Raw genomic sequence first — 186,208 nt, forward strand, 5'->3', positions numbered from 1 at the left:
CTGTGCCCCTTATTTTTGTCACAGTTCTGATCATGGGCACCCAGCTGGCCCCGGACCATGGATGGTGCATGCCATGCAGCAATTGATTGTAGGTATTTATCAGCAGAGTGGGGCCAATGATAAAGACGTTTTATTAGGCTGTGAGGCAGCGGCAGCTGAACCCTTTATGGAAAACCTTCCACTCAATGATTTGCGCTTTAATCAAGTTTTGAGCTATGGTAGATGGGTGCCGGCTTATGCATTTATTTACCATGAATACGTCAATAACTTTCAGGGGAATCAAGTAGAAACAAGCGAGTTTTTTGACACAGAGCAGGGGGCTAATCACTTGCTTCTGCGCACCGCTTATTCTTTTTCAATCGGCGATTTAATGACTATCGTTTTAAATGAAGAGGGCGAAATCCATTGGGCCTGGTGTAGTAAGTTCTCTGTCCCTGCACCCGATCAAAAAAGTATTATACAACTGATAAAAAATCTTAGCGCTTGGCGCAAAGGCGTCGCAAAGGATTTTTTGATTTACGGTCGCATGGAAAAACCCTATGAGATCTTAAAACCACGCCAAGCTCAAGTTTATCGTAGCGATGGAACACTTATGAATTTTGATAAAGTACTTAGTAGTCGTTTTGTTAATTTAGAGGGCAGAGACGTTCAACTTTTTGTCAATTGGCAAGATAATACTGAGCAAGTGGAGCTGAGCTTGGACACAGATCTAAAGACTATAATTATTTATAGCTCTGCCACAGGTGAAATGAGGCAAGTAAGTCCCCAGGCTTTAAATTTATCAGTTCCTCCTTTAGATAGCTTAATGATTGAGTATGTAAGATATTAAACTCACTTACACCCACAATTACAATGACAAATCAATATATCATATTGACATCACCTTAATTTTGGCGTATAATAATGATATATTGATTTAATAGGTATTGTACATGAAACAAAAATTTACATTAATTGAGTTAATGGTCGTTATTGCCATCATTGGGATATTGGTCTCACTACTCTTACCTAGCTTAAACAATGCTCGGGAGAAATCCAAGTCAGCTGTTTGTAAAAGTAACCTCAAACAAATTGGCCAATTTGCCTCCATGGCCTCAGATGACAATGATCAATGGACGGTAGCTCTTGACTGGAGTCATTCCAATCCAGGTTTTACCGGTACTTTGGTGAATTATAGTGGTACTGATAGATATATTACACAAGCAACTAAATCCGGTTTATATCACTGTCCTAGCTTGGGTAGCTTAGCTGGCACATCTCAAGCGGCTTACCTATACACATCTTATGGCGTTAATGGACTTACTGTTCCCCACGCGACTAGGGAAACTCGTGGCAATCGTAAATTAAATGAAATCGTTGATTCGGCCAACAAAGTCTATTTTGCCGATATTACTACAAATTCAATCTTCAAAGAATTTTTATATAATCCTGGTATAAGTAAGCCTCTCTTTCGCTGGCATGGCTCTAGCAGCAGTTTAGGCAAATCAAATGTTAATTGGTTCGATGGTAGTGTACGCATCGAACCCGGTGATTTCGATGCCGGGCCTGATGCTTGGAATAAGTATTTCAAAGACTTGAATTAAATGGATGTCTTTGATTCGTGAGTGATATGGAATTTGGCTATAAAATATCTATATACTGCATTTTAAAATAAGAAAATTATCTATGTATTTAATTGCCTTTAGTGCCTCTCACTCATTAAAGATGCTTATGCATATTAAAGTTCATAATTATATAATTTGATGATTTAATTATAGATAAATCATTATATTAATTTAATTTTATATCAATAAATCAAAAGTTGTTTAATTTAGATAGAGAGTTTTAATGAAACAAAAATTTACATTAGTTGAGCTATTAGTCGTTGTTGCCATCATTGGGATATTGGTCTCACTACTCTTACCTAGCTTAAACAATGCTCGGGAGAAATCCAAGTCAGCTGTTTGTAAAAGTAACCTCAAACAAATTGGCCAATTTGCCTCCATGGCCTCAGATGATAATGATCAATGGACGGTAGCTCTAGACTGGAGTCATTCCAATCCAGGTTTTACCGGTACTTTGGTGAATTATAGTGGTACTGATAGATATATTACACAAGCAACTAAATCCGGTTTATATCACTGTCCTAGCCTAGGCAGCTTAGCCGGCACATCTCAAGCGGCTTACCTATACACATCTTATGGCGTTAATGGACTTACTGTTCCCCACGCGACTAGGGAAACTCGTGGCAATCGTAAATTAAATGAAATCGTTGATTCGGCCAACAAAGTCTATTTTGCCGATATTACTACAAACTCAATCTACCAACAATTTTTATATAATCCTGGTATAAGTAAGCCTCTCTTTCGCTGGCATGGCTCTAGCAGCAGTTTAGGCAAATCAAATGTTAATTGGTTCGATGGGAGTGTACGCATCGAACCCGGTGATTTCGATGCCGGGCCTGATGCTTGGAATAAGTATTTCGGAGAACTCGATTAAGTAATTTTGATTCCAAATGAGTCTCTTGCTACATATCATAAATTCCTTCTTAGTATTTTTTATATTCATTGCTTCTCGCGGAAACACTTATAGATTTTGATGATTTAGTTTAAGACTTTTAGTCATCAAGGTGTTTTTTATATTTAATTGACTCCCTTTGACCTAAGTTGGTAGGAGGCTGAGTTTTTGCATAAAATAATATGGGCGTATTTATGAATACAAAATTTATCTTCATCATTCTTTTTCTCTCTAAGTCTCTGTTATGGGGTGCGGATGATCTTGTTTTTGCTAAAGGCTCTCAATGGGAAGTCTTATCTGTCGGCCACAAATATGCCGAGGGCATGGCCTGGGATTCAGAAGGGAACTTTTATTTTACTGATGTCCCACGTAGTCAGCTTTTTAAGATTGATCGAGAAAGTAATCAAAAAACTCTCGTAGTGGCTGATACCGGGGTCGCTAATGGCATCGCTTTCGGGCCCGATGGCCGGCTTTACGGCTGTGCTCGTGATGCTATAGCATCTTGGAACACATCAACTTGGGAAGCAAAAGTTCACGGAGTAGGGGCTCACTCAAATGACTTGGCTATTCTCGATGATGGAACATTATTTTATACGGATCCAAAAACCCATAGCATCTGGCGACTGGATGGAAAATCTAAAAAACGCAGCTTGGCCCTCTCTCTTAAATTTAGGCCCAACGGATTGACTTTAAGTCCCGATAAAAAGACCCTGTTAGTTGCCGCATTTTTTGCAGATACTATTTATGCTTTTCCGATTAATGACTTTGGAAAAGTTGAAGATGAAGCTGAGGTGGCCTACGTCTTAGCTACACCTTCTAATGGCAGGGGCCTCTTAGATGGCATGCAGGTTTTACCCAATGGTAAACTCGTTGCCGGAACAGCGCTGGGGATACAAATTGTTGAACCCCACAGCAAGGATAAAAGAGGCTCTATTATACTGATTCCTTCTCCGGTACAGGACTCCCGTTGCAATTATGTGCGCATCAGTCCCGATGGGAAATGGCTTTACGGCTGCTTTGTCAAAGAAGTGCGTCGCCGTCGAATTGAACTCAAATTAACCTCAAAAGAATGAGTCCTGTGTCTTATTCGATCGGGCATCCTCGAAGCGTCAAAGATCTATTTACAGCAAAACAAAGAGAATAAATTTTATGAAAAAAATAGTTGTTATAGCACTCTGTCTATTTAGTCAGTTTTTATTTGCCGAATCATCAAAAGCTAAAGAGGCCTGGTCTTATTTAGACAATGGAAAAATCCGCATTGGCATAGATAAGTCAAGGGGTGGGTGTATCGGCTTTTTGGGAGAAAGTAAAACGGGAAGAAATCTCTTAAATCATTTTGATGAAGGACGCTTCATTCAGCAATCCTATTATGGAAAGAGCGATGGTTCAGATTGGAATGGAAAACCATGGGTCTACAATCCGGTTCAGGGAGGGAGTTGGGACCGTAAGCCGTCTCGTCTTCTCGAATTTAAGAAAGATGACAGCAAGCAAAGTATGTATTCCAAAGTAGAGCCCCGTCGTTGGTCCAGTGCCAAGCCATGCCCGGAAGCCTTGATGGAGCAAAATATTAGCCTTCATGGTAATTTGGCAAAAATCAATTTCATCATGAATTACACGGGGCCGGATCAAGGTAAAGCAAGACATCAGGAAATGCCGGCGGTATTTGTGGATGCTCTGTTAAAAAATTTCTATTACACAAAAGAAGGGAAACTGATCACGGAGGAGCCACGGGTTTTAAAGAAAAAGGATGGTGGTTTGAAATTAGGTAAAAGTAGTTCTGAGTGGGTGGCCTATGTAGACGATAATAAGTGGGGTGTGGGGGTCTATACGCCCGGCTCGACGCTCTTTACTTGCTACAAAGCTTTAGGCAACGGAACTACAGGACCAAAGGGCTCGGCTTGTTCCTACGTTTCCCCCCTTAGAACGTATAGTTTAACACCGGGCCTAAAAGTCGATTATACTTTTTATTTAACTGTTGGAACTCTGGACGAAATCAAAGAGCGCTTTGAAGCCTTAAAAAAATCCAAGTGATTGAGAGCAAGTGCTAGCCTTACATAAGCTCAAGGTAGCGTCAACAAGTGGCCTTAGGTGGCGCTTCGCTTAGGTGGAAAGAAACAGGAAAAATAGAGTCGCCTGTGTGGTAATACCTAGGAGCGCCGATTGCTTAATCCGCAATAATGAGCCTAGAGTCTTATTCGGTCGGGTTTCCAGCCCTTGAAATTGTGTGTGGACTTTATCCGTGGGACTTTGCCCCACACTGGCATAGTTCGGGCTTCCAGCCCTAGGACTGACCGAACAAGTTCTTATATTCTCAGGAAACTCTAAGCGACGCCCATAGGTATGGAGAAATAAATTTTCCAAAAAATTTCATTTTACTGTAAGATTATGGCTTAGCGCGATAATACTGATCTAAGAATGAATAGGTGAGAGCTCGAACTCTTACTTGAATAATTTGATTTATTTAGTTTAAATAAGAAGGAAAATATTATGGATCGTCGCCAGTTTTTAAAATCAAAAATCGCAGGTACTGCAATCTTAGCTTCTTCGGGCTTAGTTTTTAAAGCGGATGCACAGAACCTGCCAACGCAGAGTGAAGAAAGTCCGGATATGTTGGATGTGGATGTTTTAGTTGTGGGCGGTGGTTCGGCTGGTCACGTGGCCGCTATTCAGGCTGGACGCATGGGTGCAAAAACAGTTCTTCTTGAACGTAACTCACAGCTGGGCGGTACAACCACGACTGGCGGCGTTTGCTTCCCCGGCCTCTTTCACGCTTGGGGTAAACAGCTTATCTCTGGTATTGGTTGGGAGCTGGTAAAAAAATCACGTGAAGTCGATTGTAAGCCCCTTCAGGATTTCTCTGTAGCTAATAAAGGTCACGTTTATTATCATGTTGATATCAATGGTCAGCTTTATTCTCTCTTAGCCGAAGAAGCCTGCCTCGATGCAGGTGTTTCACTGGCTTATTATCAGTTCCCAGAGAAAGTGACAGAGACGGCAAATGGTTGGCTTGTTGATGTCGTTGGTCAGGGCGTGCGTTACCAATTGCGCTGTAAGCAAATAATTGACTGTTCTGGTGGTGCAACTGTAGCGGGGATGTTGGGTATGGAGCGCATGCGTGGCGAAGAACGTCAACCTGGGACACACTCTGTCATCTACAAGGGTTTTGATATGGCTGTGGTTAATAAAAACAAAAAGAAAATTCAGTCCATGTATAATCAGGCGCTTAAAGAAGGCCGTCTTCAGAAGGGGGATACCTGGGGCGGAAATGCTTTCCAACCCATTCAAAGTAGAAGTGGTAATTGTAATCACATTTTTGGCGCGGATTCTTCTACTGCAGCAACGCAAACCCAAACAAATCTTGCGGGGAGGAAGTCGATTTTGCGCATGCTTAAATTTCTTAAAACAATTCCCGGTGGTGAAAAAGCGAGCATTGATCGCATGATGACCGAAACTGCCAGTCGCGAAACTTACCGCATCAAAGGTGAGCGAGTGCTAACGGTAAATGATTACACCAGCGGGCGAACTTTTAAAGACTCACTCTGTTATTCCTTTTATCCTATCGATTTACACGATAAAAATGGTGTAAAACCCCGAAAATTAAAACCGGGAACCTTCCCCACTATTCCGAGAAGTTGCCTCATCCCAAAAGGGTCGAAAAACTTCATGGTGGCAGGTCGTAGCCTTTCAAGTGACCGTTTAGCCAATTCCGCAGCACGTGTCCAAGCCACTTGTATGGCCATGGGGCAGGCCACTGCGGTGACCGCTGTACTTGCTGCTAGGCAGAGCAAGACTCCGGGTGATGTAGATTTGGCTGAAATCCGCGCCGAACTCATTAAGCATAATGCAATTGTCATTGGTGGACTAAAAAGTGCCAAAGCCGAGCCCAAAGAAGCTAAAGTCGAGTCGCAAGAAGCTAAAACGCAGGTCTTAAGTGGGGATAGACTTTTAGTGGATGCTGTGACTGCTCATGCAATAGGTTCTTGGCAAAAAAGCAGTAATTCTAAACCTGCCATTGGTTCTAACTACCTTCACGATAACAATCAAGCAAAGGGTGAAAATTCTTTAACTTTCGACATCAAAGTCGAAAATCCCGGCAGGTATGCAATTAAGTTTTTCTACAGTGCTCATGAGACTCGTGCAAATAATGTGCCTGTGTCGATAAGTATTGGCGGGCAAGTGACAGAACTTAAAGTCAATCAACAAAAGAGTGATGATGGCGGATTTGTACTTGGTCAATTTGATATCCAAGACCAGGTAAAAATTGTTATTTCCAATGCAAATACAAGTGGCTTTGTGATTGTCGATGGCTTGGAACTTAAGACAACTAAGACAACTAAGGCAAAGCTTAAGATATAAGCTTAGGGCTAAATTTTGAAAAAGAAAAAACAACTCGTTAATCTCCTGGTGGCCAGCACTTTTCTCGTGCTGGTGGTCTCGGGCTTGATGGCGTATTTCAGACCCTTTTCAATAAAAACCACTGGCTTGCATTCCTTGATGGGATTTTTCTTTATCCTACTTATATACCTACATGTGAAGCATAATTTCACGGGTTTGAAAAAAAGCTTTCAGGGAAAAAATCTAGTGCTGACTTTTAGCATCACAGGCTTGCTGACAGCCCTGTTTATTTGGCAGCCCAAACCCGTTCAAGCGGTCTTGGGTTTAAGTAATAATTTGGGTGCGGCTCAGGATCGTTTTGTGATGAATGATAAGGGCATGATTTATAATTACACGCCAACGCCCAAATATAAGCTTAAAATAGAAGTGAGAGCGGGTAAAAACTACCAAATTGAAAAACCACCGCAAATGGCGATTTGGTTGCAAAATCAATCCTTTTACCACATCAAAACTTTGCACAGTACGCAAAATACTGAAGAATTGCCATACTGGTCCTGGAAAGTTAAAGAATATAATAAAGCGAAAAAAGAAGCCGAAGAAAACGACGGGGAAGTTTTAGCTGTAAGTGGGGCGACTCCCAATAGTTCATTTGATCCACGGGATTATATTTTGCCCGAAAGAAATGAAGAGCCCTTTTATTTGATGATCGAAGTGAATCAACCCGGCGATGGTAATGAATCTTACCAGGATCAGCCCAGCATGATATATAGAATTGAGATAGATAATAAATACCCCACGGCCTTTCAGGTATTTGAGCTCATGGGCTACTCAAAATACGATGATCAGGACGAGTCCTGGCAAGCCTATTATCCCGATGGCTCCGTAACGACGGCACTCAAGCTTATTGATAGTGCCTTACTCACTGTAGAGAGAGATTAATGAGAAAATTTTTATTTCTTTTATTTTGTTTAATAAGTTTGCCTTTATTGGCATTGGACAAAAAGCCCAGCGTTCTAATTATCAATGTGGATGACTGGAATGACTGGAACGAAGTCCTGCAGGGACATCAGCAAGCTATTACGCCCCATATTAAACGCTTAGCTGAACGCGGTATCACCTTCAGTAATGCGATCTGTGTCTCACCTTCCTGCGTACCTTCCCGTCCGGCTTTCTTTACCGGCATAGCTCCTTGGCGCTCCGGAAATATTTCCAATGATAATGGTCGTCGGCCCTGGCGTTTTTACGCAGGGCAAGAAGCCGTTACCATTCCTAAGCTCTTTTCGCAAAATGGCTGGGAAAGCATTGGTATAGCCAAGAACTTCCACAAAGGGGACAAGCCGGAGTTTGATACCTATATTCCGCCACCCAAAAAGGTGAATAAAGTTAAGGGCGTTGGAATTAGACTCAACTCTTCTGCTGTTTGGGATATTGCCGATGTGCCGGTCACTGAAATGTCTGATTACAAAGCTGCCAGTCTTGGCATAGAAAAGATTCGGTCAGTTAAATCCTCTTTATTTCTTTCGGTGGGTATTTATCGCCCCCACGTTCCATGGATTGTGCCACAAAAGTATTTTGATATGTATCCGCTGGAAAGCCTGCAGCTGCCTGAAGCCCGCAGTGATGACCTGGATGACTTGCCGGAGCGTTTTAAGTTAGTCGCCGGCTTTGAGGCAAAGTTCGGTAAAGGCTACCATGAAAATCTAGTAAAAAAGGGCTACGATAAGCAGTTTGTTAGGGCTTACTTAGCGAGTGTGACTTTTGCCGATGAGCAAGTCGGACGCCTTTTAGATGCCTGGTACGCCAGCCCCCATGCAGAAAATGGTTATGTTATTCTGTGGAGTGATCACGGTTACATGCTGGGAGAGAAAAGTGCTTGGTCAAAGATCAAACCCTGGTACAATTCATCGCGCAGTAATTTTATGATTGCCGGGCCGGGCTTAGAGAAGGGCGCAATGTGCAATAAAGCCGTTTCGCTTTTGGACCTCTACCCCACGCTCATAGATTTACTTGGATTGCCAAAACCACCGCAAAAACTCGATGGCAATAGTTTGTTAGCTTTGCTCAAAGATCCACAAATGGATTGGGATAAACCTGTACAAATGACCTGCCAAATGGATGGGGTGTTTTTTGAATCAATTCTTTCCAATGATTATCGCATGACGCGTTTAGCAACAGGTGAAACCGAGTTGTATAAACTAACGAGTGATCCCCATGAATTTCGTAACCTAGCTGGAAACCCTGAGTATGCAGCGATTATTAAAAAGATGGAAAAACATCTTTCCTTTTCTTATCCGGCCATACCCGAGGACGGTTGGATTAAAGCCGAACTGATTCCCGCCCAGACTTCGGCGGATTATAAGTTGCGGGGCAACTGCCATTACTTGAGGAGTACAGACGGAGCCGGGAAAATGCTTTACGCCGACCTCAATGCAGGGAAGGGCAGCTATATCGATTTTATTCTAGAAGTCCAAAGCCCGGGAACTTACCGCTTGGAAGCCGCGATGTCAGCTAAGGGAAAATTTTTAATCCAAGTCGATGATGTGAAAAACGATGCCGCTCAATCGGATAATGGCTACCCAATGAAAAATATCGCTCAATTACCCGCGTCGACAGAAATGACTAAGTTAAATTTAGGCGTGGCTAAATTTGATGCACCCGGTCTTAAAATCATTCGTTTTGTTTCGCAAGTTCCCAAGCAACAGATGAAGTTCCATCGCCTGCGTTTACTAAAAGATGACGATGCGCAGGAAGTTGCCGATTAACAATCGGTGTAAAAGTAGGGCTAACTAAATTATTTGTCGTTTGGCTGACGTCACACGCTACTCTCTATCGCTACTTTGTACCTTAGCCTCTTTAGCGTGCGTATTTGCGGAGTCCGCAAAGGTGTTTTTATCGAAGTGAATTTAACCACGGATTACACAGATTAACACAGATTTGTATTTTGAGCGTATGGTGATTTTTGCTACTATTTATTCTTTTTTATGATTAAAGAAGTAGGTGATTTTAGTGGTTAAAATATCTTTTTGTTTTTTTGATTCTAAAAACCGGACCCAGCAAAGAGCACGAAAAAGCACGAAAACTCTCTAATGATTCTAAATTATATCTGTGTAAATCTGCGCCATCTGTGGATGATTATAGATCTATAAAACTTCTTTGCGAAGACCGCAATAGGGTACCGATTAAAAATCGGCTCTCCCGGCTATTTAAGTTATTCAATTAAAAAGCATATAAGATAAACTTATTTCCGTTTAAGTTATAAAAAATGTTAAATCATTGTCGTTAAATGTTAGTTTACGATGACTGTGGTGTAGAGATATAAAAACGTTATGAGGTTAAAATGAATATGTCTTTAAAGTGGGTTTTATTGTCCATACTTTGTTTCACAGTTAGCGCAGTAGATACTAAACCCAATATAGTACTCATCATGGCTGATGATATGGGCTATGAATGTCTGAGTTCGAATGACAGTAAGGATTATCGGACACCAGTTCTAGATAAGTTAGCAGATGAAGGGATGCGCTTTGAGCAGTGCTTTGCCAATCCCATCCCATCTGCACTCCATCTCGGGTAAAGATCATGACTGGCCTCTACAACAAGCGCAATTTCACAAAATTTGGGGTTTTAGATAGGTCTCAGATTACTTTTGCACATCAACTCAAAAAAGCTGATTATACCACGGCTATCGCCGGCAAATGGCAACTGGGTAAAGAAAAAGATGCACCACAGCATTTTGGTTTTGATCAAGCCTGTTTATGGCAGCATTTTCGTCCGAAAGCTAAAGCAGGAACGACTTTTGATAGTCGCTTTCCCAATCCTCAGTTAGAGATCAATGGCGAGGCTGTAGATTACAATAATGGTGAATATGGCCCGGATGTCTGTGCGGATTTTCTCTGTGATTTTATGGAAAGCAACAAGGATAAGCCCTTTTTTGTGTATTACCCAATGATCCTTACTCATTGTCCCTTTGATGCGACGCCGGATTCCTTGGCTTGGGATCCAAAGTCTCCAGGATCTAAAACTTACAAAGGTCCGGGGGATAATGCCCAAAAGAAAATTCATTTTCGCGACATGGTTCAGTACGCCGATAAAATTGTAGGAAAAATGATTACAAAGTTAGAGGCTCTGGGTATTCGCGAAAACACTCTTGTGATTTTTACCGGAGATAACGGCACGGATTCTCCCATTGTAACAGCTTGGAATGACCGAGAGGTGGTGGGTAAAAAGGGCAAGGTTCTCGACGAAGGCACAAGAGTTCCTTTTATTGTCAACTGGCCGGGGAAAGTACTCGCTAAAGTAGATAAAACAGAGCTCGTTGAATTCTCCGATATCATGCCCACGCTATGTGAACTTAGTGGTGCAGCACTTCCCGATAATTACCCGGGTGATGGATTAAGTTTGTGGCCGACTCTTTCCGGTAAGGGCACTCGAAATAAAAAACAAATTTACATCTGGTATTTCAAGGGTGGTGAATGGGCACGCAACGTTAATCACGGCGTTTTGAAAAAGGATGATAAAATCACTTATCAAAAATTCCCTGCTCATTTTGTGGAGGAAAAAGTTAACTTTGACTCGGTTAGTGAAAAAGATCAGGCGATCTTTACTAACTTAAAACAAGTGATCGATGAAATGGCCTCCCAGGAAAGCCTCTTTAAACCCAAAGCTAAAAAACAAAAGAATAATAAAGTAAAAAAGAAAAAGAGTTAAATTCTCTGAGCTCAATTAAGCTTATTTTAGAATTTTTGTGACGATTTTGTCATATTAAAAAAGCTTGTGACAATTGTAGAGAAAACTGATTTTAGTATTATCTACAGGAGCAAGTATGAACGAAGAAAATATTGAGCCCGATTCTGATAACAAGTTACTTTTTATTTTACGGCTATCGGCTTTTTTGTGCCTCTTTGGCTGGGCATGGCAGCACCTCTTATGGAAAGCACCCTATAGTGCCTTGATTGGACAGGAAGGTGCTTTTCTTCATTTAGCGGATAATCAGATTGCACTTTTAACCCGACTTATCGGAGTAGCATTTCTTGTCATGTCGGGCCTGTGCTGGACGGTCAAAAAAGAAAATTCCGGACAGATTATGACTTTAGCCGTAGCTGGACTTCTGCTCATATTTATGTTTTTCTGTCGCTTTGTGCAAGTTAATTACGCTTTGCCAAATTTTATTGAGCACGGCGGTCAAATGCTTTCTCCCTTACTATTAATTTTGGCTCTTAAATTTGGTGTGAGGAATCGTGCCGTTTTAGCCTCTGTGATATTGGCTTTTTGCATGACTTTTATTGGCCATGGTATTTATGCTTCAGGACTTTATACCACGCCGCTGCACTTTTATGCCTTAGTGGAAGGTTCGCTTGCTTTGACGGGGCAGCCTGCTGATATTATGATAAAAACAGCTGGTTACCTGGATTTCATTATTTGCGCGGCGCTATTTTGTAAGCCCTTGCGTGGCTACTGCATGGCTTACGCGGTTTTTTGGGGCGCAGCTACAGCTTTGGCCAGGCCCGTCGCCGGCATGTCTTTATCCTTAGCTTTTCTTGGGGCGGATCAATTTCTTCAGCAGGCCATTTGGCGAGCACCGCATGCTTTGATCCCTTTGTTTCTCTTCTATTACTTTGCTAAATCAACTGAATCTAAATCAGAAGAAGTGTTTGTTGAACAGGGGTTGAAAGTTCAAAAAGATTTTTAATTATGTGATAGATTTTGAAGGTTTTATACAATAATTATGGTGTAGCTTTCTTAAGATATGTAAACGAAAAAAACTGTATCTTGTAATATTTACTCACTTGGAGACAATTATACTGTGATTAAAAAATTTGAAAAAAAAGGAACCGCAATGAAGTGGCTTGTTTACCTGTCTCTATTCTTAGGCTTTACGTATATTTTAAATAGTGCTCCACTGGAACTCAAAGATGGGGATCGTGTTGCCTTTGTCGGAGGTACATTTATTGAGCGCGAAGCGGAATATTCTTTAATTGAAACTTATTTAACTTTAGCTCATGCCGAAAAGGATATAAAATTCCGCAATCTCGGCTGGTCAGCAGATACCGTTAGAGGTGAATCACGCGGCTATGAAAAAATCGGAGCAGGTTATGCTCCATTATTAAAAAAGGTTTCCGATACTAAACCGACAAAAATTATTCTTGCTTATGGTGCCAATGAAGCCTGGTCGGGTAAAACAGGCTTAGACAAATTTGTTCAGGATTACAAAACGCTGATCAATGATTTAAAAGTCAGAAATAATGCCGAAATCATTTTGATGAGCACACCGCGTCAGGAAAATCTGGGCGGAGCGTATCCAAACCCTGCAGATTATAATCACTTGCTTAAAATCTATTTTTCTGCAGTCGAAAAATTGGCTGCTGACCAGGGGCTTACTTACATCGACCTCTTTAGTGAAATCCAAGATATCAAAGGTTTGACCACAAATTCAATCCACCTCAACGAAGATGGCTACAGACGCATTGCAGAAGTTCTCAGTGGCTTGAAGAAAAATGATCACAGTAAAATAACTAAAAAAGGACTAGCTGAGGGGACTTATGACGTTCAAGTAAAAGGAAAAATGCTTTTTAGAACGCAGGCATCTGAATTGGGAAAAGGGCTTGAGCTCAAACATTTAAAACTCCACGAAAAGCTTCTTCAGAAAGAAATTAGAGACAAAAATGAACAGTTTTTCCACGCTTGGCGCCCGCAAAACAACTCCTATATCTTTGGCTTCAGAAAGCATGAGCAGGGACAGAACAGTAAAGAAGTTATTGAGTTTGCCGAAAAAGTAGTCGGCTATGAAAAGAGAATTACTGAATTAAAGAAACTGACAAAAGTCAGTCCTCAATTTGTCCTCGCTTCTGAAATCAAGAGAAAAGCTAGTTCGGATAATGAAAAACTTATTTTACCTCCTGAAGAGGAAATCAAGACTTTTAATTTACCAAATGATCTCGAGGTATCGTTGTTTGCTACTGAGCCGATGATCATCAACCCAACGAATATGAACTGGGATAGCAAAGGGCGTCTTTGGGTAGCCTGCACACCAGATTACCCTCAAATTAAGCCGGGGCATCTCGCCAGTGACCAAATTGTTGTTCTTGAGGATACAGATAATGATGGAAAAGCTGATAAGCATCACGTCTTTGTTGATAATGTTTTGATCCCCACCGGTGTTCTACCGGGCAATGGCGGTGTCTATGTTTCCAACTCAACTGAATTGATTCACTACAAAGATACAGACGGCGACATGAGAGCCGATGAGAAAAAAATTATCATGTCAGGTTTTGGTACGGAAGACACTCACCATATTATCCACACGCCTTATTGGGGGCAGGATGGTATGCTCTACTTTAGTCAATCAATTTACATTAACAGCCATATCGAAACTCCCTGGGGAGTCGAGCGTCTTTGGGCCGGCGGCATTTGGCAGTATAACCCCCATACAGAACGCCTTCAGGTTTATTCCCGCGGTTTAGTTAACGCCTGGGGATTTAGTATGGATAAATACGGTCAGACTTTTGCTACAGATGGTGCTGGTGCTCACGGTATCAATTATCAGTTCCCGGGTGTAGCTCAACTCACGGCACGCGGAACAAGTCATTTGTACCCGGGGCTCAACCCCGGTCAGCCCAAGCACTGTGGACTAGAGACGATTTCGGGTGATCATTTCCCGGAAAAATATCGTGGTCTCATGGTCACTAATGACTTTCGCGGTCATCGCACAAATACTTTTAAACTCACTGAAAATGGCAGTGCCTTTGTTTCCAATCAGCAACTTGACATAATATCTACCGGCTCAGGAAAACTTGATCGCAGTGGCAAAGGCGGAGGCTTCCGTCCTGTGGATGTAAAAATGGGACCTGATGGAGCACTCTATATTGCCGATTGGTCAAATATCATTATTCAGCACGGTGAAGTGGATTTTCGCGATAAGCGCAGAGATCAATCTCATGGTCGTGTTTGGAAAATTAAAGCAAAGGGAAAAGACTTAAAAAGAACTGTTGATTTCACTTCCTTATCAACAGCAAAATTGCTTGAAAACCTCAAGTCTGATGATCGCTATGTCGCTGACATGACCAAGCGTGTCCTTATTGAAAGAGGGGCAGACTCAGTAGAGCCTGAGCTCCTTAAGTTTCTCACTAAAGAGCAGAGCGACTATACAAAACTTCAGGCTCTATGGTTGCGCAGAGGATTCAACTTGCCGGATAGTCAGTTACTGCTCGATGTTTTAAGTTCAGAAGATTACCACATTCGTGCAGCCGCTCTGCGCGTAGCCGCCCAGCAGTACAGCAAGGATCCAGGTATTTTGAAAATATTTAAAGTATTTATTCGTGATAAAGCAGCTATTGTTCGCCTTGAAGCTGTTAACGGAGTGAGAGCTTTAAACAGTAAAGAAGCAGTAGAAGTAGCACTCCAAGCCCTAGATAGTGAAGTTGATAAGACAATTGATTATGCGCTGAAGCTTACCGTAAGAAAACTAGCTCAGCAATGGATTGGTAAAACGCTTTTTAACGGCAATATCAAGCACCTAATTTACGCAGTAAGTGCAAGTGAAAACCCCAGAGCTTTAGACGCTCTCTATCAAGCCTATAAATCCGGAAAAATTCCGGCGGATCAGCAAAGTAAAGTGTTGAGCCTCATTGGTGAATTGGGCAATAGAAAGCAGCTCACGGAACTCTTTAAACTCTGTTTATCTCCCAAGTTGTCGGATGATGATAAAAGACTTGTCCTAACTTCATTGCTGCACACTAATCGCACGAGGGGTTTAAAACCCAATGTGGACTTTAAACTCATAGAGAACTTCTTGGATAACAATAAGCTTAAGCATATAAGTATAATGCTGATCGGTGAATGGAAAGTAAACGCATTGGCAAATAAGCTTGCTAAGCACGCGCTCGAGGGAAATAACCAAGCTTTTGTGGCCCTTGGCAATCTGCAATGTCAGGATTCTATAATAACATTGCTTTTGATTATTGAACAAAAAGCAGGTCAAAAAGAGGCTGTTAAAGCTGTAGCAGCCTTGGCTTCTCTGGATATGACTATTGCGGTTGAGCGTGCGGTCGAAATCTTTAAATCTCACAATACTAAGCTTGACTATGGTTCCATATTTACGGCCATTTTAAAAGATAAAGAAGGCCCTGAAGCACTTAGGTTGGCACTCCAAGGCAAAACTATTGATTCATCTATTGCTTTGCTGGGCGTTCAGCGAGCCAATACAATGGGACGTGATTTAAGTGCATTAATCACGAGCTTAAATAAAGCCGGCGACCTAAAGCCGATGAAGCAGTCTTTGACTGAAGATGAAATGACGGCTCTGATCAAAGCAGTTCGTGAAAAAGGCAACCCTCACATGGGGGAGAATATCTATCGCAAGCAATCGATTGCCTGTATCAATTGTCACGCCATTGGCGGAGCAGGTCCAAAAATTGGTCCGGATTTACTAAGTATCGGCGCTTCGGCCCCCATTGATTACCTAATCGAATCTATCTTGCAGCCCAGCAAAAAGATTAAAGAAGGTTATCACATGACTATGGTGAGTACGAAAGATGGTAAAATGATTGCCGGTTCTGAGGTGTCTGCCAATGATAATGAGGTCGTTATTCGCGATGCCTTAGGTAAGAAAATTCATATACCGACTAGGAATATTAAAACTAAGCAGATGAACCCCATGTCGATGATGCCTCCGGGCTTAGCAGCCTCTTTAAGTGAGGAAGAATTTATCCACATGATTGCTTTTCTCTCGCAATTGGGTAAAGAGGGTGACTTTAAATTATCGAATAAAAGATATATACGTACCTTCAAAGTGGTGGATCAAAAATTAATTAAACTCAACTGGGATCAGGTCGGCTCCTTTAATTATCAAACAGCACTGACAAAAGTGGATGCCACAATTCAGGTAAAAGATAAGAAGCTCTTTCCCAAAGCCAAACCGGTTCTAAAATTTGATATCGATGTTCTCAAAGAAGGTCAATTGACCCTGAAATTCTCCGATATTAAAGGGGTGACAACTTATAAAGTGAGCCGTGAAAAATTCCAGGTTGATGCCAAAACAAATACCGCCACGGTAAAGGTGAATAAAGGTAAAATGAGTATCATTCTAGTTCTTGATAAGTCTTATAGCTCTCAAGATCTACAGGTACAGATTTTTGAGCCAAAAACGAGTGCCTTGATAAAGCTGTAATAAGAGAAAAAGTTAGATCTAATCAACGTTGCCACCTTCGGTAAGATGAGCGAAAAGTAGATCATAGAAAAATCTCTTTACTCCGATAATATCTAAAAGCTTATTTTTGTGTAAGAAGCACAAAAATAAGCTTTAGTCTTTTAGGCTTGTCATATTCCCGTAAGTTCGTGACAATTGTATTGAAAGGAAGCTTTATTTATTAGGCTAAAGCTTCTACAATAAGAAAAATTGAATTTGTATATGAGTGAAGACGAAAGCATTTGGGAAACACTTTTTGACCGCGCCGATGAGGATGGGCGTGAAAAAAGTCTTTTAAACAGAATTTCTACGGTTGAAAACCGTTACGAGACTCTGGAAGTCGCAGGTGCAGGTGCTATGAAACGGGTCTTTAGGACCAATGATAGAGTTTCTGATCGTCTTATTGCCAGAGCAGTTCTTAAAGATCCGGAAAATGACCAAGCGGTTGAAAGTTTTTTGCGGGAAGCGCGAATTATTGCCACTCTTCAGCATCCGAATATTGTTCCTCTTTATGATATGGGAGTCGATGACTCAGGGCAACCTTTTTTTACCATGCGCTTACTCGATGGACTTACACTGACTAACATTCTAAATGAATTGAATAAGGGTAATGCGGAGTTTATCGAAAAATATACTTTATCCAAAAGAATAGATGTCTTTCTAAAAATCTGCGATGCCATGGCTTATGCCCATTCGGAGGGTGTTGCTCATCTAGACCTAAAACCTGATAATATTGCTGTCAGTCAATACGGTAAAACCCTTGTGTGTGACTGGGGCATAGCGGCTATTATTGGTAGTGAAGATAAGTTCGAAACCTCCCTTCTGGAAAGCTTCGATTATTACTCAAAGCGCTATTATACACTGAGCGGCGAAATTAAAGGTACGCCAGGGTATATGTCGCCAGAGCAGGCAAAAGGTGCTGAAGAAGTGAAAGATGAACGTAGTGATATCTTTGCCTTAGGTTGTATCTTTTATGAACTTCTCTGCTTTGAAAAAGCCTTGGCTGGTGATGGTTTAGCTTCTATTATTGCGATGACGATCAGTGGGGCAGTGGATCCCCCAGTTAAAAGACGCCCTGATTTATTCGTGCCCGAAAGTCTAAGTGCTATTTGCATGAAAGCCATGCGCAAAGACCCCGATCGACGCTATCAGAAAGTAGAAGAAATTATTGCTGATATCGATGCCTACCGGCAGGGCTTTTTAACGGAAGCCGAAGACTTTTCATTTAAAAAACAATTTTACTTGCTTTACAAAAGGAATCGACAGATTTGTCATGTGGCCCTAGGCTTTATTATCATTATCATCTTGGGGTCTTTTTACTTTGTTGATAGTCTTAAAAAAGAAAAAGAAGCAACCGACCAAGCTCTCGAACACTCGGAAAATCTTCGAGCTCAGAATCAAAAAATCTCGGTTGAGGCAAGCGAGAATTATGCCCTCAAGGCGAGAACGGCTTATTACCGCTTTCAAATGCTTCCTGCAACTGACCTTTGCGAAGCCGCTTTAGCACTTGATAGTAATAATGAATTAGCCATATCATACCTCGCGAAAATTTTACTGATTCAACAGAAGTATAAAGAATCCTATGAAAAAAGTCTTAGCTACATGTCTTTGCAACAGCCAAAAAGACGAGAGTTTAAAGAAAAAGATTTACGTGAATATACTCAAAAAATGCTCAGTTATCATGAAAGTGAGCATCAGGACATAAAACGTATTTATCCCAATGTTCAGGAATTCTTGAAGATTGAAGATCGTTTTGTTCTCATTGCCCAGCTTTATGCCTGGGCAATTATGGAAAAACAAAGTTTTGTGGATGATAAACTAAAAGAGATTGAGGCAGATATCAGCTGGCTCTTAAGCCATGAAAACGGCAAAGAAGTTAAGTGTAAGTTGAGCAGTGAAGTAGGGGGCTTTTTACTTGACCTCTCAGGCAATGGCGATTTAGCGGATATTCGCAGTATTGGTCAGCTTCCCATAGTGAAACTGGATTTGAGAGGTACACGCGTCAAACACATGAGCTTTGTTAAACCGGATGCCATCAATTTATTTGGACTGGATTCTTTTAGAAAGACCAAGATCTTATGGGTGGATAAGGAACAGGAAATTGCGCCGGATACATTTAGAAATGCAACGGTTCATTATCATTAACCGATTTCTCGCTGTAGCCTCTGTATTTCTTTAAACATCTTCTCTTCAACTCGTTTCTTGTTGACAGATATGGTGTTTTTTGGTATCGATAAACGCTCCGCAATAATATCAAAGGATTCACCCTTCATCAAAGCTTCAAAACAGAGGCGTGAGTTTTCACTCAAACCATCTTTAATATTTTGCCAGGCTTTTTTTGAGATAAAAACTTTCCATTCACGATCACTTATGGCCTCGATATCGGGGGGGAGTGAAGTCGGCAGTTCGAGTTTTTTATCTAATTCGGAACGTCGACTATGCTTGCGGATGTGATTGTTGACGGTGAATTTTGCGATGCGACTCAACCAATAACGAAAGCGACCCTTGTCGGGATCGTAGTTAAAATCAGGTAATTTTTGCCAACAGATGACCAGCGTACTTTGAACGTGGTCTTCTATTTCCACAGGTCGAACACCTAGATTTTTGATAATCACATAGATGTAGGGGCGATAGATTTCAATGAACTCATTCCAGGAATCTTCGTCCTGGGTACTTTTTATCTTTTGTAAGAGAGTCTGTCGCGTATAGTTTTCCATTAAATAGAATATCGGAGCAATAGAATTTCTTCTAGTTCTTTATTGTCAAATTTTGGTGATATTTCTTAAGCTCGAAGTAAATGATATGAGATATAGCTAAGTTCTGTGTATAAGGATGGAGGCAAGGAGCGCCGATTTGCAATCGGCAATTAAATTGCGGAATTAATATTTTGTGTATTTCAGGTAATGCTCCAACGCCTGACCCAAAAACTGCAGGCCGAAGGCCGATCTGCAGTGAGCGTAGCGAACGATCTGCAAGCGAAGCGATCTGATTACTTTATTCAATCGCACGCTAAAGCGTGGACTACATACATGCGTCTTTTATCCTGGGAGCGCGGCATTCCAATGCCGCATTGAATCACAAAAAAAGCCCGGCAGTTTAATGCCGGGCTTAAGAGTTGAGTGTGTTAGCTTTATTTAGCTAAGATAGACTCAGCGTAAACTAACTCGCCGCTTAAGGCGTCGTAGAACTGGAACATCACCTGAGGAATAGGGAAGGCTACACGACGTGTACCACCTAATTCTTTTGGGTTATTGAACACATTATTTACTTTGATAACGCAGAAGTGAGGGAATTTGCGGGCATCGCGAGGGATGTCGTTCATGGCTGTAGTAGACCAGCGAATTTCGCATTCACGAGGACCGTATTTAAAAGGGCCATTCATTGGACGATTACCTTCGTCACTAGGGCGGTGATTGACCGAGTTGTGAGGCCCGGAAGCGAATTCCCAAACGGAGTCAGTGATTTTGACTGAGTAAGAGTTGTGTAGGTCACCGGAAAGGATGAAGACTTTTTTGCCGAGCTTATCCCAGAAGTCGATAAGTTTTTCACGTTCATCAAAGAACACCGTCCAGGCATCATCTTTTGTGGGAGCCGCAAAACTTACCGCACCGCCGCCACCGACGTGGGGAACCATGAAGTTTACAGAAGAAACCACGAAGTAGAACTCAGCATCTTTTTTAGCCATGAGGTTCATCATCCACTCACGTTGCTTTTTGCCGATCATCGAGATGCCTTTCTTATAAGGATTCTTGATGTCGTGGGCATCGCGCTGGGATTTGGTGTCGAGTAAAATAAAGCGGCAGTTAGCAACTTTGAAGGTACCGAAATTATCGCGACCAATTGAGTAATGACTCTCACGAGTTTCTGCGAGTGGGGGATTGATTTCCAATGTGTGTTTGTCGATGACTTTTACGATCTCATAAACTTTTGCATTGGGATCGCCGCCTTCTTTGTCTCCGTTGACACTATCAATCAGACCTGCGTCTTCTGTGCTCCAGTGAATGTGAAGGTTGGTGGTTTCCTTAAAATTAATTTTAGTGAAGTCAGCCGATTTATCCACGAGGAACTTAGAACCCTTTTTGGCCTGAGTTCTACCAAAGTGAATGCCCTGCGTTGTTTCAGTAGGATTGGCCCAGCCGAGGTAGTCGTACCAGCCTTGAGTTCCCGTGTCTCTGAATACAGCGCGACGGTCTTGGAAACCTACTGTCGACGTACCAATGATGTCGTTGAGTAATTCGTGGTCATCGAAAGTAAAGAAACTTGGGAGGTTGCGGTGCCAGTCCATGAGGTTGGGAGCGCGATGCATATAGGTTTTGTAATTTTCCCATACACCTGTGAGGTGCGGTGCATCTTCAAGGATTTTTGGGACTTCTTCAGTACCAACCTGTTGTTTCCACTGCTCCACAGTGAAATCGCGGTCTTCTTCGTAGATCCAGTCACCATTTTGTATAGCAAAATCAAGATTATTGCGGAAATTATTATTTAAAGTATCATATGCCGGAACGCCGTAGCCAAGGCCATTATTGGGGTTTTGGTTATTACCGCAGGCAAACTCAAATGAAAAGTTAAAAAGTCCCTCAGGATTGAGATCAGACTTCAAGAGTTTTGTGTCGTTAAGTGTTTTGAATGATCCCTCTGGACTAATTTGCTTACCGTCAGAAAAAATGGCGTAGAAATACTCTGTGCCCGGAGTCAAATCCGTCAGCTCCACAGTTCCGGTATTGTCGTGACTTAGTTCAGTAGAAGTCGTTTTTGAACGAATATTCAAAGCACCTTTTTCAGTGCCATATCTCACGTAAAAACTATCAGGAGCTTCCGTTCTGCCCCAGACTTTGATACTATCGGAATCAACAGCGCCGAGAACCGGACCGTGTGACAGTGGTGCCTGGTTTTCTTTAAGTTGTTGATTAGCACAAGAGACCACGAAGGCCATGGATAAACAGCTAAATAATTTTCTCATTTTTTCCCTTTATTAATTTGTGTATTACACCATTATTGTGATGAGTTTTGCCTAAATGACACAAAATTAAAAAAAATGTTTTTTTAGTTGAGAAAAATTTTACCTAGCTTAAGAAATCTCTTCAAAAGAATTTAAAATTCAACCTTTTTTAATTAAACTTATTTATTTTAGTCATGTTTATGGATTTTACGACAATTAATGAGTATATTGGCAAATAATGAACAAAGGAGTTCTCATGATATTATCGATCATTCCAACTGGCTTCATTCTCATTTCGCTCTCGCTTTTATTAAGCTGTAAAGCAGGGGAGAAATCCACAGAACAGACTCCAGTACTTAAAGAGAAAAAAGTAGCGGAAGCCGACAAGCTTGAAGATAAAGCTCAACTTCTTCCGGCAGATCACCCCTTTGCTCAGTGTGCTACTTGTCATGGCGTGAATGGTGAAGGTAATCAGGAGCTATTTAGTCCCCGGATTTCAGGTCAGAATTCCGCGTACATTAATCAGCAAATTGAATCCTATAAGATGGGGTGGCGAGGGAAGGATCCCAAAAATCCTCATGGCCTAATTATGGCGGAAGTCGCAAAAAAGCTAAGTAAAGAAGATTTGGAAAAGATCAATAAGTATCTCAAGACAGTGAAAGCAGAAGAAAAATCCCCGCGTTTGTATGCTAATACAATTCGCGGCGAACGCCTCTACAGAACAAATGGCTGCTCTTATTGCCATGGAGATAATGCCGAAGGTGACCCGGTCAATAAGGTGCCAAGGTTGAATCATCAGCATGGTTGGTACATGCTCAAGCAATTGAAGAATTTCAAAAGTGGCGTGCGCGGGGCTCATGCCGATGACGCCATGGGGCATACCATGGCCTTCTACGCAAAAACTATTCATGATGAGCAGTCAATGCACGACATCATTTCATGGATTACTTCCATCTCCAAGAAAAAATAGGGCGAGAGCATATTATACAGATTTGACTAAAATCCATGTGGCTAGTCCACGCTTCAGTCTGCGATAGAATAAAGTAATCAGATCGCTTCGCTTACAGATCGTTCGCTACGCTCACTGCAGATCGGCCTTCGGCCTGCAGTTTTTTGGTCAGGCTTTCGGGGATTACCTGAAGTACACAAAATATTAATTCCGCAATTTAATGCCGATGATAAATTTGATCTCCTAAAAACTGCTGAGTTCGCAAAAATTTGAATGTCTGTTTTACATTTGACCGACTTTCGTCAGATATATAAATTCTATGACAATAGTAGATAGAGACTTAGCTAGCCTATATTAAATGAGTAGCGAATCTTATAATAATCCATCCGCCAAAAGGAGCTGACCTTTGAAGATTATACATTTTCTAATGACCCTTTTAACCGCCTGTTTAGTGGGCTGTTTTATTGGGGCAGATTATGAGGATAAAGAGATAGCCGTCTACAAGATAAAAGGGCCTAAAGTCTTAGCCTGGATGGATGAAGACTCTAAGAAAGAAGATTTAGGAAACCAAAACCTATCAAGAAAATATGACGATATACTTCGTCGAATTTTAGCGAGGGAATTGAATGCTAATGGTCAAGTAGTGTTTCTTCATCAATTCATCCCAGACCTTCATGAGCAAGCTCGAAAAATTAAAAATTTTTTTCCGGGTATTCGCATAGCGATTGTCCATAAGTCCTTCAATGAATGGCCAAGAAGCTGGCTCACAGTAATCAATAGTAAGCTAGTGACGGAACATCTTGATGAAAGTTGCTGCCCCGATAAATATAAAGAAATGAGGGAAGAGGACTTTGAAATCATCTTAGATGACTTTTTTCTCCGGTGAATATGATTTGCTTCTTTGTTCCGGGAACTACTATAATGAAAATCATCTTTATAAACGCAATGCTTCAAGTATAAATGTTCCTAGTATAGAAAAAATTAATATGCGCGTGAAAATGCTGGAATGGCAAAAACGTAATGGAGTTTGGCGAGCTGAGGCTAGTTATAGTTATAAACCATATACTTTAGAAGCTGCAGATGCCTACGCTATTCAAGTAATAGAGGGACTCTACGGAGAAAAATAAATTATTTTCTTAATACGCGAGAAGCCCTTCGATAGACTTAGGTTTTTTGCTTGCCGGTAACTTAGCTGACTAGCTTTGTCTTTTATTTTTTTGATAAAAATTCAGTTTTTTGTCAGATTTTCTATAATAATGACAATATTGTTAATAAGCTCACGTGATAAGTAAGTTGTCTTTAACTTACTAAATTTAGGAAACTTAATCAAGATTGGATCTAAGAGGATTTATGAATCATTATACCAGACAGACGCTACTGCAAAAAATTAAGGATACACATAGCGAAGATTCATGGAATGAGTTTGTAGAGATTTATCGTCCTTATATCTATCACGTCATAAAAACTTTTGGTGTTAAAACTGATGAAATAGAAGATTTTGTGCAAAATACCTTGATCATTTGCTGGAAAAAACTTCCGGGATTTAACTACGAGCCTGACAAGGGACGCTTCCGTTATTGGTTGAGTCGTATAGCTCAATATTCAGTCAACAATCATATTCGCAAATTTAATCGTCGCGCCGAATTGGATGAGGAAATTATAATTCCTACTTCGCTTTCACCGGAAATTGAAGAAATCTCCGATAAGGAATGGAAGGTCTTTATCTCTAAAATGGCTTGGGATAATATTAAAGATAATTTGAGTGAAATAGCTCGCCTGAGTTTTTCGGCTCTTATGGATGGAGAGTCAATGGATAGTATATCTGAAAGGCTCGCCATCCCCAAAAATACGATCTCGGTTAACAAAAAGAGAATTTCGCCCAAAATGTTTAAAGAGATCCAAAGACTTCAACGCGAGTTAGGTTAAAATTAAAACTAAGCTTTATAGTGTCTTAATGAAATAAGCTGGCTCAATAATTATGGATGACGAGAAACATAGCTGGGAAAACCTCTATGAATTGGCTGATGAAGATGGTCGTGAAAACAGCCTTCTCAATGCACTATGGAGCGTAGAGGAACGCTACCAAGATTCTGATCTTGCCGGGACCGGGGCGATGAAGAAAATTATTCGAGCCGAGGATAAAGTCTCCGGTCGAGTAATTGCCAAGGCCGTGCTTAAGAACTCTCAGGATGAACAAACAGTTGAAAGTTTTCTTCGCGAAGCGCGAATCACTGCCATGTTACAGCACCCAAATATTGTTCCACTCTATGATATTGGCCTAGATGATCAGGGGCAGCCTTATTTCACCATGAAATTGATAAAAGGGCTTAGTTTAAGGGATATTCTTGATAAGCTCATCAAGAACGACCCCAAAACTCTCAAAGACTATCCACTTCCCAAGCGAATAGATATTTTCCTCAAGGTTTGCGATGCAATTGCTTATGCACACTCCCGCGGGATAGCTCATTTAGATCTCAAGCCTGAAAATATCACAGTGAGTACCTTTAGTGACGTTGTGGTTTGTGACTGGGGCTTAGCGGCGATCATTGGTCATAATGAGGATATGGATATATCCCTGACTGAAAGCCTAGATTACTACAGCAAGCGTTATTATACTCTTAGTGGGGAGATCAAAGGAACCCCGGGGTACATGGCGCCCGAGCAGGCTAGAGGAGGGTATGAGGTAAAAGATGAACGCAGCGATATTTTCGCCCTCGGCTCTATACTTTATGAATTACTGAGCCTTGAAAACGCTATCGACGGTGAGGGCGTTAAGGAAATAATTAGCGAAACTCTTACGGGTCATTTTATAAAGCCAAGTAAAAAAAGACCGGACCTCGTCATACCGGAAAGTTTGGAAGCCATTTGCATGAAGGCCTTGCGCTTGTCTCCGCAAGAGCGTTATCAATCGGTAGAAAAAATCATCAGTGAAATAGAGACCTATAGAAATGGTTACCTGACCGAGGCGGAAGAAGCTTCCTTTGGCAAACAATTAGCACTAATATATAAACGCAATAGAGCTATTTGTCTTCTGACGATGATGCTGACTTCGGTGATTTTTATTGGTTCTCTCATATTTATCGAGAGCCTGCGGAATGAAAAAAACCTCACTTCTGAAGCACTGCGACAATCAGAAAAATTATCTAAAGAAGCCAGTTTAAGTTATCTCTTTAAAGGCCGCAATGCATATTATCGCTTTATGCCATCTCAGGCCACAGAGGCCTATGAGGCCGCGCTAGTACTCGATAAAGGTGATGTTAAGCAATATTATTATTTAGCCAAGGCACTTTGTGTTCAACAAAAGTATTCTGAATCTCATAAGGTTGTGCTGAAGGGGCATGATTTAATAAGACATAAACGCAAAGATGCCGAGATGATAATTTTTTACTCTGAGCTAGAAGACTTGCAATCAGTCAAGGTCTTGAGCGTTCAGGAACTTTACCCCATCGTGCAAAATTTTTTTCCTGCTGATAGGTACTTGATCTTTAAATCCCAAATCTTTACCTGGGCCATTCTCAATACAGAAAGAACTGTAGGCAATGAAATTCAGGAGATCGAAGCGGATATAAACTGGCTGCTCAGTAAGCAAAATAAAACGCCAATTAAAGGTAAACTTGAGGGTCAATACAAAGGTTTTAAGTTTGATTTATCAGGTCATCCGCAATTGCAAGATATCCGCTACATTTCTCAATTTACCTTTACAGAATTAAATATCCGCGGCTGTGACGTGAAAGAAATGGCTTTAGTTAAAGCTTTCCCTAAACACCCCGATATGGATGCTTTTCAACGAGTGGAGACTTTACTGCTGGATGAAGAGCAGGCAATACACAAATACGCCTTTGTTAATACCAAACTGCTTCGTAAATAAGTTTAATGCACCTGCGGCAACAAGTTGCTTAAGGTATCGCTTCGCTCAAGGTGGCGCACTTCGTGCTTAAGGTATCGCTTCGCTCAAGGTGGCGCACTTCGTGCTTAAGGTATCGCTTCGCTCAAGGTGGCGCACTTCGTGCTTAAGGTATCGCTTCGCTTAGGTATCGCTTCGCTCAAGGTGGCGCACTTCGTGCTTAAGGTATCGCTTCGCTCAAGGTGGCGCACTTCGTGCTTAAGGTATCGCTTCGCTCAAGGTGGCGCTTCGCTTAGGTATCGCTTCGCTCAAGGTGGCGCACTTCGTGCTTAAGGTATCGCTTCGCTCAAGGTTTTTGAATCATGTAAAAACTAATGGGCTTGTGATAATAGCTGGGAGCGCCGATTTTTAATCGGCTCAAAACGCAGGACTAGGGGCAATACCTGGGAGCGCCCCATTTCAATGCGGTATTAACTAGTGCCTGACCGAAATGAACCTAAGTCTTTTAAGTATAATAATTTATAAGGAAAATAAGTTGTGAGTTTTTCTAGAAAACAGTATTAAAGTACCCTATAAAACTTTTGTTTAAATGTATAGTACTTCATCATAAACTACTATTTATCCAATAGGATACAGATAAAATAAAAGAATCCAAGGTGTCATATAGCATGCGTAATTTTACAAGTACACAAGCAGAATTAGGAGAAAACCCACTTCTCGGAGTCACGCCAATTGAACAAGTGAGACTCGACACATACTGCCGTGATGAAATAACCAAAACTCTTCGTGGTTTACAAGAAATTTATCGAAACAAAGTTTTACTCAAAGAAATCCAAGATGTTTTGTCTGAATTAGTTCCTAAAGGAACATCCTGGAATGATGGACGTAAAGGAATGGATCTCTGGGTTATTTTTGTTTTAGGCACTTTGCGTTTGAGCTGTAATTGGGATTATGACAAGCTCAAAAGTTGCTATGATTATCATCACAAAATTCGGGAGATCTGTGGAGTTGATCTTTTTTGTGATGTCGACATAGTTACAGGACGCCAAACAATACACGATAACGTTAGCCTTTTTACAAAAGAAATTGCCAATAAAATTAGTAAGCTCGTAGTTGCTTTCAGCCATGAATTACTTTTCCCAGAAGAACGAGAATTACATAGTCGTTGCGATTCTTTTGTTTTTGAAACGAATGTTCATTTCCCCACTGATTTGAATCTATTAAAAGATTCTGTACGCAAAGTATTGAGCATCGGAGGCAAATTGGCTTCATCTTTGAAAATCACTGGCTGGCGTGAAGTAAAAAGCCAGCAAAAGAAATTCCATAGCCTTTATAATAAACTGAGCAAGATGCGTCACTCTAACTCGAAGAAAGAAGAGCGAAAGGAAAAACGTCGCTTAGAAATAGAGGAGATAATTAAGGATTACCTTAGTGTGGCTCGAGCTCATTTACTCAAAGCAAGAACTCTCCAGAATTCTTTAGATGAAGAGTGTCCCAAGCTTCAGTTAAACATGGATTACACGGACTTATTCATTAAGCAAATAAGTCGTAGAGTTCTTAATGGAGAGACTATTTCACCCGATGAAAAGGTGTATTCGATTTTTGAACCTCACACAGAATGGATATGCAAAGGAAAAGCTGGGATTCGTCAGGAACTTGGCGTGAAGGTATGTGTAGTTGAAGATCAGTTTGGCTTTATTCTCGACCATAGGATCATGAAGGGCGAGCAGGATAAAGACGTGGCGGTTGAAATGGTTCGTAAAAGTAAGGAGCTGTACCCTGGGCTGACATCGATGAGTTTTGATAAGGGTTTTTATTCAAAGGTAGATAAGGATGGTCAAAATAATCACTCCCGCATTGAAGCATTAGAGGTAAGAGCTCACCTCCCTGTAAAAGGTCGCCGAAATAAAGCTGCTCAAGAGCGTGAACGTAAGGAGGCCTTTGTCGTCGCTCGCAAACAACACCCCGCAGTTGAATCAGCTATTAACGCTCTTGAAAGTCATGGTTTTGACCGATGCCCTGATAAGGGTACTCCTAATTTCGAACGTTATGCCGCTATGGCGATAAGTGCCAGTAATATCCATCATCTTGGTGCTATCATCATGGCCAGAGAAATCAAAGTCCTACGTAGAAAAAGAAAAAGCGCTTAAAGCTCTTCATAATAATAAAAACGCCATTCACGGCGTACTTTCTCCTGCCTTGACTTAGTGAATAAATAGAAAAAAAGCCTTTGTTCTGACGCCTAGGCCTTAAAAAAATGATAATACTATGACTGCACGACACGTATAACCATATTTTGAATTTTTATATTAACTTAAAATCATCAACAAACTCATAAACACTGGGTTTTCGGTCACGCACTAACTACATAAAAAAATATTAATCCACAGATCATGATACTCTCAAAAAAACATCTGTGTTAATCCGTGTTGATCCGTGGTTAAATTCACCTCGATAAAACAGCTTTGCGAAGTCCGCAATAGGGTGCCGATTAACAATCGGCGCTCGTGCGCCTGAGAGCGCACACAATCAGTGAGGTGAAAGTCCTCATCAACAAAGGCTGATTATGTTGTAGTCGAACCTAACTGCGTTGTCGTGAGGCGGGGTGGAGAGCAAGGCAAGGCGAAGCAGCAGTCCGTAGGATGACGAACTCGATTCGGCTTTATAGTACTAGCGAGCCTGCGATCGCGTGGCGAAGCTTGGAACGGAATGAAAATAATAATAAGGAGTAATTCTGAAGATCCTTTATGCTGAATATCAGCGAGTAGAAAAGCAGTAGAGGAAGTCTATAGAGTGGTTGGAGACGGAATGCGGTGAAGGTTGTGTGACGTTAATTAGGGAGATCTGCATGTGCAGTGCAATAAGGCATGCAGGAGTCAGAGCTCTCATAGTAGCGAAGAAGGCGGTGAAAGCTGTTAGAGCGAAGGAGAGTAGGAAGATGAAACTGAGAAGAAAAGAATGAAGGAGTGAAACAATTGTCAGAGATGACTAAACATACATGGGAGCACTTAGGGCGCACCGAAGAAATTCGTGCGTGGGCCTCGACTTCAGTCTGGACAGATCAGATGCTGGGAACTCTTGAAACAAGAGTTGAAGGTAAGAAATGGTATAGCTTAATAGATAAAGTAGCGCGAGAAGTAAACCTTATAGAAGCTTGGGAATCTGTTCGTGCAAACGGCGGGAGTCACGGGGTGGATATGGTGAGCTTGGATCGTTACGAATCAGAGCTAGAGCACAATACAAAGCAATTGATGAAGCAACTGCAGGCAGGGACTTACCTACCACAATGCGTTCGCAGGGTAGAGATCCCAAAAGCAGATGGTAAAACGCGTGCTTTGGGAATACCGACCGTGCGCGATAGAGTTGTTCAGACTGCGCTCAAGAATGTTATTGAACCGATATATGATGTGGATTTTTCTACACAAAGTTTTGGTTTTCGTCCGCAACGTGGATGTAAAGATGCGCTTCGGCGTGTTCATCATCTACTTACGCAGGGACAGCTCTACGTCATTGATGCGGATATTCAAAGTTACTTTGATATGATACCGCACGACAAACTCATGGAACGAGTCAAAGAGAAAATAAGCGATGGCAAGACCCTAGATCTTATAGAAGCTTTCCTCAAAGCAGGAATATTTGATGGGATCAAGGAGTGGGATCCCGAGAAAGGGACTCCGCAAGGAGGCGTAATTAGCCCACTACTTGCCAATATTTACCTCAATGAATTCGACCACAGGATGACAGCGGCTGGCTTTGAAATCGTAAGGTATGCGGATGACTTTCTGGTGGTGTGTAATAATGCGAAATCGGCTAAGAGGGGCTTGCGCAAAATCAAGCGTTGGATGAAGGCTCATGGTCTGAACCTCCATCCCGATAAAACCCGAATTGCCGACATGAATCAGCAGGATGAGTACTTTGAATTTCTAGGTTATCACTTTGAGCGCTCGAAAAGAACGGGCAGGATAAATAGGTGGCCAAGAAAACAGAGTATGGCTAAAATGAAAGACACTGTGCGAAAGCATACGAGGCGTTGTAACTGGCAATCGGTAGAAGAAATCATTAAAGGTCTCAGGCCTAGTCTCAAAGGTTGGTATGAGTACTTCAAACACTCAAATCGTTGGGCTATGCTCGAAGTTGATGCTTTCTTTCGTCGAAGGTTACGAAGTATTATCGCTAAGTACAATCGTAAGAAAGGTTCACATCGCTTTATAGATAACAGGAAATATACCAAGAAATACTTTGCAGAGCTAGGGTTCTTTTCACTGGAAGAGGCTTGGCTATTGGAATCTCAGTCTCTTCGGAGTAAGCATTGACCGGAGAGCCGTATGCGGGAGATCCGCACGTACGGTTCGGAAGGAGGGGAGGCTCCGCAAGGAGCTTTCCCTACCCTTATCTATAGTAGTCCAAGTAATTAAATAGATAAAAATAATGAGGGGGTCTGGGGGAGAAATTTTAGAATTAAAAAAGGAACATATAAATTTAATCATTCTCGATACGAATCGGCGCTCCTGTCTTTTAAAGACTTTCTGGGCATTTCGACCGGGAATGTTTACCAGCGGGACGAATACTCAGAAAGCTTCAGGCACGAATGCTATAGGAATTTCGCATGCTGTTTTTTAAATCTATATATTCCCTAGGAGTAAAAATGTATAATACAAGAACTAAAAATCCATCTGAATATCAAGTTATTATTGCGATCGACTGGGCTGATCAAAAACATGACCTACGAATTCTTAAGGATTGTGAAGAAGAATGTAAAGTTATCAGTAGCGATTTACTTACTCTCAAAAACTTCTTTGATACACTCATACTTGAAACTGTTAATGGTTCCATTGCCATTGTCATCGAGAGCTGTCAATCTGCACTGATGAATTTATTAATATCATTCACAGAGTTTGATATCTATGTGGTTCATCCTACGACTGCTTCAAAGTTTGCTAAAACATTTCATTTGAGTGGTGCTAAAAGTGACCGAGCAGATACTAAATCATTACTTGAACTGTATTTAAAACATCCTGATAAAGTTCAAAAAGTAGACTCATCTTTTTCAAAGGGGAAACTGAAGCGACTTAATATAAAAAGGCGTGATTTAGTAGATGATAGAACTCGTTTAACTAATCAATTAACTGCGTTATTGAAGATTTATTACCCAAACGCCCTCAAAGTCGTGGGCAATCATTTATATGCAGATATGTTTCTAGACTTTTTAGATAAATATCCAAGCCCGCAGGATGTCATTAATGCTCATCAAATCGGCATTACCAAATTCTTTAACAAACGCAGTACCAATCATAGTAAAACAAAAGAGAGAGTTCAAATATTACGCTCCTCCGTAATTGTTGTTAATGATGAAGATGAGTTGGATTACTACATATTTGAGATACAACAATTCTGCCACAGAATCAGGAGTTTAAATAAGGTCATTAAAGCTTATGACGAAAAAATTGAGCAAGCATATCGCAGTAATGAAGACTATGAAATGTTTCAATCTTTCCCAGGAGCAGGCCCTAGTATCGGCCCACGTCTTATGGCTTTCTTTGGGGACGATCGAGATAAATTTAAGTCTGTAAATGAGGTTCTTAAAATCAGTGAAATAGCTCCTGTGACAATTCAGAGTGGAAAAATGAATATTGTCCGAAGACGTTTTTTATGTGATAGGTTCACTCAACTTAGTTTTGTGGAGTTCGCAAATAATTCCATAAGATCGTCAATATGGGCACATGAATTTTATTATCATAAGAAAGCTCTTAACATACCTCATTTCACTATACTTAGAGCTTTGGCATACAAATGGATTCGTATCATGTATCGCTGCTGGAAAACGAGAACTCCATATAATGAAAAGACCTATCTGGAAGTATTGGAGAAAAGACAACCTGCATGGTTTCAGAAATTCGTTAATTAATCTCGTATTCTAGTTGTAAGTGCACTCAGAAAAGCCCAGGTATAGCCTGAAAATGAAATTATCCTTACGTAGTCAACGCTTTAGCGTGCGGATTTGCGAAGTCCGTATGGGAATGCCTTGTTCAAAAGGAAATTATTCTTTTGCCTTTTGTATATCTTTCGCTTTTTTATTTGGAAAATTCTTTTGATTGATGTAAATACTAGCCTCGTTGAGGTCTAGACTTCCAGATTTATCTTTGTCAGCAGATAAGAACATGAGTTTTGAGGCTTCTTGGAAATAAGGAATAGCTTTTTTATATTCTTTTCTTCTATCTAATAGCAAAGCCGCATTAATGTTAGCTTGAGCTAAGCCAAAGTCTGCAGCTTTCATATAATATTTTAATGCATCGTCTTCACTTTTTTCGACACCATGACCTCTCATATAGAGCTGGGCCAAATTGAACATACATTGACGATGATTTTTATCAGCGCCTCGCTGCCACCATTGAGCAGCCAGAGTCGTATTTTTATCAAGACCTAAACGACCATGAAAATAGTTATTACCTAATTCAAGAATAGCTGACTTATAACCAGCTTGAGCGAGTGCCTCGAGTTTTTTTAAACGCTTCTTTTGGATTTTTTCGCGTTCTTCTTTTTTTAAGTCTTCATCAAGTGTAGAGGCCACCGTCTGGGCGCCAGCAATTGGATTCAAATCCAATTTTTTTGGTATTTGGGAATAAATTGTTGGATTACGCTCAAGCACTTGTGCGACTTCCGCATAAGAAATCTGACCATTTCCATCTAGATCAACAAGGGCAAAAAGTTCAGTCGGAGTCATCTTCAATATTTCGGGAGTAGGCTCGACTATTTTGCTTGTACTGTTACTTGTTTTAGATACAGATACTTTATTGGACGTGATTACCATTGCATTAATCGAGGTGAAGCTTAGTGAAAGCATTGTAGTTATTACTAATTTTTTAAATCTATTCATTCGATTCGCCTTATTTTGCTATTAGATTCTTTGAATACATAGGTATAGAATTGCTATATCTGGATAGTTTTTAATTCTCTTTTGATTTTTTCTATGTTCACCCGAGGTTTACACTTTGTAAGCCCGTTGCGAATTTATTGGCCCGATGCCTTTTGTATCTTGGCCTTTCTTATATTTTTCGCTTTTTTACTTGGAAAGATTTCTTGATCGATGTATATACCAGCCTCTTTGAGGTCAACACTTCCGGATTGATCTTTGTCAGCTCTTTTAAAGAAAGTATTCAGGTGTGCATTCTTACCTAAAAACAGGGCGAATTCTGCTTTGCTAAGCAGGCCGTTGCCATCCTTGTCTGCAGGTTTGAACATTTCTTCCGGCGTTTTTCTTGATAAGTTCCACCATTCCATCCTGGTTAAAACTGCTGCAAACTCTTTCTGGTTCAAAGTACCTGATTTATCTCTATCGCTCTTGTTAAATTTTTTGGGGCCATGTTTTGGGCTTTGCTCTAGCACCTGTGCGATCTCCGCATAAGATACCTGACCATTGCCATCTAGGTCAGTTACTTTAAAAAGCTCAGCCGGAGTCATCTTTAACATTTCGTGGGTCGGCTCGACTATTTTACTGGTAGCGGGCAAAGTAAGGCTAGCTGATTGAATAACTTCGTCCTTGACTGAAACCGTTATACCATAATTAGCTTTTATCACTTTTTCGGTGTTTTCAAAACTAAGGAATTTGATTTTACTATTCTCATCTATCGTCAACTTTCGAAGATAATTATCCCGTGAGAGCACCTCAATTTTGTTGCCATCAACTTTTTGTACGACACCAATAATCAAAGAACTCTTCGGGCCTTTAACCGATTTAGCATAGAGCTGAAATGAGTTCAAGCAGAGTAAACTTACTATCATTATTTTGATAAAGCGTTTTTTGAATGTGGTCATCTTTAAGTTCTAGGCCTATTTAGATTGAAATTGTTTTGATTGCACGATGCCGTGGATGAAATCGACCAATTGATAATCCTGTCTTTTTGCTGATGCCATGATTTGTGAAGTCAATTCATCATCAGTAAAAGCATAAGGTCGGCGCAGGCCATACTCGATGAGTGCCTCGATGAAACCCTGAGAAAAATCCTCTTTTCTCTCGCTGATCCTATCTCTCAATTCAAAGAAATCGGCAAAGGCCGGTCCTTTATATAAAGCTCCGGAAGCATCAACTTTCTTGGGTTTAAAGCCCTTGTTTTTTTTCCGAGTTGCTTTATCCATCGTTGCGGTAGTGTATGAACCGCGCCATTTACCTGAGGCATCAAAGTTCTCCATGCCAAAGCCAATAGGATCGATTTTACGATGGCAACTGGCGCATTGCGGTTCTTCTTGGTGAGCGACTAAACGCTGGCGTTTTGTTAATACTTTATCATCCAGGCGTGAAATTTGAGGTACATTGGCAGGAGCTGGAGGTGGCGGGTCATTGAGTATGTGGCGCAAAACCCAGGCGCCGCGCTCAACCGGATTGCTCTCTCTACCGTCACTGCCCATGACGTGAATAGCCGCCATGCCTAAAAGGCCGCCTCGTGGAGAGTTATTTGCTAGCGAAACTTTGCGGTAGTGATCCCCCTTCACACCTTCCAGTCCATAATAAGACGCCATCATAGCGTTGACGACAACATAATCACTTTTTAATAAGTTATGGACTTGGCCCTGCTCTGAGGAGCGCAATAGATAAAGAAATGATTGATACACTTCTTCACGCGAAGCCTCCCTGGTGTTTTCGTCAAATTCGCGGAAGGTCTGCCCATTAAACTGAAATAAATCCAGACGTTCCATGTCCAACCATTGATGCACGAGACCTGCGGCAAAATGATGTGCTTTGGGGTCTTTGATCATGCGTTCAACTTCCTGGCGTAAAACTTTTGGGTTTCGTAATTCTCGCTTATTGGCAAGGCTAATAAGTCTATCATCTGGAGGTGAGCTCCAAAGAAAATAAGACAAGCGCACGGCCAACTCGCGATCACTTAAGCCTCGCGGATTGCCTTCCCGACCAGGTTCATTCAGATAAATAAAACCAGGTGAAGCCAAAATTATACTCAAGGGCTTTCGTATAGCGACATCGAAGTCTTTGTCAATTTTGAGCTGTCGCTTAAAAATTTCTAGAAGTGCATCGACAAACTGTGCGCTGGGTTGGTTTTCACGCAGAGCTTTAATAGCAAAATCTTTAATAATATTTCGAGCCCGCTTAAATTGATCTCCAGTACTTTTTTCATGATGAAGGTCAAGAATTTGATCCAAGGGTGATTTAGCCTGATTTTGCACGATGGGTCCTTCAATCTCTATCCAATCGATCCAAATGGAGGGTTCATGGCCATAACCATTTCTATTCTGCTCTTTGTTCAAAATCTTCCTTAAGTGCCCCCAAGCTGTGGGCTGACGTTCACGAATGACAAAATCACGTCTTGTATCCATCCCCACTCTTATTTGAGTTTCAGTAACATTCGGCTGCCCTGGTCTTCCCGTGATGTGCAGAGACTTTATAGGAAAGCCATCTAATTGACTCTTTATATTTTTCCCTTCCTCAGGATGTCCCAGCTCGATAAAATGACGATAAGACGGTGACTCTGCCGTGACCCCTCCAGCCACACGTAAGGTATAAGTTCCAGGAGGCATCTCTTTTTTGGGGTTTAAATGAATGAGCACATTACCGGTGGTGAGCATCAAATAAGCGCCTTTGTCGTTATGAGGAAGTCTAGCGTAATGTTGACCGTATTTTCCCCCTCCATAATGTTGGGGCTTTTTAGCATCCTTCTTAGCTTTCTGGCTATTCTCACGAGCCTTTTTGATTAATATTTCAGGCTCTACACGATAAACAAAGGGCTTAACATTTCGTGCAGCTCTCTTGAGATAGAACTCATCCAGGGCTTTGCGACCGCTTTTTAAATACTCTTCCAATTTGCTACTGGACAGAAATAATGAGGCTCCGACGGTGTCGAAATCATTGGAGCCACCATCCGCTGGAAGGAATTTTTCATCCAGCTTCACGCCTAATAAAGCATCAAGACTATTCTGGTACTCTCTTTTATTCAGGCGGCTCATGGTGATTTTTCCGCCACTATCCGAAAGAACTTTTCTGGCATCTACCATGGTATTGGAAAGGCTTTCAAGAAAATCAGCCTTTTCCTGACTCTTGGGCTGCTTTTTATCTTCAGGGGGCATTTCCCCGGAATTTATTGCATTGAGCACGCTCTGCCAGAGCTCGGCCTGTTCGATAGTTGTTATATGAAAATCCAGGTCTTCGAGATTAACTTCGCCCTCTTCTTTTTCCGCATCGTGACAATTAAGACAATAATTGGCTAAAAAGTCGAAGTTCTTTTCGGGGAGAACTGCCTTTTCGGAGCTTGTCCCAAGAGAACTCTTGATGCTTTCTTTATCAAGAGACCCCACTTCGCGAAGCGAAGACTCATCTAAGTGGGAAGGTTTACCTTGGGGAGTTTCATGGGAAGTACCCAAATTCGCCACGGTATTATTCTCATTTCTAACAGTATGTTCACCTAAAAAATACCAGCCAAGACCGGCAGCAGCAAGCATTAGAATAAGGAAGATATAGACGGGGGATTTCCCGGAATGACTCTTCTTTTGTTGTCTTTTCGTGGAGGATCTTGTTGAGCGGCTCATACATATTTCCCGTTCTGTAGTGAACTTAAAAGCTTTTTCATGCCTGAAGCTCCTTAATAATGCCCGTACTATCACCATGGTTTTTTAGATTAAGGCCAACGCCCTGCAGCATGGTTAGCCAGACATTATTCAGTGGCGTATCCTTAGGTAAAACCAGGTTATGCCCTAATTTTATATTGGCGGCACCCCCGGAAATAAGTGTAGGACAATTGTCCATGTAGTGAATGGAACGAATATTTGATCCAAAAGCCAAAGCAACATTATCAAATAAGCGCGAGCCATCCGCTTCTTTAGTCGCTTTTAATTGATCGATGAAGCCAGCTAGCAATTCACTGTGAGCCTTATCTCTTTTCTTTGAACCCTCCATTGTTTCGCCGGGTTTATAATGACTCATGTTGTGAGGGTTCGCACCTATCTGCAGGCTTTGCATTAAACTGTGAACCGGTAGACGGTAAGTAATCACCCGGGTACTGTCGGTTTGCAGTGCAGCAACCATGAGCTTGTACATGAGTTCAATTTCCTGAATACCTTTCACACTGTCTGCAGGGGCCGCAAAAGGTGCTTTTGCTTTGGGTACGTCCAGCCAGGCTTCTTCTTTACTTAAACTTGTTTCTATATCGCGTATGGACTGGTAATATTCGTTTAATTTATCCACATCTGTCTTGGTCAAACCCTTTTGAATGCGCTTGGCTTCAATGTGAATGGAATCCAATACACTGCGTCTATCTGCGATCATGCTTTGGCGTTGAGCTAATGGCATATTATCAGCAGAAAAGAGTTTGTGATAAGTCATAAGAGCCGAATTAAAGGCAGGTATGGGCTTGCCTCGTTGATCCCAGGCTAAAGAAGTCCCCGGGCCATGACCACCGCTTTTTGTATCGCGGCTATCCAGTTGAATAGATGTAAAACGAGTGTGTTTACCCACGGCATTTGCCATGACTTGATCGGCGGAAATTGTATTGGAAAAAGATTGTCCCGGGGTGCCGTATTGATTGGCTCCAGTGAGCCAAAATGTACTACCCCAATGAGGTTGGCGACTAAATTTGTGTTTACAGCCTTGTACGATGGTAAAGTCTTTTTTGTGTCGTTTTAAAGGGCTCAGGCCTTCGCTAAGTTTGTAAGCTGCTCCGGAGTCTTTGATATCTGGGAACCAGGTTTCCGCAGTCACACCATAACCCATGCCCATGAAAGCCAGTCTTTTGGGTGGTAATGTCTTTTTGTTGGAGCCGGCAGCAAAAGCCTTAAATCCCGCTGATTCCAGCAAAGGCAAGGCCACAAAAGCCCCTGAGCCTCGTAAAAAGTTTCGTCTGTTCATATTCATGTTTGTTCCAGTTTAATCTTCTATAAAATAATAAAGCTTCGGCCTCTTTTCTAGACACCTAGAAACTAAGGGCCGTTCCATTTTCTGTAAAAATGTAATCGATTCCCAATTGCTTCATTGAACCTAACCAATGGGAAGAGACATGACCGTCGGCAAACCAAAGATTTGCCCTTTCACTATGTCGAGCATGAATTCTCAATGCTGAAGTTCGTCCTCTGTTTTTATACCAGTATTCGAAGTTATTCCATTGTTTTAATACGCCATTGTCAGACTTAGCCGAATCTGAGTACCAAAACAATTCTGACGGTGATTCAACTTCATTAAGTTTGAAACCATTATAGGGACTTGTTATCTCACCTGCCCGTACCACCTTGCCGGGTCTTGGCGCTCCATACGTTACAACCTTCTCGTCTGACCAGCCCCCATCATAAGGCATTGAAGGGCAAGTCATTGCCGCTTCTGTCCACTGAACATATCCTCCGTCTTTTAGAGCATTAGTCCACCAAATCCCACTGGTGTTAGGAAGACTGCCAGCTGCACCACTTATTGGAATTCTTCCATCATTATCATCGGCAAAGATATATGCAGACACACCAAGCTGGCCAATGGTGGATTTACAAACCGCAGATTTACTCTTTTTCCTGGCACTCTTAAGTGAAGGTACCAACAAGGACGCCAAAATACCTATTATCGCAACCACAACTAAAATTTCAATTAAACTAAATTTCTTCATCATCTGTCAATCTCCAGTAATTAGTTCATTATATACTTTGATTGTCGTGAAAATTCAGTAAATGACAGATTTTTGATTTTGATTCATTTTTTTTTATTAAAATGATCCAGTAGCTAATTATTAATCATTTAAACTCACATTTCATGCCGGTTAAAAGTTGCTATGAAAGTGTAGATGTAAAAACACATGCCTTTGGCGAGAGGGGGAGCCCCCTGGTGACAGGTGATCAGGTATGGTGTTCAAGCTTTACCTTGTCGGTTTGCGCAGTTCGCGATTTGAATGGCGATTAAGTATTTTATAAAAAATATAAGTCTCACGGCTTTTTGTTCGATGATTAAAAATTAATGGCATTTCCGTTTTCACCAAAGATGTAATCGACACCGTGCTCCTTCAAAGAACCTATCCAGTGCGGAGAGACATGACCATCGACAAACCAAAGATTTGCCTTCTCAAAGTGCCGAGTATGAATTCTCAATGCTGATGATCTACCTCTATTCTTATATTGATATTCGTAAGTATTCCATTGTTTTAACAGGCCATTATTTTTTTTAGCTGAATCGGCATACCAAAAAAACTCTGATGGTGATTCCACTTGAGTGATTTTAAAGCCAAAATACGGACTCTCAATCTCTCCTTGACGAGGATTTCTCCAGTGCTTATCTGGCTCTCTTGTTGCGCCATAAGTCACATAATTTTCATTAGACCAATCTCCCTCAAAAGGCAGAGACGGGCAAGTCATAGCTTCTTCTGTCCAGTTTAGGTACCCGCCTTCTTTTAGAGACGCCGTCCACCAAGACGAGTTGGTATAAGGTAGACTGCCGATTGCGCCAGCGGCAGGGACCTTACGATCATTATCCATGGCAAAGGCAAATGCGCTTGTGCCGAGCTGATGTAAATTGGACTGGCATATAGCCGCCTTGCCCTTCTTCCTTGCATTAGCCAAACTTGGAATTAATAAAGACGTCAAAATAGCAATGATGGCGAGGACAACTAAAATTTCGACCAAACTAAATTTTTTCATTTCATAGATCCATTAATTATAGTAATAAACTTTAATTGTCGTGAGATTTTCATGTCATGACACTTCCTTATTTTAAATGATATAATTTCCCATTATAAGGGGCATGATGTTGCTCCAATCGAGCTTTTTCTGCTCCTATGGCAATACTTGAGGGGCCGCATTTCAATGCTGTATTAACTCCATGTTAAATAATATTCATCCACGGATTAACACAGATCAACTTACTTGAATCTTGGATTGATTTTAACTAAGAACAGGCTGTTCCTTTCTGTGTCACTTGGGGATGTTTAGTAGTAAAATAAAAGCATCTAATTTTAGAAAAAAATCGAACCACCAAAGAACACAGAAAAGCACTAAAAATGATCTTATTTATACAACTAATATCTGTGTTGATCTGTGTTAATCTGTGTTGATCCGTGGTTAATTTACTTCGATAAAAACATCTTTGCGGGTCCCGCAAATACGCCCACTAAAGTTTAAGGTGATAGGAATCAGCTAGCAGATGACAGGGAAATAGAATCGCCCGTGAGGCCATAACTTGAGATAAAATAATATCCGCCCGTATGGCAATACCTAGGAGCGACAGATTCCAATGCGGTTTGGACTGTAGGTAACTGTAAAAATCCATTAAATTTATCATCCACAGATTTCTCAGATTAGCACAGAATAGATTTTTTTTGATCTTGAGCTAAAAAATAAGTTTCAATCAAGCTAATAATTTCCGTTCATTTATTTACTTTTAACTCTGTGTCAATCGGTGTAATCTGTGGATGAATTTGGTCAGTAAAACAGATAAAATACTTCTGTGTTTTTTTACCTTGTCAAGTCCTGAAAAATAGTTGTCACTTTTGTTTATGTTAATTGACTAATATTTATGCACATTGTGTTTCATGAACAACACTTGGAAATGAATATTCCAAAGCTGTATGAGGGCGACAATTATTGTATAAGTAAATAGCCTGCTTAATTGCTTTTTTAGCATCTTTAAAGTTCTTAAATGTTTCGCGTAAATGATATTCATACTTCAGTATTCCGTTGACTCTTTCAGCTTTTGAATTTTCATAGCAATGGTTTTCTTCAGTCATACTGACAGGAAGATTTCTATTCGTCAAGATTTCAATGTAATCGTGACAGCAGTACTGAGAGCCTCTGTCAGAGTGGTGGATGGGACGAGAACCTTTAGGCAGGTCTTTTAAAGCCATTTTCAAAGCCTTGATACATCCTACAGCCTCTAAGTTCTCTCCAACATTATACGCAATTATTTTTCTAGAATATGCATCCGTAATCAAGGCTAAATAAACAAAACTCTTAGCTACTCTGATATACGTAATATCACATACCCAAACCTGATTAGGGGAAGTTAAATTTATATTTTTGATGAGGTTTTTATAAATTTTAAAACGATGTCTAGAATCGGTTGTGCGACAGTACTTCCTCTTCCTTTTGATTAATAGTCGTTCTTCACGAGCTATATCGAACAAGCGATCTCGTCCTACTTTTATAGAATTCTCTTTGAAGTCATCTGCTAATAGGCACTTTAACTTTCGAATTCCAAGTTCTGATTGGATGCAGCGTTGTTCTTTGATCAGTTCGACTATAAGCTTTTGATCAACTTCTTTTTTAGTACTAATAGATCTATGTTTATAGAAGTTTTGTCGACTCATTTTCAAATACTCACAGAGTTGCTTAACAGTGAATGATTTGTTCACTGCTCTGACTCTCCAGACAGCTTCGCATCGACTTTTTTTTTGAATGCGACTTTATCTGAAACACCGAACTTATCACACGCTATATCAAAGTAAGCTTTATTCATAACATCACTTATAGCTAGTTCAGTTACTGTTTTCTCTAACTCAGCAATATGCTTTTTAAGAGCTTTAATCTCATCAATATCATTTTCTGATTCCACTTTAATCACCTTTGGTAATAAGTCTGTTCTACCATACTTTTTGACCCAGGCTCTTACTGTACAAGAGCCTGATATCCCATACGCTTGGCTCGCTTCTCCACAGCTTATAAATTTACCTTTGGAGATCTCGTTTACCACTTTTTGTTTAAACGATTCACTATATCTTATTGTATCTTTCATAGGTACTTCCTATTTTAGGTGACAACCTATATCAGGACAAGACACTGAAACCTGAAACCTGAAACCTGAAACCTGAAACCTGAAACCTGAAACCTGAAACCTGAAACCTGAAACCTGAAACCTGAAACCTGAAACCTGTCACCTAAGCGTAGCGCCACCTAAGCACGCAGTGCGCCTCCTTAAACAAAGCGAAAATTCTTCCCAAAAAATCACTGACTTGTCATTTGCCGATATCTGATGACAATTATGGATAAGATCAAAAAATTATAGGATTTATAAGTCATGGGAAAGTTTCAATTATTTATTGCTGTTTTGAGTTTATACTCGCTTTGTTTTGCCGAAAATGTCAATGTCTATTTCTCTACAGGTGGACGTGGAGCCCTGGGCATCTACAAATCAAAATTCAATACTCAATCAGGTAAGCTGGGTCATCCATCCTTAGCGGCAGAATTAAAGAATGTCAATTTTTTAGCCTTGCATCCGGATAAAGACAAGCTCTATGCTGTGGGCGAGCTCCCGGAAGGGCACGCAGTTGTCGCTTATAACATTGACAAAAAGGGTGGGCTCAAAAAGTTCTCCAGCTCTTTAATTAAGTGCAACAAAGGCTCCCATATCAGTGTTCATCCTTCAGGGAAGTTCTTATTGACAGCGCAGTACTTAGGACCATCAGTTGCTTACTTTCCCCTCAATGACAAGGGTGAATTAGGCGAGAGAGTGAGAATTGAGCACGAAGGTGCTTCTAAAGTAAATATAAAGCGTCAGAAGGATCCGCATCCCCATTGGACGGGTTTCTCACCCGATGGGAAATACGCCTTCGTTCCCGATTTAGGTACCGATAATATTCATATCTACAAAGTTAAAAACGACCTTTCCGGCATCACTAAACACGGCCTGGCTAAATCAATCCCCGGTGGTGGGCCGCGTCACATGCGTTTTTCCGTTGATGGCAAGTTTATTTACCTGGTCAATGAACTCGACCTATCGGTATCTACCTTTGCCTACAATAGCAAAAAGGGTGAGGCTAAGCTAATCAAAGTGACACCTGCTTTGCCCAAGGAAATTAAAGATAAAGAAGTCTTCAACTCTTCTGCCGAAATTATCGTACACCCCAATGGTGAGTTTATCTGGACATCAAATCGTGGTAATGATAGCGTTTCTACCTTTAAAGTTGACAAATCGAGCGGCAAGTTAAACTTTGTGGAATCGGAAGCCGTTCGCGGTTGCTGGCCTCGCAATATCAACATCGACCCCACATCCAAGTGGCTCCTGGCTGCAGGGCAGTTTTCCAGTACGGTTTCAGTCTTTAAGATCAATCAGGATACTGGTGAATTAACTTTTATCACGAAGAATATCATTAGTGTCCCGGGACCTACGTGTATTCTTTTTGCTAAATAGAATAAATCTTCGGTGTTCTAGCTGATTTACCCGCTCGCCGAAGGCATATGATTTTACGCCGATTTTTAATCGGCATTTGTGGAAGAGATTAAATGACTCATCCACAGATCACCCAGATTTGCACAGAGATTTTATGTGTATACAATTTAGTATTTTAGGGGGATTTCTGTCTTTTACTAAAACCTTGAGCGAAGCGAAAACTATCTGTGTTAATCGGTGGTTGAATTTAACTCTATAAAATACCTTTGTGGAGTCAGCAATTATACTACCGCATTGCAATGCGGGGCTCCCAGCTTTTGCGGAGCCCGCAATAGGGTGCCGATTTCAAATCGGCGCTCCCAGATACAAAAATAAAAAAAGATTTTTTTTTTAATCTTTTGTCATTTTCTTTGTTTTCACCATAATCATGGTTTAATTGAAATGATGAGGCCTTAGATATGCGTAAGAAATTTACTTTAATTGAGCTTTTAGTTGTTGTCGCCATAATTGGAATTTTGGCTTCTTTACTTGCGCCATCACTCAAAACAGCCCGAGGCAAGAGCCGGGCAGCCGTTTGTAAATCTAATTTAAAACAACTCGGCATGCTTGCTGGTATGTATGCTGAAGATAATGAGGGGGTGTATATCATTCAATTAAATGGTCTTTGGTATGTTCACCCTCTAAAGGCTTTTGGCTATGTTTCAAACATTACTGAAGAATCTTTTACCTGCCCATCTCTGCCTTTAGCTAATTGGAATATGACTCATAATATTTTAAATGTCTATGGCATAGCGCAGGATAAGGCTCCACTTCGCTCAGGGTATTACGAAGTAAATAATGGTGGTCCTAAGAATAAGTGGATAAATTCAAATGAAGTTGAAGTGAGTTCAGAACACTTTTTCTACGTGGATTCTGCAAGAATTCAAGGAGGAGAACTACGTCAAAGTTATAACTTTGAATGGAATAGATCAATTAATCAAGGTTCTGATGCAAGAATTCATACCCGTCACGATGAGGCGGGCAATGTTTGGTTTCTCGATGGTCATGTGGCTCCTCATAGAATTGGTTCCTTGAGTCAAATGCGCTTTCGAAGCGGCTGGATGGAAGCCGGTACACTAATAGACTACTAAAACAATTGATAATTGCGGATCGTTCCGGGGAGCGCCGATTTTGAATCGGCATCTTACTTCAGACTCAATAATTTTAAATTCTCAATTTTTAATTTTTAATTATTCTCAACATCTGCAGCGAATAGCATTAGTTCCACAGTTGGATTCCGCATTGGAATGCGGGGCTCCCAGGTATTGCCATAAGGGCGGATAAATATTAATTCCGCATTGGAATGCGGTACTCCCGGCGGTAGGGGCGAAAAAAAAGATTTTTTTTTAAATCTCTTGTCATTTCCTTGATTCTCACCACAACTATGGGTTAATTGTAAATGATGAGGCCTTAGATATGCGTAAAAAATTTAGTTTAATTGAGCTTTTAGTTGTGGTGGCGATAATTGGAATTTTAGCTTCCTTGTTGGCACCCACCCTCAAGAGTGCCAGGGGAAAGAGTAAAGCTGCGGTTTGTAAATCAACCATTGGCCAGCTTGGTGTGTCGGCATATATGTTTGCCGATGATAATGATGGCAACATTCCATTAAGTACTTCAGTTATTGGCGGCTTTCCTAATACCAATGGACGTTGGTGGACTCATGCGCTAGATGGAGGGGGGTATGTAAAGTGGACAGAAGCGGCAATGTCTTGTCCATCACTGCCCTATGAGGGCGACTGGTCAGACGAGGACTATGTGACGTATGGCGCATCAAGACACGGGGGGCGCACAGGTGAAATCACAAGCCCTTATGGTGGTTTCAAACTTACTGAAGTTGAATCACCATCAGAATTTTTTTGGTTTGCGGATTCCGCTAAGACTGATAATTCTGGAACACTACATCAGTGGAATAACTTCTTATATCACAGTGGAGCGGATCAGAGAATTCATACCCGCCATGATGAGGCGGCAAATTTATGGTTTGCCGATGGTCATGTTAGCTCTAATAAAATAGGGGCTTTAATGAACTTGGGGATCGGATACATAAGAACTGAAAATGGAACGGCACTTAATTTTTAGTCGGGGCCCCGCATTCCAATAAGCAGATCAATTGAAATTGATAATTAAAAATTGATAATGGATAATTGCGGGTCATGCCGGGAGCGCCGATTGTTAATCGGCATCTGACTTCAGACTCAATAATTTTTAATTCTCAATTACTCTCAAGCTCTGCAGCGAATGAAATGAGCGATCTGCAGTGAGCATAGCGAACGATCTTCAGCACAGCGATTTTATTAGTATCCTAAGTTTGTTCTTGATATTCTGTACTTAATAAAATCATCTAATACTTGGAGGAAATCGAACCACAAAAGAGCACTAAAAAGCACTGAAGTATATAATTCCACTTTGTTTATATCTGTGAAATCTGTGGATGAATCATATATGTATATAACACATCTGCGGAGCCCGAAACTATACTACCGCATTGGAATGCGGGGCTCCCAGCTTTTGCGGAGTCTGCAATAGGGTGCCAATTGCAAATCGGCGCTCCCAGGCTGCTGCCGCAGTGGCGGTTAACATTAGTTTCGAAGTTGGATTCCGTATTGGAATGCGGTACTCCTAGCTGCATTTTAGATAAAAAAAAGATTTTTTTTGAGCTCAGTAGTCACTTCCTTCAAACTTAGCACAATTATGGGCTAAGTTTAAAAAATGTGGAAGCTACGCATGCGTAAACAATTTAGTTTAGTTGAGATTTTAGTTAAGTCGTGCGTCTTGAGCAAATGAGAATATATTTAAATAACTAATCGGAATTAGAATCATGAAATCAAATATCAATCGACGACATTTCCTGCGGGGCTCCGGAGCTTTTATTGCCCTTCCTTTATTAGAGTCAGCGAGCTTTAAAGCCTTTGCTTCTGCAGCTGATAAGAAAACACCTATGCCGCCTAAAAGGCTGGCTTTCATGAGCATGGGTTTTGGTGTGACTCAGGAAACATGGTACCCGAGCAAAGACGATGCCGGGCTAAACTACAAAGTACCAAAGGGTTTAGCGCCTCTCGCAAAGAATCAGAAAGACTTTACTTTCGTGCAGGGCTGTGAACACAAGAATTCACGTCAGGCACACTGGGGCAGCACATTTTGGTTAACAGGTGCCAATCAGTATGGCACACCGGGTCAATCCTTTTCCAATACCATTTCTGCTGATCAGGTAGCTGCGGCCCAATCTGGCAAATACACCCGTTATTCTTCCATACAATTAGCTTCCGATGATACTAATGGCTCGGGGCACGGGCCAGGGGCTTCATTGGCCTGGGATCAAAACGGTAAGCCCGTCTCTGCCTGGAATTCTCCTTTGCAGGCTTATCATAACTTGTTTTCAGCTGATAAGCTTCCCATTGAGCAGCGCAAGGCTTTATTGGCTGAAAAGCGCAGTATCCTGGATTCTGTTCACATTGAAGCTAAAGATATTCAACGTTCTTTGAATAAATCGGATAAAGACAAGATCGGTGAGTACTTCCAGGGCATTCGCGATATTGAAACTCGTTTGAGCAAAACTGAAGCATGGATGAATGTTCCCAAGGCAAAAGCTCCTTTTGGCGCACCCGCTGATGGATTAAGTGGACCTGAGGAAATTGAAACTATGTATAAAATCATGATTGCAGCTCTGCAAACTGACAGTACTCGCGTGATTACCTACCGCCAGCCTCTTAAGAGGTTCATTGGTGGCAACCCTCATGCAATGAGTCATTATGCACCTGGTACGATTCAGGAAGAGGCGTCAAAAGCAAGAGATTTGGCTCAGTCAAAATTACTCAATGGTCTTATCAACCAACTAAAAGCGACTAAAGAAGTCGATGGTTCCAGCCTCTACGATAATATTGCTTTGGCTTTCGGATCCAATATTCGCTCTATTCACTATTTAAGTAACTGCCCAACCATTCTTATGGGTGGAGCGGCTAATATAAAACTTGGTCACAATATGGTTCTGGAAGAAGGAACCCCTCTTAACAACGTATGGTTAACCATGCTACACGGAGTAGGTGTAAAGGTTGATAGTCATGGTGATAGTACTGGTATTGTTAAGGAGCTCCAGGTATGAAGAAAGTTTTAACTGGTTTATCCTGTTTGATTATGGGCTTGAGTACTCAAGCTGAAAAACCCCAAGCTATTTTACCTGAAAAAAACTTTGACTTCCTGGCAAATTACTGCCTCAACTGCCATGATGAAGAAAAGCAGGAGGGTAAAGTTAACCTTGAGGATTTGGACTTTAACATAACAACGATTGAGCAGGCCGAGCAATGGCAGAGTGTACTCAGTGCCATCAATGCAGGCGATATGCCTCCAGAAGATAAAAAACAACCTAATAGTCACGAGAAGGCAGATTTCCTGGAAAGTCTATCCGACACCATGGTTACTGCTAGAAAAGTACTTTCAGATAGTGGTGGCAAGATCACCATGAGCCGCCTCAATAAACGCGAATACAAAAATAGTATCCAAAGTTTAGTTGGGGTAGAACTGAATGATAATATTTTGCCCAGCGATGACGGTTCAACTGATTTCGATACAGTGGGGGCTTCTCTCTTCATGTCAGGAGACAAGTTTGAGCAATATTTAAAGCTTGGGCGTAAAGCCATAGATGAATTTTACGAACAAAGAGCTGCCCAGAATGCTAAGCCATTTGTTTTCCGTATAGAGGCTGAAGATATTGGCAATCCCAAATTGAAGCAGCGACTAAAGAAATCCGATGAACTTTTCAAAAAGTTTGAAGCTCTGAAAAAGGCTGTAGACGAATTTGCCGCAAGACCAGAAAATGCCGAAGCAATAGCCAAAATGTCCCAAAAAGATAAAGCTTTTTTAAGGCGCTATTACGAAAAGCTTTCTTATCTCGACGGAGCACCACACCCAAAGGATTTTGGCTTTAAATACAGTCTTGCTAACGCTGCTAAATTCTATGAGTTGGCAAAAAATGATTATGAATACCACAAGCATTTTTACAATTTACCTCACAGAGAAAACGGCACTTATCTTCAACTTAATTATGGAGTAACCAGGCTCGAATTGACCCCTAAAGAAATGCCTATTGGGACTTATAAACTTCGCGTTTCGGCAGGCGCAGTTGAAGGCAGCCCGGCATATCGTAATTTCCTTGAGTTCGGTCACCCCGGTGGTCCCATTGATGATAGAGGGGATTTTGAAGGTTTTCCAATTAAATCAATGCAGGTTCTGGGCTCAGTAACAAATCCCAAAGTTATTGAAACTGAATTTGAGGTGAGACCGGATACTCAGCGCGAATTTGCTATACGCGAAAGACGTCCTACATCCTGGCATGAATTAAGAAAAATTTATCACAGAGAGGTCAAGAAAAACGGTTATGGTCACGAACCAGCAACTTGGGTTGACTGGGTAGAAATAGAGGGGCCTATTGCTAAGCCTCAAGCTGGGAAATTGGCAAAGATCTACGATGCCTATCGTGATAAAGAAGGCTTATCTGATATTCAAAGAGCACGTTATATTCTTACAGAGTTCTCCAAGGAGGCTTTTAGAACCAACAAAGCAAGACCTGAATTTATTGAATCGGTTATGGCTATCTATAAAAATAGGCTGACTATGGAGAAAGATTTTGAACTGGCCATTAGAACGCCATTGAGCATCATCGTTTCCTCTCCACGCTTTATATATAAAAATGAAGTGGGATATGATAAAACACGTCAGTTAACTAACCTTGAAGTCGCGATTCGACTTTCTTATTTCCTCTGGAGTTCGCCGCCGGATCAGGAGCTTTTAAACATCGCACAAAAGCAGCAATTGAGTAATAAAAAAGTCCTCATGCAGCAAGTTGAGCGCATGCTCAAGGAGCCCAAAGCTCATCGATTTGTGGCGGGCTTAACTCATCAGTGGCTGGATATGCAACGTTTGGATTTATTCCAGTTTAGTGTGACGGACTTCCGCGAATTTGATCAAAATTTACGTAAAGCTTCTCGTGAAGAAGTGTATCAAACTATCCTTCACTTACTCCGTTCCAAAGACAACGGTCAACTGCAGAACCTAATCAAAAGTGATTTTGTGGTGGTTAATGGCATGCTGGCAGCTCACTACGGTATGACAGGTATAGAAGGCGATAATTTCCGCACAGTTAAACTTTCAGATAAATCTCCTCGCGGAGGTCTCTTGGGTATGGCAGCGATTAATGCCATGGGCAGTGATGGTATGGAAAGTAGCCCGGTGGAACGCGGTGCCTGGGTACTTCGTTACATGCTGAATGATCCACCACCACCGGCTCCGGCAAATGTACCGCAATTATCCCGCCTAGCTGATAAGAAAATGTCTAAGAAAGAAAAATTAATAGCTCATCAGGAAGAGCCGCAATGCGCTAGCTGTCACCGAAAAATCGACCCCATTGGTTATGGCTTAGAAAACTTCAATGCCATAGGTCAGTGGCGGACAAAAGATAAGCATGCTATTTCGAAGACAAATAAGAAGGGTATTGTCGATGCCTCTGGCGCCTTCCACAAAGGACCAGCTTTTGCCGATTTCTTTGAGTTAAGAGATAGAATTTACGACAAGAAGGATGATTTCGCTCGTGGCTTTACAGAAGCACTTATTGAGTACGGACTCGGTCGCCCCTATGCCTTCACGGACGAAGATTTAGCTCAGCAAATCTTAAGTGCAACAAAAGAAAAAGATTACAACATGCAGGAATTTGTTAAGGCTCTCGTTAGCAGCAAGCAATTCTGGAGCAAATAAAGCCCTTAAAAACTTTGCGAAGTTCGCACTTATTGCGGACTTCGCAAAGCCTTTTTGATATTCAATTTTCATCGCTTGTTATTGAACAGGCTTAAATACAATTTTTTAAAATTAACAAAAGGCGTCACCCCTATATGAAATTCACTTTTTATGCCTCTTTGCTCATGGCCTTTATATGCTCAGCAAATACCAAACCCAATTTTATTTTTATCATGACAGATGATCATGGCTGGAGCCAATTTAGTCATATACCTCACCCGACCATGAAAGAAGCTAAGTCCCAATATCTCGAGACCCCGAACTTAACCCGCTTAGTAGAAGAGGGCATGCGCTTTACGCGTGGTTATTCACCTGCATCACTCTGTACTCCAACGCGTAGAAGTATTTTATGTGGTGCATCGACTGCCCGTAGTGGTACTGAATTTAAGAGTTCTTTTATTCCCCATGAGCACATGACCATGCCCAGAGCCATCAAAATGGCTGATGAAAATTATGTTTGTGCCCACTTTGGTAAATGGGGAGAACACATGGTTTCGACTCCTGAGCAATGCGGCTATGATCTAAGTGATGGTGAAACTGGTAACGTAACGGGTGGGATGGAAGACAAGTTTCAGCCTTATCACATTATGGATGACCCCAAACGAACAAACTCAGTTACTGATAGAACTATTGCTTTTATAAAAGAACAAAAGTCCTCTGGCAAACCCTTCTATGCTCAAGTAAGCTATTACGCAACACACCTCAGTGTTGAACTTGAAGAAAAATCCCTCAAGAAGTTTCAGGGAAAAGGTGAGCCGGATCGTCGTTATACTGCGGGATTCGCAGGCATGCTTCAAGAAACTGATAGAGCTATCGGCCGAATTCTCGATGCCCTAGATGAACTTGAAATTGCCGACAACACGTATGTGATTTTCTCTTCAGATAACGGCGGTCGTGGCGAAATTCCCGGAGCAGCGACAGAAGGTTTAGATCCCAATTATCCTCTCACAGGTTATAAACACACCCTCAATGAAGGTGGCATCCGCGTGCCTTTTTACGTTCGTGGTCCCGGTGTAAAACCAAATTCTTGGAGTCATGAGATCGTTTCGAGTTATGATTTATTGCCGAGCTTTTACGAGCTTGCAGGTGGTACTGAAGCACTTCCGGAAACTGTCGATGGCGGCAGTTTTGTTCATTTGATTCACGATAAAGAGCTCGACCACGTTAAACGTGCTGTGGGTGGTTTGGTTTTTCACCGTCCGCGTCAGCGCGAATCCGTGTACAGCAAGGGGAAATATAAGCTTTTACTCAATTGGAATGGTGAATCACCGGGTCAGGCAGAACTCTATAATACTTTAAGTGATGCCACAGAGAGTAAAAACCTCGCAGACCAATTCCCTGAGCGCGTCGAAGATATGAAGAAGAAACTTGTTCACTTCCTCAAATCAGTTGATGCCGAAACGGTTAAAGACTACCCAAAAATGCGCGCTAAAAAATATTGATATATAAACTAATGTAAATGGATTGCGAAGTAGCGACTTAGTCGCCTAAGTGCTAACTGATCATTAGGGGAAAACCAAGAGGCAGAATTTTCTCAATATATACGCAGTCTAAAAAATCACTGAACCATTTATAATATAAACATAAGGATCACCATGAAATTATTTCTATCAATCATTTTTTGCCTAAGTGCACTAAGCTTTGCTGCAGAAAATGCCAGTAAGGGAGCCAAGAGCCCCATGGTGGTTGGTATTGTCGAAGCTTCTCAAGATGATCATGTGCTGGTGGTGACCAGGGACAAGTTTAAACGAAAGCTTTTATTTAATGAGCAGAGTAAGATTATATACATTGGCTATGATGAAGAGGTCAAAGAAATCAAAGCCAAATGTGGCATTAGAGCTCAAGTCAAAGATGAAGTGATTTCAACCATCTATGTCACTCAGGATATTGGTGTGGATCAACCTGAGCCCACACCGGAAATGGTCAAGATGACAAGCCATGAGCTCTTTGCCGTCGCAGACTTAAACAAAAATGGTAAAATCAGCTATGTGGAGGTTTCCAAAACAATTAAATACTCCCTAAAACACGGTCCCATCACTTTCTCTAAAGTGGATTTAGATAAATCCGGTTCTCTCAATCAAGGGGAATTCGAGGCCTTTCTTGCCAAAACTAAATGGTGGAAGATGTCGCGTAAGTCGCCTCAGGAATGGCTTGACTCAGCTGATCAAGATAAGAACATGCTTCTCTCCAAGGAAGAACTGGCGATTCTTTTGGGGAGTACGGCTCATATCGAGATATTCTTTAGACGAGCCGATAGCAATAAATCCGGCGATATCGACCTAAACGAAATTGCCGCTTTCATAGACACACTTATTTACCCCAGCCTAAAAAAACAAAGATAGATTCTTAGAAAGTCTTATTTAAATCATTAGTCGAATGCCGAAGGTATGACCTAATAAAGCCCAAGGTGTGAGCGGATGTGTAAAAAACATTTCTAATATCTAATAAGGGCTGAAAGCCCGTTAGATTATAGCGTGCACCGAAAGGTGCATGTATCTGTTGATTATAATGTTCACAGGGCTGAAAGTCCGGCACATACAAGTCCTTCTGTCGGTGCGTTGCACCTTTCATACCTTCTCTTATTTAAACGTGCGGCTTTACCGCACGCTGGTATCTATCGGTGCGTTGCACCTTTCATACCTTCTCTTATTTAAACGTGCGGCTTTACCGCACGCTGGTATCTATCGGTGCGTTGCACCTTAAATGTTATTTTTTACACAGACTCGTGAGCCTTGGGGCATATTTCTGGGGAAAGAGAGAATGCCGAAGGTATGAAATAGTTACTTATACCGTCCCGTTGGGACTCATTTTTTATCTATTCTGCCCACACCTAGCACTTGCGTGCTAGGCTGAGTTATGTCGTCCCCTTGGGACTCAAACTGAGTGCCGAAGGCATGACATAATATAGCCCAATGGCGTGAGCCTTGGGATAAGTATATGATTCCCACAAAGAGAATGCCGAAGGTATGATATAGGGATCTATGCCGTCCCCTTGGGACTCAAACTGAGTGCCGAAGGCATGACATAATATAGCCCAATGGCGTGAGCCTTGGGATAAGTATATGATTCCCACAAAGAGAATGCCGAAGCTATGGCATAGGTGTTGATACCTTGGTAATTCTCAGTTTATATAATGGCTTCCTGGCTTAATAGCTTTGAACTCAAAAAAGTAATTTTATCAAAAATTTTTATCTAAAATGTCATTGCTTGTCATGCTTGCAACAATAAAAAGATTAGTTGTGAGAATGATAAGTGACTGTGGTAGCTGCAGATATTTTATAATTAAATTTTTTTAGATGCTGCTGTAAAGAAACTCTTTCCTCTCTCCGTATAAAGTATGAAGTATGAAGTGTGCAAAATGAATTGGATAAAGAATGAATGTGATAGCACTAGGGATTTTATAATTTGTATCTTTGGTGATGATAAAAGATTAAAGATTAAAAAGGCCTTTTTCTAGATTCAGATGTTAAGAATGATCCCCTTCATGGGTATCCTTAGTTTATTGAATCATTAATGATTTCTGATTTTTACTTAAATTAAAGTGAGATCAGCTATTGGCTGGACAAGAGTTTTGTAGAAACGTAATAAAACAAGTGAGTATATAAAAGATGAGAAATCTGAGTATAAGTTTAATCTTCATATCGATTCTAAATGTGGCATTTGCCGCAGAATTAGAATTTGTAAATAAGGATGGAACTAAGTTTAATAGTGAGGGCATTCCTGCACTTATGGTGACGGAGTATCTAAAAGAGCAGGGGAAATTGCTGAAAGATGGGAAATTGCCAAGCAGTGGGCCTCTTACGGCAAATGCCAGGAGGCATGGAAGACCAGTGAAGGGGCCGTTATTTGCGGAGCTTTAGGGGTTTGGAAATACGATAATGAAAGTACTCGCGCGATTTATTTTGAGCCCAAAATGCGGCCCTTGGAAATTCATTCCTGCCAGCCGCTGAAGGATGGCGGCATGCTCATCGCAGCGAATAAAGTTATCCTTGAGCTCAGTCCAGAGGGCAAGATCAAAAAGATGATCAAAATACCTTATTTACGCAGCGAACAACGCCTGCAGATGAAAACAGTGAGAAAACTCAGTGATGGAGGCTACGTCATCTCCGGCTGTGCTCAAAATAAAATTTACCTCTTAAACGACAAGGGCATGGTGACGCGCACAATAGATTTAGATAAAATAGAGCTTCCCGCTAAAGTGCGAAGAATTCATGGTGTTGCCGTATTAGGTAATGGCAATGTGCTAGTCGGAACAGGTTACGGAGCTTCTCTCGTTGAAGTTGACAAGGATGATAAGCTCGTGTGGTCATTGACTGCAGAAGACCTTCCCACCATTGGCTTGAAATATGTGGGTAGTTTTGTCATTCGAGAAAACGGTAACATTATTGTTGCTGCTTATAATAGCGCTTATCCAATGTTCGAAGTCGATCGTGAAAAGAATCTGATTTGGAAAGTGCGCCGCGACAAAGAAAAGGGCATCGATTTGCCAACTGCGGTTAATTTGGCAAGTATAGGTTTTTAATTAAAGCTTTCATTATTATTGATTTACGATGAGCCAAAATATAATTATTTCGGCTCATTTAGTTGATAAGGTATCGCTTTGCTCAAGGTTTCGCGTAGCCTAAGGTATCGCGTATTTCCTCAAGGTCCTAAGAAAATAGAGATCGTATGGCAGCACCCGGGAGCAAGCATTGTCCATCGGCATATTTGAATGCGGATTTGGTGAGTCGTCTATTTGAAGATTTGAAATAGTCGGGAGCGATCGATTCCAATGACTAGAGCAATTGATAATTATAAATGGATAATGACTGAGCTCTGCAGCGAATGGAATGAGCGATCTGCAGTTAGCGAAGCTAACGATCTGCAAGCGAAGCGATCTGATGACTTTTTATACCTAGGAGCAAGCATTGTTAATCGGCAAAATTGATTGTTGGCCATGCGGAATAAGGACTGATCATGCTTGGATCACTAAGTCGAACTTACTAGTCCTAGATATATCTCTAATTTTTTTTTGATTTTTTTATAATACTTTTGTCATATGGGTATTTTTCAGGACAATTTATATGCATACCTATTAACAAATTCATGAGGATGTAATAATGAAGAAAGTACTGAGTGTCTGTTTAGCTGTAATGTTTTCAGCTAAACTTGTGTCGGCAGAAATAAAAATGCCCAAGAAACTAAAATCAAAAAAACCAAATATCGTCTTTTTTCTGACCGATGATCATCGCTTTGATGCATTAGGTTTTATGGGGCACCCCTTCCTCAAAACACCCCATCTCGATAAACTTGCGGCCCAAGGCGCTCACATGAAAAATGCCTTTGTGACCACTTCACTTTGTTCACCGAGTCGTGCTTCTATTCTAACGGGTAAATATGCCCATAGTCATGGTGTGATTGACAATTACAATGATGTTGACCCCACTTTACTTTTCTTTCCGCAATACCTCCAAAAAGTAGGTTATGAAACAGGCTTTATTGGCAAATGGCATATGGGCGATTCCAATGAACCACAACGAGGTTTTGATCACTGGGCGGCCTTCAGAGGGCAGGGTACTTACTACGCAGATGGTCACGGTGCCAGTCGCGTTGTACCACAGAACAATTATGATGGTTATAATGTGAATGGTAAGAAGGTTCCTCAGTTGGGCTACATCACCGATGAACTCACTGACATGTCTATTGACTGGCTCAATAACCGCAAGCAAAAAGAAAAGCCTTTTTTCATGTATGTTTCACATAAGGGTGTGCACTCAGATTTTGTGGCTCGTGATGAAGATAGAGGTATATACAAAGACAAACCTTGGACACCGCCAAGCACTTACGCCAATACTCCTGAAAACCGTAAGAATAAACCCATGTGGCTCATAAATCAGCGCAATAGCCGTCATGGTTCTGACTATGGTTACAACCTCGAAAATTTTGATGTAACTTTTTACTTCAAACGCTATAGCGAAGCACTCATTCCCATTGATGATGCCGTAGGTCGCACAATTGAGCACCTCAGAAAAATGGGTGAATTGGATAATACTTTATTTGTCTACATGGGCGATAATGGTTTCCAGTTTGGTGAGCAAGGTCTCATTGACAAAAGAACCGCTTATGAAGCCTCTATGCGCGTTCCTATGATCATGCGCTATCCAAAAGCCTTCAAGGGTGGAACAGTCGTTGATGAAATCGTAGCGAATATTGATATTGCTCCAACAATTCTCGAAGCGGCTGGCTTAGCAACACCTGAGCAAATGCATGGTGAGAGTTTCTGGAAAATCCTCCAGGGAAAAGAAATTCCCTGGCGTGATTACCTTCTTTATGAATACCTCTGGGAATGGAACTACCCACAAACTCCAACCATCCACGCTGTTCGTGGTGATCAGTACAAGTATATTCGCTACCATGGCGTCTGGGACACAGATGAACTCTATGACCTTGTGAACGATCCTGACGAGAAAAACAATCTCATTAAAGTTCCTGAGCATCAGGAAAGAATCGCCGAAATGAAAAACCGTATGTTCGCTATTTTAACTTCAACTGATGGCAAAAGTATTCCTTTGAAAAAGGATAAGGGACGTCAGTTCTTTAACCGCCTCAAAGGCAAAGCCGAGCAGGGCGAGTTCCCCAAATGGTATTATGATAAAATGATTCCTGTAACTAAATAAGCTTAATTGAGCTGCTTTCGGGTAGCTCTTTTTTTTGTTTTACAGATTTAAGAATTTATACGGATAAAAAATGAAAAAACATTTTAATATACTTTTGCTAAGCTTCTTTTTTGTTGCTTGTCAATCTCAAGAAAAAATTGCCGTGCAAGCAGAGACTAACTTGTTTCCTCTTGAAGGCGTAACTTTGGGGAAAACAACTGAAGATGAGATTAGGTTATTAGGTGAAGAGAGCGACAAATTTAATTATTATAAAGTCAGAGGTCAGAATTTTTGGATTAAGGGAGGCCTCGCAGAACATATGTATGTAACAAGAGGTTCTGAATGGCCGCATAAATGGAGAAACTACAATTTTAGCTGGTATCTAAGTTATGACGAATGGATTGAGGTACTTGAGAATATTGGTTACGAAGTGACCGTTATTGAGCCACCAAGAGTTGATGTGCACAATGATCATCCATCACTTTACGCTAAACTTAGAGCAACTAAAAAAGAAGAAACGACAATTCAGCTCAATTTGGATTTTAGATTTTCTAAAAATACAAAAACAGATCAGCATGGTTCTTTGTGCAGTATAAAAATACGCTCTTTGTAATATACCTGAATGCAAATGTGGGGAGAGGTCTCCCTGCGTTTTTCATTTGATTAAAGATCTAATCTTTTCTTACAAAACATTTAATTAAGGTTTATAGCAATGAATAAAAAAAGTTTATCTTTGCTCTTACTCGCAGGTCTTCTTAATACGGGATGTCAGGTGGATAGTACAAAAAATCCAAAACCGGCTGCACAGACAGTTGAAAAAGCTAGTCCTAAATTGGAACAAGAGCAGCAAGCAAGTGCATTTCTATCGGATGAGTTTAACTCACAGCTCTTTAGTCAGGGAACAATGGTTTATTCAGATGATTTTGATGGTGAGCTTAACAAGAATTACCTACGCTCAAAAAAAATGTATTTAAAAGACGGTACTTTGATTATGGCACCGGCATTTAAAACGAAAGAAGAAGCGATGAAGAAACTCAAGCGGGATCACCATCTCGGCTTGGGTGTAGTTGGCCACCTCAATAAAGTCCCAGAAAAATTTGTCCTACACATGCGTTATAAGTTTGTGACAGACGCCATAGTTCCTGCTAGGCCATCATTTCAGATTGGCCATCACATGATGTCGCTATCCTATAATCCTGAGGGAGGTTATAAACTCATTCTTCCAGGAGAGAAAAAGGTGCCTTTCATCGAAGCCAATGCAGAAATGAAGATCAATGAATGGGTCGATTTAATTATTGAATACCAAAAAGGCAAAATGCTACTCAGTGTTAATGGCCACAGTAAAGTCTATGAGCACCCACAAGTGACTATGGACAACAAAAAAGATAAGTCCGGTCCTAGATTCAGTTTAAAATCAAAAGACGGCATCGAAGAACGTATCGTATTTGATTCCATCAAGCTCTGGCAAGCCGAGTAAGTTCCACCTCGTGCAATTCTAAGGTGAACCGACCCAGCTCTTTAATCTCATCAGAAAAATACTTATCGAGAACATATGAAAAAAATAATCATTTACCTTTTGTTCATGACGACGCTCGTCGCTCAGGACAAACCCAATATCGTTTTTATTATAATAGATGACTTTGGCTATGCCGATAGTGAGCCCTATGGCGCAAAAGATATTAAAACTCCTGGCATCAATGAGCTGGCTAAGGATGGACTTAAATTTACAAATTTTTATGCCAATGCCCCCGTGTGTTCACCAACGCGCTGCGCTTTCATCACCGGTCGCTGGCAACAACGTTCTGGCTTTGAGTGGGCGCTTGGTTATGGCGGGACAAATTCTCAACTCAAAAACGGTCAATATGAAGCTGTTACGGACATTCATGGAATAGGGCTTTTACCTGAGAAAAATCATCTGCCTAAATTACTGAAAAAAGCCGGTTATAAGACGGGCGCTTTTGGTAAGTGGCACCTTGGATCACAAGATAAGTTTAATCCCATTCATCACGGCTTTGATGAATATTACGGACCACTTTTAGGGCACTGCGATTATTACACATACAAGTACTACGATGATACTTACACCCTTCGCGAAGGGGCAAAGGTGATTAAGGACTCCGGATATTTGACGACAAACATCAACGAACGTGCCGTAGATTTTATTGATAGGCATGCGGACAAACCTTTCTTCATGTATGTGCCTCACATGGCAGTTCACAGTCCTTATCAATCAGCAGATAAAAAGCCGAAGCAAATCACCAAAACTAACCTAAATGACGGTAATAGAGCAGATTATGCTGCCATGGTTGAAGAAGTTGACAAGGGCGTAGAAATGATCATTGCCAAGTTGAAAGAGAAGAAGATTTTTCACAAGACTTTATTTGTGGTCAGCAGTGATAATGGTGGGGCGCATTTCTCTGATAACGCACCGCTCTTTCACCGTAAGACCACTCTTTTTGAAGGGGGCATCAGAGTTCCTTGTATTATGCATTGGCCTGAAAAAATTGGTAAAGGTGTCGTTAGTGATCAAATCGCCATCACCATGGATTTGTCCAAAACATTTTTAGCTCTCGCGGGAATCGATGAGCCGTCCTACGATGGTATTAACCTTCTCCCTATGATGACAGATAAAAACAATAAGGTCGAGAGAACTTTATTTTGGCGCTCCAATAGTAAAGCCAGAAGGCAAAAAGCCGTACGCATGGGCAAATGGAAATATATCCTGGATGTAAACTGTGAGCTGCTTTACAACCTGGAAAACGATATTGCAGAAAACAAAAACCTCTTTTATCAACGTCCGGAAATCGTTCAGCAAATGAAGCAGAAACTAGCCTCATGGGAACGCGAAATGGATCAGCATCAGCCCCCATTCAAAGTTAGGTAACTTTTAGCTCGGGAGCGCCATAATAATTGAAAATGGACAATTGATAATTACGGATCATGCTGGGAGCGCCGATTGTCAATCGGCATTCAAACTGTAGATCAATCTAAAAGTGCATTTAATATTCATCCACAGATAAACTCAGATTCACACAGATAATAATGAAATATATAAGGTGTGTATTAATCATTACATTATGCAATTTTCTTTGCTTAAAATGACTTATTTGAATATTTATAAGCGGAGCCACCAAAGAGCACGAAAAAGCACAAAATTGCAGAATTCGCAATCATTAGAATAACATTATTTCGGTCGGACCTTCGGCCCTGGCTTTGTCCTTGATTTTTGTTTCGCGGGGCTTTGCCCCACGCTGGAATAGATCGGGCTTCCAGCCCTAAGGACCGGAGGCCCGTCCGATGATAGCATGCAGCGCCAGCTGCATGAACAAGTCGAAATTAAAGAGCAGGGCCGAAGGTCCGACCGAGTACAAAGTCGATATCAACCCTTCTATGTTGTGTAGTAAAGCCTTGAGCGAAGCGCTGCCTAAGAACGCAGTTATTTTAACTTTTATATCATTGCATACTCAGACCAATGGCGCTTGCACATGATAAAAAGATTAAACCTAAGCGAAGCGCTACCTAAGCGAAGTGCTACCTAAGCACGAAGTGCGCTTCCTAAGAAGGCTAATAAAAATCACAAAAAAATGGAAATAAAATTATAAATCTGTCATTTATTCAGTTTTCGCGATAATTGTGAGCTGAGAATAATTAGCGGTCTCATTCTTGAGTGTTGGGCCAAAAATAATAATTTATTAAAAACAGGTTACTGAATAGATGAGATCCAAAATCAATCGTCGCAATTTTTTACGTGGTTCAGGCGCAGCTATTGCCTTGCCAAGCCTAGCGTCTATGAATTTTAAAGCTTTTGGCAGTTCAAAATCGAAACAAACGAGCCCTGCCAAGCGAGCCATATTTATTAGCATGGGTTTTGGTGTCACCCAGGAAACCTGGTATCCCGACCAAGCACAGAAGGGAGCAGATTATAAACTTCCTGCCGGTTTGAAGCCTCTGGCAAAGCACAAATCAGATTTTACTGTCGTTCAAGGCTGTCGTCATGAACATCATTATGGTCCTCATAATGGCAGTACCAATTGGCTCACGGGTGCTAATCGTTATGCCATTCCGGGTCAAAATATGGCCAATAGTATCTCACTCGATCAGGTTATAGCTCAACAGCTGGGGCATGCGACGCGTTTTGCATCTTTGCCTTTGACGAGTTCTGACGTTAAAAGTGGAGGTCACGGACCGGGTCTCTCTTTATCCTGGGATGAGAAAGGTAAACCCATCGGCGGCACGAAAGATCCCCTTCAGCTTTTTCATAAACTTTTCTCGGCTGATGATACACCTTTGGAGCAACGTCAGGAAGCAATTCGCCACAACCAAAGTGTTTTAGATACAGTTTTGATGGATGCCAAGCGCGTGCAACGCGGTCTTTCTAAAGACGACCAGGATAAATTAGATGAATATTTTACAGGCATTCGCGATATCGAGACACAATTGAGAAAGGATGAAGACTGGCTCACTGTACCTAAGGTACAGGCTCCCATATCAGAGCCGAAGTCCGGTTTACAAGGTAAAGCTGAAATCGAAATGATGTATAAATTGATGAACGCCGCACTGCAGACCGACAGTACTCGAGCTATCACTTATCGACTTCCTGTCGGAAGCCTTTTAAAAAGTTTGGATATAGGTATGAACCCCCACACCCTGAGTCATTATGCACCGGGGGTACGCATGGAGGCATCACAAAAAAGAGATCAGGCCAACACAGCTTTACTGGCGGGTTTGATTGATCAGTTAAAAAGAACTAAAGAGGCCAATGGCTCCAGTTTATTTGATAATACCACGGTCGTTTTTGGCGGTGGTACAAGAAGTATTCACTACATCGATAATGTTCCAACGATTATCACCGGCCGTGGATCCAATCTAAAACTAGGTCAAAACCTGGTTCTTCCTGAGCATACACCACTTTGCAATGTCTGGCTCACTTTACTTCAGGGAATGGGCATTAAAGCCGCCAGTCACGGAGATAGTACGGGTGTTATTAAGGAGCTTCAGGCGTGAAGAAATTTCTCTCTTATTTAAGCCTAATGGGTGCCTTGAGCCTTCAGGCTGACAAAGCTGTTCTTCCTGAAAAAAACTTTGACTTTCTGGCTAACTACTGTCTCAATTGCCATGGCGAGGAAAAGCAGGAGGGTAATGTAAATCTCGAGGATCTGGAGTTTTATATTCAAAACCTCAAAGATGCCGAAACCTGGCAAAAAGTACTTCACAGTATCAATGCAGGTGAAATGCCGCCAGAAGATAAAAAGCAGCCGAAAAATCAAGAGAAAGCGGACTTTTTGGATGACCTGTCCAAAACCATGGTTGTTGCGCGTAAAGTCTTGTCCGATTCAGGCGGAAAGATCACCATGAGTAGACTTAATCGCCGTGAGTACCAGAATACAATTAAAGCTTTAACGGGTACGACTGTTGATGTGGAGCTACTTCCCACAGACGAAAGTGCCGGGCGCTTTGATACGGTTGGTTCTTCACTGTTTATTTCCAGTGATCAGTTTAAAGAGTATTTAAAATTAGGTAGTTTGGCTATTGATGAAATGTTTGCTCGTCAGTCAAATTCAGCAAGTAAAATTTCTCGAGTGGAGCCAGAGAAAGTTTATAATCCACAAGCAGACAAAGTGATTAAAAACGCTACATATCGCCAGGAGCAATTTAGAAAATGGCAAGTTGGTGTGGATAAGGCCGCCAAAGACCCTCAGAATAAAGAGATAGTTGAGAAAATTCTAAAGGGTAAGAAAAAAGTCACTGCAAGGACAATTTACTCAAGTGCCAACTTGTTAAAGGGGGCGCCCAATGCAAAGGACTATGGTTTTAAGGATGCTCAGCAGGCGTCCAGTGCTAACCCTGCAATTGATCGTGCCAACTTAGCTCTTTATAAGCATTTTGCCTCTTTGCCTCAACGAGATAGCGGCTTGTATTTAATGAAGGCGCATGGGATTGGACGCATCGATATCGGGTCAAGGAAATTGCAGCCAGGGAAATATACTTTGAGAATTCGTGCAGCAGCCCTTGATGATGCTCCTGCAGAAAGGCGCTTTATTGACATAGGTCATCCCCAGGTTGAAACAGGTCAGCAAAAAGGCATTCTTTCTGGAGCCCCCATTGCAACACGCCATGTAAACGGCACGATGGATTCGCCTGAGATTATTGAAGTCCCTATTGAAATAGGCATGAATACTACCAAACAATTTGCCGTGCAGGAAAAGCAACACAACGACAATCTTAAGGCTGCCTGGGGAATACATATTATCGAAAGAAAGAAAAATGGCTACGGTATTCCACCTGCTATTTGGGTTGATTGGCTTGAGTTAGAGGGCCCTCATAAAGAAGAGAGTCCCATGGACTGGTGGGTTGAGGAACAATCAAGTCTCACTGAAACGGAGCGTGCTAAAAAGATTTTGATGCGCTTTATTTATAAGGCCTTCCGTGGTCAGAAACCAAGTAAAGAATATTTTTATGCCTTGGTTAAACTCTTCGAAAAGAATCGTGCCGCAGGCGATGCTTTTGATGTAGCCATACGCGAACCCTTGAGCGTTGTCTTAGCTTCTCCCGGTTTTATCTACCTAAATGAGCCAAGTGTAGAAGAGGGACGCCGTAAACTAAATGATCGCGAATTGGCGATTCGTTTAGCTTATTTCCTCTGGAGCTCGCCCCCGGATAATGAACTCATGAGTCTAGCTGCAAAAAAGCAGCTCAGTGATCCCAAAGTCCTTAATCAACAAGTCGCCCGTATGATCGCTGATCCACGTGCAGATAAGTTTGTCTCCGGCTTTCTCCATCAGTGGCTGGACATGGAACGCCTCGATTTTTTTCAGTTCGACACCACCGTTTACAATGAATTCGACGAAGCCACTCGCGAGGCTTCCCGTAAAGAAGTTTACGAGAGTTTTGCCTACCTCATGCGCCATGAAACTGAAGGACAAATTGCTAATCTTCTCAATAGTGACTATGTCATTATCAACCCATTGATGGCTTCATATTATGGTGTTGAGGGTGTGACGGGCAATGAATATCGCAAAGTTAATTTACCCCAAGGTTCACCTCGAGGTGGCTTGCTCGGTATGGCAGCGATCAATGCCATGGGCAGTGACGGCATAGAAAGTAGTCCCGTGGAACGTGGTGCCTGGGTTCTGCGCCATTTACTCAATGAGCCTCCACCTCCGGCACCGGCTAATGTACCGCAACTTTCTGATGTGAAAGGGACAAACCTCACTACGCGACAAAAACTCATAGCTCACCAGGCAGAGCCGCAATGTGCCAGCTGCCACAGAAAGATTGACCCCATCGGTTTTGGTCTGGAGAATTTCGACCCCATTGGTAAGTGGCGTGAAAAGGAGTTTGCTATCAAACACGGTAAGTATAAAAGAAAATCCAAAGATGGTCATAAAATTGATACCTCTGGGGAGCTTCACAAGGGGCCGCAATTTGCCAATTACTTTGAACTGCGCGAGATCATCGCTAAGCGCGAAGCTGATTTTGCTAAAGGTTTCACTGAGCATCTTATCGAATACGCCCTGGGTCGTCCCTTCGGCTTTACTGATGAGGATCTAGTTAATGAAGTGCTGGCAAGCGCCAAAGAAAATGATTATCAGGTCAGCAGCTTTATAGAAGCTTTGGTAAACAGTGCGCCCTTTAAACAGAAATAATTTTGATAGTTGTGTGAAATAAGAAATAAATTTACTTGACTGGAGATGCTGGTAATTATTGCCATCATCGGAATCTTAATAACTATTTATGGTCAATATGTTACAGCAATTAAATGAAGGTAAATAACTAAAGTAGTTTGTGATGACCCCCATTTTTCAAATGGCGTCATTACTTAGTTCTGTTATAGGTTCATTTTTAATGATAGTATTACACTCGATCATTTCCTAAATTTTATCAAAAAAATGCATATTCACTACAGATGTAGCTTGCGCTCTAAAACTACAAATGTAGTATAAGCAATGAACTACATATGTAGTACCTATTAATTTTACTTAAATACATTTTTTTAAACACGGTTAAACAATAAAAAAAAGGACAGGAAAATGAAAAAGTTAACTATGAGAAAAAGCTTATGCCTTGTGACCTTAAGTCTATTTGTTGGAATGAGTTCAATTTACAGTAAAGAGACGGAATCTGTGAGTAAAGTCGATGACAGTTTCAAAGAAATTGATGGAGTTAAAATCAAAAATATATTTGAAAAGTACGCTAAGGAAATTGAGCCACTCAAGAATGGTCATGATCAAAAAATAGAGCTGAATCAAAACTTAGTTGCAGGGAAATTGTCGAGAGAGGAATATAATAATTCTCAAAAGCACCGTTTTGATTTAGGGGAATCTCGCGAAGGGCTGGGGGTTGCCTTTTTTCGGACCAATGAAGACACCTATGGTAAACTGTACTATACTTGGGGAGTAGGCCATAAATTGCATATTCAAGAAGTTATTGTTTACGATAAAAACTCTCAAGAGAAACAACTCAAGTCTTTAAATAATCTAGTGTTATCTCCAGCTGGCCATGTCGATTTAGACTCTGGATTTGGTTCAGGAATTCCAGGTTTAGGTAAAGCTGCTAAAAATGGTACCTATAATCCTGATATTCACTGTAGTTCCGGGGATGGAGTAGATGATGCAAGAGCTTACCTCAGAAGTACAGGTGGTGGAGTTCTAATGTTCCCTGTAAGTTTAGGTAATTAATATCCTCTCTCACTACATGTGTAGTTGAATTTTATTGCTACATGTGTAGTGTGATTCGTATCAGGAAATTCCTATCAAAAATGGACGCTTATATGGATAAAAAAAATCTCTCTGAATCAGAATGGACAGTTATGGAAGTCTTGTGGGAGCAGTCACCGCAAACAGCTAAGGATGTTAAGATCGCCTTGGAAGAGCCCAAGCAGTGGGCGATAAATACAGTGAGGACATTATTGACAAGGCTGGTCAATAAGGGCGCTCTTGAAACAGCAGACAATCAATCCGGTGTGACGACTTTTAAACCCTTGATCTCTCATGAAAATTGTATTCGCGCAGAAAGCCAGTCGTTTTTAAAACGCATATTCGGAGGGTCTTCCATGCCGCTATTGGTACACTTTTCCCAAAATGCCGATCTTTCAGAGGATGACGTTGAAGAATTAAAGAAAATTCTCGATGAATCGGTAAAAAATAAACAGGTTAATAAGGATAAATGATCAGAATGGTGAGTATAGCATGACAGTAATCAACGATCTGTTTGAATGGGTTGTGACATCCAGTCTGCATGGTTCCATTCTTATACTAACAATACTGTTAATACAAGGGATCTTTAAAAAGTGGCTGACGTCGAGCTGGCGCTATGCACTTTGGCTACCGCTCATCCTTACATTCTTTCTGCCAAAGTGGGATCTGCTTCCTAGTCATTATGGCGTTTCTATTGACTCAAAACCTGTGATAGTTCAAAATTCCATACAGCAATCTTTTTTAAGTCAAACAGATCAGCCGGACTCAGGTTTGGATACCAGGGCAGGGACTATTTCGAAACCAGTTAATGGCAAGGAGTCATCTCCGGGAGAGTCATACCTGCCACTAGTTTGGTTTAGTGTATCACTGCTTTTATCCATACTTGTACTGGGGTCCTTTTTCTCTATGAGACGTCAAATTCAGCTGAGTTCACGACCCGTAAGTCGCAAGCTGCTTCTCCGCATAGAGACATTATCAAAAAATATAGGTTTGCGTAACCCGCCCAAAGTCATTATTTCCCCGAGTGTCAATGGTCCAGCAGTCTGCGGCTTGTGGCGTCCGGCTCTGATGCTCAGTGAGTGGTTTGAAGATGAACTTACGGAAGAGGAACAAAATATGATCCTGGGGCATGAATTGATGCACATTCGCCGCTGGGACCTGCCGATAAACGCGCTCTTTTATTTTATTGTTATACTAAATTGGTTTAACCCTTTGCTATGGATTGCCTTTTATAAAATTGGCATTGATAGAGAAGCGGCATGTGATGAGCAGCTTATAGGCAGCTCACAATGGAGTAGCGTTGAGTATGGCAAAGTTCTCTTAAATATGAACTCAAAACAAAGCTTTAGTGGACTGGCTCTTGGTTTCGTGGGGATTCTTAATAATTCACACTCCTTGCGTTATAGAATTCGTCAGATTGCTTCGCAGCAGCAATTAAACTCTTCGTTTAAGCCATTTTTCCTTATTGTCATAGTCTTTTTTGTAGTATGGGGATTGGTCAAACCTAAACTCATTGCTGCAGAGCAAACTTTCAATTCAGAAAGTGTCATTGAGAGAATTTCACAGATGGGCAAGTCAAGTAGGAAGGATCAGGCTTTTATAAAAGGCCTTTTTCATAAGTACGCTAAGGAAATTGAGCCTCTTAAGAATAGTGATCAAAAAATACAACTTAATCAAAACCTGATCGCGGGGAAATTGTCGAGAGAGGAATATAATAATTTTCAAAAGCACCGTTTTGGTTTAGGGGAATCTCGCAAGGGGCAGGGCCTTGCTTTTTTTCGTACAAATGAAAACACTTATGGCAAACTGTACTATACTTGGGGCATAGGTCATAAAATACATATTCAAGAAGTCATCGTTTACGATAAAAACTCTCAAGAGAAGCAACTCAAGTCTTTAAGTAAGCTAGTGTTGTCTTCAGCAGGCCATGCCGATTTAGACTTAGCTTTGGGCTCTGGAATTCCAGGTTTTCGAAAAGCCGTTAACAATGGCACCTATAATCCCGATATTCACTGTAGTTCTTGGGATGGAGTAGATGACGCAAGAGCTTACCTCAGAAGTGAGAGTGGAGGAGTTCTTTTATTTCCTATTTGGACTCCAAATTAATTCGCTTAAGCTTCCTGTCTCAGCTAAAATGCCAGACATCAAGTTCCCCTTGTAAAGTTTAGGAAATGTCTATCTCAGGTGTCTAATCGGCATTATTGCAGAGTCCGCAAAACCGTGATTATAAATCCCCTTAAATGAATCTTTTTTCTTACTTTCTGTCATTTCATGAATTTTCATGATGATTACATTTATAAGATCCTCTACGTATATAAAATTTAGGTAAATGATGAAGCAAAAAATATTACTTCAAATACTTGTTTTTTTGGCCTTTCTATCGGCTATAAATACCACCATAGCTCAAGATAAAACAAAGCCCAATTTCATTATCATCTTTACCGATGATCAGGGCTATGCTGACCTCAGTTGTTTCGGCGGAACACATGTCAGCACACCTCGAATTGATCAGATGGCTGCGGAAGGCGCAAAATTGACCAGTTTTTATGTGGCGGCATCAGTGTGTACCCCCTCGCGAGCTGCCTTGATGACTGGGACATATCCCAAACGAATTGATATGGCTAGAGGTTCCAATTTTGTCGTTCTGCTGGCAGGAGACAAAAAAGGTTTGAATCCTAAAGAAATTACCATTGCAGAAGTTCTTAAAAATGAGGGCTATATAACGGGCTTATTTGGTAAGTAGCACCTGGGAGATCAGCCTGAGTTTTTGCCAACACGACAGGGCTTTGACGAGTTTTTTGGACTTCCTTACAGTCACGATATTCATCCCTATCACCCGCAACAAAAGCATTTCAAGTTTCCGCCTTTACCCTTACTTGTTGGGGAAGAGGTAATAGAAATGGATCCCGATGCTGATTATTTAACCAAGCGTTTTACCGAACGTGCGGTGCAGTTTATCGAAAAGAATAAGGATGAGCCCTTTTTTATCTACATGCCACACCCGATTCCCCATGTGCCGCTGCATGTTTCGCCCGCTTATATGAAGGATTTACCGGAGGGACTCAAAACAAGTTTAAGTAAAGAAGATAATTATATTGATTATACAGCTCGAAAGCAACTGCTATCTCGAGCCATTGCCGAGGTCGACTGGTCTGTGGGACAAATTCTTGATACTCTCAAAAAACATGGGATCGACGATAATACACTAGTGATTTTTAGCTCGGATAATGGTCCGGCACTAGGTAAAGCTACTCCCTTGAAGGGAAAAAAGGGGCAAACCTTTGAGGGCGGTATGCGCGTTCCCACTGTGATTCATTGGCCGGGGAAGATTCCCGACGGAATAGCAAACGATGAAATCATGAGCACTATGGATCTTTTGCCGACTTTTGCGAAATTAGCCGGTGCAGAAGTACCCTCCGATCGAGTGATTGATGGAAAGGATATTTGGCCCGTCATTAGAGGTGAAGAAAAATCTCCGCATGAGGCATTCTTCTATTATAAATCTAACAAGCTTGAAGCAGTGCGATCCGGCAAATGGAAGATGCACTTAAAAAAGCAGGGTAAAAAGAATAAAATAACAACGATTCTTTATGACCTGGAACAAGATATAGGTGAAACGAAGGATGTATCAAAAGCTCATCCTGAAGTGCTTAAGCTTTTACTCGCCTACGGCAAGGCTTTTGAGAAAGATTTGGAGCTGAATAAAAGACCGGCAGCTTTTGTCGAAAACCCTCAGCCACTGAAGAAAATTAAATAATAAAGACCTGAAATGAAAAATATACTATTCCTAATCATACTGACTTTAGCTACCTTAAACGCTGCTGATAAACCTAACGTTTTGATCATAGCAGTGGATGACCTCAATGATTGGATAGGTGTCATGGGTGGTCACCCCCAGGCAAAAACACCAAACATTGATCGTCTAGCAAACCGGGGAATGCTTTTTACAAATGCTCATTGTCAGTCACCTGTTTGTGGCCCTTCAAGAGGGAGCATGATGTCATCTCTGTACCCAAGTACCACAGGTATTTATTTTTTAGGCCCGGGTTTGAAAGATTCGCCAAAGACGAAAAATCATCTAGTCATGCCCAGTCGCTTTGAAGACGAAGGCTATCAGCTAAGTGCTGCAGGTAAGCTGTGTGGAGGCCGTGGGGAAAATAAAAAATATTTTAAGGAATACGGCGGTGATTTTGGTGGCTTTGGTCCTCTTCCTAAAAAGAAAATCTCTTCATTTCCAGGGATGAGATTGTGGGATTGGGGTGTTTACCCAGAACGTGAGGAGCAAACGCCGGACGCAAAAATTGCCGCATGGGGCGTGAATAAACTCACGCAAAACTACGAGAAGCCCTTCTTTATGGGTGTTGGGTTTTACCGTCCACATGTACCTCAATTCGCGCCACAGAAATGGTTTGATATGTATCCTTTGGAGACTATACAAATGCCAAAGATGAGGGAGGCTGATATAGCAGATATACCTCAATACGGCATCGATCTAACGCGAGAAAAACACGTAGCTCCCACTTATGAATGGGCTCTAAAAAATAATGAAGAGAAGAAGCTCGTACAATCTTACCTCGCTTGCGTTTCTTTTGTCGATGCGCAGATAGGAAAAGTTTTAGATGCCCTGGATGCCGGCCCCCACAAGGAGAATACTTTCGTCGTGCTCTATAGTGATCATGGCTTTCACTTGGGAGAAAAAGAACGCTATGCCAAGCGCAGCATTTGGGAAGATGGAACTCGTGTTCCTATGATTATCTCCGGCCCGGGACTTAAGCCTGGCGTAAGTCATAAGCCAACACAGCTTCTCGATATATACCCAACACTACTGGAACTCACGGGGCTTAAAGCCGACTCCAAACTTGAAGGACACTCCCTCGTAGCGCTTTTGCGAAACCCGCAAAGTGAATGGCCCCATTATGCACGTTCGAGTTTTGGACCGGGTAATTATGCCATTATCTCTGAACGCTATCGCTTTATTCAATACAATGATGGGTCTGAAGAGTTTTATGATCATAGCAAAGATACTCATGAATGGAGTAATCAGATCAATAATCCGGAGTACGCTTCTATTATTGCTAAGCACCGTTTACAGGTGCCCCGGGAGCGAGCTCCTATTCTCGGTGAAAATTGGACAGGTCATAAAGCATACGACGCAGCGGAGCAGAATAAGTAATTTGTACTTATGGGAGAGTCAAATAATTCGCTGTATGCCTTAGCCTTCACTCAGCTTATATTTTTATAGATAAGTAAAATTAAAAACTGATGCTTGATGGGCTTAAAATGAATCTTTCATTTAATTCTGTCATTTAGTAAAACCACAGGACAATAAAAGTTTGATAGTAAGTGATAATTCTCGTATTCCCGGGATGCAATCGAAGAGAACGTGAAGACCGGAGGCATATAAACGATGTTTAAGCGAAGAATGAATCAAATTAAAATGATAAATCGAACAAAGAAATCGGAATGAAAAAGCTCTGTTACATCATGGCCTTTGCTGGCTTTTTTCTATCCATAAATAGTACTGTTGCGACAAGTTTGCCCCGCGGAGTGACTTCAAAAACATTTGCCGATCCACCAAATGAATTTCGCTTGATTCAGTACAAGCTTAACTCCCAAAAGCGCATGGATTATTCGCAATGGGGAATCGGAGGCTATATGGCCTTCTTTTATAGGGACCTTTACAAGCAGGGGGCTCAAGGACTGGAACGGATTGGCCCTTTGGTGGATGCCGCCCATGCGAGTGGGCAGCCTGTGTGGTTGGCTGACGATTGGGGCTACCCAAGCGGTATGGCTGGCGGACGTGTGGTTGCCGAGAATCCTGACTTTGAGGTGAGAAGCCTAGTGATGCTGACTCAAAAGGGATCGGGCCAGAAGCCAATTAGCTGGTCGCTGCCCAAGAACCTGCACGACATCGTTTCTGCCACACTCTATCCGCTCAAAAAAGGGGCTATTGATCTGGGTGCCGGAACACAACTGACGCCTAAGCGGAAAACAGTTTCCGGTAAAGGCATCACAGGCCCATGGGAACTCAGAGTCTTTGCCCGTTATACCCGAAGCAAGAATGTACAGGCCCAGTCGACCATGCCGCAATTTGGCCACACGGGCCGTTATCCTGATTTAATGAATCGTAAGGCCATGGGACGATTTATCGCCAATATGCATGAACCTATTCTCAAACAGATCAAAGATCCAGGTAGTAAGGTGCAGGGTTTCTACTGCAACGAGCCGAACCTCATGCAGACCGCCTGGCAAACCAATGAACAGTATGCCTGTACTCCATGGAATGATGATTTACCGACTCTTTTTAAAAAGATGCATGGCTATGACCTTATGGATATCCTATCCTATCTTTTTGAGGGTAATGGGATTGAAGCTCGTCGTGCACGAATTCACTATCGTCAGACTGTAGCCGAACTTTTAACCGATAGCTTCTCACGTCAGATCAAAACCTGGTGTAACAAACGGGGAATCAAATCAAGTGGCCATTTCCTGCTCAATGATTATCTACCTCAGCACGTTCAGGGCTATGGCGATATGATGAAATTTGTTTCCGAGTTCGATGTGCCGGCGCTGGATATCCCCATTCCCAATCCTGATCAGTTTATGAGCTTCCGCTACCAGCAGAGTCGCTTCTTTAGTTCAGTGACTGCCTGGGAAAAGGGTAAGGAAACCCTAATGCTACTGGATCCAATCATCGGTGGTTACGGTAGGGTTAGGTTGACTCCCGACCTGCCGCTGCTGATCAATTCAGTAAATATGGCAAGCTTCCACGGCGTCAATAGCTTTTCTTCCTACCTTAAGCTTAGCAGCTCTCCCAATGTCCAAGGATACAGCAAAGATGAGTATCGCTGGCTCAATGAATACACAGGCCGTATCACCCAAGTCTTGCGCGGGGCACATCGGGATGCCGGTGTGGCCCTCTATTATCCCATAGCTATGTTTCAGGCGGATCTCCTGGCTTCCAGGGATCGCTGGCGTGTGATTAACATGCAGCATACAAAGCGTCAAAATGCATGGGATAATACAGAAAAAGTTCTTCTCAATGGCGATATCGAATACATGATTGTTCACCCCGAAGGTCTTGCCGAAGCCAATATAGAGCAGGGGAGAATGATTATAGGTCATGGTCACTACCATACATTGATTATGCCGCAAATTGATATCATACCTTTGATGGTAGTAAAAAAACTGAGAGAGTTTCAACAGGCTGGTGGGAAGGTGATATGGGTCGAAATGGTTCCTCGCCTGTCCGAGAATAAGCACCATGAGAACACTGTAAAGAAGGCTATGGCCGGAGTCAAATTGACAAAGCTAAAACAACTGAGCGCTGCTATCCCAAAGTCCTACTCATCTGACTTTAATCTATCATTTTCCCCGGGCTCTAAAAGCCTGGCAATTGCTCGCTTTCGCCAAGATGGCAAGCCGATATACCTGCTAGTGAATCGTGAGCAGAAGCCTATTACGGCTTCTGTCGCTGGAAAAGGACGGGTCTCATTGCTGGATCCATCTAGTGGAAAAATCAGCTCGGTGAGGCTTCCTGCAAAACTTCCCATGGCTGGAATCCGATCTTTATTACTGATCCCGAATTAAGTGAATTTATAGTAAAAAAATAGAGAAATAAGCAATGAAAACTAAACTAAAATATATACTTACTGGCTTATCCGCAGCCTTATTACTATCTTTCAATTTGAATGCTGCGGCTAAGGATCAACGGCCGAACATTATATTTATATTATCGGATGATGTGTCGCCGAAAGACTATGCCCTTTATGGAGGTAAAACTCCATTGCCGGTACTGGATAAGATGGGTAAATCGGGACTCTATTTTAAAACGGCTTGGGCGACACCACGGTGTATACCAACGCGTGCCATGCTGCTAAGCGGCAAATACCCCTTCCGAACGAGGGTGTATGAAAATCAGGTTTATCCTAGAAATAAAAATAATAACAGAATCAAGTCGATTGGCGAGCGTTATCCGAATACCCTTGGATCTTTGATGACTGCCAATGATTATCGTACAGCAATGATCGGTAAGATACAGACAGGGAATATTGAGAGCTTCGGTTTCCAAAATTGGTGCTTGGTGAATCATGGACATATTTTTGACATGAGGTCTTCGGACAATAATGTCGATGGTAAAAAAGTTGTTCAAAAGGATGTGCACAGTACTGATTCTCTTTTCCACTATCTTCACGATTTCACCGCCAAAAAGAGCGAAAAACCATGGTTCGTTTACATGTCTCTTAATCTACCCCACTGGGTGCGTAATCCGGATAACCCCAAGAAATGGGGACCACCTTGGGTACCAGAGCTGGATGATAATTGGCAGAAAACCGGTAAACTGGTTCAGAACGATTTTGTCGCCTGCCTGCGTTATTTAGACTATAAAATCGGTGGTTTTATTAAACACTTGGATAAAACCGGTCAATTGGATAAAACCATTATTATGTATGCCGGAGACAATGGCAGTAGTAGCTATGGCAAATCGAATCCGGATTCAGAAAAAGGGCCGCGTGTGCCATTTGTCGTTTATGCCCCGGGTTACCTGAAGCCCACAGGTGCTAATGAAGAATTGGTAGACTTTACCGATGTCATACCTACTTGTGTTGAGTTGGCTGGTGGTTCATTGCCGGAGGGTGATGTTTTTGACGGTCACAGCTTCGGGCCCTTAATCATGGGCAAAGCATTTGAAGGTCGTGAATGGATTTCATCACAATGGTATGGTTGCCGCTGGTTGAGAACAAAAAAATGGCTGATTGACGGACGCGGTAAGTTTTATTCCTGCGGAGATAATCGCAATGAATGGGAAGAGGGGGCTTACAAAGATTTAAGCGACTCACAAGATGAACGTGCCATTTATATGCGTAAACAGCTTGAAGGTATTTTGAATAAAAATATTCCTCTTCCGGATTACAATGATCCTGAATTGTCCAAGCAATGGAAACGGCAATGGTTCAACAATAAAAAATTTGTAGAGCCCTTTGTGCCATCATACATCAAATAAACTCACATAAAAAATAGTTAGTATCAGCATAATCAGGAAAAAAATGAATAAGTTTAAAAAAATATTTTGTCTATTCGTCACAGGCATAATTATGCCGTCGGCACTTATCGCGGCAAAGAAGCCCAATGTCATCGTTATTTTAATTGATGATATGGGCTTGATGGATAGTTCAACTTACGGCTCTAAGTTTTATCAGACAGCAAATATGTCACGCCTTGCTAAAGAAGGAATGTTGTTTACAGATGCTTATGCTGCAAGTCCGCTCTGTTCTCCAACTCGGGCAAGTATTATGTCCGGACAATATCCCTCCCGCTTACACATGACTGTGGCCGTCACCCCTAAAAGTAAGGAAAAGCCAAAAGCACTAGCTCCTGCGCCAAATCAATATTGCGGAAAAGTAGAAAGCAAGAATCACATGCCCCTGGCAGTGTATACTCTTGCAGAGGCATTACAGGATTCAGGCTATACTACAGCCCATATAGGAAAATGGCATCTAACTGAAAACCCGAAACACAATGCGGAAAATCAGGGCTTTGATTTTGTTATTGGTGGGGCGGGTTTGCCGGGACCTCCTGATTATTATTCTCCCTATAAGCGCAAAGGCAAAAAAGCAAAGGGGATTAACAATCTTAGTCCTGGGCCTAAAGGAGAATACCTCAATGAGCGATTGGCAAAAGAATCTATAAAATGGATCAAATCGGTACAGGATTCAAATAAACCGTTTTATCTTAATCTTTGGCACTATGCTGTACACGGGCCCGTGATTGAAAAAAAAGACCTCATGCCTAAATATCTCGAGCGTAGAGATCCGAATAACCCACAGCGATGTCCGGAAATGGGAACAATGATTGATAGCATGGACAATAGCGTCGGCATGCTTCTGGACTGGCTGGACAAGCCTGAAAATAAAGCCGTCAAAGACAACACACTCATTATTTTGACCTCGGATAACGGCGGTGTAATTCACAAAGAGACGAATGGCAATACCTGGACATCGAACCGGCCTCTTCGTGGTGGCAAAGCGAATACCTATGAAGGTGGAACGCGTGTTCCATGGATTGTTCGCTGGCCTGATACAATAAAAGCAGGATCAGTTTGTACGACGCCTGTACAATCAATTGATATTTATCCGACAGTATTGGAGGCTGTGAATATCAAAGCAAAAAAAGGCCTTACATTTGATGGGCAGAGCATTCTTCCCTTGCTTGAGCAGCGCAAAATGGAGCATCAGCCAATCTTTACAGACTTTCAGCATCTTTTCGGTGTCATGTGTGCACCATCCAGTTCCGTTCGAGTAGGTGATATGAAGCTGATCCGCTTTTATCACGCCGGTCCAAAGGCTCAATCACATGCTTATGAATTATTTGACTTGAAACGCGATCTCTACGAATCAATCAATCTTGCCGCTTATATGCCGGAGAAAGTAAAAGAACTTGATCGGCTTATAGAAGCCCACATCAAGGAAACTGCTGCCCTTGTGCCCATTGCGAACAAATCATTTCAGAAGACAGCAAGTAAAATAGCTCGTTCGAATCCCAAGAAGGCAGCGCTTAGACCAAAAACATTAGCTCTTGCTGAAACAATCATTAAGACTGACAGCGCCGGCTCGCAAGTTATTCAATTGATAGATCAAAATGGTAAAAGCCGCCAGACCCATGCCCTAGTACTTGGTGGGTCAAAATTTGTCAAGGTAAAAAATAATGAGGATGGTAGTGTGACTGTTACTTGGAACAAAGCACCGGCAGGTCATTCTGCCAAGCTTCTGTTTGGCTGGAAAGGTGGAGCAGACTGTTTTGAGATCAATGATTGGACCATTCCCCCCTGTGAATTGCTTATCAAGGCTCATTAAGGGCTTGAGTTATATGCGCTGTATTTCAAAAAATATTTTTTTAGTCTGTACGATTGCCTTGGCAAGTCTTAATCTCCTTAATGCCGCTCAAAGGCCCAATATTCTCTTTATTGTTGCCGACGATATGGGCATAATGGACCTTGGGGTTTATGGCAGTGATTATTACCTAACGCCTAACCTGAACAAGCTGGCGAGTCAGAGTATGCGCTTCGACCGTGCCTATGCAGCCAGCCATGTGTGTTCACCCACACGAGGGGCCATTTTAACAGGGCGTTATCCACAGCGTATACATTTGACTGATGCATTACCCTGGGATCGCTTGTACAAAAACCCCAAAATGATACCTCCCAATCATGTCAAGGAACTTTCCTTAAAGCTACCGACCTTCGCCCGCGTACTCCAAAAAAATGATTACCGGACGGCTATGTTTGGCAAGTGGCATCTGGGAAATGAAGAACGCTTTTTCACTGGAAAAGAACATAAAGCTTATGGCTTTGACGAGGCTTTTGGTGTTTCGGGAAAAGCCAAAGCTTATGACAAGGGGGTAAATGAACTAACAGAGCGCACACTGCGTTTCCTAAAAGAAAATAAGAAAAAACCTTTTATGTTGTGCCTTATGCACCATGTTCCGCATGTGCCTGTAGCGTGCCCTCCCTATGCAAAAGCATTGTATGATTCTGTCCCTAAAGGGAAGCATCAGAAAAACTCTAAATATGCCGGGATGATCTCCCACTTTGATAATTCTATCAAAAAAGTTTTAGATGCACTAAGGGCATTAGGTTTGGACGATAACACGGTGGTCATTGTGACCTCAGATAATGGCGGATTAAGTAACCTTTCGAGTAACAAGCCGTATAATGGTGGGAAAGGCTCTCTCTACGAAGGTGGGACTCGCGTACCCTTGCTGATTCGCTGGCCGGGAAAGATCACTCCTGGATCGGTGAATAAGTCAGTTGTGATAAGTAACGACTTTTTTCCGACTTTCCTGGAGCTTGCCGGTTTGCCCTTGATGCCTGAAGCTCACCTTGACGGAAAAAGTATGATGCCGCTTCTAAAAGGAAAAACACTAGGCAAGAGAACTCTTTATTGGCATTTCCCGCATCGTGGCACGCCTGGTTCTTCTATAATAGATGGCGATTTAAAGCTTATTCATAAAATTGAAAGCGACACATATGAAATGTTTGATTTAAACAGTGATCCATACGAAGCGAATAATTTGTTTGAAAAACAGCCGGAGCAAGCCAGCCGTCTTCAGAAAATGTTGGCAAGGCATCTAAAGGAAGTTGCTGCACAAGAGATGAGTCCGAACCCTCAATGGGATCCCAAGCGCCCTAAAGGTAAGCCCACAAATTTCGGTATTCATTATCCAGCCGGGCGAAAAAAGGGTTTTCGTTTAACTGTGGAAGCCTATCCTGAGTGGTTTAAGCTAGGCAGGCTAAGAAAAGATCGGTGAATGCGGTTCTCAATCATGCTTATCTGCTCGATGAACTAGAATCCTCTTTTCTAAAGTTAAAATAAGTAAAGATAACAATGCAAAAATTATTACTACTAACATTATCTTTGTGTCTCTCTGCGGGTGCCCAGTATAAGAAAATAACTCTTACTGAAAAATTCTACTCCGGAGGCTCGGCTTTTGGTGATCTCAATGGCGATGGCATAAATGACATTGTTGCCGGTAGCTTCTGGTGGGAGGGACCCGACTACAAGGTCAAACACCAGATCCGCAAACTGGTCGCCAATAACAAACATACCTTTGTTAAAGACAATGCTTATATGCCGGAAAAATACTCCAATTCATTTGCCAACTGGGTACGAGACATTAATCAAGATGGTAAAAACGATATTCTCATCATCGGTTTACCGGGAACGTCTTTTTACGCTTACCTCAACCCGGGAACTCCGGAAGGCAAATGGCAAGAAGTAGTGCTTCGAGATCTTGTCGATAACGAATCTCCGGAATTAGTCGATATCGATGGTGATGGCACTGAAGAGCTTATCTGCAACTATGACGGTTACTTTGGTTATGCCAAAATGAACCCCGCTAAGCCTCTTGAAAAATGGACCTTTCATAAAGTCTCCGCTAAAGGCAAATGGTATAAATATACTCACGGCATCGGTATGGGCGATGTCAATAATGATGGCCGCATGGATATGCTCGCCGGGCATGGCTGGCTTGAACAACCGGCGAATGCCAAACCGGATCAGGAGTGGATTTACCATAAGCAACAATTTTCCAATGGCGAAAGACACTGCGGGGCTCAGATGTTTGCCTATGATGTCGATGGCGACGGTAAGAATGACCTTATTACTTCCGGAAACGCTCACGGCTACGGTCTCTACTGGTTCAAGAACATCGATAACAAAAAATTCGAAAAGCAAACCATTATGGGAGCCACCCCGCAAGATAATAAATTCGGTGTCAAGTTTAGCCAGCTACACGCCCTGAAACTAATTGATATGGATAAGGATGGCCTCTTGGATATCGTCACGGGTAAAAAGTATTGGGCACATGGCCCCAAAGGTGATGCCGAACCGATGGCACCGGCCGTCCTCTACATTTTCAAACTTGTTCGTGAGAATAGCAAGGCTTATTACAAGCCAATCAAAGTCGATGATAATTCCGGAATTGGCTCACAGGTCAATGCCGGGGATGTCAACCAAGACGGCTTAAATGACATCGTGGTCAGTAACAAGAAAGGTGTTTTTGTCTTTCTGCAAAAGCAGTAATAAACCTGAAGCCGTGAGCAGTGGCTGAAAAGCACCTTTAAAACAAGAAAAACCTGTTGGTTTAGAGTCAAAGGAAATGAAACACTTTGTCATTTCAGGTGAGTTTCGCAACAATTATACTGAGTAATAAAAATGACTTTGATCGAAGCTTTAGTCGTGGTGGCTTTACTCGGCATTAACCTAAAGGTTTAAAAAATATGTTTAATTTAAAAATTCTAACTCTCGTATTTCTTGGGTGCAATATGCTCAGCGGCACCGAAAAAAGCGATAAGACGGCCTTTCCTCAACCGTTTAATACCGAGCTGACCCCGAACAAGGTGATGCCTGCTGAGGAGGCTGCTACGGGAATTCGCATGCCGCCCGGTTTTCATGCCACTAGCTTTGCTTCGGAGCCGGCCGTACAACAACCGATTTCCATGACAAGCGATTCGCGGGGGCGACTTTGGGTGGTTGAAAACTATACCTACGGGCAAGGTCGCTTTCTGGATGTTGGTTTAGATAAACTCCGTGATCGCATTCTGATTTTAGAGGATACAGACAATGATGGCCGTCATGACAAGCGAACTGTTTTCTGGGACGGGGGGCAAAAGTTAACTAGCATTGTTCTTGGCCGGGGTGGCGTTTGGGTTTTGGCTTTGCCGGAATTGCTTTTTATCCCCGATGCCAACGGTGACGACATTCCCGATGGCGAACCCGAGGTAATCCTCGATGGCTTTAATTTTAAGAAAGGTGCTCATACTGTGGCAAATGGGCTGCGCTGGGGCCCCGATAACTGGCTTTACGGACGGCAAGGGATTATGCCGTACTCAAAGGTGGGGAAACCGGGTTCTCCCGACCAAGAGCGCACGCCTTTGAATGTCGGTATTTGGCGTTATCATCCGGAAAGGGAAGTCTTTGAAATCGTGGCACGGGGAACAACTAATCCCTGGGGTATGGATTGGGACGAGCATGGAGAACTATTTTTCATCAACACCGTAATTGGTCATCTCTGGCATGTCATTCCTGGCGCCCGCTACCGGCGCATGATGGGTCTGGATTCCGATCCACGTATCTATGGGGTCATCGAGCAGACCGCTGACCACGTTCATTGGGCCGTCGAGGAGGACTGGACCGATGTACGTGCGGGCGTGACGGGTGCGACTATGGAAGCTGGAGGAGGCCATGCCCACACTGGCTTACTTTTTTATCAGGGTTCCCAGTGGCCAAAGGAATGGAATGGTCGATTGTTGACGATGAACTTCCATGGCCGGCGTTTCAACGTAGAACATGTGGAGCGCAAAGGGACCGGTTATGTGGCTCATCATGGCGAGGATAATTTCTTTTTTTCGGACCCTTGGTTTCGGGGTATTGACCTGATTCCCGCCCCGGATGGCGGAATCTTCGTCAGTGATTGGAGCGACACAGGCGAATGTCACGATCACGATGGCGTTCATCGCCTGAGCGGTCGCATTTACAAGATTAGCTACGGAGCCTCTGAGCCCTTGAAATTTTCAGACCTCAAAAGTCTCGCTAATAAGGAACTCGCTCAACTGGCGCTCTCAAACAACGTTTGGCAGGAACGCATGAGCCGGCAGATTCTCGCCGACCGGGCTGCGGATGGCCAAGAAATGAGCTTGGCTATGGCCCACTTGCAAAAGTCTCTGGGCGCAGATGGTGCTGAAACGACGCAGCGCTTACGGGCGCTTTGGGCGCTCCATGCGATAAACGCTACGACCTGGGATCAATTGCTAGCCTTGCTCGATGCCGAGCCTGAATCCATTCGCGCCTGGGCACTCCGTTTGCTGGAAGACGGCAGTCATAATTCCGAAGTATGGCGAAAAAATTTCCTGAGCCTTGCAAAGAATCGCCTGGGCCGCATGGCGGCAGCTGAAGCGAGTGGGCTTGTCCGCGTTACCTTGGCCTCGCTCTTACAAAAGCTTCCTTTGAAGCTGCGGCCGGCGCTGGCAGAGCCCTTGCTTGCGCGACAAGAGGATGCCGACGACCACAATCAACCCGTTATGCTTTGGTGCGGAATTTATGAAACCGCCGATCTCAATGATGGCCGTTTCGAGAGCTTAATCCTCGATGCCTCATTTCCACTGATTCAGCGCTGGGGCGCTCGTCTACTCACGGAGGAAATCGATCGCCACCCAGAGCGTATTGCCCGGCTACTGACAAAAGTTTCCGAGCGGAAAGACGCCGTAAGTCAAAAGGCAATTCTCGATGGTCTCGCCGATGGACTTAGCGGCCGAAAAAAAGTTGAGAAACCATCTTCTTGGGATTTGCTTGTCTCCCGTATTAGCGAGAGTGCTGATGAGGAGGTTCAATACCGCTTGCATACCTTGGGGGCCGTTTTTGGTGATGGACTGGCGATTAGTGGGTTGCGTGAGATTGCCTTAAATCCAAAGAACTCGCTTATGCAGCGGCAGCCGGCCCTGAAGGCCTTGGTTGATGCTCAGATACCTGGCCTTCGGGAAGTCTGCGAACAAGTCCTTAAAGTTGAAGGCCTTACTCTTACAGCGGTCCGGGGACTCGCTTTGTTTAAGGATCCCGCTATAGCCAAGCTGCTCGTCGATAGTTGGCCTAGTTTTACGGGAAAAATCCGCAGACCAATAACGCGGACTTTGATAACGCGCTCGACATGGGTGCCTTATCTGCTCGATGGACTGGAGAAAGGAACCATCAAGACAACTCAGTTTCGTGCCTATGAGATTCGCCAAATTCGCAGTTTAGGGGATCCTCGAATCACCCAGCGCTTCAACGAATTGATGAACTTGGAACCACCAAAGGCAGGGTCTAAAGAAGGATCTGAAGATTTCGCCAAGTGGCGAAAGACCCTTACGCCGGATACCTTGGCTAAAGCGGATATCGTCAAGGGTAAAGCCCTATTTAATGTACTTTGCACGGCTTGTCACAAAATGAATGGCGCCGGAGGAGAGATCGGTCCGGATCTTACGGGTGCCGCCCGCGATAACTTGGAGTATTTACTGGGAAATATATTAACACCCAGCGCCGTGGTCGCGAAAGATTATCAGCAAGTTACTGTGAAACTCAAGGATGGGCGCGTTCTCGGTGGAACCGAGCAAACGAGTTCCAAAAATGTGTTCCGCTTGAAAACCGTGAGCGCTGTAATGAATATCGATCGCGCTGAGATTTTAGATGTGAAAAGATCTCAAACTTCCATGATGCCTCCGGGGCTTCTTAATTCTCTCAGTGAAGAACAGGTCCGAGATTTAATAGCCTTTCTGATGCGGAAGTAAGTCTAAGGCATGAACCTTAAAACAAGGATACAATAAGATGAAACTGTTCAAGCATACTCTGGCATCTACTTTCCTGACGGCCCTGATCATTGTTAGCGTATCGTACGACAGCGAAGAGAATGCGAAGGCCAGAGGCAGATAAGCGCCCATTTGCCTCCGAAGACAAAAAACACAAGAACAATGAATCGAATTAAAATGACAAACCGAACAAGGAAAACCAAATGAAAAATATCTGTTGCACCATGGCTCTTGCCGGCTTTTCACTACTCCTAAACAGTACTGCCGCTGCGCCCAAGGACGCTGGAGCGTCACGCTCACCTAACATCATCTTTATTATAACGGATGACCATGGTTTTAATGATCTCGAAGCGACGGATCTGCGCGATGAGGTTGATATGCCGAATATCCACAAGCTGACGAGTAACGGTGCGCTGATGACGCAGGCCTATTGCACCGCGCCGCAGTGCGTACCATCACGGGCCGGCATTGTGACGGGGCGCTACCAGCAGAAGTTCGGCTTGGAGCGCAATGGCGAAGGACCCTTGCCGAAGAACCAACAGTCGATCGCTATGCGCCTAAAAAAGCGGGGCTATAAAACCGGCCATGTGGGCAAATGGCATCTGGAGCCCAATCGCAAGACAACAAAATGGTTCGAAGAGACCGGCTGCACCAGTATGGCCGACGCGCCTAAAGAAGCGGTCAATGCGCATCGTCCGCAGGGATTCGGCTACGATGAATATGCTCAGGGATCCGGTAATACATACTGGTCGAACTTTGACGTAAACGGAAAGTCGCTCAAACCGCAGCAAATCAATTACAAGATCTATGAGAAAAGAGCCCACACGAATAAATTTCGCCTCCAGATTCAAACCGAGCTGGCGCTGAATTTCATTGAACGACATGCGCCAAAGCCCGACCCGTTTTTCCTGTATCTCGCCTATTACGGCCCGCACTCGCCTCTGAACGCGCCGAAGTCGCTGACCGATCAAGTGCTGTCAGCTGAGGCCTTGGCTACCAAAGGATACGACAACACCAAGAAACCGTATACAAACCGAAGTAATTTTGCCCGGCCTTACACGGAGGCCGAAGTGCGACAGCAGGGGTTGGCCTTGCTCAAGGGCATCGATAACGGCGTTGGCAAAATTATCCAGCAGCTGGAAAAATCGGGCGAGCTGGATAATACCATCCTCTTTTTTATGGGCGACAATGGCGCGCCCTTGTCGACGAAGTCGTGGGATGGATCGGTTAATGATCCGTGGATCGGTTCCAAGGGCATTATTTTAGAGGGAGGCGCACGCATACCTTACTTTGTGTATTGGAAGGGAGTCATAGAAGCTCAGGTGTTTAAAAAAGCGGTGAATACTCTTGATGCCGGGGCTACAGCGGTGGCATTGGCAGGAGGTGACCCTTCAAAAGATTCGATGCTCGATGGCGTCGACCTGATGCCATTCCTAACTGGTAAGAATCAGCGTGAACTGAATCGCTACATCTATCAGCGCTACATGAATACGGCGGCCATAATCGACGGGAAATATAAATTCATGACCCATGAAAATGGTGAGGAACTGTTGTTTGACGTGTCCCTCGACGCACCGGGGAAACACAATGCGGCTAAAGAGCTTCATGAGACGGTCAATCTTATTAACAAGATGCCGGAAAAAGCCGCTGAGCTGCGCAAGGCCTTGGCGGATTGGAAAAACGACTTGCCAGTTCCGAAGTATGAAGGTGGCTACCACGATAGCCTGCTGGACTTCATCGAAAAGCAGCGGGGAGCTCCAGGGACTGCAAGGCGCAGATAATAACTGAAAGATCATCGATTCAAATAATTATTTCAGTAAGTTGTAAGTGCAGTCTTTCTATGCCATGCCTTCGGCATTCAATTATATTATTATCCAATCATACCCAAGGCTGACGAGGCTGCGTAAAAAACACTTTTTCAGGTGCAGAGCACCGATAGACAGTAGCGTGTGGTGCAGCCACAGGTGCGGAGAAATCGTTCTTATCCGCCCGTATGGCAATACCTCGCGGATGTGAGTCCGGCATAGTGTGTCGGACCCAAGTTTGGGCCCTGGCTTAATTCCGCTCTCATTTCCATGCCCCTCACGGGGCAGGCTACATTCTAGTGGACTCACAGGTGAGCCCTGACAATATAGATATTTCTTTATTTTTCACACAGCCTGGCACGAAAGTGCCAGGTATGCAGGTAAAGCAAAAACCTGAGTTCCAAGAGGACAGCATATTGTTAAAAATCTTAGAGGCTCAAGATAAACCTAAGGTTTTGCTTATAGCAGTGGATGACCTCAATGATTGGATAGGTGCATGGAGGTCATCCCGAGGCAAAAACACCAAATATAGATTTCCTAGAACATTACCGGGAAAATTATTTTTAAACGACATAATTGCGCAGTTCGCAAAACCGTGATTATAAATCCCCTTAAATGAATCTTTTTTCTTACTTTCTGTCATTTTATGAATTCTCACTACAACTTTAGTCCTAAACAATTGTGCTGAGTCGCAGAATAAAATTTCACTTAGCAGGGAATAATCTAAGTTAATAAGAGGATGGCTATGATAAATCGTCGAGATATTTTGAAGGGCATGGCCGTTTCCGGCAGCTATTTGGGACTGGGAATGTTTCCCCAATTTGCCCAAGCTGCCACAAGTGCTAGTACTAAACCAAAACGAATTATTTTCTTTTTGCAGAATCAAGGTTTTGAGTCAGGTACCTGCTTGCCAAAGAATGTAGACAAAACGCATTCTCTCAAAGGTGTCAGTCTCCCCAAACCCATTGCAGCACTGGAACCTTACCGAGATAAACTGAATATTATTTACGGCCTGCACGGCAAACATACCAGCCCTACACATAGTGCCTATTTTGGGGCCTTGGGTGGCTACCGCGGCGGCGATGGCATTGGTCCGGCAGCAGAAACAATTGATCATCTCATTTCTCGTAAGTTGTCACAAACTATTATGCCTCATCTCTGTATTGGTTTTGACTCCCTCGAGGCTATGCGAGCGCGTCCAACGATCTCTACACTCTCGGCTTCAGGGCCAGGTCAGGGTATTCACATGTATTCTGATCCAAACCTGCTTTACAAAACGATCTTTGGCAGCATCGCCAGTGATGAAATTTCTACTCAGTATAAGGTTGACTCCCAGATCTTGACCCGCGTTCAAAAGATGGCAACTCAAAAAGGCCTAGGCTTGCCTTCAGGGGAACGTCAGCGTTACGACAACTACTTACAGGGCTTTGCCGGTATGAATGATCTACGTGAGCGTTTGCAGGGCGCTTCACCACATCTCAAAAAGTTCATGCCAGAGTATGACTCTCGTTATACGAACCCCGAATTCGAAACCGATTGGCACGATAGACTACTTGATTTAGGTATTGCTGCTTTGCAATCCGGGATCACGAATGTACTGACAGTGGGCTCGGGCCGTGGTCAAATTTTTGGTTCCTGGAAAGGTATTGGCGTTGAAGAGCAGGGGCACATGCTCGGGCACATGCCACAAGAGGGCAATCCCATCTGGGACAAGATTAGACATTACAACTGCCGTATGCTGATTAAACTCATGAAATCCCTCGAGGCGATCCCCGAAGGTGATGGTACTATGATGGATAATACTTTGATCGTCTACACTAGTAATAATGCCGACAAACAGCATACTGATGGTTCTGTGTGGCCCTTTATGACCCTGGGAAATTGCAGTGGACGCATGAAAATGGGACAATTTGTAAAAGTTGAAGGCAATCGTTCGATTAACTCCTTCTACATGACCCTGCTGGAAGCCATTGGTGCACCCGTCGAAAGCTTTAATATGAGTCCTCAGTTGGCCGAAAAATTTGACGATAAACTCGGTTCAATCGATGATCTTCTGGTATAGAGAGAAAACCATGTACTTTAAGATTATTAGATCCAGTATCCTGATAGTTAGTCTTAGCTTGGGACACACTATTTTTGCCACCGACAAGACTGATTTCGACTCCTTTGTTACTCCTTTTCTGGAAAAATACTGTATCGACTGCCATGACGACGTCGATCAAGAAGGAGGGGTGGCCCTTCATGACCTTAAAGCCGTCACTCCTGAGAATGCCGCATTATGGATGCGTACATGGGAACAAGTTGCTTTAAAGCAGATGCCTCCTAAAAAAAGAAAGGCCAGTAAACAGCCTTCGCTGGAAGAGCGTTTCCAACTATCTAATTGGATCACGGGCGAAATGGAATTGGCGATGAAAGATCACGGCGGCTTCAGTGCCCACCAGAGTGCTGCCAAGGGTAATCACCTTGATCATGATTTGCTCTTTGGCAAACTCGAAGCCAAACCAGAGCCGGGTTCCTCTCCGGCTAGAATTTGGCGTTTGTCTCCACAGGAGCACATGAACCGCCTCAATGATTTAATTAATGCTATTCCCGAGTACGACCCCCAGTACCCGGGAAGGAGAAGTCATGGAGACCCCATTCCTCCTGACAAATACGGCGATGCTAAAGTTTATTACAGCTTAGACAGGATAGTGGGTCACATAGGTGGTTTCGTGGCTTATGAAACCGCGGTTAGATCATTTCCTTCTGTGATGACCTTAAAATCCGCTCATGGATTAAAGAATTATTCAAATCAATACTCAGTGAATGGCTCTGAGGTGGCACAGATCTCGACTGTAGCAAAAGATATCATTCATTACATGGCCTTTGGGCCCGATGCTCTGCCACATCAATACGTCGATTCGAAGAAAGAGGTAGCTAAAGAGCACCTCAATCCCGATTTTAGGGGCTTGCCAAAAAGTCTTTTTTACAAAAAGGAAATGACTCGGCCATTAAGCCCTGTTTACAGCTTATTAAATAAAGATGATGAATGGAATGACGATAAACTAAGAGAGGCTATTTACTTTTTGTACCGTGCTCTTACTTTCAAGGATCCCAAGGAGAGTGAATCAAATGAATACCTGGATATTCTCAAAAATACGATAGCGAGTCTTGGGAAAAAGGATGGCCTAATACTGGGGCTCACGCCAATATTTTTAGATAGGGATGCTTTGTATAGAACTGAATTGGCTGATTACGGTACGCCGGATGAATATGGCCGGGTCATGTTGCAGGGTGAGGAATTATTACTGGCGATCAACGCAGCCTTGGCTTATGTTGAACCCGATGCCGGCCTAAGGGAAGCTTTGAAAGCCGGGAAACTCAAAACTGTGGACGATGTTCGCCGGGAAGTCAAACGTTTACTGGATGACGAGAGTTTTAGAAAACCAAAAATTACGCAATTTTTTAGAGAGTACTTTGATTACGACTATGCCATAAAAATTGACAAGGATAAAAATGCTGTTAATAAAGCTGGTGGAACATTGGCCAAACGCAATTACCAATCATCAGTTATCGGGCAGGTGGTCGCTACAGACCGACTCATTCAACTTATTGTAGAGGAAGATACCGAAGTCCTGAAAAATTTATTGACCACCAACAGAGTGATCCTCGATCCAGAGAAGGATTGGCGTCAATTTAGTGTTTTGGAAGTTGAAAAAGAAGAGCGGGAACAATTCAAATTAGAGCTGAAGAAGGCAAAAGAAGAGCGAGAAAAAGCTAAGAAAGTCCTTGTGGATCCAAAGACAGGAGCTGGTTTCTTCAGCCAAGGCCAGAAAAAACCCATAAGGATGGTCTTTCCTACACCTAAGGGCTTTCTAAATAGTTTGGAATTACCAGGTCGAAAGATTGAAACAATCGTTTCGAATAAAAGAAATAATATACTCACAACTTTACCCAAAGAGCAGCGCATGGGAATTTTAACTCAACCCAGTTGGTTGATATCCCATTCGGATGCTATGGATAATCATGCTATTCTACGAGGTTTATGGGTACGCCAGCGTTTGTTGGGAGGTGCTGTTCCAGAAGTGCCCATCACTGTCGACGCCCAGCTTCCCGATCGACCCGACCATACACTTCGTCAACGCATGCATGTAACTCGTGAAAAAGAATGTTGGACTTGTCATCAAAAGATGGACCCATTGGGGCTGCCTTTCGAAACTTTTAATCACATCGGGCGTTTTGTTGAATTTGATCACGGCAAAAAGGTCGATGCCACAGGAGAGATTATTTATAGTGGGGATCCTGAACTGGATGGGCCGGTGGAAAATGCTTTTGAAATGATTGAAAGGCTGGCCAAGAGTGAACGAGTAGAACAGGTCTTTGTACGTTACGCCTTCCGCTTTTGGATGGGCCGCAATGAAACTTTGGCTGACGCACAAACTTTACAAGAAGCTCACCGAGCTTATCGCGAGAGTGGTGGCAGCATGAAAGCTCTGATCCTCTATCTATTAAGTTCAGATGCTTTTCTGTATCGCAAATAGCAAAAGTGGACAGGGCAGTAGCGATTGATCATAGTGATTTAATCTGCACAGCTTGGACTTTTACTTCAATAGAGCATGTAGGGAAAGATGCTCCTTTTTACATACGGACTCAGAAAGCATAGTTTGGGCTATGCCCTTGGTAAAGAAATTGTATTGAAATGAGGAGAAATTGCGAAATTTTTTCAATTAAAAATCTTTCTTTGTCATTTTGAGAAAGTTTAGGACAATAATCTAGCAAGAATATCACAGTGTCTCACACTTCATCAAATTCTGACCAAGAATCATCAGTTTTTAAATTATAAATGAGCTCAATAGAGCCAAATGGAATAAAAAAAATGAAATATATTATCAGTCTACTATTACTTATCTTTGTCTCATGTACTTCCACAAATCATTCATGGGAAGAAAATGCGAAAGTTATAAAAGTAAAAGACGGGCTCATTAAATGTGATGGTGAAAGAAAAGGCCAACTTTCAAGTGACGGCCAATGGTCAGGTGAAATAGAAGCTAAAAATGCTATTTTCGAAAGTGAGGATGGTCGTTCTATGCAATTTACGGGAGATGTTAAGATAGCTGTTGATGAGAATGGTTTAGCTCAAATCACTGCGAAAAATTTGAAATTCTTAAAGTGAAATGACCTTTAGTCACACATATGAATAAAGTTATAATTGCTTATCACTGCTTTTCTGGGGCTGTAAGTTTGAGGAACCTGTAAAAATAACGATTAATTAGAAATAAAGGGAATTATATGGATCATATTTTTATATTTCTTTGTATTGCGTTCTCTCTATTGGGAGTTCGGCGCATGTATAAAAAGCATCAAATACAAAATGATCGCATTGAAGAGAAATTGGATATGATTTTACAATACCATAATATCAAGTGGCATAGCGCAGAGGAAAAAAAGAACATCAAATCACTGGCGACTCAAGTTATGATAGATGGTGATGTTGAAGCTGCGAAAAAATTGGAGGTTTTTAAAACGCAATGACCTTTAGTCACGCATATGAGTAAAATCGTAATCACTTTATTAACTGTCTAGGCCTTTTGTTTCTGCGGGTATTTGTCCCAATAAGCTGTAAAATAACGATTGATGAGAAAAAAAAGTTGACTTAAATGATCAAGGGTTTATCAAAGGTTCAGGGGGATTTGAAACAGAATCGCGGAAGATAAAAAACTTCAATAAGATACAGCTCGACTTAAGTGCATGACTGAGGATATCTAAATGGTGAACTTGTCGGTGAAAAGGGAATGATTGAAAGGCTGGCCAACAGTGCTAGGTATGCAGGTAAAACAAAAAGTTTGAGTTCCAAGAGGACAACATATTGTTAAAAATAAACAATCAATGTTAACAACATGATAAGGATATTTTAATATCCGTCTTGCTGATAAAGCTTCTGATTCCACAAAGAGATAAAGATGCTTTAGAAAAAATATCGTTAAAAATCTTAGAGGCAGTCATAACTAAATCATTGACGACAATTATGGATTAAGTTTTTAAAGTTCTAACTAAAGAAAATATTTAAAGGGAAAAAATGGATATCTTAGCGATTCTTGTAATTAGTGCGTGACCGAAAACCCAGTGTTTATGAGTTTGTTGATGATTTTAAGTTAATATAAAAATTCAAAATATGGTTATACGTGTCGTGCAGTCATAGTATTATCATTTTTTTAAGGCCTAGGCGTCAGAACAAAGGCTTTTTTTCTATTTATTCACTAAGTCAAGGCAGGAGAAAGTACGCCGTGAATGGCGTTTTTATTATTATGAAGAGCTTTAAGCGCTTTTTCTTTTTCTACGTAGGACTTTGATTTATCTGGCCATGATGATAGCACCAAGATGATGGATATTACTGGCACTTATCGCCATAGCGGCATAACGTTCGAAATTAGGAGTACCCTTATCAGGGCATCGGTCAAAACCATGACTTTCAAGAGCGTTAATAGCTGATTCAACTGCGGGGTGTTGTTTGCGAGCGACGACAAAGGCCTCCTTACTTTCACGCTCTTGAGCAGCTTTATTTCGGCGACCTTTTACAGGGAGGTGAGCTCTTACCTCTAATGCTTCAATGCGGGAGTGATTATTTTGACCATCCTTATCTACCTTTGAATAAAAACCCTTATCAAAACTCATCGATGTCAGCCCAGGGTACAGCTCCTTACTTTTACGAACCATTTCAACCGCCACGTCTTTATCCTGCTCGCCCTTCATGATCCTATGGTCGAGAATAAAGCCAAACTGATCTTCAACTACACATACCTTCACGCCAAGTTCCTGACGAATCCCAGCTTTTCCTTTGCATATCCATTCTGTGTGAGGTTCAAAAATCGAATACACCTTTTCATCGGGTGAAATAGTCTCTCCATTAAGAACTCTACGACTTATTTGCTTAATGAATAAGTCCGTGTAATCCATGTTTAACTGAAGCTTGGGACACTCTTCATCTAAAGAATTCTGGAGAGTTCTTGCTTTGAGTAAATGAGCTCGAGCCACACTAAGGTAATCCTTAATTATCTCCTCTATTTCTAAGCGACGTTTTTCCTTTCGCTCTTCTTTCTTCGAGTTAGAGTGACGCATCTTGCTCAGTTTATTATAAAGGCTATGGAATTTCTTTTGCTGGCTTTTTACTTCACGCCAGCCAGTGATTTTCAAAGATGAAGCCAATTTGCCTCCGATGCTCAATACTTTGCGTACAGAATCTTTTAATAGATTCAAATCAGTGGGGAAATGAACATTCGTTTCAAAAACAAAAGAATCGCAACGACTATGTAATTCTCGTTCTTCTGGGAAAAGTAATTCATGGCTGAAAGCAACTACGAGTTTACTAATTTTATTGGCAATTTCTTTTGTAAAAAGGCTAACGTTATCGTGTATTGTTTGGCGTCCTGTAACTATGTCGACATCACAAAAAAGATCAACTCCACAGATCTCCCGAATTTTGTGATGATAATCATAGCAACTTTTGAGCTTGTCATAATCCCAATTACAGCTCAAACGCAAAGTGCCTAAAACAAAAATAACCCAGAGATCCATTCCTTTACGTCCATCATTCCAGGATGTTCCTTTAGGAACTAATTCAGACAAAACATCTTGGATTTCTTTGAGTAAAACTTTGTTTCGATAAATTTCTTGTAAACCACGAAGAGTTTTGGTTATTTCATCACGGCAGTATGTGTCGAGTCTCACTTGTTCAATTGGCGTGACTCCGAGAAGTGGGTTTTCTCCTAATTCTGCTTGTGTACTTGTAAAATTACGCATGCTATATGACACCTTGGATTCTTTTATTTTATCTGTATCCTATTGGATAAATAGTAGTTTATGATGAAGTACTATACATTTAAACAAAAGTTTTATAGGGTACTTTAATACTGTTTTCTAGAAAAACTCACAACTTATTTTCCTTATAAATTATTATACTTAAAAGACTTAGGTTCATTTCGGTCAGGCACTAATTATATTATTAGGCACTTCAGGTTTTTTATTTAAACGAAGAGTTATTATTAATGGTACAGAAGTTATCATTAAAAATAATCCTTTTGGAATTGAGACAATCCTAATAGATGGAACTGAAGAAGTCTCAAAATTTTCAGTAACAGGTGGAGTATACAATTTTACTATAGGTGAGTCTAAAGTAGAAGTTGATTATTTCTACCGCTTAGGAGGCCTAGCTATTGGGGTCACTATACGAAAAGATGGCGAAGTTTATTACTCAGACAAGTAGAACCATTAGATGCACCTGTTACTCGAGTACCTCGAGTACAGGTGATCTAGGACGTTAGGTCACACTAATTATAAATAAAAAAGAGAACGATTATGAAAGCAAAATTATTAATAGGTTTAACGACCTTATCAATTGTGACAGGATGTACATCATCTTTAGAAAAGAGAATGTCTAAACTTGAACAAGCTACTATAAAAGAGCATGATGACCCAAAAATAGAAAAATTATTATCTCAATTAACTGCAGCTTCTTATTACTCTAGTTATAAACCCACTAAAAACGATATTTTAATAGCCTTAGCTTATTAAAAGAAAAAAGTTCAGTCCCACAAATTATTGCTTTAGCAAAGTATCCGATAATCGACACTTTAGATCCCAGCATATAAGTTTAGGTGGATCAGATGACGCTCTATTGATTATTTAAAACATTCAATGAAAAACGATTCATATATACATGCTAGACGTAGTGCTGCTTATGCATTAGAGCAGATTACAGGTGAAAAATATTTAACAGAGGAAAATGGCTTTGAAGACGAATCGACAATATTAAAAAAGTATCTAGAAATGAGAAAAAAAGATCAATCGGAAAAATAATAATACCGCAAAACATCTAACAAAAAGATCAACCTAATGTGAGACTTCCGCTGCGCTCCAGCACCATATAGCTTATCTAAGACGTTATGAGCTAAAAAAAGTAAATTTATAAAGATGATTCCAAACGATTTGGGAGCTTCAAAACAAGGGAGTCTTTCATAAATTTGGAGTGTGAAATATAGAGTTAGTCAGTTGGGATTTTTCAGAAACCAAACCTAATATAAAACTTGAAGGTCTATGAAGAAAACTAAATTTTCCTCATAGCAGTTGATGACCTCAATGATTGGATAGGAGTCCTTGGTGGTTACCCCCATGAAAAAACACCAAACATTGATCGTCTAGCAAACCGGGGAATGCTTTTTACAAATGCGCATTGTCAGTCACCTGTTTGTGGCCCTTCAAGAGAGAGCATGATGTCATCTCTGGACCCAAGTAAAACAGGTATTTATTTTTTAGGCCCGGGTTTGAAAGATTCGCCTAGTTTCCTATATCTCGATGAACCCAATGATAAGCAAGGGCCACGCCAACTCACAGATCGCGAATTAGCCATACGCTTAGCTTATTTCTTGTGGAGTGCGCCACCAGATCAGAGGCTCTTAGAATTAGCTCAATCTAAACAACTGATGAGTTTTGTTTAAGTATAATAGAGCAGTAAATTAAGAAACCGTATTACGGAAAAATAGAGGCCTTCCCTGATGAAACATAAGAATATAGAACCCTTTTTTGTGAGACGCTTATACCGGCAAGAGTCTACGGGAGAGAATTCCCTGCCGAAACTTCGTTGCGGAATTCGCATTAGAGAAATAGGTCAGGAAGTAGCTGAAACAAGTGAATATATTATCATGTACATGATCGATGGTTCCGGTGTCTACCAGACTTCTTGCGGGCAAGAGATCCCTTTTGAATCAGGAGATATTGTTCAGCGTTTTCCAACTCAAAGACATAAAATCAGCTGGAAGGAGCAAGGGCGTATGGCGGTCATGGTCGTCCCTCATCAGCTCTTTGATTTGCTTAAAACCTTGAGTCAAAGCACTGTTCTAAGTGATCCTGTTTTAAAAAATTACGGGGATGGCGAGCGCTTTATTGCGACTTGTCTAAAAATCAAAAAAATGATGATGGAATATTCCGATGACGAACTTTTGGAGATTTCCAATGAGATGCAAGCCTTTATTAGTCGAATCATTATGAATGCTGAACAAAGTGATCCATTGATCAGTAAAGTTGATGCCTACCTTGATGAATGTCACACAGGAAAAATAAAGCTGGAGGATTTAGCTAATCATTGTGCTATGAGTGTGTCTAGTTTTCGTTTTAAATTCACTGAAATCACCCGCACTTCTCCCGGGCGCTATATAATATATAAACGTCTTGAACGAGCGCGTGAATTACTGTTGAATTCAAAGCTGTCTGTATTAGAAATTTCTACTGAATTATCTTATCCTGACGTTTCGGATTTTTGCCGACAATTCAAAAAGTTTATAGGGGTTACGCCTCTTCAATATCGAGCTTTTCCTGACTGTTAATCAATTTAATACGGGGTTTAGTCCGGAGTTGGAGAAGAAAAACCGGTCGTCGAAGACGGCTAATTGCGGCCTCCGCAAAATCCTGTAAAAAATGAAAATCGTACCTGTTCACTGTCATATATAATAAACTCAAGACAATTCTAGTTAAATAAATATTGTAATAGCGAAGATCTTACAGGCCGGGTTGGCAAGGGGAATTACTAACACATAAGAGAAATGTGTCATTCCCTGCTAAATTCAGTTTACAGCAGATCTTTAGCTTACTTACAGGTCAATGAATAATACACTTTAATAAGGTTGAATAAATGAATAAATTATTATCACTTCTGATTCTCAGCTGTCTTGCTGTCCAGGCTGCCGACAAGCCGAACATTGTCCTCATTATGGTGGATGATCTTGGGGGCAGAGATTTGGCTGTGTACGGAAATAAATTTAATGAAAGCCCTAATATAGACAAGTTAGCCACTCAGGGAATGGTCTTTGATCAAGCTTATGCGGCACCGGTTTGTTCTGCTACCCGTGCGAGTATTCAGTCGGGACAAACGCCGGCACGAGTGGGGATTTTTGATTTTATTCCCGGTCATTGGCGTCCTTATGAAAAAGTCACTGTGCCCCACCACAAAATACAGCATTTACCTGAAAATATTTTTACTCTTGGCGATGCCATGAAATCGGCGGGTTATAAAACCGGCTATTTTGGTAAATGGCACCTCAATGATAGGACTGCAAAGGGCAAAGAAGCACGTCATACACCGGATGAACGTGGCTATGATAAGTCTTACATGTATAACGGAGGGGGATTTTATCGTCCTGTTTTTCAACCGGCTTATAAGCTCGATAAACCCAAACGTTTAAGTCAGGTACTCACTGATATGGGTGTTGATTTTATTAAAGAAAATAAAGATCAGCCCTTTTTCCTATTTGTCTCACACTATGATGTGCACGTGCAATTAGATGCAGATAAAGATCTTATCGACAAGTATTTGAATAAAAAAAGAGATCCCAATTACCCCGGCAATGCCGTTTATGCTGCAATGATTGAGCACACCGACGATAGCGTAGGGCAGTTAATGAAGGCAATTGATGATCAAGGTTTAGCAGATAATACTCTATTTATTTTTTACTCCGATAATGGCGGCGTTGATAACCGCTATGACGATATTCCTTTGTTAGGTGGACGCAGTGTCAATGTCTATCCAGAGGGGCACCCATTGAGATATGTGGCGACTTCTAATGCACCGCTTAGATCAGGGAAAGGCACTGTGTACGAAGGCGGCATACGCGTGCCGCTCATCGTGAGGTGGCCTGGGAAAGTCAGTCCGGGAACTCGTTCTGAAGCCGTTTTTAGCAGTTCCGACTTTTATCCAAGCTTTTTAGAGGTCACCAAAACACAGGCGCCCAAAAACCAGGTGCTCGACGGCGTCTCTATGGTGCCGGCACTGACGAAAAATAGTTTCGATCCGGAGCGAGAGGTCTTCACTCACTACCCCGTTTATCACCATGATGAGCCCATGTCGGCATTGAGAAAAGGTGACTGGAAAATCATTGAGAATTTAGTGAGTAAAGAGTTTTACCTCTACAACATAAAATACGATGTCAATGAAATGGTGGACCACAAAGTCAGCTTGCCGGCTAAATTTGCTGAAATGAAAGCGGCTTTAGTGAAATGGCAAAAAGAGACAAAGGCGCAAATGCCTGTTCCCAATCCAAAATTTGATCCCTCTAAACGTTATCAATGGGGGAAAAATCCCTATAAATAATGAGTGTAATGCGGACTCTTCAATGAGGCGTCAATATTCAACTACTCTTAGCGGCGAGCCGCCGGTGCTCCCAGGGTGTAAATGATTTGCTTCGTTCAAGGACATTGATTCATTTTAGAAATATTAGCCAAGGCTCTTCTTACACACTTTTCTTCTGTTAACTTTCACAACTTCAATTAAATAAAAGGTTTATTATGGAATGTACCAAAATCAGGGCAACTCTTATGCTTAAGAAGTATTGCTTTTTACTTAGCTTTTTCACAGTGGGACTTATTGCAGCTGCCGATAAACCTATGAATGTAGTTTTTATTCTAGCCGACGACCTCGGCTGGAGTGATACGGAACTTTACGGCCAGACGAAGTTATATAAAACACCAAATATCATGCGCTTGGCTAAGATGGGCTGTACTTTTGATCGTGCTTATTCCAATTCCCCTTTGTGTTCCCCGACGCGTGCGAGTTTTCTGACAGGACAGACACCTGCGCGTCACGGTAGTACGCAGCCAAGGCATCATACGAAAACGGTTGCGCTGAAGGCAGAGTTGGCGAAAAAGGCGCGTCCAACCGAGAAGGCTCTTCCTGTGTCCACTGCTACGCGTTTGGATACGAATTTTCCCACCATCGGCAAAATGATGAAGCAGGCTGGTTATGAAACAGGACATTTCGGCAAGTGGCACCTAGGACCGGAGCCTTACAGCCCACTGCAACATGGTTTTGACGTGGATATACCGCATCATACCGGCGCGGGACCCGGCAAATCTTACGTGGCTCCCTGGAGTCAGGAACACATCAAGCCGAATTATGAGAAGGAGTATATTGAGGACCGCATGGTTGAGGAGTGCCTGAAATGGGTCGACGGCCTTTCCGGAGATAAGCCCTTCTTTATGAATTACTGGATGTTCTCGGTTCATGCTCCTTTCGATGCCAAGCAGGAGCTCATTGATAAATACAAAAAAGTCATCGACCCTAATAGTAAACAGAGGTCTGCTCTTTACGCGGCCATGGTGCAGTCATTGGATGACGCGGTAGGGGCATTGTTGGAAGGTCTAGAAAGTAGAGGACTTATGGATAATACGGTAATCATTTTCACTTCGGATAATGGCGGCAACATCTACAGTCAACTGGACGAAGGTATCGTGCCGACATCCAACTTCCCTCTTAGTGGCGGCAAGGCATCTATGTGTGAAGGCGGGGTTCGCGTTCCGTGTACGGTCGTTTGGCCGGGTGTGACAAAAGCAGGGAGTCGCAGTGATGAAATTGTTCAAACCTCTGACTTTTATACGACGATCATCAAGGGATCGGGCATTGCACTACCTGAGGGCCACGTTGTGGACGGCATAGATATCCGCCCTGCACTTAAGGGAGAGAAGCTCGACCGTAAAGCCATATTCACCTATTTCCCCTGTATCGTTCCTGTCCCCGAATGGCTGCCGCCTTCAATGTCGGTACATTCAGGAAAATGGAAGTTGGTACGCGTCTTTTTCGGAGGAGAAAATGGCGAACATGACTACAAACTCTATGACTTATCAAATGATATTGCAGAAGAGAATAACCTCGCGGACTCTAATCCTGAATTGCTGAAAAGACTTGATAATTTAATTGAAGCTTATTTGACTGAGACTAATGCCGTGACTCCAGTGCCGAATCCGGATTTTGATCCCAAGCAGTTTGATCCGACTGCGATTGGAAAGCGTCCTGCATCTAAGAAAAAAGGCCAGAAGGCGAAAAGCAAGAAGCCGACTCCTAAGAAAAATACACCCGCTAAACAGGTGTCCGCAGCGGCTAAAAAGCCCGCACTCGAGCAGCAGTTTACACGTCGTGATAAGAATAAGGATGGCAAGTTGGATTACAATGAGTTTATCGTTAAACCTGAACGTGATAATGAGAAATTAAAATCAAACTTCAATAAGAGAGATAGCAATAAAGATCGTTACCTATCACAGCAGGAATACGTGAAATAGAGGCTTGAAATAAGGGTGAATACCAATGGACTTTAATCAGAGAACTAGTGTGGCAAAACTATTAATTCTACAGGCGTTCACCTGTTTATCTGTGTGCATAGCTCAGACTCAGTCGAAATCAGCAGAAGCACCTGTTTCGGTTTTAAACGAAATGCGGCCCAAAACAACTCAGTCCGAATACCCAAATATAGTGTTGATTTATGCTGACGATTTGGGTTATGGTGATTTGAGCTCTTATGGAGCCACAAAAATTAAAACGCCGAATATCGATCGACTCGCAAAAAATGGGATCTTATTCACTGATGGTCATTCGACTTCGGCAACCTGCACGCCCTCACGCTATGCACTGCTCACGGGTGAATATCCGCTTCGTATTAACAACTACAGTCCCGTATTTTGTGCAGATCGTCTTATCATCGACACGAAAAAAACAACGATTGCGAGTCTTCTTAAACGCAAGGGCTACACCACTGCTTGTGTCGGCAAATGGCACCTCGGTTTTGGTGATAAGCCCAAACCGGATTGGAATAAGGAGCTTAAGCCGGGGCCTCTTGAACTCGGTTTTGATTACTTTTTCGGTTTGCCTGTGGTCAACTCTCATCCGCCCTTTGTTTACATGGAGAATCGCCGGATTCTTGGTTTGGATCCAAATGATCCCTTGACCTATAAGCGTGGAGGGAAAACTTATGGCAAAGCTTACGTGGGTAAACATACGAGTCCGCATCGTGGTATGCCGAGTGTTATTGGCGGCAAGGTGGCTCATGACCTCTATGTTGATGAACTTATTGGAGAGAAGTTGACTCAGAAGGCGCTGACCTGGATGAATCAGCAGGACAAGCCCTTTTTTCTTTATTATGCGAGTCACAATGTTCATCTTCCGATTACTCCGCACCCATATTTTCACGGGAAAAGCGAATGCGGGCTTCGTGGAGATTTTGTCGAAGAATTGGATTGGTCGGTTGGTCAGATCATTTCAGCTGTTGAGCGTTTTGGTGCTTTAGAGAATACCATTTTTATTTTCACCAGCGATAACGGCGCAATTATTAAGGGGAAAGACCAAGGCGATATCTTAGATCAGTTGGGGCATAAGCCCAACGGAAAACTTAAGGGCAGGAAATTCGGGGCCTGGGAGGCTGGTCATCGCGTCCCCTTTATTGTATCCTGGCCCAATAAGATTCCAGCGGGAAAAACTTCCGATGCGCTTATTGCCAATCTGGACCTCTTGCCGACTTTTGCGGCTATCACAGGACAGAAATTAGCTCCGCACGAAGCCAGAGATGGTTTTAATCAGCTGCCATTACTTTTGGGGAAAGACACCACTTCAGCTCGTAGTGAGTTGATAATTCAGCCCCATAAACGTTCACATAAATCATTGCGACAAGGTGATTGGGTTTACATTCCTGGAGCAGGGGATGGAGGCTGGGTCCCGGCGAAAAAAGGGGAACTTCCAAAACAGCTCTATAACCTAAAAGATGACCCCTATCAGCAGCAGAACCGAATTAATGATTTCCCCGAGAGAGCCGATGCCATGGCCTCGCACCTGAATAAATTAATGAAGCAATACGGTATGTCTGTCAACAAAATTATGAGTAAGAATAAAGCTAAGAAAAAGCAGAAGCAATGAATCAATTTTTGAGAAAGTTAGTCTTATTGAGTACTTTCGTGGCGGCTTCCCTTACTGCGGCGGAAAAACCCAATATCCTGATTATTTTTACAGATGATCAGGGCTATGCCGACTTGGGCTGTTTTGGCAGTGAAGAAAACCAGACTCCGGTACTCGATAAACTCGCAAAAGAGGGGACAAAGTTCACTTCTTTTTATGCTCAGCCCGTTTGTGGACCTTCGCGTTCAGCGCTGTTGACAGGACGCTACCCCGCACGTAGCAAAGGCTGGGGCATGCCTGCTTCAGAAATCACCTTTGCCGAAATGCTGAAAGAGACCGGTTATCAGACTGCCTGCGTCGGTAAGTGGGATGTGTCGAATCGCCAGCCAATCATCCCCCGCATGCCCAATGCGCAAGGTTTTGATTATTATTATGGTACGCTCGGAGGGAACGGCAGTGGAAAAATAGATTTATATGAGAACAACAAGAAGGAGCGAACCACGGAGGATATGGCGTCTCTTACGCGCCTCTATACCAATAAAGCCATTGATTTCCTTGAGAAGCAGCGCGATCCTGAAAAGCCGTTCATCCTCTACCTCGCTCACACGATGACACACACGGTGGTCGATGCCTCACCGAAATTTAAAGAAAAAACGGGCGACAACTTATATCGCGCGGCTGTCGAAGAGTTGGACTACGAAACAGGTCGCTTGCTCAACAAGCTTAATCAGCTTAATTTAAGCAAAAACACGCTAGTGATCTACACTAGCGATAACGGACCCTGGAATCAGCCAAAATATATTAATGGTGGTGCAAAAAACGACCATCCTGAGAATTCGATTTTCTGGGGCGATGCGGGTGAGTTTCGCGATGGCAAAGCATCAATTTGGGAAGGTGGCGCGCATGTGCCTTGCGTTATGCGCTGGCCCGGAAAAATAGCCGCGGGCAAAACCAATGACGGGCTGATGGCCACCATCGATTTTTTGCCGACTTTGGCTGCAGTGACGGGTGCAAAGATTCCTGATGAGCGCGTGATCGACGGCGTCAATCAGCTTGGTTTTATCTGCGGCAAATCTGAAACTGCGCGCGAAACCTACATCTATAATCCGGGCTCTGCATCGGTTCAGACCAAGCTTGTGCAAGGCAATGCGATTCGCGAGGGTAATTGGAAACTGATTTCTCCATTGACCGTTGGCTGGTTTCTTGAGGATGCGGGAACGGGCTCCTGGGAACTCTATAATCTAAAAGAGGATATTGGCGAAACGAAGAACTTGGCTAAGCAATATCCTGAAAAAGTTGAACATCTCAAAAAGTTACTGCAGTCCAGCGAGGCAAAATTTCCAAAAGTAAAGCCAAGACCCAAAGGAAAAGCCAAGACAAAGGCTAAACAGAAAAAAAAGAAAGGCAAGACTACTCCCTGAAATGACTGTCGACTAAGGGCAACATATAGACAAATGAATTATTTTAACTAGGTACACCACATGAAGAGTTTTACATCTTTTATGCTATTGGGCATTGTAGCTTTAGCTCAATGGCCACTTTCAAGTTTAGCCGCGGAGCAGGGCGAGGCTCAACCAAATATTATTATCATCTTTACCGATGATCAAGGCTATGCTGACCTTAGTTGCTTCGGCGGCACACATGTCAGCACGCCCCGAATTGACCAGATGGCAGCCGAAGGCGCAAAATTGACCAGCTTTTATGTGGCAGCACCGGTTTGCACTCCCTCGCGTGCGGCCTTGATGACAGGGACTTACCCCAAGCGCATTGATATGGCTAGGGGTTCCAATTTTGTCGTTCTGTTGGCGGGAGACAAAAAAGGTTTGAACCCTAAAGAAATCACCATTGCAGAAGTCCTCAAGGCGGTAGGATACAAAACCGGCATGTTCGGCAAGTGGCACCTTGGCGACCAGCCGGAGTTTTTACCCACGAGGCAGGGCTTTGACGAATTTTTTGGACTTCCCTATAGTCACGACATTCATCCGTACCACCCGCAACAAAGCCACTTCAAGTTTCCTTCTTTACCCTTACTCGATGGAGAAGAAGTAATAGAGATGGACCCCGATGCAGATTATTTAACCAAGCGTTTCACTGAACGTGCCGTGCAGTTTATCGAAAAGAATAAGGATCAACCATTTTTTCTCTACATGCCACACCCAATTCCGCATACACCACTGCATGCTTCCCCCGCTTACATGAAGGACTTGCCGGAGGAAATTAAAGCAAAATTGAGTAAGGAAAATAATTACATTGATTATAAGACTCGTACTCAGCTTCTATCTCGAGCCATCGGCGAAGTAGACTGGTCTGTGGGGCAGATTCTTGATGCTCTTAAAAAGAATGGCATTGACGATAATACGATAGTTATTTTTAGCTCGGATAATGGTCCGGCAATAGGTAAGGCTACTCCTTTGAGGGGAAGAAAAAATCAAACTTTAGAAGGAGGAATGCGCGTTCCCACCGTCATTCATTGGCCGGGTAAGATTCCTGCCGGTATTGCTAACGATGAAATCATGACCACGATGGATCTTTTGCCAACTTTTGCGAAATTAGCAGGTGCAGAAATCCCCTCCGACCGCGTTATTGACGGCAAGGATATTTGGGCGGTGATAAGAGGTGAAGAGAAATCACCGCATCAGGCATTCTTCTATCATAAAGGGAATACCCTTGAAGCGGTGCGCTCCGGTAAGTGGAAGATGCACCTTAAAAAGCAGGGTAAAGCGAAGAAAACAAAAACACTTCTTTATGATCTGGAACAAGATATTGGTGAAAGCAAAGATGTATCGAAAGCTCACCCTGAAGTCGTCGAGCGCTTAGCTGGCTATATAACAGATTTTGAGAAGGAGTTAAATCTGAATAAAAGACCGGCTGCTTTTGTCGATAAGCCCAAGCCACTGCAAAAAAGTAATTGATTAAAGTGTTGTAAAATCATAAAAAAAAGGCTCGAGGAACGCAGCATGACTGACGTCAAAATGAGTTTTAAAAAGAAAAAATTTAAATAAGGGAATAAATAATGAATAGATTTTTAAGAAGGTTTTTATTACTGAGTGTTCTCGTCTCGGCACCCCTTACTGCGGCGGAAAAACCCAATATCCTCATCATATTTACCGACGACCAAGGCTATGCCGACCTGGGCTGTTTTGGCAGTGAAGAAAATCAGACACCGGTACTCGATAAACTCGCAAAAGAGGGGACAAAGTTCACTTCTTTTTATGCTCAGCCCGTTTGTGGACCTTCGCGTTCAGCGCTATTGACGGGACGTTACCCGGCACGCAGTAAAGGCTGGGGCATGCCTGCTTCTGAAATCACTTTTGCTGAAATGCTGAAAGGGGCCGGTTATCAAACGGCTTGCGTCGGTAAGTGGGACGTTTCTAATCGCAGAGCTATTATCGAACGAATGCCCAATGCTCAGGGTTTTGATTACTATTTTGGTGGTCTCGGTGCCAATGATAGTGGAAAAATGAAACTACATGAAAATAACGAACTCATTGGTGAAACAGAAGACATGGCGGGGATCACGCGGCTCTATACTGACAAAGCCATTGATTTTCTCAAGAATAAGCGCGATTCAGAAAAGCCTTTTTTGCTCTACCTCTCTCATACCATGATGCACACGATTATCGATGCCTCACCGCAATTTAAGGATAAAGTGGGGGATAATCTCTACCGTGCGGTTGTGGAAGAATTTGATTACGAGACTGGGCGTCTACTCTCTACACTTGATCAGCTTGGTGTGAAAGACAACACTCTCATTATTTATACGACTGATAATGGTCCATGGAATCAGCCAAAGTATTATGAAAATAAAAAGGGGCATCCGGAGAATTCCATTTTTTGGGGTGACGCCGGCCCCTTTCGCGATGGCAAAGCATCTATTTACGAAGGTGGCATTCGCGTTCCCTGCATCATGCGTTGGCCGGGAAAAATTGCGGCTGGAAAAACGGATGATGGGCTCATGGCCACCATCGATTTACTGCCGACTTTTGCGGCCTTGACGGGGGCAAAGGTTCCTGACGATCGCCTGATTGATGGTGTTAATCAACTGGATTTTATCTGCGGCAAAAGCGACACCGCGCGTGAATTCTATATCTACAACCCGGGTTCGGCATCTGTTCAAAAAGATATCCTTTTGGGCAATGCGATTCGCGAAGGGGATTGGAAAGTGATTTCACCTTTGAAAGTAGGGCGATTTCTAGAGGATGGCGGCACGGGTGAATGGGAACTCTATAACCTTAAAGAGGATAGGGGAGAAACCAAGAATTTAGCTAAGCAATATCCCGAAAAACTCGATCGTCTTAAACGGAAACTTGAGTCTGAGGATGCGATTTATTCAATAGTACAACCAAGAAAAAAGTCTAAGAAAAAGAAACCAAAGAAAGCCAAGCCTACTCCCTAAAAGGCGATCGACTCAAATGATTATTTCAGTAAGTTGAAAGTGTAGGCTTTCTATGCCATGCCTTCGGCATTCAATTATATTATTATCCAATCATAGCCAAGGCTGACGCCATTGGGCTGAAATATGCCATGCCTTCGGCATTCAATTAGAGTCCCAAAGGGACGATATAGTACAGCCTGGCACGAAAGTGCTAGGTACGTAGATAAAACAAAAACCTGAGTTCCAAGAGGACAACATATTGTTAAAAATAAACAATCAATGTTAACAACATGATAAGGATATTTTAATATCCGTCTTGCTGATAAAGCTTCTGATTCCACAAAGAGATAATGATGACTTCCAAAAAAATATCGTTAAAAAGCTTAGAGGTAGTCATAACTAAATCATTGAGGACAATTATGGATGAAGTTTTTAAAGTTCATCCTGAAGTGCAAGCTAAGAATTTGGCTTTAAAAATAATCTTAATATTTCAGTGTAAAAAAATAAAAAGGAAAAAAAACTATGATTAAATTAATCATATCATCAATACTTTGTTCAACATTATTCCTTTCATCTTGTACATCTAGTGATAACCACTCTACGCAAGATGAAAAAATCATACCCGCTTTAGCAAATACCAATACAATGACATCACTTGTAACCAATAATTCTGCTAAATTTATTATTCCTATCGAACATACTGATTTAATTACATGGAATAAAAAAACAACTGAAGATAACCACCTCGAATATGACTGTCAAATAAGAATTAATAATTACGATTTTGGGTTCTCGAAGTTCAAGTACCCAGGAGATGAAGAACGAATCTCATCAATTATTAAACTCTTAAAGAACGGGCAAGCATCTGTATGGAAAAGAGATCAAAACGGTGCAGAAGTAATTCGTAGTAATAATGTTCAGGTTACATATCAAAAGCCAAATATTATTATTGATATCACAGACCCAAAAACATATAAAAACATTTTTATGAATAAACCCAAAAAATATGAATTATCAATTTCAGGATTTAAATCTAAAATCAAATCTAAATCAGCAATAATAACATATAAACAGCAGTAAATACCGATACAAGAGGTCGAACTGTTACCATTAGTTAATGGAAAATGTGATCCATTTTCCATCACAACAGTTACAGCTCACTCCTAGAGTTATGTCCAAATGAAAACTGCGAAGCTGTACTTTCATCCTTACCTTGGAAAATCATCATAGAGCCCAAATTATATAGGTTCATCGACTTCTTTATTCCAGTATTAGCGGCTACCCGCAGGTATATCGTTGCTTAGGTCCTTTTCGGGATGGCAAAGCAGTATCCTGAAAAGTTAGATCGTCTTAAACGTAAACTTGAGTCTGAGGATGAGATTTATTCATTAGTAAAACCAAGAAAAAAGTCTAAGAAAAAGAAACCAAAGAAAGCCAAGCCTACTCCCTAAAAGGCGATCGACTCAAATGATTATTTCAGTAAGTTGAAAGTGCAGTCTTTCTATGCCATGCCTTCGGCATTCAATTATATTATTATCCAATCATACCCAAGGCTGACGCCATTGGTCTGAAATATGCCATGCCTTCGGCATTTAATCAGAGTCCCAAAGGGACGGTATAGTACAGCCTGGCACGACAGTGCTAGGTATGCAGGTAAAACAAAAGTTTGAGTTCCAAGAGGACAACATATTGTTAAAAATAAACAATCAATGTTAACAACATGATAAGGATATTTTAATATCCGTCTTGCTGATAAAGCTTCTGATTCCACAAAAAGATAAAGATGCTTTAGAAAAAATATCGTTAAAAAGCTTAGAGGCAGTCATAACTAAATCATTGACGACAATTATGGATTAAGTTTTTAAAGTTCTAACTAAAGAAAATATTTAAAGGGAAAAAATGGATATCTTAGCGATTCTTGTAATTATATTATTAGGCACTTCAGGTTTTTTATTTAAACGAAGAGTTATTATTAATGGTACAGAAGTTATCATTAAAAATAATCCTTTTGGAATTGAGACAATCCTAATAGATGGAACTGAAGAAGTCTCAAAATTTTCAGTAACAGGTGGAGTATACAATTTTACTATAGGTGAGTCTAAAGTAGAAGTTGATTATTTCTACCGCTTAGGAGGCCTAGCTATTGGGGTCACTATACGAAAAGATGGCGAAGTTTATTACTCAGACAAGTAGAACCATTAGATGCACCTGTTACTCGAGTACCTCGAGTACAGGTGATCTAGGACGTTAGGTCACACTAATTATAAATAAAAAAGAGAACGATTATGAAAGCAAAATTATTAATAGGTTTAACGACCTTATCAATTGTGACAGGATGTACATCATCTTTAGAAAAGAGAATATCTAAACTTGAACAAGCTACTATAAAAGAGCATGATGACCCAAAAATAGAAAAATTATTATCTCAATTAACTGCAGCTTCTTATTACTCTAGTTATAAACCCACTAAAAACGATATTTTAACAGCCTTAGGCTTATTAAAAGAAAAAAGTTCAGTCCCACAAATTATTGCTTTAGCAAAAGTATCCGATAATCGACACTTTAGATCCCAAGCATATAAAGTTTTAGGGTGGATTCAGGATGAACGCTCTATTGATTATTTAAAACATTCAATGAAAAACGATTCATATATACATGCTAGACGTAGTGCTGCTTATGCATTAGAGCAGATTACAGGTGAAAAATATTTAACAGAGGAAAATGGCTTTGAAGACGAATCGACAATATTAAAAAAGTATCTAGAAATGAGAAAAAAAGATCAATCGGAAAAATAATAATACCGCAAAACATCTAACAAAAAGATCAACCTAATGTGGGACTTCCGCTGCGATCCAGCACCATATAGCTTATCTAAGACGTTATGAGCTAAAAAAAGTAAATTTATAAAGATGATTCCAAACGATTTGGGAGCTTCAAAACAAGGGAGTCTTTCATAAATTTGGAGTGTGAAATATAGAGTTAGTCAGTTGGGATTTTTCAGAAACCAAACCTAATATAAAACTTGAAGGTCTATGAAGAAAACTAAATTTTCCTCATAGCAGTTGATGACCTCAATGATTGGATAGGAGTCCTTGGTGGTTACCCCCATGAAAAAACACCAAACATTGATCGTCTAGCAAACCGGGGAATGCTTTTTACAAATGCTCATTGTCAGTCACCTGTTTGTGGCCCTTCAAGAGAGAGCATGATGTCATCTCTGGACCCAAGTAACACAGGTATTTATTTTTTAGGCCCGGGTTTGAAAGAATCGCCAAGGACGAAAAATCATCTAGTCATGCCCAGTCGCTTTGAAGACGAAGGCTATCAGCTAAGTACTGCAGGTAAGCTATATTGCGGACTTCGCTAATCGAGAGAGGTATTTATTATAAATAGCAGTGTTTTTATAGCTTGTTGTCATTTTTTATCGATTCAAACTAATTATAGTTAATGAGAATTTTAAGCTAGGAACATTAAATGAAACGTTTCATACTATTGGGTATTGTAGCCCTAGGCCTTTTACCATTAACAAGTTTCGCCTCGCAGAAAGGCGTAAATCCACCAAATATTATTGTTATTGTAACTGACGACCACGGTTATGCCGACTTCGGTGCCTATGAAGGTTCCTCTCCGGACTTAAAGACCCCCCATTTAGATGCTCTTGCTAAAAATGGTGCCGTCGTCACAAATGGCTACTCGACTGCACCACAGTGTACGCCTTCACGAGCTGCTATAAGTACCTCCAGGTATCAAACTCGATTTGCTTTGGATGATAATGATTTAGCGCCTATGGATATCAATGAAACGACCATTGCAGAAAAGTTAAAAGATGCCGGCTATACAACGGGTTTTGTAGGAAAATGGCATTTAAACCCAAATAGACTCAGTACGCTTTGGATGAAAGATCATTATTCCGAGGGACTGAAACAAAAAAAGGTGCGTATCCCCGAAAATATAAGTCGTCCGTACTTCCCTATGAGCCGTGGTTATAGTGATTACTATGATGGTGCACTGTCCACTTATTTAAGAAATTATGACTTGCAGGGCAAGGCCATAAAACATCAACGCGAAGTGGATAAAAAAACTTTTCGCGTCGATAAGCAAACTGATGCAGCCTTAGCTTTCCTAGATAAAAATCATAACAAGCCCTTTTTTCTGCACCTCAATTACTACGCACCTCACGTACCCATGGAAGTCGTTAAAAAGCATTTTGATCGTTTCCCCGGTGAAATGACGGAACGTCGCCGTTGGGGCTTAGCCTCTTTAGCGGCCATTGACGATGGCATTGGCGCTGTCATGGAATCTTTGAGAAAATATAAAATCGAAGAGAATACGATTGTTTTTTACTTTGCCGACAATGGCGCACCACTGAAAATCAAAAAGGAAGATCTGCCCTTTAATGCTGCAGGGGGCTGGTCCGGTTCTCTAAATGGTGAACTTGTCGGTGAAAAGGGAATGATTTCAGAAGGGGGCGTGCGTGTGCCATACCTCGTGTATTGGAAGGGCAAAATTCCTGCACAAGTTTACCACAAACCGGTGAGTACCATGGATGCAGGTGCTACCGCTTTAGCACTTGCCGGCGTAACAGTTAAAAAAGGCGAGCTCGATGGTGTGGATCTCATGCCGTATTTATCGAAGAAGAATAAGTCAAATCCCCATGAATACCTCTATTGGAGATTTTGGGGGCAGTCAGCCATTCGTTCAGAGAAGTGGAAGTTTTTTGAGTTGGAAAATGGCGTGCAGATGCTTTTTGATATGACTGATCCCCTGCCGGAAAGAATAAACCTGATCAAAAGCCACCCCGAATTAGCAGCAAATTTACAAAAGAAATTAGCCACTTGGAGGAACCAGCAGAAGCGCCCGGGTTTTATTCATAAGTTTCATCGGGAAGCTAAAGCCTTTGATCATTATTTTAATTTCAAAAAATAACTTAATTCCATCCGCTTATGAGTATAAGCCTGTAATATATTTCCAGCTCAGTACAATAATATTTACAGAGACATCTTAGTGTATCGAAACCTCAAGAATGTACTTAGGAATAATTGTAAATAGTTCAAGCTTTAAAACGGGAGGTGATAGATGGAATTACTAATCTGTATACTACTAATCATTATGATGATGCAGATCGGCTTTATGCATTCAGATCAAAAGAAGAGTTTTATGCTGATCTTCAAGGCTATGGACCCTGACCCTAAATTATTTTTACCGCGAAATATCATAAATTTAGTGGAAGAGGGGCAAGATATGAAAGCCCTCAAAGAAATTAAAAAACATACCGGTTTTGATATACTCGAATCGAAAAATATTCTGATGAGACTCAAAGCGGAGCAGATTAAAAATTCCTAATAACAGGAATTTCCGGGTGTTCAATGGCCTGCATAACAGTTGTGCCGCCGAAGGTGGCGAACTATGCGCCTTTCGTTCACTCTCGAGGGTTTAGGGTTGTAAGTTCGACATATTCAGCCTTATGTCGGTGCGTTGCACCTTATATGTATTTTTCATTCAAACCTACACCACACGCTATTATCTTTCGGTGTGTTGCACACCTAAAAAGCAACAGTATTCGCCTTAATTGGACGAAATAAGTTCCAGTGTGACACGGCGCACTTCTATGACTTGCTTACCTGTCATGGTATCAGCCGACAGAATAACTTGCGCACGGCCCGCATCGATATCCATTTCACCGAGTGTGATTTTCTTCCACGGCTTTTCTAATTCACCGGCTCTTTTTGCTCTGTCATGCGCTGGGAAAAGTTCCGGATCAAATGCCCTTGTAATTTTGGAACTTATTGATGCTTTACCGGTGCTGATTTTTATGGTGGCACCCACATCTTTTTCCGGTACGACATAATCTAAAGAGACTTTATAGCGCCCTGAGGTGATCACATTTATATCCCAGGTGATTTTATCTTTTGGATTAGTCCAGTTTACGATCCAGTCATGGGCAAATCCTCTGCCATTAAACTTTAGCTTGCCTTGCAGTTTGGCCTCTACCGCTTGCAGGTAAGTGGCTGGAAATTCTTTATATCCAACCGGGATAGTGGTGTTTGGCTCCCAGCCTGCTGACACGTCTTTCAACCATTCAATATACGCAGCTTTCAATTCATCGAAGATTTTTTTCTTACTCTTCTTGAGATCCTTTTCCTGCCCAGGATCGTTTATCATATCATATAAACCTTCCTCCCCGCGGCTAAGGACATATCTATACTGATTGCTTCGCGCGGCACCGGCCCCAGAACCAGGTGTCATATTTGTTCCTGGACCTTGAGTAAATATCAATCTTTCAGGCCAAGCTGGTGCCTTGGGTGTCTTTGAGCTTGATATCAAAGACGTCAAACTGCGGCCGTCCAGCTTATTAGGTAAGTCAACATTGACGCCCGCAAGCTCCATCAAGGTCGGCAGAACATCAATATGGGCAGCCAAATCGTGGATTGTGCGGCCTTTTGCTATTTTACCTGGCCAGCGTATAAAAAACGGCACTCTTACTCCACCTTCATCAACTGAGCCTTTAGATCCTTTCATGCCCCCGTTAAATCTGGTCGGTGAATTGGGGCCGTTATCTGTTAAAAAGATAACTATGGTATTATCAGTAAGATTCAGGTCATCCAGTATTTTAAGAAGACGACCAATATTATCATCGAGATTTTCAATCATGCCGTATGCAGCAGAATGAGCCGCACTATATCCTTTTGCGGCAAATTCATCATAATATTTGTCTTCTACCTGATAAGGGGCATGCGGTGCATTATAAGGGATGTAGGCAAAAAAGGGCTTATCCTGCTGCTTTTCAATCCAGTCTATAGCCCTGTCTGTCAACACATCCGTGATAAATCCCTTTGTTTTTACAAATGTTTTATTATGATCCAGTGTTGCGTCAAAGAAATCACCAATGTGACCGGCACAAAAACCGAAATATTCATCAAAGCCCTGTCCTGGGGGATTATTTGGGTAGTGCTCACCGTTATGCCATTTGCCAAACAATCCTGTTTCATAACCCTGGGCTTTAAAGACTTCTGCAATAGTGGCTTCCTCTGATCGCATAATCTCTAATCCTCTGGATACCTGTACAACGCCAGTACGAATATGATAGCGACCGGTTAATAAACTGGCTCGGGTCGGGGCGCATACATTTGAGACAAAAAAGTTCTCAAACCTTGTGCCATCCTCTGCCAACTGATCCAGATGAGGTGTGTCAATCATCCGGTTACCGTGGGAACTGATATCGCCGTATCCCTGATCATCCGTTAGGATCAAAACTATATTTGGTTTATCTTCAGCAAGCGCTGCAGGCGATAGTGCAAAGGCACATAAACCAAGCCATTTTATAAAAACTTTTTTCATATCTTATTTCTTTTTCTTCTTATTTTTATTTCGTTGCTGCCTTTGTTTTTCCTGTTCAATGCGTTGTTGCTCAGGCATTAATTCAGCTCTCGAAGGAAATTCGCTTTTTAACATGCTGATCATTTTTTTAGGTTGTTCTTTAACCTGATACATAGCTAATACAGGGTCTGAATGTTCGGTCATCCAGCTGACAAGCTTTGCTCGATATTCATTTATTTTTTCCTTATACTCTGGATTATTGATCAAGTTATTGATGCAATGAGGATCGGCTTTTAGATCATAGAACTCTTCTATTACTCGTTCGCGATGCATCCTAAGCCTTTCTAATTGCGCTTTGTCGCCGGATTCTTTCATTTTTTTAGTGATCAGACCTTCATTGGCATTTTTGTAATTTGCCCCTGATCTGCTCCATGGATTAAAGATATAGCCAAACTCGCGGTCCTGAATTGCCCGCATGGGAGTAGCAGGTCCACCGCCATTTAAATAATCAACCTGAGTATAAACATGAGAGCGATTTGCCTGTTTTTCTCCCTTTAATAGTGGTAAAATAGAACGGCCATCAACAGATTTTGGTATATCAAGTCCAAGTGCATCGAGCACAGTAGGGAAGAAGTCGATAGCACTAATAAAATCGGTTTTATTCACGTAGGAGGTTTTTATCTTGCCCGCCGGCCATTGTACTAACCAAGGGGTTTTTGAGCTTGCCAGGTAAGTATTGGCTTTCGCAAAAGGAAAAGCGGAGCCATTATCTGATAAAAATAATACCAAGGTATTTTTCGCAAAGCCCGACTCATTTAAGGCTTGCATGACCTTGGCGAAGGTATCGTCTAAACGACGCACGGAATTATAATAATGGCTCAATTCCATCCTGACCTGCGGTGTATCAGGTAAATACTTAGGCACAATAACCTCATCCGTGCCAAATAATTTGGATGGTTCTTCGGCTGCTTTTATTGGCTTCTTGGGGTTGTGATATGGACGATGGGGATCATGAGAGTTAACCATGAAATAAAAGGGTTTATTCTCTGTTTTGCTGCGCTTAAAAAATTCTTTACAATACTGATAATACCTTTGTGGCGAACGTCCCATACCTAACTCGTTTATAACACGAGTATAATCCCATTGATACGCCAAGTCCGGTGTCGAATGGGGGACTTTACCAAGTATTCCTGTAAGGTAACCCTGATTAGACAAGGTTTGCGTTACGGTAGCAGAGCGTTTTTTCATGTGAAAGAAGCCCATCATACCACTGTTTATCCCATACTTTCCAGTAGTGAGTATGGCACGGCCCGGTTGACATATAGGGGTGTTAATATGGGCATTTTGGAACTGGAACCCCTGCTTGGCAAAGCGATCCAGGTTAGGGGTTAGATCGGGAAGATCAGCATCCAGTGTCAAGCTGCCAATGGCTTCATAACCGAGGTCATCAGCAGTGATTAACAGGACATTGGTTTTACCATCATTTGCCCAGGATAGTCCACTTGTAAACAGTAATAAAGTGATGATAAAAAGTTTAGAATAATTCATAATAAGATCCCTTGATAATTAATTCGCAGCTTAGTTACGGGCTTTCATATCAGCTTCCATTCTGGCTTTTCTTTCGGCATCACGTTTACGCAATACCTTCCAGGGGTTGATATCGTATTGAGGGATATCCTTAACTTCATATTTTTCTCTTAGATTAGCTAATTCTTTTTTAAGCTTAGCTATAGTAGATGCATACTCGGGATTAGCATATTCACTCTTCATTTCGGAAGGGTCTGTTTTCAAATCATAAAATTCCCATTCTTCACCATTTGGCACATCTTTACCATAAAAACGCATGAGCTTATAGCGTTTATCAGACACACCTTCATGGCGATGTACAGAGTGCCAGCCGGGGTATTCATAGTAGTGATAATAAAGATGAGTGCGCCAATCATCAGGAGTTTTACCTTTCATTAGTGGCACGAGACTTTCGCCTTGCATGTCGGCCGGTATTGGAAGTCCTGCCAGGTCCAGGAAGGTTTCAGCAAAATCAATATTTTGCACCAAATCTTCATTGCGGGTTTTGGCTTTAATCACACCAGGCCACCTAGCGAGTAGAGGAGTGCGATAGGACTCTTCATACATGAATCGTTTATCAAACCAGCCATGCTCACCGAGGTAGAAGCCCTGATCGGATGAATACATAACGATGGTATTTTTATCCAGGCCGGATTCAGCCAGTTGGTCGAGGATCTTACCTATATTTTCATCCACGCCGGCAATACAGGCCAGGTAGTCACGCATGTACATTTGGTACTTCCATTTAACAAGTGCTTTACCTGTTAGAGCGTTCTTCTTTAAAAATTCTTTGCGCGGTGATTGATTACTTTTTAAATCACCGACCATATTCATTGAATGTTCAATATTCATATCTTGATATTTCGCAGCTGTGCCACGCCCCTGGTAATCATCAAAGAGGGTGTCGGGTTCCGGAAAAGTCATGGTACTGAACTTCTTTTTCCAACGGGTAGTTGGCTGCCAGCTGCGATGAGGTGCCTTGAAATGCACCATCAACATAAAGGGTTTACTCTTATCACGCTCGTTATTCATCCAGTTGAGTGCACGACGGGTAATTACATCACTTGAGTGCTCACCTGGATAGATTGTTTTCCCTGTTTCAGTAACAAATTCAGGGTCCCAATATTTCCCTTGGCCCGGTAAGACTTCCCAGTAATCAAAGCCCTGCATTTTACCGGGAAGATGGATTTTACCAATCATTGCAGTTTGATAACCTCCTTTTTGCAAGAGCTTCTGGAACTGTTGCTGATTGTGATCAAAGCCCTTAGCGTTATCAACCTTGCCATGGAGGTGACTGTGCTTGCCGGTGAGCAAAGTGGCACGACTGGGGGCACATATTGAGTTGCCGACGTAAGCTCTTTTAAATATCATGCCTTCTTTAGCAAGTCGATCGATATTTGGGGTTAAATTATAGGACTCGAGAAGGCCACCATAAGCACCAATAGCCTGAGTGGCATGATCATCAGAAAACATCCAGACAATATTAGGTCGAATTTTTTCTGCAGCCACTTGACTGCAAAGGCTTAATAATAGCAGTGAAATGATTGTTTTATACATATAGAATAGTTCCTTTAAAAATTAGGGTTAATAAGGCTTTTCGTGTGCGTCCTACACTCAAAATATTTTAAATCTTCTCCAGTTAAAATAGGCTACAGAAAGGGTGGGGGGCTACTGCAGGAGCTATTTGACCGTTGCGCCCCGAGCGGTAAAACTGTCGAGAATGAGCTTTTTAGAAGCGAGAACGCCTTCAATTGGTTTGAGTTTTCTACCTTCCCATTCAATGGCGATATAACCTTTGTAGTCGGAAGCGGAAATTATTTTTGCCAAACGGTCATAATCAAAATCGGGCTGTCGGCCCTTATCATCGAAACTGTGCATCTTCGCAGATATTGTTTTGGCATAAGGTAGCATGGCTTGGGTACCGTCGTAAACGTTGTTTTTCAACTTACCAAAGTCCGGCATCAGTGTTAGATAAGGGTGCTTAACTTTCTTATAAACCTCGGCGAGAAATGCCCCTTTCATGCTCAGTGCAGAAGATCCCGGTTCAATGGCAATGATAAGCTTGTGTTTTGCCGCTTCATCGCACAGAAGTTTAAGCGTTTCAACGGAATTCTCCAGACTGTCGGCTCTGAGGAAAACACGCAGGTAAGTACAACCCAGCACCTGAGCTCTTTTTAATGAAGGGATCAATCTTTTGACAGAGCCTTTCATATTAGATTTTCTCGAGTCGACGCTCCCGGCCATGAGTAAAAATAAATGGCTCCCGGCTTGTTCAGAGCGCTTTCTCAAGCTCTCCATATAAGACATGTCATTGAGCTTATCTTTGGGGAGGCCACCTTCCCATAAATCAATGGCGTTAATGCCAAAATTATCGGCGCTAAATGCCGGGAAATCGAGCGGATCTAGACTTTTGTTTTTAAACATGGCTCTCAGCGAATATTGCGATAAAGCAAACTTAAAGCGCTCTTTGTCAGTATTGTTTGTCGAGGCGAGGCTTTCAAAAGATGTCATGGAGGCGATTCCGCCAACAAGCGCAGTCTGGGCAATAAAGTTTCGTCTGTTCATTTCTAATTTTCCTTTAGAGTTTTTCAGAAATTGTTTATAAGTATAATCATCGTGAAAACGCATAAAATTACAAGATATAGAAAAAAGTTTTATTTTTAAGGGGGGATAAAAACGATGGAACCATCTCATCCCATGGAGAAATGACGATTCTTCGTAGAAGCCTACAAGGAACTAAACACAAAAAAGGATGAACCGTTTTTAATGAAATTTTGAAACGAAAAAGGCAAAAAAGGGAAGCTGTCAACCAGCCACCATCATATCAAATATCTTATTTAAACTTACCACGCTTTCGAGTGGCTATCTATAATCTAATTGTTCATCTTTAAAGTAATTATCTATAAACAGAGGAAATGCACTAAGAATTGATACGCAGTTTGATGGAGTAATATAATCATCTATTTGCTTTTTATACACATCGAATTGTTCCACTGAATTCTTTATTGGAAGATCATAATCATTATTGACAATCCAATTAGCTTTCCTTAGATGTTTAACAATAATTTCATTCCAGTTACTTTTTGAGATCTGTTGTAAATCATTATAAGGGTTCGTACCTGAAAAGGTACTTTTATACCGCCTATTATCAGAGATAGCACATACTTTATTTTTAAATGGTTCCAGCTCTTTAATGGCCTCAACCATTGGATAGTTTATATACAATAAACCATTATCAGTTTCATTATTAAATGTTGCTAATAAGTTTAATATTTTACTGTTATCAGCTCTTGTATCATGACCGTCATGATCGAAAAATAAGTAAATTTCACCGATGTCACTACTGTCTAAATCTTGTAAACCTTGAGATGACGGCATCTGCTCTTTTAACACCTCAAAAACATCTGCATGTTCATCTCTTCTGAGTACATCATACAAAGAATAAATATTACTTCCAAATACACTGTATATAATACTCGAATCTTCAGAAAAGAAATGGTGCTGTAAACAATCACCTATCTTTGGTTCAGTCTTTTGACCTTCAAAAATAAATAATATTTTATAACTCATTAAACATACCAGCCTTAAACATCTTTTGATTGTTATGGGCTTTTCTTAAATCTTTATTAGTTAATTTATGGAAAGGTTTAATACTATTTTCTGTCATGTTAAAAAGACAGTCGGGACGCATTAACTCGTTTGTCATTAAATCGGTATTATGAGTGGTTAATACAATCTGTACATTTGAGTTTTCTTTTAATTTCTTAACCATTTCAGTAGCTAGTAAGTAATGGTAGAACGCATCAAATTCATCTATATAAATAAAAGTTGATCCATGTTCATTAACATGTTTTTCCAGTATTAATAAAGATACATATAAATGCCCTAAGGCTAAAGTGCCTGTAGAAGCCACATCAAAAAAACTTATTGATTTTGATCCATAGTCAAATGCAATATGGGGTTCATCTTCACCGACATCAATAGTAGTTAATTTACATTTGATATTTGAGTTATTTAAAAACTGCTCAAACTCTTGTAAACCGTTCTTTTTGGATAAAATATGATGGGAAGCTAGTGAAGCTTTGTAGCTCATCGTCTTATGAGTGTCTACTGTCTTTATAAGCCTCATGAACCTAATGAACTTCATTAATTTCGTAAATACTTTAACATTTATATCTCGTTCATCTAAAAGTGTATTGTTACTAATGTATTTAATAAATGAAATATTATTATCTGCTAAATCAGTTTTAAGACTTTCAGCACCTTTTAAAGTCACTGTGCCTTTTGAACTCTTACGCTTGTCTATTGTAGCTACAACTTGACCGTTTATTGATAGTTTCTCAGCTAAAACATTGTCTAAATTTTCTTTGGTATATTCATAAATGACAATGTTTTCACCAAAGGCAAATTCGTATTTGAAGTCAGCACATTTTTCTTTAGTAAATGCATTAATATAATTATTGTAAGCAGACCTTTTTTCACGTAAATCCCAATCAGTTAAATGAAACTGAATGTCCATTAATGCAGATCCTAAGTTGGATTTACCGCATCCATTGATACCATAAATGAGCGCTTTGAAAGCAGTATTATCTTTAATACATTCTTGATTAAACTCAAAATTCTTAGTAGTGGTTAAATCAAAAGTGAACTCATCTTCAAAGCTTTTAAAATTTTTAACTGAAAACCTACACAACATTTTTAACACCTATTATCAATAAAATTAATGTAAAGTATACCTTTTTAGTAACACTTACAAAATTTGCCGTAAAAAAACTACGGCAATTGAATCTAGATTTATATATTGTCAAATCATAAACCATTTTTTAACTTTTCCAGAGGATGAAACCGCTCCAAAGTCTTCCTCAAATGCTCAGGTTTCAGTTCATAATAATGCTGAAGCGTATTCAAACTGCTATGACCCAACAGTGGGTCTTTGTGCATTCCTGCATAAGCTTCGCATGGGCAAAATGAACGATCTGCAGCGCAGCGATCTTTCGATTTTTTCCGGGAAACCCACATTCCAATACTGAATAAAGCTGCGGATAAAACCTATCGATTCGTATGGCGATCCCCGGGGACAGCTATTTCTCACTTATAAATTGCGGACTTCGCAAAGTTGAGAATATAAATCTCATCAATAATGAAGTGTAATACTCTTCCCCAGTCATTTCTTGCGTTTTCATTACAATTAAAGAGCTAAGTATAACTTTGCGCTACGGTAATCAATGAATAAAGAAAATGATTCCAAGTTATTTTTTATGTGAATCATTTGTGAAATTTTAAAATAAAAAGTTTAAGAATTATGAAGGAAGTTAAATATAATCCATTGCCATACATTAATTTAGGGCGTGTTAAAATGAAGCTTTTTACAATTTTCACAGTTCTCATTGTGCATGGCTCGTTTGCTCTGCCACAGCAGGACCTTAAGGCGCTTTTTAAGATTTATTGCTATGAATGTCACAGTAATAAAAAGGTCAAAGGTAAGCTGAATTTAGAGACTTTTTCTTTTGATAAAGATGACCCGAAACTGGAAGATATTTGGGAATCTGTTAGGCACGAGGAAATGCCTCCCGAGGACGAAAAACCCCTTCCAGAAAAGGAAAGAACAGATTTGTTGAATTACGTCGAAGGGCTTCTAAGTCAAAAGTCCGGCGAAGTCACGCCTATGAGGCGCCTGACTAGGTACGAGTATGACAACTCTATAAGAGACATCTTTGCTTTAGAAAAGAATATTTTTGCTATGCCGAGTCGATTTATAAAAGAGGATGCCGAAAAACCTTATTTTAATCCCAAAAGTAAAAAGATGCCCGATAAGATACTTATCGGAAGTCGACTGACTCAGCTTGGTCTGGAAAAACCACCTTATGGCGTGGCTCCACTACCCGTAGATTACAAGGAAGAAAACGGCTACGATAATAATGTTGAAATGTTGAGTTTTACTCCCAAGCTTATGTCTAGGTACATGGATTTAGCAAAAGAGCTATTGAATAACAAGAAGTTTAAAGATGCCAGTCCCGTGTGGAAAGAACACTTTGTTTTCAATGGCCAAAAAGGAGATGAATTAAAGCAGGCAGAAGCTTTTCTATCCGACTTCCTGGTAAAAGCTTTTCGCAAACCTTTAAGTGATGAGCAACTTAAAAGATACGTGGGCTATTTTGCCGAGCGTCACAAGTTTCATCAATTCTCATACACAGCAGCGATGACTGATGTGATCTCAGTTATTTTGGCATCTCCGGATTTTCTTTACAAGAAGCCAAATGAGAATAAAAATTATTCTATAGCCTCGAAATTATCCTACTTTTTATGGGGCTCTGGACCTGATGATCGCTTATTAAGTCTGGCAGCTGACGGCAAACTCGTAGAAGAAGAGGTCATCAAGCAGGAAGTTGAAAGAATGCTTAACGATAGAAAAACAAAGCATTTAACTTATGGCTTTGCGGCTCAATGGCTTCATTTAGGTAACCTGCTGGCTTTCTCTCCCGACCCCGAAAACTTCCCGGATTACTTTCTCGATAAGCATAAGCAAAACAACATCGGTCAATATCTGATCTTAGAACCCTTGCTCTTATTTGAAACTATTCTGGTCGAGGACCGTAGTATTTTTGACTTCATTGACAATGATTACAGTTATTTTAACAACACACTTGCTGACTACTACAAAATAGATCAGAAAAACAATAATCCAGCTGGTGAGCCGGATAAGAAAAAAAAGAAAACCTGGCGCAAAGTTAAGATTAATAAAAATGAAAGCAGAATGGGGCTCATTACTATGGGAGCCTGCCTTTCTCTAACCTCTCATTCAAAGAGAAGTGCGCCTATTTTACGTGGTGCCTGGTTTGCCAATGTGATTTACAATGATCCGCCACCGCCGCCACCTGCTAATGTACCATCTCTGGATGAAGAATCTAAAGATGTAAAGGGCTTAACGATAAGAGAGCAATTGAGAATACATAGCGAGAACGATAACTGTAAGATATGTCATGCCAAAATTGATCCCATGGGTTTTACGCTTGAAAGTTTTGATGCAGTTGGAATGTGGAGAGAGAAGTATGCCAATGGCCGAGACGTTGATACTTCCGGGAAAATATTCGGGGATTCATATACGACCCTGCCGGATTTCAAAAAAATCATGATTGGCAACAAAGAGGTTTTTGCAGAGGCTTTTGTTAAGCACCTATACGCTTATGCATTGGCCAGAAGTGTTGGTTACAATGAACAAGATGACATCAAAAAAATCCTTGCAGCCAGCAAATCTAATGGGCATAAGATGAGAGATGTCTTATTAGAAATCGCTTTAAGTGAACCATTTTTAAGACAGTAGAGGTAATACATGAATCGCAGAGTAATATTAAAGAGTTTATCGGCAAGTATTTTATTGCCTTCACTGGAAGCTTTCTCCAGCCCCAAGTCAGCCAATAATGATATCAAGCGAGCCTTGTGGTTTTATCTTCCAAATGGAGTGAATCCCTACAAATGGTTTCCATCTACGGTCGGGGACTATGAGTTTACGCCTAGTTTATCACCTTTAAAAAATCATAAGAAAGACGTCGCAGTCCTCAGTGGCCTAGATAGAATCCACGCTACAGGTACAGACGTTCATGCCCAATCAGGCTGCTGTTGGTTAACGAGCTCAGCTCACCATGAAAGAACCGATGGTGCCTATCCTCTCAATACAACATTGGACCATGTGATCGCATCGAGTTTACCGCGTGCTACGCCATTTCCAACTTTAGCAGTGAACTGTAATGAAGATCCCAATGTTCGAGAGACCAAACACTTTGATACAGTTTCCTGGTACGGTCCGGGTTATTCAGCCGCCAACTATAAATCACCTTTAGGCTTGTTTAATACTTTATTTAGATCTAAGGCAAATATTGATTCCAGTATATTGGACCTCATCATGTCTGATGCAAAATCTTTGAAATCCAAAGTTTCAGGTCACGATGGAGAGAAACTTGACGAGTACTTCACATCTGTCAGAGAATTAGAACAAGAGTCTTTATTATTGGCTCAAAAACAACAGGAGCTCTCCAAAGTCACTTTTCCTGATGACGAAATGGAGCCGGTTAAACGAAGTGAGTACATGAGACTGATGGGTAAACTTACTGTAATGGCTCTTAAACTTGACCTGACGAGAAACGTTACTTTCATGGCAGGCCCCGAACGCTGGTCTTCACCACTCTTTTTTGATGGTGAATTTGATAAAAAAGTCGTTCACCACAGCCTGACCCATAAAGAAGATCAGCAGGATAATGTCGCTAAAATTGACCGATTCTATGTTCAGCAATTCTCCTACATTTTAGATGAATTGAAAAAGTCTAAAGATCATCAGGGCAAATCATTATTTGATTCTACCACCAGTGTGATGGGCAGTGGACTCGGTTATGGTTTTGATCACAGATACGACCGTTTGGCTGTCGTTGTGGCTGGTAAAAATGTTAAAGGCAATGGTCAGCATACCGCTTTCTCCAAAGGTACACCTTTATCCAATCTGTGGCTTAATATGGCACAGCATATGGGAGTGAAGAAAGATAGATACGCGGATAGTACCGGTTCTTTACAAATCCTTTAAAACCGCCGACCTCACGTTTTTCATTTTTAAAATCTAACCCTAGCAGTAAAATATGTTCATGAGCCCTAAAAATGTAATCACAGTTATATTTTGTGTCATCAGTTTTCTGGGCTCAGGTATCGTTTTAGGACAAGATAAGCTTAAGTGGGATAATTCCGCTTTGGACGGAGCAGGTATGCCAGGTTTAAAGTATCAGGCGGTCTCCTTCTTTAAGGGTAATTATCTCTTTAAGGGTGCACTGGACGTGATTCCCTATCAGAATAATAGCGATGAAGCGGAATTGTTGATTCTAGGGCACAGGGGTAAGATCTGGTCGGTACCGGCTCATGGCCTAGAGGACCGTGTTGAGCGCCATCTGGTGACGGATATAAAATCGCATTTTAAAGATATGGGGCAGGGTAAAAGTTCTAAACACTTTCAATTATTGAGTGGAGTACTTGATCGAGACTGGCCCAAAATCCCCCATTTGTACTTGGCAGTTCATCAGCAGAACGGTTTAGATGGACGCTGCTTGATCGTGCGCTACAAAGTGACAATGGAGTCTGGATTTAGCCTAGAGGGAAAACCTGAAATCGTTTATAGTTGGAAGACTATTACTCATAATGGCTGTGATCTGAAGTGGGGTCCCAAAGACGGTTTTCTTTACATCTCTGCCGGGGATGGATCAGTCCAACGCGATCCGGGTAAAGTGGGGCAGCAGGTTAACGTGGTTAGGGGATCTATTTTACGTCTTGATGTGCACAGCAAGCCTGAGCCGGGACGTAATTATACAGTACCTGGCGATAATCCCTTTGTGGGAATGGACGGTGTTTTACCTGAAATATGGGCCTACGGCCTGCGCAACCCCTGGCGCATGTGTTTTCATCCCGTCAGTGAGGAACTGTGGGCAGCTGATAATGGCGAAGATCTCTGGGAGATGCTGTATTGTGTGAAGCGAGGTTCCAATGCCGGTTGGTCCTCTTACGAAGGTTATCAGCCTTTTCATCGTGACTTAGCCTTAGGTGGACCCAATACTCAACATACACTTCCCAGGCTGGCACAGCCCCATACGGAATTGCGCTCAATTATTGGTGGTGTTTTCTATCGAGGTAAAAAATTTCCTGAACTCGCGGGGCACTACATCTATGGCTGTTCTATAACCCGAGAGATTTGGGCCGTGGCTTATGATGCCCGTAAAGACACACTGGGGAAGCCCTTTCGAATTGCTAAAATTACTTACGGGACATTGACCTCAATATGTGAGGATCACCAACAAGAGTTATTACTGCTTTCCTTATCTGGCAGCATAGAAACTTTATCCCGACGTGAAGGTGAACAAAGAACTCGTCCCTGGCCAAAGACTTTAGCTGAGACAGGTCTGTTTAATCATGTCGCTTCACAAAAACCGTCTGAAGGCGTAATGGAATACAAGGTGCAGGCGGAGGCTTGGGCTGATGGCGCCAGTGCCCGTCGTTTTCTAGCTCTTCCCAAGAGTCAAATCACGAAGAGAGGGGGTAATCGTTATTACAGTAGTCTATGGATCAACGAAGGAGGAGCACTGGTAAAAACATTTTATTTAGATGGGGCACCTGTGGAGACTCAGGTTCTTTACAATAGTGGAACCTGGCAGGGATATACTTATAAGTGGGATTCTGAAGGCAAGACGGCAAGCCTGGTTCCGGAACAGGGCGAAACGGTACAAGTCAAACGCGACTCAGGGAAAACACAAATCTGGCGTTTTCCCTCTCGCTCAGAATGTATGATTTGCCACACTCAACACAGCCTCTTTGGCATTGCTTTCACAGCTCCGCAACTCAATAGAACTGACCCACAGGGGCTTCAGCAACTTGACGAATGGCTGAAAACAAAAGTTTTGAAAAATAACAATGACTTAAAAAAGCGGCGGGAAGTGAGGCTTGCGGATCCTTACGATCCCAAGAGCGGAACTTTGGAAGAGCGGGCACGGGCTTACCTGCACATAAATTGTGCCCATTGTCACCACAAGACGGGAATGGGGGGACGCGCAGCAATGGAATTGGAATACCATGTGCCATTGGCAGAAACAGGTTTGATTGGTGGAGCACCGAAGATTGGCTTGCTTGGCAAAGCAGAGGCCAAACTGATTGTTCCGGGTAATGCCGAGCTATCTGAACTTTTGGGACGTATGAATCGGCGCGGTGCAGGGCAGATGCCCCTATTTGGTTCCCACGAAGTTGATGAAGCCGGTGTGGCCCTTATCCGTGACTGGATCAACTCACTGCCTAAGTGTGAGCCACCTATGAATTTCAACAAAAATAAAGTACATCCATAGGAGATAGTATGAGTGATTTAACGAGAAGAAATTTTATAAAAGCCCTTGGTATGAGCGGCGTAGCGGCTTCCTACGGATGCAATACTGTGTTGCCGCAAAGTCAGCCACCGGAAATTTCCGCCAGTGTTTTTCCCTGGGATTTGGCTGATGAAGGTATAGAGAATGTTCTGGATAACTTGCAGGGAAGGGCTGGAGCCAATTCTATCTACATGTGTAACCTTTCTCAATCCATCCGCCCGTTCCGTGGTGGTGAATATACTCATAATCCCGTAAGGAAGTCTTACACATGTGAAGATTGCCATATTTACTGGAAACCGGATATGAAACACTATGGCAAGATCAAACCCCTGCGAACTAAGCGGGATTTCCTGGCAAAATCAGATTGGGTAGAGGATCTCACGACGGCCTTGCGTAAAAGAAAAATGAAGTCCGCAGTTGAGCTCTTTCACGCTTGGATTGATCCAATAAGGTTGCAAGAAGAGTTGCCGGATGCCATTCAAATAAACGTCTTCGGCAAGCCCGTCATCACCCATAATTACAAAAATCACGTTGTTTGCCATAATAGCCCCGAGTTTCAGGAATACGCTGTGGGCCTCTATTCCGATCTTGCGGCCAACTATGACCTTGATTACATACAGACTTGTTTGGTTCCCTACGTACTTCCAACAAAATATTTCGTGCAAAACCTCCCCCCCGACCCCATAGAATGGGCATTGGTCGCCACTGAAAAAGGCGGATGCTTCTGTAATCATTGTGTCTTTGAGGCAAAAAAGAAAGGCTTTGATCTCAAGGAGGCACAGAAAGAACTTCAGGTTTTGGCAAAGCAGGATAAGAAAGCCATAATGGATTCCGGGATTACTGCCGAAGAGTATCTCAAGCAAAATCCTGTATTAAAACGTTGGCTGGATTTCCGCTGTGAGTCAATCAATAACTTTTTCCATTTAATCAGCAGCGCTGCGAAATCCTTCAATCCAAATATCGACATTCGCTGGAATCACTACGTCCGTACCCATAGTTATTACTCTGGTGTTGATCTGCCTTCTTTCATGAATCATATCGATTCCATCCGAGCCAATGCTTTTGTGGAACATCAGGACAACATGAAGCTTGTCCACGATAAAGTGAAGTACCTGGAGAACTTTGAAAATGTTGCCGGTGATCACGTTCACTGGGTGGCAGCTTTGGATATCCGCGGTAAGAATCCGGCCGTCCTGGAGAAAAGTGCCGAACTATCCTCATACACCGGCTGTGATGGTTATGCCTTAAGTCATTACGGCGGAGCGCAATTGAAAAACCTGGATGCGGTTAAGCGCGGCCTTCAGAAATCCAAATGGTCAAAGCACTTCAAATAGAAAAATTTTAAAAAACTACGGTAGAAAATTATGTATAAAACCTCCACTAAATTAATCACCTTGCTGTGTTGTGTCGTCAGCTTTTTGACTCATGCTCAGGATAAACCCAATGTCGTTTTTATTTTGAGCGATGATCACGGCTGGATGGATTACAGCTTCATGGGACACCCACACGTTAAAACTCCTCACATAGACCGCTTAGCGGGTGAAGGCCTTGTCTATGATCGAGGTTATGATACAGCGTCCATGTGCCGTCCATCACTGGCGAGTATTGTGACGGGACTTTACCCGCATCAAACAGCAGTAAGAGGCAATCATTCCATACCGGCAAAATATATTGAAGCTTTTAAAACGATGGATAAAAAGGAGGCTAGAACACTAACTCGCAAGCATGCTCAGCTTATGACGGCTTCGCTTAAAAATGCTCCTTCCATGGTAAAGCAATTAAATGATAATGGCTATGCAACCTTCAAGGCAGGCAAATGGTGGGAGGGAAATCCCCTTGATCACGGTTTTGAGGGCACTTACAGCAATCAGATTGGCCGTAAAACCATGAAGCCGATTCACGATTTCGTAAATAAGGCTCAAGAGGACAATAGACCTTTCTTTATTTGGTACGGTGTTTTCCTGCCGCATACACCCCATAATGCTCCGGATCGTCTTTATAACAAATACAAAGATCTGGCCCCCAATGAATCCACTGCACGCTATTGGGCGAATATTGCCTGGCTTGACGAGACCTGTGGCCAACTGGTGAGTTTCCTAAAAGAAAAGGATCTTTACGACAATACACTTTTTGTTTATGCCAGTGATAATGGTTGGCTGCCGGACCCTAAAGAAGTCGGTGGTTATATACGTTCGAAAAAAGAAGCTGTTGAAATAGGTATACGTACGCCAATTTTTTTAACCCACAAGAATAGGATTGCTCCCCAACGCGATAAAGAAACATTGGCCAGCGCTATTGATATAGCTCCAACTATTTTGAAAGCTTGTGGTATAGAGCCGGATAAAGCTATGTCCGGGCTGGATTTGAGAAAACCTGAGCTCCTGGCCAAGCGTGGCAGTATCTTTGTCGACATCTATGATCGCGATATCAATATCGAGGAGGTCGGAGATTTACATAGTGATATACTCGCCCGTGTTGTGGTCAATGGTTGGTATAAACTCATTGCTCGCCCGGATAGCTACGAACTCTACGATTTAAAAAATGATCCAGATGACCGCAAGGATATCTCTGCTAAATACCCCGAAAAGGTAAAGGAACTCTCTACTTTGATGGATCAGTGGCTGCAAGAAACTCCCATGGTTTTTTAGAAGGCAGCTGATTGATGAAATTGCATTTAAAACTTTCTCTAGTGCTTAGCACACTTTTAATGGCTTCTTGCACGTCCTTTACTGATAGTAAGCAGGTCGACGTCAAATTACATGATCCGGATCTGCTTTGGGCTGATGCGAGTCACCTGGCTTTAAGTTCAACAGCGGATGGCAAACTGTTTATGGGTTTTTCGACTCATTGGCTGGACCTGAATGCAGAGGTGCTTTCCTATGACCCTGAAACTGAGAGCTTTGATAAGCCCTTTGGTTTAGGTCGCGTGACCGGCGTTAAAGTTGGGCCGGGAGGTGAAATGTCTCAGGGTAAGATCCATACACCTTTTTTTGAGAATGATAAAGTCATTTATTTTGGGACCGCGTTCGGAGTCGCTGGATACAAATGGCATAGGCAGCGCAAAGCTTATGCAGGTGGTTGCTTTGTAGCATATGATCAAAAAAGTGGCAAAGCTAAAGTAGTGGGGCGAGCTCCCAAATTGGAGGGGATTCTAACTCTGGAGCCGGACTTTCCGCGCAATTGTCTTTACGGCATAAGCTTTCCAAACGGTCTGCTGATGCGCTGTGATATTGGTACGGGAGAAGTTAAAATTCTTGGCCAGGTTGATGACCAATACAGAAAGAGTAAAGCTATGGCAGACTCAATAGATGTGACTCGCTGTCTAGTTATTCATCCCGAAAGCGGAGTCGTCTATGGAAGTCGTAAAAATGGCGAAATCTGGCACTATGATCCAGCAAAAGGAAAGATTAGTGAAACCGGTCTTAATGTGAAGCAGGGGATTGTTGGGCAAGCCGACGATAAGGCTCTTGCGTCTTCCCATTGGCGCATGGCACTTCTTTCACCTGGTAGTGACAAAATTTACGCTACTCATCAGGGAACATGCTCTTTATTTGAATTAGATCTTAAAACTAAATCAATCACTCCGCTAGCTCGTATTTGCTCGGATGCAGACCTCAATACCATGGGCAATATTAGAGGCAGTCGTCTCGCCTTTATTTTAGCTGACGGAAAGATACATCACCTCACACACGGACCGGCAGTCAAGGTGGAAGGACGTAAACTTAATCCAAATGATCAGGTCTATTATGTGACCTATGATTTAAATTCAAAGAAACGAATTGATCATGGTCCTTTGATGGCACCGGGTGACATTCGCGTTTGCGATTCCGATACACTGGCAATGCTGCCGGATGGGCGCCTGTTCTCACTGGCATCTATTGAGCTGATTGATCCTGCCAGAATTGAGGAAATGCAATCAGGCGATCAGGGAAAAAGATTGTTTCCAAAATTAGGTGGTCGCGGAGTCTACTTTGACATGCAGTTAGTGGAACTGCCAATTGTAGAAAAATGACCAAAGCGATAAGTAAATAAAACTTCTGAATTTTGAAAAAAACATAAAATATTACATAGGATAAGAAAATGAAAAACTACACAATGAAAGCATTATTACTGCTTTGCTTGATGAGCTTTAGCTCACCGCTTTTTGCAGAGAACAAGTCGGGCCATAAAGCAGCTTTAGAAATAGGGGGGCTGCGCTGCGCAGACCGCAAATTTAAAGTGACAACTATACCGGAAAGCTTAAAAGGTTTTAAATGTTATCCCATCAATCGCGGTGATAAACTGAAGCCGGGGGCTGGCATGACTTTCAAGTTAAGCGCTCCCGCAGAAGTTTATTTAGCGGTAATGGATCGTGGGAATCCAACACTTGAGCAAGCTTGGGAAAAGACAGATATGAAGTTGGATTGGATGGGAGACCACGTGCCATTTAAAGACCTCATTTACAAGAAATCGGCTCCAGCTGGAGAACTGAAGGTTTCCGAGCACGATGGCTCAGCGGGTAAAAAGAAGAAAACTTTTGGTATTCCACACCTGCTTATCGTACCTGCAAATATTGAGGTAAGTATTTCTCCGTCAAAAAAACAATTAAAAAAAATGTACCCCATCCATAGAGATAAATTGAAGCCGGGAGCTAGCTTGACTTTTAAATTGAGTGCTCCCACAGAAGTTTATTTAATACTAATGGATCCAGACTATCCAGAACTTGGCGATGGTTGGGAAAAGACAAATGAGAAGATGGATTGGACTACATTATAAGAAAAAGGCTTCTGCTGGTTTACACACTATTCCTGAGCCCAATAGTTTATCGGGTACAAAGAAGACAAGTCAAGGTGTTTCTCATTTACTTATTCTCCCTGTAAATATTGAGGTAAGCTTTTCTCCGTCAAAAGAAGATTAGGAACAGGGCATTCTATGAAGCGTTTACTATCATTTCTTTTACTTGGAGTTGCGGCTAATAGCTTTTTAGCAAGTTTAGATTTAGCTGCGGATCAGAGCAGCAAGCAACCCAATATCATCTTTATTTTGGCGGATGATTTAGGCTGGTCAGATACAAGTCTTTATGGTACTACCAAGCTCTATCAGACTCCGAATATTGAGCGTCTGGCAAAGCGGGGGATGACTTTTAGTCGTGCTTATTCGGATAGTCCACTTTGTTCTCCAACTCGGGCGAGCATACTGACGGGGCAAATCCCCTTACGTCACGGATCGACTAGGCCCGAGCACCATACGAAGGCCGTTCGCATGGCCCCCACTTATAAAAATAATACCCCTGCGAGTAATAAAGTAATCTCAGTAAACACGGCAACACGTCTCGACAATAAATTGCCAACTCTGGGGAAACTCATTAAAAATGCCGGGTATACTACGGGTCATTTTGGTAAATGGCACTTAGGCCCTAAGCCTTATTCCCCTCTAGAACATGGCTTTGATGTAGATATACCAAATCATCCAGGTCCAGGTCCTGCAGGTTCATATGTGGCACCATGGAGGTTTAAAAATTTTAAAGCTAATTCCCCAAAAGAGCATATTGAAGATCGCATGGCTGAGGAGGCGATCGCCTGGATGAAATCAGTAAAAGATAAAGGTCCATTCTTTATGAATTACTGGATGTTCTCAGTGCATGGTCCATGGAATGCAAAGCAGGACTTGGTCGAAAAATACAAAAAATTGATTCAGCCTGGCGATAGGCAGCAATCGGCTATTTATGCCGCGATGATTGAATCCATGGATGACGCTGTCGGTTCTTTACTTAACGCGGTAGATGAAGCTGGAATTGCCGATGAAACAGTGATTATATTTGTCTCCGATAATGGTGGCAATATGTATAGTAAAATCGATGGCGTTTTTCCGACGGATAATTACCCCCTGCGTGGTGGTAAAGCATCCATGTGTGAAGGTGGAATTCGCGTTCCCTGTGTTATCTCTTGGCCGGGTGTTACCCAAGACGAAACCCGCTCTGAAGAACTTATTCAGACCTCAGACTTTTATCCGACAATCCTCAATCAATTGGGAATTGAGATCCCAGTTGATCATAAGGTTGATGGTATTGATATAAGTCCGGCCTTAGCTGGTAAAAAGCTCAATCGCAAGGGCATTGTAAACTACTTTCCTTTTCCTGCTATGGTTCCGGATTGGGTGCCATCATCCATATCCCTCCATTCAGGGGACTGGAAACTGCTTCGCCTTTTCCATCAGGGCGAAAATGGCGCTCACGCTTATAATCTTTATAATCTCGCTGAAGACATCGGTGAAAAGAATGACCTGGCTGATAAATACCCCGAAAGAGTGAAAGAAATGGACCGCATCATAGAGGCGGTGATCCAGGATACGGGAGGACTTGTTCCTAAGCCAAACCCAAATTTCGACCCGGCGCAATATCGCCCGCAACAGATTGGCAAACCCACTGAGGAATTCATGAAGAAACACTGGAAGACCAGTAAGAAGAAATAAATACGCTGAAAATTGCTTCGCCGGTTTTAATCGGCTCCCAATTGCGAACTCCGCAAACTCACACGCAAAAAGTTAAGGTGACAGGAATCAGGTAGCAGTTCCCAGAAGCTCTTGGAAAAAGAAACTTATCAAACTGCAATGATCGGTATAACCCAGCTTTCTGACTAAAGGTCAGTTCTTTCTTTATCTTTCTGTTGATTAAAAATCGTAATGAGTTTTTTTAATAATTCAGGGTGCTGATCGGCGACATTTTTTTCTTCGAGAAAATCATCTTTAAGGCTATAGAGCTGAAAGGAATCCTTGAGTTTAATGAGCTTCCAATGATCCTTGGTAATCAGCGTGCCATAGGTTCTTTTACTGCCATTGATGAAAATCCAATCGTGCTTTTGTTGATTTTTCCCTCCCAATAAAACCGGTAAATAAGAGAGGCTATTTTTACCCTTGGGAATTGATTGCCCAAGTATAGCTGCCATGCTTGCCATAAAATCATAATGACAGGCCAAATGTTCTGTTTGACCACCGGCTTTAATCTTTCCCGGCCACTTCACAAACATGGGGCAGTGAACCCCACCCTCGAAATTACTCCATTTTAAATTGGCCATGCCGGCGGCGCCATTGAAAATATCGCCGCCATTATTGCTGCGCCATTTTTTATCGGTGTAATTTGCCGGTGTACCATCTGCCAACTGAGTTTTAGTTCTTTTTGGCAGGAGCTTATTCTTATTTTCATAGTAGGTTTCATGGCCATTATCAGAAGTAAAGAAAATAATCGTATTCTCTTCAAGTCCCTGCTCTTTAAGTTCCTTGAGGATTAAGCCCACATGATGATCCAGAATTTTAATCATGGAAGCATACTTTTTTTCCGAAAGAGTGAGCTCATTATTATTAGCCACTTCAGGATGCAGGGCATTTACGGCTACAGGACCATGAGGCAGTTGAGTGGAATGATAAAGAAAGAAGGGGTCATTTTTATTTTCGCGTATAAAACTCAGCATACCATCGATAAAAATGTCCTGGGAATAAGTCGTCCCGTGACTGCCCACTGGCTCATTGCCTCTTTCACTGGCTTTACCTGCACTTGGATTAGTGTTGCCCTTTAAAGGGGTTTTCTTGCCATTTTTCCACAAGTACATGGGATAAAAACCGTGAGCTCGACCGTGATCATAAAAACCTAAATGATAATCCCAACCGAGCCTTTGAACACGCTCATTCCAAGTCAAAAAGCCAATATCAAGCTTGCCGAATTGGGCCGTTTTGTAGCCGGCCTGCTGGGCAATATTGGCCAGAAAAACTTCATGCGGCGGAATTGAAACTTCTTTTTTACGTGAATTAATGTAGGCGTCGTAGGCCTGTTGCCAGTCATTTTCCTTGGGGTGTTTAGCATCCAATTTTTTAATAAAGCCTCCAGGGGTGTGTGAACCAGCCCCTTTGTGACCATCGTGCATTCCTGTGAGCAAAGTATAACGAGCCGGAGCACAAAAAGTACTGCCATAGTAACGTTTAAACTCTATGCCCTCTTGAGCTATAGAGTCGATATGAGGCGTACTTAGGTGTTTTTGTCCATAGTGACTTAACATTCCTTTTCCGAGGTCGTCGGCATAAATCAAAATGATATTGGGTTTGTCCTGCGCTGAAAGCAGAGAAAAGGTGCACAGATAGACAAAAACTGCCAGCTTAAAAATTATTGAGCTTTTCATTTGACTCTTAAAGATTTTGTTGCTTTTGCAGCTCTTGCGCAAGGACTTGCTGGCTTGGATAAATCAGTTCATTGACATGAATTTTGGCTTCATTTAAATCCACATCACCGGATTTATTTTTATCCGCCCTTGCCAACAAGGCGTTTAAGTGAGCTTTAACATCTCTAAATACTTCGAATTCCTCTTTGGAGAGTATCTGATTATTATCCTTATCGGCGGCGTTAAACATTTCTTCAGGACTCTTTCTAGACATCCGCCACCATAAGGAATTGACTACCGCCAGCTCAAATTCCTGTTCATTGAGAGCTCCTGACTTATCCAGGTCAAGTTTTTTATAGAAGTTGCTTGCCCCATGCTTGGGAGCATGAGCTTTGATTTTCTCCGTTAATTCCACATAGGAAACACGACCATTTATGTTTATGTCGGCCAGTTGAAATAGTTCACTCATAGTCATCTTCAACATTTCCGGAGTGGGGTCCAGAAACTGTTTTTCAATGGGCGGAGTTAAATACATTTTTTTAACTGTATCTCCCTGTACTGAAGCCCTTATAGTGCAAGCGGTATTAATATCTTCTTTCTGTCCATCAAAGCCTACATAAATAATTTGGCTATTTTCATCAAGCCGGATTTTTTTATGCGCCTTTTTGCCTTTGCTAGTCTCAACCAGTAAATGATCATCATGAACTTCCAAAATATTGGCAATGACTTCCGGGCTTTTCTTTGCTTTTTCAGCCGCATTTACAGTCACTAAATTCGTAATAAATGCCATTGAAAGTGTTAAGGTGAATTTACATACCAAAGTCATATCTTATTCCTAATAAATTTAAGTTATTTTTGATGGAAGGCTTCGCTACTCACTAAAGCCTGAATAAAAGAGCTGATTTTGTAGTCATTTGACTTAGCTGAGTTAAGGATTTTATTGACTAGGTCCTGATCGGTAAAGCCAAAAGGACGCCCCAAGGCATATTCAATCAAATGTTCGGTGAAGCCTTGGGCAAAGTCTGTTTCGCGTTTGCCAATAAGTTCACGCATCGCAAAGTAGTCCTTAAAGGCGGGCCCATTATGGAATGCCCCGGCCGGATCAATTTTATGTCCTTTCTTACTTTGGACTTTACGTTTACCTCCACTCAAAACTGCAAATTCCATGTCACGCCATTTCCCCACGGGATCAAAATTTTCTAGGCCAAAACCGATGGGGTCAATCTTTCTATGACAGCTAGCACATTGAGGTTCAGCCTGGTGCGCTAAAAGTTTTTGACGCGTCGTCAGGTTTTGTCCTTTAACAGCCGAGAGCTGAGGTACATTTGCCGGAGCCGGTGGTGGTGGTTCATTAAGCAAGTGACGCAAAACCCAGGCACCACGCTCAACTGGGCTGCTTTCAGCCCCATCGCTGCCCATGGCATGAATCGCCGCCATACCGAGAAGTCCGCCTCTGGGAGAGCTTTTCGGTAAATTGACTTTACGGTATTCATCGCCGGTCACACCTTCAATACCATAGTAGGTTGCCAGCAGTGCATTTATAATGACGTAATCGCTGTTTAAGAGTTTAGCAATTTGCCCTGCTTTGTTATTGCGCATAAGGTAGGCAAAACTTTTGTAGACTTCCTGGCGTGAGGCCTCGCGGGTGGCATCATCAAATTCACGATAGAGGGTGGTATCGAATTGAAAAAAATCGAGGCGTTCCATATCTAACCATTGATGAAGAAAACCGGAGACAAATTTGTCTGCACGGGAATCTGCGATGAGGCGTAAGACCTGGCGGTTCAATACATCTGGCTTAGTGAGTTGCTTCTTTGCAGCTAGGCTCATGAGTTCCTCATCGGGAGGCGAGCTCCAGAGGAAGTAAGACAGGCGCACAGCAAGCTCGCGATCATTGAGTTTACGACGCCCCTCTCCCGTACTGGATTCATTAAAATAAAGAAAACCCGGTGAGGCTAAAATAATACTAAGAGGCTTACGGATAGCGACATCAAAACTTTCACCAGCAGAACGGCGGAGCTTAAATATATTTACCAAGCCATCTAGGTAATCCTTTTCAGCAGCTACGCCGCGAAAAGCTTTTGCACTGAACTGCTTGAGAATTTTACGAGCACGATCGCTTTCATTTAAGGAACTGCTATTTTGAACCCACCAATCCATTTGCGATGCAGGAGTCTTCTTAGGAGGATGAGGCCCTTCCAGCTCTAGCCAATCAATCCAGATTGCCGGAGGAATGCCGTAGCCGTTTTTCTTGGCATACTCACCAATAGTTCCCCAGCTCGCCTTCACGCTGTCATTATGCTGCTTCTCCTGTACGCTAAACTCTTTAGTTGTATTAGAATCTATTTCAATAGGGACTTCAATGATCTGTGGCTTATCCATAGTTCCTGTGACTTGTCGTGTGGCAATCGGTTTTCCTGGAAATAAACCGAATTGCCAGCCTGTTTGAATCTGCGGGTGACCTATATCGATATAACGCCGATGTGCAGGTTCGCGCTCAATTGCAGCCACGCTAACACGTAAAGTATAGCTACCCGGGACTAAGTCCTCTGATCCAATATCAACACGTCCATAACCTTTACCAACCATCAGGTAAGAACCGCTATCGCGTTTAGGTAAAGAGGCAAAATGTTTGTAGAGGGCAAAGTCCTTCTGAGTATGAATAAAACGAAATGTTGTCGCCGGATGCCAGGCTTCTTTAAAACCAAAATCTTTGTGATTGGGGGCACCTTTCAATTTATGGGCACTATGATACAAATCGTATTCACGCGGAAGTTTTTTATTTTTAGGCTTTTGCTTATAAATATTTTCTACGATTTCTTTATTTTCGGGAGCCTTGGCCAGCTCATCAACAACCTTTTGCCACTTCCTAAACTGAGCATAAGTCTTTTCCTTACTTTGAATAAATTTATCTATTTGAGGGTTAAACACCTTCTCCGGTTCGACTCGGTAAAGCTTAGATTTCTCCTGAGCTACACTTTGGCGAAGAAACATTTCATCGATTGCCGAACGTCCCAATTTGAGGTAGGTTTCGAATTGATCACTGGAAATAAACTGTGAAGAACCCACGGTATCAAATCTGCCCGCACTTTCGTCAGTGGGTAATGTATCCACATCAACTGTAGCTCCAGTCAATTCTTTGATAGTATTTTGATACTCGCGGCGATTGAGACGCTTCATGGTGATTTTACCACCGGAATCTGATAACGCTTTGCGTGCCGTCACCATAGTCTTGGAAAGGTCGTCTAAAAAGTCGGCTTTCTCATGGCTTTTTGGCTGTTTTTTATCTTCAGGGGGCATCTCTCCAGAATTGAGTGCATTGAGAACCTTTTGCCAGGTTTCTGCTCCTTGGAGCGTTTGAATATTAAAATCCAAATCCTCAAGATTTACATTACCTTCTTCCTTTTCTTCACCATGACAATTGAGACAATAATTGGCTAGGAAGTCAAAATTCTTTTCAGGGAGGGCGGCCTTTTCAGCCTGTAAACTATAGGTTCCTAGCAAGGATAAAGATATAAGAAATTTCTTCATGCCTGCAGCTCCTTAATAATGCCGGTACTATCGCCATGACTGTCAGCTTTTATCCCCATTCCCTGCAGTAAGGTGAGCCAAACATTACACAGTGGCGTGTGTTCAGGTAAGACAAGGTTGTGGCCGAGCTTAAGGTTTGAGCCTCTGCCAGTAATTAAGGTTGGAACATTTTCGATGTAGTGAATACTTCTTATGCCACCGCCAAATACGACTGTTGTATTATCAAATAAACTGGTGCCGTCGGCCTCTTTAGTTCTTTTGAGCTGGTCGATCAAACCGGCCAATAATTGAGTATTAGCTTTATCTCTTTTTTGTGAGGCCTCCATGCGTGGCCCGGGTGCATAGTGACTAACTGTATGAGGCGAGAAACCCGCATCAATACTTTGTAGAAGGGTTCCAACTGGTAATTGGTATGTGATGGCTCGGGTACTATCAGTCTGTAGTGCGGCAGTCATAAGCTTGTAGATCATTTCGATTTCATCTTTCCCTTTTAAGCCGAACTGAGGCTCTATCAAGGGTGCTTTTGCCTTAGGTACGGTGAGCCAATCTTCATCTTTTTTCAAGCGGATCTCGATATCGCGTATACCCTGAAAATACTCATCCAACTTTTCATTATCGTCTATGGATAACCCACGCTGAACCCGTTTAGCATCTTTAAAAACGGTATCTAAGACACTGCGGTTCTCAGCGATGGCTACCTGACGTTGTTCCAATGGCATATCATCCGCCGAAAAAAGCTTGTGAAAAACTTGAACTGGGTCCTTAATCCCGCCAATTGGCTTCCCTTTTTGATCCCACGACAAAGACAAACCTGGGCCGTGACCTCCATTAAAATCGTCATCACCGACCAGGGGCAAAGAAGAAAAACGGGTATGATGTCCAACTTGATGAGTAATGACTTGATCAAGTGAAATGCTGTTGGACATATTCTGACCTGGAATAGCGTAGCGATTAGCTCCCGTCAACCAATTAGTACTGCCGTTATGGGCACCAAAATGATGCTCATGGCGGCAACCCTGTACAACGGTGAAATCCGATTTATGCTTTGCCAAAGGTTTTAAACCAAGCGGAAGTGTGTAATTAGAACCTTTTTGAGTCAGGTCCGGAAACCAAGTTTCCTGAGTAACGCCAAAGCCCATACTAATAAAAATAGCTCGCTTGGGGGCTCTGGTCGATTTCCTCTTTGTACCTGCGTTGGCTTTATAATTCATTGAAGCCAGGCCTGGTAGTGCAATAAGTGCACCGGATCCCCGTAAAAAATTGCGACGATTGATTTTAGCGTTCATAATTTATCCTTGAGTTGTATAAAAACGTGGTCATAATTCTTGAAAGATGGTTTGATGGTGAGGCTTAAGAGCCAAGGTGACTGAGTGTGGTTTTTTTTATTAAAGTCTCCCTTAAAATGGCAGTTGGACTTGATCCTTAGTCCACCCACCATGAAAACCCAATTGACCTAAAGAGCCTATACTATGTCCTTGCACATGGCCGTCAATAAACCATACATTTGGTCTATTATCATGGCGAAGATGAATGCTACCTTGGGTGGCCTGAAAACGGTCCCACCAAAAAGCCACAGCCTGATAGAACTCGCCATTCCACTTGGCAGCTGAATCAGCATAGTGAAAAAATTCGCTCGCCGACTCTACTTCAGGAGGATTAACAAAGCGTAAATCAGTTGTTTCCATATTAACACCGTCACGTTGATTGCTATATTTGTCTCTAACTACTCCATAAGCCCTTGCTTTATAACTAGCTGCCCACTCCGCATCACTCACCGGCATCGAAGGACAAGTCATGGCACCCTTGGCAATAGGTAAATAGCCATCTACATACATGACATTTGCCCACCAGCCATCATGGCTATTTCCGGGACGGCTGACAATTAAACTTCCTTCATTATCATCCGCATATAAATAAGCCGCAATACCAATTTGCTTGAGATTATTTTTACAGACTGAGGCGCGACTCTTATCACGAGCGCTGCTCAAGGAAGGTAAAAGCAATGATGCCAAAATTCCGATAATGGCCACTACCACTAAAATTTCTATCAAAGTAAACTTCTTCATAAGATGCAAAGCCCTATTTGTTTTTATATATAAATAATTGTGAGATTTCAGCTAATGACAGATTGAGTAAAAAATTTTCAAAAAAACATTTGTAACCTGATAAGCTATCATGACGATACAGCTCAAACGCGAAACAATATTTTTTCATTCTCCACTCAGGCAGCGACTACGAAATTGAAAAAAAAAATTGCGAACTCCGCGAGATATAAACAGCTAACAAGGATTTTATATCGAGGCTCTTTAGATGCGACAGATGACCATATCTTTCAAGTGACAGAAGGTTTGAGATCTCAAGTGAATAAGTTATTTTAATATCTAATTACTGTCAGATTATGAAACTTCACGACAATCATTGAGTAAATTTAGCATGAGAATAAGTACAGCATTCAAGTATTTAGCGATTGCACGGGAGTTTTATGGAACATTACACAAGACAAACGCTACTTCAAAAAATTAAAGATACGCACAGCGAAGACTCGTGGAATGAATTTGTAAAAATCTACCGGCCTTATATTTATCACGTCATTAGAAGTTTTGGCGTGAAGCATGATGAAATTGAAGACTATGTGCAAAATACTTTGCTTGTTTGCTGGAAAAAACTTCCGGAATTCAATTATGAACCACAGAAAGGATGTTTCCGTTATTGGTTGTGTCGAGTGGCTAAATCGATGGTGTGCAATCATGGACGAAAATTTAGGCGCAGAGCTGAATTAGATAAAAAAATTGAAATCCCAACTATGCTTTCACCTGAAATTGAAGAAATATCTGATAGGGAATGGATCGATTTTATTACTAAAATGGCTTGGGGTAATATAAAAACTAATCTGTCTGAAAACGCTCGCTTAAGTTTTGAAGCACTCATGGAAGGTGAGTCATTAGATAGTATATCTGAAAGATTATCTATCCCCAGAAATACGATCTCAGTTAACAAAAAAAGAATTACTCAAAAAATGCTTAAAGAGATTCAACAACTGAAGCGTGAATTAGGCTGAAATTACAAGTAATTCCGAATTATTCCCCATTAATAACAGGTGAGCTAATCAAGATGGACGACGAGATAAACAGTTGGAAAAGCCTTTACAAATTGGCTGAGGAAGATGGTCGTGAAAATAGCCTTCTTTATTCACTGTGGAACGTTGAAAATCGTTACGAGAAGCCGGAAATAACTGGTTCGGGATCGATGAAAAATATCATTCGCACGGAAGATACAGTCTCTGGACGCGTCATTGCTAAAGCTGTACTTAAGAACCCTCAAGATGAACAAACTGTAGAAAGTTTTCTGAGAGAAGCGCGTATTACAGCTATGTTACAGCACCCAAATATTGTTCCACTCTACGACATAGGTCTAGATGATCAGGGACAGCCTTATTTTACCATGAAATTGATTAAGGGACTTAGTTTAAGAGACATCCTTGATAAGCTCATCAATAAGGATCCGCAAACTCTCAAAGATTATCCACTTCCCAAGCGAATAGATATTTTACTCAAAGTTTGTGACGCTCTAGCTTACGCACATTCACGCGGTATAGCTCACTTAGATCTTAAGCCCGATAACATAACGGTGAGCACCTTTGGTGACGTTGTTGTTTGTGACTGGGGCTTAGCAGCGATTATTGGTCATAATGATGATATGGATGTATCCCTGATTGAAAGCCTGGACTACTTCAGCAAGCGCTATTATACCCTTAGTGGAGAAATCAAAGGAACCCCGGGTTACATGTCTCCAGAGCAGGCTAAAGGAGGCGATGCGGTGAAAGATGAACGTAGTGATATTTTCGCCCTCGGATCTATCCTGTATGAATTACTGAGTCTTGAAAACGCTATCGACGGTGAGGATGTCAAGGAAATAATTAGCAAAACTCTTACGGGCCATTATGTGAAGCCAAGTAAAAAAAGACCGGACCTCGTCATACCGGAAAGTTTGGAAGCCATTTGCATGAAGGCCTTGCGCTTACATCCGCAAGAGCGTTACCAATCGGTTGAAAAAATTATTTCTGATATAGATGCTTACCGAAACGGTTTTTTGACTGAGGCCGAGGAAGCCTCCTTTGCTAAGCAGTTGACTCTTCTTTATAAACGAAACAAAGGTATTTGTCTGCTGGCTATAATGCTTGTTTCTGTGATAGTTATTGGTTCACTGGTCTTTATTGAGAGTTTGAGAAAGGAAAAACAGCTTACGACTAAAGCTTTAGAGAAATCTGAAACTTTACTCGATATGAATAAAAAAATATCAAGAGAAGCCAGCTTAAGTTATAGATTTAAAGCTAGGACAGACTATTACCGCTTTCTACCTTCTCAGGCTGTGGAAGCTTATGAGGCAGCTCATGTACTCCATGGAGGTGATTTTAGGTCCTACTCATATTTGGCGAAGTCTCTTTGTGTGCAGCAGAGGTTCTCTGAAGCCAAAGAAAAATTGTCTCGAGGCCATGACTTATTAGTCAAGAAACCCGAAGAATTTACTGTCTTGACTATGCAATTATATTCAGATTTAGTCGCCCTGAATTCCCACAGGATTTTAAGTGTTCAGGAGCTTTGCCCCCTAGTGAAAAAATATTTAGGTACTGATAGGTATATGATCTTTAAGTCCCAGGTATTTACCTGGGCCATCCTCAATACAGAAAGAACTGCGGGCAATGAAATTGAAGAAATTGAGGCAGATCTGAACTGGCTGCTCAGCCAGGAAAATAAAACTCCAATCAATGGTAAACTAAGGGGGTGGTATATGGGCTTGAAGTTCGATTTATCCGGTCATCTGCAATTGCATGACATTCGTAGTATTTCTCAATTTACTTTTACAGAATTAAATATCCGTGGCTGTGACGTGAAGGAAATGGCTTTAGTTAAAGCTTTCCCGAGGCACCCAAATATGGATTCTTTTCAAAGAGTAGCGACTTTGCTTCTGGATGAGGGACAGGCAGTACACAAATATGCCTTTACTAAAACGAAATTGCTTCGTAAATAAATTTTCACAAGTCCTAATCCGGATGATAAAATTATCTGGGACATAAATGTGGTCACTGCAAGCCGTTATAAAGTCTCCTTGGATTATGTCGTACCGGGAAGTGATGTGAGGGCCAGTATAAAAATCAGCATGGGTAAAGCATCAATAAGTTCCAAAATTGAAACGGCATTTGATCCGGAGCTGTTTCCTGCTCATGACAGATCAAAAAGAGCTAGTGAATTAGAAAAACCGTGGAAGAAAATTACACTCAGTGAAATGGATCGGTACGGGCAGGGCGCAACTTATTCTGTCGGCGGATACCATGACAGTTAAGCATGTGCTCAATTTGAAAGGGCCATCAATCTTTGTCCTTTAGATCTATCCTCTCCCTGGTACAAGTTCTTGAAGATTTTTCAAAAGATTCGTGCTTTGCTAAGATACATATACAATTGTGCAAATGCTTAAAATCCACATTTTTTTTTAATTGATCTGTCACGCTTTGAAATTTCACTACAATCCTTGGGAAAGTTGATAAATTTTAAGGAACTCAAAGATGATGAAATATCGTTTAAAACAGAAAACCTTATATGGACTGACGAGGTTTTAAATGCCAAGCCTTTCCCTTATTCCAAGATTTAGAATGCCGCTTATCCAAAGTCTAATTTGTTTGTTTACATGTTTCAGTTTGTGCGCTGACAATGTTGAAAATTGGCCGCAACGCCCGGTCAAAGTTATCGTTCCTTTTGGTGCAGGTGGCAGTAGTGATACCTTTACGCGTCAATTGATCCGCGTTATTAAAAAGGAAAACTTACTGGATCAACCCTTAGTGGTTATTAACGTCGGCGGAGCAGGCGGGACTATTGGCAGTCGTCGAGTGCGTCATGCACGTCCGGATGGTTACACAATGCTGATGCTTCACGAAGGCATCTTGACTGCCAAACATGCGGGCAAGGCAGTTTATGGTGCCGAAGCCTTTGAGGCTGTAGCTGCGACGGGTAAGAGCCCCAATATTATTGCCGTAAAAAGTGAGTCGCGTTTCAATTCACTCAAGGAATTAATGGCTGAAGCCAAGCAATCACCCAATGCATTGAATTTTGCTGCTAACATCGGGGCTCCAAGTCATTTTGCCGGCCTCATTTTAGAGAAAACGGAACCGGGAACCCTGTTTAATTTTGTTCAATATGGCGGCGGAGCTGAACGCTATGGCGCGATCATGGGTGGACATGTGGATATGAGTGTTTTCTCCATCGACGAATACCTGCGTTATAAAGATGGTGGTCTCAAGGCTGTAGCCATATTTTCCCAAGAGCGCCATGCGGCAGTGCCGGATTTACCAACTGCCATTGAGCAGGGCTTTGATATGAAATCTTCTATTATGAATTTTTGGTGGATGCCCAAGGGAACTCCGGAAGCAATTCAAAACAAAATGTCGGAAGTAATTGCCACGGCAATGCAGTCTGAAGACATGCAGAACTTCATGAAAACTAGCCGGATTGAATCGCTAACTTTGAGTGGGGGCGATTTAAATAGGGAAATCAGCGATCGCGAGCAAAGTATTAGCAAAGTATCTATGCGTAAAATTGATGTACTGCCTCTTTTTGAACGGTGGATTTTTGGCTTTGTTGTCTTTTTAGCTATTTTGGCGATGCTGCAGAAGAATAAAGTTAAAAAAGAAGATCCCCTGTGGAATGCCCGTTCTCTGAAAGTTTTTGCGCTGAGCGCCGTCTATGTCTGTATTTTATCATTAACATCACTTTCTTACCCCCTGGTGAGCAGTGCTTTTGTTTTTGCGCTGGGCCTAATTATTGCCGAGGGTAAAAAACCGGCATACCTCAAACTCGCCATATTTTCTTTAAGCCTTTCATTTGGGCTCTTTTTTCTCTTTACACGTGTCTTAGTCGTGGACTTACCGGGATAATATTATGAATGCTGAAGTTCTTCAATACCTCTTTTCTCCATCAACTTTACTCTTATTAGCCCTGGGAACCTGGTTGGGTATTGTCGTAGGGGCCATTCCCGGTTTAACCGGTGCCATGTTAATTGCTTTAAGTTTGCCCTTAACCTTCGCCATGGATGGCACCGATGCCTTAGCTCTGCTCATTGCCATGTACGTGGGCTCTGTGAGTGGTGGCCTCATCACCGCGACGCTTTTAAAAATGCCCGGTACGCCATCATCTATAATGACGACTTTGGATGGCTACCCACTGGCGGCTAGCGGCAATCCCGGTAGAGCCTTAGGTCTTGGCATATGCGCTTCCGGCATGGGCGGCCTCATTTCCTGGGTTTTCCTTGCCACACTCGCCGCACCCGTTGCGAAGTTCGCACATCACCTTGGTCCCTTTGACTTCTTTGCCTTAATAATGATGGCTATGGCCTTGATTGCCCTCGTGGGAAGATCCATGCTCATGGGACTTCTTTCCGGTTTTATTGGCATGCTCTTTTCGATGCCGGGCTTTTCACCCTCCAGTGGTGAATCTCGTCTCACATTTGGTTTTGCCGAAATGAATGACGGCTTCAAACTTCTTCCGGTGATGATAGGTCTCTACGCCGTAGCGGAAGTCGTTGTAATGCTTAGGAAGACAGATGGTGAAATTAAAGAAATTACCGATAAGCCCACGGGAATGTGGATGTCCCTCGCTGACTGGAAAAAGTATGGCGTGAACATTTTCAGATCATCGCTTCTGGGGACATGGATTGGTGTACTCCCGGGAATTGGAGCAAATGTGGGTTCAGTAACAGCTTACACACTGGCGAAGAAGTCCTCAAAAGAACCGGAGAAATTTGGAAAGGGCAGTGAGGAGGGCATAGTCGCCTCTGAATCTGCGAATAACGCAACTGTGGGTGGCGCACTCATTCCCTTGCTGGCCATGGGAATCCCCGGTAGCGTGGTGGATGCTATTTTACTTGGCGGCATGGTGATTCACGGTCTTCAGCCCGGTCCTTTATTGATGACGAGCCACCCTGACGATGTGTGGTCTTTAACCGGTGCCATGTTGATCTCAAATATCATGATGATCGGACTTATGGTTATGAGTGTGGGTTGGCTCTCTAAGTTGGCAAAGATCCCTAAGACTTACCTCATCCCGGCGATCCTCGTTTTTTGTGTCATTGGTTCTTATGGTTTATCTAATCGCATGTTCGATGTATGGGTCATGCTTTTCTTCTGCCTCGTTGGCTTGGCCATGCGCAAACTCGACATCCCGCTCGCTCCCTTCATCATTGGTTTTGTATTATGGCCAATGGCCGAGGAAAACCTTGGCACAGCACTGATGAGTCACAATGGGAGTTTCATGCCGATTTTTAAACAGCCTATTGCATGTACATTGCTTGTGTTAACAGTTGCGATGCTCGCATTTTCTTTTATTAAACAAATCAAGAAGACAAAAAATGCCCAATAAACGCCCTAATATTCTTTGGTACTGTACTGACCAGCAACGTTTTGATACCATCGCTGCACTCGGTAATGAGTACGTCCGAACTCCAACAATTGATCAACTCGTTAAGCAGGGTGTGAGCTTTGTCAATACTTATTGTCAGAGTCCCATTTGCACTCCTAGCCGCTCCAGCTTTATGACGGGTCTCTATCCCTCGCGTGCGCACAATACTCGTAATGGAAACGATACTTTTAATCACCCACCCTTGATTTCCAAAATGATTGCCGATAGTGGTTATGACTGTGGCATGATTGGTAAGTTTCACCTCTTGAGTTCCGGCAGAAGAACTGAGCCCAGGCTTGATGATGGTTTTTCTTTCTGGAAGTTTTCTCATGCTCCCCGTGACGATTGGGAGAGCGGTCACGATTATGCTGATTGGGTAAAAGAGCAGGGCGGTGACCTGGATGAAATGAGGCATTCACCTGAGCGTGTGCGCCCGCATTTACATCAAACCAAATGGTCCACGGATATGGCTATTGACTTTATTGACGGCAAACGCGATGAGGATCAGCCCTGGATGCTCAATATCAATATTTACGACCCCCATCCCCCCTTTATTCCACCCCGGGAGTACGCGCAGCAATTTAGTGCCGAAGATATGCCCGGTCCTTATTTCCGTGAGAGCGATTTAGCTCAGCAGGAAAAACTCTCTGTTTGTGATTTCCAAGGAGAAATTAAGACCCCGGAAGGTCACGACGCCTACCAGGCTCAAGCGAATTATTACGCAATGATCTCGCAAATTGATGATCAATTGGCTCGACTTTTAAAGCATTTAGACGATATCGGTGAGAGAGAAAATACCCTCATCGTCTTCACTTCTGATCACGGCGAGACTTTAGGTGATCACGGTTTGATGTGGAAGGGCTGTCGCTTTTACGAAGGTTTAGTGAAAGTTCCACTCATCATCACTTATCCTAAAGAATTTAAGTCAGGCCTAGTGGCAGATGGACTTGTGGAACTCTTTGATATGTCTGCAACTCTTTTAGAAGTGGCCGGTGTAGACTTGCCCAACTACTTCCAAGGTCAGTCACTGATGCCAACTTTAAAAGGCGATTGTGATGGTCAGCATATTCGCGATGCAGTTCGCTGTGAATACTTTGACGGACTGGATATGAACTTTACCGGTGGTGATGGTTCTTTCGCGACTATGTACCGCGAAGGCGATTATAAGATCTCCATCTATCACGACAAAAACCTCGGCGAGCTCTACGATTTAAAAAACGACCCATGGGAATTTGAAAACCAATGGGATAATCCTGCATATGCAGAAATCAAAAATAGCATGATACTCAAAAGTTTTCACAATCATGTGATTCACACTACCGATGTGGGCTCCGAACGCATAGCGCCGATGTAGGTCGTATCGCCTTCGGCTCAAGGTATCGCCTTCGGTTCAAGGTATCGCCTTCGGCTCAAGGTATCGCCTTCGGCTCAAGGTATCGCCTTCGGCTCAAGGTATCGCCTTCGGCTCAAGGTATCGCCTTCGGCTCAAGGTATCGCCTTCGGCTCAAGGTATCGCCTTCGGCTCAAGGTATCGCCTTCGGCTCAAGGTATCGCCTTCGGCTCAAGGTATCGCCTTCGGCTCAAGGTATCGCCTTCGGCTCAAGGTATCGCTTTCGGCTCAAGGTAATTCATCATTGTTTACTTTAAGCTCCACGCCACTTTGAACGTAGTGAACCTTGAGGACGAAGTCCGACACCTTAAGCACCGCGCCACTTTGAGCATAGCGATACTGAATCTTAAAGAATTTCTTATAAAAAAACCATGATTTTGTCACATTTAATTGACTCACAATAATTGTAGGGCAAATCATAAAATAATTAGGACTTAGCAATGAAGACAAATATCAACCGCCGCCATTTTTTACGTGGTGCTGGTGCAATGATTACTTTGCCGGCACTAGAATCCCTAGGCTATGACAGCCGTTTATCCAGTCGCGTTCAAAAGCCGGCCACGCCCCCAAATCGTCTACTTTTTATGAGTATCGGCTTTGGTGTAACTGACAAGACATGGTTTCCCAATATTAATGATACTGGCTCCGATTATAAATTATCTAAGGGGCTTAAACCGCTTGAACGTCACAAAAATGACATGGCAATTATACAGGGTTGTCAACATCAATATTCTAATGAAGCGCATTGGGGCAGTACTTTCTGGCTCACAGGTGCTAATCGTTATGCAGTTCCGGGTCAAAAGTTTCATAACACGATTTCTGCAGATCAGGTTGCAGCTAGACAATTTGGCAAGAATACACGCTTCTCCTCCATTCAGATTGATAGTAAACGTGCCAATAACGAGGGTCATGGGCCGGGTCTTTCCTTAGCATGGAATGATCAAGGTAAACCGGTAGCTGGTCTCGATAGTGCAGATAAACTTTTCCATGCGCTCTTTTCAGAAGACACTTTACCTTTGCCCGAGCGTCAGAAAGCGATTGCCAAGAAACGCAGCGTCCTTGATGCCGTACTGACTGATGCTAAAGGCATACAACGTGGGCTCAGTAAGGGTGATACAGATAAATTGAATGAGTACTACCAGAGTATTCGCGATATTGAAGTTCGTCTCGCCAAAGATGAGAAGTGGCTCGATGTCCCAAAAACAGCCGCACCGCTTTCGGAACCTAGAGCTGGCTTGGAAGGTATAGATGAAATAAAAGTCATGTACGACCTCATGGTGGCGGCTATTCAAACCGATAATACACGTGTTCTAACTTATCGTCTTCCCGGGCAAGCTTTACTCAATAGCCTTGGTTATGAAGTAAGTTCCCACAATGTGAGCCACTATTCTCCGGGTGATCGTGAGGAAGCCTCTAAACAGCGCGACTTAGCTCATTCTAAACTTCTCGCGGGACTCATGGATAAACTCAAAGCAGTGAAAGAACCCGATGGATCAAGCCTTTTTGATCACACTCTATTGGCTTTTGGTTCTAATATCCGTTCAATTCACCATTTGGATAACTGCCCGACATTAATTGCCGGTGGTAATAAAAATCTCAAGCTCGGTCAGCATATTGCGGCTAAAAAAGATACTCCACTTAATAATGTATGGCTCAGTATGCTTCAGGCCTCCGGTGTGAAGGTCAATAGCCACGGCGATAGCACTGGAACGATTAAGGAGCTCATGGCATGAAAAAATTAACTAGTACATTGTCGTGCTTATTTATTGGTTTAAGTATGCAAGCGGCTCCACCTCAAGCTATTTTAGCCGAGAAAAACTTCGATTTCCTCGCCAATTACTGTCTCAATTGTCACGATGAGGAAAAGCAGGAAGGTAAAATTAACCTTGAGGATCTGGATTTTCATATCAAGACCATTGAGCAGGCTGAGACCTGGCAAAAAGTCCTCAATGTTATGAATTCGGGTGAAATGCCTCCGGAAGATAAAAAACAGCCAAAGAATGATGAAAAGGCTGAGTTCCTGGATGAACTGGCACTCACTATGGTAAAAGCGCGTGAAGTTCTTTCCGATTCAGGTGGAAAAATCACCATGCGTCGCCTCAATCGTCGTGAATATCAGAACACTATGCAGGAGATCTTGGGAGTAACGGTGGATGTTGAAGCCCTGCCGGAAGATGGTGGCGGAGGTGCTTACGATACTTCGGGCTCCACTCAGTTCCTATCAAGTGATCAGTTTGAGCAGTACCTAAAAATGGGAAAAACCGCCGTTTTAGAGGCCTTTAAACTTCGTGAGAATAAGGCCTTTAGCAGCCCCATGGTCTTTCGTGTCGAGCCCGAGGAAACGGTAAATCCCTTTCTTTACAATGAGTTAGAGGAGATGGATGATATTTACCTCAACTACAAAGCCTGGATAGCAGAAGTCGATCAAGTTGCCGCTTTACCTGAAAACAAAAAAATAATGGATGAACTAAAAAAAGAAGACCCTAAGCTCGTCCCCGGTAACATAGAATTTTATCGACAAGCAAACAAACTTAAAGGAATGCCGAACCCCAACAAGTATGGCTTCCGCGATCATAGGCGAGCCACTTTTGGCAACCTCGTTAAAAATAGATCCTATGCTTACTTTAAACACTACCTAGATTTACCTCATAATGATCGAGGAACTTACTTGAAAAACGTATGGGGAACCAATCGGATTTTGATTAAGCCACCGGAAGGGACTCTTAGACCAGGTAAGTATAAAGTGCGTATCAAAGCTGGCGTTGTTGAAGGATCGGAAGACTTCCGCCATTTTATTCAGCTCGGCCACCCACAGAGAACAAACCATGTGCGTTCAGGCCTTGCTGACGTTATGAGTACTCACCACGTTTCAGGAAGTATAGAGAACCCCAATCTCATCGAAACAGAAATTAATATTTCAAGTAGTACACCCCATGAGTTTGCCATTCAGGAACGCCAGCCAAGTAAGAACACGGCTCTAAGAAAAATTTATGAGGCAACTAAGAAAAAGAATGGTTATGGCCTTCCTCCTTCAATTTGGGTTGACTGGATTGAAATAGAAGGACCCATTGCTCAAAAAGAAACTACTTTGGATAAGACTTTAAAATCGCATCCTGTTATTTCCTCTACAAATAGTCATACGGCTATGACTGAATTTAAGCAGGTTCGCAAGTTTTTGACAGCATTTGCGAAATCCGCAATGCGCGGTCGTGAACCCTCGGAAAAATACATTGATCAGCTCATGGAAATTTATGATGGAGAAAGAAGAAACAAGGAACAGTTACGCGTAAATTGGAGAAAGTTAGTTCCTTCACTAGCTGAGCCTATAAGTATTATTTTGGCTTCACCGGGTTTTATCTACCTCAACGAACCGGGTCAGGATGAGTCACGTCGTGCTTTGAATGATCGTGAATTAGCCGTGCGTTTATCCTACTTCCTTTGGAGCAGTCCACCGGATGAAGAATTACTCAAACTCGTAGAAGAGAAAAAATTGCGTGATCCGCAAATTTTGAAACAGCAGGTAGATCGCCTCATTACTGACCCTCGTGCAGATAAATTTGTCGCCGGTTTAGTTCACCAATGGCTCGATATGAAGCGCCTCGACTTCTTCCAGTTCAATGTGGCCTTGCACAGAGATTTTGATGATAGTACCCGTGAGGCAGCTCGTCAAGAAGTTTATCAATCCTTTTCCCACCTCATGCGTGGCAATGAGGGTGGTGAACTCGGCAAGCTCATCAAAAGTGACTATGTAATGGTCAATGGACTGCTCGGTACTTATTATGGACTCGATGGCGTGGAAGGCGATGAATTCCGCAAAGTTAAATTACCAGCTGACTCACCTCGTGGTGGTCTACTAGGTACGGCAGCGATCAGTGCCATGGGTAGTGATGGTCTGGAATCCAGCCCCGTGGAACGCGGTGCCTGGGTACTCCGCCACTTGCTTCATCAGCCACCACCTCCTGCACCAGCCAATGTCCCGCAACTTTCTGAAGTTAAGGGAGATAAGCTCACCACACGCCAAAAACTTTTAGCCCATCAGGCGGAACCTCAATGTGCCAGCTGTCACCGCAAGATCGACCCCATCGGCTTTGGTATGGAGAACTTCAGTGCTTCGGGTAAATGGCGTACAGAAGAGCATTTCCATGCTAAAGGAAAAAAAGCGATGACCTGGAAGATCGATCCTTCCGGTAAATTCCACAAGGGACCAAAATTTGCCAGCTTCTTGGAAATGCGTGACCGCATTTACGACGAGCAAGACGATTTTGCCCGCGGTTTTACCGAGGCCTTAATCTCTTATGGCTTAGGGCGTTCTTATGCCTTTACCGATCAGGAACTCGCCTCGCAAATTGTGGCTTCCGCAAAAAAGAATAACTACGCCGTGAGTGACTTTATCCACAGCCTAGTTCAAACTGAACAATTTAAATCCAAGTGAGGTTAAGAACCAAGACCGCTCGTGCCGAGCTGTAAGAACCAAGACCGCTTGTGCCGAGCTGTAAGAGACATGTGAATTACTTGTATAGAAAGTATAAAGGGAAAAGAGATGTTTAAGTTATTTATAGTTATGAGCTTACTTTGTGTAAGCTCACTTCATGCAGAAAATTTATTTGCTAAATTTGATGTCAAAAAGGATTGGAAAATTAAAAGAACAGATGAGTACTCAAAAATCAAACCCACCTACAAAAAGGGGGCGATTGGCTTTGTTACCAAACATACTTCAGAGAGTTACTATTTTAGGATTTCTACAGAAAAAGAGTTGAAAACAGGGCAGACTTATGACTTGTCCTTTAACGCACAGGCCAAAGGAGAAGGTGATATTTATGTTTCTTATGCAGCTCGTCCCCCTAAAGGTAAAATTCAAGTTTTAGGTTTAAGAACCATCTTTAGTGCAGCTCCGCAATGGAAGACCTATAAGTGCACTTTTACAGTTCCTGAGAAAAAAGAGTCAAATGCCGTAGCGAGTTTCATTGTTTCTATTGGGGAATTTAAGGGACAGTTCAACTTAAAAGACCTCAAATTAGTCAAGTCTGATCACACAGGGAAGATCTCTAAAAAGGGCTTAATCGAAGAACTTAAGTAACCGGGACCGCCAAGCACCAGCTTGGCACTAGCTGCGGAACTAAAATCATATCCGCCCGTGTGGCAACACCTGGGAGCTCCGCATTCCAATGTGGTATTAACTACTATATAAAATATTCATCCACGAATAAAGCAATTTTGCGGAGTCCGCAATAGGGTGCCGATTGTCAATCGGCGCTCCCAGCTAAAAAGACTTCAAGAAATTCTCAATTCTCAATTCTCAATTGAATGTGGCTCTACCGGGCTACCGCCTAAAAATTTAATTATCCTGTACGTAGTTCACGCTTTAGCGTGCGTGATTTAGCACCAAAAAAGCTTAATTTAAGACATTGTTTAGTCACTCGAAATTTTAAAAAATATGCACTGATTTGTCATTTCTTTAGCCTTCCACAACAATCAAATATAAAGATTTTGAAAAAGGCAAGTAAAGGAAAACATAATGAAATTTAAACTAATTCTTCTCCTCGTCGTTTTTAGTTTGAGCCCTATTCAAGCTGAAAACCTTTTTCAGGACCTCGATCCCCAAAGGGATATGAAGGTTTCAATTTTGAAAGGTTTTAAGTATGTAAAAACTTTTAATGATGAGGGACAAATTTCTTTCACAATTAAGCAAGCCTCAGAAGCCAATAATTTAAGAATGACAATTGCTAAAGAATTACAGGTGGGGCAAACTTATCATTTATCTTTCACGGCAATTGCTAAAGGTCAAGGGCAAGTATCTGTAGGTTATGGAACTGAATCAATACAAAGTAAAAAACTTAAGCCGCAACAATTGGGCTTGAAGAGGAGCTTTACTACAAAAAAAGAGCCGCAGTCTTACAAATGTACTTTTAAAGTTTCGAAGAAAATTGATGCACAGGCAAAAGCTGTTTTCGATTTTTCTCTAGGGGCCTTCCAAGGAGATTTAATTTTCAAAGATTTTAAACTTGTGCAAGTCCCAAATCCGAGGAAAATTCATGGAAAGGGAGTCATTGAACAAGTAAAGGCTCCAACATCCGTCCCGGTTCAAGCTAAAAAACCGACCCTCACAAAAGCTGAAAAAGTTAAGGCGGAAAGAGCAGCGAAGTTTGCAAAATTGAAAGCAGAGAAAGCAGCGAAAGCTGCAAAAAGAGCGGAAGCAGCGAAAGCAGCAGAAGCTGCAAAAAGAGCGGAAGCGGCTAAAAGTAATGAAGCGGAACAAGCAGCCCCTGAAAAAGATGAAGCTATAAGCCCTAAAAAAGTATTTATCAATATTTAGTTCGCTTCGCTCAAGGTGGCGCCCAAGGGCTTAAGGTACCGCTTCGCTCAAGGTTGCGCCTAGCGGCTTAAGGTATCGCTTCGCTCAAGGTAGCGGCAACAAGTTGCCTTAGGTAGCGCACTTCGTGCTTAGGTTTAAGGTATTAGGTAAAAGGTGTTTAATTAGCAGCTCGGGAGCGCCGATTGTCAATCGGCATAAGTGGAAGAAAAAAAGTAAATTACTCATCCACAGATTAACACGGATTAACACAGATTTTTATTAAACATAGTAGTTGTCATATAGTAACTCTGACTCAAAACTTTCTGTGTTGTTTCGTGATTTTCCGTGGTTAAATAAAATCATTTAATATTATAAAAAAATGAACCACCAAAGAGCACAGAAGAGTACTAAAATGAATTGTGTCAGTTAAAAAACATCTGTGTTAATCTGTGTGATCCGTGGTTAAATTATAACTCTATAAAAAACATCTTTGCGGAGCCCGCAACAGGGTGCCGATTAACAATCGGCGCTCCCAGCTCCCTTAGCTTCAAGAAATTCTCCATTATCAATTGTCCATTCACAATTGAATTGACTCAAGTTTCCTGTGTAGTTTCGTTAAACCCTGAGTGAAGCGATACCTAAGAACGCAGTTCGCCACCTAAGCGAAGCGCTACCTAAGGCAACTTGTTGCCGCTACATTGAACGTAGTGACAGATCTCTGTGTTAATCTGTGTGATCCGTGGTTAAATTATAGTTCTATAAAAAAGCACTTCAAGAAATTATCAATTGATTTTATCATCCTACATTTTCAAAAATGCACGATTTTTATTGTGACGCTGTCATTTGCTTAGCCTTTCACGACAATCATGAATTACAACAATTCAGAAAGGATAAAACATGAAGAAAATATTGATAAGCCTGGCTTTGATGATGAGCAGCCTCTGTGCTGAGCAATTTAAATCAGAACTCTTTACAGAGGGCAAACTCTTGTACAGCGATGATTTTGAGCAAGCTCTGGACTCTAAGTGGTGGCAAACTAGAACGAAGAATTGGCAGGTTAAAAATGGCATTTTAACGGGGGCACCCGATTTTAAAACAAAAGAAGAGGCCATGAAAGCCCTAAAGAGAGACCACCACCTAGGTCTGGGACCGGTTATCCGCCTCGAAAACTTACCGGAAAAATTTGTCTGTACACTGCGTTTTCAGTACACGGGCAAAGAAGTTCTTGAGACGCGTCCAAAAATCGATATTGGTCATCACATAAACAAAGTCTTTTTTAAACCGGGTGGTTACCAACTTCACCTTTCTGAAGGGGAGATTTTTGATAACAAAAAATCCGCTTTCAAACTCAATGAATGGAATGTGATGACAATTGAATTCACACCCGGAAAACTCATTATCAATCTCAATGGCCAAGGCCAAGTTTACGAAAATAAACAAGTCAGCCTAAAAGAGCGAAGTGAATTTACCTTCAAAGCTCTAGATGGTGGTAAATTGATGGTGGATTACATACGCCTTTGGGAAGGAAAATAATCATGAATAATAAAAGGACTCTAATGAACAAGCTAAAGCGTTTCTTTTTGCTAAGCACAGTTCTATCAAGTTTTTCACTTCAGGTATCAGCCAAAGAACTCTCTCCTGAACAGTTGGAAGAAGAGAAAAGATCATACACTTTTTTAAATGACGCAGGTGACTCGCTATGGAATACTCCTGGCAATTGGAGAACGGGTAAATTTAAATCCACCAAATCTACCCTTGTTCCCGGTAAAGCGGAAGACCTCCTCATTATTAGTGCAAGTGCAGAACTTATAAAATTAGATATCCAATGCGAAAAATTAACTACGGGCTTTCATCGTGATTCCAGTGTTCATGTGGATGGCTACAGCTCTTTAAAGTCAGAACGTATGTTAATCGGCTTTGTTCCGAATAAGACCCACAGTTTCACCAATGCAGGTAAAATCACCACGGATCACCTTGGTTTAAAAAATGGTAGTTTTTCCAATACCGGCAGTGTTGCAACAAGTTCTTTAAGTATCGGACGGAAGGATTCAAAAAGCATCGATTTTACTAATTCCGGCAAAATTGAAATTGAGAAAGATTTGATGATTCACTCAAAAAGTGATCAGAAAATTAACATGACTTCGGGGATTATAACGGCAGCCACACTGAGAGCTACAGGTGATGGCCAACTCAATTTACATGGCGGAAAAATCAGTTTTGATAGCTTGAAAATTAGCGATGATTTTAAAATCGATATTCAAGGGAAGGCAAAGCTTATTATCTCAGGTGATGTTAAAGCAAAACTTACGAAAAGAATTAATAATGGAACCCTTACAGGCAAAGGCTTAGTCATTTTTGTCAATAAAAAGCAGCAGACCATCGTCACTTTACATGAAGCTACAGCAATTTAGTTCGCTGCGTTAAAGGTGGCTTAAGGTAGCGCTTCGCTCAAGGTGGCGCCTAGCGGCTCAAGGTGGCGCCTAGCGGCTTAAGGTATCGCTTCACTCAAGGTAGCGGCAACAAGTTGCCTTGGGTAGCGCTTCGCTTAGGTTTTAGGAATCAGGTGGCAAGTAAAAGGTGTTTTATGAGCAGCCTGGGAGCGCCGATTTGTAATCGGCATTCTAACTGCGGAACTAAAATTATGTCCGTCCGCATGGCAACACAGCGACCCATTCCAATGCGGTATTAACTACAGATATAAAAATATTCATCCACAGATTAACACGGATTAACACGGATTTTTATTAAATGTCATATAGTAACTCTGACTCAAAACTTTCTGTGTTTTTTCGTGATATTCCGTGGTAAAAAAATCATTTAATTTTAGAAAAAAAAACGAACCACCAAAGAGTATAAAAATTGACCTTAAAATGTAAAAAAAAACATCTGTGTTGATCTGTGTGATCCGTGGTTCAAATAAAGTTCTATAAAAAACATCTCTGCGGAATCCGCAATAGGGTGCCGATTACAAATCGGCGCTCCCGGGATTTCCCAAAATGGAAAAAGTATTTTTAAAAAAACTTAAGTTCTTGTCATTTGTTGTAATCTCGAGACAATTGTAGTTAAATATGATTATAATGAGGAACACTGGCGTATGAAAAAATTCACTCTAATCGAAGTTTTAGTGGTGGTGGCCATTATAGGGATTTTAGCTTCTTTACTTTTGCCTTCTTTGAAAAGCTCTAGAGATAAGGCGCGTTCTGCCGTTTGCAAAAGCAACCTTAAGCAAATAGGCAATGCCCAGTATTTTTACGCCGATGACAATGAAGGTAATCTCATGCTAAAGGCAGGTGGAAATTGGTGGACTGATGTGATGTATAATGAAGGCTACTTACCCATAAACGAAGCTGTCATGACTTGTCCAAGCCTGCCTTACCCTGGCGATTGGCTAAATGATTGGAATCACAACAAAATTCAAATGACATATGGTGGTTCTATGGATCGTAAATGGGATCCGCGTGAAGGAGTGACTTTCCATGGTGTAGGTACCGGTTCAGTTTCAAGTATTGATATTGCTCAATCCGAAGTGAATTCAGCCAGTGACTTTTTTCTTTTTGCAGATTCTGTAAAAGAGGACGATAATGGCTCCAGCCCAACAAATGGCCAATTAGTGCAGAACTTGGGTTTTTTCTGGGATGATCGAGATGGTGTCAACTGTAAAGGCATTCATATTCGTCACAATTCAAAGGGAAACATGTGGTTTGTCGATGGCCATGTGGAAGCTGCCGGAGTAGGGCGTTTAAAAGAACTTGATCATGACAAGGTAACTCTAGAAGATGGTGTCACTATCGTCCCGCTTAATTAGGTGTCGCTTCGCTCAAGGTGGCGCCCAAGGGCTTAAGGAATCGCTTCGCTCAAGGTGGCGCCCAAGGGCTTAAGGAATCGCTTCGCTCAAGGTGGCGGCAACAAGTTGCCGTGGGTAGCGCACTTCGTGTTTAGGTAGCGTTACGCTTTAGGTGTTAGGAATCGGGTGGATAGTTTTTGTCCGCTCGTATGGCAATACCTCGCGCATGTGAGTCTGACATAGAGTGTCGGACCCAAGCTTGGGCCCTCAATTATTATGAATCAACTATCATACACCTCATGGTGTACGCTATTTTATATCGGGCTTCAAGCCCTAGGGCCGTAGGTCCGGCCGACAATAGCATGCAGCGCGGGCTGCATGAACTAAATGGCAAAGGAAAATATAGGGCCTTAGGTCCGACCGAGCCGAAACTGAATAAAGTCTGATCGTGTTGTTTATGGCCTTTTGAATTAGCTTATAAAAAAATAGTGATTTGCATAAGATATGAATTTTGCCGTACAATAGTAAGAAAAGAAAACAATTTTTATGGGTTAATTATGGCTTTATCAAATAGTGAAGTAGCAAAGATAGTTGAAGCAATCTTAGCGGGTGATAAGAATCAGTTCCGCATTATTATTCATGAATATGAGCTCATGCTCAGGTCTTATTTGGCGACCAAGCTCTACAAGCAGGATGAAGTGGATGATCTCGCGCAGGAGACTTTTATAACGGCTTTCAAAAAGCTCGAGGCCTTTGATACTGAAATGAACATGCATTCTTGGCTCTTTGGTATTGCCCATAACCACCTTCGCAATCACTTCAAAACGACAAAGCGCCGCAATAATGCCATGGATAATTTACGTGAGCATATTTTTGTCAATATCGAAGATAAGCTTCAGGAGGCCTCTCAAAGCCTTGACAGTGAACAAGTGGGGCGTTTGCTTCACTGCATCAACAAGTTACCTGATAAGCTCAGTAAAATTGTGCAAACGGGTTTAAGGGGCCTTAGGCTCGACTCACTGGAAACAGAACTCGAGATGAATCGCAATGCCATATATCAAGCTCGATTTAGAGCCAATGATATGCTGAAGAAATGTATTCAAAGTTCCACTTTAGAAGAAGGATCTTTATAATGAATAAAGACTTGAAAGATTTATTAAAGGTTTGCTATCACGATAGCGAAGAACTTAGCGAAGATCGCATTAATGAATTAAAGGCACGCCTGCAAGATGATCCGCAACTAGCTCAGGATTTGGCCGACGACTTGTATTTCAACGGTTTAGTACAAGAAGTACAGGCAAGTACACCCCGTTGGTTGAAGATTGATAAAATTCTCGAGAGTGCAGAAGAGGGCAATAGACTCGAAAGTTCTGTTATGGATAATATCTCAAAATATGATCGGAAAAACTCCCTACGACGTAGGTTTCAGTTGATTTCGACCATGGCAGCGGGCTTGTGCATAGGTTTTATGGGAACTTCTGCTGCCTATGGCAAAAATATATTTGTGAGCTTAGCCCAACAGACGGTATCTTTTTTTGAAAGTTTTGAAGATCTCCCTGACTATTATAATCAGGGCGTGCCGACAGAGGCCAATCAATGGGGTGGTGATACTGCAGCCGTGGTTAACGCGGAAAATGGCGTTAGCCCTTTGCATGGCAACTCAATGTTAAAGATGATCAGCTCAACTTTTGAGGGTGAAGTTACAGAAGGAAATGCCTCCAATAGCAATGTCTTTTATTTACTCGATTTAAATAAATATCATTTGGATCCGAATAAAACTTACATTTGCAAAGCGAGTGCCAATTTTATGAATGCTTCAGATCAAGTAACTCAATATGGCATTCAAATTTTATCGCTACCCGTAGATGCTGAAATGCCCAAAACGCAGATATCGGCACAATGGTTGATGAATCAATCTTTGACTTTTGCGCAAAAGCGTTTGCCCTTCACAAAAAAAGGCGCTTGGGAAAAAATAGAAACCGAGACTGTTTTGCCTGCGGAAAGCCGCTACCTCATCCTCTCCGTTTATATACGAGACGCAGAAAAACTACTTGCTGGGCCCTCGAAATTTGAGATGCATTACCTCGATAAAGTGAGCATCAATATATCGCCCGTTGACTAAGTGAATGCTCAATTAATCTCAGCGAAAACTTTCGATATACGCCATATAAAAACGTAATAAGTCAGAGCCTTAACTTATTATTGAATAGCATGACACAGCGGCTGCTCCAGTTAATGTCTAATCCAATACTCTGCATTCGTTTCGTTCTAGAGCGATAAGGTCAACACATAAATAGAATTTAAAGCAATAATTTTAATATAAGTCACTTTAATACTCTGAGTGACAATAATGATAAAAACAGGAGTTTAAAGAAATAAAGAATGTCTTCAACAATTAGTAAAATAATACTCGCCTTTGGGCTCATTTCCTCAATGAGCTTTAACAGTAAAGCTCAAGGGAAAAATTCTAAATTAGCTTTTCGTATTCCCCCGGAATTTGATTTGCATATTTATGCCGATAGCCAAAAGATTAGCAACCCGGTGTCCATCACCATCGACCCGCAAAATAGAGTATATGTGGCAGAAGTTCAGCGTTTTCAACGTGGTGTAGAAGATAGTCGCCAACATAATTTATGGTTCATGGATGAACTGAAAATCAATTCCCTGCAGGGGCGTTTAGATCTCTATGAAAAATGGACAAAAAAGGGGCGCTTCAAGCCGGGTCATTTTACTGAGTATTCAGACTTAATTACAATTCTGGAAGACACGACGGGCGATGAGCAAGCGGATAAGAGTCGAACTTATGCATGTGGTTTTAATGAGCCTTTAGCAGGTAATGCCGGCAGTGTTCTTTTGGCTCCCAATGGCGAAATGTATTACGCCAATATCCCCCATATTTGGAAACTGGAGGACCAAGATGGCGATGGCATTCACGATAAAAAAGAAAAATTTATTAGTGGTTTTGGCTTTCGCAATGGCGTCAATGGTCACGATCTACATGGCCTTGAATGGGGTGTAGATGGTCGACTTTATTTTTCCAATGGGGATCGTGGTTATCGCGTTAAAACGAAAGAAGGAAAAGTCCTGAAAAGCAGTGAGCGTGGAACTATTTTTCGTTGTGAACCCGATGGCAGTCATTTAGAGGAGTTTACTTTTGGCAATCGCAATCCCCAGGATCTAGCTTTTGATCAATACGGTAATTTATTCACGGTCGATAATAATCGTGGTCAAGGCGATAAATCTCGCGTTTGCTACCTCGTGGAATTAGGTGATTATGGCTGGAATTCCGGTCATGAAAACAAAACAACTTTTTTTCGTGCCACAAAACTCAATGAACGCAAGGGGCCAAAACCCTTAGATGCTTGGGTATTGGAAGGTGACTGGCGTGAACAGCACCAAGGGCAGGCGGCTTATGTGATCCCATCCATTTTCTTTATCCCAGGGGGATCTGCCGGCATGACCTTTAATCCTGGTGAATCCATGGGCAGCAAGTACGACAACAAATTTCTCTTTAGTGCTTATCAAAATGGGGTTCACGCCTTTGATCTTGAGCCCGACGGAGCAGGTTTAAAGAAAAAAGATCACGATCACTTTTGGTCTGGTGGCCTCATTATGGATACTGAATTTGATCGTGATGGACGCCTATATCTAGCCGATTATGTTGCTTCAGGCAATCCTAGAGATGGCAGTCGTAAAGGCGCTATTTACCTTCTTAAAAATCCTGAAGCCATGCAAAAAGAATCAGTGCTCAGTGCTAGTCGAATCTTAAGAAAAGGTTTTACTTCCAGCTCAGCTCAGGAACTCTATCAAAACTTATTCCACCGCGATATGCGCGTTCGCCTTTTTTCACAATTTGAACTAGCTAAGAGAAAAGATGCCAAAGTCTTTGCAAAAGGTCTTCAGCAAACAGAGAATGAACTAGCTCGACTCCATAGTATTTGGGGGTTTGGGCAACTTTCCCGCAAAGATAAGAGCTTTAATAAAGAACTCTTAAAGTTTTGCGAAGATCGCAATTGGCGTGTACGTGCGCAAATCGCAAAAGTTTTGGGTGAGTCCAAGGATCCCAAGACCAAAGAGCCCCTCATGAAGCTTTTAAAGGATGAGCATGCACGGGTTCAATTTTATGCGGCCACTGCCCTCGGAAAAGTTGCCAATGACGCAAAAGTGATTCAAGCTTTAATTCATACTGCGAGTAAAAATGACGACGTTTTTTTGCGTCACGCCATAGCTGCGGGGTTGATCTACACGAGCAATGCTGACGAAATCAGTAAGTATATAAAGAATTCATCACCCGCATCCCGCATGGTGAGCTTATTAGCTTTAACTCGGCTAAACGATGAGCGCGTGATTGACTTTTTAGATGATGCTGCTGTGAGTATTGTACAGGAGGCCGTCTTGGCGATTGATCGTATGAATCATCATGACTTAGCCATGCGAGCTGCGTTGGCCCTTAAGAAATTCACTCAGGGAAAACCACAGCTTACCGAGACTATTTTAGAGCGCCTCTTGCAATGGAACTTTCGTCGTGGTGATGCTCTAGCTGTAGAAAATGTACGAGCTTTGATCTACAACTCATCGGCTCCAGAGCATATTCGTCAAGTAGCCCTCAACGACCTCATTCGCTGGCAGCAAGAAGCCCCAATGGATCCTATTATTGGACAGATCAGACCCGTCAACTCCGAGCGCTTCGATACCGCACCACAAATAAAAGCCATCGTAAGTGATTTGCTTGATAAAGAAGAGTCCAAAGCTATGAAGGCCTTGCTCACTAGTTTATCTATTGAGTATGGCCTCGCCAAAAATAAGAACCTCTTAGCTGCGCAAGTGATGAATCCAAATGGCGATGTGGCTGAACGCCTGAATCTCTATAAAAAATTGATTTCTAGTTCAGATGCTTCGGTAGCAAAAATTACCGAGACACTTTTACAAGATAAAGAATTTGTTCTCCGCAAAGAAGCGCTCTTTCATTTATCTCAGAGTGATATGCTTATGTTTAATGACTACCTACAGAACCTATATGATAAACAAATTGATCTGCAGTTGCTCTATTTGGCTTTGGCGCATAAAACTTATGTTAAAGGGGAGCGTCTTTTAATTAAATCTTTGAGTCAGGCAATTGAAGGTAACTATGAGCCCTCAGCTTTATTGGAGCTCCAAGAGGCCGCCGAAAAAAGTCAGCATAAAGCGGTAAAACATCTCCTAGGGAAGTTTAAAAATACTTTAAAAGATCAAGGCCCCTTACATGAATACAAGGCAACGCTTTATGGAGGTGACCCTATCAATGGTAGAAAGATGGTTTATAATGAAGGCTTGGGGCAGTGTATTATTTGCCATAAAATCGAAGATAAGGGTGGGGTAGTAGCTCCGGACTTAAGTCATATTGCTAGCTTAGAAAGAGCAAGACCAGAATATTTGATGGAGTCCATTGTTGCACCCGCTAATTATGTGGTTCCGGGCTATGGTAATGTGACGGTACAAATGAAAAACGGAGATACGCTAGTGGCTTCTTTAGTTTCACAGGATGAACAAACACTTGTACTCAAAATGGCCGACGGTAAAAATAAAGATTTTGCCATGGCGGATGTCGCTTCAGTGAGCAAGCCACTATCCTCCATGCCACCACTTGGTACAGTCTTAAGCAAACGAGACTTACGAGATATTATTGCTTACCTCAAAACCCTCAAAAAGAAAGAGCACTAAAATGCAATACTTAAGCGCTAGAGTACTTTTACTTATGTGTTTAATTTTTTCCGCTTATGCTAAGCGGGAAAAACCCAATGTCATAGTCATTCTTACAGATGATCAGGGCTGGGGTGATTTAAGCATGAATGGCAACCGCGATATGGATACGCCGCATATAGATTCAATCGCCAAAAATGGTGCCCAATTCAAATACTTTTATGTCCAGCCTGTTTGTTCACCGACACGAGCGGAATTCCTCACCGGGCGCTACCATGAGCGGAGCTCAGTCTATTCCACAAGTGAAGGTGGGGAACGTATCGATTCGGATGAGCAGACCATAGCCGATATGTTTAAAGCTTCAGCTTATAAGACTGCGGCCTTTGGCAAATGGCATAATGGCATGCAGTACCCCTATCATCCTAATGCTAGAGGCTTTGATGAATTCTATGGCTTCTGCTCTGGTCATTGGGGGAATTATTACAGTCCCATGCTGGAACGCAACAATCAAATTGTTCCGGGGCAGGGTTTTATTATCGATGACTTCACAAATAAGGCTATTGACTTTATCGAGAAAAATCAAGATAATCCCTTTTTTGTATATCTACCTTATGCCACTCCTCACTCACCCATGCAGATACCCGATCGCTGGTGGGATAAATATGACAAAAAAGACGATTTCAAAATGCCTGTGAAAGTCAATAATCACCTAAAAGCCGCTCTAGCCATGTGCGAAAATATTGATTACAATGTGGGCCGTCTATTAAAGAAATTAGACGAGCTAAATTTGAGTGACGATACGATAGTTCTTTACATGTCAGATAATGGTCCCAATGGTGATCGCTGGAATGGGGGCATGCGCGGTCGCAAAGGAAGTGTGTACGAAGGTGGTCTACGTTCTCCTTTAGTGATTCAGTGGCCTAGAAAAATCCCACCTGCACGAGAAGTAAAGCAAATTTCAGGAGTTATTGACTTAATGCCAACTTTAGCTGATTTATGTGATGTGAAATTAATCAGTGAAAAAGCTTTGGATGGCCGAAGTATGAAGGCTGAATTAATGGGCAGTACGCAAATGAACGAGCGCTACCTTTATGCAAAATGGAGTAGTAAGTCGAGCATCCGAAATCAAAAATATCGCTTCAATAATGAAGGTAAACTCTACGACATTGAGAACGATCCCGGCGAAAAAGTAGATATTAGTAAAAAGTACCCTCTGATTGCTCAGAAAATGAAAAACAAGCTACAGGAAACCAAACGCGATGTAGCCAAAGATTTTAATAAAAATCGACCCTTTGTGATTACTCATCCTGACTCCCCGTTTAGTCAGCTTCCAGCTCGCGATGCCAAAGCAACTGGAACACTCAAAAGATCCAGTAAACACCCCAACTGTAGTTTTTGGCATAATTGGGAAACGACTGACGATTATATTTATTGGGATGGAGAGGTGGAGGCCGAAGGCAATTACGAAGCTGTGATTTATTACACCTGTAAAGAGGGCCACCAGGGGTCAGTCTTGGAGTTATCCTTTGCAGGCAACAGCATTGAAGCAAGTGTTGATCATGCTCATGATCCACCTTTGAAAGGTATGGATGAAGATCATACTCCTAGAATCGAATCCTACGTGAAGGATTTTCGACCTTTAAATATGGGGGTGATAAAGCTAGAAAAGGGTAAAGGAGTTTTGCAGCTTAAAGCTCTTAAAAAAACCGGCGAAGGAATAATTGATTTTCGCTTATTAACTTTAAAAAGAATTGAAAAATAGAATCAAAAACTAGGAGATACACTATGAGTCATTCGAATATTAATCGCCGCCATTTTATAGCAGCTTCTGCCTTAGCCGCCTTAGCGAGTTCATGTAAGAGCTTTAGTTCAAAACCAGAACTTCAAATCTCTTTAGCTCAATACTCACTCCATCGTGGCTTTTTTGGCAAGTCAGGGTACAAAAAACTGGACTCTTTAGACTTTCCCAAAATTACTCGCAGCCTCGATATCGCAGCCTGTGAATACGTAGGGGCTTTTTTCCCCGGTCGTAAGCCGGATCTTAAATTTTCGAAAGAAATGAACAAACGTTCACAGGATTTTGGTATAGAAAATTTACTTGTCATGGTAGATGGCAATGGTAACCTTGGCGACCCTTCAAGTAGCAAACGCGATCAGGCTGTGGCCAATCACCGCAAGTGGCTTGAGGCTGCTGCGGAATTGAATTGCCACAGCATTCGCGTTAATGCCCGCAGTCAGGGCTCAACTGATGAGCAGCGCAAACTTCTCGCGGATGGCATGTCCAAACTCTGTGCAGAAGCCAAAGAATTTAATATGAATATTCTTATTGAAAATCATGGTGGCTTGTCTTCTGATGGGGAGTTTTTAGCTAGCCTGATGAAAGAAGTCAATCTAGATAATTTTGGAACCTTACCCGACTTTGGGAATTTCTGGGATAGAGAGAGCAAAACTCTTTTCGATCCCTACGCGGGAACTAAGGCCATGCTTCCGTACGCCAAAGCCCTTAGTGCCAAAACTTATGATCTCGTGCCAGGTAAAAAGTACACAGTAAAAAACCGACATTTTGGATACGAAATTGATGTGGAACGCATGATGAAGCTGACCGTTGAAAGTGCTTACAAGGGCTGGATTGGCATTGAATACGAGGGCACTAATCCCAGTAAAAACGAAATTGAGGGCATTCAGATGAGCAAAAAAATCCTCGAGGAACTTTGGGCAAAATACCAAGTGTAAATTTTAGCTTATCCAGTTAAACGTTTAACTTGTTCAGTCATATATATTGGGAGTGATAGAAGACTATATTCCGCTCGATCATTTGGATTGATTTTAAAATTAACATCAACCAAACTTGGCAGGTCGGAGTTAAGTCTAACGGCAATTTTTAAGCCTTTTTGAGCCATGAGTAGGTGTAGAGACTTCATTGATCCCGTACTCCCAGCTTTTACTTCAATGGGCAAAAGAGTAGAACCAGACTGAACTAAGTAATCGACTTCAGCTTCGGAACCTTTTTTCTCTCTTGCCCAATAGTGCAGTGATGGCTCTATATAATAAGGTTCTGTTGTTCGTAGGAGTTGCCCGACAACTTGTTCGGCAATTGCGCCTTTGTTACTTAGTTCAATATTTGTTTTTTGCATTTCTAAGTTGAGCTGTAAGCCTAAGGCCGCTGAGACTAAACCTGAGTCAAGAAAAATCATTTTGAACTTATTAGGATTTGAACTTGCATCTAAAGGAAGGCCATCAGCACTTGTCGTATGTATTTTATGGCAGATTTTTGCAGTGCATAGTAGGTTTAAAGCTCGTTTAATAACATCGCCTCGAATTTCTTTACTGATATTTGAATATTTGATTTTATGACCAATCATTCGCGGCAGACTCCTCATAACTATATCTAAGGTTTCTTTTTGAGACCTTGCGGAATATTTTGAAAAATCATCACGGTAAGTAGCTAGGAGGTCTTGTTGTATAATAGAGATTTCAGTAAATGAATGAGTATCAATCCAGGTGCTTAATGCTTCCGGCATCCCTCCCACTATTGTGTATATTTTGAATAAACTTAAAAGTTTCTTATGAATCAAAGGCTTGATCGCCTCTCCCTGTGATATCTGGGTAAGATTTATTGTATCTAAAAAATCACGTAGTATTTCATTGCCAGTAACAGACAAAAACTCATTAAAACTAAAGGGTTCCAAATAATAGTAACTTATGCGGCCAACTGGCATGCTAAAAGTATGGTCTTCAAGTGTAAAGTCCAAGAGTGAACCCGTTGCGATAAGAGCTAGTTCTGGCATCTCTTCATAAAACCAACGTAACTTTGCCAAGATTTGCGGAAAAGCTTGGACTTCATCTAAAAATAATAAGCTGTTCTCTATGTTGATCGTGCAAGATAAATGCATTTCTAGAAGACTAATATATTCATGGGGATTATTGGAGGTGAAAATTTCTTTAATGATTAAATCTTTTTCAAAATTTAATTCAATTAATTTCATGTTCTCGCTTTTTGCTAAGTGGCGAACAGACCATGTTTTACCGACTTGCCTAGCACCTCGTAAGACTAAGGGTTTTCGATGACTTTTATAGAGCCAATTTTTTAAATAGATTTCTGCATTTCTTTTCATATCAAAACCTTTAATGATTTAATAAAATAAGCCTTGATCATAAAAAAACAATTTTTTATAGTAAAAATAGACGGTTGTTTCTACTATTTTATAGTAAAAATAGACGGTTGTTTCTACTATTTTATAGTAAAAATAAACTCTTGTTAAATTTTTTAGAGATGTGCTCAATACTGATGAATTATGTGGTTTTAGGACGATCCCTGAATCAAGACTCAGGTGCAAAGCATCGAATTATTGTCGTGTGTACGGTGAACCGCATAATAAATTACGGAAGGGGGATAGGGCTCAAGTTTAGTTTCGATATAGACCAAACTCACAAGAGTATAGGCCGTGATTAAACCGCATGGATGCGGAGTTCCAAAGTATGTAGTCCACTCTTTAGAGTGCTGAAAAGCTTGATTTCTAGGTATGTAGTCCACTCTTTAGAGTGCTGAAAAAGTCCGCAAGCTAAAGAGGCTGTGTGAAAAACAAGTGTTTAGGTACAGAGTACCGCACTATAATAGTGTGCACCGATAGGTGCACATTAATTTGATACATAAGATCAAGGTACGAAGTACCGACCGAACTTATTGACTCGGTCGGACTTACAGCCCTTCAACTTCCTCTTTCAATACAATCATGCACCTATCGGTGCATGCTATAATCGGACGGGCTTTCAGCCCTACACAGAATTATATTTGTTTTTCACACAGCCTCTAAAGCTTGAACTACATGCCTTCGCTTAGCCACAACAGATTACGATCTACAATCGGCGGATCAAAGATCCATTTTTGTTAAAAAAAAACTGATTTTTTTATAATTTCCGTAAGATCTCGATTTTAGGGTACAAATCATATTTAATTATTACTATGAAAGGATGTAATTATATGAAGTTTTTGAAAAAGAAATTTACTTTAATCGAAATTTTGGTGGTGGTGGCTATTATTGGTATTCTTGCATCTCTCTTATTACCAACTTTGGGCAATGCAAGAGATAAGAGTCGCGCAAGTGTATGTAAAAACAACCTCAAACAATTGAGCGTGACGATGTATTTATATCTGGACGATTCTCAGTACATTATTAATCATGTTACGCCAAATCCTTCTACTGGCTTAAACATCCCTTGGTCAAGAGCAAATGTTTTTCCGGGAGATAATAGTATTTTGGAATGCCCCAGCGATGAAAAGGCGGACCCAGCTAGTTGGGAACCCTCTTATGGTTTTAATTATTTCTATTTAAAGGAACAGAAACTTGCTGAAGTAAGTAAGCCAGCAGAGACTATCTTCTTTGCTGATAGTGGGCATGTAAACACCACTCACCCGTGGAATAATCGCGCTGTTGCAGGTTATTTGATTAACAACAAGTCTGCCTGGGCAGCTCCCATTGGACTTCGCCATGATGAAGCTCCCAACTTGTTGTGGGTCGATGGCCACGTTTCAACACTGAAGGACATGATTAATATTCATCTAAGTAATGAACTTTGGGACAGAGAATAAGGATGAATAAAAAAGTATTATACCTCCTCTTGCTCTTTAATTTAAGTGCTCTTGCACTTTCACCTGAATTGCAGCAAGAGCTCGATAAGCGAAGTGCAGGCAAAGTGGCTATCCTTTGTGACTTTGATTTTGAAAATACGACTTATGAGCAACTCTCTCCCAAATGGGTCCCCATAAAAGGTCAGTATGATATCCTTGATGGAAAGTTGGAAGGCAGAGAACTCGCTGAAGACAAACACGTCTCAACTTCGGGAATGGATTTAGATATTGGTCTGATTAGCAAAGATTTAAGTGGCTACTAATCATTAGCTTATCAGAGGGCTGTAAGTCCGACACATTCATTACCTTATGTCGGTGCGTTACACCTTAGATAAATTTTTATTTCAAACGTGTGGTTGAACCACACGCTATTTCCTATCGGTGCTCTGCACCTAAAAGAGTTTTTTTACACAGCCTCTAAAGCTTGAACTAGATACCTTTTCTTAGATACGAAAAGGGCGGGACTACTTGCGGATCAAAGATCCATTTTTGTTAAAAAAAAAACTGATTTTTTTTATAATTTCCGTAAGATCTTACTTTTTGTGTACAATTCATATATAATTATTACTATTAAAGGATGAAATTATATGAAGTTTTTGAAAAAGAAATTTACTTTAATCGAAATTTTGGTGGTGGTGGCTATTATTGGTATTCTTGTTTCTTTCTTAGTGCCGGTTTTGGGTAATGCTAGAGATAAGAGTCGCTCAAGTGTATGTAAAAGCAACCTCAAACAAATTGGTACAACTATGTATATGTACCTAGATGACGCCAAACGCATTATACGTCATGCTAATTTCCCAAATCCTGGTCCATGGTCGACAAGGCAGAACTTCCCTGGCGATACGAGTGTCTTGGAGTGCCCAAGTGATCCGAATCCTAATCCGGAACAATGGAATCCCTCTTACGGCTTCAATTATTCGAATTTAAGTGAAAGAAAACTTAGTAAAGTTAATAATCCAGCACAGACTCTTTTCTTTGCTGATAGCGGACATGGAAACACAACTCATCCATGGCATAATCGCGTTCCTTTAGGTTATCTGATAAATAACAAGTCAACCTGGGCTGCCCCCATAGGCATTCGCCATAATTACGCTCCTAATTTGTTGTGGGTCGATGGCCATGTTTCGTCGCTTAACAAGGACGTAATTACTATTCATCTAAGCGATGAATTTTGGGACTTAGAATAAGGATGAATAAAAAAGTATTATATCTCCTCTTGCTCTTTAATTTGAGTATCTTTGCTCTTTCACCTGAAGTACAGACTGAGCTCGATAAGCGAAGTGCAGGCAAAGTGGCTATCCTTTGTGACTTTGATTTTGAAAACAAGACTTATGAGCAACTCTCTCCCAAATGGGTCCCCATAAAAGGTCAGTATGAGATCCTTGATGGAAAGTTGGAAGGCAGAGAACTCGCTGAAGATAAACACGTCGCAACGTCGGGCATGGATTTGGCTATCGGTCACAGAGCTTTAGTTTACTTTGAAGTCCAGCTACACAAGGCAAAAAATGTCATTGTCACGCTCAATGGTGTGGGGCCAGGAAAAGGACATATATGTCGCGTGGTATTAACTCCAAAATTTTTAAGAGTTCAAAGTGATAGCAAGCCAAAAGCAGTCTACAACACTCGTAAGCAAGGTCATTCCCCGGACAAATACTACAAAGTCCTTGTGGAACTCAACAAAGATCAGCTAACAGTAAGAGTACTCAATGCTGAGAATTCTGAGCCCTTAACAATTAAGCATGATTACATCAACTGGCCCATAAATAATATCCGCTGGGCCGTCGCCAAAGGCCCCGCAAGAATTGATAATCTTACTGTCCTTAAGCTCAAGAAATGATCTTATTGAGTGCACCATAGGACAATTTTCTTAAAATCTCTAACTCCGTCTTCTAGTCCTGATTCAGGCTTCTAGAACTTCTAAAATTTTAAAAAACTAGTACCTCTTATGTATCGCTTCTTTATTTTTATTATCTTATGTCTCTCTATTAATTCATTAAACGCAAAAGAGCCAAATATCCTCTTTATTATGGTAGATGACCTCGGGTATCGCGATTTATCTATTTATGGTTCACCCGATATCCAGACGCCACGCATTGATCAGTTGATGAAAGAAGGCATGCGCTTTACGCAATTCACTGCCAATAGCTGTGTTTGTTCACCCTCAAGAGCCGCTTTTCTCACCGGCCGTAACCAAGACATGGTGGGAGTTCCCGGTGTTGTACGAACTCCTGATTCCGGCAACTGGGGCTTTCTCGACCCTGAGGCTACGACCATTGCCGATGTCTTCCAAAAAAATGGCTATCGAACTAGCTTAATTGGTAAATGGCATTTGGGGCTTAAATCTCCCAATACGCCAAATGAAAGAGGCTTCGAATTTTTTCATGGTTTCTTGGGTGATATGATGGATGATTATTGGGAACATACGCGTCACGGTAATGAGTACATGTACAAAAATTTCCAGCCACTTGCCACCAAGGGAACACACGCAACAGATTTGTTTAGTGATTGGGCAATAGCGGACATCGAAGCCGCCAAAAATGATGCGCGTCCCTTTTTTCAGTTTCTTGCCTACAACGCACCACATGACCCGATTCATCCCCCGAAAGAGTTCTATGAGAAATTCAAAAAAAGGCATCCAAATGCGAGTGAAAAACGTGCGCTACTTGCAGGTCTTATTGAGCATATGGATCATTCAATTGGACGTGTCTTAGACCATCTAAATAAACTCGGGCTAGCAAACAATACTCTCGTTGTTTTTACCTCCGACAACGGAGGCAAGCTCAGATATGGTGCAGATAATGGGAAGCTCCGCGCAGACAAAACTCACATGTACGAGGGAGGCTTACGCGTTTGCACTTCTTTCACTTGGCCGAGTAAAATCAAACCCGGTAGTCAATCAAAATTTAAGGCCATGACCATGGATTTTATGCCCACCTTGATTGATGCCGCGGGCATTCAATACTCGGGTCACATGGATGGCCAATCATTTCTCGAGGAAGTGCTTTATGCCAATCAAAAAGAATTTACCAAGCGCAAGCAATACTATACTTGGTTGCAGGGCTACAAGAAACACGCCCTTAGAATTGCTGATTGGAAGCTTGTAAAAGATAGCCAAAAACACAAGTACGAGCTTTACAATCTTAAAGAAGATCCTTTTGAGAAGAAGGACCTCAGCAAAGACTATCCCGAGAAATTTAGCGAAATGCGCAAAGATATGGATTCTTACCTTACAAAAGCAGCTAAGGTTAACTGGAAACGTCCCTCGCAGAAATAGGCATTAATGAGGGTTGATTGGATCAGCATATAGAAATGAGTCCGTGTAATTAGTGGGCTGTATTTCTCTTTAAATTTAGTTAAGAAAACATTTAAGCATCGAGTTAATAAATGAAACAAATAATCTTGTTTATAGTCATCGCAATGAGTTTGATCTTGCCCTGTTTCGCAGGAGATCAAAACAATAAAAGGATCACTTTAAGCGGCGTCTTTAAAGACCATGCGGTTCTTCAACGAGACTGTCCTGTACCCATCTGGGGTACAGCATTTCCAGGTCAACAGGTGAGCGTTGATTTTGCTGGACAAAAGAAAACCACGAAGGCAGATAAAAACGGCATGTGGTTATTGACGCTTGATCCTCTTGAGCCTTCTGCAGAAGGCAGAACACTGCTTGCCTCAAATGCTGAGGGTGATTCCATTGCTCTTAAAGATATTCTTGTAGGTGATGTTTGGTTGTGTGCAGGTCAGTCCAATATGAGGATGTCTTTACGTGCTTGTTTAAAGTCTAAACCTGTCGCTGATGCCCATAAAAAAGCAGGTAATAACTTACTGCGTCTCTGTACGATTCCGAAATCGGTCTCGGATGAGCTACAGACGGATGTTGATTGCAATTGGGCTGTGGCAACAAGAGATACCTCACTCCCGTTTTCAGCGATTGGCTATCTATTCGGTCAGACTATTCAAGAAGAACTAGCCGTCCCTATTGGCGTCATTAATGGCAGTTGGGGTGGTACTTTTATCGAGCAGTGGATGCCAAGTGATGTGGTTAAAAAAAGAGCGGACTGCAAAGCCTTTAATAAAAAAGTTGATGAACGGAGGAAGAAAGATCCTAATTCTTCCGGACCAGGCGGTCACTTTAATGGCATGATTGGGCCTATCATGCCCTATGGTTTAAAGGGTGTTTTATGGTACCAGGGTGAGGGTAACGTCTGGGGATTCTCCACCTATAAGCATAAAATATCTACTATGATTGCTGACTGGCGTCGTCTATTTAAATCGCCTAAGCTTCCCTTTATTATGACCTCGCTGGCTCCATTTGGAGTTAGAAAAGATAAGCCGATAGATTCTCATAGTTCCCGCTTTGCCGAGGGATTAGCTGAAGTAGAGCAGAGCATAGAAAATGCTTGGCTTATTACCATACCGGATGGAGGCATGCAAAAAGATATTCATCCACCTTTTAAGGAAATTCCTGCGCAGCGTTTTAGCGCCATGGCATTGGCAAAGGTTTATAAGAAAGCAGGAGTTTATAAAGGGCCTGTTTTTAAGTCATGGGAAGTCCTAGGAGGCAAGGCTCTGGTAAAGTTTGACTCCGTCGGTACTGGCCTCACGAGCAAAACGCTAAATCTAGATGGACATGAAGTTCCTAAAGAAACACTTTTAGGTTTTGAAATAGTCGATGAGAGCGGCGTCTTTTACCCCGCCAATGCTGTCGTTGACGACAATAATAGCGTGGTTCTTTCGCATCCCACAGTCAAAAAGCCTATTGCCGTACGCTATGGTTGGGCTCCTTTTCCCCTGTGTAATCTCTACAATAAAGAAAATTTTGCGGCTTACCCCTTTAGAACAGATCGTTGGCACTGGCGTACCCCCAAGTAATTAATACTTCGATAAACTTTGCAAAATGCGCAAAGATATTGATTATTAGCTCCGCAAAACTGATAAATTCAACTGGACGCGCCCCTCACAAAAATAGCTTTGTGCTTTCTCGGCATTTCGAAAGACGCCAAGTTCTTTGACGAAAACTGACCAATTAAGTAGTGAATGATAGAACGGCATTATGTCCTAATAAGTATGCTATTAATCCAGCAAGGAATTAGATTTACTTTTTAGTGCTGAAAGTACGCATTAACTTACTCGAGTTTGTCATAGTTAGAAAAAAAGATAGATGAAGAATTAGTGAGTTCCGCATGCATGCATAACATTATTCTATAATACTTCACCTGGTTTGGTTCGATATATGCCGGACTCACAAGTGAGCCCTCAAGCTTTTTTACAGGCCTGATCGTGTGGCTGACACCACACGTTATTTTATGCCGGACTCACAATTGAACCCTCAAGCAGCTGCTAGCAGTACTTCGCAGACAAATTAGGACTTTAGAGGCTTGATCGTGTAAGATAATGACTGGACGTACAAGTATTAGAAAAATTAATTAATGGAGTTTTCGTGAATAAAATAAAATTCCTTGCCCTTTTATCTTACTGTTTCGCATCTGTTCTTATGGCCGATGGCGAAAAAGACAACCATCCCGATTCGGTGCGTCAAATCCCTAAGGTCGGCATTGAAGTTCCTGCTAAGGATCAAGCCAAGCTTAACAAAGAGCTCAGTGAGCTGGCCTCATTAATCGATTCCTTACAGACCAGTAAATTTCTTATTGCCAAAAAACTTTCACCCGATGTAGAAATCTTTCATCGTTGCATCAAGGACAATCTCGAGAACCGCGAATTCTTTCATATAAATCATCTGGCACAGGCTCACGGGCTTATTGAGCTAGGAAAAGAGCGTGCTAAGTTTTTACTTATGGGTAAGGCACCTTGGCTACAAGAAACTGGACTCGTTGTACGTGGTTTCCGTAGTGAATTAGATGGGAGCGCTCAACCCTATGGACTAGTGATTCCTGATAACTATCGGCCTCAGGGAGAAAAGGAACTTCGCCTCGATATTTGGTTTCATGGGCGAGGTGAAAGTCTGTCCGAGACAGTCTTTATGGCTAAGCAAATGAAAGATGTGGGCTACTACTCACCACGCAACACTATTGTCTTGCATCCTTATGGTCGTTATAGCAATGCCTTTAAGTTTGCCGGAGAAGTCGATACTTTAGAAGCTTTGGAACATGTAAAAACTCAGTACCGCATTAACGAAGAATTAATTAGTGTGCGTGGCTTTTCCATGGGGGGGGCGGGCTGTTGGCAATTCGCTCACTTATATGCTGATCGCTGGTTTGCAGCTAATCCAGGAGCGGGCTTTTCTGAAACTCCGGAATTTCTGAAATCCTTCCAAAAAGAAACTCTAAAACCTTATTGGTGGGAAGAAAAACTCTGGCGTTGGTATGACTCAGATGATAATGCGATCAATTTATCTCATGTTCCGCTTATCGCCTATAGCGGCGAATTAGATAGGCAAAAGCAAGCGGCGGACATCATGGAGATGGCCTTGGCTAAAGAAGGTATTGAGCTAATGCATATAATTGGTCCAAATACCAAGCATAAGATCCATCCAGATTCAAAAAAAATCATTGAAGAAAAAATGTATAGTCTGGCGAAAGCCGGAAAAGACAAAGTCCCTCGCATAATTAATAAATTGACTCATACACTCAAATATAATAAGCAGTACTGGCTGACGATCAGCGCCATGAAGGAACATTGGGAGCCCGCTCGTGTACGTGCTGAGATTGTGGGCAATCAAATTGACATCATCACATCGGGTACAAGAGGCTTGAAATTTAAAATGAAAGCAGGGCAGGCGCCTTTTGAACTCAATAAAGAAGTGATTTTAAATATTGATGGACAAAAATTAATCGTCTCCAAGGCGCTCTCGGACCGTAGTTGGGGATGTGAGGTTTATCAGGAAGCTGGCCAGTGGCAAATGGGATCAAATGATGCCAAGCTCAAAAAGGTACACGAACTTCAGGGGCCCATCGACGATGCTCTCATGAGCAGCTTTATCATGGTGACGCCAAGTGGTGAAGCCATTAATGAGACTATTGGCCAATGGTGTGAGAGTGAGCAAAAGCGCGCTATAAAGCATTGGCGGCAGCACTTTCGTGGTCATGCCCGTGTGAAAAAGGATACTGAAATTACTGAGCAAGATATAGTTGAGCACAATCTTATATTGTGGGGTGACTTCTCCTCAAATAAAGTCATTGCTGACATTCTTTCCAAAATACCCCTGAAGTGGGATAAGGAAAAAGTACAAATGGGTAAAAAAACTTTTGATGCCAAGAGTCATGCACCGATTCTGATCTACACCAATCCGCTGAATTCGCAAAAATATATTGTCATCAATAGTAGTTTCACCTACCGCGAATACGCCTATTTAAATAATGCCCGCCAAGTCCCCATGTTGCCGGATTGGGCCATTGTGGACATTGTAAGTAAACCCGAACTGAATGAGATGAAAACGCGCTTCCCCGGCATTCCTAAAGATGCCGACTTCTTTGATGAAAACTGGCAACTAAAGAGCAGAGTAGGCAGGCAGAGGTAGTATTACAGGCCCAAGAGAAAGACCACTTTATTTAAGGCCTATACTGAATATCGGCATAATTATTATTTTTTGTTTAAAATAGATAAGATCTCGAACTTCCCGAATAAAGCTAAGTAAATAAACAGAATCCTTTAGATAGAGTGTGTGATGGAAAAAATGTGTACAAGAAGAAATTATTTAATGAGGCTTTTGTCGAAAAAGATCATCGTCTTGATGAGCTTGGTCTTTTCAAGCTTATTCATTTACGCAGAAGAGGCTACATTTTATGTCTCACTAGATGGTGATGATAAAAATCTTGGCAGTAAAACTCAAGCATTTAGAACCTTAGAAAGGGCTCAGAAGGCCATTCAAAATTTAAGGGCGATCCCTGTGGGAGGAGCAAAAGTAATCCTGCGTGGGGGAATTTATCAACGAAGTACAAGTTTTAAACTTACGGAAGCAGATTCCGGAAGAGGTGGGGCAACCGTAACATATATGTCTGCTCCAGGTGAGCTTGCCACACTTTTTGGTGGTCGTATTCTGAAGCGTGAATGGTTTAGTCCTGTAACTAAGCCCGCAGTATTGAAGCGGCTAATCAGTGCCAAGGCCCAAACAAAGCTACTCAAGTGTAATCTCAAAGCACATGCTATTAGCGAGTATGGAGCATTAAAACGTCGAGGTTTTTCGCTACCAACGCCACAGCCTCCTTTGCAGTTGTTTGTCAATGGTAAGCAAATGACTCTTGCTCGTTACCCCAATGAAGGCCATATGAGAATTGCAAAAGTATTGGATATGGGACCTAAGCGCAATGATAAAAATTTCAACAAGCAAGGGGGGATATTTACCTACAGTGACAAGCGTCCTGGTCTATGGGGTACAGAACAGGATATATGGCTCAATGGGGTGTTCAGTAAAGATTGGGAGTGGTCTTTCAACAAAGTGGCGAGGATTGAAGAAAAAACGGCAAAAATAACACTGGCCTACGGTGAAGTAAGTGGACTTTTAAACTGGAAAAAAGATTTTTTTTACGCTGAAAATATACTGGAAGAAATAGATATGCCAGGTGAATATTTTATCGATCGCAATGAAGGAATTCTTTACATCTTGCCACCAGCAGATTTCGACAATGCACACATCGCGGTATCTACACTTAGGCAGAGCATGGTGGAGCTAGATGGCGCTGAGTATCTAAGTTTTCAAGGTATACGTTTTGACACCTCACGCAAATCCGCAATTGAGGGCAAGGGTAAAGCTATAGGGATAAAATCATGTGAAATTGCCCGTCATGGTATCAGTGCAATACGCTTGAAAGGTGAAGGACATATGATTGAATCCTGTGATATTTATCAGATTGGGGGGACTGCTATAAGCCTTGATGGTGGTGACTGGGAAACATTAAAAGCAAGTGGATGTGTTGTTGAAAATACTCATATTCACCACTGGGGTGAATGGCAGCGAGTTTATTGCCCAGGAGTCACTTTACGTGGGGTGGGGCATGTGGTGCGGCACTCGGAGTTCGATAATTTCCCTCATAACGCAATAGAAATCCGAGGCAACGATCATTTGATTGAGTACAACCTTTTCCACAATGGCCCCAGTGACTTCAAGGATATGGGCGTGATTTACGGAAATATGGGAACAAAACCCCATCATCGAGGAACTATAATCCGTAGGAATTTCTTCCGAGCTGTAGCCTCAGAAAAACCCAAGCAGAATGCCGTGTATCCGGACAATGGAACCATGGGGTGGTTAATTGAAGAAAACATCTTCTACAAGACTGGAAATACGGGTCCAAAGCCCATGGGCGCAATCATGACTAATGGTGGATCTTATTTAACTATTAGGAATAACATGTTTATCGATTGTGCTTCAACATTTATACAAAGTTATTTTCTGGCAACATGGAATAAAAAAGCTGTAAAAAGCTATGAAAAAAAATGGTTGGCTCTAATGGAAAGCTATAATTTCGACACAATGCCACATGGAAGACGTTACCCTGGCTTAGTTAACTTGTTAGAGGAAGACCGCATTCAACCCGATAGCTGTGTGTTTGAGCGGAATCTAATATGGAATCCAAGTGTGCCCTTAAAACACGAGGGTTTCTTCACAACGAAAGGAGGTCCAACAAATCTTGTAAAAGCACGGGCTAATCACATTGCTAAGAAAGATCCTGGATTTATCAACTGGAAAGCTGGTGAGTTTTCATTGCGAAAGGATGCTCCAGTACTAAAATCCATCCCTGGTTTCAAGCTCATTCCCTTTGAAAAGATCGGGCGAAAGGGGCCAGTCGGCCCAAGCTCAAGACCATAAAGTTTAGGATTCCATACATAAGTCGAAGATTTTAATTCATTTCAACAAGAAGGAGTACTGAAGTTTTAGATCTTGTCTAATAGCTTTGCGGGTTTCGCATTTTTTTGAATACAAACATATTATAGATATGAGACTGAAAAGGTTCATGATTTTTTAATAAAAGATGTAAGATTGTTCGTGTTTAGTACAATCTTAATTATAAGGATTTTTATTTAAGGACGCTTTCTTTATGATTCATCATATCAACCGTCGCCATTTTTTACGAGGTGCTGGAGCCCTTGTGGCTTTGCCGGGACTCGAGTCTTTGGGCTATGAGACCAAGTCATTTAGTCGCAATAAAAAATCGGCCACGCCACCCAAGCGTATGATCTTTTTGGGTTTCGGGTGGGGAGTCACAAATGAAACTTGGTACCCCGACCTCAAGGATACGGGTGTTGACTACACACTTCCCCAAGGCCTTGCACCCTTAGCCAAGTACAAAAAAGACTTTACACTCATTCAAGGTTGCTCACATCAGTACAGTAATGAAGCCCATTGGGGCAGCACTTTTTGGCTCACGGGGGCGAACCGTTATGCCGTCGCTGGACAATCCTTTTCAAACACTATTTCAGCGGATCAAGTTGCTGCTGCAGCTTTTGGGCAAGAGACCCGTTTCACATCCATGCAATTGTGTAGTCCAGAAAAAAAGGCCGATGGTCATGGTATGGGACTCTCTTTATCTTGGGATCAGCGCGGCAAACCCATGGCGGGAATCGACTCCCCCATAAAGCTCTATCACAAACTCTTCTCAGCTGATGATATGCCCCTGGAACAGCGACAAATCGTCTTAAAAGAAAAACGTAGTGTGATGGATACTATTTTTAATGATGCTAAGCGCTTGCGTAACGGATTAAGTAAAACAGATAGTGAGAAACTAGACGAATACTTTCAGGGAATTCGCGATATAGAAAATCGTATAAGCAAAGATGAACAATGGCTCACTGTACCCAAACAAAAGGCTCCTTTAGGCGCTCCAGACAAGCGTTTGAAAGGCAAAGATGAGATCAAAGCCATGTATGATTTAATTGTGGCAGCTCTACAGACTGACACAACTCGAGTCATGACTTATCGCCAGCCAGTAAAATCACTTTTACAGAGTATTGGAGTTAAAGTGGCTCCCCATGACATGAGTCACTACACGCCAGGTGATCGAATGGCTGCTTCCCAAAAGCGCGATCTAGCTCAAAGTGAATTACTCGCAGGCTTAATTGCTAAACTGAAAGCCACAAAAGAGGCCGATGGTTCTTCTTTATACGACCATGTGAGCCTCGCGTATGGCTCCAATATTCGCTCTATCCATCATCTTAATAATTGTCCTACGATTATTGCCGGTGGTGGTTCTAAGTTGGCTATGGGCCAACATTTAGCTTTACCCAAGGATACACCTCTCTGTAATGTTTGGTTGAGTATGCTCAAGGGCTCAGGTGTAAAAGTAGACCGCCACGGCGATAGCACGGGAATCATCAAAGAACTGCAAGTATGAGAAATCTTTTTAATGTATTCAAGATTCATCAGAATCATTCTGTTAGCAATATGAGAAGGACGCTGTCCCTCTCGAGCTCTGCCTGCAAGGATTTGCCAATCCTTGACCAGGCGACTAGGGGACATAGTTTGTCTTTATGGCTAATCATATTTTTATGTCTTAGTGCTGGCGTTCAGGCTGAAAAGAGTCAAGCGATTTTACCAGAGAAAAACTTTGACTTTTTAGCTAATTATTGCCTTAACTGTCACGATGACGAAAAGCAAGAGGGTAAAATCAATCTTGAAGATCTGGACTTCAATATTCAGACACTTCAGCAAGCCGAAATCTGGCAGAAGGTTCTCAATGCGATTAATTCAGGGGATATGCCCCCAGAAGATAAAAAACAGCCCAAGAATGTAGAAAAAGCGGACTTCTTGGAAAGCCTGTCCAACACCATGGTGACAGCTCGCAAAGTACTGTCTGATTCTGGTGGTAAAATCACTATGCGTCGCCTCAACCGCCGCGAGTACAACAATACGCTACGAGAACTTTTAGATGTACAGGTAGACGCAAATAATCTCCCAGCAGATGGAGCGGGTCATTTCGATACTGAGGGAGCTTCACAATTTATTTCCAGTGATCAAATCGAGCAGTACCTCAAAGCAGGGCGTATAGCAATTAAAGAAGCTTTTGAACGCCATGCCAACAGAAATAAAGAACCATTTGTTTATCGCTTAGAAATTGAGGACCAGTTTAATCCCCAGCTGGATAAAGCTCTTGCTAACTTTGAAAAAAATCACGCCAAATTTCAAGAGTACTTTAAACAAGTAAAAGCCTCTTCAGAAGCTCCTGAAAATAAAAAGATTATGGAAGAAATTATTAAGAGGAACCCCAGAGTTGCAAAAACCCCTTGGCGCTATTTACCCAATGAGGCAAAGCACTTGAAAGGCGCTCCTAGATCAAAAGACTTTGGATTAAAAGATGAGGCCGCCGCTATTTTTGGTGAGGTGATTTACACTGAAGATTACAAATATCATAGACAAAGTAGGGACCTGCCATTGAGTGACACCGGCAGTTACCTAATGATTGTTAAGGGGATTAATCGTATCGATATTAAACCACCCAGGGGCATGCCCGTGGGTAAGTATAAACTTCGCGTGCGGGGTGGAGCTATGGCCGATGCGCCAGGTTTTAGAAAGTTCATTGAGGTAGGGCACCCCCAAAAGAGAATTCCGGTTAAACGCTTTTTTGAAGGCCTGCCTTTTGCCTACATGCAAATGACGGGAACTCCCGAACAAGCGGAAATTCAGGAAACCACGATTGAAATCTTTAGCCATTCCAAAAAAGAAATTGCAATCCAGGAACGACAATCAGCCAATTGGGAAGATTTGCGTAGAAAGGTCTATTTTCGTGATAGGCACCGCACTGGCATTGGCCCCGTGCCATCTCTCTGGCTCGACTGGATAGAATTGGAAGGCCCCTTAAAGCAAGCCCCCAGTCCTTTTGATAAAATCCTCATAAAGCATCAAGACAAGCCCAATCGCGCCAGAGAAATCATTAAGGATTTTGGCCTCCTGGTATTTCGTGGCAAAATGTACGAAGACAATTTAAAAGAATTACTTGCCCATTATGAATATCGCCGCAGTCAAGGTGACTCTTTTGAAGATGCCCTCGTTCAAGCCTTGAGTATCATTTTAGCTTCACCTAGTTTCCTTTATCTCGATGAACCCAATGATAAGCAAGGGCCACGCCAACTCACAGATCGCGAATTAGTTATACGCTTAGCCTATTTCTTGTGGAGTGCACCACCAGATCAGACACTCTTAGATCTGGCTCAATCTAAAAAACTGATGAATCCCGAGCGATTAAGCCTCGAAGTTGATCGTATGTTAGCTGATCCACGTGCGAAAAATTTTGTGGATGGCTTTACTCATCAGTGGTTGGATATGGAGCGCTTAGACTTCTTTCAATTTGATGTCTTACATCACCGTGAATTTGATGACAATGCCAAAAAAGCAGCTCGTGAGGAAGTTTATCAAACTATCCTTCACCTGATAAAAAATAATGGTCGACTATGCGATTTATTGAGTAGTGATTATCTTGTGGTTGATGGCTTGATGGCCAATCATTATGGTATTGATGGTGTATACGGCCAGGAATTCCGCAAAGTGAAACTACCCGAAGGCTCGCCTCGTGGTGGTTTACTCGGCATGGCCGCAATAAATGCCATGGGCAGTAATGGTTTGGAAACCAGTCCAGTGGAACGCGGTGCTTGGGTTCTGCGTCACCTCATTAATGAACCCCCACCACCCGCGCCAGCAAACGTACCGCAAATCTCTCGCTTAGAAGGTAAAGTCTTGACTACTCGTCAACGATTAACGGCTCACCAAGAAGAGCCGCAATGTGCCAGCTGTCACCGCAAAATTGATCCCATTGGTTTTGGCTTAGAGAATTTTGATGCTACAGGCAAATGGCGCACTAAAGATAAGTATAAAAATAAGAAATGGACTATTGATTCCTCTGGCAAGTTCCACAAGGGGCCGGCTTTTAAAGATTATTTTGAAATGAAAAAGCTTATTGCCGATAGGGGGGATGACTTCGCCCGTGGTTTTATTGAGTCACTGATTGCTTACTCATTGGGACGATCCTATGCCTTTACAGATGATACTATGGCTGAGGATTTATTAGCCGTCGCCAAAAAAGAGGACTATAGGATCAACTCCATCATTCACGCTCTCGTTCAAGGACGTGAATTTCAGCAGAAATAATACTTCTGTAGAAGTGGTTTATGAGCTCATACCTGGGAGCGCCAATTGCTAATCAGCATTTAAATTGCGGAGTCCGCAATGTAGTTCAGTATTGGAATGCGGGGCTCCCAGTATTGCCCATAAATAAAGGACTATACCGTTCAATGGATAATCAAAAGTTATTCTATAAACATCTGTGTTAATCCCTGTTAATCTGTGGTTAAATTAAGTAAGTAGAATAGATAAAAACCATCTGTGTTAATTGTGACTCAACTAAGCTGTATTAAATCACCAATTTGAGAAACCTTAACCTTTGCACAAAAGAGCTTAGGTTTTAAAGATAAAGCTACTTTGGAAAGCATCGAAATAGAGACTGTTCTATTAGCAGGAAGCTCTTTTCTTATCCTCTCGATTTATGTTCTGGACACAGAGAATAAAGCTGCGGGGCCTTCTCGCTTTGAGAAGCATTACTTCGACAAAGTGAGTGTCAAAATATCTTATACAGAGTAAGCCTGTTCATTCTCTGCACAAAGCTGTTGATCCTACTAAGCTTTATTAAAAATTTTAAAGGATAGCTCGGTGGTGGCTATTTTTAACTTTTATTTTGACAAGAACATAAGATCCTAAGTTTCAGTACAACTCTCTGTAAATAAACATAATTAATCTTGAAAAGGAAATATATGAAAAAAATAATCGTATTTATAATCATCACAATGAACTTGGTTTTTTCAAGCTTACTCGTTCCTCGCTCCATTAAGCGGCTTATCCTGGACCTTAGAAAAATGAAGAGCACAGTATGCTAAAAAGATATATAGAAAGCTATGATATTAAGCAACCAGCTACAGTTTTTTTTAGAACGTTTGGAGAATCTTGGCTCTTAACAGGGTTTTTAGCGTATCTATCTATATGGATATGTAATATGATTGGGGTTGATGGGAGTGAATCTTTACTTGATATGACTCAAGACGAAGAGGAGCGGCTTAGTAAATATGAGTTTGTTTTATCTGTTGTTTTTGCGCCTTTAGTAGAGACTGTGCTATTTCAGATCATCCCATTTGAGCTGTGTAAAAAGTTTTTCAAGAATTTAAACCTTGGGTTTCTATGTTCTTTTCTGATTTTCATGGCACTTCATTTTACAAATTCAATTGATTCAGGGATTATCGCGGGAGTCGGAGGTGGATTTTATTTAGGATTAATTTACTTTTTATTTCGAGAGGAGAAGTTTTCAAAAGCTGTTTTTATGACGGTTTTGATCCATACAGCTATGAACTTCACAGTATTCGCTATGGAGGGATTATGAACATGGATAAAGCGCCTTCTAACTTGTCACTCCAGAGAAATCCTTCCACTGCGCTACAGAATTCTCTGAGTTCAGATGTTCGACAGCGAAGTCACCTTAAGTTTTCGTTATCGTCAGAAAATCAAAATTCCTATCAGTCTTTTTCGATAGGTGTTTTTTAAGCCCAAAAAAAGGATTTTATTATGCATGCTTTAGGAAAGATCCCAGAATTATTATTAATTGTGTTTATGTTGTTATCGAGCATTTGCTCAGGTACAGAAAAGGGCAAAGCTGTTCCAAAAATAGTCATACGCAATGGTAAATTTATAACGAAAGCAAACGGCAAAATATTCGTGCCTTTTGGAGTTAATTATTGTGTTTTTGGAAAGTTTGAAAATGGCAAACCGGGATACGCATCGTTTTCTCCTACATATTATGATTCATCTTTTGTTGAAAAAATGATGGCATATTGTAAAAAGAATGGTTTTAACACGATTCGCGTATTCCATGCATACGTATCTTGCGAAGACGGTATCCTTGAAAGCCGGTCCGCCCGGGAGTTTTCACCTGAATATATGACCAATGTTATTCATTTACTTGAACAAGCAAGGATATACAATATATACCTTATCTGGACCTTTGATATTTGGACTCCTCCTTCAAAATGGCTGTCTGAACAGAAAACTGTCGCCGATGGTAAGTATGCCTTTCAAAAAGCTGGAGGAGTTGACTATAATCGCAATGCGTTTTATATGGATCTAAGGCATGCTCGAAACCGAGCAAATAATATTGTTGAGATGATTCGTGCGATTCGAAAACATGATCCTGAGTTGTTGACTACTGTTTTTTCGTGGCAACTGGAAAATGAACTTTATTCTGTTGAAAATTTTGCACCTTACAAGCTTAAACAATTCACTTATAATGGCAAGAATTATGATTTAGCAAATGGCAAAGGCAAACAAAAACTTATGGACGATGTTGTTAGCAACTGGTGCAATTATCTGACTACTGCCATCAAACACGAAGACATTGAAGCATTGGTCAGCGTAGGAGTTTTTCCATTTAAAGATGTTGGCATGGACGGTCCTGGTGATTGGTCTAAACCAGGACGAAGGGATAAGAGAGTGCCTGCGAGGCCTTTAGTACTTCTCAAAACAGAGATCGACTTTCTTGATATTCATTTTTATGTGTGGCGCGAAGGCAATAAAGATGAGCTTTATGTTCTTGATCAGAAATGGAAGTCAGTAGAGAAAGACAAGCTTTTGCCTTTAGCTAAAAAGTTGGAGAAACCAATTATGGTTGGAGAGACGGGCTTATTCAATAACTATACAGACGGAATGGGTCTGAGTATTCCACAAAGAGTAACTCTTGCTTCAAAATATTTAAAAAACCATATTGAAGCATTGCGAAAAGATTATGGGGTCGCCGGTGTTTTATTCTGGACCTTCGGCACTCCCAGTAAACCGAATAAAAAGCTTTATTATGATCTCTATTATCAGCATGAAGTAAAAGAAGCATTCATACAAGCTTGGGAAGAGGGCGAAAAATAAACGACAAAAACAAGAAATGGACGATTGATTCCTCTGGCAAGTTTCACAAGGGGCCGGCTTTTAAAGATTATTATAAAATGAAGCAAATTATTGCCGATAGGGTGGATGACTTCGCTCGTGCTTTTATTGAGTCACTGATTGCTTACTCATTGGGACGCTCCTATAACTTCATCGATGATGATATGACTGATGACTTATTAGGCGACGCCAAAAAAGAGGACTACAGGATCAACTCCATCATTCTCGCTCTCGTTCAAGGACGTGAATTTCAGCAAAAGTAAATACCATAAGATATTTATGTTATAAGACTTATTACTAAGCAAAAGAGACGTAGTATCATTAAAATCAATACTTCTTATTACTATTAAATTTTCGCTTAAATTTATAAGTAATGATCCATTCACAAAACTAATTATTTAGAGGACAACAACATGTATAAACACTTACTTCTTATCTGTACTATCTTTGCACTATTCTCTTGTTCATCAAAACAAGTAGAACCGACTGATGGAAGCGTTCGCATTACTGATATAAACAAGGAGCTCGAGCTAAAACGAGAGGCCTTTCGTACGATCAATAAAGTTTATGCTCGTTATCACTGGAGATATAAGGGTGATGATCTGACGGAAGATGAAAAGAAAAATCGTACGTACCTATGGTCTGATGCAAGGAAAAAGCGTGAGCTAGCTTACAAACAATACATTCTTACTTTATTGGAATATTGGTCGATCTTGCCAAATCAAAGCGAGCAAAGTGCACAAATACAAACAGAATTAAAACAGGCTATTGCGGGTCGCTATAATAAAAATACCGAATCGGAAATGAATGAAAAATTACTGCTTGCTGAACTTTCTTGGTCCTATTTAGCTCAAGCTCAGTTAGACGCCTATAAAGCCAAATTCCTAAGTACATTAATCACCATCCCCAAGGAAGTGAAACATAGTGACATGATGCATGCTCTAGGATTGCCTATAGAACCCTATGGTTGGAATTTACAGATCAACTATAGTCTCACTCTTATTCGAGCAGATCAACTTGATGCGGCTCATAAAGAGTTAAGCAAGGTCAAAAGCAAAGCCTTTAAGTATCAACAAAGAACTTATAAACAAATCAATGCTGCAGACTTTTCCCAAATGAAAAAAAGAGACCAAGAGCACACTTATAAACGTTATAAAAGACAGTCTCGTCAAGTTCAATTATGCGAACTTTTACAGGCTATAATTGCTGTAAAAGAAGATAATAAAGATGAAGCGCAAAAATTATACCACAAAGCACTTTCCTATAAAATAGAATTAACAAGAAAAGTTCAATATCTCTTGCAAAGTAAGGAATTACTTGTCTTTCAAGATAATCTGAAAATATAATTGAAACTCCAAGTTCTTATCTCCCCATATTTCACCTTGGTCCTTTAAACCTGAAGCCATAAAAATCATAAGATCTAGGTCTATCTGGACAAATCCTAAAAAAATATAAGAAATTAGTCATATCGAAAAAACTCATGACAATTGTAATGAGAAGATTAATTAAATAAAGCTTTAGGAGCCCCCCATGAAATTAAAAAGTATCGGTCTTTTACTCATCACGAGTCTCGTTTTTATATCCTGTGATTCGGATAAAACTAAGAGTGACAAGTATACACTAAAATTTGGCCATTTGAGTAGTGAAGATAATACCTGGAATAAGGCGGCCCTCAAATTTAAAGAATTAGTGGAAGAGAGAAGCCAAGGCAAAATTGAGGTCAAGGTTTACCCCAATTCTCAGCTTGGTAAAGAAATGGATATTATCAATAGTATCCAACTTGGTACGGCGGATATGACGATCACGGGAGAGAGTTTACAGAACTGGGCACCCAAAGCCGCTCTCATGGCAGTTCCTTATGCCTTCGAAAGTTCAGAGCAAATGCGCGCTGCGGCAGGTGGTCCAGTGGGAGAAGCGATCAGTGAGGAAATTACTGTAAAAACAGGCTTAGTTCCCCTTACGTGTTTTGAGCGAGGCCTGATTCATCGAGGTAATCGAGGAGTTGGCCAAGCGAGTCGTCTACAGACTTGATGCAACGCAAGTAGTCTT

Annotated in this window: 133 protein-coding genes and 3 pseudogenes; 112 read left to right on the top strand and 24 right to left on the bottom strand. The window is 41.8% G+C overall.

Annotation, left to right across the window (positions count from 1 at the left end):
• From LNTAR_RS12905 to LNTAR_RS12960, 13 genes are all read left to right on the top strand, one after another.
• The coding region (locus LNTAR_RS12905; RefSeq protein WP_007279151.1) for a DUF6259 domain-containing protein at window positions 1-829 on the top strand (829 nt) is incomplete at its 5' end.
• A gap of 103 nt (window positions 830-932) precedes the next feature.
• The gene (locus tag LNTAR_RS25750; protein WP_007279152.1) at window positions 933-1,583 is read left to right on the top strand and encodes a type II secretion system protein; all 651 of its coding nucleotides are present in this window, start codon (window positions 933-935) and stop codon (window positions 1,581-1,583) included.
• A 244-nt stretch (window positions 1,584-1,827) separates the two neighbouring features.
• Window positions 1,828-2,478 (top strand): type II secretion system protein, encoded by a 651-nt coding sequence (locus LNTAR_RS25755; protein WP_007279153.1) that lies wholly within the window; start codon window positions 1,828-1,830, stop codon window positions 2,476-2,478.
• A 212-nt stretch (window positions 2,479-2,690) separates the two neighbouring features.
• The gene (locus LNTAR_RS12920) at window positions 2,691-3,569 is read left to right on the top strand and encodes an SMP-30/gluconolactonase/LRE family protein (RefSeq protein ID WP_157473562.1); all 879 of its coding nucleotides are present in this window, start codon (window positions 2,691-2,693) and stop codon (window positions 3,567-3,569) included.
• Between the two features lie 76 nt (window positions 3,570-3,645).
• Window positions 3,646-4,527 (top strand): hypothetical protein, encoded by an 882-nt coding sequence (locus LNTAR_RS12925; protein WP_007279155.1) that lies wholly within the window; start codon window positions 3,646-3,648, stop codon window positions 4,525-4,527.
• 456 nt (window positions 4,528-4,983) lie between these two features.
• The gene (locus LNTAR_RS12930; protein WP_007279156.1) at window positions 4,984-6,852 is read left to right on the top strand and encodes an FAD-dependent oxidoreductase; all 1,869 of its coding nucleotides are present in this window, start codon (window positions 4,984-4,986) and stop codon (window positions 6,850-6,852) included.
• A gap of 15 nt (window positions 6,853-6,867) precedes the next feature.
• Window positions 6,868-7,770, top strand: coding sequence for a DUF4405 domain-containing protein (locus tag LNTAR_RS12935; protein ID WP_007279157.1), 903 nt, complete (start codon window positions 6,868-6,870; stop codon window positions 7,768-7,770).
• Complete coding sequence (locus LNTAR_RS12940; protein ID WP_007279158.1) at window positions 7,770-9,593, top strand: sulfatase; 1,824 nt, start codon at window positions 7,770-7,772, stop codon at window positions 9,591-9,593. Before LNTAR_RS12935 ends, LNTAR_RS12940 begins: the two co-directional genes overlap by 1 nt.
• A 581-nt stretch (window positions 9,594-10,174) precedes the next feature.
• The gene (locus LNTAR_RS28225) at window positions 10,175-10,402 is read left to right on the top strand and encodes a sulfatase-like hydrolase/transferase (protein ID WP_157473564.1); all 228 of its coding nucleotides are present in this window, start codon (window positions 10,175-10,177) and stop codon (window positions 10,400-10,402) included.
• Between the two features lie 5 nt (window positions 10,403-10,407).
• A complete protein-coding gene (locus tag LNTAR_RS12945; protein ID WP_007279160.1) occupies window positions 10,408-11,535 on the top strand; it encodes a sulfatase-like hydrolase/transferase in 1,128 nt (375 codons plus the stop codon).
• 115 nt (window positions 11,536-11,650) lie between these two features.
• Window positions 11,651-12,517: a hypothetical protein gene (locus LNTAR_RS12950; protein ID WP_007279161.1), complete on the top strand. Its 867-nt coding sequence runs from the start codon at window positions 11,651-11,653 to the stop codon at window positions 12,515-12,517.
• A gap of 147 nt (window positions 12,518-12,664) precedes the next feature.
• Window positions 12,665-16,993: a PVC-type heme-binding CxxCH protein gene (locus tag LNTAR_RS12955; RefSeq protein ID WP_052607322.1), complete on the top strand. Its 4,329-nt coding sequence runs from the start codon at window positions 12,665-12,667 to the stop codon at window positions 16,991-16,993.
• A gap of 240 nt (window positions 16,994-17,233) precedes the next feature.
• Window positions 17,234-19,156, top strand: coding sequence for a serine/threonine protein kinase (locus tag LNTAR_RS12960; protein WP_007279163.1), 1,923 nt, complete (start codon window positions 17,234-17,236; stop codon window positions 19,154-19,156).
• On the opposite strand, the gene LNTAR_RS12965 is transcribed toward LNTAR_RS12960, so the two are convergent.
• Entirely contained in the window at window positions 19,153-19,728 is a 576-nt protein-coding gene (locus LNTAR_RS12965; RefSeq protein WP_007279164.1) for an RNA polymerase sigma factor, read from the bottom strand. The genes LNTAR_RS12960 and LNTAR_RS12965 overlap by 4 nt on opposite strands.
• Before the next feature lie 413 nt (window positions 19,729-20,141).
• Window positions 20,142-21,971 carry an alkaline phosphatase D family protein gene (locus tag LNTAR_RS12970; RefSeq protein WP_040914904.1) on the bottom strand — a complete coding sequence of 610 codons (1,830 nt, stop codon included), beginning with the start codon at window positions 21,969-21,971 and terminating at the stop codon, window positions 20,142-20,144.
• A 235-nt stretch (window positions 21,972-22,206) separates the two neighbouring features.
• On the opposite strand from LNTAR_RS12970, the gene LNTAR_RS12975 reads away from it, so the two are divergent.
• The 8 genes from LNTAR_RS12975 (at window position 22,207) to LNTAR_RS13015 (ending at window position 32,648) form a co-directional block, all read left to right on the top strand.
• Entirely contained in the window at window positions 22,207-22,920 is a 714-nt protein-coding gene (locus tag LNTAR_RS12975) for a c-type cytochrome (RefSeq protein ID WP_007279166.1), read from the top strand.
• Window positions 22,921-23,326: 406 nt separating this feature from the next.
• Window positions 23,327-23,785, top strand: coding sequence for a P-loop NTPase family protein (locus LNTAR_RS12980; protein WP_007279167.1), 459 nt, complete (start codon window positions 23,327-23,329; stop codon window positions 23,783-23,785).
• Entirely contained in the window at window positions 23,766-24,026 is a 261-nt protein-coding gene (locus tag LNTAR_RS12985; protein WP_007279168.1) for a hypothetical protein, read from the top strand. Before LNTAR_RS12980 ends, LNTAR_RS12985 begins: the two co-directional genes overlap by 20 nt.
• Before the next feature lie 223 nt (window positions 24,027-24,249).
• Window positions 24,250-24,825 (top strand): RNA polymerase sigma factor, encoded by a 576-nt coding sequence (locus LNTAR_RS12990; protein WP_007279169.1) that lies wholly within the window; start codon window positions 24,250-24,252, stop codon window positions 24,823-24,825.
• Window positions 24,826-24,877: 52 nt separating this feature from the next.
• Window positions 24,878-26,767: a serine/threonine-protein kinase gene (locus LNTAR_RS25765; protein WP_007279170.1), complete on the top strand. Its 1,890-nt coding sequence runs from the start codon at window positions 24,878-24,880 to the stop codon at window positions 26,765-26,767.
• Between the two features lie 644 nt (window positions 26,768-27,411).
• The gene (locus LNTAR_RS13000) at window positions 27,412-28,893 is read left to right on the top strand and encodes an ISNCY-like element ISLar7 family transposase (protein ID WP_007279171.1); all 1,482 of its coding nucleotides are present in this window, start codon (window positions 27,412-27,414) and stop codon (window positions 28,891-28,893) included.
• Window positions 28,894-29,727: 834 nt separating this feature from the next.
• Entirely contained in the window at window positions 29,728-31,056 is a 1,329-nt protein-coding gene (gene ltrA, locus LNTAR_RS13005; protein WP_007277796.1) for a group II intron reverse transcriptase/maturase, read from the top strand.
• Window positions 31,057-31,388: 332 nt separating this feature from the next.
• On the top strand, window positions 31,389-32,648 hold the full coding sequence (locus tag LNTAR_RS13015) for an IS110 family transposase (protein WP_083799925.1): 1,260 nt from the start codon (window positions 31,389-31,391) through the stop codon (window positions 32,646-32,648).
• Window positions 32,649-32,780: 132 nt separating this feature from the next.
• On the opposite strand, the gene LNTAR_RS13020 is transcribed toward LNTAR_RS13015, so the two are convergent.
• The 8 genes from LNTAR_RS13020 to LNTAR_RS13055 form a co-directional block, all read right to left on the bottom strand.
• Complete coding sequence (locus tag LNTAR_RS13020; RefSeq protein ID WP_007279172.1) at window positions 32,781-33,617, bottom strand: SEL1-like repeat protein; 837 nt, start codon at window positions 33,615-33,617, stop codon at window positions 32,781-32,783.
• 134 nt (window positions 33,618-33,751) lie between these two features.
• Window positions 33,752-34,555, bottom strand: a complete 804-nt coding sequence (locus LNTAR_RS13025) for an EF-hand domain-containing protein (protein ID WP_007279173.1) — start codon at window positions 34,553-34,555, stop codon at window positions 33,752-33,754.
• 15 nt (window positions 34,556-34,570) lie between these two features.
• Window positions 34,571-37,276 (bottom strand): DUF1592 domain-containing protein, encoded by a 2,706-nt coding sequence (locus LNTAR_RS13030; RefSeq protein WP_238527763.1) that lies wholly within the window; start codon window positions 37,274-37,276, stop codon window positions 34,571-34,573.
• Window positions 37,277-37,313: 37 nt separating this feature from the next.
• Window positions 37,314-38,597, bottom strand: coding sequence for a DUF1552 domain-containing protein (locus LNTAR_RS13035; protein ID WP_007279175.1), 1,284 nt, complete (start codon window positions 38,595-38,597; stop codon window positions 37,314-37,316).
• A 58-nt stretch (window positions 38,598-38,655) separates the two neighbouring features.
• On the bottom strand, window positions 38,656-39,333 hold the full coding sequence (locus tag LNTAR_RS13040) for a prepilin-type N-terminal cleavage/methylation domain-containing protein (protein WP_007279176.1): 678 nt from the start codon (window positions 39,331-39,333) through the stop codon (window positions 38,656-38,658).
• Between the two features lie 331 nt (window positions 39,334-39,664).
• Window positions 39,665-40,351, bottom strand: coding sequence for a type II secretion system protein (locus LNTAR_RS13045; RefSeq protein ID WP_007279177.1), 687 nt, complete (start codon window positions 40,349-40,351; stop codon window positions 39,665-39,667).
• 872 nt (window positions 40,352-41,223) lie between these two features.
• The gene (locus LNTAR_RS13050) at window positions 41,224-42,060 is read right to left on the bottom strand and encodes an IS3 family transposase (RefSeq protein ID WP_007279178.1); all 837 of its coding nucleotides are present in this window, start codon (window positions 42,058-42,060) and stop codon (window positions 41,224-41,226) included.
• The gene (locus LNTAR_RS13055) at window positions 42,057-42,440 is read right to left on the bottom strand and encodes a transposase (protein ID WP_007279179.1); all 384 of its coding nucleotides are present in this window, start codon (window positions 42,438-42,440) and stop codon (window positions 42,057-42,059) included. Before LNTAR_RS13055 ends, LNTAR_RS13050 begins: the two co-directional genes overlap by 4 nt.
• Window positions 42,441-42,722: 282 nt before the next feature.
• Between LNTAR_RS13055 and LNTAR_RS13060 the strand changes: the two genes are divergently transcribed.
• The 32 genes and pseudogenes from LNTAR_RS13060 to LNTAR_RS13220 all read left to right on the top strand — a co-directional run bounded on the left by LNTAR_RS13060 (window position 42,723) and on the right by LNTAR_RS13220 (window position 90,120).
• Window positions 42,723-43,835, top strand: a complete 1,113-nt coding sequence (locus LNTAR_RS13060) for a lactonase family protein (RefSeq protein ID WP_007279180.1) — start codon at window positions 42,723-42,725, stop codon at window positions 43,833-43,835.
• A 437-nt stretch (window positions 43,836-44,272) separates the two neighbouring features.
• Window positions 44,273-44,944: a prepilin-type N-terminal cleavage/methylation domain-containing protein gene (locus LNTAR_RS25770; protein WP_052607323.1), complete on the top strand. Its 672-nt coding sequence runs from the start codon at window positions 44,273-44,275 to the stop codon at window positions 44,942-44,944.
• Window positions 44,945-45,269: 325 nt separating this feature from the next.
• The gene (locus LNTAR_RS13075) at window positions 45,270-45,932 is read left to right on the top strand and encodes a type II secretion system protein (protein WP_007279183.1); all 663 of its coding nucleotides are present in this window, start codon (window positions 45,270-45,272) and stop codon (window positions 45,930-45,932) included.
• A gap of 739 nt (window positions 45,933-46,671) precedes the next feature.
• The gene (locus LNTAR_RS13080) at window positions 46,672-47,952 is read left to right on the top strand and encodes a DUF1552 domain-containing protein (protein ID WP_007279184.1); all 1,281 of its coding nucleotides are present in this window, start codon (window positions 46,672-46,674) and stop codon (window positions 47,950-47,952) included.
• Entirely contained in the window at window positions 47,949-50,597 is a 2,649-nt protein-coding gene (locus LNTAR_RS13085; protein WP_007279185.1) for a DUF1592 domain-containing protein, read from the top strand. The genes LNTAR_RS13080 and LNTAR_RS13085 overlap by 4 nt, the downstream gene beginning before the upstream one ends.
• A gap of 134 nt (window positions 50,598-50,731) precedes the next feature.
• On the top strand, window positions 50,732-52,078 hold the full coding sequence (locus tag LNTAR_RS13090) for a sulfatase (protein WP_007279186.1): 1,347 nt from the start codon (window positions 50,732-50,734) through the stop codon (window positions 52,076-52,078).
• Window positions 52,079-52,231: 153 nt separating this feature from the next.
• Entirely contained in the window at window positions 52,232-52,978 is a 747-nt protein-coding gene (locus LNTAR_RS13095) for an EF-hand domain-containing protein (RefSeq protein WP_007279187.1), read from the top strand.
• A 1,311-nt stretch (window positions 52,979-54,289) separates the two neighbouring features.
• Window positions 54,290-54,496 carry a hypothetical protein gene (locus tag LNTAR_RS27960; RefSeq protein ID WP_238527764.1) on the top strand — a complete coding sequence of 69 codons (207 nt, stop codon included), beginning with the start codon at window positions 54,290-54,292 and terminating at the stop codon, window positions 54,494-54,496.
• A 53-nt stretch (window positions 54,497-54,549) separates the two neighbouring features.
• The gene (locus tag LNTAR_RS26665) at window positions 54,550-55,158 is read left to right on the top strand and encodes a beta-propeller domain-containing protein (protein WP_238527765.1); all 609 of its coding nucleotides are present in this window, start codon (window positions 54,550-54,552) and stop codon (window positions 55,156-55,158) included.
• 577 nt (window positions 55,159-55,735) lie between these two features.
• Window positions 55,736-57,292 carry a sulfatase family protein gene (locus LNTAR_RS13110; RefSeq protein WP_007279190.1) on the top strand — a complete coding sequence of 519 codons (1,557 nt, stop codon included), beginning with the start codon at window positions 55,736-55,738 and terminating at the stop codon, window positions 57,290-57,292.
• A gap of 70 nt (window positions 57,293-57,362) precedes the next feature.
• Window positions 57,363-57,884, top strand: coding sequence for a hypothetical protein (locus LNTAR_RS13115; RefSeq protein ID WP_007279191.1), 522 nt, complete (start codon window positions 57,363-57,365; stop codon window positions 57,882-57,884).
• A gap of 99 nt (window positions 57,885-57,983) precedes the next feature.
• The gene (locus tag LNTAR_RS13120; protein ID WP_007279192.1) at window positions 57,984-58,748 is read left to right on the top strand and encodes a hypothetical protein; all 765 of its coding nucleotides are present in this window, start codon (window positions 57,984-57,986) and stop codon (window positions 58,746-58,748) included.
• 75 nt (window positions 58,749-58,823) lie between these two features.
• Window positions 58,824-60,155, top strand: coding sequence for a sulfatase-like hydrolase/transferase (locus LNTAR_RS13125; protein ID WP_007279193.1), 1,332 nt, complete (start codon window positions 58,824-58,826; stop codon window positions 60,153-60,155).
• Window positions 60,156-60,985: 830 nt separating this feature from the next.
• Entirely contained in the window at window positions 60,986-62,275 is a 1,290-nt protein-coding gene (locus tag LNTAR_RS13130) for a DUF1552 domain-containing protein (protein WP_007279194.1), read from the top strand.
• Entirely contained in the window at window positions 62,272-64,917 is a 2,646-nt protein-coding gene (locus LNTAR_RS13135) for a DUF1592 domain-containing protein (protein WP_007279195.1), read from the top strand. Before LNTAR_RS13130 ends, LNTAR_RS13135 begins: the two co-directional genes overlap by 4 nt.
• Window positions 64,918-65,301: 384 nt before the next feature.
• Window positions 65,302-65,949, top strand: a complete 648-nt coding sequence (locus tag LNTAR_RS13140; protein WP_007279196.1) for a hypothetical protein — start codon at window positions 65,302-65,304, stop codon at window positions 65,947-65,949.
• A gap of 92 nt (window positions 65,950-66,041) precedes the next feature.
• Window positions 66,042-66,440 carry a BlaI/MecI/CopY family transcriptional regulator gene (locus LNTAR_RS13145; protein ID WP_040914933.1) on the top strand — a complete coding sequence of 133 codons (399 nt, stop codon included), beginning with the start codon at window positions 66,042-66,044 and terminating at the stop codon, window positions 66,438-66,440.
• Window positions 66,441-66,459: 19 nt separating this feature from the next.
• Complete coding sequence (locus tag LNTAR_RS13150; protein ID WP_083800037.1) at window positions 66,460-68,073, top strand: M56 family metallopeptidase; 1,614 nt, start codon at window positions 66,460-66,462, stop codon at window positions 68,071-68,073.
• Between the two features lie 226 nt (window positions 68,074-68,299).
• Window positions 68,300-69,724: pseudogene (locus LNTAR_RS27965) on the top strand (sulfatase family protein).
• A 12-nt stretch (window positions 69,725-69,736) separates the two neighbouring features.
• Entirely contained in the window at window positions 69,737-71,140 is a 1,404-nt protein-coding gene (locus tag LNTAR_RS13160; RefSeq protein ID WP_007279201.1) for a sulfatase, read from the top strand.
• Between the two features lie 290 nt (window positions 71,141-71,430).
• Window positions 71,431-73,557 (top strand): hypothetical protein, encoded by a 2,127-nt coding sequence (locus LNTAR_RS13165; protein ID WP_007279202.1) that lies wholly within the window; start codon window positions 71,431-71,433, stop codon window positions 73,555-73,557.
• A gap of 34 nt (window positions 73,558-73,591) precedes the next feature.
• The gene (locus LNTAR_RS13170; RefSeq protein WP_007279203.1) at window positions 73,592-74,971 is read left to right on the top strand and encodes a sulfatase-like hydrolase/transferase; all 1,380 of its coding nucleotides are present in this window, start codon (window positions 73,592-73,594) and stop codon (window positions 74,969-74,971) included.
• A 43-nt stretch (window positions 74,972-75,014) separates the two neighbouring features.
• Window positions 75,015-76,820 carry a sulfatase gene (locus LNTAR_RS13175; RefSeq protein ID WP_052607324.1) on the top strand — a complete coding sequence of 602 codons (1,806 nt, stop codon included), beginning with the start codon at window positions 75,015-75,017 and terminating at the stop codon, window positions 76,818-76,820.
• Window positions 76,821-76,833: 13 nt separating this feature from the next.
• Window positions 76,834-78,273 carry a sulfatase gene (locus LNTAR_RS13180; protein WP_007279205.1) on the top strand — a complete coding sequence of 480 codons (1,440 nt, stop codon included), beginning with the start codon at window positions 76,834-76,836 and terminating at the stop codon, window positions 78,271-78,273.
• A gap of 77 nt (window positions 78,274-78,350) precedes the next feature.
• Window positions 78,351-79,547 (top strand): FG-GAP repeat domain-containing protein, encoded by a 1,197-nt coding sequence (locus tag LNTAR_RS13185; protein ID WP_007279206.1) that lies wholly within the window; start codon window positions 78,351-78,353, stop codon window positions 79,545-79,547.
• A 197-nt stretch (window positions 79,548-79,744) separates the two neighbouring features.
• Complete coding sequence (locus LNTAR_RS13190) at window positions 79,745-82,786, top strand: PVC-type heme-binding CxxCH protein (RefSeq protein ID WP_007279207.1); 3,042 nt, start codon at window positions 79,745-79,747, stop codon at window positions 82,784-82,786.
• Window positions 82,787-83,007: 221 nt separating this feature from the next.
• Window positions 83,008-84,585 (top strand): sulfatase family protein, encoded by a 1,578-nt coding sequence (locus LNTAR_RS13195; protein ID WP_007279208.1) that lies wholly within the window; start codon window positions 83,008-83,010, stop codon window positions 84,583-84,585.
• A gap of 335 nt (window positions 84,586-84,920) precedes the next feature.
• Entirely contained in the window at window positions 84,921-85,208 is a 288-nt protein-coding gene (locus LNTAR_RS27555; protein ID WP_162026396.1) for a hypothetical protein, read from the top strand.
• Between the two features lie 146 nt (window positions 85,209-85,354).
• Window positions 85,355-86,671, top strand: a complete 1,317-nt coding sequence (locus tag LNTAR_RS13205) for a DUF1552 domain-containing protein (RefSeq protein WP_007279210.1) — start codon at window positions 85,355-85,357, stop codon at window positions 86,669-86,671.
• A 10-nt stretch (window positions 86,672-86,681) separates the two neighbouring features.
• Entirely contained in the window at window positions 86,682-89,129 is a 2,448-nt protein-coding gene (locus LNTAR_RS13210) for a DUF1588 domain-containing protein (protein WP_007279211.1), read from the top strand.
• A gap of 335 nt (window positions 89,130-89,464) precedes the next feature.
• Window positions 89,465-89,761 (top strand): hypothetical protein, encoded by a 297-nt coding sequence (locus LNTAR_RS13215; protein WP_007279212.1) that lies wholly within the window; start codon window positions 89,465-89,467, stop codon window positions 89,759-89,761.
• Window positions 89,762-89,934: 173 nt separating this feature from the next.
• Window positions 89,935-90,120, top strand: coding sequence for a hypothetical protein (locus LNTAR_RS13220; protein WP_007279213.1), 186 nt, complete (start codon window positions 89,935-89,937; stop codon window positions 90,118-90,120).
• An 819-nt stretch (window positions 90,121-90,939) separates the two neighbouring features.
• On the opposite strand, the gene LNTAR_RS25775 is transcribed toward LNTAR_RS13220, so the two are convergent.
• A complete protein-coding gene (locus LNTAR_RS25775) occupies window positions 90,940-92,385 on the bottom strand; it encodes an ISNCY-like element ISLar7 family transposase (RefSeq protein WP_007279214.1) in 1,446 nt (481 codons plus the stop codon).
• A 555-nt stretch (window positions 92,386-92,940) separates the two neighbouring features.
• On the opposite strand from LNTAR_RS25775, the gene LNTAR_RS13230 reads away from it, so the two are divergent.
• The 17 genes and pseudogenes from LNTAR_RS13230 to LNTAR_RS13295 all read left to right on the top strand — a co-directional run bounded on the left by LNTAR_RS13230 (window position 92,941) and on the right by LNTAR_RS13295 (window position 110,006).
• Complete coding sequence (locus LNTAR_RS13230; RefSeq protein WP_007279215.1) at window positions 92,941-93,156, top strand: hypothetical protein; 216 nt, start codon at window positions 92,941-92,943, stop codon at window positions 93,154-93,156.
• A gap of 123 nt (window positions 93,157-93,279) precedes the next feature.
• Window positions 93,280-93,441, top strand: coding sequence for a hypothetical protein (locus LNTAR_RS27215; RefSeq protein ID WP_007279216.1), 162 nt, complete (start codon window positions 93,280-93,282; stop codon window positions 93,439-93,441).
• Window positions 93,442-93,692: 251 nt separating this feature from the next.
• A pseudogene (locus LNTAR_RS28450) lies at window positions 93,693-93,920 on the top strand (sulfatase-like hydrolase/transferase); the annotation flags it as partial.
• The gene (locus LNTAR_RS28455; protein ID WP_420798217.1) at window positions 93,906-94,079 is read left to right on the top strand and encodes a DUF1592 domain-containing protein; all 174 of its coding nucleotides are present in this window, start codon (window positions 93,906-93,908) and stop codon (window positions 94,077-94,079) included. The pseudogene LNTAR_RS28450 and the gene LNTAR_RS28455, both read left to right, overlap by 15 nt.
• Window positions 94,080-94,136: 57 nt before the next feature.
• Window positions 94,137-94,964: an AraC family transcriptional regulator gene (locus tag LNTAR_RS25780; RefSeq protein ID WP_007279218.1), complete on the top strand. Its 828-nt coding sequence runs from the start codon at window positions 94,137-94,139 to the stop codon at window positions 94,962-94,964.
• Window positions 94,965-95,269: 305 nt separating this feature from the next.
• Complete coding sequence (locus tag LNTAR_RS13245) at window positions 95,270-96,724, top strand: sulfatase (protein ID WP_007279219.1); 1,455 nt, start codon at window positions 95,270-95,272, stop codon at window positions 96,722-96,724.
• 224 nt (window positions 96,725-96,948) lie between these two features.
• Window positions 96,949-98,685, top strand: a complete 1,737-nt coding sequence (locus LNTAR_RS13250) for a sulfatase (RefSeq protein ID WP_007279220.1) — start codon at window positions 96,949-96,951, stop codon at window positions 98,683-98,685.
• Window positions 98,686-98,734: 49 nt separating this feature from the next.
• Complete coding sequence (locus tag LNTAR_RS13255; RefSeq protein WP_162026398.1) at window positions 98,735-100,309, top strand: sulfatase family protein; 1,575 nt, start codon at window positions 98,735-98,737, stop codon at window positions 100,307-100,309.
• The gene (locus LNTAR_RS13260; protein WP_007279222.1) at window positions 100,306-101,709 is read left to right on the top strand and encodes a sulfatase family protein; all 1,404 of its coding nucleotides are present in this window, start codon (window positions 100,306-100,308) and stop codon (window positions 101,707-101,709) included. The genes LNTAR_RS13255 and LNTAR_RS13260 overlap by 4 nt, the downstream gene beginning before the upstream one ends.
• 60 nt (window positions 101,710-101,769) lie before the next feature.
• Window positions 101,770-103,200 carry a sulfatase family protein gene (locus tag LNTAR_RS13265; protein WP_007279223.1) on the top strand — a complete coding sequence of 477 codons (1,431 nt, stop codon included), beginning with the start codon at window positions 101,770-101,772 and terminating at the stop codon, window positions 103,198-103,200.
• Window positions 103,201-103,301: 101 nt separating this feature from the next.
• The gene (locus tag LNTAR_RS13270) at window positions 103,302-104,684 is read left to right on the top strand and encodes a sulfatase family protein (RefSeq protein ID WP_007279224.1); all 1,383 of its coding nucleotides are present in this window, start codon (window positions 103,302-103,304) and stop codon (window positions 104,682-104,684) included.
• A gap of 501 nt (window positions 104,685-105,185) precedes the next feature.
• A complete protein-coding gene (locus LNTAR_RS13275; protein WP_007279226.1) occupies window positions 105,186-105,743 on the top strand; it encodes a hypothetical protein in 558 nt (185 codons plus the stop codon).
• An 819-nt stretch (window positions 105,744-106,562) separates the two neighbouring features.
• Window positions 106,563-106,856 (top strand): hypothetical protein, encoded by a 294-nt coding sequence (locus LNTAR_RS13280; protein ID WP_007279228.1) that lies wholly within the window; start codon window positions 106,563-106,565, stop codon window positions 106,854-106,856.
• 92 nt (window positions 106,857-106,948) lie between these two features.
• Window positions 106,949-107,458, top strand: coding sequence for a HEAT repeat domain-containing protein (locus tag LNTAR_RS13285; protein WP_007279229.1), 510 nt, complete (start codon window positions 106,949-106,951; stop codon window positions 107,456-107,458).
• A gap of 260 nt (window positions 107,459-107,718) precedes the next feature.
• Entirely contained in the window at window positions 107,719-108,030 is a 312-nt protein-coding gene (locus LNTAR_RS26675; protein ID WP_274377946.1) for a sulfatase-like hydrolase/transferase, read from the top strand.
• A gap of 107 nt (window positions 108,031-108,137) precedes the next feature.
• Window positions 108,138-109,589: a sulfatase family protein gene (locus LNTAR_RS13290; RefSeq protein WP_007279230.1), complete on the top strand. Its 1,452-nt coding sequence runs from the start codon at window positions 108,138-108,140 to the stop codon at window positions 109,587-109,589.
• Window positions 109,590-109,739: 150 nt separating this feature from the next.
• Window positions 109,740-110,006 carry a hypothetical protein gene (locus LNTAR_RS13295; RefSeq protein ID WP_007279231.1) on the top strand — a complete coding sequence of 89 codons (267 nt, stop codon included), beginning with the start codon at window positions 109,740-109,742 and terminating at the stop codon, window positions 110,004-110,006.
• A 222-nt stretch (window positions 110,007-110,228) separates the two neighbouring features.
• On the opposite strand, the gene LNTAR_RS13300 is transcribed toward LNTAR_RS13295, so the two are convergent.
• The 6 genes from LNTAR_RS13300 to LNTAR_RS13325 form a co-directional block, all read right to left on the bottom strand.
• Complete coding sequence (locus LNTAR_RS13300) at window positions 110,229-112,001, bottom strand: arylsulfatase (protein ID WP_007279232.1); 1,773 nt, start codon at window positions 111,999-112,001, stop codon at window positions 110,229-110,231.
• A gap of 3 nt (window positions 112,002-112,004) precedes the next feature.
• On the bottom strand, window positions 112,005-113,528 hold the full coding sequence (locus LNTAR_RS13305; protein WP_007279233.1) for a sulfatase family protein: 1,524 nt from the start codon (window positions 113,526-113,528) through the stop codon (window positions 112,005-112,007).
• 30 nt (window positions 113,529-113,558) lie between these two features.
• Window positions 113,559-115,103 (bottom strand): sulfatase family protein, encoded by a 1,545-nt coding sequence (locus LNTAR_RS13310; RefSeq protein WP_007279234.1) that lies wholly within the window; start codon window positions 115,101-115,103, stop codon window positions 113,559-113,561.
• 123 nt (window positions 115,104-115,226) lie between these two features.
• Complete coding sequence (locus LNTAR_RS13315) at window positions 115,227-116,111, bottom strand: sugar phosphate isomerase/epimerase family protein (protein ID WP_007279235.1); 885 nt, start codon at window positions 116,109-116,111, stop codon at window positions 115,227-115,229.
• Between the two features lie 297 nt (window positions 116,112-116,408).
• Window positions 116,409-117,116: a hypothetical protein gene (locus LNTAR_RS13320; protein WP_007279236.1), complete on the bottom strand. Its 708-nt coding sequence runs from the start codon at window positions 117,114-117,116 to the stop codon at window positions 116,409-116,411.
• Window positions 117,106-118,242 (bottom strand): AAA family ATPase, encoded by a 1,137-nt coding sequence (locus tag LNTAR_RS13325; protein ID WP_007279237.1) that lies wholly within the window; start codon window positions 118,240-118,242, stop codon window positions 117,106-117,108. The genes LNTAR_RS13320 and LNTAR_RS13325 overlap by 11 nt, the downstream gene beginning before the upstream one ends.
• Before the next feature lie 660 nt (window positions 118,243-118,902).
• Here LNTAR_RS13325 and LNTAR_RS13330 point away from each other — a divergent pair.
• The 9 genes from LNTAR_RS13330 (at window position 118,903) to LNTAR_RS13365 (ending at window position 130,876) form a co-directional block, all read left to right on the top strand.
• Entirely contained in the window at window positions 118,903-120,867 is a 1,965-nt protein-coding gene (locus tag LNTAR_RS13330) for a DUF1592 domain-containing protein (RefSeq protein ID WP_007279238.1), read from the top strand.
• A gap of 9 nt (window positions 120,868-120,876) precedes the next feature.
• On the top strand, window positions 120,877-122,118 hold the full coding sequence (locus LNTAR_RS13335) for a DUF1552 domain-containing protein (protein ID WP_007279239.1): 1,242 nt from the start codon (window positions 120,877-120,879) through the stop codon (window positions 122,116-122,118).
• Between the two features lie 58 nt (window positions 122,119-122,176).
• Window positions 122,177-124,408, top strand: a complete 2,232-nt coding sequence (locus LNTAR_RS13340; protein WP_157473572.1) for a PQQ-dependent sugar dehydrogenase — start codon at window positions 122,177-122,179, stop codon at window positions 124,406-124,408.
• An 8-nt stretch (window positions 124,409-124,416) separates the two neighbouring features.
• Complete coding sequence (locus LNTAR_RS13345) at window positions 124,417-125,760, top strand: alpha-galactosidase (protein ID WP_007279241.1); 1,344 nt, start codon at window positions 124,417-124,419, stop codon at window positions 125,758-125,760.
• A 30-nt stretch (window positions 125,761-125,790) separates the two neighbouring features.
• Window positions 125,791-127,074, top strand: a complete 1,284-nt coding sequence (locus LNTAR_RS13350) for a sulfatase family protein (RefSeq protein WP_007279242.1) — start codon at window positions 125,791-125,793, stop codon at window positions 127,072-127,074.
• A 14-nt stretch (window positions 127,075-127,088) separates the two neighbouring features.
• Entirely contained in the window at window positions 127,089-128,438 is a 1,350-nt protein-coding gene (locus LNTAR_RS13355) for a hypothetical protein (RefSeq protein WP_007279243.1), read from the top strand.
• 68 nt (window positions 128,439-128,506) lie between these two features.
• Window positions 128,507-129,181, top strand: coding sequence for a hypothetical protein (locus tag LNTAR_RS13360; RefSeq protein ID WP_007279244.1), 675 nt, complete (start codon window positions 128,507-128,509; stop codon window positions 129,179-129,181).
• Entirely contained in the window at window positions 129,153-129,323 is a 171-nt protein-coding gene (locus LNTAR_RS27225; RefSeq protein WP_007279245.1) for a hypothetical protein, read from the top strand. Before LNTAR_RS13360 ends, LNTAR_RS27225 begins: the two co-directional genes overlap by 29 nt.
• A gap of 14 nt (window positions 129,324-129,337) precedes the next feature.
• The gene (locus tag LNTAR_RS13365; protein ID WP_007279246.1) at window positions 129,338-130,876 is read left to right on the top strand and encodes a sulfatase; all 1,539 of its coding nucleotides are present in this window, start codon (window positions 129,338-129,340) and stop codon (window positions 130,874-130,876) included.
• Window positions 130,877-131,040: 164 nt separating this feature from the next.
• Here the strand turns inward: LNTAR_RS13365 and LNTAR_RS13370 are convergent, their stop codons facing one another.
• The 5 genes from LNTAR_RS13370 to LNTAR_RS25785 form a co-directional block, all read right to left on the bottom strand.
• On the bottom strand, window positions 131,041-132,573 hold the full coding sequence (locus tag LNTAR_RS13370; protein ID WP_007279247.1) for an arylsulfatase: 1,533 nt from the start codon (window positions 132,571-132,573) through the stop codon (window positions 131,041-131,043).
• A 7-nt stretch (window positions 132,574-132,580) separates the two neighbouring features.
• On the bottom strand, window positions 132,581-133,372 hold the full coding sequence (locus LNTAR_RS13375; protein WP_157473574.1) for an EF-hand domain-containing protein: 792 nt from the start codon (window positions 133,370-133,372) through the stop codon (window positions 132,581-132,583).
• A gap of 29 nt (window positions 133,373-133,401) precedes the next feature.
• A complete protein-coding gene (locus LNTAR_RS13380) occupies window positions 133,402-136,083 on the bottom strand; it encodes a DUF1592 domain-containing protein (RefSeq protein ID WP_007279249.1) in 2,682 nt (893 codons plus the stop codon).
• The gene (locus tag LNTAR_RS13385; RefSeq protein ID WP_007279250.1) at window positions 136,080-137,369 is read right to left on the bottom strand and encodes a DUF1552 domain-containing protein; all 1,290 of its coding nucleotides are present in this window, start codon (window positions 137,367-137,369) and stop codon (window positions 136,080-136,082) included. Before LNTAR_RS13385 ends, LNTAR_RS13380 begins: the two co-directional genes overlap by 4 nt.
• 111 nt (window positions 137,370-137,480) lie before the next feature.
• Window positions 137,481-138,149, bottom strand: coding sequence for a type II secretion system protein (locus LNTAR_RS25785; protein WP_007279251.1), 669 nt, complete (start codon window positions 138,147-138,149; stop codon window positions 137,481-137,483).
• 416 nt (window positions 138,150-138,565) lie between these two features.
• On the opposite strand from LNTAR_RS25785, the gene LNTAR_RS13395 reads away from it, so the two are divergent.
• The 6 genes from LNTAR_RS13395 to LNTAR_RS13420 all read left to right on the top strand — a co-directional run bounded on the left by LNTAR_RS13395 (window position 138,566) and on the right by LNTAR_RS13420 (window position 145,881).
• Entirely contained in the window at window positions 138,566-139,141 is a 576-nt protein-coding gene (locus LNTAR_RS13395) for a sigma-70 family RNA polymerase sigma factor (RefSeq protein ID WP_007279252.1), read from the top strand.
• A 53-nt stretch (window positions 139,142-139,194) separates the two neighbouring features.
• On the top strand, window positions 139,195-141,111 hold the full coding sequence (locus tag LNTAR_RS25790; protein ID WP_007279253.1) for a protein kinase domain-containing protein: 1,917 nt from the start codon (window positions 139,195-139,197) through the stop codon (window positions 141,109-141,111).
• Between the two features lie 48 nt (window positions 141,112-141,159).
• Entirely contained in the window at window positions 141,160-141,423 is a 264-nt protein-coding gene (locus LNTAR_RS13405) for a hypothetical protein (RefSeq protein WP_007279254.1), read from the top strand.
• Between the two features lie 352 nt (window positions 141,424-141,775).
• Window positions 141,776-143,008 carry a tripartite tricarboxylate transporter substrate binding protein gene (locus LNTAR_RS13410; RefSeq protein ID WP_007279255.1) on the top strand — a complete coding sequence of 411 codons (1,233 nt, stop codon included), beginning with the start codon at window positions 141,776-141,778 and terminating at the stop codon, window positions 143,006-143,008.
• A 4-nt stretch (window positions 143,009-143,012) separates the two neighbouring features.
• A complete protein-coding gene (locus LNTAR_RS13415) occupies window positions 143,013-144,488 on the top strand; it encodes a tripartite tricarboxylate transporter permease (protein ID WP_007279256.1) in 1,476 nt (491 codons plus the stop codon).
• Window positions 144,478-145,881, top strand: a complete 1,404-nt coding sequence (locus LNTAR_RS13420) for a sulfatase family protein (RefSeq protein WP_007279257.1) — start codon at window positions 144,478-144,480, stop codon at window positions 145,879-145,881. Before LNTAR_RS13415 ends, LNTAR_RS13420 begins: the two co-directional genes overlap by 11 nt.
• 264 nt (window positions 145,882-146,145) lie before the next feature.
• Here the strand turns inward: LNTAR_RS13420 and LNTAR_RS27560 are convergent, their stop codons facing one another.
• On the bottom strand, window positions 146,146-146,316 hold the full coding sequence (locus LNTAR_RS27560) for a hypothetical protein (RefSeq protein ID WP_162026400.1): 171 nt from the start codon (window positions 146,314-146,316) through the stop codon (window positions 146,146-146,148).
• Window positions 146,317-146,357: 41 nt separating this feature from the next.
• Here LNTAR_RS27560 and LNTAR_RS13430 point away from each other — a divergent pair, with 41 nt between their 5' ends.
• The 12 genes from LNTAR_RS13430 to LNTAR_RS13490 all read left to right on the top strand — a co-directional run bounded on the left by LNTAR_RS13430 (window position 146,358) and on the right by LNTAR_RS13490 (window position 164,405).
• Window positions 146,358-147,650, top strand: a complete 1,293-nt coding sequence (locus LNTAR_RS13430; RefSeq protein ID WP_007279259.1) for a DUF1552 domain-containing protein — start codon at window positions 146,358-146,360, stop codon at window positions 147,648-147,650.
• Window positions 147,647-150,349: a DUF1592 domain-containing protein gene (locus LNTAR_RS13435; protein ID WP_007279260.1), complete on the top strand. Its 2,703-nt coding sequence runs from the start codon at window positions 147,647-147,649 to the stop codon at window positions 150,347-150,349. The genes LNTAR_RS13430 and LNTAR_RS13435 overlap by 4 nt, the downstream gene beginning before the upstream one ends.
• Before the next feature lie 108 nt (window positions 150,350-150,457).
• Window positions 150,458-150,994 (top strand): carbohydrate binding domain-containing protein, encoded by a 537-nt coding sequence (locus tag LNTAR_RS13440; protein ID WP_007279261.1) that lies wholly within the window; start codon window positions 150,458-150,460, stop codon window positions 150,992-150,994.
• 546 nt (window positions 150,995-151,540) lie between these two features.
• Entirely contained in the window at window positions 151,541-152,230 is a 690-nt protein-coding gene (locus LNTAR_RS13445; RefSeq protein ID WP_157473576.1) for a carbohydrate binding domain-containing protein, read from the top strand.
• Between the two features lie 876 nt (window positions 152,231-153,106).
• Complete coding sequence (locus LNTAR_RS13450) at window positions 153,107-153,742, top strand: hypothetical protein (protein WP_007279263.1); 636 nt, start codon at window positions 153,107-153,109, stop codon at window positions 153,740-153,742.
• Between the two features lie 23 nt (window positions 153,743-153,765).
• A complete protein-coding gene (locus tag LNTAR_RS13455) occupies window positions 153,766-154,620 on the top strand; it encodes a hypothetical protein (RefSeq protein WP_157473578.1) in 855 nt (284 codons plus the stop codon).
• 683 nt (window positions 154,621-155,303) lie between these two features.
• Window positions 155,304-156,014 carry a prepilin-type N-terminal cleavage/methylation domain-containing protein gene (locus tag LNTAR_RS13460; protein ID WP_007279265.1) on the top strand — a complete coding sequence of 237 codons (711 nt, stop codon included), beginning with the start codon at window positions 155,304-155,306 and terminating at the stop codon, window positions 156,012-156,014.
• Window positions 156,015-156,550: 536 nt separating this feature from the next.
• Window positions 156,551-157,126 carry an RNA polymerase sigma factor gene (locus LNTAR_RS13470; protein WP_007279267.1) on the top strand — a complete coding sequence of 192 codons (576 nt, stop codon included), beginning with the start codon at window positions 156,551-156,553 and terminating at the stop codon, window positions 157,124-157,126.
• The gene (locus LNTAR_RS13475) at window positions 157,126-158,115 is read left to right on the top strand and encodes a hypothetical protein (protein WP_007279268.1); all 990 of its coding nucleotides are present in this window, start codon (window positions 157,126-157,128) and stop codon (window positions 158,113-158,115) included. The genes LNTAR_RS13470 and LNTAR_RS13475 overlap by 1 nt, the downstream gene beginning before the upstream one ends.
• A gap of 260 nt (window positions 158,116-158,375) precedes the next feature.
• Window positions 158,376-161,693, top strand: coding sequence for a DUF7133 domain-containing protein (locus LNTAR_RS13480; RefSeq protein WP_007279269.1), 3,318 nt, complete (start codon window positions 158,376-158,378; stop codon window positions 161,691-161,693).
• A 1-nt stretch (window position 161,694) separates the two neighbouring features.
• Window positions 161,695-163,434: an arylsulfatase gene (locus LNTAR_RS13485; protein WP_007279270.1), complete on the top strand. Its 1,740-nt coding sequence runs from the start codon at window positions 161,695-161,697 to the stop codon at window positions 163,432-163,434.
• Window positions 163,435-163,457: 23 nt separating this feature from the next.
• Window positions 163,458-164,405, top strand: a complete 948-nt coding sequence (locus LNTAR_RS13490; protein ID WP_007279271.1) for a sugar phosphate isomerase/epimerase family protein — start codon at window positions 163,458-163,460, stop codon at window positions 164,403-164,405.
• Between the two features lie 8 nt (window positions 164,406-164,413).
• Here the strand turns inward: LNTAR_RS13490 and LNTAR_RS13495 are convergent, their stop codons facing one another.
• On the bottom strand, window positions 164,414-165,787 hold the full coding sequence (locus LNTAR_RS13495) for an ATP-binding protein (protein WP_007279272.1): 1,374 nt from the start codon (window positions 165,785-165,787) through the stop codon (window positions 164,414-164,416).
• Window positions 165,788-166,653: 866 nt separating this feature from the next.
• Between LNTAR_RS13495 and LNTAR_RS13500 the strand changes: the two genes are divergently transcribed.
• The 15 genes and pseudogenes from LNTAR_RS13500 to dctP form a co-directional block, all read left to right on the top strand.
• Window positions 166,654-167,262 (top strand): type II secretion system protein, encoded by a 609-nt coding sequence (locus LNTAR_RS13500; RefSeq protein WP_007279273.1) that lies wholly within the window; start codon window positions 166,654-166,656, stop codon window positions 167,260-167,262.
• A gap of 2 nt (window positions 167,263-167,264) precedes the next feature.
• Window positions 167,265-167,564: a hypothetical protein gene (locus LNTAR_RS13505; RefSeq protein ID WP_007279274.1), complete on the top strand. Its 300-nt coding sequence runs from the start codon at window positions 167,265-167,267 to the stop codon at window positions 167,562-167,564.
• 324 nt (window positions 167,565-167,888) lie between these two features.
• Entirely contained in the window at window positions 167,889-168,488 is a 600-nt protein-coding gene (locus tag LNTAR_RS25795) for a prepilin-type N-terminal cleavage/methylation domain-containing protein (protein WP_007279275.1), read from the top strand.
• Between the two features lie 2 nt (window positions 168,489-168,490).
• The gene (locus LNTAR_RS13515) at window positions 168,491-169,138 is read left to right on the top strand and encodes a hypothetical protein (protein WP_007279276.1); all 648 of its coding nucleotides are present in this window, start codon (window positions 168,491-168,493) and stop codon (window positions 169,136-169,138) included.
• Window positions 169,139-169,246: 108 nt separating this feature from the next.
• A complete protein-coding gene (locus LNTAR_RS13520) occupies window positions 169,247-170,575 on the top strand; it encodes a sulfatase family protein (protein WP_007279277.1) in 1,329 nt (442 codons plus the stop codon).
• Between the two features lie 110 nt (window positions 170,576-170,685).
• Entirely contained in the window at window positions 170,686-172,170 is a 1,485-nt protein-coding gene (locus LNTAR_RS13525; RefSeq protein ID WP_007279278.1) for a sialate O-acetylesterase, read from the top strand.
• Window positions 172,171-172,738: 568 nt separating this feature from the next.
• Entirely contained in the window at window positions 172,739-174,775 is a 2,037-nt protein-coding gene (locus LNTAR_RS13530; RefSeq protein WP_007279279.1) for a prolyl oligopeptidase family serine peptidase, read from the top strand.
• A gap of 147 nt (window positions 174,776-174,922) precedes the next feature.
• Window positions 174,923-177,064: a right-handed parallel beta-helix repeat-containing protein gene (locus LNTAR_RS13535; protein ID WP_083800043.1), complete on the top strand. Its 2,142-nt coding sequence runs from the start codon at window positions 174,923-174,925 to the stop codon at window positions 177,062-177,064.
• Between the two features lie 229 nt (window positions 177,065-177,293).
• Window positions 177,294-178,586, top strand: a complete 1,293-nt coding sequence (locus tag LNTAR_RS13540; RefSeq protein WP_007279281.1) for a DUF1552 domain-containing protein — start codon at window positions 177,294-177,296, stop codon at window positions 178,584-178,586.
• A gap of 128 nt (window positions 178,587-178,714) precedes the next feature.
• A complete protein-coding gene (locus LNTAR_RS13545; RefSeq protein WP_007279282.1) occupies window positions 178,715-181,333 on the top strand; it encodes a DUF1592 domain-containing protein in 2,619 nt (872 codons plus the stop codon).
• A gap of 775 nt (window positions 181,334-182,108) precedes the next feature.
• A complete protein-coding gene (locus tag LNTAR_RS13550; protein WP_007279283.1) occupies window positions 182,109-182,612 on the top strand; it encodes a CPBP family intramembrane glutamic endopeptidase in 504 nt (167 codons plus the stop codon).
• 182 nt (window positions 182,613-182,794) lie between these two features.
• A complete protein-coding gene (locus LNTAR_RS13555; protein ID WP_007279284.1) occupies window positions 182,795-184,141 on the top strand; it encodes a glycoside hydrolase 5 family protein in 1,347 nt (448 codons plus the stop codon).
• Complete coding sequence (locus tag LNTAR_RS13560) at window positions 184,120-184,422, top strand: DUF1585 domain-containing protein (RefSeq protein WP_007279285.1); 303 nt, start codon at window positions 184,120-184,122, stop codon at window positions 184,420-184,422. The genes LNTAR_RS13555 and LNTAR_RS13560 overlap by 22 nt, the downstream gene beginning before the upstream one ends.
• 150 nt (window positions 184,423-184,572) lie before the next feature.
• On the top strand, window positions 184,573-185,505 hold the full coding sequence (locus LNTAR_RS13565) for a hypothetical protein (RefSeq protein WP_007279286.1): 933 nt from the start codon (window positions 184,573-184,575) through the stop codon (window positions 185,503-185,505).
• Window positions 185,506-185,689: 184 nt separating this feature from the next.
• Window positions 185,690-186,085 (top strand): annotated as a pseudogene (dctP, locus tag LNTAR_RS13570) (TRAP transporter substrate-binding protein DctP); the annotation flags it as partial.
• Window positions 186,086-186,208 lie beyond the last annotated feature (123 nt).

This window comes from Lentisphaera araneosa HTCC2155, from assembly GCF_000170755.1.
In the GTDB taxonomy this organism is placed as follows: domain Bacteria; phylum Verrucomicrobiota; class Lentisphaeria; order Lentisphaerales; family Lentisphaeraceae; genus Lentisphaera; species Lentisphaera araneosa.

Bases quoted from the DNA above. Each gene is read 5' to 3' on its own strand.
- LNTAR_RS25750 (WP_007279152.1), top strand. From the start codon at position 933: ATGAAACAAAAATTTACATTAATTGAGTTAATGGTCGTTATTGCCATC.
- LNTAR_RS25755 (WP_007279153.1), top strand. From the start codon at position 1,828: ATGAAACAAAAATTTACATTAGTTGAGCTATTAGTCGTTGTTGCCATC.
- LNTAR_RS12920 (WP_157473562.1), top strand. From the start codon at position 2,691: ATGAATACAAAATTTATCTTCATCATTCTTTTTCTCTCTAAGTCTCTG.
- LNTAR_RS12925 (WP_007279155.1), top strand. From the start codon at position 3,646: ATGAAAAAAATAGTTGTTATAGCACTCTGTCTATTTAGTCAGTTTTTA.
- LNTAR_RS12930 (WP_007279156.1), top strand. From the start codon at position 4,984: ATGGATCGTCGCCAGTTTTTAAAATCAAAAATCGCAGGTACTGCAATC.
- LNTAR_RS12940 (WP_007279158.1), top strand. From the start codon at position 7,770: ATGAGAAAATTTTTATTTCTTTTATTTTGTTTAATAAGTTTGCCTTTA.
- LNTAR_RS28225 (WP_157473564.1), top strand. From the start codon at position 10,175: ATGTCTTTAAAGTGGGTTTTATTGTCCATACTTTGTTTCACAGTTAGC.
- LNTAR_RS12945 (WP_007279160.1), top strand. From the start codon at position 10,408: ATGACTGGCCTCTACAACAAGCGCAATTTCACAAAATTTGGGGTTTTA.
- LNTAR_RS12950 (WP_007279161.1), top strand. From the start codon at position 11,651: ATGAACGAAGAAAATATTGAGCCCGATTCTGATAACAAGTTACTTTTT.
- LNTAR_RS12955 (WP_052607322.1), top strand. From the start codon at position 12,665: ATGAAGTGGCTTGTTTACCTGTCTCTATTCTTAGGCTTTACGTATATT.
- LNTAR_RS12960 (WP_007279163.1), top strand. From the start codon at position 17,234: ATGAGTGAAGACGAAAGCATTTGGGAAACACTTTTTGACCGCGCCGAT.
- LNTAR_RS12965 (WP_007279164.1), bottom strand. From the start codon at position 19,728: ATGGAAAACTATACGCGACAGACTCTCTTACAAAAGATAAAAAGTACC.
- LNTAR_RS12970 (WP_040914904.1), bottom strand. From the start codon at position 21,971: ATGAGAAAATTATTTAGCTGTTTATCCATGGCCTTCGTGGTCTCTTGT.
- LNTAR_RS12975 (WP_007279166.1), top strand. From the start codon at position 22,207: ATGATATTATCGATCATTCCAACTGGCTTCATTCTCATTTCGCTCTCG.
- LNTAR_RS12980 (WP_007279167.1), top strand. From the start codon at position 23,327: ATGACCCTTTTAACCGCCTGTTTAGTGGGCTGTTTTATTGGGGCAGAT.
- LNTAR_RS12985 (WP_007279168.1), top strand. From the start codon at position 23,766: ATGACTTTTTTCTCCGGTGAATATGATTTGCTTCTTTGTTCCGGGAAC.
- LNTAR_RS12990 (WP_007279169.1), top strand. From the start codon at position 24,250: ATGAATCATTATACCAGACAGACGCTACTGCAAAAAATTAAGGATACA.
- LNTAR_RS25765 (WP_007279170.1), top strand. From the start codon at position 24,878: ATGGATGACGAGAAACATAGCTGGGAAAACCTCTATGAATTGGCTGAT.
- LNTAR_RS13000 (WP_007279171.1), top strand. From the start codon at position 27,412: ATGCGTAATTTTACAAGTACACAAGCAGAATTAGGAGAAAACCCACTT.
- ltrA (WP_007277796.1), top strand. From the start codon at position 29,728: ATGACTAAACATACATGGGAGCACTTAGGGCGCACCGAAGAAATTCGT.
- LNTAR_RS13015 (WP_083799925.1), top strand. From the start codon at position 31,389: ATGTATAATACAAGAACTAAAAATCCATCTGAATATCAAGTTATTATT.
- LNTAR_RS13020 (WP_007279172.1), bottom strand. From the start codon at position 33,617: ATGAATAGATTTAAAAAATTAGTAATAACTACAATGCTTTCACTAAGC.
- LNTAR_RS13025 (WP_007279173.1), bottom strand. From the start codon at position 34,555: ATGACCACATTCAAAAAACGCTTTATCAAAATAATGATAGTAAGTTTA.
- LNTAR_RS13030 (WP_238527763.1), bottom strand. From the start codon at position 37,276: ATGAGCCGCTCAACAAGATCCTCCACGAAAAGACAACAAAAGAAGAGT.
- LNTAR_RS13035 (WP_007279175.1), bottom strand. From the start codon at position 38,597: ATGAATATGAACAGACGAAACTTTTTACGAGGCTCAGGGGCTTTTGTG.
- LNTAR_RS13040 (WP_007279176.1), bottom strand. From the start codon at position 39,333: ATGATGAAGAAATTTAGTTTAATTGAAATTTTAGTTGTGGTTGCGATA.
- LNTAR_RS13045 (WP_007279177.1), bottom strand. From the start codon at position 40,351: ATGAAAAAATTTAGTTTGGTCGAAATTTTAGTTGTCCTCGCCATCATT.
- LNTAR_RS13055 (WP_007279179.1), bottom strand. From the start codon at position 42,440: ATGAAAGATACAATAAGATATAGTGAATCGTTTAAACAAAAAGTGGTA.
- LNTAR_RS13060 (WP_007279180.1), top strand. From the start codon at position 42,723: ATGGGAAAGTTTCAATTATTTATTGCTGTTTTGAGTTTATACTCGCTT.
- LNTAR_RS25770 (WP_052607323.1), top strand. From the start codon at position 44,273: ATGCGTAAGAAATTTACTTTAATTGAGCTTTTAGTTGTTGTCGCCATA.
- LNTAR_RS13075 (WP_007279183.1), top strand. From the start codon at position 45,270: ATGCGTAAAAAATTTAGTTTAATTGAGCTTTTAGTTGTGGTGGCGATA.
- LNTAR_RS13080 (WP_007279184.1), top strand. From the start codon at position 46,672: ATGAAATCAAATATCAATCGACGACATTTCCTGCGGGGCTCCGGAGCT.
- LNTAR_RS13085 (WP_007279185.1), top strand. From the start codon at position 47,949: ATGAAGAAAGTTTTAACTGGTTTATCCTGTTTGATTATGGGCTTGAGT.
- LNTAR_RS13090 (WP_007279186.1), top strand. From the start codon at position 50,732: ATGAAATTCACTTTTTATGCCTCTTTGCTCATGGCCTTTATATGCTCA.
- LNTAR_RS13095 (WP_007279187.1), top strand. From the start codon at position 52,232: ATGAAATTATTTCTATCAATCATTTTTTGCCTAAGTGCACTAAGCTTT.
- LNTAR_RS26665 (WP_238527765.1), top strand. From the start codon at position 54,550: ATGCGGCCCTTGGAAATTCATTCCTGCCAGCCGCTGAAGGATGGCGGC.
- LNTAR_RS13110 (WP_007279190.1), top strand. From the start codon at position 55,736: ATGAAGAAAGTACTGAGTGTCTGTTTAGCTGTAATGTTTTCAGCTAAA.
- LNTAR_RS13115 (WP_007279191.1), top strand. From the start codon at position 57,363: ATGAAAAAACATTTTAATATACTTTTGCTAAGCTTCTTTTTTGTTGCT.
- LNTAR_RS13120 (WP_007279192.1), top strand. From the start codon at position 57,984: ATGAATAAAAAAAGTTTATCTTTGCTCTTACTCGCAGGTCTTCTTAAT.
- LNTAR_RS13125 (WP_007279193.1), top strand. From the start codon at position 58,824: ATGAAAAAAATAATCATTTACCTTTTGTTCATGACGACGCTCGTCGCT.
- LNTAR_RS13130 (WP_007279194.1), top strand. From the start codon at position 60,986: ATGAGATCCAAAATCAATCGTCGCAATTTTTTACGTGGTTCAGGCGCA.
- LNTAR_RS13140 (WP_007279196.1), top strand. From the start codon at position 65,302: ATGAAAAAGTTAACTATGAGAAAAAGCTTATGCCTTGTGACCTTAAGT.
- LNTAR_RS13145 (WP_040914933.1), top strand. From the start codon at position 66,042: ATGGATAAAAAAAATCTCTCTGAATCAGAATGGACAGTTATGGAAGTC.
- LNTAR_RS13150 (WP_083800037.1), top strand. From the start codon at position 66,460: ATGACAGTAATCAACGATCTGTTTGAATGGGTTGTGACATCCAGTCTG.
- LNTAR_RS13160 (WP_007279201.1), top strand. From the start codon at position 69,737: ATGAAAAATATACTATTCCTAATCATACTGACTTTAGCTACCTTAAAC.
- LNTAR_RS13165 (WP_007279202.1), top strand. From the start codon at position 71,431: ATGAAAAAGCTCTGTTACATCATGGCCTTTGCTGGCTTTTTTCTATCC.
- LNTAR_RS13170 (WP_007279203.1), top strand. From the start codon at position 73,592: ATGAAAACTAAACTAAAATATATACTTACTGGCTTATCCGCAGCCTTA.
- LNTAR_RS13175 (WP_052607324.1), top strand. From the start codon at position 75,015: ATGAATAAGTTTAAAAAAATATTTTGTCTATTCGTCACAGGCATAATT.
- LNTAR_RS13180 (WP_007279205.1), top strand. From the start codon at position 76,834: ATGCGCTGTATTTCAAAAAATATTTTTTTAGTCTGTACGATTGCCTTG.
- LNTAR_RS13185 (WP_007279206.1), top strand. From the start codon at position 78,351: ATGCAAAAATTATTACTACTAACATTATCTTTGTGTCTCTCTGCGGGT.
- LNTAR_RS13190 (WP_007279207.1), top strand. From the start codon at position 79,745: ATGTTTAATTTAAAAATTCTAACTCTCGTATTTCTTGGGTGCAATATG.
- LNTAR_RS13195 (WP_007279208.1), top strand. From the start codon at position 83,008: ATGAAAAATATCTGTTGCACCATGGCTCTTGCCGGCTTTTCACTACTC.
- LNTAR_RS13205 (WP_007279210.1), top strand. From the start codon at position 85,355: ATGATAAATCGTCGAGATATTTTGAAGGGCATGGCCGTTTCCGGCAGC.
- LNTAR_RS13210 (WP_007279211.1), top strand. From the start codon at position 86,682: ATGTACTTTAAGATTATTAGATCCAGTATCCTGATAGTTAGTCTTAGC.
- LNTAR_RS13215 (WP_007279212.1), top strand. From the start codon at position 89,465: ATGAAATATATTATCAGTCTACTATTACTTATCTTTGTCTCATGTACT.
- LNTAR_RS13220 (WP_007279213.1), top strand. From the start codon at position 89,935: ATGTATAAAAAGCATCAAATACAAAATGATCGCATTGAAGAGAAATTG.
- LNTAR_RS25775 (WP_007279214.1), bottom strand. From the start codon at position 92,385: ATGCGTAATTTTACAAGTACACAAGCAGAATTAGGAGAAAACCCACTT.
- LNTAR_RS13230 (WP_007279215.1), top strand. From the start codon at position 92,941: ATGAAAGCAAAATTATTAATAGGTTTAACGACCTTATCAATTGTGACA.
- LNTAR_RS27215 (WP_007279216.1), top strand. From the start codon at position 93,280: ATGAAAAACGATTCATATATACATGCTAGACGTAGTGCTGCTTATGCA.
- LNTAR_RS25780 (WP_007279218.1), top strand. From the start codon at position 94,137: ATGAAACATAAGAATATAGAACCCTTTTTTGTGAGACGCTTATACCGG.
- LNTAR_RS13245 (WP_007279219.1), top strand. From the start codon at position 95,270: ATGAATAAATTATTATCACTTCTGATTCTCAGCTGTCTTGCTGTCCAG.
- LNTAR_RS13250 (WP_007279220.1), top strand. From the start codon at position 96,949: ATGCTTAAGAAGTATTGCTTTTTACTTAGCTTTTTCACAGTGGGACTT.
- LNTAR_RS13260 (WP_007279222.1), top strand. From the start codon at position 100,306: ATGAATCAATTTTTGAGAAAGTTAGTCTTATTGAGTACTTTCGTGGCG.
- LNTAR_RS13265 (WP_007279223.1), top strand. From the start codon at position 101,770: ATGAAGAGTTTTACATCTTTTATGCTATTGGGCATTGTAGCTTTAGCT.
- LNTAR_RS13270 (WP_007279224.1), top strand. From the start codon at position 103,302: ATGAATAGATTTTTAAGAAGGTTTTTATTACTGAGTGTTCTCGTCTCG.
- LNTAR_RS13275 (WP_007279226.1), top strand. From the start codon at position 105,186: ATGATTAAATTAATCATATCATCAATACTTTGTTCAACATTATTCCTT.
- LNTAR_RS13280 (WP_007279228.1), top strand. From the start codon at position 106,563: ATGGATATCTTAGCGATTCTTGTAATTATATTATTAGGCACTTCAGGT.
- LNTAR_RS13285 (WP_007279229.1), top strand. From the start codon at position 106,949: ATGAAAGCAAAATTATTAATAGGTTTAACGACCTTATCAATTGTGACA.
- LNTAR_RS13290 (WP_007279230.1), top strand. From the start codon at position 108,138: ATGAAACGTTTCATACTATTGGGTATTGTAGCCCTAGGCCTTTTACCA.
- LNTAR_RS13295 (WP_007279231.1), top strand. From the start codon at position 109,740: ATGGAATTACTAATCTGTATACTACTAATCATTATGATGATGCAGATC.
- LNTAR_RS13300 (WP_007279232.1), bottom strand. From the start codon at position 112,001: ATGAAAAAAGTTTTTATAAAATGGCTTGGTTTATGTGCCTTTGCACTA.
- LNTAR_RS13305 (WP_007279233.1), bottom strand. From the start codon at position 113,528: ATGAATTATTCTAAACTTTTTATCATCACTTTATTACTGTTTACAAGT.
- LNTAR_RS13310 (WP_007279234.1), bottom strand. From the start codon at position 115,103: ATGTATAAAACAATCATTTCACTGCTATTATTAAGCCTTTGCAGTCAA.
- LNTAR_RS13315 (WP_007279235.1), bottom strand. From the start codon at position 116,111: ATGAACAGACGAAACTTTATTGCCCAGACTGCGCTTGTTGGCGGAATC.
- LNTAR_RS13320 (WP_007279236.1), bottom strand. From the start codon at position 117,116: ATGAGTTATAAAATATTATTTATTTTTGAAGGTCAAAAGACTGAACCA.
- LNTAR_RS13325 (WP_007279237.1), bottom strand. From the start codon at position 118,242: ATGTTGTGTAGGTTTTCAGTTAAAAATTTTAAAAGCTTTGAAGATGAG.
- LNTAR_RS13330 (WP_007279238.1), top strand. From the start codon at position 118,903: ATGAAGCTTTTTACAATTTTCACAGTTCTCATTGTGCATGGCTCGTTT.
- LNTAR_RS13335 (WP_007279239.1), top strand. From the start codon at position 120,877: ATGAATCGCAGAGTAATATTAAAGAGTTTATCGGCAAGTATTTTATTG.
- LNTAR_RS13340 (WP_157473572.1), top strand. From the start codon at position 122,177: ATGAGCCCTAAAAATGTAATCACAGTTATATTTTGTGTCATCAGTTTT.
- LNTAR_RS13345 (WP_007279241.1), top strand. From the start codon at position 124,417: ATGAGTGATTTAACGAGAAGAAATTTTATAAAAGCCCTTGGTATGAGC.
- LNTAR_RS13350 (WP_007279242.1), top strand. From the start codon at position 125,791: ATGTATAAAACCTCCACTAAATTAATCACCTTGCTGTGTTGTGTCGTC.
- LNTAR_RS13355 (WP_007279243.1), top strand. From the start codon at position 127,089: ATGAAATTGCATTTAAAACTTTCTCTAGTGCTTAGCACACTTTTAATG.
- LNTAR_RS13360 (WP_007279244.1), top strand. From the start codon at position 128,507: ATGAAAAACTACACAATGAAAGCATTATTACTGCTTTGCTTGATGAGC.
- LNTAR_RS27225 (WP_007279245.1), top strand. From the start codon at position 129,153: ATGAGAAGATGGATTGGACTACATTATAAGAAAAAGGCTTCTGCTGGT.
- LNTAR_RS13365 (WP_007279246.1), top strand. From the start codon at position 129,338: ATGAAGCGTTTACTATCATTTCTTTTACTTGGAGTTGCGGCTAATAGC.
- LNTAR_RS13370 (WP_007279247.1), bottom strand. From the start codon at position 132,573: ATGAAAAGCTCAATAATTTTTAAGCTGGCAGTTTTTGTCTATCTGTGC.
- LNTAR_RS13380 (WP_007279249.1), bottom strand. From the start codon at position 136,083: ATGAAGAAATTTCTTATATCTTTATCCTTGCTAGGAACCTATAGTTTA.
- LNTAR_RS13385 (WP_007279250.1), bottom strand. From the start codon at position 137,369: ATGAACGCTAAAATCAATCGTCGCAATTTTTTACGGGGATCCGGTGCA.
- LNTAR_RS25785 (WP_007279251.1), bottom strand. From the start codon at position 138,149: ATGAAGAAGTTTACTTTGATAGAAATTTTAGTGGTAGTGGCCATTATC.
- LNTAR_RS13395 (WP_007279252.1), top strand. From the start codon at position 138,566: ATGGAACATTACACAAGACAAACGCTACTTCAAAAAATTAAAGATACG.
- LNTAR_RS25790 (WP_007279253.1), top strand. From the start codon at position 139,195: ATGGACGACGAGATAAACAGTTGGAAAAGCCTTTACAAATTGGCTGAG.
- LNTAR_RS13415 (WP_007279256.1), top strand. From the start codon at position 143,013: ATGAATGCTGAAGTTCTTCAATACCTCTTTTCTCCATCAACTTTACTC.
- LNTAR_RS13420 (WP_007279257.1), top strand. From the start codon at position 144,478: ATGCCCAATAAACGCCCTAATATTCTTTGGTACTGTACTGACCAGCAA.
- LNTAR_RS13430 (WP_007279259.1), top strand. From the start codon at position 146,358: ATGAAGACAAATATCAACCGCCGCCATTTTTTACGTGGTGCTGGTGCA.
- LNTAR_RS13435 (WP_007279260.1), top strand. From the start codon at position 147,647: ATGAAAAAATTAACTAGTACATTGTCGTGCTTATTTATTGGTTTAAGT.
- LNTAR_RS13440 (WP_007279261.1), top strand. From the start codon at position 150,458: ATGTTTAAGTTATTTATAGTTATGAGCTTACTTTGTGTAAGCTCACTT.
- LNTAR_RS13450 (WP_007279263.1), top strand. From the start codon at position 153,107: ATGAAGAAAATATTGATAAGCCTGGCTTTGATGATGAGCAGCCTCTGT.
- LNTAR_RS13455 (WP_157473578.1), top strand. From the start codon at position 153,766: ATGAACAAGCTAAAGCGTTTCTTTTTGCTAAGCACAGTTCTATCAAGT.
- LNTAR_RS13460 (WP_007279265.1), top strand. From the start codon at position 155,304: ATGAAAAAATTCACTCTAATCGAAGTTTTAGTGGTGGTGGCCATTATA.
- LNTAR_RS13470 (WP_007279267.1), top strand. From the start codon at position 156,551: ATGGCTTTATCAAATAGTGAAGTAGCAAAGATAGTTGAAGCAATCTTA.
- LNTAR_RS13475 (WP_007279268.1), top strand. From the start codon at position 157,126: ATGAATAAAGACTTGAAAGATTTATTAAAGGTTTGCTATCACGATAGC.
- LNTAR_RS13480 (WP_007279269.1), top strand. From the start codon at position 158,376: ATGTCTTCAACAATTAGTAAAATAATACTCGCCTTTGGGCTCATTTCC.
- LNTAR_RS13485 (WP_007279270.1), top strand. From the start codon at position 161,695: ATGCAATACTTAAGCGCTAGAGTACTTTTACTTATGTGTTTAATTTTT.
- LNTAR_RS13490 (WP_007279271.1), top strand. From the start codon at position 163,458: ATGAGTCATTCGAATATTAATCGCCGCCATTTTATAGCAGCTTCTGCC.
- LNTAR_RS13495 (WP_007279272.1), bottom strand. From the start codon at position 165,787: ATGAAAAGAAATGCAGAAATCTATTTAAAAAATTGGCTCTATAAAAGT.
- LNTAR_RS13500 (WP_007279273.1), top strand. From the start codon at position 166,654: ATGAAGTTTTTGAAAAAGAAATTTACTTTAATCGAAATTTTGGTGGTG.
- LNTAR_RS13505 (WP_007279274.1), top strand. From the start codon at position 167,265: ATGAATAAAAAAGTATTATACCTCCTCTTGCTCTTTAATTTAAGTGCT.
- LNTAR_RS25795 (WP_007279275.1), top strand. From the start codon at position 167,889: ATGAAGTTTTTGAAAAAGAAATTTACTTTAATCGAAATTTTGGTGGTG.
- LNTAR_RS13515 (WP_007279276.1), top strand. From the start codon at position 168,491: ATGAATAAAAAAGTATTATATCTCCTCTTGCTCTTTAATTTGAGTATC.
- LNTAR_RS13520 (WP_007279277.1), top strand. From the start codon at position 169,247: ATGTATCGCTTCTTTATTTTTATTATCTTATGTCTCTCTATTAATTCA.
- LNTAR_RS13525 (WP_007279278.1), top strand. From the start codon at position 170,686: ATGAAACAAATAATCTTGTTTATAGTCATCGCAATGAGTTTGATCTTG.
- LNTAR_RS13535 (WP_083800043.1), top strand. From the start codon at position 174,923: ATGGAAAAAATGTGTACAAGAAGAAATTATTTAATGAGGCTTTTGTCG.
- LNTAR_RS13540 (WP_007279281.1), top strand. From the start codon at position 177,294: ATGATTCATCATATCAACCGTCGCCATTTTTTACGAGGTGCTGGAGCC.
- LNTAR_RS13550 (WP_007279283.1), top strand. From the start codon at position 182,109: ATGCTAAAAAGATATATAGAAAGCTATGATATTAAGCAACCAGCTACA.
- LNTAR_RS13555 (WP_007279284.1), top strand. From the start codon at position 182,795: ATGCATGCTTTAGGAAAGATCCCAGAATTATTATTAATTGTGTTTATG.
- LNTAR_RS13565 (WP_007279286.1), top strand. From the start codon at position 184,573: ATGTATAAACACTTACTTCTTATCTGTACTATCTTTGCACTATTCTCT.